This window comes from Pseudomonas sp. Van50, assembly GCF_055390755.1.
Map to the genome: position 1 here is coordinate 633896 of NZ_AP024343.1, position 229003 is coordinate 862898.

The following is a 229003-nucleotide window of genomic DNA, read 5'->3' on the forward strand; positions in this document are numbered from 1 at the left end:
CGGCAAGCTCTACTTGATCGACGGTGCCGGCATCCGCGCTGAAACCCCGGGGCAACCGTTGTCGCGGCAGAAAGTCCTGGAAAACCTGGGGGTGTTTTTCGCCCAGCTTCCCAAAGCTCTCCAGCCGTTCAATGAAGAGCTGTTGGTGTATTACCTGTTGGGCAACGCCGAACACGCGCTGCCCATGGAAGCGCTGCAAAAGCAGATCGACAAGGTGCAGGCCTGGCGCCTGAAGGACTTCCTCGAGAAAGTCGGGCGCGAGTGCAGCCTGTTCAGCGTGCAGCGCGGGGCGTTCGGCTTGCGGGCGATCCGTCGGGAGGAAGAAGCGGCCATGACGCCGGTGCTGGAGCAGGCTGATGCGCTGCTCGATCAGGGCCATCTGTACAAGACCGGCGGCGCAGCCAGTGTCGGCAAAGTCGAGGCGAACGGTCGCACCTTGGTGATCAAGCGCTACAACATCAAGAACTTCGCCCACTGGCTCAAGCGCTTCTGGCGCCCGAGCCGCGCTTGGCATTCCTGGCGCGAAGGCCATCGCCTGGCCTTCCTCGGCATTGCCACGCCCAAGCCACTGGCCTTGCTGGAAAAACGTTTTTTGTGGCTGCGCCGCGGCGCCTACCTGGTCACCGAACACCTGGCGGGGCCGGACATCATCGAGCGCTTCGGCCCTTACGTGCAGAGCGGTGAAGCCCCCGAAGCCGAGTTGCTGGCGCTGGATCGCTTGTTCGCCGACCTGATCCGCGAGCGCATCAGCCATGGCGACTTCAAGGGCCACAACCTGTTCTGGCAGCACGACCGCTGGGCGCTGATCGACCTCGATTCCATGTGCCAACACCGCACCCAGGCCAGCTTCGCCCCGGCGTATGCGCGGGATCGGGCACGGTTCATGCGCAACTGGCCTGAGGGCAGCGCGTTGTATCGAGTGATCGATCAGCGGCTGCCACAGAGGCTCGAGGGGTGAAACTTGAGTAAGGGGGCAGGAAGATTGAACGCATGTATCTGTTCCAGGATTGACTGGCTCCGCAAGCGCTGATTTATTCGAGCGGCAAGACCTGATGTCCATACCGATATGCGCCGGTATATAGGTTTGATTATCGAATAAATCAGCGAGTTGCAGGGTTTAAAGATCTACTGTAAAGGCATAGTAGCCATTGCCTTCATCTCGTTGAGTCAATTTCTGATAGGGGCTATTGGGATCCCACTGAACAGTTTTTACGTCATAGCCAGTAAGTTGTACCCAGAGATTGTAGTAGCCTGCTTTTATTCTTACGGTCCCGTCCCCCTGCTGTTGAACTTCAAAACTTATCGATCCGCTGCCGTCGGTAGCGCTCTTTGACGTCATTATGCTCCCGTCGCCTACGGTAGTCAGTACAAAGCCGTCCGGATTTATGAGGTGATGAGAACCGTCGGCTGAGGGCTCCAGCCTGAGTTGCTGGGCCGCATGGCCGGGTTCATAGGCGCGGGACTCGGTTCCATTACCGCCAATTGTTATCGCGTATGTGGTCATGGTGGGTTTCCTGTGGTGTTTGAAGTATCGCACTCCCGATTTTCACTGTTTCCTGAGCCTGCTCAACTGTCATTCTTTACAGTGGCGATAGGCGGTTATTTGATTTTTATAATGACTGGCTTTTGCCGGTATTCTATTTGGCTATTGACTCTTTAACGCGCCATGAGCGCTCGCTTGGTATGTTGCGAGACGCCTCATTGTTCGGCGCACCGGACGATAGCGTTTCGCAGCGAATGATGGGCAAGGGTTCGGTATAGGAAAAGGTATAAATGTTCGAGCGCAAACCCCACAGTTTCGGAGGGCGAAAGGAGCACGATTGAGTGCCGGGTTGTTTTTTATTCTTTAAACATGGAACTCGAATGAGGCTCACCGAGGCCAGGACGTCGACCGCAAATCCCAGGCCAGCACTCCGCTTGCAGGGATCATGTTGGTGGTCCGCAGCTGTCAATGTACATATGTCGTAAGTCGCCACGAAGCTTGCGTCTCACCGCTAGAGGTTTGAGGCGGCTTTTAAGTTATAATCGCCCCCTTTGGCTGCCCCGCGCCCTGGCGCGCGGCACATCAACTTTTTCGAGGCGCTTGTCGCCCGTATGCAGACATAAGAGGCTAGACCCTGTGGCATTGACGATTCTTGGCCTGTCCGGCGCCCTTAGCCATGATCCTTCCGCAGCGCTGTACATAGACGGCAAGCTGATCGCGGCGGCCGAGGAAGAGCGCTTCGTACGCGATAAACATGCAAAGAACCGCATGCCCTACGAGTCGGCAAAGTTCTGCCTGGAACAAGCCGGCATCAAGCCTTCCGACGTCGATGTGGTGGCGATTCCGTTCGCCCCGATCAGCCTGTTCGGCGAAGCGCGCTGGCACTACGCCAAGCGTTACTGGTACGCGCCGGATCGGGCTCTCGATGCGATCCTGATGGGCAACCGTCGCTACAAGCGCTATCGCCGCAAGATCGTCTGGTGCCTGGAGCAACTGGGCTTCGATCCGAAGAAAATCAAGATCGAGCCGGTCGAGCACCACCTGGCCCACGCCTCCAGTGCCTACCACTGCTCGGGCTTCCAGGAAAAAACCGCGATCCTGGGCATCGACGGCAAGGGCGAGTACGCCACGACCTTCTTCGGCTACGGCGAAAACGGCAAGATCCACAAGATCAAGGAATTCTTCGACCCGGACTCCCTGGGCGGCCTGTACGGCGCGATCACCGAGTTCCTCGGTTTTGAAATGCTCGATGGCGAATTCAAGGTCATGGGCATGGCGCCCTACGGCGATGCCACCAAGTACGATTTCTCGCGCCTGGCCTCGTTCGAAAACGGCGAGCTGGTGATCAATACCGACTACGCCAACGTGATTGGCCTGCGCCGCTATAAAGAGAAGGGCAAGGGCTTCTATTTCTCGCCGAAGCTGATCGAATGGCTCGGCCCGAAACGCGAAGGCGACATCGCCGACGAGCCGTACATCCACTACGCGGCGAGCATGCAGGCGCTGTTCGAGAAGCTCGCGCTGCAAATGATCGACCACTACCTGGGCGACGTGCTCAAGGAAACCGGCAAGCTGGCCTTCGCCGGTGGTTGTGCGTTGAACGTCAAGCTGAACCAGAAGATCATCGCCCGTGACGACGTCAAGGAGCTGTTCGTGCAACCGGCTTCCGGTGACGCCGGTACGGCGGTGGGTGCGGCGGCGTATGTGTCCCACGCCCGTGGCGTGCCGGTGGAGAAGATGGAACACGTCTACCTCGGCCCGGCCTACAGCAACGAAGACGTGATCGCCGCGTGCGCCCGTCATCCGAGCAAGCCTGCCTGGCGCAAGATCGACAACACCCCCGAGCGCATTGCCAAGATCATGGTCGACGGTAACCCGGTGGCCTGGTTCCAGGGCCGCATGGAGTTTGGCCCGCGTGCCTTGGGCGGTCGCTCGATCATCGGGTGCCCAAGCGCCAGCGGCGTGGCTGATCGGATCAACGAACAGATCAAGTTCCGCGAGCGCTGGAGGCCTTTCTGCCCGTCGATGCTCGACACCGTTGCGCCGCAGATGATCAAGGTCGATCACCCGGCACCGTTCATGACCTTCACCTTCGAAGTGGCCGAAGAATGGAAAACCCGCGTGCCGGAAGTCGTCCATGAAGACGGCACCTCCCGGGCCCAGGTGCTCAAGCGCGAATACAACCCGCGCTACTACGACATGATGAAGGCCCTGGAAGTGTTGACCGGCAACGGCGTGTCGCTGAACACCTCGCTCAACCGTCGTGGCGAACCGATGATCTGCTCGCCGACCGACGCGCTGAACATGTTCTTCGGTTCCGACCTGCAGTACCTGATCATGGAAGACATCCTGGTGGTCAAAGACGGCGTGGACGCTTATGACACGCTCGGCTGAGCGACATGTGCTGCAGTTCTGCCACGGTTATGACGGGCCGTTCCTGGACTGCGCCCGTCAGTACGCCAGCTTGTTCGCAGGCACCGGCTATCGCGTGACCACAGTGTTCCTCACCGGGGCGGCCGATGCCGAAGTCGCTGCCGCCTGTGCCTCGGACGAGGTGCTGTTCATGGAATACAGCTCCAGCGCCATTCGTGGCCTGAAGCTGGGCGCCATCGGCGATCTGCGCAAGATCGCCGCCTCGCGCAATTTCAGTTTCTGCATTGCCCATCGCTTCAAGCCGATCTACATCGCCCTGCTGGGTACTCGCTTGCCGGTGATTGGCGTGCACCATGCCTTCGGGGACTACCAGCGGCGCACTCGCCGGTTGTTCGCCCACGTTTACCGCAAGCGCCTGAGCCTGCTCGGGGTTTCCGATGCGGTACGTGACGACATGCGCCGCTGCCTGCCGAAATGGCCGGCTGCCCGGATCCAGACCCTCTACAACCGCATCGACCTTGATGCCGTCCAGGCCAGCCTGGTCTCCCGGGAGGAGGCGCGGCATACGCTGGGGCTGGATACGGACACCTGGATTGTCGGCAATGTCGGCCGTCTGCACCCGGACAAGGACCAGGCCACACTGTTGCGCGGCTTTGCCGCAGCGCTGGGGCATCTGCCGGTCAACAGCCAGTTGGCAATTCTCGGCAAGGGCCGTCTGGAGCAGGACCTCAAGGCACTGGCCCGAGAGCTGGGCATTGCTGATCGTGTGCTGTTCCTCGGCCAGGTGCCCGAAGCGCGCCGTTATTTCCGTGCTTTTGATGTGTTCGCCCTGAGCTCCGACCATGAACCGTTCGGCATGGTGCTGCTCGAGGCCATGGCCGCCGGCGTACCGTTGCTGGCCACGGCCTGCGGTGGTGCCAAGGAGGTGGTCGAAGGCGTTGGCATCCTGTTTCCGCTGGGCGACGCCGAGCACATGGCCCAGGGGCTGCAGCACCTGGCGGCCATGGACGATCTGCAGCGTCGCCAATGCGCCGAGCTGATGCTCGATCGCTTGCGCGAACGTTTTTCGGATCGCGCCGTACGCGAGGCATTCTGGCGTTTGCCCCAAGTCACCGAACTGGCGCCGAGGTCCTGATGCTCAACCGATTCCAAGGCTGGCGCGAGCGCGGCTGGACCGCCGTCGATGCGTCGATTTATGCCCAGGCCTGGCAGCGTTTTGGCGGCAGCGTGGCCACTCATCCCCTGGTGGTCGAGCGCCTGGCGGCCCTGGCCGGGATTCCCGTGCGTTACCTGGCGTTCGAGCAGGGCGGTGAGCTCAAGGCGGCCATACCGACCTGGGGCCGCGACCTGGCGCTGTCCAAAGACGTGCTCAAGCGCAGCGGCAAGAAGGGCTTGTTCGACCTGGGCAATGCCGAGCTGATCCTGCCGGCGGCGCCCGACGCGCAAGCGCCGTTGCGTCATCGTGGACGTTACCTGTCGGCCCTCAACGAGGGGCGCTTCAGCGGCTTGAAGTTGCAGCAGGAACAACTGGCCATGGCCCGCACGCCGGAAGAGCTGTCCAAGAAGTTTCGCTACAACCAGCGCCGTGAACTGCGTTTGCTGGAAGAGGCGGGCGGGGTGGTGCGGCCGGTCGGCGAGTTTTCCAGCGCCGAGCTGGCCTCGATCTACTGCGACCTGTTCCTGCGTCGCTGGGGCTTTGCGGCCACCGGTGCCGAGCGCATGGGCGAGGTGATCGAGCTGCTGCGCGAATGGCTGATCGGCTCGGTGATCTTTCTCAACGATGCGCCGATTGCAATCCAACTGGTGTATCGCGTCGAAGCGCCCGAGTGGATCAGCGTCGAGTACATCAACGGTGGCGTCGACCCGCAGACCCGCGAATTCAGCCCCGGCAGCGTGTTGAGCTTCCTCAACACCCAAAGCGCCTGGGAGCACGCCCGTGCCGCCGGCAAGCCGTTGCGTTTTTCATTCGGTCGGGCGGACCGGGAATACAAGGACCGTTGGTGCAACCCCGTGCCGGTGTTTACCGTATGAACCCACCCATGAGTCGCAAGCAACAGTTACTCAAGCGCCACCGTCGCAACAAGCGCGTGGGGTTGTTACTTGCCCTTGTGGTGTTGGTGTCGCTGGGCGTCGGGGTGGCCTGGTGGCTGCCCCTGGTACTGGCGGTGCTGGGCTGGATCGCCCACGAAGCGTGGTTCGCCGATCACCTGTTCTATTCGCCCCGGGACGATTACCAATACAGCTTCCCGCCGTTCACCCAGCAACCCAAGGTGCATTTGAATGCCGGGCGGCTTCGGTTGGACGAAGGCGTGATTCTGGATGATGGCGCGACGCTGATCCTCGCACTGCGGATCAAGAGCACCTGGCTGGGACGTTTCATCGACCCGCTCGTCGAGTTGTCGGGGGGTGAAAGGGACCTGCAAACCTTCGAGCGCGGGGTCAATGGCCTGCGCTATCTCAACCTCAGCGAGCAGGGCCCGGCGTTGTCCCGGGGCGAGCTGCGCCTGCGCGGGCGTCATTGCCGTTTGCTGGGCGAGCCGACGCTGTGGTCCTTCACGCCGCCACCAGTGCAACATCAGCGGGTGATGGTCATCGCTCCCCACGCCGATGATGCTGAGCTGGCCGCCTACGGTTTGTACAGCCAGGCTGACGAGGCCTGGATCGTGACGCTGACAGCGGGTGAAATCGAGGCCGGGCATTATCGGAAGATGGGCCTGGACAGCGTCGAAGCCGCGCGACTCAAGGGCCGTTTGCGAGCCTGGGACAGCATTGCCGTACCCCGCTGGGCCGGCGTGCCTCAAGCGCACTGTGTGCAGTTGGGTTACTTCTGCCTGCAACTGGCGGCGATGCAGGCCGCGCCGAGCCAGCCCCAGGGCTCTCGCGAGGCGGGGCTGAGCGATACCCGGCTGTTCCGCCAGTTGAACCCGTTCGCCCTGCCCGGCGATGACGACGGCGCGCCAACCTGGAACAACCTGCTGGCGGACCTGCGCGTGCTGCTGCTCAAGGCGCGCCCCGAAGTCATTGTATTGCCACACCCGACCCTTGATCCGCACCCCGATCATCTCTGCGCCCATCATGCCGTCCTGCAAGCCCTCGAAGGCCTGGAGTGGCAACCGACCACGCTGTTGGGCTATGCCAATCACCTGCACGACAATGACCGCTGGCCCATGGGTGATGCGGGTGCGGGTATTGCGTTGCCGCCGTGTTTCGAGCCGGCCCTGCCGATGCAGCCTGTCAGCCTGCCGCTGGCCTTGCCTGGGCAACGCGACAAGGCCATGGCGCTGGGCATGATGCATGACCTGCAACCGCGCGCGCCGTTCAAGCGCCGTCTGCGCCGTGGCATCCAGCGTCTGCTGGCGGGGCGCTCGGGCTCGGTGTATGGCGAGAACGAATTTTTTCGCAAGGCTGTGCGTCGCCATGAACTGTTCTGGCGGCTGTAGAGGCCCAAGGCGGGGCATCTTTGCGCTACGGCGCAAACCGGCCTCCGGTTATTTATCAAGTCGTTCGGTGCCGCAAGGAAAACGATGAAAGTTCTGTTTCTGGTGCAGAAAGAACAGCGGGCCATCCTGGACCGACTCTACGAAGGCGTGGCCGCTCATTGCGAGTGCGACCTGCGCTGGCTCGACAGCAAGGAACAACGCAACCTGCGGGGGTATTTCCGCCAGCATGTGGACGTATCGCGCTATGACCGGATCATATTTTTCCTGCGTTTCAAGCAGGAAATTCGTCAGGCCGGCTTCATCCGCACGATCCCCAACCTGGTGATCCTCGAGCACGATGCCTACCAGAATTACATTCCGTGCAAATACACCGGAAAATTCAGCGCGCATTACCGTCGCCTGCCGTGGGTACGGGTGATCAGTTCCGGCTTCGTGGTGACCGAACGTCTGCGTGGCGAAGGTTTCGATGCGGTATTCGTGCCCAAGGGCTACGATCAGTCGTTGTTGCAGGATCAGGGGCGTGAACGGGATATCGAGTTGGCCTTCGTCGGCAGCACCAACAGTGTGGCCTATAGTGGGCGCAAGGCGCTGCTGGATGAGCTTGGCCAGGTTGAGCCTCTGGTCGTGACCCGGACCAAGTCCGGCGAAGAGTATTGCGAGACCCTCAACCGTATCCGCTTTTTCGTCAGTGCCGACGTGGGCATGGGCGAATTCATGATCAAGAATTTCGAAGCCATGGCCTGCGGCTGTGTGCTGCTGGCGTTCGATCAGGGCATCGAAGAGGCGCGGGCGCTGGGGTTGCAGGACATGCATAACGTGGTGTTGTACCGTGACATCCCGCAACTCCAGGAAAAGCTTTCCCGGCTGCGCGCCGACCCCGAGCTGGCGCGCAATGTGGCGCACAACGGCCAGAAGCTGGCGCTGGAACAGTTCAGTTTCGCGCGCATTGGGCAGAAAATCGTTGAAGCATTGGCGCCGCCGCTGCGGCCTCGTGCCCCGTTGAGTCTGCTGGAGACATTGCGCCTGAAGCTGGGCGTTTGATACGAACCGTTGAGCCATCCGGTGTTCAGATGGCGTTTGACTAAATGGTATTTCAGTGCAGTTTTCCGACGATAGTGACATTACCCTGGTGGTAACCAGTTGCGGCCGGCTCGATCTGCTCAAGCAGACCCTGGAGAGCTTCGACCGTTTCAATACCGCGCCGATCCGTGAGGTCTTCATTACCGAAGATGCCGGCGACGAAGGCGTGCATGCCGTCATTCCCGCTCACTGGAAGGACCGCACGACGGCCTTCGTCAATCGACCGAAGCTGGGGCAACTGGCTTCGATCGACCTGGCGTACGAGCATGTCAAGACGGCTTACATCTTTCATTGTGAGGATGACTGGGCGTTCTATCGTCCGGCGTTCGTGGAAGATTCGCGCACGATCCTGGAGCAGCGACCGGATGTTCTTCAGGTGTGGTTGCGCAACTATGTCTACGATTTGTGCGTACACAGTCCCTACATCCGCCTGGGCGAGCGTGAAGTCATTGGCGGCGTGCCCTGTTATCCATTGATTTCAGACAAGGCCGAATGGCAAAGCTTCTCGCTCAATCCTGGCCTGCGGCGGTTGAAGGAGTATCGGCTTTGTGCCCCTTTCGCCGGTTTCGGCGGTGAAAAAGCCTTGTCGCTTCGTTATGCCCAACTGAACTTGACGGCGGTCACGCTCGAAGGGGATGCTGTTTTGCATACCGGATTCGGGGTCCATGTGGAAGTGCCCGTGGAGCGCCAGCGCAAGGCTCGCCGCAAGCGCCGCGAGCAGATCAAGTTGTCCTTGGTTCTCTTGCTCGGAGTCTGTATTGGCTGGCTTATCAACTACTGAATGCCGCGAAGCATGAATCCTGGTCCGCGATAAAAGGTTTGCTGCTCGATGAGCATTATCAATGTCATGTGGGCGGGCGGTGCACCGTTCGCTTCGGTACACAAGGTCCATAATCAGATTCTCTCGCGGATGGAACCAGCGATGCCTGTCAAGACATGGCTCTTGCAGGGGACGGCGGCTGCCTGCCAGATCGATGTCGGGGCGACGCTTGAGTGGAATATGACATCGGCCCGGCTCAAGGGCCGACACGTCTGGCGCCTGCTCAAACCCCTGATGCGCAGTCGTTTCCGTCAGGCGTTGCTCGACAGCGATGCGCGGGTGGTATTGCTCGATGGCATCGGCGTGGCCCGTACCTTGTTGCCGGTCCTCAAGGCTATGCCGCAGATCCGCGTGGTGGTGATTTTCCATGGTGCGACACGCCTCAACCCTTCGGGTCGCGAACTGTTGCGCGGCTTCCCTGCCTCCCGCCTGACCCTGGCAGCGGTATCCCAGACCCTGGCGACATCGCTTCAGGACGAGTTGGGCATGCAGGTCGCTGCGCTGCGTAGCGCGTTCGATCCGGCGCAATTCCAGGCCGCGCTGTTGCCTCGCGAAGCGGCACGTGCCCGACTGGGTTTGCCTGGCCCGCAGATGCGCATATTTGGCGCGGTGGGACGGCTGGTGGACAGCAAGGGGTTCGCCTGTCTGTTGGAGGCCTTTGGCCGGGTAGCGGCCCACCATCCCGATTGGCGCCTGGTGATTGTCGGCGAGGGGCCGAGGCGCGAAGCGCTGCAAGCGCGGATCGCCCGGCCGGACCTGGTCGGCAAGATCTTGCTGGTCGGGCATCTGGAGGATGTGGCGACACTCTATCGGGCATTTGACTGGGTGTTGATCCCGTCCCTGGACGAGGGCCTTGGGCTGACTCTCCAGGAGGCTGTCCTGGCTCGTGTCCCGGTGCTGGCCAGCGAACTTGCGGTCTTTCGTGAACAGTTGGGCGACACCGGCTGGTATGCGATGCCCAACGACGAAAGCGGTTGGAGCGAGGCGATCGAACGAGCGGCGCAGGCTTCGGCCGATACGGTCGCCGCGGCCCAGTACCGGGCACTGGCCCCTGACGAGGCCTGGTCGAGCTTCAGCCAGGTCGCGCGGCAGTTGATCTCAGGCAGCCAGTAGGGCGTTCTCCAATGCTTGCATCGGAAAGCTCTCGTTCAGGTTCTCTCGGGCAATATAACGAGCGAAATGCTGCAAGTTGCGACGTGCCAGGTAGCGTGGCAGCGGCGAACGCAGGAAGCGCATGTCGGCCACATCGATCAGCCCCAGTTGGTTTTCAGGCGTGACTACGATGTTGCCCAGGTGCAGCGAGCGAAAATAAATACCGCTGGCATGCAGGCTGCGGATCAACTCGACAAGTGCTGGAAGGGTATGCTGCCAGCTGAAATTTTCCTGATTCGATAATTGACGCAGGGTTTTACCGGGAAGCGGTCGATACAGTACGGCGGTCATGCCGGGTTTTTGCAGTTTGTAGAGGGCCAGCACTTGGAGGGTCGGTACGCCGAGTTTCTGCAGGCGGGCCGCATTATTGATGAATCGCGTTGAATAAGGCCTTAGCAGGGCCGAAGAAAACAGCCGCTTGCGGCGAAACAGCTTGAGGATATTCCCATCCTGCAACAGATAGACTTTTGGGCCGTAGCTGTCGGCCTCCAGAATGCTGGCGCCTTCAATCAATTGATTCAAAGCGGCTTGGGGAAGCCGTGAGGATTGCATCGTAGGGAAACCTTGTTGAAAGAACCGGTGCCGTGGCGGGCCATGATGCCCAAAAGTTTTTGTTTTCACCATGCCGGTTTGGCTGGTAGACCGTTTAGGAGCGTTAGATGCAGGCAACACGTTGGGCACAGGGCTGGATGGCCTTTGGCTTGTTATGGTTTTTGCTGGCGATAGCCCTGGCACCGACCAACAAGATTTATCAACAAGGGTTGGTTGCATTTGTCTGGCTGCCGGTGATCGTCTTTGCCTGGCCGGCCCGTCATCGGCTGGCAGAGTTATGGCGTGCCCAGCGCGTGATCTACACGGCGTTGCTGGCGCTGATGGCCTGGGCCCTGGTGACACTGGCCTGGGCCGAAGTGGCAGAGCCTGCCCGCGAAGCCAAGCGATTGATCTACATCCTGGCGTTCCTGTTGTTTTTCCCGATTTTTGCCAACGGCCAACCCGAACGCGTGATTCGCGTCATGCAATGGGGTGGCCTGGGGCTTGCGCTGACGGCCTTGATGGCCATCATCCATTTCTACGGGTATACGAACCATCCCTGGAATGCGCGCCTGCAAGGGCTGGGGGAGTTGTCCCATCCCATCCTCGGCGGCTATGTGATCGGGTTGGCGGCGATCTGGATGTTGCATTGGATGCCGCGTCATATGGGGCTGCAAGTGCTTTGGGTCGTGGCCTTGGGGCTGTTGGGGATATTCGTGGTGGCGAGCCAGAGTCGCGGCGCTGCGCTGGCCTTGCTGCTCAGCGTGTTGGCCATGCCGCTCTATTGTCGGGACCAGCGGGTCCGGATTATCGCCGCCACGACCCTGGTGCTGGCCATGCTGACCTTCTGGTTGCTCGAGCCGCTGGTCATGGCGCGCGGTGCTTCCTATCGGCCCGAGATTTTCATGTCGAGCCTGCACATGATTGCCGAACGCCCATGGGGTGGTCTTGGCGTGGCGGCCGACTATCGGGTTATCAGCCACGGCCTCAAGTTCGATCACGCCCACAATCTGTTCAGCCATGTCGCCATTCAACTCGGGCTGCCGGGGCTGCTGCTGTGGTGCATTGTCTGGTTCGGGGTGTTGCGCGAAGCCTGGCGTGCCCGGGAAAGCCTGCTGGGTCGGGGCGTGCTCGGCATGTGGGTGTTTTCGTTCCTGGCAATGCAGTTCGATGCCGCGAGCCTGACCGGAACCCCTCGCGCCGAATGGTTCATTACCTGGCTGCCAATTGGCCTGGCCAGCGTTTTGACCTGGGCGCAGGCCAATGCCGGTGGCTGTGATAAAATTCCGCGTTCTTCCTAACCAGTGAGCCCGACGATGAGTGACGCACCGCCCAAAGCGGAACAGGATTCCAGCCTGAAGATCTATTTTCGGTTGCTGGGATACGTCAAACCCTACGCGGGCATTTTTCTGCTGAGTATCCTGGGTTTCGTGATATTTGCTTCGACCCAGCCCATGCTGGCCGGGATTCTCAAATATTTCGTCGACGGCTTGAGCAACCCCGATGCGGTGCTCTTTCCCAACGTGCCGTACCTCAAAGACTTGAAACTGCTGATGGCGGTGCCGCTGCTGATCATTCTGATCGCTGCCTGGCAGGGCCTGGGGTCGTTCCTGGGCAACTATTACCTGGCCAGGGTTTCCCTGGGGCTGGTGCATGACCTGCGGGTCGAGTTGTTCAAGAAGTTGCTGGTGCTGCCTAATCGCTACTTCGACACCCACAACTCCGGCCATCTGATCTCCCGAATCACCTTCAACGTGACCATGGTCACCGGTGCGGCCACCGATGCCATCAAGGTGGTGATCCGCGAAGGTCTCACCGTGGTGTTCCTCTTCGCCTACCTGGTGTGGATGAACTGGAAGCTGACCCTGGTGATGTTGGCGATCCTGCCGCTGATCGCGGTCATGGTCAGCAGTACCAGCAAGAAATTCCGCAAGCAGAGCAAAAAGATCCAGGTGGCCATGGGCGACGTGACTCACGTTGCCTCCGAGACCATCCAGGGCTACCGCGTGGTGCGCAGCTTCGGCGGCGAGGCCTATGAAGAGCAGCGCTTTACCAGCGCCAGCCAGGGCAACACCGACAAGCAATTGCGCATGACGCGTACCGGCGCGGTCTATACGCCGATGCTGCAACTGGTGATCTACACCGCCATGGCGGCCCTGATGTTCCTGGTGCTGTTCCTGCGCGGTGACGCGACGGCCGGTGACCTGGTGGCCTACATCACGGCTGCCGGCTTGCTGCCCAAGCCGATTCGCCAACTCTCGGAAGTCAGCTCCACCATCCAGAAAGGCGTGGCCGGTGCCGAGAGCATCTTCGAGCAACTGGACGTCGAGCCGGAGGTCGACGGGGGGACGGTCGAGCAGGAACGGGTCAGCGGTCGTCTCGACGTGCGCAACCTGAGTTTCACCTACCCCGGTGCTGACCGCGAGGTGCTCAAGGACATCAGCTTCAGCGCGGCGCCCGGGCAGATGATTGCGCTGGTGGGGCGTTCGGGCAGCGGCAAGTCGACCCTGGCGAGCCTTATCCCGCGCTTCTATCACCACGAGGTCGGCCAGATCCTGCTCGATGACGTGGAAATCGAAGACTACCGCCTGCGTAACCTGCGTCGTCATGTCGCCCAGGTGACCCAGCATGTCACCCTGTTCAACGACACGGTGGCCAACAATATCGCCTACGGCGACCTGGCCGGTGCGCCACGGGCCGACATTGAGAAGGCGGCCCGGGATGCCTATGCGATGGACTTCATCGAGCAGTTGCCCAATGGCCTCGACACCGAGGTGGGCGAAAACGGCGTGCTGTTGTCCGGCGGCCAACGCCAGCGCCTGGCCATTGCCAGGGCATTGTTGAAGAACGCGCCGCTGCTGATCCTCGACGAGGCCACCTCGGCGCTGGACACCGAATCCGAGCGGCATATCCAGGCTGCGCTGGACCAGGTGATGAAAGGCCGTACGACCCTGGTCATCGCCCACCGTTTGTCGACCATCGAAAAGGCCGACCTGATCCTGGTGATGGACCAGGGCCGGATCGTCGAACGAGGGACCCATGGCGAGCTCTTGGCGCAGAACGGCTACTACGCGCGCCTTCATGCCATGGGGCTGGACGCTCCCGCCCAGAATATCGCCTGAGTTCCAGGCCCCAGGCTATGAGCCGGCCTGTTTCTCTCGGCCGGCTTCGCTCCCACAAGTCCGGTGTTGGACACACATGTTGCATGCACCTCAGAACCAATGTGGGAGCGAGCTTGCTCGCGAAGGCGGTGTGTCTGCGCCGATGGTATTGAATGTGTCGATGCCATCGCGAGCCCGCTCGCTCCCACTGAGTTTGTATCGAAAACTTTACCTGCGTTGACCAATCCACAATAAATCCGCGATTCGTGACTGCTAAGGTTTGGCTCCAGGACTTTCCTGAACCAACTCCAGTCATCGAGGGGGGGCATCCCTCCCGCGCGGGTGTTTGAATGCTGCAACGCTATCTCTGGAAGCTGCTGCCCAAGTCGCAGCGCTCCTTTCTGTTGGGGCGCCTGTCGGTTGTCGACCGACAGGTCGTGAACAAGTCGATGTCGGCCAATTGCCGTTTTCCCGAGGCGTTTGCCCAACGCGCCTGTCTGTTCATCCATGTGCCCAAATGCGCCGGCAGCAGTGTTTGCGTGGGGCTTTTCGATGGCTATAGCCCGGGCCACCTGCCGCTGTATTGGTACGAAGAGCAGTTTGCGCAGCAGTACGCCGCCAGTTTCAAATTTGCCTTTGTTCGCGATCCGCTGGAGCGCGCGTATTCGGCCTATGCTTTCCTGCGGGGCAATACGTTGGGCGCGCGCGATCAGGCGGCGCAGAAGATGGTGGGCCAATACCGCGACTTCGATGATTTCGTCGCGCGATGGCTGCACCCGGAGAACATTACCCGGCAATTGCATTTCGCCGCCCAGACGGATTTCCTCATCGATTCCCTCGGCCACCTGGCGATGGACTTCATCGGCTACCAGGAATATCTGGACCGGGACTATCAGCGAGTGTGCGAACACCTGGGAGTGGTCGCGAGGTTGCCCCATGTGAACCACAGCTGGCAGCGTGCCACGGTGCCGGTCAGAGACATTTGCTCAGTGCGGACCCGTCGACTGGTGCGGCGGGTGTACCAACGTGATTACGAGATGCTTGGTTATGAATGAAACGTCAAACGTATCGATGCAGCAGGCGCAGATTCGTCCTTATGCACAGGCGCTCACGCCGGCGGATCGGGCGGCCATCAAGGCCCAGCGGCCGCGCTGCATCTGGCTGACAGGATTATCGGGGGCGGGCAAGTCGACCCTGGCCAATGCCTTGGAAGTGCAGCTCAACCAGCAGGGCTTGCACACCTCCCTGCTCGATGGCGACAACCTGCGCCAGGGGTTGTGCCGGGGCCTGGGCATGGATGCCGAGTCCCGCAAGGAAAATATCCGCCGTATCGCCGAGGTCGCGCGCCTGATGGTCGATGCCGGCCTGATCGTCATCGTTGCGGCCATCTCACCGTTTCGTGCCGACCGGGAAGCTGCCAGGCAGTTGTTTCCCGAGGGCACCTTCGTGGAGGTTTATGTGAGTACACCTTTTGACGTCTGCGCCCGGCGTGACCCCAAGGGGTTGTACCGCGAGGCCTGTGCCGGGCGGATCAAGAACTTCACCGGGCTCGACAGCCCCTACGAGGCACCCCTTGCGCCAGACTGCGCGATCGATACCAGCGAGGTGGAGCTGGCCCAGGCCTGTGCGCGGCTCTCGGCGTTGCTGCAAATCTGATGGAGCGAACGTCCTGGCTTCGCGTTGCAGCCATGGACAAGCCTTCGCCAACCCTGTGCTAATATCGCGGCCCTGTTCATTTTGTATGTGGGATGCTCCATGAAGTTGTCCATGCCGCGATTCGATCAAGCCCCTGTATTGGTGGTCGGCGATGTCATGCTCGACCGCTACTGGCATGGCGGTACCTCACGGATTTCCCCTGAGGCGCCGGTACCGGTGGTCAAGGTCGAGCACATCGAGGATCGCCCCGGCGGTGCCGCCAACGTTGCCCTGAACATCGCTGCCCTCGGCGCACCGGCCTCCCTGGTGGGCGTGACCGGCGACGACGAGGCCGCCGACAGCCTGACCAACAGCCTCAAGGGCGCAGGCGTACGTGCGATATTCCAGCGCGTTGCGCACCAGCCGACCATCGTCAAGCTGCGCGTCATGAGCCGTCACCAGCAACTGCTGCGCATCGATTTCGAAGAACCTTTCGCCACCGACCCCCTGGCCCTCGGTGCCGAGGTCGACAACTTGCTCGAAGGCGTCAAGGTCCTGGTGTTGTCGGACTACGGCAAAGGCGCGCTGAAGAATCACCAGGCGCTGATCCAGGCCGCCCGTGCCCGTGGCATTCCGGTCCTGGCCGATCCCAAGGGCAAGGATTTTTCCATCTACCGTGGCGCCAGCCTGATCACGCCGAACCTCAGCGAATTCGAAACCATCGTCGGCGGTTGCGTCGATGAGCACGAACTGGTGAGCAAAGGCGCGCAACTGATGCAAGACCTCGACCTCGGCGCCCTGCTGGTGACCCGTGGCGAGCACGGCATGACCTTGCTGCGCCCCGGTCACCCTGCGTTACACCTGCCGGCCCGTGCCCGTGAAGTGTTCGACGTGACGGGTGCCGGCGACACCGTGATTTCCACGCTGGCCGCGGCGATCGCTGCCGGCGAGGAACTGCCCCATGCGGTCGCCCTGGCTAACCTGGCGGCGGGCATTGTCGTCGGCAAGCTCGGCACGGCAGCCATCAGCGCCCCCGAGCTGCGCCGCGCCATCCAGCGCGAGGAAGGCTCCGAGCGCGGCGTGCTGGGCCTGGAGCAACTGCTGCTGGCCGTTGATGACGCCCGTGCCCACAACGAGAGCATCGTCTTCACCAACGGTTGCTTCGACATCCTGCACGCCGGCCATGTGACCTACCTCGAGCAGGCCAGGGCCCAGGGGGATCGCCTGATCGTCGCGGTCAATGACGATGCCTCCGTGAGCCGTCTCAAAGGGCCGGGGCGCCCGATCAACAGCGTCGACCGGCGCATGGCGGTCCTGGCCGGCCTGGGCGCAGTGGACTGGGTGATCAGCTTCAGCGAGGGCACGCCGGAAAACCTGCTGCGCCAGGTGAAGCCGGATGTGCTGGTCAAGGGCGGTGACTACGGGATCGACCAGGTCGTCGGCGCGGACATCGTCGCGGCCTACGGCGGTACCGTGAAGGTGTTGGGGCTGGTGGAAAACAGCTCGACGACGGCGATTGTGGAGAAGATCCGCAACAACTGATGCGTCAGGCAAAGCGCAGAACCTGTGGGAGCGAGCTTGCTCGCGATAGCGGTGTGTCAGCCAAATCGAGGCTGAATGATCCAACGCCATCGCGAGCAAGCTCGCTCCCACAGGGCCCATTGTCCAGCCAGAAAATGGGCATCAGGCCTAACGAGCCACCTTGCGCGGCACGATCTTCTTGAGCAACTGCCGGGCCTTGCCCTTGAGCCGGGTCAGGCTCGACTCCTTGCCCGGTGGCGTCAGCCCTTGCTGGCGCAGCCAGTCCTTCCAGCGAATCCGCTCGTCACGCACCAGCCAGCCGTCCTGCCGGGCGAAACTTTCCGCCAGGTACAGCCCCCGGGTGCTGGCCGGGTACAGTTGATCCTTTTTCAAGGTATACAGCTCGGGCAAGGGCTGCCCATCCTGCAGCGGCATCAGGTACAGGTCCGGTCGCTTGCGGTCCAGGCGTGCCACCAACTGATCGCCTTCCAGGCGCTCATCGACGTGAAACAGGCTCAGGGACTTGGCTTCCTTGGGCACGTCCAGGCGCAAGTCATAGATCAATTGCAGGGATGCCGTCGGCAGGTGCACGTAGGCCCGTGGCCGTTCGATCAGTTGCAGGTTGGCGCTGCGCACCGGGCGGGCCGAGCCCGACAGGGGCGTCAGGCGAAACGGCAAGGCCTCGCGGTAGTGCAAGGCCGTGGCGTAGGGGGCTGGCAGCCAGGTGTCGTTGAAGCGCCCGCCCAGCCAGCCTTCAGGGGTTTCCAGCAGGCATTCTTCGGCGATCTCGCTGATGGCGGTGAGCAGCGGCAGGTTCAGTTCGTGGGCCGGGACGTAGCCGGAAATCAGCTTGAGCACCACGTCGCCGCGATCCTGCCGACGCTGGCGTACCAGTACCCAATAGTCGCGGTTCTGCCAATGCAGGGTCAGGCGCACCGAGACGCCCAGGTTCGCCAGCTCCAGGGAAAAACGCTCGGCATCGGCCACTGCGACAGGGCGGCGGCGCTGCAAGGTCTGGGCAAAATTCAGCGGCATCCCGACGCTCTGGTAAGTCAGGCCTTCGGGGGTCGCTTCGACGAACAGGGGCAGGGTCTTGAAGTTGCTGGGGTTCTTTCTGATGAGCGTACGCGGCATGTCGGCTCCTTCCTTCAGGCCGCGTAGGGCGGCGTCAGCGTTTACGCAGGACCGTGGCTACGGTCGCGACGTTGTGGGCGAGGTGCAGCGGATTGATGGTGCCGACAATAGCACTGGCGACCCCAGGATGCTCAAACAACAGTTCGAAACTGGCGCGAACCGGGTCTACCCCGGGGCTCAGGCAGGCGTGGCCGCTGGCCAGGGCCTTTTTCACCAGGATCGCTTTGCCGTGTTCGTTGGCGTAGTCAATGACCGTCTTTTCGCCTCGTTCGTTCAGATTGTAGGTGACCATCGCGCAATCGCCTTGCTCCAGGGCCTTCAAGCCGCCGTCGACGGTCTTGCCGGAAAAACCGAAGCCGCCGATCTTGCCTTCGCGCTTGAGCGCCGCCAGGGTCGGGTAGACCTCGCTGTCGTTGAGGATCGCCAGGTCGTTGCCGTCGGAGTGCACCAGGACCAGGTCGATGTAGTCGGTTTCCAGGCGCTTGAGGCTGCGTTCCACCGAGAATCGGGTATGGGCGGCACTGAAGTCGTGGCGTGACTGGCCGTCACTGAATTCTTCGCCGACCTTGCTGACAATCACCCAGTCGTGACGTTGGCCGCGCAACAGCGGGCCGAGGCGTTCTTCGCTGCGACCATAGGCCGGTGCGGTGTCGATCAGATTGATCCCCAGGTCGCGCGCGAGTTTGAGCAACATGCGCGCTTCGTCGTCATCGGGAATCTGAAAGCCGTTGGGGTATTTGACGCCCTGGTCGCGGCCCAGCTTGACGGTGCCCAGGCCCAGGGGGGAAACCCGCGGGCCGTCATGGCCCAGAGGGCGATAGAGGTCATGCAGGGTTGCTTGGCTCATGGCAGCAGTTGCTCCCAGGCAGGCACGCCCATGGGCGGCTTCGGCAGGTCCGGCAGCGGAGCCGGGTGACTGGGCTGGATGCCATCGCGTTGCAGCGCGTTGACCACCCGATCGGCGAAGTCCGGCGCCAGGGCCAGTTTGGTCGGCCAGCCCACCAGCAGGCGATCCTGCTCGGCGAGGAAGGCGTTGTCCGGGCGGGTCAGGCCCGACTGCAACGGTTCTGCGCGGTCAACCCGCAACGTGGCCCATTGCGCGGTGCTGAGGTCGATCCAGGGCAGCAATTGGCCCAGTTCTTTCTGCGCGACGGCGATCTGCTCGGCGGGGGCTCGGGCGATGGCATCGCCTTCGGCGAGGTCGCCCCCCAGGTACCAGACCCATTGGCCATTGGCGGCCGGGTGGGTGGTCACGGTGACGCGTGGCTTCGGCCCGCCGCCCAGGCAATGGGCGTAAAGCGGCTTGAGGCTCGGCCCCTTGGCCAGGACCATGTGCAACGGCCGGGTCTGCATGGCCGGTTTGTCCAGGCCCAGGGCTTTGAGCAGGTCAGCGGTGCCCGCGCCCGCGCTGAAGACAATGCGCTGGGCCCGAATCTCACGGTCGTCGACCCTCAGTCCGACCCATTCACCGGCTTCGCGCAGTGGCTCGATGCGCTGCCCGGCCAGCAGGCTGTCGCCAGCCAGTTCCGCCAGGCGCTCGATCAGGCTGGGAACATCCACCACCAGCTCGGCCAGGCGATAGACCTTGCCCTTGAAGCGCTTGTCTTGCAGGGCCGGCGGCAATTGGTCGCCCTTGACCTGGTCGACCCGTCCGCGCACGGCCTTGCTGGCAAAGAAACTGGTGAGGTTGCCGGCCAGGGTGCCTGGGGACCAGAGGTAATGGGCATCGGACAGCATGCGCACGCCGGACAGGTCCAGTTCACCGTCACCTTTCAGGGCTTCGCGCCAGCGGCGCGGCATGTCGGCGATGGCTTCCGAGGCCCCGGTCAGGGCGCCATGCAAGGCATACTTGGCGCCGCCATGGATGATGCCCTGGGATTTGACACTCTGCCCGCCACCGAGGCTGGCGCTTTCCACCAGCACGGTTGAAAACCCCAGGCGGCGCAAGCGCGCGTTCAGCCAGAGGCCGGCGACTCCGGCGCCGACAATCAGGATGTCGGTGGAAATAACGGATGGCATGCAGCGACCTCAGTGTTCAAGACAAGGGCGCAGTATACAGACTCGATAGGGATGGGATTTTGTTGGTGATCAATCGCGATGGCGATAAACCTGTGGCGAGGGAGCTTGCTCCCGCTTGGGTGCGAAGCGCCCACTAGAAATGGGACCGCTTCGCGATCCAGCGGGAGCAAGCTCCCTCGCCACAAAAGTATTCCAATTGATGATCAGTATGTTTTCAGTGCCCGGCGGTCTTGGAAAACAGCTGGATCACCACCACCCCCAACACAATCAGCGCCATCCCCAGCATCGCTGGCACGTCCAGTTTCTGTCCGTAGATGAACAGCGCCGCCACGCTGACCATGACGATCCCCAGTCCGGCCCAGACCGCATAGGCCACGCCCACCGGTACGGTGCGCACCACCAGCGTCAGCATCCAGAACGCGGTGCCGTAGCCGACGACGACCAGCAGTAAGGGCAGGGGTGTGCTCAGGCCCTTGATCGCTTTCATCGAAACAGTGGCGATCACTTCGGCGCAGATGGCGATGGCCAGGTAGTAGTAGGCGTTCATGGGCAGTTCCTCTTTGACGGTTGCGTCTTTCGATGGGGCCATTCTAGAGATCGCCCAGATGCGGTAAAGTCATTACCTATCTGTAATGGAGATAGGTTGAGCCATGAACGTACAGTGGAACCTGGAGCAATTGCGGCTGTTTGTCGGGGTCGCCGAGAAACGTTCGTTTTCCGCCGTGGCCCGGGACCAGCGCAAGGCGCAATCGGCCATCAGCAGCGCGATCGCCTTGCTGGAAGACGACTTGGGGGTGAGCCTGTTCGAGCGCAGCAGCGGCCGCCAGCCCAGGCTCACCGACGCGGGGGAAGCCCTGCTCGAAGAGGCGAGGGAGGTACTGCGCCAGTGCGAGCGCCTCAACGGTCGGGCCCTGGCCTTGATGCGCGGGCAGGAAGCGTCGCTGCGCCTGGCCCAGGATGAAGCCATGCCCTATCAACCGGTCATCGACAGTCTGGCGGCCCTGGCCGAGCAATTTCCCACCCTCGAAGTACAACTGGCCAGCGCCGCCCAGGGCGACGTGGCGCGCAAACTGGTGGAGCGGCGCGCCGACCTCGGCTTGCTGTTCTATCACGACCAGATCCCTGAGGCGTTGGAGCGCCGGGTACTGGGCAGCGTCGAAATGGTCACGGTGTGCGGCCGGGACCATCCCCTGGCGAACCATGGTTATGTGACCTGCCGGGAAATGGCCCGGCACCGCCAGTTGTTGATGGCGACCCAGTCCAGCGTCTATCCCGGCAGCGAGCAGGCCAGCCCGCAGGTCTGGCGGGCCGACAGTTTCTATGTGTTGGCCGAGTGGCTGAGGAGTGGCCTGGGCTGGGCCTGGCTGCCACGGCACGTGGTGCAGTACCCGGCGTACCTGGGGGACATGGTCGAACTCAGCAGCGAATGGACCCCGCCGGCCCTGGTGGTGGAACTGGTCTGGCGCCGTGACGAACCCCTGGGGCCGGCGGCCCGTTGGCTGGCGGAACGTTTTGCCGTGCAGTTGCAGGCGATCGGCTGAAAAACCGATAAACTCCGCCGCCATGAACAGAACTCTCTATAGCGCGTTGTTTTATCTGGGGCTGCCACTGGTAGCGATTCGGCTGTGGCTGCGGGCACGCAAGGCGCCGGCTTATGCCCGGCGCATCGGCGAGCGCTTTTCCTGGGGGCTGCCGACCCTGGTGCCTGGGGGGATCTGGGTCCACTCGGTGTCGGTGGGCGAGAGCATTGCCGCCGCGCCGATGATCCGCGCCTTGCTGCAACGTTATCCACAGTTGCCCATCACCGTCACCTGCATGACGCCCACCGGGTCGGAACGGATCCAGGCGATGTTCGCCAACGAGCCGCGCATCCAGCACTGTTATCTGCCTTACGACTTGCCCTGTGCCGCCAAGCGTTTTCTCGACCGGGTCCGCCCGGTCCTGGCGGTGATCATGGAAACCGAGCTGTGGCCCAATCACATTCACCAATGCGCCAGGCGCGGCATTCCGGTGGCCCTGGCCAACGCGCGGTTGTCGGAGCGCTCGGCCCGGGGTTATGCACGCTTTCCCAAGCTCACCCGGCCCATGCTCGCCGAGATGAGCCTGTTCGCCGTACAGACCGAAGCCGAAGCCGAGCGTTTTCGCCAGTTGGGCGCCCGGGCGGAAACCGTCGAGGTCACCGGCTCCATCAAGTTCGACCTGACCATCGACCCGCAACTGCTCGAAGACGCCAGCGCCTTGCGCCGCCAGTGGCAGGCAACCGAGCGCCCGGTGTGGATCGCCGCCAGCACCCATGAAGGTGAAGACGAAGTGGTACTCGCTGCTCACCGTCGGCTGCTCGACAGTTATCCCGATGCGTTGCTGATCCTGGTGCCGCGTCATCCCGAGCGCTTCGACTCAGTGCACCAGTTGTGTGAAAACGAAGGCCTGGTCACGGTGCGGCGCTCCAGCGGCCAGCCGGTTACCGCCCAGGCTTCGGTGCTGCTCGGCGACACCATGGGCGAACTGCTGTTTCTCTACGCGTTGGCCGACAGCGCGTTTGTCGGTGGCAGCCTGGTGCCCAACGGTGGGCACAACCTGCTCGAACCGGCGGCCCTGGCGAAACCGGTGCTCAGTGGGCCGCACCTGTTCAACTTCCTCGAAATCGCCGCGCAACTGCGTGCTGCCGGAGCGCTGGCGGAAGTGGAAGATGCCGAGAGCCTGGCCCTGGCGGTGCAGCGTCTGTTCGAACTGCCCCGCGACGCCCAGCGCATGGCCGAGGCAGGGCTGAAGGTGATGCGCACCAACCAGGGCGCGTTGCAGCGGTTGCTGGAGGGGTTGGGGCGGTTGCTCGGCTGAGTGGTGGGGCAAGGCCTGTGGGTGCAAAGTCTGTGGGAGCAAGGCTTGCCCGCGATGGATGCAACCCGGTCTTTGCTTAAACCGCAGTGCCTGCATCGCGAGCAAGCTTTGCTTCCACAGGCCTTGCTTCCCACAGTTCTACTTCAAAAGGCCTGACCCTACAGCCATGCTCCTACAGGTTTTTCACTGCGCCGGCCGCGAGCGCAACTGCTGTGCCGCTGCCTGGGCCAGGTCCGGCGGCAGGAAGTCGCGGTCGGGGTTGTAGTCGGGCTTGAGGTAGCGCGACAGGTCCTGCAGGTCCGCCGGGCTCAGCGTCCCGGCCGCTTGCTTCAGGCGCAGGTTGTCGAGGATGTAGTCGTAGCGGGCGTTGTTGTAGTTTCGCACCGAGGTGTACAGCTGCCGCTGGGCATCGAGCACATCGACGATGTTGCGTGTGCCCACCTGGTAGCCGATTTCCGTGGCTTCCACTGCGCTCTGGTTGGAGATGATCGACTGGCGCCGGGCCTGGACCTGCTCCACGTCCGTGTTGACCGCACGGTGCAGGTTACGGGTGTTTTCCACCACCTGCCGGCGCAGGCCTTCGCGTTGCTGTTCGGTCTGGGTGAGCTGCGAGTACGACTCGCGCACTTGGGAACTGGTCAGCCCGCCGCTGTAGATCGGGATACTCAATTGCAAACCGATGGTGCGTTGCTCGGCATCACCGCCATAGCGCTGCCCGGTCGGGCTCGGGTTGGTGAAGCCGAGGCCGTCGTTGTCGCCTTTCTTGTACTGGGCGATCGCATCGAGGGTCGGCGCATGACCGGCCTTGCGTTGGCGCAGGGTGTCTTCGGCGGCATCAACGGCGTAGTTGCTGGCCAGCAGGTTCAGGTTCTGCTTGGCCGCCGTGTCGACCCAGGCCTTGGCATCGTTCGGTGCCGGCGGCAGGATCGGCAGGGTGTGGACGATGCCCTGGAGCGAGTTGTACTGGCGGTTGGTCAGGGTGATCAAGGCTTCGAAGGCGTCGTCGACCTGACGCTGGGCAAGGATCCGGTTGGCCCGCGCCGTATCGTAGCTGGCCTGGGATTGCAGCACGTCGGTCTTGTCCGACAGGCCCACGTCGAAGCGCTCGTTGGACTGGTCGAGCTGGCGCTTGAACGCCGCTTCCTCAGCCTTGGTCGAGGCCAGGTTGTCCTGGCTGCGCAGTACATTGAAGTAGCTCTCGGCGCTTTGCAGGATCATGTTCTGTTCGGTGGCCGACAGTTGCAGCGAGGCTTGTTCGTTGACGGACTTGGCCGCCTGCAGTTGGAACCAGCGGTCGGCACGGAAAATCGGTTGGGACAGCGTGGCCTGGTAGACCGTGGAGCTGCGGGTAGCGGTCATTGCCGGCTGGTCGAGCTCGGTACGGGTGTTGTTCAGGTCGGCGCCGGCCGAAAGGTTGGGCAACAACCCGGCACGCGCCTGGGGCACCACTTCCTTCTGGACGCCGTATTGGGCACGGGCGGCGGCCAGGTCGGCGTTGTTGTCCACCGCTTCCTGATACACGCTCACCAGATCGGTTTTGGTGGTCAGGGGCGCTTCGGCAGCCCAGGCCATTCCGTTGGACGCACAAGACACGGCGAGGGCCAGTGAAAGTTTGCGCAGCATGAGGCGATCCCTACTTCTCGAATGTTTGCGCACAAGAGGCGCGGCGTAGCGAGTGTAGTTGCGCGCAGGCACGGCAACAATCCTGTATATGCGCCATTCATCACGGCTTTTACCCGAGTGATGGCGTTCTGTGGTGGTTGTGTCTAGACTGGCCGGGTTCTTGTCGGGGTGCCTTGCTATGAGGCTGAGATCGAATAATTTCGGATCCCGTTGAACCTGATCAGGTTAACGCCTGCGTAGGGAACAAGATTTCTCGTCACCCGGCGAGTCCTCTTGTGCTTCGTCCGGGATGTTGTTCGACCATCGACTTTCGATCTTCGAGCATCCTCGAACAGCAAGCACAGCGTCCGCACTTTCGTGCAGGGACGTGTCCATTCGCTACAGGTTCGCTCCGACAAAAATCCACTGCCTGGATGTGTGTCTGGAGAGCCCGTGATGACGACAAAAGCAAAAAACGCGACCAACCTCAGCGATTCGGCCAAGGTCGATGAGCAATCGGTCCAGCCCTTTACCCGCTCGCAAAAAATCTATGTCCAGGGCAGCCGCCCGGATATTCGTGTGCCCATGCGCGAAATCAGCCTCGACGTGACCCCCACCGACTTCGGCGGCGAGATCAACGCGCCAGTGGTGGTGTACGACACCTCGGGCCCGTACACCGACCCGAACGTGATCATCGACGTGCGCAAAGGCCTGGCCGACGTGCGTTCTTCGTGGATCGAAACCCGTGGCGACACCGAGCGCCTGGCGGGCCTGAGTTCCAACTTCGGCCAGGAACGCCTGGCCGACCCCGAGCTGACCAAGCTGCGCTTCGCCCACGTGAACAACCCGCGTCGGGCCAAGCCCGGCGCCAACGTCAGCCAGATGCACTATGCGCGCAAAGGCATCATCACCGCCGAGATGGAATACGTCGCCATCCGCGAAAACATGAAGCTGGAAGTCGCCCGCGCCGCCGGCCTGCTGGACCAGCAACACGCCGGCCACAGCTTCGGCGCCAGCGTGCCGAAAGTCATCACCCCGGAATTCGTGCGCGATGAAATCGCCCGTGGCCGCGCGATCATCCCGGCCAACATCAACCACACCGAACTGGAACCGATGATCATCGGCCGTAACTTCCTGGTGAAGATCAACGGCAACATCGGCAACAGCGCCCTGGGTTCGTCCATCGAAGAAGAAGTGGCGAAGCTGACCTGGGGCATCCGCTGGGGTTCGGACACGGTCATGGACCTGTCCACCGGCAAGCACATCCATGAAACCCGCGAGTGGATCATCCGCAACTCGCCGGTGCCGATCGGGACCGTGCCGATCTACCAGGCCCTGGAAAAAGTCGGCGGCGTGGCCGAAGACCTGACCTGGGAGCTGTTCCGCGACACGCTGATCGAGCAGGCCGAGCAGGGCGTCGACTACTTCACCATCCACGCCGGCGTGTTACTGCGCTATGTGCCGATGACCGCCAAGCGCGTCACCGGGATCGTCAGCCGTGGCGGTTCGATCATGGCCAAGTGGTGCCTGGCGCACCATAAAGAAAACTTCCTCTACACCCACTTCGAAGACATCTGCGAAATCATGAAGGCCTACGACGTCAGCTTCTCGCTGGGCGATGGCCTGCGTCCGGGCTCGATTGCCGACGCCAACGACGAAGCGCAGTTCGGCGAGCTGGAAACCCTCGGCGAGCTGACCAAGATCGCCTGGAAGCACGATGTGCAATGCATGATCGAAGGCCCTGGCCACGTGCCGATGCAGTTGATCAAGGAGAACATGGACAAGCAGCTCGAGTGCTGCGACGAGGCGCCGTTCTACACCCTCGGCCCACTGACCACCGACATCGCGCCGGGCTACGACCACATCACCTCCGGTATCGGTGCGGCGATGATCGGCTGGTTCGGTTGCGCCATGCTCTGCTACGTCACACCGAAGGAACACCTCGGCTTGCCGAACAAGGATGACGTGAAGACCGGGATCATCACCTACAAGATCGCCGCCCACGCGGCCGACCTTGCCAAGGGCCACCCGGGCGCGCAGATCCGTGACAACGCCTTGAGCAAGGCGCGTTTCGAGTTCCGCTGGGAAGACCAGTTCAACCTCGGCCTGGACCCGGACACTGCCCGTTCGTACCACGACGAAACCCTGCCGAAGGACTCGGCCAAGGTGGCGCATTTCTGTTCGATGTGCGGGCCGAAATTCTGCTCGATGAAAATCACCCAGGAAGTGCGCGAGTACGCGGCCAACCAGCGCATTGAAGCGGTGGATGTCGACGTTGCCCAAGGTTTGGCGGAGCAGGCTGAGCGGTTCAAGCAGGAAGGTAGTCAGCTTTACAAGAAAGTGTGATGTGAGCCGAGGGGGCGGTGTTTTCACTGCCCTCATCGCGAGCAAGCTCGCTCCCACAGGGGATCTACTGTGGACACAAAAAACTGTGTGCACCTGTGATCCCTTGTGGGAGCGAGCTTGCTCGCGATAGCGGCCAAAAAAACAACAAATATTCCTCTGAGATAACAACCCTTGAACATCCAACCCAGCACCTACTCCCCTGACGCCGCGGTCCCCCTGGACAAGCGCGTGTTCGGCGCCCGCGATCTGTTTTCCCTGTGGTTTTCCCTCGGCATCGGCCTGATGGTCCTGCAAGTCGGCGCCTTGCTCGCACCGGGCCTGGGCCTGAGCGGTTCGTTGCTGGCCATCTTCCTCGGCACGCTGGTGGGCGTCCTGCTGCTGGCGGCGGTCGGGGTGATCGGCAGTGACACTGGCCTGTCGGCCATGGCCGCCCTCAAGCTCAGCCTGGGCGGCAAGGGCGCGAGCCTGCCGGCGGTGTTGAACCTGCTGCAATTGATCGGCTGGGGCTCGTTCGAAATCATCGTCATGCGCGATGCCGCCAGCCTGCTCGGTGCCCGAGCCTTCAGCGAAGGCAGCCTGGGCTCGAACCCGCTGCTGTGGACGCTGTTCTTCGGCGCCCTGGCGACCCTGCTCGCGGTGAGTGGGCCGTTGACCTTCGTGCGCAAGGTCCTGCGCAAGTGGGGCATCTGGTTACTGCTGGCGGCCTGCATCTGGTTGACCTGGAACCTGTTCGCCAAGGCTGACCTGGCCGCGTTGTGGGCCCAGGCGGGCGATGGTTCAATGCCGCTGGCGGTGGGGTTCGACATCGCCATTGCCATGCCGCTGTCGTGGTTGCCGCTGATCGCCGACTACTCACGCTTCGGCCAACGCGCCAAGAACGTCTTCGGCGGCACGGCCGTGGGTTTCTTCATCGGTAACTTCTGGCTGATGAGCCTGGGCGTGGCCTACACCCTGGCCTTCGCGCCGAGCGGTGAAGTCAACGCGTTGCTGCTGGCCCTGGCCGGTGCCGGGCTGGGCATTCCGTTACTGCTGATTCTGCTGGACGAGTCGGAAAACGCCTTCGCCGACATCCACTCGGCGGCAGTGTCCAGCGGCATGCTGTCGGGGTTGAAGGTCGAGCACCTGGCCTTGGCGATTGGCGTCATCTGCACCTTGATCGCCTGCTTTGCACCGTTGGCGCAATACCAGAACTTCCTGTTGCTGATCGGCTCGGTGTTCGCGCCGCTGTTCGGCGTGGTGCTGGTGGACCACTTCATCCTGCGCAAACGCAGCAGCCAAGTGGTGTCAGCCGCGTTGCGCTGGCCGGCCCTGTTGGCCTGGCTGGGTGGGGTGAGCACTTATCACTTGCTGGCCAACCTCTATCCGGATGTCGGTGCAACCCTGCCGTCGCTGATTCTGGCAGGGTTGCTGCAACTGCTGTTGGGTCGGGCTTTCAGCTACGGCCGGGGAACAGCTCGGGCTTGAGGATGCCATTGAGGCGCGGATAGGCGATCTTCAGTTCGATGTGACCCAGGGCGTACGGCGCGATGGTGCTCACTTCGTACTTGAGGATCACCCCGCCGTAGGTCAGCGCCACGTGCGGGGTTTTCTGGAAGGACCACTGTTTCAGGAACTCGGGTTCCTGATCCAGCTTGGTGCTGATCAGCCAACTGTTGTGGGCGACTTGCGCGGCTTTCCAGAAGGCTTCTTCCTGGCCAGGCAGCAGCATGTCCGACAGGGTCAGCACCTTGTGCTGCTGGCGCGAATAGTTGATGAAGCCGCGCCCAGGCGTGCCATGGGCACCGCCGGTGTCCAGGTAGCTGGACAATTCGATGATCACCAGGCCGTCATGTTGCTCGCGTACCTTGGCCTGCAAATAGCTGCTGTTGCGCGGCGCGGCGTTGCGCAAGAACTGTTCGCGGTAGGCGGCCAGCGTCGGTGCCACCGGGGCGTCCGGGGTGCGGGTCATTTGCAGCAGGCGTTTTTCGACGATGCCGTCCAAGGCAGGCTCGGTGGGAAAGTGCAGGGTATCGATGTTCACCAATGGGCAGTCGGCGCTGGCGCAGCCAGGTTGCAGTTGTTCCGAAGCGTCGCGGGTGGTCTCCAGCGGTGCGCGATAGTTGGGTTGGAACAGGCTTTGGCAAGCGCCCAGGGTCAGGGCAATGGCAGCCACGGAGGCGGTTTTGAAAAGCGACATGGGCGTCCTTCATGAAACACGGAAAGGCAAAAAGTTACCCGCTTCGACTGTCGGCAAGGCAATCAGTTCGCCACTAAGCTCATTAGAGTGATTTTCAGCGCAGCCGTCCATCCCGATCACCGGAAAGGGGCTGCATCAAAGGGTACGGGCGCGTTAGGATGGCGCGAAGCCGAGGTTGGAACCTCGTATTGATCCATTGCACACGAGGATTGTCATGACCGACTTCGCCAACGCCGCACCGAACACCGTGGACATCGTCAAGCGTGAAACCTGCTTCAAGGGTTTCTATAAGCTCGACCGCCTCGTCTTGCGCCACGAGTTGTTTGCCGGTGGCATGAGCCGTGAGATCAGTCGTGAACTGTTCGTGCGTCATGACGCGGTGTGCGTGCTGCCCTACGATCCGCAGCGCGATGAAGTGGTGTTGATCGAGCAGTTTCGCGTGGGGGCCATTGGCAAGACCACCAACCCCTGGCTGGTGGAACTGGTGGCCGGCCTGATCGACAAGGATGAACAACCGGAAGAAGTTGCTCATCGCGAAGCGCAGGAGGAAGCTGGGCTTGTCTTCGCTGCGCTTTGGCCGATGACTCAGTATTTTCCATCGCCAGGCGGCAGCAATGAATTCGTACATTTGTTCTTGGGGCGTTGCGACAGCACGGGGGCAGGCGGCCTGCATGGCCTTCTGGAAGAAGCCGAAGACATTCGGGTGAAGGTCTGGGCCTACGAAGATGCCTTGCAAGCCGTGCGCGACGGGCGTATCTGCAACGCGGCCAGCATCATTGCCTTGCAATGGCTGGCCTTGAATCGCGATGAAGTGAGGGGGCTATGGTCCTGAACAAGCTGCGCGACCGCTATCGCGTCGATCTGGTGGGGTTGCAGGCCGCCTGCGAAGCCAACTACGCCCGCCTGATGCGCTTGTTGCCGGACATGCGCAACGACCCGTTGCCGCGCCGCATCGCCGTGACCCACGGCGACCAGATGCTCGGCGTGCTGGCCCTGGAAGTGCTGCAGACCTGTCCCTACACCACCACCTTGCAGGTGCGCCAGGAACACAGCTTGCCCTGGTTGCCGGTGCCACAGCTGGAGGTTCAGGTCTATCACGATGCACGCATGGCCGAAGTCGTCAGCGCCGAGCATGCGCGACGCTTTCGTGGCATCTATCCTTATCCCAATGCCTCGATGCACCAGCCGGATGAAAAGGCCCAGTTGAACCTGTTCCTGGGCGAGTGGCTGAGTCATTGCCTGGCGCTGGGCCACGAGTTCGAAGTCGTTCGGTAGTTGTGAACCGGTTCCGGTTCACGGGTTTCCCCTTTCGATCGTCCCCCAGCATAATTGCGGCTTCATGCAACGGCGTGATTGCGCCTGGGAGAGAGCGATTTGCCGAGCGTATCCAGCTTGACCACTGCCGACGCGGCGTTGTTGGTCCAACTGTCCGATAGCCATTTGTTCGCCGAGGCCGATGCCTCGTTGCTGGGCATGAATACCCGTGACAGTTTGCGGGCGGTCATCGACTTGGTGCTCAAGCAGCAGCCGGACATTGACCTGATGCTCGCCACGGGGGATCTGTCCCAGGACGGCACGCTGGAGTCCTACGCGGCGTTTCGCCAGTTGACTGCACGAATCGATGCGCCAGCGCGGTGGATTCCCGGTAACCATGATGAGCCGCGGGTGATGCTCGAGGCGGCGGTCAAGAGTGCGTTGCTCGATCCGGTGGTGGACATCGGCAATTGGCGGGTGACGATGCTGGACTCGGCCGTGCCGGGTTCGGTGCCAGGTTTTTTGGCCGAGGAGCAGTTGATTCTGTTGGCCAATGCGCTGAGCGAGGCGCCGGAGCGGCATCATCTGGTGTGTCTGCACCATCATCCTGTTTCGATTGGGTGTGTGTGGATGGAGCCGATTGGGTTGCGTAATCCGGAGGCTTTGTTTGCGGTGTTGGATCGGTTTCCACAGGTGCGGGCGGTGCTCTGGGGGCATGTGCACCAGGAGGTCGATCGGGTGCGCGAGGGGGTTCGTTTGTTGGCTTCGCCTTCGACTTGTATTCAGTTTGAGCCGGGGAGTGAGGATTTTGCGGTGGGCGCGCAGGCGCCGGGGTATCGGTGGTTGCGGCTTTGGCCGGATGGGCGGTTGGAGACGGGGGTTGAGCGGGTGGTTGGGTTTGCGTTTACCCCTGACTATGAGTCCAACGGGTACTGAGTTCGGCCCAACTGTGGGAGCGAGCTTGCTCGCGATGGCGGTCTGATTGAGTACATATCCATTGCTGCGGTAACGGCTGCTGACGGTTCCGCTCTTACAGCGGGTCACTTTTGGCAAACGCCCCAAAAGTAACCAAAAGGTCTTTGCCCCACCACTCGGCACCTCGCCTAGGCTCGGTGTGCCCTCACTCCGGCATTACTCCGTGGGCCGCCGCGAAGGGCCATCCATGGCCCAGCGCGGCTACCTCGGCATCCATGCCGAGGTGCCCACTGCGCAATACCTGCGTTCGGCCAGCGTGGTCAACGGGGCCCCCAGATCAAAAGCCCGCCGAGGCGGCCTTATAGCCGGCCTGGCTCTTGCGGGTGTGTACACCCATCAGACTTGTTTGAGCTGGACCTGTGGGAGCAAAGCTTGCTCGCGAGGCGGCCTGATAGCCGGCCTGGCTCTTGCGGGGGTGTACACCCATCAGACTTGTTTGAGCTGGACCTGTGGGAGCAAAGCTTGCTCGCGAGGCGGCCTGATAGCCGACCTGGCTCTTGCGGGGGTGTACACCCATCAGACTTGTTTGAGCAGACCTGTGGGAGCAAAGCTTGCTCGCGAGGCGGCCTGATAGCCGACCTGGCTCTTGCGGGGGTGTACACCCATCAGACTTGTTTGAGCTGGACCTGTGGGAGCAAAGCTTGCTCGCGAGGCGGCCTGATAGCCGGCCTGGCTCTTGCGGGGGTGTACACCCATCAGACTTGTTTGAGCTGGACCTGTGGGAGCAAAGCTTGCTCGCGAGGCGGCCTGATAGCCGGCCTGGCTCTTGCGGAGGTGTACACCCATCAGACTTGTTTGAGCTGGACCTGTGGGAGCAAAGCTTGCTCGCGAGGCGGCCTGATAGCCGACCTGCTCTTGCAGGTGTACTCAGTCCAATTGTGGGAGCGAGCCTGCTCGCGAAGGCGGCGGTACATTCAGCATTGATGCAAGCAGACCTACCGCCATCGCGAGCAAGCTCGGCTCCCACCGGGATCGGCGGTGGACACTGACCTTATAAACGACCAAAAACCTGTGTGGGAGCGAGCTTGCTCGCGATGGCGGTCTGACAGCCGACCAAGCTTTGTGGGAATGGTCGGACACACTTTCTGATTCAAGTAGATTTTTCCGACGAGCCCTGGCGGTTGCCGGGTGGGAAGGGCTGTCGGTAACCTTTTTCCGTCGCTGAAAATTCAGCGGTCGGGCCTGGAAACCCGATAAGTGAGCATGCAACAGCGCGCCACATGAGATACTGCATCGCTTTTTTTGCGTGTGCAGTTCTGCGTTATGGCGGCTGTGCGCGGGAGACTTTCGAGTCTGCCGGGTTTGCTCCTTCCGGTTTTCCAGCCCGCGCATAGCTGCCACCTTCTCGCCTGGAAACGGGAAATGGCGGTTCCACTACACAACAGGAGCTGCATCATGTTCAAAGCCACACCCAATCCCCCGAAACCGATTCCCAAAAGCACGATGAAGCCGCCAAGCGCGCCCTCGATTATTATCTCGACCCCAAGCCTCAAGCCAAAAAGACACAACCCTCAAGCCAGCTGTTCTTTGTCGCGGAAAGCGCAGACACCGAAACTCTCCTAGCCAACCTCAGCGAAACCCTGGCCTCCGCCAGCGCCATGCTTGGCGACCTAACCTTTGACCTGGAAGGCTCGCGTCGGCATTTCGCCCTGGGGATCCAGCAGATGGTCGAGCTCAGTGAGCTATTGGCGAACCGGGCGTTGGACATCGTCGATCCGCGCTAACACCGAGCGGAAGCAATGTGTGGGGCACTCATCTCCTTGGGTTGCGAAGCACCCCCAAAAACTGCCGGTTGCCACAAACCTAATGTTGGAACGAAAAGGCAAGCTTATAGCCGACCTGTCTCTGGCGGCTGTACTTCTAGCCGGAATCCAACTGTGGGAGCGAGCTTGCTCGCGAAGACGGCGGCACATCCAACGCTCATGCAAGCTGTTCCACCGCCATCGCGAGCAAGCTCGCTCCCACAGGGGAAACGCGATCACCCTAAACCAGGCCGGCTATCAGGCCGCCTCGCGGAGGACGTTGATCTCGGCGCCCCGTTAACCACGCTGGCCGAACGCAGGCATTGCGCAGTGGGCACCTCGGCATGGATGCCGAGGTAGCCGCGCTGGGCCATGGATGGCCCTTCGCGGCGGCCCACGGAGCAATGCCTGCGTTCGGGCATGCCGAGCCTAGGCGAGGCACCAAGTGGTGGGGCAAAAGCGCTTTGGTTACTTTCGCGCTTTTCGAAAGTGACCCGCCGTCAGGGCGGAACCCTAAGTGGCCGTTACCGAAGAAATGGATATGTACACGGTCAAAACATACAATCCGCTAGGCCGCCATCGCGAGCAGGCTCGCTCCCACAATGGTCAGAGTACAGTCAGACAATCTATGGTTAGTTGAAATTTCAGTAAATATTGCCTTGAATTGCTCTGAACCCCTGCTTGGCCTGTTTAGTGGGATGACAAATCACGGTCTAAGACAGACCTGATATATCCAGTAGTTAGCGGTTTCGTTGTCAAATTGAAAGCGGGTATGTAATATTTTGTACTCTATAGCGCTGATAATAAGTGTGTCGCCTTTTGACAGGTTTGACTCGATAAAGGTTGCGTCGCGGAAAAACATGAATTCGACGGTGTCGCGATCTATTTCGATGGGTTGAATGTCTTGATTGTTTTCTTTGGGGGCGGTAGGCGTGATCCAGAACTTGAAGCAGTCGTGGGAGGTTGAACCTGCTTAAAGTAAATTTCGTAGTCAAAGTTATGGCTGATTCGCCATGTGGCAGTTATGTCAGTAACCTCATAGTAATCCTTTCCATCTATATCTAAAGTGCTCCCGATGTCCATCCTGAAGAAGGCTTCCTCGTAACGGGATTTAGCATGATCTGGTGGGGTGAATTGCCGATTATCAATAAAGGCTTTTATATTCCAAGAGCCGAGTGTGCTGTTGCTCATGGCGATTCTCCTTTTTTTGAGAGATTGTTTATGGTCGTGAACGCAACCGTCGTACATATGGCTCTGGTGTCGCCTAGAGTTAAACTGTAAGGAATAACAGTCGTGACGAACGGTCTTTCATTCTTCCTGTCCACCCACAGAGCGGCACGGGCCGTACGCAGTGACGCAAAAACATCGCATTGAAATGGTTGTCAGGCAGTGGAGTATTCAGCCACGTCGGCGGCGTAGAAGGAGAGCGCTCAGAGTGCATGGCTACTGCGTAGCCAGCGGGAGCAAGCTCCCTCGCCACGAAGACGAAATGTTGTTCAAAACGCCCCAGACCTCCCCGGACTCCCTGTAAACTCCGGCCTTTGCCCAGCACCCAGGGAGTCGGCAATGTCGGGTTCTATCCTTTATATCCACGGCTTCAACAGCGCCCCAGCGTCGACCAAGGCCACTCAGTTGATCGACGTAATGGCGCAATTGGGCCTGAGCGACCACCTACAAGTCCCAGCTCTGCACCACCACCCCCGCCAAGCCATCGGTCAGCTGGAACAGGCGATTGCACAACTGGGGCGGCCGCTGCTGGTCGGCAGCTCGCTCGGCGGCTACTATGCGACTCACTTGGCCGAGCGCCACGGCCTCAAGGCCCTGTTGGTCAACCCGGCCGTCAGCCCGCATCGGATGTTCGACGGTTATCTGGGCACACAGAAGAATTTGTACACCGACGAAACCTGGGAATTGACCCACGACCACGTGACGGCCCTGGCCGAGCTGGAAGTGCCGGCGCCCCGGGATCCGCAGCGGTATCAGGTATGGTTGCAAACCGGTGACGAAACGCTGGATTATCGCCACGCCCAGCAGTATTACCGTGCCTGTGCCTTGCGCATCCAGGCCGGCGGCGACCACAGTTTCCAAGGGTTTGCCCAGCAGTTGCCGGCGCTGTTGAGTTTTGCCGGCATTGGCGCCGATTTGTACCAGGCGATCGACTTCACCTCGCTGTGAACCATCGCCCCTTTTTCATTGAACACTGACGACGAGACCCCATGGCCACTCCCAGCGCTAGCTCTTATAACGCAGACGCCATCGAAGTCCTCTCGGGCCTCGACCCGGTGCGCAAGCGCCCCGGCATGTACACCGACACCAGTCGGCCGAACCACCTCGCCCAGGAAGTCATCGACAACAGTGTCGACGAAGCCTTGGCCGGGCATGCGAAGTCGGTGCAGGTCATCCTGCACGCCGATCACTCGCTGGAAGTCAGCGATGACGGCCGCGGCATGCCGGTGGACATACACCCTGAAGAGGGTGTGTCGGGCGTCGAGCTGATCCTCACCAAGCTCCACGCCGGTGGCAAGTTTTCCAACAAGAACTACCAGTTCTCCGGCGGTTTGCACGGGGTGGGTATTTCCGTGGTCAACGCCTTGTCGACCCAGGTGCGGGTGCGGGTCAAGCGTGACGGCAACGAATACCAGATGACTTTCGCCGATGGCTACAAGGCCACCGAGCTGGAAGTGGTGGGCACGGTCGGCAAGCGCAACACCGGGACCAGCGTGTATTTCGCCCCGGACCCGAAGTATTTCGATTCACCGAAGTTTTCCGTCAGCCGCCTCAAGCACGTGCTCAAGGCCAAGGCCGTGTTGTGCCCGGGGCTGCTGGTCAGTTTCGAGGACAAGGCCACCGGCGAGAAAGTCGAATGGCATTACGAAGACGGTCTGCGCTCTTACCTGGTGGACGCGGTCAGCGGTTTCGAACGCCTGCCCGACGAGCCGTTCTGCGGCAGCCTGGCCGGCAATAAGGAAGCGGTGGACTGGGCGCTGTTGTGGCTGCCCGAAGGTGGCGAAAGCGTTCAGGAAAGCTACGTCAACCTGATTCCTACGGCCCAGGGCGGCACCCATGTCAACGGCTTGCGCCAGGGCCTGCTCGATGCCATGCGCGAGTTCTGCGAGTTCCGCAACCTGCTGCCCCGTGGCGTGAAGCTGGCGCCGGAAGACGTCTGGGAACGCATCGCCTTTGTGCTGTCGATGAAGATGCAGGAACCGCAATTCTCCGGCCAGACCAAGGAACGCCTGTCGTCCCGTGAGGCGGCGGCGTTTGTTTCCGGTGTGGTCAAGGACGCGTTCAGCCTGTGGCTCAACGCCAACCCGGAAACCGGCCTGGCCCTGGCGGAGCTGGCGATCAACAACGCCGGCCGTCGTCTCAAGGCCAGCAAGAAGGTCGAGCGCAAGCGCATCACCCAAGGGCCGGCCTTGCCGGGCAAGCTCGCCGATTGCGCCGGGCAGGACCCGATGCGTTCCGAGCTGTTCCTGGTGGAAGGTGACTCCGCCGGCGGCTCGGCCAAGCAGGCGCGGGACAAAGAGTTCCAGGCCATCCTGCCGCTGCGGGGCAAGATCCTCAACACCTGGGAAGTGGACGGCAGCGAAGTGCTGGCCAGCCAGGAAGTGCATAACATCGCCGTGGCCATCGGTGTCGACCCGGGCGCCGAGGACATGAGCCAACTGCGCTACGGCAAGATCTGCATCCTGGCCGACGCCGACTCCGACGGCCTGCACATCGCCACGTTGCTCTGCGCCTTGTTCGTCCAGCATTTCCGCCCGTTGGTGGATGCCGGTCACGTCTACGTGGCGATGCCCCCGTTGTACCGGATCGACTTGGGCAAGGAGATCTACTACGCCCTGGACGAAGCCGAGCGCGATGGCATCCTCGACCGTCTGGTGGCCGAGAAGAAACGCGGCAAGCCGCAGGTCACCCGATTCAAGGGCCTGGGCGAGATGAACCCGCCGCAGTTGCGCGAAACCACCATGGATCCGAACACTCGCCGCCTGGTGCAGTTGACCCTGGATGATTTCGAAGCGACCTCGGAAATGATGGACATGTTGCTGGCGAAGAAGCGCGCCGGCGACCGCAAGTCCTGGCTCGAATCCAAAGGGGACCTGGCCGAGGTGCTGGCCTGATGCGCAACGGGTTCGCCCTGGCGTTGTGGCTGTGGGCGGGGTTGGTAGTCGCAGGACCTGCGCCGGAACTGAAGCTGCTGTCCGAGCACGCCGTCGATGGCATGCGCGGTGGCAACCTGTCCGGGCTGGCGCTGTGCGGCGGCGAGATGTGGACGGTGTCCGATCGCGACGATGACCGGATCTATCGCCTCGCACCCTCCGAGGCGGCGGTCTGGCAGGCCGAGGAGGTTGAGATCGAGGTGCCGAAGGTGCCGGACAGCGGTTTGCCCTGGGGCTTGAGCTCGCGGACCTGGGCGGCGTCGTTCCTGCGCGGTGGCGAGCTGGATTTCGAAGGCATCAGCTGTGACAGCGCCGGCAACCGCTATGTAGTCAGTGAGTCCCATGCCGCGGTGTTGCAGGTGCCACCGTCGGGGCCCGCGTCCTGGCTGAAAATTGCCCCCACCCTGATCCGCCAGGCCCGCGCCAGCGGTATGTTGCTGCATTTCAATGCGTTGTTCGAAGGCTTGGCGATCAACCCGGCCGGTGACCAGCTGTGGTTGGCGGCCGAGCGCGAACGTCGCGGCCTGTTGCTGATCAAGCGTCAGCAGACGGTGTGGGACTGCGATGGCAATTGCGTGTTGCTGAGCGAAGCGGGGCTTGAGATGCAGCCGGCGCAGTTCCCCAAGGCCAAGGCGGTTTCGCGGGATTTCGCGGACCTGTCATTGTTCAATGGCAAGCTGTTTACCCTGGAACGCAACGCCTATCAGGTCTGCCGGCGCGACCCGCAGACCGCCCAGGTCGAGCGTTGCTGGTCGTTCGCCGCCGAGGCGTTGCAGGATAATCGCCGTTATCCCCAGGCCTACGGGCTGGCCGAAGCGCTGGTGGTGGATGCCGAGGGGGCCTGGATCGGCCTGGACAACAACGATGGCAAGCGGGCCGATGGTGAGCAGCGGCCAATCGTCTGGCGCTTCGCTGCGCCTGAGGGTGGCTGGAGTGCCTCGCCGTGAGCCAGCCGTTGCCGGGCAAGCGCGCTGGTCGGGTGTTGATGATCCTGGCCTGGTGCGCCGCGCTGTTTCTGGCGACGCGGTTTTTTGCCCAATGGGAGCAGCGCCAGCAAAACCCCAATACCCAGGTGTACTCGCAAAAAGGTGAAGGTTTTATCGAGGTGAAGTTGGTCGGCAATCAACAGGGGCATTTTGTCGCCAGCGGCCAGATCAACGGCCAGCCGGTGGATTTCATGCTCGACACCGGTGCCACTGACGTGGCGATTCCGATGGAGCTGGCCGAGCGCCTCAAGCTGGAAAAAGGATTCGGCGTGACCTTGAGCACCGCCAACGGTGTGAGCGAGGGCTACCGTACCCGCGTCGACCGGCTGCAATTGGGTGACATCGTCTTGCGCGATGTCCGTGCCCTGGTGGCGCCCGGCCTGGGTGGCACGCAAGTGCTGCTGGGCATGAGTGCCCTGAACAAACTTGAATTTACCCAGCGCGACGGCACCATGCTGCTGCGCCAGACAACGAACTGATGAGGCCCGCATGAGCGACATTCTTGCAGACAGCTTAGACGGCGTAGAACGCCGATCGCTGGCTGACTTCACCGAAAATGCCTACCTCAATTACTCCATGTACGTGATCATGGACCGTGCCTTGCCGCACATCGGCGACGGTTTGAAGCCGGTTCAACGGCGGATCATCTATGCCATGAGTGAACTGGGGCTGGATGCGGATTCCAAGCACAAGAAATCGGCGCGTACCGTCGGTGACGTGCTCGGCAAGTTCCACCCCCACGGCGACTCGGCCTGCTATGAAGCCATGGTGCTGATGGCCCAGCCGTTCAGCTATCGCTACACGTTGGTGGACGGCCAGGGTAACTGGGGTGCGCCGGACGATCCCAAGTCCTTCGCGGCCATGCGTTACACCGAGGCGCGGCTGTCGCGCTATTCCGAGGTGCTGCTCAGCGAACTGGGCCAGGGCACCGCGGACTGGGGGCCAAACTTCGACGGCACCCTCGACGAACCCCTGGTTCTGCCAGCACGTTTGCCGAATATCCTTCTCAATGGCACCACCGGCATCGCCGTGGGCATGGCCACCGACGTGCCGCCCCACAACCTGCGGGAAGTGGCCACGGCGTGCGTGCGTCTGCTGGACGAGCCGAAAGCCACGGTGGAACAGCTCTGCGAGCACATCCAGGGCCCGGACTATCCGACCGAAGCCGAAATCATCACCCCGCGCGCCGACCTGCTGAAAATCTACGAGACCGGTCGCGGTTCGGTGCGCATGCGCGCCGTGTACCACATCGAAGACGGCGACATCATTGTCACGGCGCTGCCGCATCAGGTCTCCGGGGCCAAGGTCCTGGAACAGATTGCCGCGATGATGCAGGCAAAACCGTCGAAAGCGCCGCAAGTGGCTGACTTGCGCGACGAATCCGACCATGAAAACCCATGCCGCATCGTGATCATCCCGGTCAACAGCCGGGTCGATCACGACGCGCTGATGCAGCACCTGTTCGCCAGCACCGACCTGGAGTCCAGCTACCGGGTCAACATCAACATCATCGGCCTGGACGGCAAGCCGCAACTGAAAAACCTGCGGGCATTGCTGGTGGAGTGGCTGGAGTTCCGGGTCAAGACCGTGCGCCGGCGCCTGCAATTCCGCCTGGACAAGGTCGAGCGCCGCCTGCACCTGTTGGACGGTTTGCTGATTGCCTACCTCAACCTGGATGAAGTGATCCACATCATCCGCACCGAGGAGCACCCCAAGGCCAGCCTGATCGCCCGCTTTGACCTGAGCGAAATCCAGGCCGACTACATCCTCGACACCCGCCTGCGGCAGTTGGCGCGCTTGGAAGAGATGAAGTTGCGCGCCGAGCAGGATGAATTGCTCAAGGAACAGGCCAAGCTGCAAGCCCTGCTGGGCAGCGAAGCCAAGCTCAAGAAGCTGGTACGCACCGAACTGCTCAAGGACGCCGAAACCTATGGCGACGACCGTCGCTCGCCGATCGTCGAACGTGCCGAAGCCAAGGCCCTGACTGAGCACGATCTGCTGCCGAACGAGAAAGTCACCGTCGTGCTGTCGGAAAAAGGCTGGGTACGTTCCGCCAAGGGTCATGATATTGACGCGACGGGGCTTTCCTACAAGGCCGGGGACGGCTTCAAGGCCTTGGCGGCCGGGCGTTCCAACCAATTCGCGGTGTTCGTCGACTCCACTGGGCGCAGTTACTCCGTGCCGGCGCATACCTTGCCATCGGCTCGCGGCCAGGGTGAACCGCTGACCGGTCGTTTAACGCCACCGCCGGGTGCAACTTTTGAATGCGTGCTGATGCCTGATGATGATGGGCTGTACGTCATTGCATCGGACGCGGGTTACGGGTTCGTGGTCAAGGGTGAGGACCTGCAAGCCAAGAACAAGGCGGGCAAGGCGCTGTTGAGCCTGCCGAACAACGCCAAGGTGATTGCGCCGCGCCCGGTGGCCGATCGGGAGAGCAACTGGCTGGCGTCGGTGACCACCGAAGGCCGGTTGCTGGTGTTCAAGATCAGCGACCTGCCACAGCTGGGTAAAGGCAAGGGCAACAAGATTATCGGTATTTCCGGCGAACGGGTCGCCAGCCGTGAGGAATATGTCACGGATATTGCAGTGTTGCCGGAAGGCGCCACGCTTGTGCTACAGGCAGGAAAGCGTACGCTTTCGTTGAAGGCGGACGATCTTGAGCACTACAAGGGTGAACGTGGTCGGCGGGGCAACAAGCTTCCGAGGGGCTTTCAGCGGGTCGATGCGCTGCTCGTCGAAAACCTCAATTAGGCGTAGTAGAGGGCTCGGTCTGCGATTAAATGCCGCAGATCGATGCTTTCGCGCTGGAGTCGGCGCGCATATTCACGGATGATAGGCCCTTTCAAGCGCCGGCGTAGCCGAGCGTTCTTCACATTGACCGAGTATTTTTTCACTGTGGCAAGCCTTGTGGCTGCCACCTGGACGGAACGATGACTGCTCTGCGCCTCCCTATTTTGTGGCTCGCCGGCCTGCTTGGCCTGGCGGGCTGCAGCATGAACCAGCCGGTGTCGCTGTACCAACTGGACAGCGGAACCCCGGCCCAGCCTGCGCAAAGCACAGGCATGGCCGTATTGCTCGGCCCGGTTCTGATCGCTGACTACCTGCAGCGTGAAACCTTGTTGCAACGCCAACCGGACGGCAGCCTGCAAGCCGCCACTGACGGCCGTTGGGCCGGCAGCCTGTCCTCCGACATCGATCAGTTGCTGTTGCGCCAGGTCGCCGGGCACCTGGACAGCCAGCGCGTGGTGCTGGCACCGGCGACCCAGGGGTTCACCCCGGATGTGCAGGTACTGCTGTCGATTACCCGCCTGGACTCGGGTAAAGCCCAGCCGGCAGTGCTCGATGCCCAATGGCGGTTGATCGACCGTCGTGGCAAGGTGCGTGAGAACCGCATCGTTCATCTGCAAGAGCAACATGCCGGCACCACGGCGGCACAGGTCCAGGCCCAGGGCGTGCTCCTGCAACGCCTGGCCGAACAGTTGTCGGTGTCGCTCAAGCCCCTGGCCAACCAGCCGCCTGTCGCCGAAGTGCCCCGCAAAGCCGCGCCTGCCCCGGCCAAACCGGTCGAGAAGGAAAAGGACAAGATTCCCATGGCCTTGCCGATTCGTACGGACATGGAAGTGTTCAGGTTCTGACGGTTGGACCGGATACCCGACAAAGCCCGCGTTGATGCGGGCTTTGTTGTTTCTGCCGGTTGGATCTCTTGTGCCTGGGCCGGCCCTATCGCGAGCAAGCTCGCTCCCACACTGGGTCTGAGGCCTGCAGACATCCCCTGTGGGAGCGAGCTTGCTCGCGATGGCGGCGCTGAAGGCGACAAAAAAGCCCACAGACAATCACTCACCCCCCACAGCAGGTCTGAGGCCTGCAGACATCCCTTGTGGGAGCGAGCTTGCTCGCGATGGCGGCGCTGAAGGCGATAAAAAATCCCGCAGACAATCACTCATCTCCCACAGCAGGTCTGAGGCCTGCAGACATCCCCTGTGGGAGCGAGCTTGCTCGCGATGGCGGCGCTGAAGGCAACAAAAAGCCCGCAGACAATCACTCATCTGCGGGCTTCGTTACTTCATGTCCTGAGGCTCAGGCCTGGCGCTCATGCATCCGCGCCAGTTGCCGCTCCAGCATCGATGGGTAAGGCTCCATCAAGCGCTCTACGCAACACGCGCCTTCGGGGCTGGCGATGGGGCGGATTCGAGCGCGCTGGCGGATCAGGGCGTCGTCGTTGATCTTGCGCTCCACCAGCAGCAGGTTGCGGCTGTGTTGCGACAGCGCCAGGGCGTCCTGGGCGGTTTCGGTCAGCAGCAGGTCGATCTGGCTCAAGCCGAACAAGCCATCGCCCAAGGTCAGGCCCAATTGCAGTTGCAGGGTGATGCCGCTGTCGGCGACTTCGATCTGCAACTGGTGACCCAAGGCGCGCAGCAATTCACCGCAGCAAATGGCATTGGTCAGGTAGTCGTCGCCGCTGTCTTCGGTGTGGAACAGCATCAGCGTGCTGCCGTCGTTCAAGGTGTGCAATTCGCCCTGATAGAGCGATGCGGCCTGGTCGAGGCAGTCGCGGTAGCGTTCGAGCAGCTCCTTCAAGCGCGCCTGGGGCAGGCGACGCAGTTGATCCTGGGCGCCCAGTTGCACGGCCAGTACGGCGCTGTGCTGGGGCAGGTTCGAGGCCACAGGCTTGGCGACCGGTTGAGGTGCCCCATTGACCGACTCGTCACGCAGGTCGGCGAAGGCTTCGTCGTCTTCCTCGTCCTCTACCGCCCGCACCACATGGCGTGGCGCCGGTTTGGAGGTTGGCATCGGCTGGCTTTCGTCGAAGCCCGGGTCGCGCAGGTTACGCACTTCGAAGCCTGGCTCGGCATCGTCGTCGTCCGCGTAGTCGAGGTCTTCAGGTTCCGGCAGGGGCTCGGGTTCCGGGGCGAAGCTGGCGTGCAGTTGCCGGGCCAGGTCGCCGATCTCGTCCTGGCGCTGGGTGGCCGGCGTGTGTTCGTCGATGTCCCGCAGCCAGACGCGCAATTGCAGCAGCGGCGTGGAGATGTGCCGCCCCAGGCGCAGGCTCAAGGCCAGTGCCAGGGCCAGCAGGATCGCGCTGAGGATGCCCATGCTTTGCAGGCTGATGGTCATCGGTTGCTGGAACTGGTCCATGTCCAGGCTGATGCGCAGTTGCCCGGCGGTCACGTCCTGGAAGGTGATCTTGCTCTGGTACATGCCGCCGGACTCGCCCAGCAGGCCAGGCTTGGGCCGCTGGCCGGCCTCGGCGAGGATGCGGTTGTCCACGCTGTAGATGGCGGCGTGGGCCACCAGCTTGTTCTTGGTCAGGTTGTTGAGCAGCACGTTGAGGCTGAGGATGTCGTTGGACACCAGCAGCTCGGTGGCGGACGTGGCGGTCTGGGTGGTCAGGCTTTCACCCAGGGCATCGGCCTGCTCGTGCATGGCCTGCTTGAACTGCAAACCCATCACGCAGGCATAGATGACCAGGGCCAGGGCGACCAGGATGACGTTATGGCTGGCAATGCGCAATGCGATCGGCACACGACGGTGACGCAGCGCACGGAAGATCAGCAGGAAGAAGTTGTCGGTTTTGACTGGCGTGGGCCGGTTCACTGAGCTCGGCTCTTTGTCCGTGAAATTGACGCGCAGTATAGCGACAGCCCCATGACCGGCAAAGCACTGGCGGTGCCCGATGGTCACTGAATGTGGGTAGAATGCGGTTTTTTTCCACCTGCGGGGGTGCGCCTTGCGCGAAATCGTCCTGATAAACATCACTGGCAGCGACCGTCCGGGTCTGACTGCGGCCATTACCGGCGTTCTGGCCCAGGGTGGTGTGAACATTCTCGACATCGGTCAGGCGGTGATCCATGACACGCTGTCGTTCGGCATCCTGGTTGAAATCCCGGACGCCGAACAAAGCAAGTCCGTGCTCAAGGACATCCTGTTCACCGCCTACAAGCTCGACCAGCAGGTGCGTTTCACCCCGGTGTCCGAGGAGGATTACCAGCATTGGGTGGCCGGCCAGGGCAAGAAGCGCCATATCGTGACCCTGTTGACCCGCAAGGTCACCGCCGAGCAATTGCAGCGCGTCAGTTCGATCACCGCCCAGTATGACCTGAACATCGACCACATCGACCGCCTGTCCGGGCGCATGCCGCTGGACACCCCGGCCGACAAGGGCAAGGGCTGTATCGAGTTTTCGGTGCGCGGCGAGCCGGCCGATCCCCAGGCGTTGCGTGCCGAGTTCCTCAGCGTGGCCCAGGAACTGAACGTCGACATCGCCTTCCAGGAAGATTCGCTGTTCCGCCGCAACCGCCGCCTGGCGGTGTTCGACATGGACTCGACGCTGATCGAGGCCGAAGTCATCGACGAACTGGCCAAGGCGGCCGGCGTGGGCGACAAGGTCTCGGCCATCACCGAGCGAGCCATGGCCGGCGAGCTGGATTTCCGTGCCAGCTTCAAGGAGCGCCTGGCCTTGCTCAAAGGTCTGGATGTCAGCGTGCTGGATTCCATTGGCGCTTCCCTGCGCCTGACCGAAGGCGCCGAAACCCTGTTCGCCGAACTCAAGCGCCTGGGCTACAAGACCGCCATCCTGTCCGGCGGCTTCACCTACTTCGCCAAGCAGTTGCAGGCCAAGCTCGGTATCGACTATGTATTCGCCAACGAGCTGGAAGTGGTGGACGGCAAGGTGACCGGCGTGGCCGTCGAGCCGATCGTCGATGCCCAGCGCAAGGCGGACCTGCTGCGTGAGCTGGCTGCAAAAGAAGGCCTGCGCCTGGAGCAGACCATCGCCGTGGGCGACGGCGCCAACGACCTGCCGATGCTGGCGATCGCGGGCCTGGGCGTGGCATTCCGTGCCAAGCCGCTGGTCAAGCAGTCGGCCAGGCAAGCGATTTCCACCCTGGGGCTGGATGGGGTGTTGTATCTGCTGGGCTTCAGGGATCGTGACGGGCAGCTTTGACTGACACACTGATTTTGGAGCAAGTGCACTTGTGGCGAGGGCGCTTGCTCCCGCTGGGGCGCGAAGCGGCCCTGAAACCTGGGGCCTGAGTGTGTCGGATCGACCGCAGGGGCCTGCTGCGCAGGCCAGCGGGAGCAAGCTCCCTCGCCACAACGGGTTGCGTGCGGTTCAAAGCGATTTCCACAACGAATCAAAATTCCCTTCCTGGTCGCCGCCATCCCCGGTTTCGCTTGAGTCTTCCGGGTGATAGGAAAACTGGTTGAAACTGTGGGTGCTGGTCACCCGGCGGTCCAGGCCGGCGCGGCGCTCCTGGCCGTTGGTGTTGATCAACACCCGCTGGCCTTCCTGGAAGGGCAGGCGTGGGGCGATCATGGTCGGGGGCAGGTCAATGGCGCTGATCTCGGGGAGTAACAGGCCGCGCAGGTAGTGACCGTGCTCATTTTCTTCCCGGACCAGTTGCAGCCCGCAAGGCTGGGCATGGGGTGCGACCAGTTCGATGCCCATTTGCATGGCGCCGTTGCGCACTTGGCGGATCCAGCGCACCACGGCAACGCTCCAGGCTTGGTCGCTGCTGTCGCGGATGCCGATCATTTCCCCGGCTTGCAATTGTTCCGGCACCTCCTTGGGCCAACCGAGGCAATAGCCGCCAGGGCTGTGGTTGATGATCGGCAGGTCGTAGGTGGGGAAGTGATGCTGGTTGTCGGAGCTGGTGCCATCGTCATCGGCCGGGTTGACCGGGTACTCGATTTCTTCATAGGGCAGCAGGTCGCTGTCGCCGGCGGGGGCGGCGTCGAACGCTTGCTTCCAGGTGTCGTTTGTCTTGCTCTGCGAGGCTTCGAAGCGGGCCTTGCGGGTGGCGGGGCTTTTCAGGATTTCGTTGAACGAGCGCTCGCCGCCCAGGTAGTAGTGCAGCGCACTCATGCCCACGCACAGGGTCAGCGTGCCGTTGCCCTCGGTGCGCTGGAAACTGCGTTCAGCCGCTTCGCCCCAGGCGGCTTGCAGGTGATGCAACGTGTCGGCGCTCATGCCCCCAGGGACTGGCAACGTATTATCGGCAGGGTGTTCCAGGTGAGTGGCGATTGCACGCACCAGTGGCTGGGGATCGAAGCCCTGCAAGGTCGGCTGCTGTTCGGCCCGGAACTTGGAGCGGTAGCGTGGCCCGACATCCAGCTCTGGAGCGACGGCGAACAGGCTGCTGGCAGCGGTGGCAGGGTCCAGCTTGACCCACTGGCTCCAGGATTCGAGCACTTCGGTCAGTCGCCCGATCTGGCTCTGGCGCAATTGATTGCTGCGTGACGCGCCCAGCAGCAGGGCGACGACATAGGTCTGCTCGGCGTTCAATTGATGAACCTGGCTGGCCAGTTCGTCACTCACGCTCAGGTGTTGCAAGCGGTGCAGGCAGGCGATCCGGTACAACTGATGCAAGTCCAGCCACAACCCCTCGGGCACTGGGCTGTACAGCTGGCTGGCACGCAGCAGCGGGCCGTTGAGGGCATGCATCGCTCGTTGCAGCGCGGTGCTCAGCAGGCGGGCCCGGTCCTTGGTGTATTTCGACGCGATACGCGCCACGATCTGTTTGTAGCCCATCGCCAGTTGGGTTTGCAGGGCCTGGCACAGGTTGACGATCTTGCGCGAGCGATCATCCAGCACGATGGCCTGTTGCAGGAAGTGCCGCTCCAGGTGCTTGCAGACGTAATACACCTCGGGCCGCAGCAGTTCGAGCAGTTGCAGGCGATTGTCGCTGGGCGTGAGCAGTTGGTTGAGTTCACCCAGGGCCTGGTACAACAGGCGAGCCGTTTCGCCGATGTTGGCTTTGGGCAGGTTGGCGATCCAGCGCTTGAGGTCCCGTGGCGTAGCATCGCAGAACGACAGGCGTGGTTGTGTCGGGGTCAGGACGCGCAATAGCTGGAGAGGGCTGGTCTCATTCATGCCGTGTACGGGCTCCGGCGGGAAATAAACGTGATGTTTCCAACTCTAGCAGCTGTAGCCGAAGGAGGTACGCTATCTATGCTGGATGCCCTGTGGGAGCGAGCTTGCTCGCGATGACGCCAGGACAGTCTCTATTGAGGTGACTGTTACATCGCCATCGCGAGCAAGCTCGCTCCCACATTTGATCTTTTACTCAGCCTTTGGGCAGCGCCAGGCCCTGGCCCATCTGCACTGGCGACCCGGCCACCAGGTCTTCGGCCCATTTCACCTGGCCTGGACCGAACAGCACGATGGCGGTCGAACCCAGCTTGAAGCGTCCCAGTTCGGCGCCTTTTTCCAGATGGATCGGCGCGCGGGCGGCTTCGTCGTAACGGAAGGTTTTGAGTTCGCGCTTGGGTGGCGTCACCAGCCCGGCCCAGACGGTTTCGATGGAGGCTACGATCATCGCGCCCACCAGTACCACGGCCATCGGCCCGCGCTCGGTGTCGAAAATGCACGCGACGCGCTCGTTGCGGGCGAACAGCTCCGGAACGTTTTCGGCGGTGGTCTGGTTGACCGAGAAAATCCGCCCCGGAATGTAGACCATCTCCCGCAGGGTGCCGGCCAATGGCATGTGCACGCGGTGGTAGTCCTTGGGGGACAGGTAGATGGTGGCGAAATCGCCGCCCATGAACGGCGCTGAATTGGCCGCGTCACCGCCCAGCAGCTCCAGCACGCTGAAGCTGTGGCCCTTGGCCTGGAACACCCGGCCGTGCTCGATCGGGCCGAGCTGGCTGACGGCGCCGTCGGCGGGGCTGAGGATCGCGCCCGGGGTTTCGTCCAGCGGCCGCGCGCCGTCTTTCAGGGCGCGGGTGAAGAAGGCGTTGAAGTGCTCATACGCGGTCAGGTCTTCCACCAGGGCCTGGGACATGTCCACTTGGTAGCGCTTGGCGAACCACGCGGTGAAGGCATTCTTGAACCAACGCACGCGGCATTCGGCAATGCAACCGGCCAACCGCGACAACAGGTGGTGGGGCAGCAGGTATTGAGTGAGGATGAACAAACGGTTTTTCATTAACTGTCCTTAAGAACCTTCAAAGCTCGATGGGCGTGTCGGGATGGTTGCCCCATTCGCCCCAGGAACCGGCATAGCCTTTGACTCGTGGATAACCGAGCGCCTTGGCCACCAGGTAGGTGAAGCCAGAGCGGTGGTGAGTCTGGCAGTGGGTGATGATTTCTTTGTCGGGCGTGATGCCCAATCGTTCGAGGATCTGCGGCATGTCCTTGCGAATGCGCAGGTTGCGCGCCGGGTCCATGCCGGCGGTCCATTCGAAATTGACCGCGCCGGGAATGTGCCCGCCCCGGGCTGCGACGACTTTCTCGCCGGAGTATTCCAGCGGGCCGCGCGCATCCCAGATGGCCAGGTCGGCGGCACCGAGGCGGCTTTGCAGGTATTCGCGGGTGGCGGTGGGGGCATCGTGCAGCGTCAGGGGCACCGGGCCGGCAACCGGTGCCGGAACATCGACGGACACCGGCAGGCCTTCGTCCAGCCAGGACAGCAGGCCGCCGTCGAGGTAGTGATAGTTCGAGAGGCCGATCACGTCCAGCAGCCAGATAAAGCGCCCGGCCCAGCCGCCGCCTTCGTCGTCGTAGACCACGTAGACCGCGTCCGGGTGATGCCCAAGCTCGCCGAACAGGGTTTCCAGGTCGGCCTTGGCCGGCAACAGGCCCGGTGCCGGCGGTTGGCCGAGCTGGGTGCGCTTGGGGTCGACGAAACGTGCGCCGGGGATGTGCCCGGTGCTGTAGCGCGCGGCGCTGGTCAGGTCCACCAGAATCAGTTCGCGGGCGTCGAGGCGCGGCAGCAGTTCGCTCGGCTCGATCACCAGCGGCAAGCCAGAGAAGTCAGGCATGTGAGGTCTCCAGGGGCGCAAAGGGAAAGGATTGTAGCAAGTTCAGCGACCGCGGTTGGTAAAGGTATGCAGGGCCCTTTCGATACATTGCACGGTTTTGCCGAAGGCTTGCACGGTGATATCCGAGAACGGCCCGCCGCCCTGGTCCACCGCCACCAGCATGATCACCCGTCCATTGCACGTCAGTGAGCGCAACAGCAGGTGCTCACCCCGGAACAGGCTGCGCAGGCCCGGCGGCAGTAGTGCCGAAAACTGCGCGTTGTTGTCCGGGTTCAGGCGAACCTGGGCCTGCTGGGCCAGCAACCGCTGCAATATTTTGCTCTGGCTGATGGTAAAGCTCATGGCCGCGGCTTCCTTGGGCAGGCCGGCGGTCTGGTGTACGCGCATGCTGGCCTGGCTGCGGTCGGCCATCAGGATCATCACTCGGCGCATGCCACAGGCCACCAGGACATCCCGTGCCGAGGTGGTCAGGTGCATGGCATTGCGGAAGGGACTCGGCTCCACCAGCATGGCGGAGCATTGCTTGCGCCACTGGCTCAGGTCTTGGGCGCTGGGCGGGGCGGCGGGCAGCAAGCCGGGGTGGATGCGGCGGCTGCCCGAGGGCCAGATCAGCGCCACGGCCGGGTGCCAGAGGTCTGGCATGGCGTGATGATGGGCGCTATTGACCGCTTGTTGGTGCAGTTGCTGCTGGACCTCATCCATCGACATCTGCAGATACAAACTGGTGAGGTACTGCCAGCGGGTGAGCGCGGGGCTGTCCCAGGCCTGTTGTGCGGCCAGTGCCAGGCCGTTGGCCAGCAATACGGTGTTGGCCGGCTGGTTGAGCCAGCGTCGCAGGATCGGGTCGTCGTCCAGGCGATTCTGCTGGCGCAGGGGGTGTTCGCTGTCCCGGGCGATGCGCAGGACTTTCACCAGCTCGCGGCGTTCATTGAGTAGCAGGCGATAACCTTGCGCCACCCAGATGGGCAAGCGCCAGGTTTCCACCAGCGCCAGGCAGATTTCCAGCAGGCTGACGCCGAACAGTTCGCGCTCTACCTTGGGCGCGGGCTCGCCTTTATGGACGACCCGCAATTCCCATTCCCCGAGCAATCGTGGATGGGTCAGGGCCAGGGGCCAGAGCGGTGACAGGAATAACAGACTGCCCCAGTGTATGTCTTGCCACAGCCGCGCCAGGCGGCTGGCAAAAAAACCATTGGCCTGTTGCGTGGCGTGCTGGCTGATCAATTGCAACTGGCGCAAGGCGATGGGTATTTCATGCTCCGGCAACGACGGCAGGCGGGCGAGCAGTTCCTCGGTACGCTTGAGGCCGAGGCGGTTGATGGCCACTTCGAGGTTTTCCGCAGGTTCTGCAAGGCTGCCATGGGTGTGATGGTTGGCTTCGCGGATGACGCTCAGGGCCAGGGCTGGGCTGCCCTGCATCAGGTCGGCGATGTCGCGCAAGGAGCGGCGGCTGTCGGCGAGGGCCTTGCAGACCAGGTCGTGGCTGGCCTGGGGTACCGGCAGATGCACGCCTTTGAGCAGCGTCACCCAACCTTCGAGGGTGGTCGGTCGGGGCGTTGGAACCTTGGTTTCGTTAGTCATGGCTGGACGTGATCATCGTATGAATTCTCTACGCCCGGAACGGGGCAAATTGGCTTTTCGCCAGAACAGCCTATAGTCTGGCGCAGTTTTGCCGATAAGTAGAAGAAGAGATTTTTCAGCTTCCGAATATGACCTTGAACCCGACTTAAATAAGTACTTTCTATCTATGGCTAAAATTATCGGCATCATTGTCGTGTTCGCGAGCGTGCTCGGCGGATACGTGCTCTCCCATGGCAAGATTGCCGCCCTGATCCAGCCCTTCGAGGTGTTGATCATCGGTGGCGCGGCCCTCGGTGCATTCCTGCAGGCCAACCCCGGCTATATGACGATGCACGTGCTCAAGAAATCCCTGGGCATGTTCAGTTCGCGCTTTAGCCACACCTTCTACCTCGAGGTGCTGGGGCTGATCTACGAGATCCTCAACAAGAGCCGCCGCGAAGGCATGATGGCGATCGAGGGCGACATCGAAGACGCCGCCGCCAGCCCGATTTTCGCCAAGTACCCGGCCGTGCTCAAGGACGCCCGCATGACGGCGTTCATCTGTGATTACCTGCGCATCATGTCGTCCGGCAACATGGCCCCCCACGAGCTCGAAGGCCTGTTCGACATGGAGCTGTACAGCCTCAAGGAAGACCTGGAGCATCCCTCCCACGCGGTCACCGGGATCGCCGACGCGATGCCTGGCTTCGGTATCGTCGCGGCGGTACTGGGGATCGTGGTGACCATGGCCTCCCTGGGCGACGGTGACCAGAAGTCCATCGGCCTGCACGTGGGTGCGGCCCTGGTGGGTACGTTCTTCGGTATCTTGGCGGCGTATGGTTTCTTCGGGCCGCTGGCCACCTCCCTGGCCCATGACGCCAAGGAAGAGCTCAATATCTACGAAGCCATCAAGGCTTCCCTGGTGGCCTCGGCCTCGGGCATGCCGCCATCGTTGGCGGTGGAGTTCGGGCGCAAGGTCCTGTACCCGGCGCACCGTCCAAGCTTCGCCGAGCTGGAACAAGCGGTTCGCGGTCGCTAAGTTATGGAAAATAACCAGCCGATCATCATCAAGCGCGTCAAGCGCATAGCCGCTGGGCATCACGGGGGCGCCTGGAAAATCGCCTTTGCCGACTTCGCCACAGCGATGATGGCGTTCTTCCTGGTGCTGTGGCTGTTGTCCACGGCGACGCCAGAGCAGAAGATCGCCATCGCCGGCTACTTCAAGGACCCGGTCGGCTTTTCCGAAAGCGGCACGCCCTACATCATCGACCTGGGCGGCTCACCGACCCTGGCCCCGGAAAACACCCTCAACCCCGAGGTCAAGTCCCAGCCCCAGCCCGACAAGGTGACGGTGGATTCCGAGCAGGTCGAAGGCATGGCCGAACAGGTCGAGCGCGAGCGCCTGGAATTGCTGTTGCAGGAATTGCAGAACAAGGTCGAAGAGAACCCGCAACTGCAGAAATTCAAGGACCAGATCCTGTTCGAAATCACCCCGAACGGCTTGCGCATCCAGATCATGGACGCCGAGAACCGGCCGATGTTCGATTCCGGCAGCGCGCGCCTGAAGCCGTATTTCGAGGACATCCTGTTGGCCATGGCCGACACCATCAAGGCGGTGCCGAACAAGATCAGCATCAGTGGTCATACCGATGCCAAACCCTACATCGGCAAGGGTGACTACGGTAACTGGGAGCTGTCCGCCAACCGTGCCAACGCGGCCCGTCGCGCCCTGGTGGCCGGCAGCTATCCGGACGAGCAGGTGGCGCGGGTGGTCGGTTATGCGTCTTCGGCGCTCTTCGACCGCAAAGACCCGTTCAACCCGGTCAACCGGCGTATCGATATCGTGGTGTTGACCAAGAAGGCGCAGAAAGCCATCGAGGGCTCGCAAACCGATGATCCGGCGCCCGATCCGGTCCCGGGCGAGGGTGCGCCGGGTGAAGCGCCTGCTCCGTCCGCCACACCAGGTGCGGCGGTCGATCCGAACGCGTTGCCGGCAGACCAGCAACCCGTGCCGGCCCATGAGCTGCGCGAGCGGCTGAACCTGTTCGACGATGCCGCGCCCAAGCCGCCCGGAGCGCCGGCGCAGTGACCTGAAGGTTTGTCGATGGACCTGTGGCGAGGGAGCTTGCTCCCGCTCGACTGCGAAGCAGTCGTAAACCGGCGGGTGCGGTGTGTCTGATGCTCCGCATCTGGCAGGTTTTGGGGCCGCTTCGCAGCCCAGCGGGAGCAAGCTCCCTCGCCACAATTGTGTCCGGCTTCCCTTCCTTTCAGCTCAGTAACCGCTTTCCGGCAGGCTGGCGATGATCGAGCGGTAGCTGTTCATCCGTTGCTGATGCACGCGACCTTCTTCCAGGGCCTTGAGCAGAGCGCAACCGGGCTCGCGGTCGTGCTTGCAGTCGCGGAAGCGGCAGGTGCCGATCAACTCGTTGAACTCGATGAACCCGGCTTCGACATCGGCCCGGCTGACGTGGCCCAGGCCGAATTCGCGGATACCCGGCGAGTCGATCAATTCACCGCCGCCAGGGAAATGGAACAGCCGCGCGGTGGTGGTGGTGTGGGTGCCCTGGCCGGACAGCTCGGACAGCGGCCCGACGCGCGTCTCGACTTCCGGCAGCAGGCTGTTGACCAGCGAAGACTTGCCCACGCCAGACTGGCCGACGAACACACTGATGCGCCCGTCCAGTTGCTGTTGCAACTGCTCCATGCCGTTGCCGTGATGGGCCGAGACCTCCAGCACCGGGTAACCCAAATCCCGATAGACCGACAGCAGGGCGTTCAGCGCCGTGGCGTTGTGTTCGTCGATCAGGTCGAACTTGTTGAGCAGCAGCAACGGACGGATACCCGCGTGTTCGGCGGCCACCAGGTAACGGTCGATCAGGTTGGCGTGGGGCTCGGGCAACGGGGCGAACACGATGACGATCATGTCGACGTTGGCGGCCACGGGCTTGAGCTGGCCTCGGCTGTCCGGCCGGCACAGCTCGGTGTGGCGCGGCAACTGCGCGACGATCACGCCGATGCCCTGGTTGCCGGCCCGCCAGACCACCTGGTCGCCCGTCACCAGCGCCGGCAGGTTGGCGCGCAAGTGGCAGCGGAACACCTGGCCGGCCAGTTCGCCTTCCTGGGCCTCGACCTCGACCTGCACGCCGAAGTGGGCGATCACCAGGCCGGTCTGTTCAGGGCCCAGGTCGCCACCCTCCAGGGCTTCGACAGCACTGGATTCGCGTTTGGCGGCGCGGGCGGCGCGCTCGCCCTGGATCTTTTCGATGCGCCAGTTCTGACGACGATTGAGTTGGCGTTTGGCCATGGGTGTTCCGTATGAAGAAATGCAGCGAATAGGGTAAAACGGCGGCGAGTTTAGCACGCCCAAGGGCCTGCCTAAGCTAAACTGCGTGGCTACGCCGAGGAGCTTCCCTATGCAAAACCCGCAGAACCTGATCTGGATCGACCTGGAAATGACCGGTCTGAACCCCGACACCGACGTCATCATCGAAATGGCTACGATCGTCACCGACAGCGACCTCAACACCCTGGCCGAAGGCCCGGTGATCGCGATCCACCACAGCGACGAAGTCCTGGCCGGCATGGACGAGTGGAACACCCGCCAGCACGGCGGCTCGGGCCTGACCCAGCGGGTGCGCGAGAGCAAGATCAGCATGGCCGAGGCCGAGGCCCAGACCCTCGCCTTCCTGGAACAGTGGGTGCCGAAGGGCAAGTCGCCGATCTGTGGCAACAGCATCTGCCAGGACCGCCGCTTCCTTTATACCCACATGAAGTCCCTGGAAAGCTACTTCCACTACCGCAACCTGGACGTCTCCACCCTCAAGGAGCTGGCCGCCCGCTGGGCGCCAGAAGTGCGCGACAGTTTCCAGAAGGGCAGCACCCACCTGGCCCTGGACGACATCCGCGAGTCCATCGCCGAGTTGCAGCATTACCGCAAGCATTTCATCAAGTTCTAACCGGCACCCCGGCGACTGGCGAGATTGCTTGTGTGGCGAGGGAGCTTGCTCCCGCTGGCCTGCGAAGCAGGCCCCGGCAGTCCTTCAGGTAGACCGAATTGTCCGGGTTGCGACTGCTGCGCAGCCGAGCGGGAGCAAGCTCCCTCGCCACAGGGGCCTATTTGGACCAAGGACAGGAGATTTAGGTCGAGGCCGTTGCCTTGCCCTCTTTTGGTGCCTGCCCAAACTGGCTAGACTGCGCGCCTTCCTGCAAGGACCGCCATCATGTTGCTGATGCTTTATCTGATCGCCATCACCGCCGAAGCCATGACCGGCGCCTTGTCTGCCGGGCGACGGGGCATGGACTGGTTCGGCGTGGTGCTGATCGCCTGTGTCACGGCGCTGGGTGGCGGCTCGGTGCGCGACGTGCTGCTCGGTCATTACCCACTCACCTGGGTCAAGCACCCGGAGTACCTGGTGCTGACCACCGCGGCGGCGATGCTGACGGTGTTCCTGGCGCGCTGGATGCGCCATTTGCGCTCGCTGTTCCTGGTGCTCGACGCCGTGGGCCTGGTGGCGTTCACCCTGATCGGCTGCATGACGGCCCTGGAAATGGGCCATGGCATGCTGGTGGCGTCGGTCAGTGGGGTGATCACCGGGGTGTTCGGTGGCATCCTGCGGGACATCTTCTGCAACGATATTCCGCTGATCTTCCGTCGCGAACTCTACGCCAGCGTCTCGTTTGCCGCGGCGTGGTGTTATCTGCTGTGTGTCTTCCTGCAACTGCCGAACGAGCAGGCAATCCTCATTACCTTGTTCGGCGGTTTCCTGCTGCGGCTCCTGGCGATTCGCTTTCACTGGGAAATGCCGAAGTTCGTCTACAACGACGAGGTTTGACGCTCGGCATGTTGGCGCAATGCCCACGCCACGTGCTCGCGCACCAGTTCCGACGGATAGTCGCGCCGCGCCTCCAGCGCTTGCAGCACGGGAATGGTTGACGGCGCATTACCCAGGCCCACCGCCAGGTTGCGCAGCCAGCGTTCGTAACCGGCACGGCGCAACGGTGAACCCTCGGTGCTGCTGAGGAATTTCTCTTCGTCCCACATGAACAGCTCGGCCAACCCGGCATTGTCCAGGTTGTGCCGCGGCTTGAAGTCGCTTTCCCCGGACGGTCGGGCAAAGCGGTTCCACGGGCAGACGATCTGGCAGTCGTCACAGCCGAACACCCGGTTGCCGATCAGTGGTCGCAGCTCTTCAGGAATGGCGCTTTTCAACTCGATGGTCAGGTAGGAAATACAACGGCGAGCATCGAGCACGTAGGGGCCGACGAAGGCATTCGTAGGACAGATGTCCAGGCATGCGGTGCATTTTCCGCAATGCTCGGTGCCGTGGGGTGGATCGATGGGCAGCGGCAGGTCGACAAACAGCTCGCTCAGGAAAAAATAGCTGCCGGCCTTGCGGTTCAACACCAGGGTGTTTTTACCGATCCAGCCCAGGCCCGCCTGTTCGGCGATGGCTTTTTCCAGCACCGGTGCGCTGTCGACAAAGGCACGGTAGCCAAAGGGGCCGATGACCGCCTGAATTTTTTCCGCCAATTGCTGCACGCGTTTACGGATCAATTTGTGGTAATCGCGGCCCAATGCATAACGCGAGACGTAGGCTTTTTCCGGTTGGCCGAGCAATTGCGCCATTTGCGTATCGCCCGGCAAGTAATCCATGCGCAGGGAAACCACCCGCAGCGTGCCCGGCACCAGTTCCTCGGGGTGCGAGCGTTTGCTGCCATGGGCGCCCATATAGTCCATTTCGCCGTGGTAGCTGGCCTCGAGCCAGCGTTGCAGGTGTTGTTCATGCTCGGCCAGGTCCAGGCCGCTGATGCCGACCTGCTGGAAACCCAGCTCGCGGCCCCATTCCTTGATGGATTGGGCGAGGGCGGGGAGGTCTGTGGGAATGGCAGGCATGAGGCGAGAGAAACCGGAGCTGAGATGCGTATAATTCTGCCAGACATCGGAGCCCGAAGACGCATGCCGCACACTAAAGATGATTTTCCCGACGCGCTGTACAGCGCCGCGCAGGTCCGGGCCCTCGATGCTCAACTGATCGCGGCAGGCACCGCCGGTTTCGAATTGATGCAGCGCGCGGCCCGCGCCACCTGGCGAGCGATCGTCCGACGCTGGCCTGAGGCCCGCGAGCTGACCGTGCTGGCCGGCCATGGCAACAATGCCGGCGATGGCTACCTGGTCGCGACGCTGGCCCGGCGCGCCGGCTGGTCGGTGCGGGTGCTGACGGTGGGCGAGCCCCGGCGATTGCAGGGGGACGCCGCCAATGCCCACGCCGAGGCCGTGGCGGTGGGCGTGCCGATGGAGCCGTGGTCGGACGAGGCCGAGTTGCGCGGCGTGCTATTGGACGCGCTGCTCGGCACCGGCCTGAATGGCGATGTGCGCGAACCTTATGTGCAGGCCATCGATACGATCAACGTCAGCGGCCTGCCGGTCGCGGCGGTGGATATCCCTTCGGGGTTGTGCGCCGACACCGGCCGAGTGCTGGGCACGGCGGTGGCGGCCGACCTGACCGTGACTTTCATTGGCTTGAAACTGGGGTTGTTCACCGGCGAGGCGGCGGACCGGGTCGGTGAGCTGATGTTCAATGACCTGCACGCTGATCCGGATATTGTTGAAACGGCACCGGCCAGTGCCCGACTGCTCCTGCCCCACAATCTGCCTCGTCTGACACCTCGTGCCGCCACTTCCCACAAAGGCAAGTTCGGTCATGTGCTCTTGATCGGTGGCGACCGCGGCTTCGGCGGCGCCATCCAGATGAGCGCCGAAAGCGCCCTGCGCTGCGGTGCGGGCATGGTTTCGCTGGCGACCCGCAGTGAGCATGTATCCGCCGCGCTGATGCGTTTACCGGAAGTGATGGTGCAGGGCACCCATTCGGCGAACCAATTGATGGGCCTGCTCCAGCAGGCCAGCGTGCTGGTGGTCGGGCCGGGCCTGGGCCAGGCTGCCTGGGGACGCAGCCTGTTGTCGGCGGCGGCCAATGCGCCACTGCCGCAAGTGTGGGATGCCGATGCACTGAACCTGCTGAGCAGGGGCGATGTCCGTTTGCCTGAGCAGTGCGTCATCACCCCGCACCCGGGGGAGGCGGCGCGGCTGTTGGAGATGTCCGTCGCCCAGGTGCAGGCCGACCGCCCGGCGGCGGCTCATGCCTTGAGCCAGAAATACAGCGCCACGGTGATCCTCAAGGGTGCCGGCAGCCTGATCGCCAGCCCGGACGGTCGCCTGGCGGTTTGCAGCCAGGGCCATCCGGCCATGGCCACCGCCGGTCTGGGGGATGTGCTGGCCGGTGTGGTCGGGGCCTTGCTGGCCCAGGGCATGGAAGGCTTCGAGGCCGCGTGCCTGGCGGTCTGGCTGCACGCCAGTGCCGGTGCCCAGGTCGGTCGGTCGGGCCGGGGATTGGCGGCGACCGATCTGATCCCGGCCATTCGTCAGTTGTTGGAGGAGCATTCACCGTGTCTGAAGTAACCCTGTACGTGGCGGACGAACAAGCCATGACACAATTTGGCGCCCGCATCGCGCAGATCACCGCCGGCCACGGCCTGATTTTTCTCGAAGGCGACCTTGGCGCGGGGAAAACCACCTTGTCCCGTGGCATCATTCGCGGCCTCGGGCACGTCGGTTCAGTCAAGAGCCCGACGTTCACCCTGGTCGAGCCCTATGAGATCGGCGACATTCGCGCCTTCCATTTCGACCTGTATCGACTGGTAGATCCCGAGGAGCTTGAATTCCTCGGTATCCGCGATTATTTCGAAGATGACGCCTTGTGCCTGATCGAATGGCCCCAGAAGGGTGCAGGCTTTTTGCCAAAGCCCGACCTGACCATTACCATTGGCGCGCAGAACGGCGGGCGTTCGCTGAAACTGACGCCGCAAGGCTCCCGTGGTGAGTCGTGGTGTGCCGCTTTGGCATTGGAAAACTAATTGATGATGGGGTTTGGTATGCGCTTTCGCGCGGTGGTTGCTGTCGTAGGACTGTTGCTTACGGCACTGGCCGTCGATGCTGTGGCCGAGACAAAGGTCAACAGCGTTCGCCTCTGGCGGGCGCCGGACAACACACGGCTGGTGTTTGACCTGACGGGGCCGGTGCAGCACAGCGTATTCACCCTGACCGCCCCGGATCGCCTGGTGATCGACATCAACGGCGCCACCCTGGGGGCGCCGCTGAACGTCGCTACCGCCAACACGCCGATCACCGCGATGCGCTCGGCCCAGCGTACGCCGACCGACCTGCGGGTGGTCATCGACCTGAAAAAAGCCGTGACCCCGAAGAGCTTCACCCTGGCCCCCAACGCCCAGTACGGCAACCGGCTGGTGGTGGACCTGTTCGACAACCCGGCCGATGCCGAGCCACCGCCACCGCCGCCGACCAATGTGGCCACGGTGCCAGCGGTGCCGGTGACCCCGACCGAGCCTGCGCTCAAACTGCCACCGGCCCCGGCGGGCAAGCGCGACATCATTGTGGTGATCGACGCCGGTCACGGTGGCGAAGACCCGGGCGCCTCGGGCTCGCGCGGGCAACGTGAAAAAGACGTGGTGCTGTCCATCGCCCGTGAATTGCAGCGCCAGGTCAACGGCATGAAAGGCTTCCGCGCCGAACTGACCCGCACCGGCGACTATTTCATTCCCTTGCGCGGCCGCACCGAAATCGCCCGCAAGAAAGGCGCTGACCTGTTCGTCTCCATTCACGCCGACGCCGCACCTTCGGCGGCAGCGTTCGGGGCCTCGGTGTTTGCCCTGTCCGACCGTGGCGCGACTTCCGAGACCGCCCGTTGGCTGGCCGACACTGAAAACCGCTCCGACCTGATTGGCGGTGCCGGCAACGTCAGCCTCGACGACAAGGACCGGATGCTCGCCGGCGTATTGCTCGACTTGTCGATGACCGCCTCGTTGACCTCCAGCCTGAACGTCGGCCAGAAGGTCTTGAGCAACATCGGTCGCGTCACGCCGCTGCACAAGCAGCGCGTCGAACAGGCCGGGTTCATGGTGCTCAAGTCGCCGGACATTCCGTCGATCCTGGTGGAAACCGGGTTCATTTCCAACGCCAACGAAGCCTCGAAACTGTCGACGTCGAGCCATCAGCAGGCCCTGGCCCGCTCCATCAGCAGCGGCGTACGGCAGTTCTTCCAGCAGAACCCGCCGCCGGGCACCTACATCGCCTGGCTGCGGGACTCCGGCAAGATCGCCCAGGGGCCACGGGATCACCGCGTCAACCCGGGCGAAACCCTGGCGATGATTGCCGTGCGCTACCAGGTGTCGCCCGCCACCTTGCGCAGCGCCAACAATCTCAAGAGCGATGAGCTCAAGATTGGCCAGACCCTGACCATTCCGAGCAATGAAGTGGCGGCCAAGCAATGAGTGACGAAGTGATCGGCAACACCGCCCGTATCGAACTGCTCAGCCCTCGGCTGGCGAACCAGATCGCCGCCGGTGAAGTGGTCGAGCGTCCGGCGTCGGTCATCAAGGAGCTGCTGGAAAACAGCCTCGATTCCGGGGCTCGGCGCATCGATGTGGATGTCGAGCAGGGCGGCGTCAAGCTGTTGCGGGTGCGCGATGACGGTGGTGGGATTCCCTCTGACGACCTGCCGCTGGCCCTGGCGCGTCATGCCACCAGCAAGATCCGCGACCTGGAAGACCTCGAGCGGGTCATGAGCTTGGGCTTCCGGGGCGAGGCGCTGGCGTCCATCAGTTCGGTGTCGCGCCTGACCCTCACCTCCCGCACCCGTGATGCCGAGCAGGCCTGGCAGGTCGAGACCGAAGGCCGCGACATGGCGTCTCGCGTCCAGCCCGCGGCGCATCCGGTGGGCACCTCGGTGGAAGTGCGCGACTTGTTCTTCAACACCCCGGCCCGACGCAAGTTTCTCAAGGCCGAGAAGACTGAATTCGACCACCTGCAAGAAGTCATCAAGCGCCTGGCCCTGGCGCGTTTTGACGTGGCGTTCCATTTGCGTCACAACGGCAAGACCATCCTCAGCCTGCACGAGGCCCATGACGATGCGGCCCGCGCCCGGCGCGTGGGCGCGGTGTGCGGTGCGGGGTTCCTGGAACAGGCCTTGCCCATCGAGGTGGAGCGCAATGGCCTGCACCTGTGGGGGTGGGTCGGCTTGCCAACGTTCTCCCGCAGCCAGGCGGACTTGCAATATTTCTACGTGAACGGCCGGGCGGTGCGCGACAAGCTGGTGGCCCACGCGGTGCGCCAGGCCTATCGCGATGTGCTGTTCAATGGCCGGCATCCGACTTTCGTGCTGTTTTTCGAGGTCGATCCGGCGGTGGTGGACGTCAACGTGCACCCGACCAAGCACGAAGTACGCTTCCGTGACGGGCGCATGGTCCACGATTTCCTCTATGGCACCCTGCACCGTGCCCTGGGCGATGTGCGGCCGGAAGACCAACTGGCGGCTCCGGCGGCTGTGGCTGGCATGGTCCGGCCCACGGGCCTGGAAGCTGGCGAATTCGGGCCACAGGGCGAGATGCGCCTGGCGGCCAATGCCCTGCTGGAGCAACCCCAGCCTCAGCCCAGCTACAACACCGCCGGCAGCGGTGCTGGCAGCGGCTATCAGTATCAATACACCCCGCGTCCGCAATCCAACGTGCCGGCAGCCGAGGCCCAGGCGGCCTATCGCGAGTTCTTCAAGCCCTTGCCGCAAGCCGGTGCGGCGGCAATGCCCGAGGGCCAGGGCGATATCCCGCCGCTGGGCTATGCCCTGGCGCAACTCAAAGGCATCTATATCCTCTCGGAAAATGCCCAAGGCCTGGTGCTGGTGGACATGCACGCAGCCCATGAGCGGATCATGTACGAGCGGCTGAAAATCGCCATGGCCAGCGAAGGCCTGAGCGGCCAGCCGCTGTTGGTGCCCGAGTCCCTGGCCGTCAGCCAGCGCGAAGCCGATTGCGCCGAAGAACATGTGGCCTGGTTCCAGCGCCTGGGCTTCGAATTGCAGCGCCTGGGCCCGGAAACCCTGGCGATCCGCCAGATCCCGGCCTTGTTGAAGCAGGCCGAGGCCAATCGCCTGGTCAGCGACGTGTTGGCGGACCTGATGGAGTACGGCACCAGCGACCGGATCCAGGCGCACCTGAACGAACTGCTCGGCACCATGGCCTGCCACGGCGCGATCCGTGCCAACCGGCGCCTGGCCCTGCCGGAAATGAACGGTCTGCTGCGGGACATGGAAAACACCGAGCGCAGCGGTCAATGCAACCATGGCCGGCCGACCTGGACCCAACTGGGCCTGGATGACCTGGACAAACTGTTCCTGCGCGGTCGTTGATGAGCCCGTTGCCACCCGCGATTTTCCTGATGGGGCCGACCGCCGCCGGCAAGACCGACCTGGCCATCGAATTGACCAAAGTCCTGCCCTGCGAGTTGATCAGTGTCGATTCGGCCCTGGTCTATCGGGGCATGGACATCGGTACCGCCAAGCCGTCAAAAGAACTGCTGGCCGAATTTCCCCATCGCCTGATCGACATCCTGGACCCGGCCGAGGCTTATTCGGCGGCCGATTTCCGGCGTGACGCCCTCCAGGCCATGGCCGAAATCACCGCACGGGGCAAGATCCCGCTGCTGGTGGGCGGTACGATGCTGTACTACAAGGCCTTGGTCGACGGGCTGGCGGACATGCCGGCGGCCGATCCCGAGGTGCGCGCGCAGATCGAAGAAGAGGCTGCGCGCCTGGGCTGGCAGGCCCTGCACGAGCAATTGGCGGTCATCGATCCGGAGTCGGCGGCGCGTATTCACCCCAATGACCCGCAGCGGCTCAGTCGGGCGCTGGAGGTTTATCGGGTCAGCGGCCAGAGCATGACGGCCCTGCGCCAGCGACAATCTGCGCAAAGTACTGAAGCAGCCGCTTCGGGACTGCAACAATTGCCCTATACTGTCGCGAATCTGGCCATCGCTCCGGCGAACCGGCAAGTGCTGCATCGGCGAATTGAACAAAGATTCACATTAATGTTGGAACAGGGGTTCATAGACGAGGTCGTAGCCCTGCGTGAGCGAAGTGACCTGCATGCCGGGTTGCCGTCTATACGTGCGGTAGGTTATCGGCAAGTCTGGGATTACCTGGACGGCAAGCTGACGTCAGCCGAGATGCAGGAGCGTGGGATCATTGCCACGCGCCAATTGGCGAAACGCCAGTTCACCTGGCTGCGCAGCTGGACTGACTTGCATTGGCTCGACAGTCTCGATTGCGACAATCTGCCACGCGCCTTGAAATACCTCGGGACCATCTCCATATTGAGCTGAGTCCTTGCAATTGCCGTCTATCCTTGGGGGTGTGACGGCCCAAGCCATCTGATTCCGATTTTTATAATTGATCCTTAAAGGAGTGCGGCACATGTCAAAAGGGCATTCGCTACAAGACCCTTACTTGAACACTTTACGTAAAGAGAAAGTTGGGGTGTCCATCTATCTGGTCAACGGGATCAAACTGCAAGGCACGATCGAGTCTTTCGACCAGTTCGTCATCCTTCTGAAAAACACCGTCAGCCAGATGGTCTACAAGCACGCGATCTCGACAGTGGTGCCAGTTCGTCCAATTCGTCTGCCTAGCGCAACCGAATCCGAAGGCGGTGACGCTGAACCGGGTAACGCCTGATAGGAGCCTCCTTTGTTCTTTGAGCGCCACGGTGGTGGTGAACGGGCCATTCTCGTTCACTTGGATGGACAGGACCCTGAGGCGCGCGAAGATCCGCAGGAGTTTCAGGAATTGGCACTTTCGGCCGGCGCCGAGACCGTCGCGTTTTTCAACGTGCCGCGTCATCGGCCAACCGCCAAGTTCCTGATCGGCAGTGGCAAGGTCGAGGAGTTGCGCGACCTGGTCCATGCCGAGCAGGTCGATCTGGTGATTTTCAATCACATCCTCACGCCCAGTCAGGAACGTAACCTCGAACGTGTCTTCGAGTGTCGCGTGATCGACCGCACGGGGCTGATCCTCGATATCTTCGCCCAGCGCGCCCGCACCCATGAAGGCAAGCTCCAGGTCGAACTGGCCCAGCTTGAGCACATGAGTACGCGGCTGGTCCGCGGCTGGACTCACCTTGAGCGGCAGAAAGGCGGTATCGGCCTGCGCGGCCCGGGGGAAACCCAGCTGGAAACCGACCGACGCCTGTTGCGGGTTCGCCTGCGCCAGATCAAGGGGCGGCTGGAAAAGGTCCGCAGCCAGCGCGAGCAGTCGCGACGTGGTCGCAAGCGCGCGGATATCCCGACGGTTTCACTGGTGGGCTATACCAACGCCGGCAAATCGACCCTGTTCAACAATGTCACCCAATCCGACGTCTACGCCGCCGACCAGTTGTTCGCCACACTCGACCCGACCCTGCGCCGGCTCGACCTGGACGACCTCGGGCCGATCGTGCTGGCCGACACCGTGGGCTTTATCCGTCACCTGCCGCATAAACTGGTCGAGGCTTTCCGGGCTACGCTCGAAGAGTCGAGCAACTCCGACCTGCTGCTGCACGTGATCGATGCCGCCGAGCCGGACCGGATGCTGCAGATCGAGCAGGTGATGGTGGTGCTGGGCGAGATCGGAGCCCAGGACTTGCCGATCCTCGAGGTATACAACAAACTCGATTTGCTCGAAGGCGTGGAGCCGCAGATCCAGCGCGATGCCGATGGCAAGCCGCAACGGGTCTGGCTGTCGGCCCGCGATGGCACCGGCCTGGACCTGCTCAAGCAGGCCGTGGCCGAGCTGTTGGGCAGCGATCTGTTTGTCGGCACCCTGAAATTGCCACAACGTTTTGCCCGGCTGCGTGCGCAGTTTTTCGAGCTGGGGGCTGTGCAAAAAGAAGAACACGACGAAGAAGGTGTCTGCCTGCTGGCTGTTCGCCTGCCTCGGGCGGAGCTCAACCGACTGGTCAGTCGCGAAGGGCTGCAACCGATGGAATTCATCGAGCAACACACTTTGCAATAAAAGCCTGAGAAAGCGGTGTCAGGCATTCTGTAGCATTGGTCGGCGCGCCGTGGGTGCGTCTTTGCTTTATCAGATGGAGAGCGCTATGGCTTGGAATGAGCCGGGTGGCAACTCGAATAATCAGGATCCTTGGGGTGGCAAGCGTCGTAACAACGGCGACCGCAAGGGGCCGCCGGATCTCGACGAGGCCTTCCGAAAGCTGCAGGAAAGCCTGAACGGTTTGTTCGGTGGTGGTAAGAAACGCGGTGACGAGGGCGGCGGTCGTTCTGGCAAGGGCGGCGGTTTCGGCCTGCTCGGCATCGGTCTCGTCGTGCTGGCGGCTGTCTGGCTGTACAGCGCGGTCTATGTCGTGGACGAGCAGGAGCAAGCCGTGGTGCTGCGCTTCGGCAAGTACTACGAGACGGTTGGTCCGGGCCTGAACATCTATTTCCCGCCGATCGACCAGAAGTTCATGGAGAACGTCACGCGTGAGCGGGCGTACACCAAGCAGGGCCAGATGCTGACCGAAGACGAGAACATCGTCGAGGTGCCGCTGACCGTGCAATACAAGATCACCAACCTGCAGGACTTCGTGCTGAACGTCGATCAGCCGGAAACCAGCCTGCAGCACGCGACCGAAAGTGCCCTGCGCCATGTGGTGGGTTCCACCGCCATGGACCAGGTGCTGACCGAAGGTCGTGAACTGATGGCCAGCGAAATCAAGGAGCGCCTGCAACGGTTCCTCGATACCTATCGCACCGGTATCACCGTCACCCAGGTCAACGTCCAGAGCGCAGCGGCACCGCGTGAGGTCCAGGAAGCCTTCGACGACGTGATCCGTGCCCGTGAAGACGAGCAGCGTTCGCGCAACCAGGCTGAAACCTATGCCAACGGCGTCGTGCCGGAAGCTCGTGGCCAGGCCCAGCGCATCATCGAGGATGCCAACGGTTACCGCGATGAAGTGGTCTCCCGTGCCAAGGGTGAGGCCGATCGCTTCACCAAGCTGGTGGCCGAGTATCGCAAGGCCCCTGAAGTGACCCGCCAGCGTCTGTACCTGGACACCATGCAGGAAGTCTTCAGCAACACCAGCAAGGTCCTCGTGACTGGCAACAAGAACGGCCAGAGCAATCTGCTGTACTTGCCGCTGGACAAGATGGTCGAGAGCGGTCGCAACACCAGCACGCCACCGGCCAGTTCGGCGGCGGCCAGCAATGAGGCCGGCACCCGCGCAGCGGCGGACCTGCAACAACAGCAAGCACGTACCAGGGAGAGTCGCTGATGAGCAATAAATCGCTGATCGCCCTTATTGTCGGTGTCGTCGTGGCGATCGCTGCCTGGAACTGCTTCTACATCGTGGCTCAGACCGAGCGCGCGGTGTTGCTGCAATTCGGTCGCGTGGTCCAGGCTGATGTCCAGCCGGGGCTGCATGTGAAGGTGCCCTACGTCAACAAGGTGCGCAAGTTCGATGCTCGCCTGATGACGCTGGATGCGCCGACGCAACGCTTCCTGACGCTGGAAAAGAAAGCTGTGATGGTGGACGCCTATGCCAAGTGGCGCGTGAAGGATGCCGAGCGCTTCTACACCGCGACCTCGGGCCTGAAGCAGATCGCCGACGAGCGTCTGTCCCGTCGTCTGGAATCGGGCCTGCGTGACCAGTTCGGTAAGCGCACGTTGCATGAAGTGGTGTCCGGTGAGCGTGATGCGCTCATGGCCGACATCACCCGTTCGCTGAATACGATGGCGGAAAAAGAGCTGGGCATCGAAGTGGTCGATGTCCGGGTCAAGGCCATCGACCTGCCGAAGGAAGTGAACCGCAGCGTGTTCGAGCGGATGAGCACCGAGCGTGAGCGTGAAGCCCGCGAGCACCGCGCCAAGGGTAACGAGCTGGCCGAAGGCATCCGTGCCGACGCCGATCGCCAACGCCGGGTGCTGCTGGCCGAAGCCTATCGTGAATCGGAAGAGGTCCGGGGTGATGGTGATGCCCAGGCCGCTGCGATCTACTCCAAGGCTTATGGTCAGGATCAGGAGTTCTACGCGTTCTACCGTAGCCTGCGTGCCTACCGTGAAAGCTTCGCGAACAAATCCGACGTCATGGTCCTGGACCCAAGCAGCGACTTCTTCCACTACCTGGAAAAGTCCAAGCCTTGATACGGCGTTGACCTGAAGCACTCCGCCCGGCGGCTAAAGCGTCGGGCGGGGTGATCCTTTGGGAAAACGTGTGTATGATGCGGCAGCCGGGAAATTCCCGGCTTTTTTGCGTCTGCACGTTTGATTGTGGTTTTGGTTGCAGGCGTCGGGTTGAACGACTCGACAGGTTTTTCGAGGAAAGTGCTGGGCGAGGCCGATTGCTGGCCATTCGTCACGTCGCTCATGCGCGTGTTTTGCGCGTGGGCCAAGTATTTTCTGCTTCACTCAAGGCTTGCCCGAGGGCTGGCCGCCCGGACCATAGGGGAATGGCGTAATGGCAACGGTAGACCGCTGGCTGCTGCCAGATGGCATCGAAGAAGTACTGCCACCGGAAGCTGCGCGTATCGAAGTAGCGCGTCGGCAGGTGTTGGATCTGTTCCAGAGCTGGGGTTACGAGTTCGTCGTCACCCCGCATATCGAGTACCTGGAATCCCTGCTCACCGGCGCGGGCCAGGACCTGGATCTGCGCACCTTCAAGGTGATCGACCCGCAGTCGGGCCGGCAGATGGGCTTTCGGGCCGACATCACGCCGCAAGTGGCGCGCATCGACGCCCATACCCTGCGCCGTGAGGGCCCGAGCCGCCTGTGCTACGCCGGCAGCGTGCTGCATGCCCAGCCGCGTGCCTTGTCATCTTCGCGCAGCCCGATCCAGCTGGGCGCCGAGTTGTATGGCGATGCCAGCCCGAGCAGCGACGTAGAAGTCATCAGCCTGATGTTGGCCATGCTGCAACTGGCTGACGTGCCTGATGTCCACATGGACCTGGGGCATGTCGGCATCTATCGCGGCCTGGCCCGTGCGGCCGGTTTGTCCGGTGAAGTGGAACAACAGCTGTTCGATGCCCTGCAACGCAAGGCCATCGACGAAGTCATCAGCCTGACCGAGGGCCTGCCGGCCGATCTGTCGAGCATGCTGCGGGCGCTGGTGGACCTGTGCGGCGGGCGTGAAGTATTGGCCGCAGCCCGTGAGCGCCTGGCCCATGCGCCGGCGCCGGTGTTGGCCGCGCTGGACGATTTGCTGGCGATTGCCGAGCGACTGTCGGTGCGCTTCCCCGAGTTGCCGCTGTATTTCGACCTGGGCGAGTTGCGCGGTTATCACTATCACACCGGCGTCGTGTTCGCCGTGTTTGTACCGGGCGTGGGCCAGTCCATCGCCCAGGGCGGCCGTTATGACGACATCGGTGCCGACTTCGGTCGCGCCCGTCCGGCGACCGGTTTCTCTACCGATTTGAAAACCCTGGTGACCCTGGGGCGTGCTGAAGTCGAGCTACCGTCTGGCGGTATCTGGATGCCTGACAGTACGGATGCAGCACTCTGGCAGGCAGTCTGTCAGTTGCGCAGTGAGGGTCAGCGTGTCGTTCAGGCCTTGCCTGGGCAGCCTTTGGCCGCCGCCCGTGAAGCGGACTGCGACCGGCAATTGATTCAGCAGAACGGGCTTTGGCAAGTATTGCCGCTGGCTTCTTGAGTTTTCCCGCCGGCCGCGGCCGGCACCAAGTTTGCGCGAATGAGGACAAGTGTTATGGGTAAGAATGTCGTAGTCCTGGGCACCCAGTGGGGTGATGAGGGCAAAGGCAAGATCGTTGATCTGCTGACCGAACATGCTGCCGCCGTAGTGCGCTACCAGGGTGGCCACAACGCAGGCCACACCTTGGTGATCGACGGTGAAAAAACCGTCCTGCACCTGATTCCGTCGGGCGTGCTGCGCGAAGGCGTCCAGTGCCTGATCGGCAACGGTGTGGTGGTTGCGCCCGATGCCTTGCTGCGGGAAATCATCAAGCTGGAAGAGAAAGGCGTACCGGTGCGCGAGCGCCTGCGTATCAGCCCGTCCTGCCCGCTGATCCTGTCCTACCACGTGGCGCTGGACCAGGCCCGTGAAAAGGCCCGTGGCGAGCTGAAGATCGGCACCACCGGTCGTGGCATCGGCCCGGCCTACGAAGACAAGGTGGCCCGTCGTGGCCTGCGCATCGGTGACCTGTTCCACCGTGAGCGTTTCGCCGCCAAGCTGGGCGAGTTGCTGGACTACCACAACTTCGTCCTGGTCAATTACTACAAAGAACCGGCCATCGACTTCCAGAAGACCCTGGATGAGTGCATGGAGTACGCCGAGCTGCTCAAGCCGATGATGCTCGACGTCACCGCCGAGCTGCACGAGCTGCGCCGCGCCGGCAAGGACATCATGTTCGAAGGTGCCCAGGGTTCGCTGCTGGACATCGACCACGGTACCTACCCGTACGTCACCAGCTCCAACACCACTGCCGGCGGCATCGCCACCGGTTCGGGCTTCGGTCCGATGTACCTGGACTACATCCTGGGCATCACCAAGGCCTACACCACCCGCGTCGGTTCGGGCCCGTTCCCGACTGAGCTGTTCGACGACGTCGGTGCCTTCCTGGCCAAGCGCGGCCACGAGTTCGGCGCCACCACCGGCCGCGCCCGTCGTTGCGGCTGGTTCGATGCCGTCATCCTGCGTCGCGCCATCGACGTCAACAGCATCTCGGGCCTGTGCCTGACCAAGCTGGACGTGCTGGACGGCCTGGAAACCATCAACATCTGCGTGGGCTACAAGAACCAGGATGGCGCTGTCATCGACGCACCGACCGACGCCGACAGCTACATCGGCCTGGAGCCGGTGTACGAGCAGATGCCAGGCTGGACCGAATCGACCGTCGGCGCCAAGACCCTGGAAGAACTGCCTGTGGCAGCGCGCAACTACATCAAGCGCGTCGAAGAGTTGGTCGGTGCGCCGATTGACATTATTTCGACGGGGCCGGACCGCAACGAAACCATCGTGCTGCGTCATCCGTTCGGCTGATAAGCCTTTGATGTAAAAAACAAAGGGCCCTCGTTGGGGCCCTTTGTCGTTTCTGCCTGCCGGGCGGCACGACACTTGCTATGCAACTCCATTAAGGCACCGTTTTCCTGAGTGCCATCAAATTAATGGCGTTTGGTAGAGGGATTTCACGTGTCGGCCGTTCTCTCACTGTTACAAAGCCGTTTGCTACGGCCAGTGTTCGTTACCCTGGGTATCGCCCTTTTGGTGCAGGTGCTGGTAGCCGTTGCGCTGACCCGAAGCACCGTCACGGCGCTGGAAGCCGATCTGGGTGCGCGGTTGGGGGCGGACAGCCAGAAGCTTTCCGCCGAGCTGGAGCAGGCCGGGCGAGAGGTTACGTCGAGCCTGGACAGTCTGTCCGCCAATACCCGCCAGCGGCTCAATGCCGGCTTGTCGGCTCGCCTGAAGGACGAGCAGGCGCAGTTGCGTGGGACCTTGGAGAAGGACTTGAGGGATTCCGCCAATGATATGGCGCAGCTCCTGGCTTCTGTTGCGCCGCGTGCCATGTGGGATAACGACGTGCCCACCCTCTCTGAATTCGCCCGTCGGGCCCAGCGCAACCCCAACGTGCTGTTCGTCATCTATGACGACGCCGCAGGTGAGCACCTGACGCGCTACCTGAACCGGGAAAACCCGATCAACAAAGCGCTGCTGGAAAAAGGCAAGGGCGAGCGGGCGTTGGACAAGGTGCTGGACGCGGCGAAGAACGATCCGTCGGTGTATTACCTCGAAGCCTCGATCAACCCCAACGGCGTCGAGATCGGCAAAGTCTTGATGGGGGTTTCCACGGCGGCCGTTGAAACCGACCTGAAGGCGCTGGACCAGCGCTTCTCGGCCTTGATCGCCAGCAGCGATCAATTGGTCGGCGACAGCCTCAAGGGCGCGGCGGCTGACAGTGCCACTGCCATGCGCGGTCGCCTGGAGTCGGCCCAAACCACGGCCACGCAGATGCAGACCAACACCGCCAGCACCGTGCAGGACGCTGCGGGCACCTTGCGCTGGCGCATCGGCCTGGGCCTGGCGCTGGTGGGTTTCGGCGTGCTGGTGTTGCTGGCCGTGGTGCTGGGGCGTCGGGTGGTCAATCGCTTGAAACTGCTGATCGCGGCCATGAACGACCTGGCGGCGGGCGAGGGTGACCTGACCAAGCGAGTGCAAATCAACAGCAAGGACGAAATCGGCGACATGGCCGCGGCGGTCAATCGCTTTGTGGATAAGTTGCAGCCCATCGTTCGCGAGGCGGGCGATGTGGCCCAGCGCACCGGTGTGGAAATCGGTGCGATGACCTTGCGCAACTCCGGCGCCGATGCGGCGGCTGGGATGCAGCGTGATGAAGTGGCCGAGAGCCTGCGTGCGCTGTCGCAAATGGCGGACGAGGCTCAATCGGAAAGCCAGGCAATGCAGGCGGCCCTGCAGCAAGTGGTGGAGATCCGCCAGGCCACCGATGAAAACACGCGCACTTCGGCCAAGGTCAGCGGCTTGATCGAGGCCCTGGCCGGCCAGGTTGATACCGGGGCGGCAGTGATCGAGCGGTTGGCGCAGCAGAGCGAACAGATTGAAGTGGTGCTGACCGTGATTCACGGCATCGCCGAGCAGACCAACTTGCTGGCCTTGAACGCGGCCATCGAGGCGGCGCGGGCCGGGGAAACCGGGCGCGGCTTTGCGGTGGTGGCGGATGAGGTGCGGGCGTTGGCGAGCAAGACCCAGAGCTCCACGGGCGATATCCAGGCGCATATCGTGGCCTTGCAGCAGGGGGCTCGCGAGGCGGTGGCTGCCATCGGCCAGGCCGGGCGCCAGGCCAGCGAAGGTTTGTTGGTGCTGCGTGACAGCGCGCGGTTGCAGCAGTCGGTGCAGGCGTCCGTCGAGCAGGTGCACGCGGCCATCGGCCTGGCGACCCAGGCGGCGGCTCATCAGGCCCAGGGCGCGCAAGCGGTGCGTGGGCGGGTGGAAACCATCCATGCCCAGGCTGAGAAAGCGGCCCAGGCCGTGGTTGAGACCACCGCCAGCGGCAAGGTGCTGGACAACCTGGCGGCGCAACTGAAGGCAAGTCTGGGGCAGTTCAGGGCCTGATCGGGTGGCCGGGCTGGACCCATCGCGAGCAAGCTCGCTCCCACAGTGGATCTCTGTTCACTGCGATCCTTGTGGGAGCGAGCTTGCTCGCGATAGCGAGCTTGCTCGCGATAGCGATCTCAGAGGCTCAGATACATTTCCAATACCCAGAAACGCAAAAACCCGCTTTCGCGGGTTTCTGTGAGGTTCAAGGCCGTGACCTTGAAGCTTGAATTGGTGCCCAGAAGAAGACTCGAACTTCCACGACCTTGCGGTCACCAGCACCTGAAGCTGGCGTGTCTACCAATTTCACCATCTGGGCAGCATCTTCAGCGTTGCCGCTGTTGATGTGGCGCACTATACGGAGCGCGTTTTGATCTGTAAACCCCTGTTTTTGTTTTAGTAATTGCCCGGTGCAATTTCAGGGGGCGGAAATGCAAAAACCCGCTTTCGCGGGTTTTTGTTGAGCTGCCAGGTCATTGACCTGCTGCTCGAAATTGGTGCCCAGAAGAAGACTCGAACTTCCACGACCTTGCGGTCACCAGCACCTGAAGCTGGCGTGTCTACCAATTTCACCATCTGGGCAGTATCGGCTACGTGTGTACGTCGTCGATGGCGCGCACTATACGGAGCGTGTTTTTAACTGTAAACCCCTGCGGAGAAAAAAACCGCTAAATTTCACGAGCGGTGCGTTCCGGGGGCTTCGAAGGCAGGTCAAATGATCCTGGAAACGCTATCGGATGCTTGAAATTTCCCGTTTCATTAAGCCTATGCCAAACTAACCCGCATATAGACAAGGTGAAAACTCTCTAATGGCCGATTGGCAGTCCCTCGATCCCGAGGCCGCTCGTGAAGCGGAAAAATATGAAAACCCTATTCCTAGCCGTGAACTGATCCTGGCGCATCTCGCCGATCGGGGTTCGCCTGCTAGCCGCGAGCAGTTGGTCGAAGAGTTCGGTCTGACCACCGAGGACCAGCTCGAAGCCCTGCGCCGCCGTCTGCGCGCCATGGAGCGCGACGCTCAACTGATCTACACCCGGCGCGGCACCTATGCACCGGTGGACAAGCTCGACCTGATCCTGGGCCGCATCGCCGGTCACCGTGACGGCTTCGGTTTCCTGATCCCGGACGACGGCAGCGACGACCTGTTCATGAGCCCGGCGCAAATGCGCCTGGTGTTCGACGGTGACCGGGCCCTGGCCCGCGTGTCCGGCCTGGATCGTCGCGGTCGCCGTGAAGGCGTGATCGTCGAAGTGGTGTCCCGTGCCCATGAAAGCATCGTTGGCCGTTACTTCGAAGAAGGCGGTATCGGTTTTGTCGTGCCGGATAACCCGAAGGTTCAGCAGGAAGTGCTGATTACCCCGGGCCGTAATGGCGCCGCCAAGGTGGGTCAGTTCGTCGAGGTGAAAATCACCCATTGGCCAACTGCGCGCTTCCAGCCACAGGGCGATATCGTTGAAGTGGTCGGCAACTACATGGCGCCGGGCATGGAAATCGATGTTGCGCTGCGCACCTACGACATTCCTCACGTCTGGCCCGAGGCGGTGCTCAAGGAAGCCGCCAAGCTCAAGCCGGAAGTCGAAGAGAAAGATAAAGAAAAACGCATCGACCTGCGCCATCTGCCGTTCGTCACCATCGACGGCGAAGATGCCCGCGACTTCGACGATGCGGTCTACTGCGAAGCCAAGCCCGGCAAGCTGCGCCTGTTCTCCGGCGGCTGGAAGTTGTTCGTCGCGATTGCCGACGTGTCCAGCTACGTGAAGATCGGTTCGGCCCTGGATAACGAAGCCCAGGTGCGCGGCAACTCCGTGTATTTCCCTGAGCGCGTGATTCCGATGCTGCCTGAGCAGCTGTCCAACGGCCTGTGCTCGCTGAACCCGAAAGTCGACCGTTTGGCCATGGTGTGCGAGATGACCATCTCCAAGACCGGCGAAATGACCGACTACCAGTTCTACGAAGCGGTGATCCACTCCCAGGCGCGCCTGACCTACAACAAGGTCAGCACCATCCTGGAAACGCCGAAGACCAGTGAAGCCAAGGCGTTGCGTACCGAATACGCTGGCGTGGTGCCGCACCTCAAGCAGCTGTACTCGCTGTACAAGGTGTTGCTGGGTGCCCGTCACGTGCGTGGCGCGATCGATTTCGAGACCCAGGAAACCCGGATTGTCTTCGGTTCCGAGCGCAAGATCGCCGCGATCACCCCGACGACCCGTAACGATGCGCACAAGCTGATCGAAGAGTGCATGCTGGCGGCCAACGTGGCCACCGCCGAATTCCTCAAGAAGCACGAGATTCCTGCGTTGTACCGCGTGCACGACGGCCCGCCGCCGGAGCGTCTGGAAAAACTGCGCGCCTTCCTCGGCGAGCTCGGCCTGTCCCTGCACAAAGGCAAGGACGGCCCGACGCCGAAGGACTACCAGGCACTGCTGGCCAGCATCAAGGACCGTCCGGATTACCATGTGATCCAGACAGTGATGCTGCGCTCCCTGAGCCAGGCGGTGTACAGCGCTGACAATCAGGGCCACTTCGGTCTGAATTACGAGGCGTACACCCACTTCACCTCGCCGATCCGCCGTTACCCGGACCTGCTCACGCATCGTGCGATCCGCAGCGTGATCCATTCCAAGCAGAACACCCCGCACGTCAAGCGCGCCGGTGCCATGACCATTCCGAAGGCGCGGATCTATCCGTACGACGAAGCGGCCCTGGAACAGTTGGGCGAGCAGTGCTCCATGAGCGAACGCCGCGCCGACGAAGCCACTCGCGACGTGGTGAACTGGCTCAAGTGCGAGTTCATGAAAGACCGCGTGGGCGAGTCGTTCCCAGGCGTGATCACTGCCGTGACCGGCTTTGGTTTGTTTGTCGAACTGACCGACATCTACGTCGAGGGCTTGGTGCACGTCACCGCCTTGCCGGGCGATTACTACCACTTCGATCCTGTGCACCACCGCCTGGCGGGCGAGCGCACCGGTCGCAGCTTCCGCCTGGGCGACACCGTGGAAGTGCAGGTCATGCGCGTCGACCTCGATGAGCGCAAGATCGACTTCGGCATGTCTGACAAGCCCGCCGAGGCACCGACTGGCCGTAAAAAACGTGGCAGCGAGACCGCAGCGCCTGCGACCAAAGGTAAAGGTAAGGGGGCTCCTGCAAAAGCCGCGGAGCCTGAGCCAGCCAAGGCCGGTCGCCGTTCGTCCGTCAAGGACAAGGCTCCCGAAGCCTACCGCCCCAGCGACGCAGCGGCGAAAAACGCCGAACTGCGCAAGAGCCGCGAGTTGAAGCAGCAGTTGCTCAACGAAGCCAAAAGCGGTGGTAAAGCGGCGTCTGGGGGAAAGTCCCACGGGGCGGAAAAGCCGTCGAGCAAGCCGAGTAAACACCGTAAAGGCCCGCCAAAAGCGGGGTCGGCCCCCGCGAAAAGCGGCGGGTCGCGCAAACCTAAGGCCAAGTCATGAGTCTGGAAAAAATCTACGGCGTGCACGCCGTAGAAGCACTGCTGCGTCACCACCCCAAACGTGTCAAGCAAGTGTGGTTGGCGGAAGGTCGCAGCGAGCCGCGCGTGCAAGCGCTGGTCGAACTGGCTACCCAAAACAAGGTTGCCATCGGCCAGGCCGAGCGTCGTGAAATGGACGCGTGGGTCGAAGGCGTTCACCAGGGTGTGGTGGCGGACGTCAGCCCGAGCCAGGTCTGGGGCGAGGCGATGCTCGACGAACTGCTCGATCGCACCGAAGGCGCCCCCCTGCTGCTGGTGCTGGATGGCGTGACCGATCCGCATAACCTCGGCGCCTGCCTGCGTTCGGCGGATGCCGCCGGTGCGTTGGCGGTGATCGTGCCCAAGGACAAGTCGGCAACCCTGACGCCCGTGGTGCGCAAGGTGGCCTGCGGCGCGGCGGAAGTGATCCCGTTGGTGGCGGTGACCAACCTGGCGCGCACCCTGGAAAAACTCCAGCAGCGCGGCCTCTGGGTGGTCGGCACGGCGGGCGAGGCCGAGGTCAGTATCTATGACCAGGACCTGACGGGCCCGACGATCCTGATCATGGGCGCCGAAGGCAAGGGCATGCGTCGCCTGACCCGCGAGCATTGCGACTACCTGGTCAAGCTGCCGATGGCTGGCAGCGTCAGCAGCCTCAACGTCTCGGTGGCCACCGGCGTGTGCCTGTTCGAGGCGCTACGCCAGCGGAGCGTCAAGGCTGTCGCCAAAAAGCCCTGATCCAGACGCGTATCAAATGTGGGAGCGAGCTTGCTCGCGATGACGGTGCCGCCGTGACGTAAAAGTCGACTGGCACGCCGCTATCGCGAGCAAGCTCGCTCCCACAGTGTTTTGTGCAAGGTGAGGATCGGCGGCTGTTCAAATAATCGCCAATTGCCTTGCGCCGCCCTCGGCCCTTCTCTACAATTGCGCCCCTTGCTGTGATGGCAGGCACTTATGTGTCTAGCGTCCACAAGTCCATAAGTGTCATTCACTCCTTGTCTGACCGTTTTTGAGCGGCAGGCTACAACCCGTAAGGAGCATTCATGCGTCATTACGAAATCATCTTTTTGGTCCACCCGGATCAAAGCGAGCAAGTCGGCGGCATGGTTGAGCGTTACACCAAGCTGATCGAAGAAGACGGCGGAAAAATCCACCGTCTGGAAGATTGGGGCCGTCGTCAACTGGCCTACGCAATCAACAATGTTCACAAGGCTCACTACGTGATGCTGAACGTTGAGTGCACTGGCAAGGCCCTGGCCGAGCTGGAAGACAACTTCCGCTACAACGATGCAGTGATCCGTAACCTGGTCATCCGTCGCGAAGAAGCCGTCACCGGCCAATCCGAGATGCTCAAGGCTGAAGAAAACCGCAGTGAGCGCCGTGAGCGTCGCGACCGTCCTGAGCACTCTGACAGCGCCGATGGCGATGACAGCGATAGCGACAGCGACAACAGCGATAACGCTGACGAGTAATCCACGGACCTTTTAAGGAGCCAATCACATGGCACGTTTCTTCCGTCGTCGTAAATTCTGCCGCTTCACCGCTGAAGACGTGAAAGAGATCGATTACAAAGATCTCAACACTCTGAAAGCCTACGTATCCGAGACCGGCAAAATCGTTCCAAGCCGTATCACCGGTACCAAAGCTCGTTATCAGCGTCAGCTGGCCACCGCTATCAAGCGCGCCCGCTTCCTGGCCCTGCTGGCCTACACCGACAGCCACGGCCGCTGAGACCGGGCAGTCGACGAGTAGTAAGGGATTGAATGCATGCGCGCCTTAGCTGACTTCATCATGCGGGGACGTGTGCAGGCCACGTTGGTTGTGGCCGGATCCGCGGCATTGCCGCTGTTGTTCTGGTTGAGTGCCGCCGCTGGGTGCCTTGTGCTCCTGCGGCGCGGTTCGGACGCCTTGAGCGTCCTGGGTATCGGGTTGCTGTCAGCGTTGGTGAGCTGGTACTTCCTGAAGGACCCGACAACACTTTTGGTGTTGCTCGGGGCTGGTGGCCTGGCGTTGGTTTTGCGCGCCGGCCATACCTGGAATCGCGTGCTGCTGTGCAGCGTGGCCGTGGGGTTGTTGTGTGCGGTGAGCCTGGGAACTGTATTCAGTTCCTTCATCGAGTCACTGGCGCAGACGTTCGAACACGTCCTGCCGCTGGCGATGGGTGAGGTCTACGAGACATTCTCGGCAGACCAGAAGGCGTTTCTCACCGCCCTGAGCGCTCCGCTGATGATCATTTCGATAGCGTCTTCGCTGCAGATCTTTAGCGTGCTGTGCCTGATTCTTGGGCGCTATTGGCAGGCGTCGTTGTATAACCCCGGTGGTTTCGGTCGCGAGTTTCGCGCCATCCGATTCCCCAAGAGCGTGGCGCTGTCACTGCTGGCCGTCATGTGTGTCGCTCCGTTCTTCGGGCTGCATGCACTGATCCTGTTGCCGTTGTGCAGTGTTGCGCTGGTCTTCGCCGGCCTGGCCCTGATTCACGGGCTGGTGGCGCAGAAGCGACTGGCCACGTTCTGGCTGGTGGGGATATACGTGACGTTGTTGCCTTTCATGCACTTGCTCGGTCCGTTGCTCGTGGTCTTGGCCATCGTTGACAGCCTGATTGATTTTCGCGGTCGTATGGCGTCGAAAGACGCCGACAACGCGAACGGTGAAGGTTAAAAGTTAGAGGATTTTCACATGCAACTGATCCTTCTGGAAAAAATCGCCAACCTGGGCAACCTGGGCGACAAAGTAAACGTTAAGGCCGGCTACGGTCGTAACTACCTGCTGCCTTTCGGCAAAGCCACCGCTGCGACCGCTGCCAACCTGGCTGCGTTCGAAGAGCGTCGTGCCGAGCTGGAAAAAGCCGCCGCAGACCGTAAGGCATCGGCTGAAAGCCGTGCTGCCCAACTGGCCGAGCTGGAAGTGACCATCACTGCCACCGCTGGCGACGAAGGCAAGCTGTTCGGTTCTATCGGTACTCACGACATCGCTGACGCACTGACCGCCTCCGGCGTTGAAGTGGCGAAAAGCGAAGTTCGTCTGCCGAACGGCACCATCCGCAACGTAGGCGAATTCGACGTAGCCGTGCACCTGCACGCCGAAGTTGAAGCCACCGTACGCGTTGTCGTGGTAGCAGCCTAAGCAACACCTGTCGGTTGGCACCCTCGGGTGCTAGCCGGTAACATCGGGCACGATCCTGTTTACAGGTCGTGCCCTTTGTCTTTCTGCAATTGCTGAATTTCATAACCAGACGTGGCCATGAACGAAATCACCGCTCCCGAGCAATACGATCTGCAAACCGCCGCCCTGAAGGTGCCTCCGCATTCCATCGAGGCCGAACAGGCCGTGCTCGGTGGCCTGATGCTGGACAACAACGCCTGGGAACGCGTGCTCGATCAAGTCTCCGACGGCGATTTCTACCGGCATGACCACCGCCTGATTTTCCGTGCGATCGCCCGTCTGGCCGATCAGAACATGCCGATCGACGTCGTTACCCTGGCCGAGCAATTGGACAAGGAAGGGCAGACGTCCCAGGTTGGCGGCCTCGGTTACCTGGGCGAACTGGCGAAAAACACGCCGTCGGTCGCCAACATCAAGGCCTATGCGCAGATCGTCCGCGAGCGGGCGACCTTGCGTCAGTTGATCGGCATCAGCACCGAGATCGCCGACAGCGCTTTCAACCCGGAAGGTCGCACCGCCGCCGAGATCCTCGACGAAGCCGAACGGCAGATCTTCCAGATTGCCGAGGCTCGGCCGAAAACCGGCGGACCGGTGAGCGTCAACGACCTCTTGACCAAGGCCATCGACCGCATCGACACCTTGTTCAACACCGACAACGCCATCACCGGCCTGTCCACCGGCTACACCGACCTCGACGAGAAGACCAGCGGCCTGCAACCGTCCGACCTGATCATCGTCGCCGGCCGTCCGTCCATGGGTAAGACCACCTTTGCGATGAACCTGGTGGAAAACGCCGTGCTGCGCAGCGACAAGGCGGTGCTGGTGTACTCCCTCGAGATGCCAGGCGAATCGCTGATCATGCGTATGCTCTCGTCCCTGGGGCGCATCGACCAGACCAAGGTCCGTTCCGGCCAACTGGAAGACGACGACTGGCCGCGCCTCACCTCGGCGGTCAACCTGCTCAATGACCGCAAGCTGTTCATCGACGATACGGCCGGTATCAGCCCGTCGGAAATGCGCGCCCGGACCCGGCGCCTGGTGCGTGAGCACGGCGATATCGCGCTGATCATGATCGACTACCTGCAGCTGATGCAGATCCCCGGTTCCAGCGGCGACAACCGGACCAACGAGATTTCCGAAATCTCCCGTTCCCTCAAGGCCCTGGCCAAGGAGTTCAACTGCCCGGTGGTGGCGCTCTCCCAGCTGAACCGTTCCCTGGAACAGCGCCCGAACAAGCGCCCGGTGAACTCCGACTTGCGGGAATCCGGAGCGATCGAGCAGGACGCCGACGTCATCATGTTCGTCTACCGCGACGAGGTGTATCACCCCGAGACGGAGCACAAGGGCATCGCCGAAATCATCATCGGCAAGCAGCGGAACGGCCCGATCGGCTTCATCCGCCTGGCGTTCATCGGCAAATACACGCGCTTCGAAAACCTGGCGCCGGGTAGCTACAATTTCGATGACGATGAGTAAGTTCTTCGTCGTCTGATCCGGCCTCATCGCGAGCAAGCTCGCTCCCACAGAGGAATGCATTCCAAGGTGGGAGCGAGCTTGCTCGCGATAGGTGCGCCGCCGATTTCCGACCATAGCCGTCGGAATTGGTCAAAATTTGTGCTATATTCCGCGCCCGCGATTTTTCATCCTTTATACCGGTCATCGACATGCAAGCAGCCAAGCCGTTATTTGACTATCCCAAGTACTGGGCCGAATGTTTCGGCCCGGCGCCGTTCCTGCCCATGAGCAGGGAGGAGATGGATCAGCTCGGCTGGGATTCGTGCGACATCATCATCGTGACCGGTGATGCCTACGTCGATCACCCATCGTTCGGCATGGCGATCATTGGCCGTTTGCTGGAAGCCCAGGGCTTTCGCGTGGGGATCATTGCCCAGCCGAACTGGCAGTCCAAAGACGACTTCATGAAGCTTGGCGAGCCCAACCTGTTTTTCGGTGTCGCGGCCGGCAACATGGACTCGATGATCAACCGCTACACCGCCGACAAGAAAATCCGCTCCGATGACGCCTACACCCCAGGTGGCCTGGCGGGCAAACGGCCGGATCGCGCGAGCCTGGTCTACAGCCAGCGCTGCAAGGAAGCCTACAAAAACGTGCCGATCGTGCTGGGTGGTATCGAAGCGTCGCTGCGCCGCATCGCCCATTACGACTACTGGCAGGACCGGGTGCGCAACTCGATCCTGATCGACGCCTGCGCCGACATCCTGCTCTACGGCAACGCCGAGCGGGCGATTGTCGAAGTCGCCCAGCGCCTGTCCTATGGCCACAAGATCGAAGACATCACCGACGTGCGCGGCACCGCATTCATCCGTCGCGATACGCCGCAAGGCTGGTACGAAGTCGATTCCACGCGCATCGACCGCCCGGGCAAGATCGACAAGATCATCAATCCGTACGTGAACACCCAGGACACTCAAGCCTGCGCCATCGAGCAGGAGAAGGGGCCGGTTGAGGACCCGAGCGAAGCCAAGGTCGTGCAGATCCTGGCGAGCCCGAAAATGACCCGCGACAAGACCGTGATTCGCCTGCCATCGGTGGAAAAGGTCCGTGGCGACGCGGTGCTCTACGCCCACGCCAACCGTGTGCTTCACCTGGAAACCAACCCGGGTAACGCTCGCGCCTTGGTGCAGAAGCACGGCGAAGTCGACGTCTGGTTCAACCCGCCGCCCATTCCGATGACCACCGAAGAAATGGACTACGTGTTTGGCATGCCTTACGCGCGTGTTCCCCATCCGGCGTACGGCAAGGAGAAAATCCCGGCCTACGAGATGATCCGTTTCTCGGTGAACATCATGCGTGGCTGCTTTGGTGGCTGCACCTTCTGCTCGATCACCGAGCATGAAGGCCGGATCATCCAGAACCGCTCCGAAGAGTCGATCATCCGCGAGATCGAAGAGATCCGCGACAAGGTCCCGGGCTTCACCGGGGTCATTTCCGACCTCGGCGGCCCGACCGCGAACATGTATCGCATTGCCTGCAAGAGCCCGGAAATCGAATCCGCGTGCCGCAAGCCGTCCTGCGTGTTCCCGGGCATCTGCCCGAACCTGAACACCGACCATTCTTCGCTGATCCAGCTGTACCGCAGCGCCCGGGCCTTGCCTGGGGTGAAGAAGATTTTGATTGCCTCCGGCCTGCGTTACGACCTGGCGGTCGAGTCGCCGGAATACGTCAAGGAGCTGGTGACCCACCACGTTGGCGGTTACCTGAAGATCGCTCCGGAGCACACCGAGGAAGGCCCGCTCAACCAGATGATGAAGCCGGGCATCGGCAGCTATGACAAATTCAAGCGGATGTTCGAGAAGTACACCAAGGAAGCCGGGAAAGAGCAGTACCTGATTCCCTACTTCATCGCTGCCCACCCGGGCACCACCGACGAAGACATGATGAACCTGGCGCTGTGGCTCAAGGGCAACGGCTTCCGGGCCGACCAGGTGCAGGCGTTCTATCCGTCGCCGATGGCCACCGCCACCGCCATGTACCACTCGGGCAAGAACCCGCTGCGCAAGGTCACCTACAAGAGCGATGCGGTGACCATCGTCAAGAGCGAGGAGCAGCGCCGCCTGCACAAGGCCTTCCTGCGGTATCACGACCCCAAGGGCTGGCCGATGCTGCGTGAGGCGTTGACCCGCATGGGGCGGGCCGATTTGATCGGGCCGGGCAAGAACCAATTGATCCCGCTGCACCAGCCGGCCACCGACAGCTACCAGAGCGCCCGTCGCAAGAACTCGACGCCAGCCGGCAGCCACAAGGTGGCCAAGGAAACCACCAAGATCCTGACCCAGCACACCGGCCTGCCGCCGCGGGCCAGCGATGGCGGTAACCCGTGGGACAAGCGTGAGCAGGCCAAGGCCGCGGCTTTCGCCCGCAACCAGCAGGCCGCCAAGGAACGCAAGGATGCGGCCAAGGGCAAGGGGCCGAAGCCGGCACGCAAGCCTGTCGTGCCACGCTAACGGGTCAATCTACGATGTAAAACGCCAGCCTCAGTGCTGGCGTTTTGCTTTCTAGCGACGGTGCTGCCCATTTGCTATCTTGGCCGCCGCCGGTGCCAGCCTAGCCAATGCAATAAAGCCGAGCGCAGCTCTTGTGGCGAGGGAGCTTGCTCCCGCTCGGCGGCGAAGCCGTCGTAAACCGGCCGGCACGGTCTGCCTGGGAGCATGGCATGGGATTGTTTGGGGCCGCTTCGCAGCCCAGCGGGAGCAAGCTCCCTCGCCACAGTATTGTGTGTGGATAAAGACTCACTTCCGATTCTCAAGGACGATTCATATGAGCAGCGCTACAACGGGCATCGGCATGGACCTGAGCTTCTCCCAGTTCATGGCCCGCAAACGCATCGAAAGCCAGATCAACCTGCCGCGCCTGTTTGCTGCCATTGACGCCGATCCTGGCATCGCCGGGGCGGGTGTGGTGTATGTCGATTCCGAATACAACGTCGTGACACTGCGCGAGTTCAAGCCGATTTGCAGCATCGCGCCCAAGCGCATCATTTTGCGCGAGGCGAAAAAATACATCGCGCCGCAGCAGTTCATCGATCAGGTCAAAAGCAGCCCGCGCGAGTCCAAGCTCGGGCTTGAAGCGACCAATGCCGGCTTGTCCTGTGTCGCCGCGGTGATCGGCTGGGTGGTGGTGTTCAGTGGCAGCGTCGCGGTGCCCTTTACGGCGGGGGCAAGTGCCTTTGTCGTTGCCCTGGGCGCCGCTGCCGCGACGGCCAGTACTGCGCAATGCGTCATTGGCGGGATGCGGGTGGCCAATGAGCTGAGCAATCCGACCGGCAACGATGAGATGAACGACGCCGACTGGTACAACATCGTGTCGCCGATCCTTGACGGGGTTTCCCTGGTGGGGGTCGGTGGCTCGGCCCTGACGACTGTCCGGCTGCTCAAGGCCAACAAGGCGGCCGCCACCGGAAAGAGTTGGTATCAGTTGCTCAAAGGGCTGAATCGGCAAGAGCGCAGCAAACTGACCAAGGAGCTGTTGACGCTAAGGGACCCGAGCCTGACCGCGAAGCTGCTCAAGCTGCAGCAGCGCGCGGGCGCCCTGCCCAAACGTTATTCGTCTGCCGAGATCAGGCACGCGACACTGACGCAGATAAAGGACTCCCTCGGAGGCGCGCTGGGGGTCATTGGCAGTTATACCGGCGATGGCGCCGTGAAGACGGTTGCCGTCGGCCTGTACGAGGAGTTCACGGAATGATCGGGGGCGGATCGCTGAAGTCATTCCTCGCCCGTTATTTTCCGGTGTTCATGGGGACGATCCTGCTGGGCTGCTTTTCCGGGTCCACGCTGCTTGTGTTGGCCGGGGCCACCTATTGGCGTGCCCTGGAGCCGTCAGCCAGGACCGACTATGTCGGGCTCGGCACCTTGGCCCTGGTGCTCGTCCTGGTCCTGGGCAACCTCTTGATCGCTCGCGGGCGCGCCTGGGCGGTCTGGTGGGTGGCGGGGTATTTCCTGGCCTGTCTGGCGGCGGTGCTGCCTACGTTCGCTTATGGCGCGCATCAGGGCGTATACCTGTTCGCTGTGCTGTTGCCACTGCTGGGGCTGTTACTGCTCAACAGCAAGCGTCATCGGGAAATGCGCAGCAAACTCGTCGATATCCGCCGCCAACGCGCGCTGATCATTCAGGCCGCCAAGGCCTCGCGCCCGCGTCGCTGAGTCGATTCGCGCCGCATTTATGTGCATTCCTTTACAGATGAATACGGGCATCGCGCGTTTTTAGTGCTCTACTGCCTTGAGTAGACAAAGAAAGTGTCGGGCCTGCCTGCATGGCATAAGTCTTGCGCCGCTTTCGATACCGCCCAGGCTCGCAGGAGGCACGTCGTGTCGATCCATGTCGCATTGCATCACGTCACGCATTACCGCTACGACCGCGCCGTCGAACTCGGCCCGCAGATCGTTCGCCTGCGCCCGGCAGCCCACAGCCGCACGCGGATTCTTTCCTATGCGCTGAAGGTTTCGCCCGAGCAGCATTTCATCAACTGGCAGCAAGACCCCCAGGGCAATTACCTGGCGCGGCTGGTATTTCCCGAGAAAACCCGGGAGCTGCGGATCGAGGTCGATCTGCTGGCGGAAATGGCGGTGTTCAATCCGTTCGATTTCTTTCTTGAGCCCTACGCCGAGAAAATTCCGTTTGCCTATGCGGCTGACGAACGCAAGGAGCTGGCGCCTTACCTGGAAACCCTGCCGCTGACGCCGAGGTTCCAGGCCTACCTGGATGGCATCGACCGTACGCCGTTGCCGTCGGTGGATTTCCTGGTGGCGCTCAACCAGCGCCTGAGCGAAGACATCAATTACCTGATCCGCATGGAACCCGGCGTCCAGACCCCGGAGCATACCCTTGAGCACGCGTCCGGCTCGTGCCGCGACTCGGCCTGGTTGTTGGTGCAGCTGTTGCGCAACCTTGGCCTGGCCGCGCGGTTTGTCTCCGGTTACCTGATCCAGTTGACCGCCGACGTGAAGAGCCTCGATGGCCCGTCCGGCACCGACGTCGACTTCACCGACTTGCATGCCTGGTGCGAGGTCTACCTGCCCGGTGCCGGCTGGATCGGCCTGGATGCGACGTCCGGGCTGTTTGCCGGTGAAGGCCACATCCCGCTGGCCTGCAGTCCCGATCCGTCCTCGGCGGCACCGATCAGTGGCCTGGTGGAGCCCTGCGAGTGTGAGTTCAGCCACGAAATGTCCGTCGAGCGGGTCTGGGAAGCGCCGCGGGTGACCAAGCCTTACACCGACGCGCAATGGCTGGCGATCCAGGCCCTGGGGCGGCAGATCGATGCCGATCTGCTGGAGGGCGATGTGCGCCTGACCATGGGCGGCGAACCGACCTTTGTCTCCATCGATGACCCGGACGGCGCCGAGTGGAACACCGCGGCACTCGGGCCGGACAAGCGCCGGCTCTCCGCCGAGCTGTTCCAGCGCATGCGCAATCACTATGCGCCCAAGGGGCTGGTGCATTTCGGCCAGGGCAAGTGGTACCCCGGCGAGCAACTGCCGCGCTGGTCGCTCAATTGCTATTGGCGGCGCGACGGGGTGCCGATCTGGCACAACAGCGCGTTGATCGCCGACGAGCAGGAGGATTACGGCGCCGATGGCGAACTGGCCGGACGCTTCCTGGCGAGCGTCGCCGAGCGTTTGAAGATTCCTGCGCGGTTCGTCTTCCCGGCCTACGAAGACAACTTCTATTACCTCTGGCGCGAAGGCGCACTGCCTTCGAACGTCACGGCCGAGGACCCACGCCTGGAGGACGCCCTGGAGCGTGCACGGTTGCGCAAGGTCTTCAGCCAGGGGCTGGACAAGGTCATCGGCCAGGTCCTGCCGTTGGCTCGCACCGCCAAGGGGGATCAATGGCAAAGCGGTCGCTGGTACCTGCGGGACAACCACTGTCGCCTGGTGCCGGGGGATTCGCCCCTGGGGTATCGCTTGCCGTTGGCGTCCCAGCCTTGGGTGACGGCGGCCGAGTACCCGTTCATCCACCCCACCGACCCGAACCAGGACTTGCCCGAACTGCCCGGCACCGAGCAACTGGCGCGTCACGGCGAGGCGGCGACCGAGCAGGAGCGTGTCCCGGAGATCGACAAGTCCGCTGACTGGCTGACCCGCACCGCCTTCTGTGCCGAGGCCCGCGAAGGCCGGCTCTATCTGTTCATGCCGCCCCTGGAGCGGGTCGAGGATTACCTGGAACTGGTCAGCGCCATCGAGGCGACGGCTGAGGAGCTGCGGTGCCCGGTGCTGTTGGAAGGCTACGAGCCGCCGAGCGACCCGCGCCTGAGCAATTTCCGCATCACCCCCGACCCCGGTGTGATCGAGGTCAACGTACAACCTTCGGCGACCTGGGATGAGTTGGTCGAGCGCACTGAGTTTTTGTACGAAGAGGCGCGACAGACCCGACTGACCACCGAGAAATTCATGATCGATGGCCGGCACACCGGCACGGGCGGCGGCAACCATTTCGTACTGGGTGGCGCGACACCGGCCGACTCACCGTTCCTGCGACGTCCCGACCTGCTGCGCAGCCTGATCAGTTACTGGCATAACCACCCGTCGTTGTCCTACCTGTTTTCCGGGTTGTTCATCGGCCCGACCTCCCAGGCGCCCCGCGTGGACGAGGCGCGCAACGACGCCTTGTACGAGCTGGAAATCGCGTTTGCGCAAATGCCACAGCCCGGCGAAGCGTGTCCGCCGTGGTTGGTCGATCGCTTGTTGCGCAACCTGTTGATCGACGTGACCGGCAATACGCACCGCGCCGAATTCTGCGTCGACAAGCTCTATTCACCGGACGGCGCCACTGGGCGTCTCGGCCTGTTGGAGTTGCGTGCGTTCGAGATGCCGCCCCACGCCCGCATGAGCCTGGCCCAGCAGTTGCTGCTGCGGGCGCTGGTGGCGCGGTTCTGGCGCGAGCCTTATGCGCCAGCGAAACTGGCGCGCTGGGGCACCGAGCTGCATGACCGTTTCCTGCTGCCGCACTTTATCGAGCAGGATTTTGCCGACGTCATCCATGAGCTAAACGCCGCCGGCTACCCGCTGCGGGCCGAGTGGTTCGCCGCGCACCTGGAGTTCCGCTTCCCCAAGGTGGGCGATTACGCGGTCAGCGGTATCGAGCTGCAATTGCGCCAAGCCCTCGAGCCTTGGCATGTGCTGGGGGAGGAGGGCGCGGTGGGCGGCACCGTGCGTTACGTGGATTCCTCCCTGGAGCGTTTGCAGGTCAAGCTCAGCGGCCTGGCGCCGCAACGCTACTTGCTGACCTGCAATGGCGTGCCGGTGCCGTTGCAACCGACTGGTCGGGTCGGCGAATTTGTCGCTGGGGTGCGTTTCCGAGCGTGGCAACCGGCCAACTGCCTGCAACCGACCATCCCGGTGCATGCGCCGCTGGTTTTCGACTTGCTCGACACCTGGATGCAACGTTCCGTGGGCGGTTGCCAGTATCATGTGGCCCATCCGGGCGGGCGCAACTATGACAGCCTGCCGGTGAATGCCAACGAGGCCGAGAGCCGGCGCATGGCGCGCTTCTTCCGTCTCGGACACACGCCGGGGAAACTGCCGATACCCAGCCTGGCAGTGGATGACGAGTTTCCACTCACGCTCGACCTGCGACGTTTTCAAGGGGCACCCAAGGTCTAAGTGAACCCCGTGGCGAGGGAGCTTGCTCCCGCTCGGTTGCGCAGCGACCGTAAAATTCTGAGGCCGCTGCGCAGCCCAGCGGGAGCAAGCTCCCTCGCCACGATGATTGCAGTCCGAAAGCCAGGCCGGATCCAACATAAAACACACCTATCCGGGCGTCATGCGCTTGCGCTAGTCTCACCTTTCATTGCCGTCTGCCGAGCTTTCCATGCCTGACCTGCTTGACCGTTACCCGCTGACGACGGGCACCTATCACGAATTAATGGACGACAGCGGTGCGGTACGTACGCACTGGCGGCGGCTGTTCGACCAGTTGCAGCGCAGCACGCCGGCCCAGTTGCTCCAGCGCCAGGCCCTGCTGGCCCGACAGATCCAGGAAAACGGCGTGACCTACAACGTCTACGCCGATCCGAAAGGCGCCGACCGGCCGTGGGAGCTGGACCTGCTGCCCCATGTGATCGACCCGCAAGAATGGAAGCATCTGTCCGCCGGAATCGCCCAGCGTGCGCGATTGCTCAATGCGGTGCTGGCCGACCTGTACGGGCCGCAGCGGCTGATCAGCGAAGGGCTGTTGCCGGCAGAGCTGGTGTTCGGGCACAACAATTTCCTCTGGCCCTGCCAGGGCATCGCGCCGCCGGACGGCAGTTTCCTGCACTTGTATGCGGTGGATCTGGCGCGCACGCCCGACGGCCGCTGGTGGGTCACGGCGGACCGGACCCAGGCGCCTTCGGGGGCCGGGTACGCGCTGGAAAATCGCATGATCGTTTCCCGCGCCTTCCCCGACTTGTATCGCGACTTGAAGGTGCGGCACCTGTCCGGATTTTTCCGCACCTTGCAGGAAACCCTGGCGCGACAGGCACCCAGCGACGGCGAGTCGCCGCTGGTGGTGCTGTTGACGCCGGGGCGGTTCAACGAAAGCTATTTCGAACACCTGTACCTGGCGCGCCAGCTGGGCTATCCGCTGGTGGAGGGCGGCGACCTGACGGTTCGCGATGCTACGGTCTACCTCAAGACCCTCAGTGGCCTGCGCCGGGTCCACGCCATCATGCGTCGGCTCGACGACGATTTCTGCGACCCCCTGGAATTGCGCACCGATTCGGCCCTCGGCGTGCCGGGGTTGCTGGAAGCCGTGCGCCAGGGCCGGGTGCTGGTGGCCAATGCCTTGGGCAGTGGCGTGCTGGAGTCGCCGGGTCTCCTGGGCTTTCTGCCGAAGATCAACCAGTACCTGTTCGGCGAAGAACTGCTGCTGCCGTCCATCGCCACCTGGTGGTGCGGTGAGCCGCCGGTGCTGGCCCAGGCCCTGGAAAAATTGCCGCAACTGTTGATCAAGCCGGCATTTCCTTCCCAGAGTTTCAGCCCGGTGTTCGGTCGCGACCTGAGCGAGGCGCAGCGCGGCCAACTGGCGGCGCGCATGCAGGCACGGCCTTATGCCTATGTCGCCCAGGAACTGGCGCAACTGTCCCAGGCACCGGTCTGGCAGGCCGAAGATGGGCAAATCCAGCCCCGGGCGATCGGCATGCGCATGTATGCCGTGTCCGGCAAGGATGATTATCGGGTGCTGCCGGGTGGCCTGACCCGGGTGGCCGCCGAGGCCGATGCCGAAGTGGTGTCGATGCAGCGCGGTGGCGCCAGCAAGGACACTTGGGTCTTGGGAGAGCAGGCGCCCGGCGGTGAACAATGGAAGGCCCAGCGAACCGTGGGGGTCCATGACCTGGTTCGACGGGATCCGTACCTGCCTTCGCGGGTGGTGGAAAACCTGTTCTGGTTCGGCCGCTACTGCGAGCGTTGCGATGGCAGCGCGCGGTTGTTGCGGATCATGCTGGCGCGTTATGTCGATGGCGACGATCCGCAGGCCCTGCAATCGGCGGTGGCGCTGGGCGAAAGCCTGATGCTGCTGCCCGAAGAGGGCGAGCTGCCCGAGCGTTTGTTGGCGGCACTGCTGGGGGACGACTGGTCGTTCAGCCTGCGCTCCAACCTGCAGCGCTTGCAATGGGCCGCCTCGCAGGTGCGCGGCAAGCTGTCCCGGGAGAACTGGCAGGCGCTGGTGGAGCTGCAGCGCGAAGCCATGGAACTGGAAACCGAGGAAGCGGACTTCGGCGAGTTGCTGGATTTCCTCAATCGGCTGGTGATGTCCCTCGCGGCGTTGTCCGGGTTCGCCCTGGACGACATGACCCGTGACGAAGGCTGGCGCTTCCTGATGATCGGCCGGCGCCTGGAGCGCCTGCAGTTTCTCAGCAGCAGCCTGGCGGCGTTCCTGCGCAGCGATGCGGTATTCGATCAGGCTGGGCTTGAGTGGTTGCTGGAACTGGGCAACAGCAGCATCACCTACCGTTCGCGTTACTTGGCGGTGGCCCAGTTGATCCCTGTGCTGGACCTGCTGCTGCTGGACGAACAGAACCCCCACGCGGTGCTCTTCCAGTTGAAGCTGGTGACCCGCACGCTCAAGCGCTTGAACGATGATTTTGCCGCGCCCAGGGAAACCGTCTTGCCGGACCTGGTCGCACGCCTGTCACGCTTTGACCTGCGTTGCCTGGAAAACCCGTTGTTCGGTGAAGCCAGCCTGCGCGCCGCACTCGATGGGCTGGCCGACCTGTTGCAGGAAGTGGCCGATGCCAGCGGCCAGGTGTCCGATCGCCTGGCCTTGCGTCATTTCGCCCATGTCGATGACGTCAGCCAACGCACGGTGTCCGTCTGATGAGCGCTCGTTACCAGATCCTCCACGATACCCATTACCACTACGACAGCCCGGTGTCCCTGGCCCAGCAGCTCGCTCATCTGTGGCCACGGGCCTGTGACTGGCAGCGTTGCACCGAACAGCAACTGTTGATCAGCCCGGAACCGACGACCCGGCGCGATGAACAGGATGTGTTTGGCAACCCGCTGACCCGGCTGGCCTTTGAACGGCCCCATGATGAGCTGCTGGTCAATGCCCGCTTGAGCGTCGAGGTGCTGGCCCGTCCCGAGCTGGATTTCAACCTGTCCCCGGCCTGGGAGTCGACCCGCAACGCGCTGACCTACAGTGGCCGGCCACTGGCTGCGCCGTTGCTGGAAGCGTGCCGCTATCGTTTCGAGTCACCGTATGTGCATCTCAAGCGCAGCTTCGTCGAGTTTTCCGAAAGCTGCTTCCCGCCGGGACGACCGTTGATGGTCGGCGTTCGAGCGCTGATGGAGAAGATTTTCGAGGAATTCACCTTCGATGCCGAGGCGACCCAAGTGGCGACGCCGCTGGTGGAGGTGCTGGAGCGGCGGCGGGGCGTATGCCAGGACTTCGCCCACCTGATGCTGGCTTGCGTGCGTTCTCGCGGCCTGGCGGCGCGTTACGTCAGCGGCTACCTGCTGACCCAGCCGCCGCCCGGCCAGCCCCGGCTGATTGGCGCCGATGCGTCCCATGCCTGGGTCTCGGTGTATTGCCCGGTGTTGGGGTGGGTGGACTTCGACCCGACCAACAACGTCCAACCGGCCCTGGAACACATCACCCTGGCCTGGGGCCGGGATTTTTCCGATGTGTCACCGTTGCGGGGGGTGATCCTGGGGGCGGTGCCCATGATCCTGAAGTGCGGGTGACGGTGATGCCGTTGGAATGAACGCTGTATGAACACTGTGGGAGCGAGCTTGCTCGCGATAGCATCGTGTCAGTCAATGAGGAGGTTGACTGTTGATTCGCTATCGCGAGCAAGCTCGCTCCCACAGGTTGTGTGTCCTACGGATGATGAGGTTTGCCCATGTTCCCGGTGTCCATCAAAGGTGTGCTGCAATCCCCCGAAGGCCTGGTTGTGCTGATGCTCAACGAGCGCGATGAATGGGAGCTGCCTGGCGGTCGGATCGAGTTGGGCGAAACGGCGCCGCAATGCCTGGCGCGGGAAATAGCCGAGGAGCTGGCGGTTGAGGTGAGCGTGGGGGCGCCGTTGGATTCGTACCTGTTCGAGGTCATTCCCGGCAAGCATGTCTTCATCTCCACGTACCGCTGCCAGTTGCTGGGCGGTTTCGTGCCGACCATCAGTCATGAGCACAAGGAGATCGGGCTGTTCGCGCCGGACCAACTGCCGGTGAACCTGCCTGGGGGTTATCGCCAGTCGATTATCAAGGCGCTGGGATTGTAAGGGGCGGCAGCGGGGCTGCCGGCCCTGGATACAGAACCTGAGGGCCGGATCGGATCATCGGGCCCAGGGGGAGTCAGGCGTCGGGAGCTTGATCTTTCGGTGCATCGACATCGTCTTCTGCTGCTACTTCGCCTTCGGTATCCGGGCTCAGTGCGGCTTCTTCTTCAGCTGTGGCTTTCTTGCGCTGCAGCTTTTCCTCTTTCTTCTGCTCCTTGGCCAAGTCTCTCTGACGTTTGGCGAAGGAATAATTGGGTTTGGCCATGGGCGATCCTCTGGGGTCGAAGGTGAGGTTGAGCGGCGCATATTCTGCCCTGTATCGGGGCCGAGCCGTTAGCTGGGTTTTTGTTCGGCCCATTTTGGCTGTACGGACGGTTGCCATTCGTCCAGGGCATCGAGCAGGTTCTGCGCGGATTCGCTCACTTGCAGCATGTCACGATGGGGCGCGCGGACGAAGCCTTCGCCGACGATATGATCGAGAAAAGCGGTGAGCTTGCTGTAGAAACCGTTCACTTCCAACAGCCCCAGCGGTTTGCCGTGGTAGCCGAGCTGGCCCCAGGTCCAGACTTCGAACAACTCCTCCAGCGTGCCGAGGCCGCCGGGCAGGGCGATGAAGGCATCGCTGAGTTCAGCCATGCGCGCCTTGCGGGCATGCATGCCGTCCACCACTTCCAGGCGGGTCAGGCCGCCGTGGCCGATTTCCTTGTCCTTCAGGCTTTGCGGGATGATGCCGATGACTTCGCCGCCAGCCGCCAGGGCCGCGTCGGCGACGACACCCATCAGGCCGACGGCCCCGCCGCCGTAGACCAGGGTCAATTTTCGTTCCGCCAACGCCCGCCCGAGGGCCTGCGCCGCTTCACGATACGCTGGATTGGTGCCAGTGCTGGCGCCGCAAAATACACAAACAGACGCGATGGACATGCTTTACTCCGTGGTCAGTCACCGCACCAGAGTAAAGCCTGGCCTATGCTGCGCAAAGGACTTAAACCTCGCGCTGGGGTTTTTCATAGGTGCCACTGGCGCCACAGGCGTAGGCGGCGAGCAAGCTGCATAACAGGCTATTGAAGTTCATGGCGATCGCTCCAGAGGTTGATGGGGCTGATCATAGAGGCGCGTCATACTGATGGCTGGTTGATTATGTCCATCAGGCTGATAGCCTTAAGTTGTATACAATCTTTGACTCAGGTCATAGGAACTTGCCGGAAAATCAGGCAGTCTTTCCCTTTGACGGATTTTTGTTAACCATGCCTTGGAGATTCACGATGTTTGCCAAACTTGTTGCAGTATCCCTGTTGACGCTGGCCAGCAGCCAACTGATGGCAGCGGAGTGCAAGACCACCATCGACTCGACCGACCAGATGTCCTTCAACACCAAGGCCATCGAGATCGACAAGAGCTGCAAGACATTCACCGTTGAGCTGACCCACTCGGGCAGCTTGCCGAAAAACGTCATGGGCCATAACTGGGTGCTGAGCAAAGAGGCCGACATGCAGCCGATTGCCACCGATGGCCTCGCTGCCGGTATCGACAAGAACTACCTCAAGGAAGGTGATGCCCGCATCATCGCCCACACCAAACTCATCGGGGCCAAGGAAACCGACTCGGTAACCTTCGACGTGTCGAAACTTGATGCCGCTGAAAAATACGGCTTCTTCTGCTCGTTCCCGGGCCATATCTCGATGATGAAGGGCACCGTTACGCTGAAGTGATCAATTTCAGGTACAAAAAAAGCGCCCCATGCAGGGCGCTTTTTTATGCCAGGCAACCGCTCCTTGTGGGAGCGAGCTCGCTCGCGATGGCGGCAGCACATCCAACATCAATGCAAACTGACCCACCGCTATCGCGAGCAAGCTCGCTCCCACAGAGCCCACAGAGCCCACAGAGCCCACAGAGCCCACAGAGCCCACAGAGCCCACAGAGATTGCCGGTCACGGGGCGTAGGGCATCACCCGCTTGTGCTCGGTCTTGCGGTAGGTGTCGCAAATGATCCTGGCCGCCTCTTCGCGAATCGGCTGGCCGTGCAGGAACGCATCGATCTCGGCGTAGGTCACGCCGTGGGAGGCTTCATCCGGCTTGCCGGGCGACAGGTCTTCAAGATCGGCGGTGGGGACTTTTTCCACCAGCGATTCCGGCGCGCCAAAGTCACGGGCGATGGCCCGGACCTGGTTTTTCACCAGGCCGCTCAATGGCGCCAGGTCGCAGGCACCGTCACCGAACTTGGTGAAGAACCCCATGACCGCTTCGGCCGCATGGTCAGTGCCGATCACCAGGCCCTGCTCGGCCCCGGCGATGGTGTATTGCGCCACCATGCGCATCCGCGCCTTGGTGTTGCCCAGCACGAAGTCCCGCGAGACCGCCGCCTTGCCTTCGAACGCGGCGACTTGCTCGGCCAAGGCCTTGACCGCCGGGCCAATATTGACGGTATGGCGCTCGTCGGGATCGATGAAGTCCACACAGGCCTGTGCTTCATGCTCGTCGAACTGGGTTTCGTACGGCAGGCGCACGGCGATGAACTTATAGGCCGCGTTGCCGGTTTTCTCCCGCAGTTCGCGCATGGCACGTTGGGCCAGCAGCCCGGCGGTCAACGAGTCGACGCCACCGCTGATGCCCAGCACGAGGGACTTGAGCCCGGAATTGACCAGGCAATCCTGGATAAAGCTCACTCGCCGGGCGATTTCGGCCTTGAGGTCGGCGTCATGGGCGAACGGTGGCTGGACCTTGAGCTGTTCAGCAATCTCACGCTGTACGGCTTGCATGAATTCACTCCTTGCTTGATGTATCAAAGGGCGGCAGGTACTTGGAAAACGTGTCGCATGTAGGCGACGAAATTCGGGTCCTTGCAGTGGGTCTTGCCGGGCTCGTCTGAAATCTTGGCCACGGGTTGCCCGTCACAGCTGATCATTTTAAGCACGATGCTCATGGGCTCGACACCCGGAATGTCGCAGGTCAGGTTGGTGCCAATACCGAAGCTGACATTGATGCGACCACGCAATGCCCGAAAAATCTCCAGGCATTTGGGCAGTGTCAGGCTATCGGAGAACACCAGGGTCTTGCTCATCGGGTCGATGCCGAGCTTGTGGTAGTGGGCAATAGCTTTTTCGGCCCAGATCACCGGGTCGCCGGAGTCATGGCGCAAACCGTCGAACAGCTTGGCGAAGAACAGATCGAAATCCTTGAGGAACGCATCCATGGTGATGCAGTCGGTCAGGGCGATCCCCAGCAGGCCCCGGTACTCGCGCACCCAGCAATCGAGGGCGGCGATCTGGCTGTCGATCAGTCGCGGACCCAATTGCTGGTGGGCCATGATCCACTCATGGGCCATGGTGCCCAGGGGTTTCATGTCCAGCTCCCGGGACAGGTGCACGTTACTGGTGCCGACGAAACGCCCGGGAAATCATGCTTGAGCACGTTGACCACTTCTTCCTGGACGCGGAAGGAAAACCGCCGCCGGGTGCCGAAATCCGCGACTTGCAGTTCGGACAGCTCCTCGGCGCTGGCGTTGGCGCTCAGCCAGTCGAACTTGCGATACAGCTGCTCGCGGGCCTGCTCCAGGACGATTTCACGGTAGCGATAGCGATTGCGCACTTCGCTGACAATGGCCAGCAGCGGCACTTCGAACAGAATCACGTGCAACCAGGGCCCGCGCAGGCGGATGAACAGCTCGCCGTTGTCGATGCCGGTGTGGACGTAGCGCAGGTTGAAGCGAAACAGGCCCAGGAACCGCAGGAAGTCCGGTTTGAGAAAACTGATACGTTCCAGGAAACCCAACTGGTCGGCACTCAGGCTCAGCTCCGCCAGGCGCTCGATCTGGAAGCGGATCTCCGCCAGGTACGGACGCAGGTCTTCGCTGTTGCGGCAACGAAACTCCCACTCGACTTCGACGTTGGGGTAGTTGTGCAGCACCGCCTGCATCATCGTCAGTTTGTAGAAGTCGGTGTCGAGCAGGTTCTGCACGATACGATCGGCAAATACGCTCTCGCTCATAGGGTTCTCCTGACAGGCCGCTGCGGCGGGCAGCGGGGTGCGGCGGTTTGGGATGAGGGGGTTAGTGGCGCATAACCCGGGTGGGGATTGCCAGTGATTTTTGGTCACCGACTCTTCTCTGGCAAGGTATCTTTCTGTGGCGAGGGAGCTTGCTCCCGCTCGGGTGCGCAGCGCCCGCATGGAAAAGGGCCGCTTCGCGCCCCAGCGGGAGCAAGCTCCCTCGCCACAGGGTTTGGTGGTGGTTGCTGTTATTGCGGCGTACCCGGGCTATCGAGCTGTTCCAGCATCCATTCCACGAAAAGCCGCACCTTGGGCACTTCCGCCGAATGTTCCGGGTAGGCCAGGTAGTAAGCATCGGTGCTCGGCATCGCATGCTGCCAGGGGATGACCAGTTTGCCGTCGGCCAGTTCTTCTTCCACCAGAAACCGCGGCAGCAGGGCGACGCCGCAGCCGACCTGGGCGGCCCGGATGCACATGTAGAAGGTTTCGAAACGCGGCCCGTGGTAGCTGTGTTCGGTGTGGTAGCCCTGGCTGTCGAACCAGTCATGCCAGGCCTGGGGGCGCGAGGCGTTTTGCAGCAGCACCAGCTCGGCCAGTTGGGTCGGGTCGGTGAAGGCCTGCTCAGGCAGGCTGCCGGGCGCGCAGACCGGCACCAGCTCTTCGTCGAACAGTCTCCGGGATTCGGTGCCAGGGCGTGAACCCTGGCCGAAGTAGAACGCCAGGTCGCTGCGCCCCTGCTGCAAGTCGTCGGCTTCCTGCTCGCTGCGCAGGTCCAGATGAATTTTCGGATGACGCAACCGCCAGCCTTTCAGGCGGGGCACCAGCCAGCGGGCACCGAAGGTCGGAGGCGTGGAAACACGCAGCACTTCGGTATCGCCACCGTAGGAGCGCAGATAGTGGGTGGACATCTCCACCTGGGTAAGGATTTTTCGCACTTCCCCCAAGTACAACTCCCCGGCCGGTGTCAGTTGCAAGCGGCGGCGCACACGCCGAAACAGCAGGTGCTGCAACAGTTCCTCGAGCTGGGCGACCTGTTTGCTGACGGCGCTCTGGGTCAGATGGAGTTCTTCGGCGGCACGGGTAAAGCTCAGGTGGCGAGTCACGGCTTCGAAGCACTGGAGTGCGGTAATCGACGGTAAATAGCGCTTATTGAGCATGACGAGGGCCTTTTTCTTGTTGCTCTATAAATCGAGTCAGGGGCAGCATGAATAAACGGAATGATATCTCGCTTAATGGTCGTTTGTTGGCAAGACTCGGGCCAGCTAAAACTAGAGGCCTGAGCGGACGGCGATGGTCCGTCCGCCAATCTTTTATCGCTCGTTTAGAGGAGTTACCCCATGGTTGCTGCATTGCTTGATCGTCTGGGCGTCAATCCGGCCTTGTACCAGGGCGGCACACAGCCGGTGCATTCGCCTATCGATGGCAGCCGCATCGGCGCCGTGAACTGGGAAGGCGCCGCTGAAGTCGAGCAGCAGGTCAGCCGTGCCGAACATGCCTTCGACCTGTGGCGCCAGGTGCCGGCCCCGCGTCGCGGCGAGCTGGTGCGTCAATTCGGCGACCTGTTGCGCGAATACAAGGCCGACCTCGGCGAGCTGGTGTCGTGGGAAGCCGGCAAGATCACTCAGGAAGGCCTGGGTGAAGTGCAAGAGATGATCGACATCTGCGACTTCGCCGTCGGCCTGTCCCGCCAGCTGTACGGCCTGACCATCGCCTCCGAGCGTCCGGGCCACCACATGCGTGAATCCTGGCATCCACTGGGTGTGGTCGGGGTGATCAGTGCCTTCAACTTCCCCGTCGCGGTCTGGGCCTGGAACACCACGCTGGCCCTGGTCTGTGGCAACTCGGTGATCTGGAAACCCTCGGAAAAGACCCCGCTCACCGCCCTGGCGTGCCAGGCGCTGTTCGAACGCGTGCTGAAGAACTTCAGCGACGCACCACCGTACCTGAGCCAGGTGATCATCGGCGGTCGCGATGCCGGTGAAGCCCTTGTGGACGACCCGCGCGTGGCCTTGATCAGCGCCACCGGCAGCACCCGCATGGGCCGTGAGGTGGCGCCGAAAGTCGCCGCGCGTTTCGCCCGCAGCATCCTCGAACTGGGCGGTAACAACGCCATGATCCTGGCGCCGAGCGCTGACCTGGACATGGCCGTGCGCGCCATCCTGTTCAGCGCCGTCGGCACCGCCGGCCAGCGTTGCACCACCCTGCGCCGGCTGATCGCCCACGAGTCGGTGAAGGAAGAAATCGTCACCCGCCTCAAGGCCGCCTACTCGAAAGTGCGCATCGGTCATCCGCTGGAAGGCAACCTGGTCGGGCCACTGATCGACAAGCACAGCTTCGACGGCATGCAGGACGCGCTGGAGCAGGCCCTGAGCGAAGGCGGGCGCGTGTTTGGTGGCAAGCGCCAGCTCGAAGACCAGTTCCCGAATGCCTATTACGTCTCGCCGGCCATCGTCGAGATGCCCGAGCAGAGTGATGTGGTGCGCCACGAAACCTTCGCACCGATCCTGTACGTGGTCGGCTACAAGGACTTCGCCGAGGCCCTGCACCTGAACAATGCCGTGCCCCAGGGCCTGTCGTCCTGCATCTTCACCACCGACGTGCGTGAAGCCGAGCAGTTCATGTCGGCCGTGGGCAGCGACTGCGGCATCGCCAACGTCAACATCGGCCCGAGCGGCGCGGAAATCGGCGGTGCATTCGGTGGTGAAAAAGAAACCGGCGGCGGTCGCGAATCCGGCTCCGATGCCTGGCGCGGCTACATGCGTCGCCAGACCAACACCGTGAACTACTCGCTGGAGTTGCCGTTGGCCCAGGGGATTACCTTCGACTGAGGCCGGATCTTCAATTCGTGGAGATCCTTTGTGGGAGCGAGCTTGCTCGCGATGGCAGTCTGTCAGTCGCACAGTCATTGAATGTGCCGCCGCTATCGCGAGCAAGCTCGCTCCCACACTGAACAGTGTGATGGTTGGGTTTCTTTTTCGGAGTCTGGCAATGCCGTTACGCGAAGAATGTCTGTGGGAAAAACTGACGCCGCAAAGGCCTGAAAACACTGCCCTCACCGGCGAAATCACGGTGGATGTCTGTGTGATCGGCGCAGGGTTCACCGGGCTGTCGGCGGCGGTGCACTTGCTCGAACAAGGCAAGCGCGTGGCCGTGCTGGAAGCCCATCGGGCCGGGCATGGCGGATCGGGGCGCAACGTCGGCCTGGTGAACGCCGGGCTATGGATCCCGCCGGATGACATTGAGGCCGGATTCGGCGAGGCGGTGGGCAGCCAGCTCAACCGCATGCTGGGGGGCGCGCCGGCCCTGGTGTTCAGCCTCATCGATAAATACAACATCGATTGCCAGTTGCGCCGCGAAGGCACCTTGCACATGGCCCACAACGCCCGGGGCGAAGCCGACCTGCGCAGTCGCGAAGCTCAATGGAAGCGTCGTGGCGCCCCGGTGGAATTGCTCACCGGCCAGGCCTGTGCCGAGGCCACCGGCACCTCGAAAATCGCCGCGGCCTTGCTCGACCGCCGCGCCGGCACGCTCAATCCGATGGCCTACACCAGCGGGCTGGCCAAGGCCGCCACGGACCTGGGTGGCCAGTTGTTCGACCATTCGCCGGTGACGCGCCTGGAACGTCAAGGCCAGCGCTGGTCGGTGCAGACCGCCCAGGGTTCGGTATTGGCCGAGCAGGTGGTGATTGCCTCCAATGCCTATACCGAGGGTGACTGGACCGAGCTGCGGCGCAATTTCTTCCCGGGTTATTACTATCAGGTCGCGTCCGTCCCGCTGACCGACGAGGCCGCCCAGCGCATTCTGCCGGGCGGGCAGGGCTCGTGGGATACCCGCCAGGTGCTGAGCAGCATCCGCCGGGACAAGGACGGTCGTTTGCTGCTGGGCAGCCTGGGCAACGGCAACCGCAAGCCGACCTGGTTCCTCAAGGCCTGGGCCGACCGGGTGCAGCAACACTACTTCCCTTATCTCAAGCCGGTGGAGTGGGAGTGCACCTGGACCGGTTGCATCGCCTTCACCCCCGATCACTTGATGCGCCTGTTCGAACCCGCTCCCGGGCTGGTGGCCGTGACCGGCTACAACGGCCGAGGCGTGACCACCGGTACGGTGGTCGGCAAGGCGTTCGCCGATTACCTGTGTCACGGCAATACCCAGGCCCTGCCGATCCCGTTCGCCCCCATGCAGCCACTGGCCGGGGTGGGGCTGCGCAGTTGCCTGTATGAGGCGGGCTTTTCGCTGTATCACGCGGGCCAGTGCCTGCGGATCGTCATTTGAGTGTTGAAAGTTGTTGCTGGAAGCCGCGTTTTCCGGCGTAGCGTCTAGCCTGTTATGGTGCGGGTTGTAGCAGTCGCGCACCGACAGTGTGCAGTTCGGTGACGTGGGTTGTTACACAGTGGTTGCACGCCGTTTCGCGCGATGGTTGCAATGATGGCTCATGGAGGGTTTTACCCGTTTGTATAAAAGGTTGCACCTTGTGCGGTTTAGACGGTTGCACGCCCCATGAAAAAGGGCCCGAAACAGTCGAAATAACAATAAAGCAGCGACTTTTTTCAGAATAAAAAACCGATGGCACGGCCCTTGCTCTGAGCTTTTCAGTGAAGTGAAGTCGCAGTGCCAACTAAAAAAAACCTTGGAGCACCACCTCATGTCCCAGACGTTTTACAAGAAAGGTTTCCTGGCCCTCGCAGTGGCAGCTGCGCTGGGTGTTTCTGCGTTTGCCCAGGCTGATGTGAAATTCGGTGTGGCGGGGCCGATGACCGGCGCCAACGCCGCATTCGGCGAGCAGTACATGAAGGGTGCCCAGGCGGCAGCCGATGCCATCAACAAGGCCGGCGGCGTCAACGGCGAGAAAATCGTACTGGTCGCGGGTGACGACGCCTGCGAACCCAAGCAGGCCGTGGCCGTGGCCAACCGCCTGGTCGACCAGGACAAGGTGATCGGCGTGGTCGGGCACTTCTGCTCGTCCAATACCATCCCGGCCTCCGAGGTCTACGACGAAGCCGGCATCATCGCCATCACCCCGGGCTCCACCAACCCACAGGTCACCGAGCGCGGCCTGAGCGCAATGTTCCGCATGTGCGGTCGTGACGACCAGCAGGGCATCGTGGCAGGTGACTACATCGTCGACGTGCTCAAGGGCAAGAAAGTGGCTGTGCTGCACGACAAGGACACCTACGGCCAAGGCCTGGCGGATGCCACCAAGGCACAACTGGCCAAGCGTGGCGTGAAGGAAGTGCTGTATGAAGGCCTGACCCGCGGCGAGAAAGACTTCAGCGCCGTGGTCACCAAGATCCGTTCGGTCGGTGCCGACGTGGTCTATTTCGGTGGCCTGCACCCGGAAGCCGGCCCGCTGGTTCGCCAGTTGCGTGAGCAAGGTCTCAAGGACGTGAAGTTCATGTCCGACGACGGCATCGTGACCGACGAACTGGTCACCACCGCCGGCGGCGCGCAATACGTCGATGGTGTGTACATGACCTTCGGCGCCGACCCACGCCTGCTGCCAGACAGCAAGGCCGTGGTTGAAGAGTTCCGCAAGAATGGCACCGAGCCTGAAGGCTACACCCTGTACGCCTACGCTTCGGTCCAGGCCCTGGCCGCCGGTTTCAATGGCGCCAAGTCCAATAAAGGCGAAGACGCGGCCAAGTGGCTCAAGGCCAACCCCGTCCAGACCGTGATGGGCAAGAAGGAATGGGACACCAAGGGCGACTTGAAAGTCTCCGACTACGTGGTCTACCAGTGGGACAAGGATGGCAAATACCACCAGCTGGAAAAACAGAAGTAAGGGCTGACGCGACCGTCAACGCCGCCTTTGGGAACCGGGCAAACCCCGGTTTCCAAAGGGCGCGTGCAGGTCGTGCCTGGCATTGCTCCGACGTTAATCTGTATTTTCCTTAGAAGAACCGCGCACCCGAAGGTGTGCAGGTTCTCACTGCGTGAGATTGCGTTATGGATGGTATTTTCCTGCAGCAACTGATCAATGGCCTGACCCTCGGGTCGGTCTATGGTCTGATCGCCATCGGCTACACAATGGTCTACGGCATCATCGGCATGATCAACTTCGCCCACGGCGAGGTTTACATGATTTCCGCTTACCTCGCGGCAATCAGTCTGGCTCTGCTGGCTTATTTCGGTATCGAATCCTTTCCGCTCATGATCCTTGGCACCCTCGTGTTCACGATCGTGGTCACCGGGGTGTACGGCTGGGTCATCGAACGCGTCGCCTATAAACCCCTGCGCAACTCGACCCGGCTGGCACCGCTGATCAGCGCCATCGGTATCTCCCTGATCCTGCAGAACTATGCGCAGATCAGCCAGGGTGCTCGCCAACAGGGCGTGCCGACATTGCTCGAAGGCGCCATGCGCTTCGATTTCGGCAGCGGTTTCGTCCAGCTCACCTACACCAAGATCTTCATCCTGATCGCCGCATTCGCGGGGATGGGCGTGCTGACCTACATCATCAAGTACACCAAGCTCGGACGCATGTGCCGCGCCACCCAGCAAGACCGCAAGATGGCCTCGATCCTGGGGATCAACACCGACCGGGTGATTTCCTACGTATTCATCATCGGCGCGGCCATGGCGGCCCTGGCCGGCGTGCTGATCACCATGAACTACGGCACATTCGACTTCTATGCCGGCTTCATCATCGGCATCAAGGCGTTCACCGCGGCAGTACTCGGCGGCATCGGTTCCCTGCCTGGGGCCATGCTCGGCGGGATCATCCTCGGGATTTCCGAGTCGCTGTTCTCCGGTCTGATCAACTCCGACTACAAAGACGTGTTCAGTTTCTCGCTGCTGGTGCTGATTCTGATTTTCCGTCCCCAAGGCCTGTTGGGTCGCCCACTCGTGGCGAAGGTATAAGTATGTCTGCTGCCAATAAACCGCTTGATATCAAACAAAGCGTCATCGACGCGATCCTGGCTGGCTTGATCTCGCTGATCGTGTTCGGGCCCATTGTCGGCGTGGTGCTCGACGGCTACAGCTTCAACCTGCAACCGGCCCGCGTCGGCTGGCTGGTGGCGATCGTGATGATCGGGCGCTTCGCCTTGAGCCTGTTCCTGCAAACCCCCAAGGGACTGAAGATTCTCCAGGGTTTCGAAAGCACCGGCTCTGGCGTGCACGTGCTGCCGCCGGACTACAAATCGCGGCTGCGCTGGATCATCCCGGCATTGATCGTGATTGCCATCGTGTTTCCGTTCTTCGCCAACAAATACGTGCTCACGGTGGTCATTCTCGGGCTGATCTATGTGCTGTTGGGCCTGGGCCTGAACATTGTGGTCGGCCTGGCGGGGCTGCTCGACCTGGGTTACGTGGCGTTCTATGCCATCGGCGCCTATGGCCTGGCGCTGGGCTACCAGTACCTGGGGCTGGGTTTCTGGACGGTGCTGCCGCTGGCGGCCATCGCGGCGGCGATGGCAGGGTGCATATTGGGATTCCCGGTGTTGCGAATGCACGGTGACTACCTGGCCATCGTGACCTTGGGTTTTGGCGAGATCATTCGCCTGGTGCTCAACAACTGGCTGTCGTTCACCGGTGGGCCGAATGGCATGCCGGTGCCTTCACCGACTTTCCTGGGGCTGGAATTCGGCAGGCGGGCGAAGGATGGCGGGGTGCCGTTCCATGAGTTCTTCGGCATCGACTACAACCCCAACATCAAATTCCTGTTCATCTACATCGTGTTGTTCATCACTGTGCTGCTGGTGCTCTACGTCAAGCATCGCCTGACCCGCATGCCGGTCGGTCGTGCCTGGGAAGCCCTGCGCGAGGATGAAATCGCCTGCCGCTCCATGGGCCTGAACCATGTACTGGTCAAGCTCTCGGCGTTCACCATTGGTGCGTCCACGGCTGGCCTGGCCGGGGTGTTCTTCGCCAGTTACCAGGGCTTCGTCAACCCCTCGTCGTTCACCTTCTTCGAATCGGCGCTGATCCTGGCGATCGTCGTGCTCGGCGGCATGGGCTCGACGGTCGGTGTGGTGATCGCGGCATTCGTACTCACCGTGGCACCGGAGCTGCTGCGCAGCTTCTCCGAATACCGGGTGCTGCTGTTCGGCGTACTGATGGTGTTGATGATGATCTGGCGCCCGCGTGGCCTGATCCGTATCAGCCGTACCGGCGTGACGCCGCGCAAGGGGGTAGCGCCATGAGCGAAGTCGTACTCAAAGTCGAAAACCTGATGATGCAGTTCGGTGGCATCAAGGCCCTCAGCGATGTCAGCCTGCAGGTCAAGCGCAACTCGATCTTCGCCCTGATCGGCCCCAACGGCGCGGGCAAGACCACGGTGTTCAACTGCCTGACCGGTTTCTACAAGGCCACGGGCGGCAAGATCGAGCTCAACGTGCGTGGCGAGCAGACCAACGTCATCAAGCTGTTGGGCGAAGCGTTTCGCCCGACGGACTTCGTCTCGCCGAAGTCCTTCGCCAGCCGGCTGTACTACAAGATGTTCGGCGGCACCCACCTGGTGAACCGCGCCGGTTTGGCCCGTACTTTCCAGAACATTCGCCTGTTCAAGGAAATGTCGGTGCTGGAAAACCTGCTGGTGGCCCAGCACATGTGGGTCAACCGCAGCATGGTGGCGGGCATCCTCAACACCAAGGGCTACCGCAAGGCCGAAAGCGACGCCCTGGACCATGCGTTCTATTGGCTGGAAGTGGTGGACCTGGTGGATTGCGCCAACCGCCTGGCCGGGGAGCTTTCCTACGGCCAGCAACGACGCCTGGAAATCGCCCGGGCCATGTGCACCCGCCCGCAGATCATCTGCCTCGACGAACCGGCCGCGGGCCTCAACCCTCAGGAAACCGAAGCGCTGAGCGCGATGATCCGGCTGCTGCGCGACGAGCATGATCTGACCGTGGTGCTGATCGAACACGACATGGGCATGGTAATGAGCATTTCCGATCACATCGTGGTGCTGGACCACGGCAACGTGATCGCCGAGGGCGGTCCCGAGGCGATTCGCAACGATCCGAAGGTGATCGCGGCCTACCTGGGTGCCGACGAAGAGGAACTGGTATGAGTGGACCTATCCTCGAACTCAAGGAATTGGACGTGTTCTACGGGCCGATCCAGGCCCTGAAAAAGGTCTCGATGCACATTGGCGAAGGTGAAACCGTGAGCCTGATCGGCTCCAACGGTGCCGGCAAGTCCACGCTGCTGATGTCCATCTTCGGCCAGCCCCGTGCGGCGGGCGGACAGATCATTTACCAGGGCGTGGACATCACCCACAAGTCGTCGCACTACATTGCCTCCAACGGCATCGCGCAGTCGCCGGAAGGTCGACGGGTATTCCCGGACATGACCGTCGAGGAAAACCTGCTGATGGGCACCATTCCCATCGGTGACAAATACGCCAGCGAAGACATGCAGCGCATGTTCGAGCTGTTTCCACGGCTCAAGGAGCGCCGCAACCAGCGGGCCATGACCATGTCCGGTGGCGAGCAGCAAATGCTCGCCATCGCCCGGGCATTGATGAGCCGGCCCAAGTTGTTGCTGCTCGATGAGCCGAGCCTGGGGCTGGCGCCGATCGTGGTGAAACAGATCTTCGCCACCCTGCGTGAACTGGCGTCCACCGGGATGACCATCTTCCTGGTGGAACAGAACGCCAACCACGCCCTCAGGTTATCGGACCGGGCCTATGTGATGGTCAACGGTGAAATCCGCCTGACCGGCACTGGCAAGGAACTGCTCGCCAACGAGGAGGTGCGCAACGCGTATCTGGGCGGGCATTGAGGCGGCTGCTGTAATGGAAAAACCGGCGAGAGATCGCCGGTTTTTTTATCTCTTCAAACCACCACCCACCCTTGTGGGAGCGAGCTTGCTCGCGATGAGGGCGTCACATTCAACATGTTCATCGACTGATCCACCGCTATCGCGAGCAAGCTCGCTCCCACAGGAATTTGGGTATGCAGGCAATTGTGGACAACAATCCTGAGCCCCTGCGAAACCGCGACATAAAGTCGCCGCAAACAGTTGTTTTGTCACGGTTTTGACTTGTCCCCGTTTGCTGTGGAACTGGCTGTGGGTAACGTGGGAGTAGCTGGCTGCAAGCCTTATAATCCGTGGCTTGCAGGGCTGTGATCGTTTTTTGATCAGGCGTTTTTGGTTAAGCGGGAGCGGCTGTTGTCAACACTTTTATGAGCGCCGGAATGGACGCCAAAGACAGTGGGCAAGCCTGTGGATAAGTCTGTGACTAAACTCTGGAAAGACCGCGCTGAGCGCCGTCGTTACTGGCTTGGCGCCATCGCCCATTTCGCAGTGGCTTATAGCAGATAACTTGCGCTGCACAACCTCACTTGCAGGGTCAAGCGAAAAAAAATTCCAAATACCCCGAAAAGCCTTGTGCACAGCGGCCTGCGGGATTTGCACTTGCCCCCGATTACTGTGGACGTGCCTGTGGATAAGGTGCGAGCAACCGGCTGCGGGCCTTGTTGGGCGAGGCCTGGCGTGGATTGGTTGTTTTATGAGCAGCCGTGGGCCAAAAGCTCATGCGTAAGCCTTGCCCCTGGCGTGCCAGGCCGGGCATGCTGTGGGCCGATTTCCATTCAATGGCTTTTGAGTTCAAACAAGGAGAACACGATGTCTGACACCCTGTTTATCACCGGCGCGACGTCCGGTTTTGGTGAAGCCTGTGCCCGTCGGTTTGCCGAGGCCGGTTGGAAACTGGTGCTGACCGGTCGTCGTGAAGAGCGCCTCAATGCCCTGTGTGCCGAGTTGTCGAAGCAGACGGAAGTCCATGGCTTGGTCCTGGATGTGCGTGATCGCAAGGCCATGGAAGAAGCCATCGCCAACCTGCCGCCATCCTTCGCCAAGCTGCGCGGGCTGATCAACAATGCCGGCCTGGCCCTGGGCGTCGACCCGGCCCCCAAGTGCGACCTCGATGATTGGGACACCATGGTCGACACCAATGTCAAAGGGCTGATCTACAGCACGCGCCTGCTGCTGCCGCGCCTGATCGCCCACGGCCGTGGCGCCGGGATCGTCAACCTGGGCTCCATCGCCGGCAACTACCCGTATCCGGGCAGCCACGTGTATGGCGCGAGCAAGGCGTTCGTCAAACAGTTCTCCCTGAACCTGCGTTGCGACCTGCAAGGCACGGGCGTGCGGGTGAGCAACATCGAGCCGGGCCTGTGCGAGAGCGAGTTCTCCCTGGTGCGCTTCGGTGGCGACCAGGAGCGCTACAACGCGACGTATGCCGGCGCCGAGCCGATCCAGCCACAGGACATCGCTGATACGATTTTCTGGGTGCTCAACGCCCCGGCACACATCAACATCAACAGCCTGGAGCTGATGCCGGTGAGCCAGACCTGGGCCGGGTTTGCCATCGAGCGCAACAAAACATAAGACTGCGTTATCGTTCATCGCGGGCAAGCCTTGCTCCCACAGGCTTGATTCATTCCTGGGAAGTAGGGCTGCTCAAATCCCTGTGGGAGCAAGGCTTGCCCGCGATAGCGGTTTGCCAATCAGCCTAGATAATCGGCCAGCCCGCGATAGCAGGTCAGCAGGTGATACGGCGTGGTGGACGGCATGTCCCGGCGGCTGACGATGCCGTTGGCGTCCAGGCATTCGTTCCAGCCCTTGGCATGCAGGAAGTGTTGCTGCAAAGCCTGCAATTGACGCAGTAACACCCCCTGGTTGCCAGGGCGCAGTGTCAGTGCCCGCAGGTACTCGGCCTGAGCCCAGATGCGTTGGGTGGCATCGCGCGGGCTTGCTTGTGGTTCCTGGTCCAGCATCGCGCACACCGCGCCGGATTCCGGATCGACGCCGCGTTGTTCGGTATGGTCGAAGCTGCGCTCCAGGGCGGTGTGCAGCTTGCCGTTGCGCAACAGCGGCGATGAGGCCAGCAAGTAATACCATTCGAACTGGTGCCCCGGCTCGAACCAGTTATCCACAGCCTTGAGCGGTTTTTCCATCATGACCCGTTGCTGCGGCTCGATGAAATGCTTGGCCATCCCGTCGCACAAGCTCAGCAATGCTTGACGGACGTTGGCGTCTTCGCGGACCGAGAGCGTGGCGAGGAAAGCTTCGGCCAGGTGCATCAAGGGGTTTTGCAACGGGCCGGAGCCGGTCGTTGACCAATCGCGCTTGAGGCTGGCTTCGTAGAGCCCGTCTGCGCTGGCAAAACGTTGGGCGATGACTTCCAGGCTGGCGTTGAGCACCGACTCCACCAGCGGTTCGCGGACCTTGTCCCAGTAATGGGCGCAGGCGAACAGGATGAAGGCATGGGTGTAGAGGTCTTTGCCGGTGTCCAGCGGCGCGCCTTGGGGGTCGATGCTGTAGAACCAGCCGCCGTGTTCGGCATCGTGGAAATGCCGTTGCAGCGAGCGGAACAGGGCGCTGGCCCGCTCCTCGGCCTGGGGGACTTCGCCAATCAGGCTGGCGAACACATACAACTGCCGCGCACAGGCCATGGCGCGGTAGCGCTGGGGCGGCAGCGGCGTATGTCCGGCATCCAGGGACTCATAGGGCAGCGCCAGTTCGGCATTCCAACCCGGGCCTTGCCACATCGGCACGATCACGTCGTGAAAATGCTGATGCACTGTTGCGAACAGGGCGATCAATTCAGGCTGGGGGGCGGGGCGGGAAGCATCAGGCATCGGCGGAAGTCGTCACGGCTGGGGGAGGCGATTGCGCGACATGGTAGCAGAGTGACCGACTCCAGAGAGATGGCGCTTGTAAGTCCGTCATCGCGAGCAAGCTCGCTCCCACAAGGGCCACCGATCAAAGTGTGGAAGCCCGAACAAACTGTGGGAGCGAGCTTGCTCGCGATGGCGGCCAGGCAGGCGCTAAAGAATCAGCTCGCCAACAACCAAACCCCAGCCCCCGCCGAAGCAGCCCCGGCCAACCTGACCAATGGCGCCGCCGCTTGCGGCAACACCCGCACCAGCGCAAAACCTGCGCCATGCAGCGCCGCCGTGGCCGCGACGAAGCCTGCCGCATAGGCCCACGGGCTCGACATCTCCGGCAGTTCCAAGCCATGGGCCACGCCATGGAACAGCGCAAACAGGGCGGTTGCACCGACCGCCAGGCTCAACGGCGGACGCACCGCCAGTGCCACCGCCAGGCCCAGGGCGAGCACCGAGGCGGCGATGCCGCTTTCCAGCGCTGGCAGGTCCAGGCCTTCAAAGCCCAGCAGGCCGCCAAGCAGCATCGTACCGACGAAGGTGCATGGCAGTGCCCAGCGCGCGGCGCCTTGTTGTTGCGCAGCCCACAAACCGACCGCCAGCATCGCCAGCAAATGGTCGAGCCCGCCGATGGGGTGGCCGAGGCCGGCGATCAGGCCGTTGTCGCCGTGGCCGGGGTGAGCGAAGGCCAGGGCCGGGGTCAGCAGCAGGGCGAGGGCGCCGAGAATGCGTTTGAACGTCATGGATAAGCTTCCTTGTTGTCAGTCGAAAAATCAGGCGGCGCTCAGCAGGCCCTGGCGCTCGATGAAGGCGATGATGTCGTCCAGGCCTTGGCCGGTCTTCTGGTTGCTGAACACGAAAGGCTTGCCGTTGCGCATACGCCGGGTGTCGCTGTCCATCATCTCCAGGGACGCGCCCACCAGGGGGGCCAAGTCGATTTTGTTGATGACCAGCAGGTCGGATTTGCAGATGCCCGGCCCGCCCTTGCGCGGCAGCTTGTCGCCGGCCGAGACGTCGATCACATAGATCGTCAGGTCCGACAGCTCGGGGCTGAAGGTCGCCGACAGGTTGTCGCCGCCCGATTCCACCAGGATCAGGTCCAGGCCCGGGAAGCGCCGGTTCAACTGGTCCACCGCTTCAAGGTTGATCGAGGCATCTTCGCGAATCGCCGTGTGCGGGCAGCCGCCGGTTTCCACGCCGATGATCCGCTCCGGCGCCAGGGCCTCGTTGCGCACCAGGAAGTCGGCGTCTTCGCGGGTGTAGATGTCATTGGTGACCACCGCCAGGTTGTAGCGTTCACGTAGAGCCAGGCACAGGGCCAGGGTCAGGGCGGTCTTGCCGGAGCCCACCGGGCCGCCGATACCGACGCGCAGAGGTTGTGTATTCATGTGTGTCTCCTAGGAACGGAACAGGCGGCTGTACTGGCGCTCATGGGCCATGCACGCCAGGGACAGGCCAAACGCGGCGCTGCCGTAATGATCGGGGTCGATGTTCGAGGCGTTGTGCTGGGCCTGTTGCAACAGCGGCAGCAGTTCACTGGTCAGGCGCTGGGCCGCTTGCTGGCCCAGGGGCAGGGTTTTCATCAGCACCGCCAGTTGGTTTTCCAGCCAACTCCACAGCCAGGCGGCGAGGGCGTCCTGGGGGGCGATCTGCCAGGCGCGGGCGGCCAGGGCCCAGCCCAGCGCCAGATGCGGCTCGCTGCGCTGTTCGAGAAAGCCTCGCGCGGCGTGGTCGAGTTCCGGCAGGCCTGCGAGCAATTGCTGCAACGAGTAGCCCATCTGCCGGCTCTCCTGATACAGCTCGCGGGTTTCCCGGCTGGCGCGGTGCTCTTCGCAATGTTGCAGCAGCGCGTCCCAATCGTCAGCGGTGGCTGCGGTGCAGTGCGCCAGCAGCAAGGGAGCTTCGAAGCGTGCCAGGTTCAGCAGCAATTGATCGCTGATCCAGCGCCGGGCGTCGTCGGGGTTTTTCACCTGGCCATTGTCCACCGCCATCTCCAGCCCCTGGGAATAGCTGTAGCCGCCAATCGGCAGCTGCGGGCTGGCCAGACGCAGCAGCGCCCAGGCCGGGTTCATGTGCGCACGCCAAACTGATGCAGGCGCGGCGCGTAGTTGAAGTCTTCGTCGCCGTGCCGGGAATGATGATGGCCGCCGCCATAGGCACCGTGTTCTGGCTGGAACGGGGCTTCGATGGATTCGACGCTGGCGCCCAGTTGCTCGAGCATTGCCTTGAGCACGTAGTCGTCCAGCAGGCGCAGCCAGCCGTCGCCCACTTGCAGGGCCACGTGGCGATTGCCCAGATGATAGGCGGCGCGGGTCAGTTCGAAGGCGTTGGCGCAGGTGACGTGCAGCAATTGTTCGGCGCGGGCGCAGACGCGCACGATGCGCCCGTCTTCGGCCTGCAGGCATTCGCCGTCGTACAGCGGCGGCTGGCCTCGTTCCAGGAACAATCCCACGTCTTCACCTTCGGCACTGAAACAGCGCAGGCGGCTTTTGCTACGGGCGTCGAAGGTCAGGTGCAGCTCGGCGTCCCAGCGCGGTTGAGTGTCGATTCTGCGGTGGATCACCAGCATCGGAGTGCTTCCAGCAATGAACAGTGCTGTGTTTAGAGCAAGGGGCTTGCCAATCGAAGAAGGTGTAGGAAATAGCTGGGATGGCGTTTCAGGATGGGGCGGATTGCGTGCCATATTGGTGCGCTCCGGGGTGTTGCGCACCATTTTGCGGCTTGCACAAAAAACTGTGGGAGCGAGCTTGCTCGCGATAGCGGTGGGTCAGTCAGCATTGATGCTGCTGACAGACCGCAATCGCGAGCAAGCTCGCTCCCACAGTGGGTACATTCGGGGGTTATTCGGTACTGCCCAACCCTTGCCAATGTTTGAGGCCAATGAAGATGAACCGCAGTTGCTGGGTAATCTTCGCCTGGGGCGTGAGGTGTTCGGGGAGGGCTTGGGCCGGTGGGTCGATGATGTCCGGCAGGGTGGCGAACACGCTCTTGACGATGAGGTCAGCCATCACGCCCAGGGCGGCCAGGTCCAGGTGCTGCAGCTTGGGCATCAAGGCCAGGTCGGCGGCCAGGTCCGAGCTGATGCCTTCGCGCAATTGGGCGATGGCCTGGCGTACCGGCAGGGAGCCGCCGTATTGCTCGCGGGCCAGGAACAGGAATTGGGATCGGTTGGCTTGCACCACATCGAGAAAGATCCGCACCGACGCATCGATAATGCCGCCCATGACGAATTCGTTGTGACGTACCAGGCGGATGGTCTCGCGGAAGGTCTGGCCGACTTCGCTGACCAATGCCAGGCCCAGTTGGTCCATGTCTTCGAAGTGCCGGTAGAACCCGGTGGGCACGATGCCTGCCGTCCTGGCGACCTCCCGCAGGCTCAGGCTGCCGAAGCCCCGGCCGCACTCCATCAAATGGCGGGCTGCGTCCATCAGGGCAATTCGGGTCTGTTGTTTCTGTTCGGCGCGGGGCAGCATCGCAAGGCTGACTTCTGATTCACGGGAGCGACGCACTCTAGCAAATCGGCTTTGCCGACGTCGAACGGTAGAGAGGAGGCGGGCGGGAAAAACGAGGGGTTTGAAAAGTCAAAAGCCCGATTGCAGGAATCGGGCTTTTTTCTGGGCCACCATGGGCTCAGCTCACTGTGCCGTTGCGTTCGATCACGCGGTCACCACCGCCTTCGGCCACGGTATCGCCCATTTTAGTGCGAGAAGAACCGTCTTCGGCGAGGGTCTGGCCTGGGGTGCGGTCGGAACCGTCGGCTGCCAAGGTTTGGCCTGGGGTGCGGTCGGAACCGTCGGCTGCCAAGGTTTGGCCTGGGGTGCGGTCGGAACCGTCGGCTGCCAAGGTTTGGCCTGGAGTGCGGTCGGAGCCGTCGGCTGCCAAGGTTTGGCCTGGGGTGCGGTCGGAGCCGTCGGCTGCCAAGGTTTGGCCTGGGGTGCGGTCGGAGCCATCAGCTGCAACGGTATCGCTTTGCTTGGTGCGGTCATAACCGTCCTCGGCCAGACCTTTTTCTTCCAGACGATCACGGCCACCTTCGGCAACAGTCTGGCTGTAGACAGAATGGCTGTCCTTGACCTGTGGTGTAGCTTGTTCGGAGGCTGGCAGTGCGAAGGCAGTGGAGGCCAGCAGTGAAAGGGACAGGCTCATCAGTATTTGGCGTTTCATGATCGTTGCTCCTTGGGAGGGCGATAAAGTGGGTACGAGGGCAATGCTACTCTCGATAAGTCGATATAAAAGTTCATAAACGCAATGGTAATAATCAACAGAATTGATTGTTCGGGGCGAAGGCTCTAGAACGGGCGTTTCCGAGGTGTTGTTTTGCACCGCAGTGGGTATTTTGTACCCATCACTGCCTCGCAAATGGGCGGCTGCGGTAACAGTTTTTTGTCTGTTCGGTCAGGATCCTGGGATTTTTTGTGCCGTTCATCGGCACCTGTTGGCGGTTCTACCAGTCCAACGCTTCATGGCGAACCGTCTACAGGTTCGTGTTTCCCAAGGCGTCGCGGTAGCGGACGCTGACTTGTCATCAGGAGTTTTGTGCATGACGCGCACCTCGAAAATCCTCGTCTGGAGCTTTGCCAGCCTTGTTGTCCTGCTGGCGGTGCTGGTCCTGGTCATCGCGTTCTTCGACTGGAACCGCATCAAGCCCCCGCTCAATGCCAAGGTTTCCGAGGAGTTGCATCGCCCCTTCGCCATCAACGGCAACCTGGCGGTGGTCTGGCAGCGCGAACCGGGGGAAGGTGGCTGGCGCGCCTGGTTGCCGTGGCCCCATGTGGTGGCCGAAGACTTGAGCCTGGGTAACCCGGATTGGTCGAAAACCCCGCAAATGGTCACGCTCAAGCGTGTCGAGCTACGCGTTTCGCCCTTGGCCTTGCTGGCCCGGAGAGTGGCGATTCCGCGCATCGACCTGACGGAGCCCAACGCCAACCTGCAACGCCTGGCGGACGGTCGCGCCAACTGGAGCTTCCAGTTCGACCCGAAGGACCCGGACGCCGAGCCGTCCAACTGGGTGGTGGACATCGGCGCCATCGGCTTCGACAAGGGCCACGTCACCCTCGACGACCAGACGCTCAAGACCCGGCTCGACCTGTTGATCGATCCGTTGGGCAAACCCATTCCGTTCAGCGACATTGTTGGCGACAAGGCCGCCAAAAAAGCCCAGGACCAAGGCGCGACGCCGCAGGACTATGCGTTCGCCTTCAAGGTCAACGGGCAGTATCACGGGCAAAACCTGACCGGCTCCGGCAAGGTCGGTGGCTTGCTGGCGTTGCAGGATGCGTCACAACCCTTTCCGCTCCAGGCCCAGGCGAAGATCGGCGACACTCGCATCGAACTGGCTGGCACCCTCACCGACCTGCTGAACCTCGGGGCCCTGGACTTGCGCCTGAAGCTGGCCGGCAAAAGCCTCGCTCATCTTTACCCGCTGACCAGCGTGACCTTGCCGGATTCGCCGCCTTACGCCACCGATGGCCGCTTGATTGCCAAGCTGCATGAGCCGGGTGGGGCGCTGTTCCGCTACGAGGCGTTCAACGGCAAGATCGGCGACAGCGATATCCATGGCGACCTGGCCTATGTCGCCAGCCAGCCGCGGCCGAAACTCAGTGGTGCGCTGGTCTCCAATCAACTGCTGTTCAGCGACCTGGCGCCGCTGATCGGTGCGGACTCCAATGCCGAGCAAAAGGCCCGGGGCGGCGCCAGCAAACAGCCGACCGACAAGGTCTTGCCCGTGGAAGAGTTCCGCACCGAGCGCTGGAGCGTGATGGACGCCGATGTGGAGTTCACCGGCAAACGCATCGTTCACAGCGAGCAGTTGCCGTTCAGCGATCTTTATACCCACCTGGTGCTCAATGATGGCCAGTTGAGCCTGGAACCCCTGCGCTTCGGCGTGGCCGGTGGCCGCCTCGATGCGCAGATCCGCCTCAACGGGCACACCCAGCCCCTTGAAGGTCAGGCGAAGCTGACGGCGCGGGGGTTCAAGCTCAAGCAACTGTTCCCAGGTTTTGAACCGATGAAAACCAGTTTCGGCGAATTGAACGGCGATGCCGACATCGCCGGGCGCGGCAATTCGGTGGCGGCACTGCTGGGCACGGCCAATGGCACGCTGAAAATGCTCATCAACGATGGCGCCATCAGTCGGGAATTGATGGAGTTGGCGGGACTGAACGTCGGCAACTACGTGGTGGGAAAAATCTTTGGCGACAAAGAAGTGAAGATCAATTGTGCGGCGGCGGACTTCGATATCAAAACGGGCCTGGCGACCACGCGGCTGTTCGTGTTCGACACGGAGAACGCGATCATCTACATCGACGGCACGGCGAACATGGCGAGCGAACAACTGGACCTGACCATCACCCCCGAGTCCAAGGGCTGGCGTCTGATTTCCCTGCGCTCGCCGTTGTACGTGCGCGGCCCGTTCGCCAAGCCCGCCGCTGGCGTCAAGGCCGTGCCCCTGATGCTGCGCGGTGCCGGGATGGTGGCGTTGGGCGTGATCGCCGCGCCGGCGGCCGGGTTGCTGGCGCTGGTGGCGCCCAGTGGGGGGAGCCGAACCAGTGCGCGCCGCTGCTGGAGCAGATGAAGGCGGGCAAGGCGCCGGTGACGGTCAAGCCTAGCCGGTAGCCCGGTTGTGCGGTGAGGTGGCTGGCCTCATCGCGAGCAAGCTCGCTCCCACATTTTGAGCGCATTCTTTCAGACAGAATGCAGTCCCCTGTGGGAGCGAGCTTGCTCGCGATTGGGGCCCTGAAGGCTATTACAGATCGGCCAGGATATCGGCCATGTCATCGGCATGCTCTTCTTCCTGGGCCAGGATGTCTTCGAAGATGCGCCGGGTGGTCGGGTCTTTTTCGCCGATGTACTGGATGATTTCCCGGTAGCTGTCGATGGCGATCCGTTCGGCCACCAGGTCTTCGTACACCATTTCCTTGAGGGTATTGCCCGCGACGTACTGGGCGTGGGAGTTGCGGGTCAACAGGTCGGGGTTGAACTCCGGCTCGCCGCCCAACTGCACGATGCGTTCGGCGAGTTTGTCGGCGTGTTCGGCTTCCTGGTTCGCGTGTTCGAGGAACTCACTGGCCGCCACGCTGGCCTTGAGGCCGGAGGCCATGAAGTAGTGACGCTTGTAGCGCAGCACGCAGACCAGTTCGGTGGCCAGCGCTTCGTTGAGCAGGCGGATGACTTCCTGCCGGTCGGCGCCATAGCCTTCGGTCACTGCGCCGTTCTGCACGTTCTGCCGCGCACGTTCGCGCAGGGTGGTTACATCGGATAAGTGCATGTCGCTCATCTCGTTCTCCTGGAGGCTGATCCGGTTGGAGCGTCACGCTCTGCTGGCGCGATCACTTCTTAGGTGGAGTGAGGAACGAGGCAAAAGTTTAATGAAATGTGTCAGTGCAATTCCCATTCGGCATCACCGATGTGACGGTGGTGGCGGCCGAAGGCGAAGAGTCGGCCGAGCGCAGCTTCGCGTTGTCTTGTGCCGAGGCCGAGGAGCGCTTGCTGGCCTGGGCGCGATCTTTCTGAGAGGGGGCTGCGGCGCAGCCCAGCGGGAGCAAGCTCCCTCGCCACGGATTCATCTGGGTGTCATAGACTGGTCATCATCGGTACTGATGCTGATCCCTTCTTGATCACAAGGATGTCGCCATGTCGCAACGCTGCGCCACTCGTTACCCGCTGGTACTGGTCCCGGGCATGTTCGGGTTCATACGCCTGGTGCTGTACCCGTACTGGTATGGGATCGTCTCGGCGTTGCGTCGCGGTGGGGCCGTGGTGGTGGCGGTGAAGGTTTCGCCGTTGCATTCGTCCGAGGTGCGCGGCGAGCAGTTGCTGGCATTGATCGACGACATCCTGCGGCAAACCGGTGCGCAGAAGGTCAACCTGATCGGCCACAGCCAGGGCAGTCTCACCGCCCGTTATGCCGCCGCCAAACGCCCGGACCTGGTGGCGTCGGTCACGTCGGTGGCCGGCCCCAACCATGGCTCCGAACTGGCCGATTACCTGCAGGCCCACTACCCGGCCGACAGTGCCAAGGGGCGTGTGCTCAGTGCCGTGCTGAGCCTGATCAACGCCCTCATGAGCCTGCTGGACACCGGCTATCGCGGGCCGAAGCTGCCAGTGGACATCCATGCTTCCCACGCCTCCCTGACCACCGCCGGGGTGGCGCTGTTCAATCAAGGTTATCCACAGGGCCTGCCGGTTACCTGGGGCGGGCATGGGCCGGAAGAGGTCAATGGCGTGCGCTATTACTCATGGTCCGGCACCTTGCAGCCGGGCAAGACCGATAAAGGGCGCAATCTGTTCGACGGCACCAACCGCACTTGCCGTTTATTTGCCCGCACCTTTGTCAGGGAAGCGGGACAGTGCGACGGTTTGGTCGGCCGCTACAGCTCACACCTGGGCACGGTCATCGGCGATGACTATCCGCTGGACCACTTCGACATCGTCAACCAGTCGCTGGGACTGGTGGGCAAAGGGGCCGAGCCAGTCCGGTTGTTTGTCGAGCATGCGCAGCGGTTGAAGGCGGCCGGGGTGTAGGGTTTCGGATCGAGTTGTCCGCCATCGCGAGCAAGCTCGCTCCCACAATGGGCCTAGCGCTGCAACCCCCTGTGGGAGCGAGCTTGCTCGCGATGGCGATAGACCCGGCACAGGAGATCCAACAGATGAAGGTGTAACAGGCTTTGTCTACACTGCACCTCATCGCCGTACCCTCGTGCGGCAGCCAGGAGAAACACCATGAAGATGCTGCGTGTGCCTTTGTTGATGATCGGTTTGCTGCTGTGTTCCCAGGGTTTCGCCGCGACGGCGCAGCAGACCAAGATGACCACCTGCAACGCCGACGCCACCGCCAAGGCGCTCAAGGGCGACGAGCGCAAGGCGTTCATGAGCACCTGCCTCAAGGCTACACCGAGCACCCCGCAGGAACGTATGAAGACCTGCAACGCCACGGCCACCACCCAGGCCCTGAAGGGTGATGCCCGCAAGGCGTTCATGAGTGAGTGCCTGAAGAAAAAGTAACGGCCGGTTTTTCTTCAACCTTTGATGCCCTATCGCGAGCAAGCTCGCTCCCACAGTGGATTTGTGTTGCCCGGTTCGTGGTGGGAGCGTGCTTGCTCGCGATGGGGGCGGCACAACACTGCAAAAAAACAGCTGAACCCTGTCCAGGATCGGCCGATACAATGTCTAGTGCTGTTGGTGGATCGCTGGCAGACTGCCGATCCTTTCACGCCGTTTTGTCCTGAGGCTGTATGCCAACGTTTTCTCAGCGTCATGTATTGTTGGTGATCAGTTGGGTGATCATTTTTGGTGGGTTGTTGCTGGTGCTGCCACTGCGCCTGTTGCCGAGCCTGCTGGCCGGGTTGTTGGTGTTCGAGCTGGTCAACATGCTCACCCCGCAGTTGCAGCGCCTGATCGAGGGTCGCCGGGCCCGCTGGCTGGCGGTGGCCTTGCTGGGCACGCTGGTGGTCAGTGTGCTGACGCTGATCTTCGCCGGAGCCTTCAGTTTCCTGCTCCATGAGGCGGAAAACCCCGGGGCCTCCCTGGACAAGTTCATGACGGTGGTCGACCGTGCCCGTGGGCAATTGCCGCCGTTCATCGACGCCTACCTGCCGGCCAGCGCCGCCGAGTTCCGGGTGGCGATCGGTGACTGGGTGAGCAAGCACCTGAGCGACCTGCAACTGGTGGGCAAGGACGCGGCCCACATGTTCGTGACGTTGCTGATCGGCATGGTGCTGGGGGCTATCGTTGCCCTGCAGCGCATTCCCGACCTGACCAAGCGCAAGCCCCTGGCCGCGGCGCTGTTCGATCGCCTGAACCTGCTGGTCAAGGCGTTTCGCAACATCGTCTTCGCCCAGATCAAGATTTCCCTGCTCAACACCTTCTTCACCGGGATTTTCCTGGCGGTGGTGCTGCCGCTGTTCGGGATAAAGCTGCCGCTGACCAAGACCCTGATCGTGATGACCTTCCTGCTGGGGCTGCTGCCGGTCATCGGCAACCTGATGTCCAACACGCTGATCACCATTGTCGGCCTGTCGCTGTCGATCTGGGTCGCCGTGGCGGCGCTGGGTTACCTGATCGTGATCCACAAGCTCGAATACTTCCTCAACGCCCGCATCGTCGGCGGGCAGATCAGCGCCAAGTCCTGGGAATTGCTCATGGCGATGCTGGTGTTCGAAGCCGCATTCGGCCTGCCGGGGGTGGTGGCGGGGCCGATTTATTATGCGTATCTCAAGAGTGAGCTGAAACAGATCGGGATGGTTTGATCCGGTAGGGATGGCGCCTGATCTGGCGCCATCGCGAGCAAGCTCGCTCCCACAGAAGATCTATGCGATCCCTGTGGGAGCGAGCTTGCTCGCGATTCAGGCGCCTCGGTCCTGGATCAGCCCTGCGTGCCGTAGCGCTTCATTGCCTCGATCGCCAGCCCGCTGCCAATACTGCCGAAGATATTGCCTTCCACATGCCGCGCCTGGGGCAGCATCGCCGAGACGCTGTTGCGCAGCGCCGGGATGCCGCTGGAACCGCCGGTGAAGAACACCGTGTCGACCTGATCGACCCGCACGTCGGCATCGCCCAGCAACTGCGTGACGCTGCCGCGCACCCGCTCCAGCAAGCCGTCGATGGCCGACTCGAACAGCGCCCGACTCAGTTCCACGCTCAGGCCCGGCTCGATCCGGTCCAGGAGCAAAGGCCGCTGGTCGGTGTGGGTCAGCTCGATCTTGGTTTCTTCCACTTCCATCGCCAGCCAATGCCCGGCGCGCTGTTCGATCAGCTTGAACAGCCGGTCGATGCCGCCGGTGTCTTCGATGTCGTAGCGCATGCTGCCCAGGGCCAGGGTGGACTTTTGCGAGTACACCGCGTTGATGGTGTGCCAGGTCGCCAGGTTCATGTGGTGGCTGGTGGGCATGTAGGCGCCGCTTTTCATGCGGCTGCCGTAGCCGAACAGCGGCATCAGGCCGGCCAGGGAGAGTTGCTTGTCGAAATCGGTCCCGCCGATGTGCACGCCACCGGTGGCGAGGATGTCGGCGTGGCGGTTGTCGTGGGTACGGCGCTCGGGGGAGAGGCGCACCAGGGAGAAGTCCGAAGTACCGCCGCCGATGTCGACGATCAGCACCAGCTCTTCTTTCTCGATGGTCGATTCATAGTCGAAGGCCGCCGCGATGGGCTCGTACTGGAACGAAACTTCCTTGAAACCGATGGCGCGGGCGACGTCCACCAGGGTGTTTTCCGCTTCCTGGTCGGCCATTTCATCGTCGTCGACGAAAAACACCGGGCGCCCCAGTACCACTTCTTCGAATTCCCGACCGGCGGTGGCTTCGGCGCGTTTCTTCAACTGGCCGATGAACAACCCCAGCAGATCCTTGAAGGGCATCGCCGTGCCCAACACGCTGGTGTCGTGCTTGATCAGCTTGGAGCCCAGCAGGCTCTTGAGCGAGCGCATCAGCCGGCCTTCGTAGCCTTCCAGGTATTCGTGCAGGGCCAGGCGGCCATACACCGGGCGGCGTTCCTCGAGATTGAAAAAGACCACCGAAGGCAGGGTGATCTTGTCGTCCTCCAGCGCGATCAACGTTTCCATGCCGGGGCGCAGCCAGCCGACGGTGGAGTTGGACGTGCCAAAGTCGATGCCGCAGGCACGGGCCGGGGATGCGTTTTTCATGTCTTTCGGGTTCCAGTTGAAAAAACGGCCGCGCAGTGTATGTCAGTGCGGCGCGGATTCGAAGGCCGGTTATCTGCTAATTCTCGACCGCGGGCCTTGAAAGACTCTCTTATACCCCCAAACTTGCTGGCATGAGCCAGGTAGCGCAAGGCGGGTACAAGAACCGCCGCCAGCTGCCGATAAACTTCTGACGTGCCGCCCGGTCCCAATCTTGAGGTCGGTCAACCCGCTGTCCGGTTATCCGGGCATGCTGTGCGTGGCGGTGCGACATCGATAACGGATGGTGATGCCTAGATGGACTTCAAAGACTATTACAAGATCCTGGGTGTTGAGCCCACGGCGGACGACAGCACGATCAAGGCTGCCTACCGCAAGCTGGCGCGCAAGTATCACCCGGATGTGAGCAAGGAAAAGGACGCCGAGACCAAGTTCAAGGACGTCTCCGAAGCCTATGAAGCGCTGAAAAGTGCCGACAAGCGCGCCGAGTACGACGACCTGCGCCGCTACGGCCAGCACGGCCAGCCGTTCCAGGGCCCGCCGGGTTGGCAGAGCCGTGGCGGTTTTGGCGGTGGCCAGGACGCCGGCGACTTCTCGGATTTCTTCAGTTCGATCTTCGGTAACCGTGGGTCGGGTTTCGGTGGCGGACAGTCAGGTCGCAGCGCCGGCCGTCGGGGGCAAGACGTGGAAATGGAATTACCGATTTTCCTGGAAGAAACCCTGTCGAGCGAGTCGAAGAAGGTCACGTTCCAGGTGCCGCAATACAACGCGGCCGGCCAACACGTGAGCAACACCAGCAAGAGCCTGAACGTGAAGATCCCGCTGGGCGTGACCGATGGCGAACGCATCCGCCTCAAGGGCCAGGGCGCGCCGGGTGTCGGTGGCGGCGCCAATGGCGACTTGTACCTGACCATTCGTTTCGCTCCACACCCCAAGTTCGACGTCGAAGGCCAGGACCTGATCATCACCTTGCCCCTGGCGCCGTGGGAGTTGGCGCTGGGCACCGAAGTGGCGGTGCCGACCCTCACCGGCAAGATCAACCTCAAGGTCCCGGCCGGCAGCCAGAACGGCCAGCGCATGCGCGCCAAGGGCCACGGCCTGCGCAACAAGGCCGGCGAGCGCGGCTACCTGTTCGTGCAGCTCAAGGCGGTGATGCCCAAGGCCAGCGACGAAGCGGTCAAGGCGTTGTGGGCGGAACTGGCGAAGAAAGCGGCGTTCGATCCGCGGGAGAATTTCTGACCTGTGGTTGATGACCCGCTGAACACAAAACCTGTGGCGAGGGAGCTTGCTTCCGCTGGGCTGCGAAGCAGCCCCAAAACCATTGGACGCGCAGTGCCAGGAAAAAACAGTTGGCAGTTTTTTACGACTGCTATGCAGCCGAGCGGGAGCAAGCTCCTTCGCCACAGTCATGGCTAGACTCGACAGTTAAAGCATTGGGAGAAGCAGACCATGAACAACCCGATCATTGAACTGACCCTGACGGAATTCTGCGAGGCTGCCGCGTTGGCGGATGTCCATGTGATCGAGATCGTCGCCCACGGCATCCTCGAACCCCACGGCGCGGCCCCGACGGATTGGCGTTTTACCGATTACGAACTGGCCCTGGCCAAGCGTGCCGCGAAGCTGCGGCACGACCTGGACCTGGAGTGGGAAGGCGTCGCCCTGGCGCTGGACCTGCTGGAGGAAGTCCAGGAGCTGCGTGCCGAGAATCGTCGGCTGCGCCAGCAATTGGGCCGTTGGGTGGACTGACCGTGGCGGTTCGTATCCGTCATGTTTCGTCGAAAAAGCGATAAATAGTTACCGCACGCTTCGGTGGCACACTGGTTAGGCTCGGGTTTTCCATCGTCAAGGATGACCCGATATGCCAGGTTTCACCCCTCGTCTCGCCACTCCCCAGGGCGAGCATTTCGACCTGCTCAAAGCCCGTATTCCCGGCTGGTACAGCGGGGCTATCGTGCAACGCCAGCAGGAACTGAGCGACCATGAACTGACGCTTCCGGACTGGTATGCGAAAGCCTCTCCCGACCTCTGGAACAGCCTCAAGGACAGTCATTCCCGCTACCGCGAGCGCCTGAACCAGGTCGACAACTGGCTGGGCAATATCCAGGACATCCGCGCCTTTGCCGAACCCTTGCTCGAGCAGGCGCTCCTGGATGAGTTCAACCTCACGCTGAACGTCAACGAGGTGTATTTCGTCCGCAAGTACGGGCGCAAGACCCGCGATGATCTTTTTGGGGCGCTGGTCCTGGACAACGAGGGCGGCTACTTCGATCGCTACGAATATCGTGGCACGTCATTGCTGGAGGCGGCGCTGGCCAATTTCGCGCCAGAGGAAGCGCGCAAGCCCGCCTGTGCCGATTGCAGCCTCGTGACTACGGTGCGTCCGTTCCAGGGCGGCGCAGTGCTGCCTTCCATCGACGCCGTTCGCGCAGGGGCGTTGCCGATTGCCCCAGAAGCTTTCGCCCAGTTGTGTCGCACCCTGGACCTGGGGCGCCAGTATCAGGAACACATCAACGCTGTCCTGCGGCTCGACGACAGCAAGACATACAACCCGCTGGATCATTCACTGGAGGAGCATCACCGGCAGGGCCTGGCGCTGAACATCGAGATCGCCCGGGCCAAGGCCGACGTCAGCCCGGCGGTCTACGCGATGTTGCAGCAGGTGATCGACGGCGCCAGCGACGTCACCCTCGATGGCCAGGCCGTGACCTTCACCTCCCTGAAAGTGTTCGACATCGGACTGGTCGGCCCGCTGTTGATCGGTCCCGACCTCGAAAACAGTCGCCGGGTGGTGCCGGTCGTGGCCTACCTTCCGGGTGATCCCGAGCATCCCCTGAAAGCCTATGCCTCCAGCGCCGACTTCATGGTCGAACTGCGGCGACGCCTGCACGGTAGCGCCTACCGCCGCTTCTTCAGCCGTTTTGTGCCGCTGCGTCAGCAAGGGGTGTTTTTCCGGCAGTTCAAGCACTTCTATCAAACCTCCCCGACGGCCGATGACCAGGCCGATTACCCACTCAAATCGTCATTGCGCAACCTGCCCATGGGCGCGACGCCGATTCCCGGCGACCTGTGGGGCTCGCTACGCCTGCGGCAGATCGAGAAGATCCAGGCTGACGCACGCGCGGTGGCGGTGCCTACCGGTGATGAAGACCAGAAAGCCCGCCTGGCGCGCCTGGACAGTTACCTGGACGCGGTGGTCGACGTGTTCAACCTGGCGGCGTTCGTCGTGCCAGGATTGGGGCCGCTGATGTTGACGGTCGGGGCCGTGCAGATGTTCAACGAGGCCTTTGAAGGCATCGAAGCGTTCGAACGGGGGGAGACCCGGGAAATGTGGGCGCATTTTTCCAGCGTGGCCCTCAACACCGCCTTCGTCGCCACCGGTGCGGCGGTGCTGCCGCACATTCGATGGTCGGGCGCGGTGGATCAGTTGGAGCCGGTTCAATTGGCCAACGGCGAATCGCGTCTGTGGCGCCCCGACCTGAGGGTTTACCAGAGTGAGCTGGCGCCTCCCCCGGCGTCGAGTCCGGATACCCAGGGCCTGTATCGGGTCGGCGACCGGCAGGTTCTGCCGCTGGGTGACCAACATTATGAAGTGCAACGTGACCCGCAGACCCTTCGCTATCGCATTCGTCATCCTTCCCGTCCGCAGGCCTACCAGCCCGAGCTGACGGACAACGGCAACGGTGCCTGGCACCACGAACTGGAACAACCGCGTACCTGGGAAGGCCCGACACTGATGAGACGCCTGGGCCATGGCGTCAAGGGCTTCAGCGATGCTGAACTGGAGCAGATCCGCCTCGCCAGCGCGACCTCGCACGACGTGCTGCGACGGGTGCATGTCGAGGGCGAGCCGGTGCCGGCGTTGCTGGCCGACACCCTCGATCGCTTCGACCTCTGCCGACAACTCGACACGTTCATCGGGCAACTGCAAAGCGAGGAGCCGCTGCGCCATGACTTGGCCGAGCCGATGTTGCACCTGCTGACCCAATACGGCCCGTGGCCAAGAGGGCTGAAGCTGAAGATCGTCGACGGCGCCGGCTGGACACGCTGGGAGTACGTCCGCCCCTCGGAAGGCGAGACCCCGGTTCGCGAGGCCAGTCTTACCGAGGCCAAGGTCCGCACGCCTTCGCTGTTGAAAAACCTGATCGAAGCGGTGGATGCGGCAGGCGCCGACCTGTTGGCCACGGCGAGCCCGCCGATTGCGAAAACCAACATGGATGCTCGCGTCCGGCACCTGCGCCAGGCACTCGCCGAAGCGGCAGTAAATGAAAAGGTGCAGTTGCTCAACGACTACTACGCCATGGGCGAGACGAGAGGTGACCCCCATGTCACGCTGATCAAGTCCCGGTTCCCCTCGGTTCCGGCAAAGGCGATCGAGCAGATCATCACCCTGGCCGGTAGCGAAGAGTTGCAGCAAATGGCCGCCTGGGATTTCGACGAGGCCAGCCAGACCAAACCCATCCCGCTGCGCATCGCCGAAGAGCTGCGCCATTATCAGCGCGTGGTGCGTTTGAACCGAGCCTACGAGGGCCTGTATCAGGACGCCTTGGCCACGGCGGACACGCCTCGATTGGTGTTGGCGACCCTGGAAACCTTGCCTGGCTGGAGCGACACGGTGCGCATCGAATTGCGCGAGGCCGATGTGTCCGGCGCCTTGATCGACAGCATCGGGCCGCAAAATGCGCCGCAGACCAAGGTCGTGGTCAAGGACGATGATCTCTACCAGGCCTTTGACGACAGCGGCAATGAGTTGAGCCATTGGGGCAGTGTCTTCGATGCCTTGCAGCATGCCCTGCCGGATGCCGAACGCCGGGCCATGGCTCGGCCCTCGATCCATCACGGCGATCAGTTGAGAGAGGCCATCGGCGCTTCGCCAGTGGACCGGGATGTGCTGGCGAGCCGCTTGAAGATGCCCGCGCTCAAGCCCGCCTTCCAATCACCGATGCGCCTGGCTTCGGGCAAAGTCGGCTACCCCCTGGGTGGACTGCGGGATTGGTTGCGCCTGGGCCGCTCGCCAGAGAGTCGGGTGCAGGAGTTGTACCCGAGCTACACGGCGGAGCAGACCGAGGCGCTGTTGCGATCACTGGGCAATGGCGCGGTGAGGGAACTCAAGCGACGTAAAGTCGAGTTGAAAATGCTGCGTCGGGATCTGGACCGCTGGGTCGCTACCCTCGGATGGCGTCACGTGGGTAATAGCTATCAGCAAGTACCGGCAGGGATCAGGCAGGCGGTGGCCGAACAAATCGAGCGCTGCTGGAGGCGTCAGACCCGGGTCGTTGCAGGGGCCGATGGCCGCCGGCTCGGGTATGAGCTTGATTTGAGCGGATTGAACATCGGCGCGTTGCCGGAGCTGACGGCCGACTTCAGCCATGTGGGTGTGCTCAAGATGTCTGACATGGGCCTGACGCTGCACTACTGCGACAGCTTCCTCGACGGGTTCTCCTCCCTCAAGCGCTTGGAAATGCCGAGGAACAGGCTTAGGGATATTCCCGAAGCCCTGGAGGGGATGAGGAGTCTGGAGACGCTTCACCTGGGAAATAACCAGATCGGCCTGATACCTCATAGCATTGAAATCCTGCAAGGCCTTACCCGGCTGAAAAATCTCGACCTGGATAATAACTTGCTGGAGCGCCTGCCGGACTTCAGCAGGCTACCTGACCTGGAACGATTGCACCTGAAGAACACCGGGATCACGGCCTGGCCCACCGGCCTGCGCGACCAACCGCTGGAGCTGATCGACTTGCGCGACAACGGCTTGACCCAGGTGCCGGATCACCTGCTCGACCCGCCCGCCGATCGTGCCCATGCTACCGCACGCCTCAATCGCGTGACGTTGCTGCAGGGCAACCCGTTGAGCGAGGGGGTCCAGCAGCGCATGCGTGATTATTGGGCGACGGTCTTGCAGACGCGTCCTGAATGGGCGGTCCTGCGTTTGCCCGAGGCGTTTGGGTTTTCAGCGCCGGTCGGGCCGGCGAATATGCAGCAATGGCTGCGCGACCTGCCTGCGGGCCAACTGGCGGAAAAAAGCGCCTTGTGGCAAAGCCTGGCGGATGAGCAGCACTCGGGAGAGTTTTTTGAGTTGTTGCATCGGTTGGCCGCCTCCTATCAGGGGCTGGAAGATTATCCGGACCTCCAGGCCCGCGTCTGGCAGATGCTCGAGGCGATGGGCAACGCCACCGACTTGCGTCATGAACTGTTCGACCTGGCCGGCCGACCGGCCTGTGAAGATCGCGCCGCCTTGTCCTTCAGCTACCTGGAAATCCGCTTGATGATCCACAACGCCAGGGCCTTGGCGGTTGCAAAGGATGAGGCGGCAACACTGGTCCATCTGGCCAAGGGGCTGTTTCGCCTCGATGAGGTAGAGCGTATTGCCCTGCAGGATATCCAGCGGCGCCGCGATGCGATCAATGCCCGCACCGACCTGACCAACGATGAAACGCGCGAAAACCTGGCGCTGATAGAAGAAGTCGAGGTCCGTCTGGCTTACCGTGCGGGGCTCAAGGATCGACTGGGGCTACCGGGGCAACCCGCGGGCGGGGTTTTTCTCAGGCTGGGAGATGTCACCCCTGGAATGCTCGATGCCGCTGCCAATGAGGTGCTGGCGCTGGACGATTCCCCCAGCAGTTTCAGTCGCTGGTGGGCCGGGATTTCTGGATCGATTATTTGAAGCAGGCGCATGGGGCCTCCTTCCAGGCGCTGAACGACACCCTTATCGCCAACCAGATCGAGCTGGATGAAGCGAAGGCCGCCGGGACCCTGGAGGAAGCCGACTACATCAGCCAGTCCGAGGCGTTGGGCCTGCAACACAAGATCAAGGAAGCGGAGCTGGTCCAGTCGTTGACGCGAACCGAGCTGGAGCAGTTGCCGGGCAGTACCGACCTGTAGGCTGATCCTTTCAGGCAATGAAAACCGTGGCGAGTACGCGTGCTCCCGCTGGACCGTAGGAGCTGTCGAGCGCAGCGAGGCTGCGATCTTTCCAAAAACGCTTGAGTCCCAAGCGAAAGATCAAAAGATCGCAGCCTTCGGCAGCTCCTACGGTCCAGCGGGAGCAAGCTCCCTCGCCACAGGAACTGCGCCGGTTCAAAACAGGAAATAACGCTGCGCCATCGGCAGCACGTCGGCCGGTTCGCACCACAGCAACACGCCGTCGGCCTTGACCTGGTAAGTCTGCGGGTCGACGTCGATGCTCGGCAGGTAGTCGTTGTGGATCAGGTCGGTCTTCTGCACGTCGCGGCAGCCTTTGACCACGGCGATTCTTTTCTTCAGCCCCAGTTGTTCCGGCAACCCGGCCTCGGCGGCGGCCTGGCTGATGAAGGTCAGGCTGGTGGCATGCCGTGAGCCGCCGTAGCTGGCGAACATCGGTCGGTAGTGCACCGGTTGTGGTGTCGGGATCGAGGCGTTGGCGTCGCCCATCAGGCTGGCGGCAATCGCTCCGCCCTTGAGGATCAGCGTTGGCTTGACGCCGAAGAACGCCGGGCGCCACAGCACCAGGTCGGCCCACTTGCCCACTTCGATGGAGCCCACTTCATGACTGATGCCGTGAGTGATCGCCGGGTTGATGGTGTACTTGGCGATGTAGCGCTTGATGCGGAAATTGTCGTTGCCTTCGCCGTCGCCGGGCAGGGCGCCGCGTTGTTTTTTCATCTTGTCGGCGGTCTGCCAGGTGCGCGTGATGACTTCGCCGACACGGCCCATGGCCTGGCTGTCGGAGCTGATCATCGAGAACGCACCGAGGTCGTGGAGAATGTCTTCGGCGGCGATGGTCTCGCGGCGGATGCGGCTTTCGGCGAAGGCCACGTCTTCGGCAATGCTCGGGTCCAGGTGATGGCAGACCATCAACATGTCCAGGTGCTCGTCGATGGTATTGCGGGTGAACGGCCGGGTCGGGTTGGTGGAACTGGGCAATACGTTGGGGAAACCGCAGGCCTTGATGATGTCCGGCGCATGGCCGCCACCGGCACCTTCGGTGTGGTAGGTGTGGATGGTGCGGCCCTTGAAGGCGGCGAGGGTGGTTTCCACGAAGCCCGACTCGTTGAGGGTGTCGGTGTGGATCGCCACCTGCACATCGTACTGGTCGGCCACGCTCAGGCAGTTGTCGATGGCCGCCGGCGTGGTGCCCCAGTCTTCGTGCAGCTTCAGGCCGATGGCCCGGCCTTGACCTGCTCGATCAACGGTTCCGGCAGGCTGGCGTTGCCCTTGCCGGTGAAGCCGATGTTCATCGGGAAGGCATCGGCGGCCTGGAGCATGCGCGCCAGGTGCCACGGCCCGGAGGTGCACGTGGTGGCGTTGGTCCCGGTGGCCGGGCCCGTGCCGCCGCCGATCATGGTGGTGACGCCGCTCATCAGCGCTTCTTCGATCTGCTGCGGGCAGATGAAGTGGATGTGGGTGTCGATACCGCCAGCGGTAAGGATCATGCCTTCGCCGGCGATCACTTCGGTGCTGGCGCCGATGGCGATGGTCACGTCGGGCTGGATGTCCGGGTTACCGGCCTTGCCGATGGCGGCGATGCGCCCGTCCTTGAGGCCGACATCGGCCTTGACGATGCCCCAGTGGTCGATGATCAGTGCGTTGGTGATCAAGGTGTCGACGACCTCGGCGGCCAACAGTTGGCTCTGGCCCATGCCGTCGCGAATCACCTTGCCGCCGCCGAATTTCACTTCTTCGCCGTAGGTGGTGAAGTCTTTTTCCACTTCGATCCACAACTCGGTGTCGGCCAGGCGGACCTTGTCGCCGACGGTGGGGCCGAACATGTCGGCGTAGGCTTGTCTCGAAATCTTCATGTGCTTGCCTTGGAATTCAATTGAATGTTGAAACCGTTCGCTGCGCTCACTCATCGCGAGCAAGCTCGCTCCCACATTTGATCGAGGTAACCTGTGGGAGCGAGCTTGCTCGCGATGAGGCCAGTGCAGGCACCCTATGACTTACAGGTCGCCCATGACCCGCCCGGCAAACCCGAACACCCGGCGATGCCCGGCCAGGTCCACCAGCTCCACCTCGCGGCTCTGGCCCGGTTCGAAACGCACTGCGGTGCCGGCCGGGATGTTCAGGCGCATGCCACGGCTGGCGGCGCGGTCGAAGGTCAAGGCGTCGTTGGTCTCGAAAAAGTGATAGTGCGAGCCGACCTGGATCGGTCGGTCGCCGCTGTTGGCGACGTTCAACGTGAGCGTGCGGCGACCGACGTTGAGTTCGATGTCGCCGGGCTGGACCTGGTATTGCCCTGGAATCATTGCGGTTGCCCCAAAATCTTGTAGTAAATGGCGGTCGGGGTGTAGGTCCCGTCCGGGCTCTGGCAGTAGTCGGGCAGTTCACCGACGCGGGTGTAGCCCATGGCGCGGTAGAACGCCTCGGCCTCGGAACCGGCCTCGGTGTCGAGGTACAACAGGCCACGCTTGTGCTGGCGGGCGCCAAGTTCCAGGGCGCTCATCAATTGCTGGCCCAGCCCGCGGCGGCGAGCCTCACCGCGGACCAGCAGCTTCTGCACTTCGGCACGGTTGAGGCCGTTGGGCTTCTGGCACAGGGCAAGCTGGACGCTGGCCTGTACCTGTTCATCCTTGACCACCACCCACAGCAGCAGGTGGCCCTGGTTGAGGCTGGCCTGGACCTCGTCGAAGTAGGCGCGGGCCTGGACGGCATCGAGATCGGCCATGAACCCCACGCTGGCCCCGTAGCCGACGGCGTCGAGCAACAGATCGATCAGGCCCTGGCGATAATGCGCAAAGCTCTCGGCGTGGACTCGACGCAACTGGGCGGCGTTCATTGGCTTTTCACTCCTTGTTGATGGCAGGCGGTAGCGCCCCGGGGTTGAGGTTCAACTGCATGAAGGTCAGGTCCAGCCAGCGGCCGAACTTGGTCCCCACCTCGGGCATCTGCCCGGTGATCACGAAACCGGCCCGCTCGTGCAGGCGAATCGAGGCCACGTTGCCACTTTCGATGGCCGCGACCATGACGTGTTTATCGCAGGCCCTGGCACGTTCGATCAGCGCGCCCATCAGCAGCGGGCCAAGGCCATTGCCGCGTTGATCGCTGCGCACGTACACCGAATGCTCCACGGTGTGGCGGAAACCGTCGAACGGCCGCCAGTCGCCGAACGAAGCGTAGCCGAGCACGTTGTCTTCGGCGTCGACGGCCACCAGCACCGGGTAGCCCTGGGTCTGCCGGGCGCTGAACCAGGCCTGGCGGTTGCCCAGGTCCACGGCTTGTTCGTTCCAGATCGCCGTGGTGTTGAGGACGGCGTCGTTGTAGATCTCGCGGATCGCCGGCAGGTCTGCGGCACGGGCGTCACGAACATGGGCAGTCATGGCGTGGCCTCAGGCGATGGGTTGGTGGACGGTGACCAGTTTGGTGCCGTCGGGAAACGTCGCTTCGACCTGGATCTCCGGGATCATTTCCGGGATGCCTTCCATCACCTGCTCGCGGCTCAACAGCGTGGTGCCGTAGTGCATCAGCTCGGCGACGGTCTGGCCGTCACGGGCGCCTTCCAGCAGCGCGGCGGAAATGTAGGCCATGGCCTCCGGGTAGTTGAGCTTCAGGCCCCGGGCCAACCGTCGTTCGGCGACGAGGCCGGCGGTGAAGATCAGCAGCTTGTCTTTTTCGCGTGGGGTCAGGTCCATGTGCAATCCATAAAAGGCAGATAAATAATTCGCGCTAAGTTCAACCCTGGGGTGGGAACCCGTGGGAGCAAAGCTTGCTCGCGATAAACGATAACGCGGTCTTTTTCTGTGTCGAGGCGTCTGCATCGCGAGCAAGCTTTGCTCCCACAGAACTCACTACTCCCACAGGAAAGCCAATTCAGGTGCTCCAGATTCTCGGTGGTACGGCCTCTCTTCCAAGCAATGCAGGCCTGAGCAAGCGCCACAATTCAATCAACCACCCCCGCGCCAGCAACGCCTCGCTCGCCAGGCACCGCGCCACGACCAGGCCGGGCAATTGGGTCAGGTCGCCGCGCACGGCATGGCCCAGGGAGCGGCAGTGTTCCAGCAACTCGCTGTCGATCTCGCCGGTCACCAGCAACGTGGCAAACACCGGATCGCCGCCCAGCCCGATGGGCGAGTCCAGCAGCCCATCACCGCCCACAATGCGCTGGCGCTCATGCCACAGCAACTGGCCGTCGCGGCGAATGTCCAGTCGCGATTGAAAGTGCCCCAGGTCGAACCGCTCGCCGCTGGCCGGTCGGCCGAGGGCGACCATGTCCCAGTAGAACAGGCGTGCGTCGCCCTGCAGGTCGATACTCGTGCCGAGTTCGGCCTGGGCCGCGCTGAAGACGATGGTTTCCTGGGGCAGCCATTCCAGGGTCGCGCCGGGGGCCACGCTCAGGGTCAGCTGTTGGTACGCCGGGCCGGCAGCGCGGTACCACTTGGCCGCGCCGGGGCTGGTCAGTTGCGCCCAGGCGCCAGGGCCGACGTGGGCCGAGATGTCCAGCCGGTCACCGCCGGCAATCCCGCCGGGCGGGTGGACGATGATGTGCTGGCACACCTCGGGGCCTTCGGCGTACAAGTGCTTCTGCACCCGCAGCGGGCCTTTGTGGCGGCGCTGTACCGGGCGTGTGCACTCGCCGAAACGGGCGTAGCCCAATTCCAGCTCGGCGTGCCAGCTGGGGGTGAACAGGGCCGAAGGCGCCAATGAACAGACAGGTAGATTCATGATTTCTGATTATCGTCAGGACGCTACAGACTAGATCGTAACCAGTCCGCGCACACCCTCGGCTTCCATATTTTCTCCGCGCCCCTGCTGCACGATCTCGCCCCGGGACATCACCAGGTACTGATCGGCCAGCTCGGCGGCGAAGTCGTAGAACTGCTCCACCAGCAAAATCGCCATGTCGCCCCGGGCCGCCAACTTCTTGATCACCACGCCGATCTCCTTGATCACCGAGGGCTGGATGCCTTCGGTGGGCTCGTCGAGAATCAGCAGGCGCGGGCGACTGGCCAGGGCTCGGCCAATGGCGAGCTGCTGTTGCTGGCCGCCGGACAGGTCACCGCCACGGCGTTGTTTCATCTGCAGTAGCACCGGGAACAATTCGTAGATGAATGCCGGCACTTCCTTGGCTTCGGCGCCGGGAAAGCGCGACAGGCCCATCAGCAGGTTTTCTTCCACCGTCAGCCGTCCGAAAATTTCCCGACCCTGGGGCACGTAGGCGATGCCGGCATGCACCCGTTGGTGCGGCTTGAACGCGGTGATGGCCTTGCCTTCCCAACTCACCGCGCCTTCCTTGGCCGGCAACAGGCCCATCAGGCATTTGAGCAGGGTGGTCTTGCCCACGCCGTTGCGCCCCAGCAGGCACGTCACCTCGCCGACCTTGGCGTCGAACGACAGGCCGCGCAGGATGTGGCTACCGCCGTAGTACTGGTGCAGCTTGTCGACTTGCAGCATGTTCCAGATTCTCCTCAAGTTCCCTGTGGGAGCGAGCTTGCTCGCGATAGCGGTGGCTCAGCCAACCTTGAAGGTGAATGTTCAATGGCTATCGCGAGCAAGCTCGCTCCCACATAAAAGCGATCAGCGACCGAGATACACCTCGATCACCCGCTCATTGTCCTGCACCTGTTCCAGCGACCCTTCGGCCAACACGCTGCCCTGGTGCAGGACGGTGACGTGGTCGGCGATCGCGCCGACGAAGCCCATGTCGTGTTCCACCACCATCAGCGAATGCTTGCCCGCCAGGGACTTGAACAGCTCGGCGGTGAACTCGGTCTCGGCGTCGGTCATGCCCGCCACCGGTTCGTCGAGCAACAGCAACTGCGGGTCTTGCACCAGCAGCATGCCGATCTCCAGGAACTGCTTCTGCCCGTGGGACAGCAACCCGGCAGCGCGGTTGACCGACGTGGCAAGGCGGATGGTCTCGAGCACTTCGTCGATACGGTCGTGCTGCTCGCCAGTGAGTCTTGCCCGCAGGCTGGCCCACACCGATTTGTCGGTCTTGAGCGCCAGCTCCAGGTTCTCGAACACGCTCAGGGCTTCGAACACCGTGGGCTTCTGGAACTTGCGCCCGATGCCGGCCTGGGCGATCTGCACCTCGCTCATGCTCGTCAGGTCCAGGGTCTCGCCGAACCAGGCCTTGCCGTGGCTGGGGCGGGTCTTGCCGGTGATCACGTCCATCAGCGTGGTCTTGCCGGCGCCGTTGGGGCCGATGATGCAGCGCAATTCGCCGACGCCGATGTACAGGTTCAAATCGTTCAAGGCCTTGAAGCCATCGAAACTGACGCTGATGTCTTCCAGGGTCAGGATGGTGCCGTGGCGGGTGTTCAGGCCCACGCCGGCTGCCTGGCCGAGGCCGATGGCGTCGCGGCTGCTGCCTTGGTCCTTGTTGGGCTCCAGGATGGGTTCGAGCATGAAATCCGCCGTAGGTGTGATTCGCATCATTCGCTCCTTTTCTTCAGCAACCCGATCACACCCTTGGGCAGATACAGGGTCACGACGATGAACAGGGCGCCGAGGAAGAACAGCCAATATTCAGGAAACGCCACGGTGAACCAGCTCTTCATGCCGTTCACGACCCCGGCGCCCAGCAACGGCCCGATCAACGTGCCGCGCCCGCCAAGGGCGACCCACACGGCGGCCTCGATGGAGTTGGTCGGCGACATTTCGCTGGGGTTGATGATGCCCACCTGCGGCACGTACAACGCCCCGGCCAGGCCGCACAACACCGCGCTCAACACCCAGACGAACAGCTTGAAACCACGGGGATCGTAGCCGCAGAACATCAGGCGGTTTTCCGCATCCCGCAGGGCGGTCAGTACCCGGCCGAACTTGCTGCGGGCCAGGCGCCAGCCGATGAACAGGCTCGCCACCAGCAGCAACACCGTGGCGAAAAACAGCACCGCCCGGGTGCCTGGCTCGGTGATGCCGAAGCCCAGGATCGAGCGGAAATTGGTGAAGCCGTTGTTGCCGCCAAATCCGGTTTCGTTGCGGAAAAACAGGAGCATTCCGGCGAAGGTCAGGGCCTGGGTCATGATCGAGAAATACACGCCCTTGATCCGCGAGCGGAAGGCGAAGAAGCCGAACACCAGGGCCAGCAACCCCGGCGCCAGCACCACCAGGCACATCGCCCAGAGGAAACTGTCGGTGCCGGCCCAGTACCAAGGCAACTCGGTCCACGACAGGAAGGTCATGAACGCCGGCAAGCCATCCCCGGCGGCCTGGCGCATCAAGTACATGCCCATGGCGTAGCCGCCCAGGGCGAAGAACAGGCCGTGGCCCAGGGAGAGCAAGCCGGCGTAGCCCCAGACCAGGTCCAGTGCCAGGGCGACGATGGCGTAGCAGAGAATCTTGCCCACCAGGGTCAGGGTGTAGGCCGACACGTGCAGCGGATTGTCCGCCGCCAGCAGCGACAGCAACGGCAGGCTCAGCAGCACGGCGAGGATCAGCGTGCCGACGGCGAGGGTGACTTTGGGACCGGCCTTTTGCGTGGCCGTGAGCATCAGGGGCTGGTTCATCAGTCGATTACCCGTCCTTTGAGCGCGAAGAGGCCTTGCGGACGCTTCTGGATGAACAGAATGATCAGCGCGAGGATCAGGATCTTGCCCAGCACGGCGCCGATCTGCGGTTCGAGGATCTTGTTGGCGATACCCAGGCCGAAGGCGGCGAACACACTGCCGGCCAACTGGCCGACACCACCGAGCACCACCACCAGGAACGAGTCGATGATGTAGCTCTGGCCCAGGTCCGGGCCGACGTTGCCGATCTGGCTCAGGGCCACGCCTCCGAGCCCGGCGATGCCCGAGCCGAGGCCGAAGGCGAGCATGTCGACGCGGCCGGTGGGCACGCCGCAGCAGGCGGCCATGTTGCGGTTCTGGGTCACCGCGCGCACGTTCAGGCCCAGGCGCGTCTTGTTCAGCAGCAGCCAGGTCAGCACCACCACGAACAGGGCGAAAGCGATGATCACGATGCGGTTGTACGGCAGCACCAGGTTCGGCAACACCTGGATCCCGCCCGAGAGCCAGGCCGGGTTGGCAACTTCGACGTTCTGCGCACCGAACACCAGGCGCACCAGTTGGATCAGCATCAGGCTGATACCCCAGGTGGCGAGCAGGGTTTCCAGCGGCCGCCCGTAGAGGTGGCGAATCACCGTACGCTCCAGGGCCATGCCGATGGCCGCGGTGATGAAAAATGCCACCGGCAGGGCGATCAGCGGATAGAACTCGATGGCGTTCGGGGCGAAGCGCTGGAACAGCAACTGCACCACATAAGTGGAATAGGCGCCCAGCATGAGCATCTCGCCGTGGGCCATGTTGATCACCCCCAGCAGGCCGAAGGTAATCGCCAGGCCGAGGGCGGCGAGCAGCAGGATCGAGCCCAGGGACATACCGCTGAAGGCCTGGCCCAGCAACTCGCCCACCAGGAGTTTGCGCTTGACCTGGCCCAGGCTGGTTTCAGCGGCGGTGCGCACGGCGGCATCGGTTTCGATGCCGGGTTCGAGCAGGCCTTCCAGGCGGGTGCGGGCCAGTGGATCGCCGGTTTCCCCCAACAGGCGGACGGCGGCCAGGCGCACGTTCGGGTTGGTGTCCACCAGTTGCAGGTTCGCCAGGGCCAGGCTCAGGGCGGCGTGTACGTCTTCGTCCTGCTCACCGGCCAGTTGCCGATCGAGAAACGCCAGTTGCGCCGGGCGGGCAGTTTTTTGCAGTTGCTGCGCGGCGGCCAGGCGTACGCGGGCATCGACGGCGAGCAGTTGATGGCTGGCGAGGGCGGTTTCGATCAGCCCGCGCAAGCGGTTGTTCAGGCGCAGGTTTTTTGGCTGGCCGTCGACGATCAACTGGCCTTGTTGCAGGGCGTTGATCAGTTCGACACGTGCAGGCTCCGGCTGCGCGGCCCAGGTTTCCAGGAGCTTGGCCTGCTGGGTCGAGTTGGCGGCGACGAAGTCTTCGGCGTCACCGGCGTGGGCCTCCAGTGGCAACAGCAGCACCAGGGCGAGGATGAGGCGGTAAAGGGCGGTGGGCATATGCTAGGCCTTGCGCAGTGCTTTTTGTGGGAGCGAGCTTGCTCGCGATAGCGGTGTGTCAGTCACTGTTCTTCTGGCTGATCCATCGCTATCGCGAGCAAGCTCGCTCCCACAGGGGTTGTGTGTCGGCCCGGGGGTTGGGGCCGACACCCATGGGCTCAGTTGCTCTTCACCGCATAGTCAGGCTTCTTGTCGTTGCCGGCGATGAACGGGCTCCACGGTTGCGCGCGGATCGGGCCTTCGGTCTGCCAGACCACGTTGAACTGACCGTCGGCCTGGATCTCGCCGATCATCACCGGCTTGTGCAGGTGGTGGTTGGTCTTGTCCATGGTCAGTGTGTAGCCCGACGGTGCGGCGAAGGTCTGGCCGGCCAGGGCTTCGCGGACTTTGTCGACGTCGGTGGACTTGGCTTTCTCGACCGCTTGCGCCCACATGTGGATGCCGACGTAGGTGGCTTCCATCGGGTCGTTGGTCACCGCTTTGTCGGCACCTGGCAGGTTCTTGGCCTTGGCGTAGGCTTTCCAGGAATCGACGAATTTCTTGTTCGCCGGGTTATCCACGGACTCGAAGTAGTTCCACGCCGCCAGGTTGCCCACCAGCGGCTTGGTGTCGATGCCGCGCAGTTCCTCTTCGCCCACCGAGAACGCCACCACCGGTACGTCGGTGGCCTTCAGGCCCTGGTTGGCCAGTTCTTTATAGAACGGCACGTTGGAGTCGCCATTGACCGTGGAGATGACCGCGGTCTTGCCACCGGCCGAGAACTTCTTGATGTTAGCGACGATGGTCTGGTAATCGCTGTGGCCGAACGGGGTGTAGACCTCTTCGATGTCTTTGTCCGCCACCCCTTTGGAGTGCAGGAACGAACGCAGGATCTTGTTGGTGGTGCGCGGGTAGACGTAGTCGGTGCCCAGCAGGAAGTAGCGCTTGGCGCTGCCGCCTTCTTCGCTCATCAGGTACTCCACCGCCGGAATCGCCTGTTGGTTCGGCGCCGCGCCAGTGTAGAACACGTTCGGCGACATCTCTTCGCCTTCATACTGCACCGGGTAGAACAGCAGGCCGTTGAGTTCTTCGAACACTGGCAACACGGATTTACGCGACACCGATGTCCAGCAGCCGAACACCACGGCGACCTTGTCCTGGGTCAGCAACTGCCGGCCCTTTTCGGCGAACAGCGGCCAGTTCGACGCCGGGTCCACGACCACCGCTTCAAGCTTCTTGCCGTTCACACCACCCTTGGCGTTGATCTCGTCAATGGTCATCAGCGCCATGTCCTTGAGGGACGTCTCGGAGATCGCCATGGTGCCGGACAGCGAATGCAGGATGCCGACCTTGATGGTCTCGGCGGCCTGGACGGTCCAGGCCATGCCCATCGCGGCAATGCTTGCCGAGAGTGTAAAAGCCTTGATCAAGCTACGACGCTTCATTGTGCGATCTCCATGGACTTATGAGTTTTTTTGAGGGCAGATGCAAACGCTGAAAGCGCTTTTGCAAGGGGTGTGCCCGGTCGGAGAAAGGCTTTGAAACGCGGGGTTGGCGTGGGGCACAAGGGAGCGAGCGCACCATGAGTGAACGCATTGCGGGGGCTGGTGCGAGGAGGTGCGCCACATTAGTGCGCAAGGGTGCGAGTCCCCTTGTGGGAGCGAGCTTGCTCGCGATAGCGATGGGTCAGTCATCTCCGATCTGACTGATCTACCGCTATCGCGAGCAAGCTCGCTCCCACATTCCGGACTGTGTTCATCGTTTGGAAAGCGGGTGCGATTGTGGAGGTTTCGCGCCGCCTTCCGTTAGTGCACTGTCTCAGCTTGAGGGTGAAGCCGCCTCAGGCTGGCGATTGAACCGGGTAACCAGCCGGTCCAACAGCCACACCACCACCAGCGAAGCCCCTACCAACGGGAACACCAGCGCCAGGGCCAGCATGATGAACACTCCGGTCTTCCAGGTCGGCAGGTCGTGGCGCAGGGGCGGCACGCCGAACTTGCCCTGGGGCCGACGCTTCCACCAGATCACCAGGCCACTCACGGCGCTGAGCAGGATCATCAGGCAAACCAGCAGCACGAGGATCTGGTTCACCGGGCCGAACATCTTGCCTTCGTGCAGCATCACCCCGGTTTCGGTGGCGCGGGCGACGATGCTGTAGTGCTCCCAGCGCACATCGGCCAGGACCTTGCCGGTGTACTGGTCCACGTGCAGGGTGGCGTCGTTGCGCGGGTCATCGGCGAACACGGCGACGGTGAACACGCCGCTGGCCGTGGTGGGCAGCGTGATGCTGTAGCCGGGCGTGACCTGGCGCGCGGTGGCGATATCCTGCACCGCTTGCAGGCTGACGGTCGGGGCGGCGGGGCCTTCGTGCAGGCCACCGTGGCCCATGTGCTCGGCATGGTCGCCGGACATCGGCATCGGCGTATTTTCCACGGCCCAGGGCACGGTCTGGCGGTGGGCGTTGTTGAGGCTGCCGGCCTCGACGTCGGACTTGGGCACGTCATTCCACATCGCCGCCGGGAAGCGGTTCCAGAGGTCTGCGTATTGCTTGCCCCAGAAGCCGGTCCAGGTCATGCCGCTGAGCAGCATCACCAGCAGGAATGCCGCGCCCCAGAAACCGACGACGACGTGCAAGTCACGCCAGAACAACCGCCCGCGGGCGCTCCAGCGCGGCCACAGCACTCCGGCCGATGATTGCCCGCGTGGCCACCACAGGTACAGGCCGGAGACCACCAGCACCACGCCCCAGCCAGCGGCCATTTCCACCAACCGGTCACCGACGGTGCCGATCAGCAACTCGCCATGGATCGCCCGGGCCATGGCTTGCAGGTTGCTCTTCGCATCCTGTTCGCCGAGGACGTCGCCGTGGTACGGGTCGATGAACACATTCAGTTCCCGGCCCTGGTCGATCACTACGAATTGCGCGCTGCGTTCGGCGTTGACTGGTGGCAGGTACTGTTTGACCTGGCCTTCGGGGTAGGCCTGGCGGACCTTATTGAGCAGGTCATCCGCCGCCAGGGTGTGATGCCCGGCCGGCACGTTCAACAGGCTGCCGTACATCAATGGATCGAGTTGCGGCTTGAACAGGTAGATGATGCCGGTCAGGGCCAGCATCACCATGAACGGCGCCACGAACAGCCCGGCATAAAAATGCCAGCGCCAGGCCAGGTTGTAGAAATTCGGTTTCGGTTGGCTCATCAGAAAGCGCTCCGCAGGGCAAATTGGGTTGTTATGTTTTTCGGTTGCTGCGCAACCGATCGCGGGCAAGCCTTGCTCCCACAGTCTTTGTCATTGCTGTGGGCCCCGTTGTGTTCCCTCGGCAATGGAGTACCTGTGGGAGCAAGGCTTGCCCGCGATGCTTTTAGAAACTCATGTCCACCTTGGTCCAGAGCGTGCGCCCCGGTTCGTTGATAGCCTGCGGGTCGCTCGCCGGGTAGCCGAACCCGGCGTTGCCGGCCAGGTTCAAGTGTTCGGCGTAGGCTTTGCCGAACAGGTTGTCGACGCCGCTGCTGACCTTCCAGTGTTGATTGATGCGATAGGCACCGTTGAGCGAGAACACGCCGAAGCCCGAGCTTTTGCCGTAGTCCTTGCCCACCACGTTGCCCTTGTTTTCATCGACACGGTGTTGCGCTGCCACCACCCGCCACAGGGCACCGGCGCTCCAGCGGTCTTCGCTGTAGGTCAGGCCCAGGCGTGCGTCCAGCGGCGGCATTTGCGCCAGGGCGCTGCCGTCGCTGCTGTTCTTGCCCCAGGCGTAGGCCAGGGTGGCGTCGGCTTTCCAGCGCTCGCTCAGCTTGTAGGCCGCACCCAATTCACCGCCCATGATCCGTGCATCGATGTTCTCGGCCCGGGAGGTGGTGCCCATCATCCCGGGGGTGTAGTCGAAGAGGATGTAGTCGCGCACCTGGCCGACATAACCCGACGCCCAGGCTTCGAGGGTTTCGGTCTTGTACTGCAGGCCGAAGTCGAGCTGGGTGGTTTTCTCCGGCTTGATCGCGTCGAAGGCATTCAACGAACCGCTGGGGCCGACGTTCGGCGAGAACAACTCCCAGTAGTCCGGGAAGCGCTGGGCGTGACCGACGCCTGCGTAGAGGGTGGTGGGGCTGTCGTCCAGGTCGTGCTCGTAGCGGACAAAACCGCTGGGCAGCGTGTCGGCGCGAGTGTCGTCGGCGGTGGGGTTGGGGCGGGCCGACATGCCGGAACCGATGCTCTGGCGGTAATCCTTGGCCGCGGCGCGGTCGAGCCGGGCACCGGTGATCACCCGGTCGCGGTCGGCGGCGTACCAGGTCAGTTCGCCGAACACCCCGTAGTTGTGGAAGTCAGCGTCCTTGGTGTACGGCAGGTCCTTGTAGGTGTCGACGCCCATGCTGCTGCGTTGGCGATGCTCGTTGGTCTGGGCGTCCAGGCCGCTGATCAATTGCACATCGGCCCAGCGCCAGGTGGCCTTGATGCGCGCGCCGAGGGTGCGGCGGTCGACGTTGGAAGCCATGGGCCCGGCCATCATCCCGGTGCCGGACGGCGTGCGCAGCGTGTAGTTGTCCATCACGTGGTCGGCGTAGTTGTAGTAGACCTGGGCCTCGACCTTGTCCAGCACCTGGCCGATGTTCGAGCGCTCGAAACGCAGCCCGAGGCTTTCGCGCTTGAACTGTGAGCCGTCCATGCCGCGTCCGGCGTAGCGCGCTTCACCGTCGCCCTTGCCGGCCGTCAATTCCAGCAAGGTGTCGGCGTCCGGCGTCCAGCCAAGGGTGACGTCGCCATTCCACTTGTCATAGCGCGACGGCACGGTGTCGTTATTGCCGTCGCGGTAGTCGTCCGAATGGGCGGTGTTGCCGATCACCCGTACATAGCCCAGCGGGCCACCGGCGGCGGCATCCACCACTTTGTCGAAACGGCCATTGGAGCCGGCCAGCACACTGGCGTTGACCCGGGTGCCCAACTCGCCGAACTGTTCCGGCTCTCGCTCGAACAGCACGGTCCCGGCCGAGGCGCCGGGGCCCCAGAGCACGGTTTGCGGGCCTTTGATGACGGTGAGCTTGTCGTAGGTTTCTGGCGAGATATAGGAGGTCGGGGCGTCCATCCGGCCTGGGCAAGCACCCAACAGCATGCTGCCGTTGGTGAGGATGTTCAGCCGTGAGCCGAACATGCCACGCAGCACCGGGTCGCCATTGGTGCCGCCGTTGCGCACCAGGGCAAAGCCCGGAATGGTCTTGAGGTAGTCGCCGCCATCACTGGCCGGCACCGGTTGGCGCGGGTCCTTGGGGTTGGTGACGACGGTCAGCGGCGAGCTGGGGGCGATGGCGGTGATGACCGTCGGGCTCAGTTCGTCGACCTGATGGTCGTGATGCTCGTGCTCGTCGGCCAGCGCGAGAGGCGTGAGCAGCAGGCCGCACAGGGCGGCGATGGTTTGGCGCAAACGAACCCGTGGCTCGTTCAGGGGGCAGCGAACCTGGGCAGAGCCCAACGCGATGCCAGCAGAAAACCTGGACATGATGATTCCATCGAACAAACGTAGACGACACGGTCGGGCAGCCTGGGGCTGTCTTGTACGACCGGGTGAGTGGAGTGTCGGCTTACGCGTCGAGGGGCGGTGCGCGGGTGCGGGCACCCGGGAAGAATGCGGTGCGGGCATGGCCCAGGCGCGGGGAGGGGGCGGTGTAGGTGTTGGCCAGTGGTGTTTCAAAGGTGGCGAAGCCCTGGCCGCCAGTCAGCGCCGGACAGTTGAACAGCAGGCTGCAATAGCCACACTTTTCCCACAGTGCGTGGTGCTCGCGCTGGGGCGGGCAGTGTTCGTCGGTTGAGGCCTCATGTTCGGCGTGGACTCCCGCCGGCATGTCCATGCTCATGTCCATCGACATGCTCATGTTCATGCTCGCAGGCATGCGCTGATCCATCGGCATCGACTGGGAAATCAGCGGACCGATAAAGATCATCAGCATGGCGAACAGGCTGATCCAGCTGCCGCGTGTCTGGCTCATGGGCTGACGGCGGGGCATGGATGGCCTGGCGCGAAGGGCGTGCACGGGCGGCTACGTCTACTGGGCGTGCATGTGTGTCTTGGTGCCGTCGGGCGCTTTTTTCTGCACCGCAACCTCGACCGTGACATCGCCGGCTTTTTCGAAATGCAGGGTCATGGGGAAGCGCTTGCCGTCGCTGAGCAGGCTGCGGTCCTTCAAATCCAGCAGCATCACGTGATACGCCATCGGCGCGAAGGTGACAGTCGCACCCGGGGCGATATCGACGTCGGATACCGGTTGCATTTTCATCAGGTCGTTTTGCATCACATGCTCATGGAGCTCGGCCTTGCCGGCGATGGGTGAGTCGACGCTGAGCAGCTTGTCGTCGCTGGTGCCGCCGTTGTGGATGACGAAATACGCGGCCACGGTCGGCGCATTGGGCGGCAACTCTTGAGACCACGGGTGGGCGATTTCAAGATCGCCTGCCTTGTACTGGTGAGCTTGGGCAAAGCCGATGGGAAGCAATAGGGCAGCCAGCAGGATAAGTCTGTTCAACATGGCGATTCTCCGGAACGATTCAGGGCGCAGGTGTATGCGGAAAGAATCAGACCAGGGGCGAGGCGCGGGGATTGAGGCTTGGCCATTGTTGGCGGGGCGTGGGGTTATCGAGTTTCGATTGGACGATGCCGCGATGATCGAGCCGGGCATCCAGGTACAGTTGCGGGGCATGGCCGGTGAGTGCCACCAGCGACGCGGTGCCGGCGCAGCACCAGCAATGCTGCATCGTCGAGTGATTGTCTTTCTGTGGCGCGCCCTGTTCGAGCTTGCCCAGGGAAATCGCGACCATTTTCGTGCCGCTGGACGAGCAGAAACTGCCCCACAGCAGTTGCTCGGCTGGCGAATTGGCAGTCGCGCCACCGCTGTTGGAAAGCGGCATGGCAAGCATGTTGAACAGCACTGCGAAGCAGGCGATCCAGGCAAATGCAAGCCGTTGTCGGGACATGGGGCAATCCGCTCGGTTGGGCGATCAGGTGGCGGTATTTAGCCTGATCGGGGTTGAGAAGTAAAAAAGGCGTGTGCGGTATAGGGTCGCAGGGCTGGTGTTAACAGTATCAACAGATCTTCAAGTGAGTGCTTTTGTGGCGAGGGAGCAAGTTCCCTCGTCGCGTGTTTTTGATCAATCGGTATTCAATCACTCCAATACAGGAGGGAAGGGAACCTCTGTCAAATGGCCGTCGCATGTAACCTCAAGCCCAAAGCTTTCATGACTTTCATGATAGTTGTGAACTCCGGATTGCCCGTACTTCCCAGTGCTTTGTAAAGACTCTCTCGTCCCAGGCCTGCATCACGAGCAATCTGCGTCATGCCCTTTGCCCTGGCAATATCGTTAAGAGCTGCCCGAACCAGTACGCCGTCACCCGCATCCTCTTCAAAACAGGCATCCAGATAAGCGGCCATTTCCTCAGGCGTCTTGAGGTAGGTGGCTGCATCGAAACGTGTGAATTCTTCAGTCATGATTCACTCCTCATTACCCATGGTTTGCGCCATTTGAACAGCGCGTGCGATATCCCGTTTCTGAGTCGATTTGTCACCTCCCACAAGCAGCAAATAAAGCACGGAGCCTTGACGGGAGAAGTACACTCTGTAGCCAGGACCCGAGTGAATACGCATCTCATACACTGCGTTACCCACCGGCTCGCAATCACCAAAATTCCCATGCTCTGCCGATCGGAGCCTGGCAATGATGCGAGCTTTCCCAGCAATGTCCTTCAACCCGTCAAGCCAGGTTGAGAATACTCGGGACTGTTCAAATTCGATCATTTGGATCGTATTCCTTGGGATACATATTGGCAAGCAGCACTTTCCTCGGCATGAGACGGGTCGCTCATGCTGAATGACTGCCAGGTGCTGCGGTGGGTATTAAGGAGCGGAACTATAGAATTGAACGTCTTGGACGAAACAGCCGGCTTCGTCTTGAAAACTTGTCAGAAATGTCGCGCGAATGCGCTGAATTCAGAACCCGTTTTGTACGAATAAAGCGTCCAGCATTTCATTGATCTCTCCAAACTCCCGATCCACCCCCGCCAACACCGGCCGCCGCAAAACCAACACCGGCACCCCCCGCTCCCGCGCCACCTCCAGCTTCGGCTCAGTGGCCGTGCTCCCGCTGTTCTTGCTGATCAGCACATCGATCTTCCGGCGTTCGAACAGTTCGCGCTCGTCTTTGAGGTGAAACGGCCCACGGGCGCCGATGACTTCGCAGCGTTCATTGCCGGGGTAAACGTCCAGGGCGCGCAGGGTCCAGAATTGCTCCGGTGGGATTTCGTGCAGGTGTTGCAGCGGTTCGCGGCCGAGGGTGAACAGCGGGCGGCGGAAGGGTTGCAGGGCCTGGATCAGTTCGGCCCAATCGGCCACTTCGCGCCAGTCATCCCCGGCCTGGGGCTGCCAGGCCGGACGGCGCAGGGCCCAGCAGGGAATGCCGCAGGCGCGGGCGGCGTGGGCGGCGTTGTGGCTGATTTGCGCGGCGTAGGGGTGGGTGGCGTCCAGCAGCAGGTCGATGCCTTGGTCGCGAATGAATTGCGCCAGGCCTTCGGCGCCGCCGTAGCCGCCGGCGCGGACCTGGCAGGTGAGGTCGGTGGGGACGCGACCGATGCCAGCCAGGCTGTAGATGTGATTGGGTCCCAGGGTGCGGGCGATGGCCAGGGCTTCGGTGACGCCACCGAGCAGCAGGATGCGTTTCATTGGAAGCCTCCGGCGTGACCGACGATCCCACCCTGGCGGTCGATGGCGAAGACTTCGACCTGGACCTGGGCCGGTACCACGCTGCGAGCGAAGGCCAGCGCGTGCTCGCACACCGCATCGCCGAGGGCGACGCCGGCGGCGCTGGCCATCGCCAGGGCCTGTTGGCTGGTGTTGGCGTCTCGGATGCCCTGCTGCAAAACCTCATCGGCCCCGATGGCGGCCGCCCATTCGGCCAGTTGCGGCAGGTCGATGCTCGAGTGACGGCTGTGCAGGTCCATGTGGCCGGCGGCGAGTTTGCTGATCTTGCCGAAGCCGCCGCAGAGGCTGAGTTTTTCCACCGGCACCTTGCGCACATGTTTGAGCACGGCGCCGACGAAGTCGCCCATTTCGATCAGGGCGATTTCCGGCAGGTCGTAGACTCGGCGCATAGTGTCTTCGCTGGCATTGCCGGTGCACGCGGCGATGTGCAGGTAACCGTTGGTCTTCGCCACGTCGATGCCCTGGTGGATCGAGGCGATGTAGGCCGCGCAGGAGAATGGCCGGACGATGCCGCTGGTGCCGAGGATCGACAGGCCGCCGAGGATGCCCAGTCGCGGGTTCATGGTTTTCAGCGCCAGGGCTTCGCCGTCCTCGACATTGACCGTGACTTCGAAACCACCGGCATAACCGCTTTCCTCGGCCAGGCGGCCCAGGTGATCGTTGATCATTTTGCGTGGCACCGGGTTGATCGCCGGCTCACCGACACCCAGCACCAACCCCGGTCGTGTCACTGTGCCTACGCCGCGACCGGCGACGAAACGCACGCCGGGTTCGGCGATCAGGCGCACCTGGGAAAACAGCAGGGCACCGTGGGTCACGTCCGGGTCATCGCCTGCGTCCTTGATCGTCCCGGCCTCGGCGCCTTGTTCGGTCAGGCGACAGAACTCCAGACGCATCTGCACCTGCTTGCCCTTGGGCAGTACGATTTCCACGGCGTCGGCTTCGGTGCCGCGCAGCAGCAAACGGGCCGCCGCCAGGCTGGTGGCCGTGGCGCAACTGCCGGTAGTCAGGCCGCTGCGCAGGGGGGCGGGTTGTTCGGCGGTTTCGTCACGCATCGAGAGGTTTCGTCAGGTCCAGCAAGGTAATCGGCAAGGCCTGGCGCCAGGTGTCGAATTCGCCCAACGGCTGGGCCTGGGCGATGTGGATGCGGGTCAGTTCACCGCCATGACGTTCGCGCCAGTGCATCAGGGTCATTTCGCTTTGCAGGGTCACGGCGTTGGCGACCAGTCGACCGCCGGGCTTGAGTTGGGCCCAGCAGGCGTCGAGCACGCCTTCGCGGGTGACGCCGCCACCGATGAACACTGCGTCCGGACGCTCCAGGTTGTCCAGCGCCTGTGGGGCACTGCCGCGAATCAGTTGCAGGCCGGGCACGCCGAGGGTGTCGCGGTTGCGTTCGATCAAGCCTTGCCGGCCTGCGTCGGCTTCGATAGCCAGGGCTCGGCAACTGGGGTGTGTGCGCATCCATTCGATGCCGATGGAGCCGCTACCGGCGCCGACATCCCAGAGCAACTCGCCGGGGGTCGGGGCGAGGCGGGCGAGGGTGATGGCGCGCACGTCGCGTTTGGTCAACTGGCCGTCATGCTCGAACGCGCTGTCCGGCAAACCGGCCAGGCGTGACAGGCGCGGCGTCGACGGTTCGGCCCGGCATTCGACGGCGATCAGGTTCAGGTCGGCGACGGTGCCATCGGACCATTGCGCGGCGCTACCGTCGATCCGTCGTTCCGCCGCACCTCCCAGATGTTCCAGCACGGTCATGGCGCTTGGGCCGAACCCCCGCTCGCGCAGCAACGTCGCCACGGCGGCAGGGCTGTGGCGGTCATTGCTCAGCAGCAACAGCCTGACGCCTGTGGATAAATGCCCATTGAGCGCTGCCAGGGGCCGCGCCACCAGCGACAGCGTGACCACGTCCTGCAACGGCCAGCCCATGCGCGCCGCTGCCTGCGAACAGGACGATGGCGCCGGGATAACCAGCATCTGGCCGCCCGGAATCTGTTTAGCGAGACTGGCGCCGACGCCGTAGAACATTGGATCGCCGCTCGCCAACACGCACACCGCCTCGCCCCGACGGGCCAGCAGCGGCTCCAGGGAAAACGGACTGGGCCACAGCTCCCGTTCGCCGCCAATACACGGTGGCAACAGCGCCAACTGCCGAGCGCTGCCAACAATGCGCGACGCCCGCAGCAAAGCATGCCGGGCGGTGCGGCCCAGGCCCTTGAAGCCGTCTTCGCCGATGCCCACTACGGTCAACCAGGGCGTCATCTGTGTTCCTCGACTCGATCTGTTTGATAAGCAGGCTGACGCCCGCGAACCGGGCGGTCATCATACCGTGAGTGTTTGGTTAAGGCTGCGTCCGATCCAGATCAGCTATGCAGGGCAGACCGCCATCGCGAGCAGGCTCGCTCCCACAGTTGGATCGGGTGAAGCCAGAACAGACAGGTTGGCTGCCAGGGCGCCTTCGCGAGCAAGCCCGCTCCCACAATTGGATAGGAGTACAGCCGGGAGCATCAGGCCGGCTGTCAGGTCGCCTCGCTTTTGATTTTGATCTTGGGCACACCGAGCCTAAGCGAGGTGCCCAGTGGTGGGGCAAGGCGCTTTTGGTTACTTTAGGCGCCCTTTCAAAAGTGACCCGCTGTAAGAGCGGAGCCCTGAGTAGCCGTTACCGCAGCAATGGATATGTACAAAAGACCCAGCCCGGCTCTCAGGCCGCCACATGCAGTCGATACCACGCCTACCGATAAACATACTTAAGAATATACGCATACAAATCGCTGACGACAGAGTCCGGCACATGTTCAGCATTAGCCTGGACTTTATGCAATGCCAGGTGACATGCCTTCACCATTTCTTCACGGTCGCCAATAAGGTGCAGGCGATTATTGACGATGTTCTCGAAAGCACTGGCATACACCACCTTGGGGCCAGTGATGATCGAAGTACCATTCGCATCCAGGGTATAGGTGCTTTGAGCGCGCAGGACCCGTTCTTTCAACTGACCGAACCCCCGCTCATACAGGAAAATCTGCGAGCCGCTGACCGCTTTGGCCGCCGTCTCGAAAGCGAGGATGGTTGCCTGGGCGTTACTCAAGCTCGTATTCAGCGCTGCCAGTGAGACAAACCTTTCCATTTCCTGGTTTTCCAGGCTTTTGAGTGCCCGCTTGATACTCGACAGATGCGCGAACTCTTTTTTGCAGGCAATGATGTGGGTCTCGAACTGATACCCGGCGGCCGTCGCCGTCGGTGGAAATGCGGCAAAATCCAAGCTGTCGAACGCACATTCCATGATGATGTTGTACTTGTCATTGAACGCCTTCTCGAAGATTTTCGAGCCGACTTCCCGGACAAATGCTTCCGTATGTTCATAGGCGTGCAGCACGCCGTGCTTGATCATCTGCGCGTATTGCGGATGTTTTTCCCGGTACTCGGGCAGATACAGGCGTACGTAGTTGTCGTAGCGCTTGGAGGGCAGCAGACTTTTTTCCAGCAGATAGGTCTTGCCCGAGCCTTGCGATCCGGCGGTAATCAACATCTTGGGGATCGTCTCGGTGGTGACGCCGTCCAACAGCGTGGCAATGATTTCATCGTACGCGGCGGTGACCTGTGCCGGGGTGTAGGTGTAGCTCTGTGTGTGTGACATTCCGGATTTCCTTATCGAGAATGAGGTTGAGGTGAATGCTTGCTCTTTGAATAAAGCGGTGTTTGCCGGATTGTTCAAATGCGCGTTGGTTTCAAGGTATGTAGCTGTTTTAAAAGGTAAAAAAGCCTACAAGAAAGCTCCAGAAAACCTACGCCCCCATGTTCTTCACAATGACCCCGTGACGGATATATTTGTCATCTCGCCACCCCCAATCCGACCAGCAAGCTTTTCATGCCCCCCGGCAAAGCAGGCATAATGGCGGTCCTTCGCCGTCATGGCGTGTCTTATCTGCCGGTTTGCCCTTGAACGAACGTCCATCCGCCAACGTCATCCGCCCCTCGGGTTGCCCGGGGTTGCTGCGTGTCGTCCAGGCGCTGGACGGGGGGATCTGCCGGATCAAGCTCGACGGCGGTGCCATCCAGGCGGATCAGGCCGAGGCCGTGGCGGCGGTGGCCGAGCGGTTCGCCGGCGGTGTGATCGAGGCGACCAACCGGGCCAACCTGCAAATCCGCGGGATCGGCCCCGGGCATGACGCGCTGATCGAGCCGTTGCTGGCCGCCGGGCTTGGCCCGCGCAAGCCGGCGGGTGATGACGTGCGCAACCTGATGCTCAGCCCCGCGGCCGGGATCGACCGGCAGATGCTGTTCGACACCCGTCCGTTGGCCGAGCAGATCCTCGTCACCCTGCAAACCCATGAACGCTTCCATGAACTGTCCGCCAAGTTCGCCGTGCAACTGGACGGCGGAGAGGCGTTGGCGATGCTCGAACATCACCACGACTTGTGGCTTTCGGCCCTTGTCCGTAACGGCGAGCCCTGGCTGGCCTTCGGCTTGGCCGGCACCCCGCTGGATAAACCGGCGGGCAAGGTGCTCCTGAGCCAGGGGCATGCCTTGGTGGTGGCGGTGCTGGAGTTGTTCCTCGACTTGGCCCGCCCGGACCAGATCCGCATGCGCCACTTGCTGGCTGACGTCTCTGTGGATGAATTCATGACCCGGCTGGCCCGCCGCGTGCCCGTGCAAGCGTGCCTGGATTGGCAGCGGGATGGGGCCATCGATGGACTGCACCTCGGCGTCCATCCCCAGCACGACGACCGCGTCTACGTCGGCGCGGCGGCGCCCCTCGGCCGGCTCGATGCGGTCATGCTGCGGGGGGCCGCGCAACTGGCGCGGGAGAAGGGCGATGCGAGCCTGCGTTTCAGCCCTTGGCAAAGCCTGCTGCTGCCCAACGTGCGCCGCGCGGATGCCGACGAAGTGCTGGCGCGGCTTGAGGGGTTGGGGCTGTTAGGTTCGAACGATCAACCCCTGGCGCAACTCATCGCCTGCACTGGCTCCAGTGGCTGCGGCAAAGCCTTGGCCGACACCAAGGCCGACGCCCGCCAACTGGCCGAGCTGCTGCGACGCCAGGGCCAAACCCTGAAGGTTCATCTGTCCGGCTGCCCGCGTTCCTGCGCGGCGGCCCACGTCGCGGCTGCCACCTTGCTGGCGGTCGCCCCCGGTCGTTACGACCTGTATTTTCGCGATGCCACGTTGCCGGGTTTCGGCGCGTTGCAGGCACACAATCTGACTATTGAAGCGATCGGCCACTGGCTCGACGCTCGCCCCCGGAGCCCCCTTGATGCTTGATTACATCCGCGACGGTCAGGAGATCTATCGCAACTCCTTCGCGATCATCCGCGCCGAAGCCAACCTGGCGCGCATTCCGGCCGACCTGGAGAAACTCGCCGTGCGGGTGATCCACGCCTGCGGCATGGTCGAGGCTATCGATGGCCTGCAGTTTTCCGAGGGCGCGGGCACGGCCGGGCGCCAGGCGCTGGCCGCCGGTGCGCCGATCCTGTGCGATGCGCGGATGGTTTCCGAAGGCGTGACCCGGGCTCGCCTGCCAGCCAACAATCCGGTGATCTGCACCTTGCGCGACGAGCGTGTACCGGCATTGGCCCAGGAACTGGGCAACACCCGTTCGGCGGCAGCGCTGGAGTTGTGGCGCCCGCACCTGGAAGGCAGTGTCGTGGTCATCGGCAACGCACCGACCGCGCTGTTCTATCTGCTGGAAATGCTCGATGCCGGCGCGCCGAAACCGGCATTGATCCTCGGTTTCCCAGTGGGTTTCGTCGGCGCCGCCGAGTCCAAGGCGATGCTGGCGGCCAACAGCCGTGGCGTGCCATTCGTGATCATGCAAGGCCGCCTGGGCGGCAGCGCCATGGCCGCCGCCGCCGTCAACGCCCTCGCCACGGAGATTGAATGATGCAGCAGCCTGGACGTCTGATCGGCCTCGGCGTGGGCCCCGGTGACCCGGAACTGATTACGGTCAAGGCCCTGCGCCTGCTGCGCGAATCGCCCGTGGTGGCGTATTTCGTCGCCAAGGGCAAGAAGGGCAACGCCTTCGGCATCATCGAGGCCCATTTGCAGGACGCGCAGACGTTGCTGCCATTGGTCTACCCGGTCACCACCGAGGTGCTGCCTGCGCCGCTGTCCTATGAACAGGTGATCGCCGACTTCTACGACACCGCCGCCGAGCAGTTGGCCGTGCACCTGGATGCCGGTCGCGACGTGGCGGTGATCTGTGAGGGCGACCCGTTCTTCTACGGCTCCTACATGTACCTGCACGATCGCCTGGCCGAGCGTTATGAGGCCCAAGTCATTCCCGGCGTCTGCTCGATGCTGGGCGGCGCCTCGGTGCTCGGCGCGCCGCTGGTCTATCGCAACCAGAGCCTGTCAGTGCTCTCCGGTGTCTTGCCCCACGACGATCTCAAACGTCGCCTGGCCGATGCCGATGCGGCGGTGATCATGAAGCTGGGACGCAATTTCCCCAAGGTTCGCCAGGTGCTCCAGGAACTGGGCATGGACGGGCGAGCGCTGTACGTCGAGCGAGCGACCATGGCCAACCAGAAAATCGTGCCGTTGGATGAAGTCGAGCCGATGTCTTCGCCGTACTTCTCGCTGATCATCGTGCCGGGCGAACGGTGGCAGGGTTGATGGCCGCCAAGACGCCGGCCATCGTCATCCTCGGCCCCGGCAGCCTGGCAACAGCCCGACGGATCCAGCAGCGTTACCCCGACGCCTTGATCCACGGCCTGGCCGGACGGGTCGAGGGTGATCGGCAATACCTCGAGTTCGGCGCGACGTTGCGCGAACTTTATCAACAGGACACGCCGATCATCGCCCTGTGCGCGGCGGGCATTGTCATCCGTACCCTGGCGCCGCTGTTGCTGGAAAAAGGTGCCGAACCGCCGGTGCTGGCAGTGGCCGAGGATGGCAGCGCCGTGGTGCCGCTGCTGGGCGGCCTGGGCGGGGTGAATGGCATGGCCCGGGACATCGCGGCAATGCTGCAGGTCGCGCCGGCGATCACCACCAGCGGTGAATTGCGTTTCGGCACGTGCCTGCTCAATCCACCCAGCGGTTACAGCCTCGGCGACCTGGAGCAAGGCAAGCGCTTCGTCTCCGACCTGTTGGCCGGCGAGCCGGTGCGCATCGAAGGTGCAGCACCGTGGCTGGATCAAGCGCAGTTGCCCCAAGACCCGCAAGCCCGGCGCACGATCCACGTTAGCCATGCCGAGCGTGAGGCCAGTGCCCATGAGCTGTTGATTTATCCGCGCAGTGTCGCGGTGCTGGTGAGCGCCGAGGTGGCTGATCTGCCAAGCGCCGTTCGTGCAGCTTTGCAACAAGCCAACGTGGCGATTGCGAGCCTGGCGTGCCTGGTGGCGGCGGATACGCTGATGGCCAGCACGGCCTTGCGTGAAGCCGCGCTGGAACTCGGGGTGGCGCTGCGCTTTGTGGCGGCGACAGGCGATGCCGCCACCCTGGCCCGCAGCTCGATGCCGGCGGCGACCCTCGTTTCGGCAACGGACAACCTGGTCATCGCCGTCGCCGCGCAGCCCTTGGATGTGGCCCGAATCGGTCGTCCGCGCGGCCGCCTGGCGGTGATCGGCTTGGGGCCAGGCGCTGCCGAGTTGATGGTGCCAGCGGTGAAAGCCGAACTGGCGCGGGCCACCGATGTGCTCGGTTACGAAACCTATGTGCGTATGGCTGGCCCGTTTCGCGACGATCAAGTGCTGCACTGCACCGACAACCGCGAAGAAATGCAGCGCGCTCGTCACGCCTTTGAACTGGCTGCCCTGGGTCGTTCGGTGATCGTGGTGTCGTCCGGCGACCCGGGTGTCTTCGCCATGGCGGCGGCGGTGCTCGAAGCGTTGCACGAATCCAGCGACCCGGCCTGGCATCAGGTGGACCTGGAGATCCTGCCCGGCGTGTCCGCCTCCCTCGCGACCGCCGCCCAGGCCGGTGCGCCGTTGGGGCATGACTTCTGCGTGATGTCGCTGTCGGACAATCTCAAGCCCTGGTCGATCATCGAAAAGCGTCTGGACCTGGCTGCCGAAGCCGATCTGGCGCTGGCCTTCTACAATCCGATTTCCCGTGCGCGACCGTGGCAATTGGGGCGTGCGCTGGAAATCGTCGCCCGGCACCGCACGCCGGAGACGCCGGTGGTGTTGGGGCGTGACATCGGCCGTCCGGGCCAGACCCTGCGTGTCATCACGTTGGGACAGCTCACGGCCGAGCAGGTGGACATGCGCACCATGGTCCTGATCGGTTCCTCCACCACCTGCGTGTTCCCGCGGGCGTCCGGCGGAAACTGGGTGTACACGCCTCGCTGGTATGGCGCCAAACCTGCCTGAACCGCGACACCGTTCATTCATGGATGGCTACTGCGGCGAGGGATCCCTGTAGGAGCTGGCGAAGCCTGCGATCTTTTGATCTTTCGCTTGGGACTCAAGTGTCTGGGGAAAGATCGCAGCCTCGCTTCGCTCGACAGCTCCTACCACACCGCGCAGCTTCATCGCAGGCTGCGAAATCTCCCTCGCCACAAAGAGAAACATCGCCTTCAGGACCGTGCATTCGATTCATTCGCTGTATTTTTTTCTCATATAAATAAAAGCGCAAGTTACAGTCTTGATCCTTCTTTGAAATGCATTGAAAGCCTTCCCGTTTGAGTTGTTGGTTTCTAAGCGTTAGTTTGCCTGCCTGATAAGTTTTCGGTGTGCGCTTGTCAGTGTTTGGCAGGCGTTTCAGGTGTCGCCAAGTTGCAAGATATTAAATTGAATCAATAGGTCGCCAGAACACGTGCTGGCGGCGGCGTTGTTATAGGCCTGTTTTTTACGGAACAGGCCAAGGAGTGTTTTTTTATGCAGGAAGCGAACATCAAGACGGGCGACAGTGCGCTCGGCTTCATCAGCCTTTTCAAACTGGCCGATCTCGAACGGGCACTGTTGCCTTACAAGAACACTGAGCACTACGACGCGGTCATCCGTTATTACTTTGCCTGTATCGGCATGCCGGATTCCCACCGGTTGCTCGAGCCCTTGGGGCTCTTGAAACAGACGCTCGCCAAGCTGGTGGGCAAGCGCAGGGTCAAGCGCAGCCAAGATACGCATATCTCCAGCCCTGCCGGCGCCGGGATTGATCTGCCGCAGATATACGACAAAGTCGAACAGCACGAAGCGCGCCTCCAGTTCAGTGCCGAGCAGATGAAAAAGTTGCCCAAGGAAGTGCCAAGGATGTTGCACTTCGTCTGGCTCGGCGGCGGTCTTGGCGACATTCAGCGCGATTATCTCAATGTATGGCGGCAGGTGTTGGCCCGGCAGGGTTATACCCTGAATCTCTGGTATGACAGCGATGCACTACTGGCCTGGCAAACCAACAAGTTTATTGTCGAGGCGGCCAAGGCCAATGTTTTTTTACACGGCGTAGATGAGCGTATTACTGAAGTCGAGTTGGGGGCCCTGTACAACGAACATGCCCTTGTTCTGAAACAACAGATGCAGGCCCATATCAATGCCGCTGTGGTGAATGGCGGATCAGCCGATGAAGCCCGGATCGATTTACTGGCCCGCGCTTACGGTCAGGATGCGCAAGTGCTGCGCCAACAGTTGGAACGCAATCGGCGCAGTGTCCTGGACATGGACGGCTTCAAGTTGCGCGATCTTGCCGCCGGCGCGGTTTCGCTGCAGTTGCAGGAGGTCTATGACCGGGAGATGCGCTTGCTCGGCAATATGGCGGCGGCCTCGGATGTGGTGCGCATGGAAGTCCTGTTCGCCGAAGGTGGCAGGTATACCGATATCGACCACCTTCCGCCGTTATCGGCCACCCTGGGCGGCGTCGACATCAGCGGTTTTGACCATGATGCCCGTCTGGGCACCCTGCAATTGCTGCTGAACGAGAACCCCGAATGGCTGCCGGGTCGCCAGGCCTCCTCCCGTTATCGTGGGCATATTCCTGCCGAGCATCTGCCGGCACTGGAAGCGTTCGCGCGGAGCCGGCCAAGCTTGAGCGAGGTCTTCGAACTGCCGGCGGAGCGGCTGGCCCGACCTTTCGCGCTGCGGGCCTTGAGCATGGAGCTGTCGTTAACCAATGCTTTTCTGATGGCTCATCCGGGTGCCGAGATTCTCAAGAGTGTGATCGACCGTCTGCGCTCCAACTTCGAGTTGATTGACGCATCGGTCCAACTGGCCGCCCAGCGCGGTGTTGCATTGAGCGACGTTGCCGGCATGTTGGTGCTGGTGGAAGAAGTCTTCGAAAAAAGACATGGATCGCTGAGCCGCCTGCCGATGGGCGAGGTGCTCAGGGCGATCGCGCGGATATCGGGCGTAGCCACCCACTTTGGCGACGGCATCCGCTTTGAAAGTGAAGGCACCATCCATCTGACGGGCCCCGGAGCCATGCGCGACGGCATGGCCGACTATGCGAACGCGCACTTGAGCGCAGCGGTTGCCAAGACCTTGCGCGAGGAGGCGGGCGTTTCCCCCCACCTGACGGTTAACGGCGCCACCGAAGAGGAGCAGGATCACTCCTGGAAAGAACATGGCAACCAACCGGAAAAATGGCTGGCCGACGAGCAGGCACGCTGGCGTGAAGGTCAGTACCGCACGCGCTACAGCGGCGACATCGCCCAGTTGCTCAAGCATTCGACCGTTGAATTCCAACAGGGCTGGCCGCTGATCGAAGGCCGGGCCGTGCTGCTGACCGATGTCCTGGAGCGCTTGGTCGAGGGACTCGGCGAGCCGTTCATCGAGGCGATGAGCCAAGGGCATGACGGTGAAATCCGTTTCGGGAAGCCGCTGCCGCTGAGTTTCGATGATCGCCAGCGTATCCGGCGCCAGGCGCCCGATACGCTGGTTCCGGTGTTCCTGAGCGATGCAAAGATGCAAAGCCTGGGGATCGACGACGTGCTGGGCGAGATCGCCAGCGGCGCTCGACGCGTCATTGAGGTCAGCCCTGTGCAAAGGCTGTCACTGGGCGTGTTGCTCGGTTTGGATAGCTTGGATAACCGGCGCTTCAACGCCGCCACCAGTGAACTTGAGAACCTGGCCAACAGCGTCGCCGAACAGGCGGTGGCCGGCCGTTACGCGGTCATCGAGCGGCAATTGTTCAAGCGCAGGGCGGCAGGGTTCATGAACGGCCTGGTGAACGATCCGGCGGATACGCCGCTGCCGTCCGACAGCGCGCTGGAGCTGAAGAAAACCGCCTTGAAACAGGCGCGGACGCTGTTCCAGTGGGGCCGTCATGTCGCGCGGATCCAGAAAGTGGCGACCCTGGAGCACCGTCTCCAGGTCGTCGAACGCTCCGCGCAGGTGCTGGACGGATTCGGCCGCAACGGCGTGCAAATGGTCCCTCAGGATTTGCTGCTCAACGGCGATGGTGAGGCGATTGGCGGGCGCTGCTACCCCTTGGCGTTGGTGATGAGTGCAGCGCTTGCCCAGGGCGATGCGTCCTCCGGGCACTTGCGCGAGCGTTTCTTCCTGGCGGTGCTCGAACCCGGGCAAGCCGATTCCCAGGCCTTTGTGCAAACATTGGAGGCGCTGCGGGACGTACCGATGACGGAGGTCGGGACGCGTCTGGGGCAGGCGAACCTGGATCAGGTCAGGGCTCGGCTCGAGAAGCACATCGGCCCCCGTACGCTGATGCTCAACTCTGACAACCATTCGATGCTGGTGGCCAAGACCGTCAGTGGAGAACGTGCCTCCTACCATTTTTTCGACCCCAACTTCGGCCTGTGCAAGTTCGACCAGCCGGATGCACTGCAACGGGCACTGGAGACGTTTTTCCGAACAGAGGGCATGGCCCGCTATTACGCCGCTTATGGCCCTGACGCGCGGCCGGAATTCGATCTGATCGACCTGCACAACAAAAAAATCGCCGCCCTGGAACTGGCTGACGGCTTCACCGTGGAACACCTGCTCAAGCCCGATCCGTTGCCCGGCAAACCGGCGCTTGCGATTCGCCAGCGCCTGAACAATGCCCACGGCAGATCCCTGGTGGACAACTCGCACCTGGGCAGCAGTTTGCTGGAACTGGACAGCCACTGGTGGGGCCAGCAGATCGCCCAGGCAACGGTCGATTTGCAGGATTTGCATGACTCGGCGACGCCGCTGGTGCCCTTGTTCGAAACGCTGGAGATCACTCCCGAAGGCAAATACCGGGTGAGCCTGATCGATCCCGCACAACCGCAACAGTCGGTTCAGGTGCTCAGCGACGATCAGCGCCTGTTGCGGATCAAGAACTGGCTGTCGGAACAGTTTTCGACTCTGGCGCGCAAACCCGCGCAGACAGGGAACGTCCTGGACCCGACCGAGGCCGCCAGTGTCCATACCCTCAACGCCGGTTTCACCATCCAGGCCTTGATGAATGCCTTGCGCGGTCGGGAAGGGGATGACCGGACGTTGACCACCGCCGTGCGCCTGCACGCTTACGTCAACTATGCACAGTTGGTGCACGGCAATGTCGTGGACGTGGCAGGTCTGGTGCAGTTGGCTCGCACCGCGCTGGCGGAAGAACGGCTCATCGCCCGCACGTGCGCGCCGATTGTCGGCCAGGCGCTGGGGCACGCGGCCAACGAGGGCGTCGGCGCGGTGCTGGGGCTGGCCAATGTCGGCTTCGATATCTATCAGTTGAAGACCGCGCAAACCGGCGTCGAGACCGCGCAATTCGGCACCCAACTGACCTTCGACTCTGCCAGCCTGGCCTTGACGGCGGGCGGTGTCGGGGCGGGGTTGGCCGGGGCATCGACCGCGGCGGCGGTACTCGGCGGTGCGGGGGTGATTCTCGGCGGATTGGCCGTCGGCGTTGCCGCCCTGGCCCAGGGGTTTGCCACCATCGCCCGCGAGGCGCGGCAAGTCGGTCAGTTTTTTGACGACCTGGAGCAGGCCTACCGGGGTGACGGCTACCACTACGATCACACGCTGGCCGCGTGGGTGGCACGGCCTTCGCTGCTGGTCAAAAGCATCGATCTGAACGAGGCAACGGTGCTGCTCGACAGCCCGAAGCTGTATCCGTTGCGTGATCACTTTGGTGTGCCGGGCTTCGATCCCGATAACGCGCGGGCCATCGACATTCGCCGGGAGCTGGGGCTGCCCGGGCAAGTCGGGTTCGCGCCGCCCGCCGGCCAACCCATCGTGCTGCCCTGCACGCCACACACCACGTACGGTTATGAATACAAGGCGCTGCCCTTCGCCCGTTGGCGTCATGACCGCGGCTTCGACACGGCCCGGCGCCTGGAAAAAAAGCAAGCGGACGGCACCTGGCTGTTTCTGTTCTCGTTCTATTCGTTTCCTTCCGACTACATCCTCAATCGCCTGAACCCGGTGTATGGCGAAACGGTTATCCGGGTGAACCTGGATGCACTGGAGCGGACACTGGTGGTTCCCGTCCTGCCGGAAGCCTGGCAAGGAAAGTTGGCCTATTGGCTCCGGGGCGCGGGCGGGCGCTGTACGGTGATGCTCAACCCCGGGGCCGACATCAGGCTGGTCGCACCGAACCAGACGTATTGCCGCTGGGTATTACAGGCGAACTGGGCCAAGGACAGTGACATCCGGGTCGAGCCTTCCGGCGACCTGTACATCGGCACCGTCCATGTGACCCGGGTCGGTCGCCAGGAAGTGCTGATCCGCACGGCCGACCAGTTGTTCAGCGTCACCCAGGGTAAACAGCAGCTGGACCTGGTCGAGCAGACGGCGCCCGAGGGGCTCGATGAGCAGGCGCTGCTTGACCACTACAAGGACCTGGCGCGGGAGCACCGATTGGCACTGCCATATACGCGGGTCCAGCATTTCCTGATCCCGTTCGAGGATCCCCGGCAACCGCGCTACACCATGGCCTGGTATGACGCCCACGAAGACCGTTTCCTCTACATTCGCGACGACCTGGAAGTGCTCGGCGAGCCGCAGTTGTCGGTGGTCCTGGAGGGCTCCGCGTATTTCCATGACCCCGAGCAATTGCAGATCTGGCAAACGGATTGCGCCACGGGCCTGCTCAAACGCCGTTACCTGTTACTTATCCAGGACGGTCAAAGCACCATTCGCAGCGTTTCGGCGGATGCCCAGGGCGTGATTCATGTGGTGCAGGAATACGTCGTCGACAAGAAAACCGTCCGGCAATATCGCTACCTGATTCATGACGGGCAACTGCTGTTGAGTTCCGTCACCTACGACACGGCACCGCAGCTGCAAGCGCTGCTGTTGACCAACGATACCCTGGCCGAATGGTCGTCCTTGCTCGGCAACTTCCTGCGGCTGGCCTCCGGGCCTTCGAGCAATGGGCTTGTCACCGTCGATTGGCAGCCGGCGCCGTATGTTTCGATCTGCTGGGCGATTGCGCCCGACGTCCGAGACATGGCGTGGGTACGCGGCAGTGATCGACAGCTGATCCTTGCACAGCCGGCCAAGCATCATGCCCGTGGCTGGGACGATTCGATCAAGCACCTGGACGGCTTGATGCTCTTGCCGATGGCCGATGACAGCGATGTGTTCTTCGTCTACCAGCGAGTCACCCCCAACCAAACGCTCTGCCGGCTGCAACGCAGCGTGAAGGACGGCAAGGCGCAATGGACGCACCGCTGGGTGCAGCCCGACGGGCTCAAGCAGATCCTGGCTGTCGAAGGGGGCTACGTGGCGCTCGATGACAATGGGCTGTTTTTCAACCTGACCGCGCAAGGCGCGCTGCAGTTTGCCGGTGTGAGCGAGCACTGGCTCAAGGGCCGTGCCCGTTGGTGGCAGGCATTGGAGCCGTTGGCCAAGCGCTACCCGGACAAGGATTTCGCCATTGCCGGCCTGCGCAATGCCGCCGGCGACGGCAACCTGTGTGCCTGGTACGTGAAGCACCGATTGTTGTTGGGCGATCCGGGACTCGACAAAGAAGTGCGCTTGCTCGGCGTGACGCCGGACAATCAGTCGGCCTGGCTGTTCGATCGGTCGAGCGGTGAAGTCGTGAGCCAGGCATTCTTCGACCCGCAGCAGCTCGATCAAGCATTCGGCGCCGGCTCGCAACTGCTGCCGGGCACCAGCCTGCCGGCTTATCGACGCGAGTGGACCGGCTGGCGGTTCGCCGACGTCACGCCCGAAGGCAGCGGATTGCGCGGGACCAGCGTGGAAGGTGTGTCGCTGGCGCTGCGTCATCAGGAGGCGGCGACCATCACCGGGGTCAACCACGCCTGGGTGAGGGCCCAGGACGAGCACTTGGTCGCAGCCCTGCAGCGATTGCTGGAGGCGGCGCAACATGCCGAGTTCGTCTCGGTGGAGTCCGAGCCTGGAAGCCTGCAATGGTATGACGTGCAAAGTGCCCGGCTGTTGCGGGTCACTGGCAAGAACCTGCCCAGGGACTTCACCCTGCTGGGCACTCAAGCACCGCTGAACGTGCTGCTGCACGCGCACCAGGATGGGCGGGTGCTGATCTATCCGGACAAGCACAGCATCGGGCCGTTCGATTACGTCCAGCGCAACGCCCAGGTGCTGGTGGTCGAAGGGGAGAAGGTCGGTCGCGATCTGTTGCCGCTGATTCCCGATGAGGTCAACCGGTTGGTCCTGCGTATGGGCCAGGGCGCGGTGACTTGCCATTTGACGAAACCGGTATGGCTGAAGCTGGAGTCGGTCATTGTCGACTGTCGCCATGCCTTGGGTGAAACACCCGTCACGGCGAGCACGTTGATCTGGGTATTCGATGAGCCTGGAAAACTCGTGTTCGAGATCGTCCAGGCGCACCTGGTCATTGTCGATCCGGACAGTGAACGCTGCCTGATCTTGCGTGACGTGTGTTCCGCCGATCCGGCCTTGCGCGGTGAAATATGCCTGGGCTTCAACGCCGCACAATCTCGCCCGGTGTCGACGTTCGTGGCGCGGTTGAGGGACCTGGGGGCGACTGGCAGTGCAACCCTGAAGGCGCTGTTGGCGACAGCGCCGGTCGCAGAATGAACCGTCCTCCTTTTACGGCACCAGGTAGCCCTTCACCCCGGTAAAAATGATCTGCGCCGCCAAGGCGCAGACAAACAGCCCCATCAGGCGGCTGACGATCTGCAGGCCTTGGTCGCCGAGGATTCGTTCGATGCGGCTGGACAGGTAGAGCACGACGCCGACGGTGAAGCTCGCCAGGGCGATGCTGATGATGGCCATGAGTTTGTCGTCCCAGTGCGGCTGGCTCACGCCCATCACCAGCAGGGCGCCGATGGTGCCGGGGCCGACGGTCAACGGAATGGTCAGCGGGACGATGGTCACGTCCTGCTGCACATTGTCGGTCTGCACGGCCGACTTGCCCTGGGCCATGCCCAGGGCCGAAATGAACAGCACGCTGCCGGCGCCGATCCGGAACGCATCCACGGTGATGCCGAACACGCTGAAAATCACTCGCCCGAACAAATACAGCAACACGCTGGAGATCAGCGTCGCCGTCGCGACTTTCCAGGCCAGGCGGCGTTGTTCCTTGCGGGAATAGCCGCGCGTCAGGCCGATGAAGCAGGACAGGACGAAGAAAGGGCTGTAGAGCACCAGCATCTTCAGGTAAACGCTGAACAGCACGTGGAGCATGGTCGGAACTCGCAACGAATGACAATTGACGTGGAGTCTATCAGGCGCCGGGGTGTCTTTGAGGGTTTTAATGTAGTGAAACCCTGGTTTGTTTTTTCTGTTAGTTGTTGGTTATTGTCCTGGAATTAAGTGCGGTTACAGTTCTGTGCTTGTTACCCTTAAGGTGGATAGGTAAGTATGGCGCTCGGGCCCATGGAGGGCTTTAATTAAATAAGGGATATATTCAATGAATACTAAATTTGATTCGGTTATCACCTTGGCGGACCGACTGGAACGCCTGAATGCCTACGATATATCGCCGGACGATGTAATTGTTTCCCCTCGGATTGCCAGATATAAAACGGCAGGGTTTGACAACGAAATCGAAAAGCCGGACCGCGCTTCGATTGTCGGAGACGCTATCATGTCGTTCGTTTCAGGTATGACGGCGCAAAATCAAGCGGATATCCAGCATTCCTATCTGTTTGCATCGCTGGTTGCCAATAAGAAGTATCCGCGGGATGACGAAGGCGATGAATGGTATAAAACCTTCCTTGATGTCATGCAGAGTTGTGGCTGGACCATTCTGCGGCATTACCACGATAAGGTTGCCGCGTCCGGCAAGAGTTTCAAGATGGATCAACTGGTGTTGAAAATCCTCGGTTCGGCGGTGGCGGCGGCTGCCGTTCCTGGCCCAACCTCATTGCTGATGCTTAAAGTGGCCGGTGATGCGATCGCCGCATTGCAAACCAATGACAAGTCGCTGCGGCTCTTTGACCAGAATATCCAGGAGTCCGGCACCGGGGGCTTTGGTGTGGCGTCCTGTCACGAAACCGCGCACGGTGAAATCCTCATGGCATTAGGCGCCGTGCGCTTCATCAAGCGGACGAACCAGACCAAGGTCCTGTTCGTGGATTGGGACAGCAGTTCGGTAGACCTGTATCGCGGTGAATGTCATATGACCATGGTGCCGACAATTATCAGTGCAACTCGAGAGATGATTGTTGCAAAGCTGGGTGAACGCGCGAAACAAAAAATCGACGAGTACGAGATCTGATTGATTGATCTCCTGGCGACTACCGAGGTAGTCGCCATCCGTTAATGGAATAAGGTAATTGTCATGAAAGATCATTGTTCGGTTTTTATTGATGCCGGTGCTGTTGTCCTGCTGCCCACTGACCTGATTGGGCAGGACCGGCTCGATATATTGAATTCGATATTGTTTGCCCAGCTGGTAGCCAGTAAAAGATACCCCGCTCTTGCCCGGTCCAGTGACTGGTACTCAGCGTACCGGGAAGTACTGAATAATGGCTGGATGCAAAAGGCCGTGAGTTGGGACAGCTTTACACTCGCTGCCTCATCGAAAACCAACCTGATGGGATGTGTCGAAGAGCGGCTGGGAGAATATGTTGAGCGAACTTTGATTACGCAGGTAACTGATGTATTGAAGCGCGTCGCCCAGTTGTCCAGCACGTTGCCCGCTATTGAATTGCTGCGTGAACATGCCCATCGGCCGAAAAGCCCGGATTCGTCCGAGGCGCCCCATAAAGCACCCGACAGAATCAGGCTGCAAGTCATCCTGGCCCAACAGGGGCCTGTATTGAGTAGCGTCTGCCTGGAGTTTGAGCCCGAGCACGTGACGTCCAACCCTCTTGGACAACTTTTTTCCACCGATCCCGTGGTGGGCAATATTCAATTGCGTTGCTTCAAGGCGAATTTGTCCCAGGCGCTCTATGCGCCCTTCCGTGATGCGATTGTCCACAAGCTGGGGGATAAGGCCGCCAGGAACATCATCGATATTTCCGATGCGGTCGAGCAAGCGCAACCGGAAGCGGGGCGTTATGACGGATCAAGGGTTTCGATCGGCCGACGGGCAGCGGTTGCGCCTGGATGAGGCATCGAGGGCAGCGGTGGTGGGCGGGAGTATCGTGTCCTTCGACGAGGGTTTGTCCCTCCAGGATCGCGAGGATATCTACCTGAGCAACTTGTACGCGCAGTTGGCAACCCGTTCGGCGTACAAGGACGGTCTGGTCGGTAACTGGTTCGACTATTACAAAAACAAGCTCAGGTACCTGGGGTGGGACTCGGCGCGTCCTGTCAGTGCGGGGCAGGCCGGGCAAGGATTGATGGCCGATAGCGTTTCGCAGCAGATCGCCCGTTCCTTTGGCGCAGGCTATTCGCGGCAGGCCAGCCAGGCGATAGCAACGCTTGGACGAAGCCCTGCTGCGCTCGAGCTGTTTGAACGAACGAGCCTACAGCGCAATACGGGATTCTTCCAGGTGATCCCCTGCGCGGCCAAATCCCGCGGGAAAGTGGAAATCGCGTTGTATCACCAGCAGTTCCGCACCCGCAGGACGGTCTCGGGATTTCTGTTCTGGCCAATGGAGCAAGTGGTGGAAAGCAGCGTGGAGGAAATGGCTGTCGTGACATTCAGCACGCTGCATTACGCAACGTTCAGGCAAAAAGTCGCGGCCGCGGTGATCGCCGAAACGACTCGTCACCTGCATGAGCTGGAAATCTGAACGACGCTACGGGGAGTCGCCGAATGCTCTTCGCGGGTTCAGGGCGTGTGCACGGCCTTGTTCTGCTGGTCGCGCTGGGCCACCCAGTGCTCGATCAACTCGCGCAGTTGCGACAGTTCCACCGGCTTGGCCATGTGCCCGTCCATCCCGGCCTGGCGGGCGCGCTCCTTGTGTTCGGCCAGGATGTGCGCGGTGAGCGCCACCACCGGCGTGCGGGTGCGCTGGTTACCCATTTCCCAGGCTCGTAGCTGCTGGGTGGCGGAAAACCCGTCGAGGATCGGCATTTCGCAGTCCATCAGGACCAGGTCGTAGCGCTGCTCCTTCATGGCCTTGAGGGCTTCCTCGCCGTTGCTGGCGGTGTCGGGTTGCAGGTTGAGCTTGCCGAGCATGCCGCGGATGACCTTGGTGGAAATGCTGTTGTCCTCGGCCACCAGGATGCGAAAATCGCTCGGCACCTTCACCGGAATGGGAGGACCGGCGTTCACCTGCACGTTCGTAGCCTGGCCCCGGTTGCGCTGGTTCAACTCGTCCGCCAGGGTGGTCTTGAGGGTATAGCCGGCCACCGGTTTGGCGAGGATGCGCTTGACCCCGCTGTTGCGCGCCACGATCTTGCTCGGCGCATTGCTGATACCGGTGAGCATGATCAACAGGATGTCGTGGTTCAGGCTCGGGTCTTCCTTGATCTTGGCCGCCAGTTGCATGCCGGTCATGCCCGGCATGTTCTGGTCCAGCAGCACCACGTCGAAATAATCCCGCAGGTGCGCCTTGGTGCGCAGCAGCGCCAGGGCTTCCTTGCCCGAGGGCACCGCACTGACGTTCAGGCCCCAGGCGCTGCACTGCTGCACCAGCACCTTGCGGCAAGTGTCGTTGTCGTCGACGATCAATACCCGTGCCCCTTGCAGCGGGCCATCGAGGTCGGATGTCGGGTGTTCGAGGCGATCCGGGTCCAGGGGCAAGGTCAGCCACAGGGTACTGCCCTGGTTGCTGCCGCTTTTGATGCCGAATTCCCCGTGCATCAGGATGATCAGCTGGCGGGCGATGACCAGCCCCAGGTTGCCCCCCAGGCGCGTGGCCGAGAGGAAGTTCTTGCTGTGCAGCTCGGCGTGCATCAGCGTGTCACGCTCTTCAGCGTCCATCGGCGTCCCGCTGTCCTGCACGGCGATGCGCAGGCGCGGTTGATGGCTGCGCTCGTCGAGGGCGACGACGATCAGCACTTCGCCCTCGTCGGTCTTCTTCAGGGCGTTTTCCAGCAGGCTCAGCAACGCCTGGCGCAGCCGCGTCGGGTCGCCGCTGATCACCCGCGGCACCTGGGGCTGGATGAAGCTGATCAGCTCGACATTCTGCTGTTCGGCCTTGGCGCGGAAGATGCTCAGGCAATCCTCGATCAGCGCATTGAGGTCGAACTGCACATCGTCCAGTTCGATCTGCCCGGATTCGAGCCGGGAAATGTCGAGGATCTCGTTGATCAGGGTCAGCAGTTCGTTGCCGGCGCTGTGGATCGTCTGCACGTAGTCGCGTTGTTTGACCGACAGTGGCGTGCCCAGCAGCAGCTCGGTCATGCCCAGCACGCCGTTCATCGGGGTGCGGATCTCATGGCTGATCTTGGCCAGGAACTCGGCCTTGGCATTGATCTCGGCATTGCTCGCCGCCAGGTCGCGGCTGATGCTGAAGCGGCTTTCGTTGATCGAGCGCTGGCGCTCGCCCAGGGCGACACTCATCAACAGGCCGCTGATGCAGATGAAGATCAGCAGGGTGATGATCAAGCCCTGGGGAGGGACTTCCGTGAGCCCTTGCAGCGCCGGAAGAATGATCAGCGTGCCCAGGTTGAAGACCACCATGGCCGCGACGAACAGCCGGGCCGGGCGATAGCCCTTTTGCCAGTGCCAGGCGCTGACGAACAGCATGCTCAAGCCGGCCAGGGCCACCAGGGCGTAGGTCATGATATTGAGTGGCAGCGTGTTGACGAACAACAGCAGCAGGCTGCACAGCATGACGAACACAATGTCCCCCAGCAGCAACCGGTTCAACGGGTGCGGCCCCAGGGGCGCGAAGAAGCGGTAGGCGAACATCAGGCCGCAGGGCGCCGTCAGCAGCAACGCCAGGTAAGCGCCGGGCGTCTGCACCGCCGGCCAATCGGGCAGCCAGGGCCCGGCCAGGTTCAGCAACAGCGCCAGGCTGAGCATCAGCAGCCCTTCACAGGCGGCCAGCCACAGGCAACTGCGGGAACGGGTGTAGGCGTAGCGGGTGAGGTTGTGCAGGATCAGCATGGCGATGCAGCCGAACAGCAGCCCATAGATCAGCGTCTGGTTCTGATCGGCGGCCGCCACGACGGCCGATTGCAACGTGACGTAGGGGCGCAGTTCGTGGCGCGAGGCCAGTCGCAGGTAGACGTCCAATGATTTGTCGCTGCGCGGCAGCGGCAACATGAAGTCGCTGCTGGGCACCGCCGGTTCCGTATGCGGCGTGGCATTGCCGCTGACCTGTTGCTCGACCAGGGCGTCGCCGTCCAGCACATAGAGGTTCAGGCGTGACAGGTCGGGGGCGAAGATGCGCAGGATTTGTTCGTGCCTGTCCGGGGCCAGGCGAAAGCGCAGCCACAATGCACCGCCGGGCTCGGCGGCCCTGAGGCGGTCCAGGTCGATGGGGCTGAATTGATTGGTGTAGCGAGCGGAGCGGATGTCGCTCAGCGTCAGGTCGCCCTGTTCATCGAGCAATACCGCCCAGCCACTGCCTGGCGCGGCCTGGGCCGGGAGCATGCAGAGCAGCGTCAGCAGGGTGACGGTAAAGCCTATGGCAATCCTGAGCCAGCGCACGGCGAAATCCCTTCGTAGGTTGATGCCAGATTATAACTATGCGCGGCGCCGGAACAGTCAGGCAAGGGCCGCAGACCCCTGCCTGGCTGAATGGCCGGGTTATTCCAGATTTTCGCCACGCTCACGGGCAATGGCGCGGTAGCCAATGTCCTTGCGGTAGAAACAACCTTCCCAGTCGATCTCGGCGGCAAGCTTGTAGGCCTGCTGCTGAGCGTCGTCCACACTGGCGCCCATGGCGGTGGCGCAAAGCACACGACCGCCGGCGGTGACCACTTGCCCATCCTTCAACGCAGTGCCCGCGTGGAAGACTTTGCCTTCCAGCCGGGCCGCGGCGTCCAGGCCCTGGATTGCGCTACCTTTGGCGTAGTCGCCCGGGTAACCGCCGGCCGCCAATACGACACCGACGCTTGGGCGCGGGTCCCATTGGGCTTCGACCTTGTCCAGGGCCTGGGCCAGCGCGGCCTCGACCAGCAGGACCAGGCTCGATTGCAGGCGCAGCATGACCGGCTGGGTCTCAGGATCGCCGAAACGGCAGTTGAATTCGATGACTTTTGGGTTACCAGCCTTGTCGATCATCAGGCCCGCGTAGAGGAAGCCGGTGTAGACGTTGCCTTCATCGGCCATGCCGCGCACGGTCGGCCAGATCACCTGATCCATGACGCGCTGGTGCACCTGGGCGGTCACCACCGGGGCTGGGGAGTAGGCGCCCATGCCGCCGGTATTCGGGCCGCTGTCGCCATCGCCGACACGCTTGTGGTCCTGGCTGGTGGCCATCGGCAGCACGTTCTTGCCATCGACCATGACGATGAAGCTGGCTTCCTCGCCGTCGAGGAACTCTTCGATCACCACGCGGGAACCGGCGTCACCGAAGGCATTGCCAGCGAGCATGTCGCGCACGGCGTCTTCGGCTTCGGCCAGGGTCATGGCAACGATCACGCCTTTACCGGCGGCCAGGCCGTCGGCCTTGATCACGATCGGTGCGTCTTTCTCGCGCAGGTACGCCAGGGCCGGCTCTATTTCGGTGAAGTTCTGGTAGTCGGCGGTCGGGATCTTGTGGCGCGCCAGGAAATCCTTGGTGAACGCTTTCGAGCCTTCCAGCTGCGCGGCGCCAGCGGTCGGGCCGAAGCAGTCCAGGCCACGGGAGCGGAACAGGTCGACCACGCCGGCGACCAGCGGCACTTCCGGGCCGACGATGGTCAGCGAGACGTTCTTCTCGGCGAAGTCGGCCAGTTGCTCCAGGGCCAGCACGTCGATGGCGACGTTTTCGCACTTGGCTTCGATGGCGGTGCCGGCATTGCCCGGGGCCACGAAAACCTTCTGCACACGGGGATCCTGGGCCACTTTCCAGGCCAGGGCGTGTTCGCGGCCACCGCTGCCAATGATCAAAACATTCATTTCAAAAACCTCGGATGACGCTGATTCTGTTGAGCATCGCAGATGCTTTTCTGTGGGAGCGAGCTTGCTCGCGATGGCGGTGTGTCAGCGGACTTCAATGCTGGCTGAGCCGACGCTATCGCGAGCAAGCTCGCTCCCACAGTTGATCGGTGTATCAGTGACGGAAGTGGCGCATGCCGGTGAATACCATGGCGATGCCGGCTTCATCAGCCGCAGCGATCACTTCAGCGTCACGCATCGAGCCACCCGGCTGGATCACGGCGGTGATGCCGACCTTGGCCGCGTTGTCGATGCCGTCGCGGAACGGGAAGAACGCATCGGAGGCCATGACCGCGCCCTGTACCTGCAAGCCAGCGTGTTCAGCCTTGATGGCGGCGATGCGGGCCGAGTTCACGCGGCTCATCTGGCCGGCGCCGACACCGATGGTCTGGCGGTTCTTGGCGTAGACGATGGCATTGGACTTGACGTACTTGGCGACTTTCCAGGCGAAGATCAGGTCGTTGATTTCCTGCTCGCTCGGGGCGCGGCGGGTCACCACTTTCAGGTCTTCGCTGCCGATCATGCCGATGTCACGGCTCTGGACCAGCAGGCCGCCATTGACGCGCTTGTAGTCCCAGGCCGGCGCACGATCGGCCGACCATTGGCCGCAGGCCAGCAGGCGTACGTTGGCCTTGGCGGCAACAATGGCGCGGGCTTCTTCACTGACGGAAGGGGCGATGATCACTTCGACGAACTGGCGCTCGACGATGGCCTTGGCGGTCTCGGCGTCCAGTTCACGGTTGAAGGCGATGATGCCGCCGAAGGCCGACTCGGTGTCGGTGGCGTAGGCCAGTTCGTAGGCCTGGCGGATGCCGCCCTCGGCGTCCGGGCTCACGGCCACGCCGCACGGGTTGGCGTGCTTGACGATCACGCAGGCTGGCTTGACGAAGCTCTTCACGCATTCCAGCGCGGCATCGGTGTCGGCCACGTTGTTGAACGACAGCTCCTTGCCTTGCAGTTGGGTGGCGGTGGCAATGCCGACTTCGGCAGGCTTGGCTTCCACGTAGAACGCCGCGCTCTGGTGCGGGTTCTCGCCGTAGCGCATTTCCTGGGCCTTGACGAACTGGGTGTTGAAGGTACGCGGGAATTCGCTGCGGCCTTCGGTCGACAGGGTTTCGGCGGCCTGGTTCACGGTGCCCATGTAGTTGGCGATCATGCCGTCGTAGGCGGCGGTGTGTTCGAAGGCCTTGAGCATCAGGTCGAAACGCTGGGCGTAGGTCAGGCCACCGGCCTTGAGGTTCTCCAGCACGCTGGCGTAGTCGCTGGCGTTGACCACGATGGCCACGTCCTTATGGTTCTTGGCCGCCGAGCGGACCATGGTCGGGCCGCCGATGTCGATGTTCTCGATGGCGGTCGGCAGGTCGCAGCCAGGCTTGTTGATGGTGGCTTCGAACGGGTAGAGGTTGACCGCCACCAGGTCGATCGGCTTGATGCCGTGTTCGTTCATGATGGCGTCGTCGATGCCGCGACGGCCCAGGATGCCGCCGTGGATTTTCGGGTGCAGGGTCTTGACCCGACCGTCCATCATTTCCGCAAAACCGGTGTAGTCCGCGACTTCCACTGCGGCGACGCCATTGTCCTGCAGCAGCTTGAAGGTCCCGCCGGTGGAGAGAATCTCGACGCCCAGCTGTTGCAGCTCGCGGGCGAATTCGAGGATCCCGGTCTTGTCGGAGACGCTGATCAAGGCGCGGCGGATCGGCAGGCGGGTGGTCTGGTCGGTCATTTCAATTTCCATCAAAAGCAAGGGAAGTCAGCAAAAAAGGCGACCGTTTTTTATGCGGGCGCCTTTCTGGTTTGATTGAATGCTTACAGCAGATCGTACTGCTTGAGTTTCTTGCGCAGGGTGCCGCGGTTCAGGCCCAGCAGCTCACTGGCCTTGGTCTGGTTGCCCTTGACGTAGTTCATCACGCTTTCGAGCAGCGGTGCCTCGACTTCGGAAAGCACCAGGTTGTACACATCCGTGACGGCAGCGCCCTCAAGGTGGGCGAAATAATTGTGCAGCGCCTTCTCGACACTCCCGCGAAGGGTCTGACCTTCTTCGCTGGGCGTATTGAGGTGCTGTTTCAAATTCACGTTGTCGCTCACGGGTGCTGTTCCACTCACTAAAGTCTCGGTCATCATCGTCATGCGGCCACCCCTTCGTCCCCTGTCAGGCTCTTGTAACGCTCAGCGAAGAACGCCTGAACGTCGGCGCATTGTGCTTGCGTACCATCCAAACGATTGAAACGGGCGCGAAACTCCCTGGCGCCCGGCAGGGTTGCGAGATACCAGCCCACATGCTTGCGAGCGATGCGTACGCCCATGACTTCTCCGTAGAAGGCATGTAGCGCGGCCAGATGCTCTAGCAGAATACGTTCCACCTCGGACAACTGCGGCGCCGCCAGCTTTTCGCCAGTGCGCAGGTAGTGTTCGATCTCACGAAAAATCCATGGCCGCCCTTGGGCGGCCCGGCCGATCAACAGGCCATCGGCACCGGTCGCGTCCAGCACGTACCGGGCCTTCTCGGGCGAATCGATGTCGCCGTTGGCAAAGACCGGAATCGACACCGCCTGCTTGATCGCGGCGATGGTGTCGTACTCGGCTTCGCCGGTGTACAGGTCGGCACGGGTGCGGCCATGGACCGCCAACGCCGTGATGCCCGCCTGTTCGGCGATCTTCGCCACCACCAGGCCATTCTTGTTCTCCCGGTCCCACCCGGTGCGGATCTTCAGGGTCACCGGCACATCGACCGCGGCCACTACGGCCTGCAGGATCTCGGTGACCAGCGCTTCATCTTTCAACAGTGCCGAGCCTGCGGCCTTGTTACAGACCTTCTTCGCCGGGCAACCCATGTTGATGTCGATGATCTGCGCCCCCAGCTCGACATTCGCCCGGGCCGCCTCCGCCAGCATCTGGGCGTCGCCACCGGCGATCTGTACCGAGCGGGGCTCGGGATCGCCTTCGTGGATCATGCGCAGACGCGATTTGCGGGTGTTCCACAAACTCATGTCGCTGGTGACCATTTCCGATACCACCAGTCCTGCGCCCAAGCGTTTGCACAACTGACGAAAGGGCTGGTCGGTGACGCCCGCCATAGGGGCGAGAACCAGGCCGTTCTGCAATGTATATGGGCCGATGCGTACCGCCGACATAGGACTTCCCTGAAGTGGGGCCGGATCATGAGACTTCGAAAAAGGGTTGGCATGATACCCGCTCTCGATGACTGGATAAAGATCGAATTGGATAAAATCTGAACAGCTATTTTGTTATCGCCAGCGGTTTGGTCTGGGTGGGGTCAGTCAGAAAGCTGCCGTCAATTGGCCGACCCTGGCCGGTTTCATTCGGGGGAATGAAAGCTCAAACTGTAGTTCACCGCCTTGGGGCCCGGATCCAGGATATCCAGCGCGATGTGGATGGGCGTTTGCGGCGGCATTTCGCCGCGGCCCTCGAGATCGCCACCCAGGTACTCCCCGGGCTTGAAGCGACGACTGGCGATCAGGTGTCCGTTGAGGTCGGCAAAGCGCAGCTCCAGCAACGGAAAAGGTTGGGAGAAGGGCGCACGGTTGTAGATGATCGCGTCCACCACCAGGGCGCCGCTGAACTCCGGATGGCTGCGCACCACCAGGTTGCTGCTTTTGATCTTGGCGATGTCGACCTTGGACGGTACGTCGCAACCGATGGTCGGGCAGATTTGCAGGAACCACGGCCGGTACTGGTCCTGGCGGGCCAGTTCTTCGAAATGGTAGGCGATGTACTGGCCACCCAGGGCTGCGGCGGCGAGCAGGATCAGCAGGGCCCACAACAGGCGTCGGCCCCAGGGCGAGCGGCGTTTGCGCCAGTCCAGTTGCAGCGGGTCGTCGTCGAGGTCGTGGAGGGCTTCGGCGCGTATCCCCGGCTCCTGGCGTTCCCGTGACTTGCGCAGTGGCAGCGGTCGCTCGGGCTCATCGTCGTGGTCGTGATCATCGGTGGCGGAGAGGCGCTCGAGGTGTTCGTCGGGCTCGTCGTCCGGTGCGAGGTGGAGCGGGGCGGCCGGCTCGTCGTCCGGTTCCAGCGGTTCGAGGGCCAGGGACAGGGACGGCTCGGTACGCGGCGGTCGCGCCGGTTCGTGGGGTTCGAACGGTTCGAAGGGGGTATCGAGGACGGTTTCGACGCGCTCGTTCGAGGTTTCGCTGTACAGGCTGTCGGGCCAGGTTTGCTGTTCGCTGGAGAGCGAATCGCGTTGCGCGCTCAGGTTGTCTTCCCGGCGCCGGCCGGCATTGCCCGGGGCGCGATTGTCGCGGCGCTCCAGGCGCGCCAGCTCCTTGTCCAGGTCATCCAGATCCAGCTCGGCGGCGCTCCACTGTTTCTGGCTGATCGCCCGGGGCGGGGCTTCGGCGGCCGGCTTGGCGGGTGGCGTGACGGCGGGCACCGCTTGCTTGGCTGTGCGTTGTTCCAGCAACTGTTGTGCGGCATTGAACACCTGCAGGCACGAGCCGCAACGAACCACCCCGCGGGCCACGCTCAATTGAGCATGGCTGACGCGAAAACGGGTGTGGCAATGCGGGCACTGGGTGACGAAGCTGTCAGTCATGCGGCAATCCGGTGGATACAGGCGCTCATTCTAGCGCCGACGTCCGGTGATGCGCACCCAGCCATCGCGATTGGCGATCGGGTCCAGGTCAAAGTCCGCGGCATAAGCGGCGGCGACTTCTTCACCTTGTTCGGCGAGGATGCCCGACAGCGCCAGGCGTCCGCCCGGCTTGACCAGGCTCGACAGTTGCGGCGCCAGGGATACCAGCGGGCCGGCCAGGATGTTGGCCACCAGCACATCGGCCTGGACTTGTGGCAAGTCCTGGGGCAAATACAGTGGGAACAGGGCTTCGGCGATGTTGTTGCGCCCGGCATTGTCGCGGGAGGCTTCCAGGGCCTGGACGTCGATGTCGGTGCCGACCGCTTCCCGGGCGCCCAGCAGGAGCGCGGCAATCGCCAGGATTCCCGAGCCGCAGCCAAAGTCGAGTACGTTGCAGCCCTTCAGGTCCTGGCCGTCGAGCCATTCCAGGCACAGCGCGGTGGTCGGGTGGGTGCCGGTGCCGAACGCCAGGCCCGGGTCCAGCAGCAGGTTGACCGCGTCCGGCTCTGGCGCGGCATGCCAGCTCGGGACGATCCACAGGCGCTGGCCGAAACGCATCGGCTGGAAGTTGTCCATCCAGCTGCGTTCCCAATCCTGATCCTCGATCACTTCACTGTGATGCTCGGGCAGCGGGCTGCCGGTCAGCAGCTCGAGATGGGCCAGCACGCTGGCGGCCTCGGTGCCGCCCTCGAACAGGGCCAGCAGGTGGGTGTGGGACCACAGCGGGGTGGTATTGAGCTCCGGCTCGAAGATCGGCTGGTCTTCGGCGTCCATGAAGGTTACCGATACAGCGCCTACTTCAAGAAACGCGTCTTCGTAGGTTTCGGCTTGTTCCGGGCTGATGGCCAGGCGTACTTGCAGCCAAGGCATGGCGGGCACCTTTGAAAAAATCCACAGGGGGGCAGCGCAGGGCTGCAAAGGCGCGCAGTGTACGCCAGGTCGCCGCCAAAGTGGATAAGCGAGTCTCGCGCCGTCCGGGTGGTGTTTCGATATATATATGTATGCCATGGGCATGTCGCAGGGCGGATAAGGTGCCGGTCCACACAACAGGGAGGATTGTGCATGGACATCATTGCCGGACGGCAAGGCAACATGGAGCGCACGGGGTCGGTCGATTCCCCGCCGGTGGCGACCGCACAGGCGACCCTGGAGAAACTGACACGTTGGCAGGAGGCGATCGAGGCGCGACTGCACACCCAGATGAGCCTGCTGGAGGTACTGGAAGAGTACTTGCTGGTCGAGCTGCGCACCTACCATTATCAAGGCAACATCGATCCACACTTCCTGGGCACCCTGCTCGATACCGTGCTGCAGCGCATGATCGACCAGGCGCCGTTGGTGTATGACCAGGAGCAAGACGCGCCCTACCGTTGGCCCGACGGGCCAGACTTGGGTTTTGCGGCCGAGCGCCGGGCGTTCGTTGTCCAGGTGGTGGAGGGCGCGGCCTCAAGGTTTGTCGATCACTACAAGGACTATCTGCGACGGCATTGGCGAATGACGGCGCTCGATGCCTCCCTTGAAGACGTGGTCAGGCAAAAACTGGATGGGCACAGGGTCGCGGTCGACGAGCTGTTTCGGCCTGACCGTCTGGTTGGCCTGGGTGTCGATGAGTTGCGAGAGCAGATCGAAGCACTCCAGGACGCCTGGCGTCGGACGAGTCGCTTGACCGCCTTGGCAACCACGGCCGAGCGCCGGGACCTTGGCGCGTTGGCGCGATTGCAATTGCCGCATTGGCTGCGGGTGCTGAGCCCTCCAGATCGTGAATTGTTGCGGGCTTTCGAGAGCCAGGCCGCGCTGGCACAGGCGCTGGTGGATGAGCGGGTCGATGGCCTGGGCTCGTTGCGGGCCTTCGCTCGGCAATTGGCCAGGGACTATGTCAGGCATGAGTTGGACATGGAGGTCGAGCCGGACAGCATTCGTGTGCAGTTGCAGTGGCGAACGGTCGTTGGTCAGCCCGTACGCACCTACAGCCTGAGTGAGCTGGTGGCGGCAGGCCCGGTCCGGCCGGACGCGGTGTCGGTGTTCCTGGTGGAGAACGGCGGCATGCTCCGTAACCAGCCTCTTTCACCGGCCTTCATTGCGCAGTTGTTGACCAGCGTCGACGCGCCTGCCGGGTACTTGCCAGCCTTGGCCGAGCGGTATGAGAGGGGGGATCTGAAGGACGCCATGCTCGATTGGTTTGTGGCGCGGTTGCAGCACAGTGCGTTTGTCGCCCGTTGTGCAGGCCAGTTGTCGGTGACCAGCCATGACCACCTCGGTGCCCTCTGGGAAAGCGAAATCGCGACGCCAGTCGCCGGCGGGTTGCGTGTCGCCAGCCTGGTGCTTCCCCATGGCCTGAAGTGTGCTGATCTCCTGGTGTTTTATCGTGAAGACGTGGGCGGTGCTGTCAGTGGCCTGCTGCTGTTTGCCCCCGGCAAACCCGATGGCCAGGAATGGATCGAATTGCCCTCGCTGCGAGCCCTGAGCGGCGAAGTCGGGGCCTGGACCCAACACGAGGCCGGTCGCGAATACCTGTTGCAGCAACTCTCGCCGACTGATCGTGGACAGGCCCGGGCGTACTTTGCCCGCGTGATGGAAAAACCGGTTTCCTGGGATCTGGAACAAGACCTCAGGGGCATGCAGGCAAGTTTCAGGACCTGTCTGCAAAATGCTGTCTCGACCGGCCTGGCCAATAACCTGGCACACGTGGAGCTGAATGAGTCGCCTCGCTGGTACTCGGCGTTGCCGCTCGAGTCCCGGCGTAACATCAGCGGTTTGAGCCAGGAGTTTTTGGTTCAGCAGCAAGTATTCGATGAGCAGTTCGTAGGCTATGAAGTGTTCATGGACTTCGCCAAGCGTACCTTCGCCGACATGATCGCGCCCTACATGCGCAGCAAGGGGGTGCTTGAGGCGGTCGATCCGGCCACGGTCTTCATCGACTACAGTCCGGGGCTGGCCGCCGAGAAAAAAACCGCCAGCCTGCTGCACTTGGCCATCTACGGATACGAGCGCAACGCGGACATCGACGACCCCGCCAAGGGCGTGCGTTCTTCTGTCGGGCAGGATTTGGCGCAGGTTCGCAGTGCCGATCTGGCGTCCTATATTCGCGTGGCCTACTTGGGGGAGCGATATGCCAGGCACATCCGTGCAGGATTCCTCGACGCCACGGCACCCGAGTATGCCAAGCGCCGCGAGGCTTACTGCTACATGCTGTTGGCCAGGATGGACCGCGACCTGCGTGTGGCCTACGGCAAGTCGCTGTTGAGCGCCGAAGTGTTCCAGTGGCTCACCCGGCAAGTGACGTTATTGAGCGATGGGCGACCTGCGAGCAGCGCCACGTACCCCGGTGTCGCCGTGACGCGTGAAGGCGTGATCAAGCTGACCGTCGCCGGCCATGTGGTGTTGGGCGTCTACGTGTTCACCTACTTCGATCCGAAGGCTTCTTACTGGTTGTACACACCCGACGCGCCGGACGGCATCCTGTTTCGCCCGTACCTGGCGTTTTCCGGGAGCATCGCCGCGCAACTGCACGATTACGTACTGGAGCGGGTCGCACTCGTGGCGCGTGCCGCCGTGGGGCGGACACTGATGGCGCTGGCGGCCGGGACCACTCGTGTCGACACATTGCGTGAACTCAATCGGCTGATTGATACCCGTGCCGAGTTCGATGCCGGCATCGAGCGCGCTGTCACCGATGTGGAGGACATCACCACCAGTCGTGCCGAAATGATCCGCAACCAAGTATTCCAGGGCCTGGTCTTCGCGGCCGTTCCGGTGTGCATGGTTTATCCGCCCTTTGCCTTGTTGCTGGACGTTGGCTTGATTGCCGTCAGCGCCAGGCAGGCCGTCCAGGGACACGTGGAAGGCGACACGGAGGGCGCGCTCGGTCACTGGCTGATCGCGACCTGGGGGGCGCTGTTCGCCACGCTCGGCGCCGCCAGCATGGCCACGGCACTGGGGCGCGCGGCCAGGCACTTGCAGCACGCCGTGAAGCCCTTGTCATTGTCTGCGCAACGCTTGAGACGTGTGCCATCGGTGGTCGCCAAAGAGTCCGGGCCGCTGGCCCCGGCCATTCGCCTCAAGCCGCAGCAGGCGGTCGGCAAAACACCAGGGAATCTGCAGTTGGTGACGGAGGAGGGGATTTTTTTCGGCACCTATCGCAGCCCGCCCAGCGCTTCGCAACCGCGGAGCACTTACTACATCGCGAGCGGGGGCAGGTACTACCAGGTGAAGAGGGACCCTTACTTTGGCGGCCTGTGCCTGGTGGATGCCCGGCGTCCCGGCGCTATTTACAAATTGCCCATCCGCAGGATGGCGAATGGCAAGTGGACCCATAACAAAGTCGGTTTGCGCGGGGGCAATGATGAGGTGCGAAACCTGGGGCGCATAGGCGATTTGCGCGAGGCGTTCCCCGGGCATGTCTTCCCGGACGTGACCAGGGGAGCGTTGCAGGGCGAGGCCGTGGTGGCGAGGTTCAGCGAGGCAGCGGACAACTACCTGTTCTCGCTCAATGCCCAGACGTGCGTGATCGCTTCGTTGTTCAACCCGACCACCCGGGTCGGGGCGGTCATTCACTTCGATCACAACATCCGCGCGCTGATCGAGCGAAGTGTCCGGGATGTGATGCGGCGCCTGGGGGGATCGGCCAAGGATGTTCGTGCCACCCTGGTCGGCGGGGACTGGTTGACGGGGGCTGACATCGGCGAGCCGGTCAGGCAGGTGATGAGGAAGCACGGGCTGCGACCGACCTGGGATCACTGGTCGTATTCTTCCTGCCTGGGCAATAACTATGGCGTGTCACTGGATCTGCGCACGGGTGTCACGTCGGTATTCAAGACGTCCGGCAGCCAGGTCGAACGCTTTTACATACCCGTCCTGGCGCGAGCGAAGAACAACACTGACCCGGTGTCCATGCGAGCTCGCGGATTCATGGCGCGCATGCGCAGCGACATCCTGGTCGAAAATGCCAACGGCGTCGTGCTCACCCAGCAGGGGAGGCGGGCGAATGCTGCGAAGGTCGAATCACACGCGTACGCCATGGTGGAGTTGAAGTGATCCGTCACTTGCTCTTTTGAGGCGCGCACAAAAAAAGACCCCGGCCAATGGACCGGGGTCTTTTTACATCACGTGAAGCATCAGTGCTGGTTGCCCAGCTTGTGCTCCAGGTAATGGATGTTGACGCCGCCTTTGCAGAAGCCTTCGTCACGTACGAGATCGCGGTGCAGCGGGATGTTGGTCTTGATCCCGTCTACCACGATTTCGTCCAGCGCATTGCGCATGCGCGCCATGGCTTCTTCACGGGTCGCCCCGTAGGTGATCAGCTTGCCGATCAGCGAATCGTAGTTCGGCGGAACGGCATAACCGCTGTACAGGTGCGAATCGACGCGAACGCCATTGCCGCCCGGGGCATGGAAATGCTTGACCGTGCCTGGGCTTGGCATGAAGGTTTTCGGGTCTTCGGCGTTGATCCGGCATTCCAGCGCGTGACCGCGGATGACCACGTCATCCTGGGTGAACGACAGCTTGTTGCCGGCGGCGATGCTGAGCATCTCCTTGACGATGTCGATACCGGTGACCATTTCCGAAACCGGGTGCTCCACCTGAACACGGGTGTTCATTTCGATGAAGTAGAAACGACCGTTCTCGTAGAGGAACTCGAAGGTACCGGCGCCGCGATAGCCGATGTCGATACACGCCTTGACGCAACGCGCCAGGACTTCCTGGCGAGCCTGCTCGTCGATGCCCGGTGCCGGCGCTTCTTCGAGGACCTTCTGGTGACGACGTTGCAGCGAGCAGTCGCGGTCGCCCAGATGGATGGCCTGGCCCTGGCCGTCGGACAGCACCTGGACTTCGACGTGACGCGGGTTGGTCAGGAATTTTTCCAGGTAGACCATCGGGTTGCCGAACGCCGCGCCCGCTTCGGAGCGGGTCAGTTTCGCCGAGGAAATCAGGTCTTCTTCCTTGTGTACCACGCGCATGCCGCGACCACCGCCGCCGCCAGCGGCCTTGATGATCACCGGATAACCGACTTCGCGACCGATGCGCAAAGCGGTTTCTTCGTCTTCAGGCAGCGGGCCGTCGGAACCCGGAACGGTCGGTACACCAGCAGCGATCATGGCGTGCTTGGCCGAAACCTTGTCGCCCATCAGGCGGATGGTGTCGGCTTTCGGACCAATGAAGGCAAAACCGGAGTTTTCCACCTGTTCGGCGAAGTCGGCGTTTTCCGCCAGGAAACCGTAGCCCGGGTGAATGGCGGTGGCGCCGGTCACTTCGGCAGCGGCGATGATCGCCGGGATGTGCAGGTAGGAGTGCGCAGCCGACGCCGGACCGATGCAGACGGATTCGTCCGCCAGGCCCAGGTGCATCAGTTCTTTGTCGGCCTTGGAGTAAACGGCGACGGTCTTGATGCCCATCTCTTTGCAGGCACGCAGAATCCGCAGGGCGATCTCACCGCGGTTAGCGATCAGAACTTTTTCCAACTTCGCAGTCATCAAAGGCTCTCCGCGGTTCAAACGATGGTGAACAGCGGTTGGTCGTACTCAACCGGCTGGCCGTCTTCGACGAGGATGGATTCGATCACACCGCTGGTTTCAGCTTCGATGTGGTTCATCATCTTCATGGCTTCGACGATGCACAGGGTGTCGCCTTTCTTCACGGTCTGGCCGACTTCAACGAAGGACGGCGAGGATGGCGAAGACTTGCGATAGAACGTGCCCACCATTGGCGAACGAGCGACAGTGCCGTTCAGCGTCGGTGCCGCCGGTGCGGCTGGTGCTGCTGCGGCAACCGGGGCTGCTGCTGGAGCAGGCGCGGCGGCCGGAGCCTGCATCGGGGCCGGTGCATAGAACTGCTGGGCCGGGGTCTTGCTGTGGCGGCTGATGCGTACGGACTCTTCGCCTTCCTTGATCTCAAGCTCGTCGATGCCGGACTCTTCCAGCAATTCGATCAATTTCTTAACTTTACGGATATCCATGAATCATCAACTCCCAAGGGTCGGTCAGGGGCGTATAGCTTGTTGTTCAAGCTGCTCTAGGGCGGCCTCCAGGGCCAGTCGGTAACCGCTGGCGCCAAGGCCGCAGATCACTCCCACTGCTACATCGGAGAAGTAGGAGTGATGGCGGAAAGGTTCGCGTTTGTGCACGTTGGACAAGTGCACTTCGATGAATGGGATGCTCACCGCCAGCAGCGCGTCACGTAATGCGACACTTGTATGTGTAAAAGCTGCTGGATTGATCAAAATGAAATCCACGCCTTCGCCACGCGCGGCATGGATGCGGTCGATCAGTTCATATTCGGCGTTGCTTTGCAGATAGAGCAAATGGTGGCCGGCGTTGCGGGCCCGCTGCTCCAGGTCCTGGTTGATCTGGGCCAGTGTCACGGCGCCGTAGACGCCCGGTTCACGGGTGCCCAGCAGGTTCAGGTTGGGTCCGTGCAGGACCAATAGGGTCGCCATCTGCTGTTCCTTGTTATCTGTGAGCATTTATCAGAACCCGGCGACTATGCCGCAAAGCCTTAATGACTGTCCAGTTCTCGGCAATAGCCAGCACGATGACCGATGTTTGCGCGAAATTTGTGACCCGGGTCTCTGATCCGGTCATGCGGTCACAAATCGCACCGCTGTGGGAGGGGCCCCGCCGAATCAATGTGGGAGCGAGCCTGCTCGCGATGACGGTGGCACATCCAACCTCGATGCAAGCTGACCCACCGCTATCGCGAGCAGGCTCGCTCCCACAGGGGATCTGCGGTGAGCATCAATTCCCGGGCCTCCCGAATCAATGTGGGAGCGAGCTTGCTCGCGATGACGGCGGCACATCCAGCATCGATGCAAGCTGACCCACCGCTATCGCGAGCAAGCTCGCTCCCACAGGGGATCTGCGGTGAGCATCAATTCCCGGGCCTCCCGAATCAATGTGGGAGCGAGCTTGCTCGCGATGACGGCGGCACATCCAGCATCGATGCAAGCTGACCCACCGCTATCGCGAGCAAGCTCGCTCCCACAGTGACTCATGCAGTCTGTGGCGCTAAACCCGAAATGCCTGCACGGCGGTGTGCAAACGTCCGCCCAGCACCAGGAGATTGTCGCCCTGTTCCCGGCCCTCGCCGATGCGCAACAGGTTGTCCGCGCCCAGTTGGTGAATCCGCTCGCTGTGATCGCGGATTTCGCTGACGGCGCCGCTTTGCTGGGCGGTGACGTCGGCGATGCGTACCGCCGTGTCGGAGATGGTCTGGATGGCACCGACGATCTCATCCAACGCACCGTCGGCCGCTTGCGCCTGGTTGGCGGTGGCTTCGGCGTGTTCGACCTGGGCGCGCATGCCATCCACCGATTGGCGCGCGGCCAGTTGCAGGCGGGCGATCAGTGTCTGGATTTCGGCAGTGGCGCCGGCCGTGCGCTGGGCCAGGGAGCGGACTTCCTCGGCCACCACCGCAAAGCCCCGGCCCATTTCCCCGGCGCGAGCCGCTTCGATGGCCGCGTTGAGCGCCAGCAGGTTGGTCTGGTCGGCAATCGAGCGAATCACCGTCAGCACGCCGCCGATGGTGGCCGATTCCTCGGCCAGTTGTTCGATCATCTGCGCGTTGCCTTGCACTTCCCCCACCAACGCATGCAAGCCCGTGAGGCTCAGGCCGATGACTTTCTGCCCTTGCTCCACCGCTTGCCCGGCGCTGCGGCTGGCGTCTGCGGCTTGGCTGGCATCGCCGGCCACTTGCTGGATGGTCGCTTCCAGCTCGCTGAGGGAATCACGGATCAGCGCCGTATCGTCGGCCTGATCCTCCGCCCCACTGTGCAGTTCGCCGCTCAGCTCGGCCAGGGTCCGGCTGCTGTCGGCGACCTGTTCGGCGTTCACCCGAATGGTGCCCACCAGGTCCACCAGGTAAGCGCGCAGGCGATTGAGCGAAGCCTCGATGTCCTGCATTTCGCGGTTGCTGGCGCCCACGTGGATGTCTCGGCTGAAGTCCCCCTCGGCCCAGGTCGACAGGGCTGGAGCCAGGTGCGTCAAGGTGCGGGCCAGGCGCCGCTGCAAGGTGTCGATGAGCAGCGCGATCAGCAGGATCAGGCCGATCATCACCCCCTGGATCATGCGAACCTCCCCCTGGATCTGCCCATGCTGGGCCCGTACCGCCGGTTCCAGGGTATCGATCGCCGTTTGCACGTCGGCGATTTTCAGGTGCGTGGCATTGCTCAGCTCGGTGCGTTTCTGGATCAGTTCGCGGGTGCGGGTCAATTCCGCCGGGTAACGGCCGAGCAGGCTGTTGAGTTCGCGCTTGAGGGCGATGCCCGCATCTTCGGCGGCGGTTTTTTCCTGGGTCTCCAGGCCCATCAGCGCGGCGAAATCATCGCTGCCCGATTCGCTGCTGGCGGTGACGCCCAACAGGGGCAGGCTGTCGAGGCGTTCGGCCTCGACACGGATGCTCGCCAGTTCCCGTTCGACATCGGCGGCCAATTCACTACGGCCGCTGCTGACCAGTTTGTCCCGCGTGAGGGACAACCGACCCAGATGCTGCGAAGCGGCAAACAGCGGGGGCAAGTAGGTCGGGGCGCCATTGGCGTATTGGGCCAGTTGATCGAGGCTGGCGCTCAGTTCACGCTCGGCTTGCAACAACAAGGCCTGCGGATCGCCAGCCAGTTTGCCGGCGGCCAACAGATCGGTCTTGCTGAAGCCGTCGAGGTTCGACAGGCTCGGACGCAGGGTCTTGGCCAGCTCCGGGGGAAACTGGTCGAGGTCTTTCTGCAGCGTCTCCAAGGCCTGGGTGGCCGCGCTCAGGCGCAAGGCGTCGCCGCTGGCCAGATAGTCCTCGATGTTGCGCGCCACTTCGCCCTGGAATTGCCGCGACAGGCCCAGGTAGCGCTCCATCAGCAAGTAGGGCCGTTCCAGGGCGATCTGCGACCACCACAAGGTGACCCCGAGGCCCAGGCATACGGCAACTAAAAGAACGGTGTTGAGATTGGTCAGCAGCTTCAGGCGCATCAAGGGTCTACCGAGGGCAGAATCGTAAGTGCCTGAAGTTATTGCGTTTGCGTTACAGGTTTATGACCGAGTCAGTCGATTCCGATGAAAAGGTGGCACTTTGCTTTGATTGCCGGGCGCTCTGTACCCGGTTGCGTCCGGCGTGCTTGGCACGGTACAGCGCTTCGTCCGCCTGGCTGGCCATCATCAGGCTGTCGGAATCATCGCTCATCTCCACCACGCCAGCGCTGAAGGTGCACCACAAATCCTGGGGCTGGGCCGGATAGTGGATTTCGGCGAAGCGCTGGCGAATCTCATCCAGCACTTTGCAGGCGGCGTCGATGTCGGTGTCGGGCATGACGATGGCGAACTCTTCGCCGCCGTAACGGCCGATGAAGTCGGTCTTGCGCAGGCGCTGCTTGAGAAACAGCGCCAGGCTCTTGATCACCCGGTCGCCCATGGGGTGGCCGTGGCTGTCATTGACCCGTTTGAAGTGATCGATGTCGAGCATGGCGAAGCTCAGGGGCTTGCCTTCGCGACGAGCGCGGAAGCTGCAATCCTCGAGCAGTTGCAGGATATGGGTGTGGTTGTACAGGCCGGTGAGGCTGTCGCGCACCATCCGCGCCTTGAGGTTGCGCGCCCGGGCGGCACGGTTGCGCACGGTGGTGATCAAGTGCCGGGGCTTGATCGGTTTGGTCAGGAAGTCGTCGCCACCTTCGCTCATGGCGTCGAGTTGCTTGTCCAGGTCGTCTTCGGCGGACAGGTAGATGATCGGCACGCTGACATAGCGGTCATTGTGACGGATGACCTTGGCCAGTTCCGTGCCGGTGCAGGCCGGCATGTACATATCGAGGATGATCAGGTCGGGCTGGAAATCCGCCAGCTCGGCCATGGCCTGGATCGGCTCGATCAGCGTGCGGGTGATGATGCCGGCGCTGTTGAGCAGGCGCTCGGTGTGCAAGGCCTGGGCGCGGGAGTCATCGATGATCAGCACTTTGTAGGGGTCGTACTGGGCGACGCAGGTCAGCACTTCGATCTTTTCCAGCAGGCTCGAGGCTTCGAGGGTGCCGGTGAGGAATTCCTGCCCGCCGGCGCGTACCGCGGCCAGGCGTGTCGGGGTGTCGGTTTCCAGCAAACTGAAGAACAGCAGCGGCAACGGTTGTTCCAGGCCTTCCTGGGCTTCGGCGGCCAGTTTCAGGCCGGTGCCCGGGCCGCTGAAGTCCACGTCCATGACAATCGCCGCTGGCAGGCGCTCGACCATCGAGGCCCGGAACGCCGCGACACTGTCCAGCGCCTGGGCGCTGAGGCCGAAGAACTCCAATTGCTTGGCCAGGCGTTCGGCGCGGTCATGGTCCTGCAGCATCACGTAGATGGGTTTGCGCAGCGGCGGCAGGAAGGTTTGTTCGAGCTGGTCGCCGTGGCGCAGGCCGGTGCGAGACAAGCGCTGCATCAAACGGTTGATTTCGGTGATCAGGTGGCTGCTCAGGCGCCCGCGATTGGCGTCCACCGCTTGCAGCGACTGGCTGATGCCTTGGGCCAGCAGGGAATGCTCGGGCTGTTCGAAGCGCTCGGCAAAGCGCAGCAGGCGCAGATTGGCTTCGCTGAGCTCCGACAGGTCGGTGCTTGACCACTCACTGCGTTGCAGGCGCTGCCAAATCTCCAGGATCTGGCGAGCCTGATGAATTACCCGCTGGGCAAAGTGGTGCTTGAGGCGCTCACGGCTGGGGTCTTCTGGCTCGGTCATATCCTGACTACTAGTTAGGGTGCATGCTGAGGTCGACTGGTGGCTCTATGCTAGCACCTCTTTTCCTCCGCATGAGTGTCATACGTCAATATTCTGTCCTGTCGCCCAATTCAGTTTGTGACTGGACAGTCTAATAGGCCGATGGCAACGCTTCCTTTATAGTGCTGTTCGATTGCCCTGTCGCGCCCGGCATGATTGGCGCCGCATTATCGCGTTTCAAATCAGGCACGATGGCGTAGGGTTGTGGTCGAACCGAGAACTCAAGTGATTGAAGGAACATCGCCATGCTGGACTGGAAAAACCGCGCGGGCAGCGCGCCTGAACGCGCCGCCGAGCCGAAATCGGACACCCGCAGCTACCTGGGTGGGCTTTTTTTCAGCCGCGCACTGGCCACGCTGATCGGCCTTTACCTGCTGGTGACCATTGCCCTCGGCTGGTACTGGAGCCAGGAGCCTGCGTTGTTCCCCGTGCAGCAGAACGCCCAGGCCGCAGCCGAGAAGGATGGCCGGCAAATGGTGGTGGGCTACACCACGGTCGAGACGCTCAAGACCGTGGCCGGGACCCTGCTGACCAAGCAAGGCGGCTACATTTCCAACGACCGTTTCCCGCCAGGCCTGTGGATGGACAACATGCCGAGCTGGGAATACGGCGTGCTGGTGCAGGTTCGCGACCTGAGCCGCGCCCTGCGCAAGGACTTCGCCCGTTCCCAGTCCCAGTCCGCCGAGGACGCCGACCTGGCCAAGGCCGAGCCGCGCTTCAACTTCGACAACCGCAGTTGGGTGCTGCCTTCCAGCGAATCCGAATATCAGGAGGGCATCAACTCCCTGAGCCGCTACCAGGCCCGACTGTCCGATCCGAACCAGAAAAGCGCGCTGTTCTACGCCCGCGCCGATAACCTGAACAACTGGCTGGGAGACGTCGGCACGCGCCTGGGTTCGTTGTCCCAGCGCCTGTCGGCCAGCGTTGGCCGGGTCAAGCTCAATACCTCGCTGAAAACCGAAGTCACGGCCCCGGGCCAAGTGCCGCAGGTGGACGAAGAGGTGGTCGAGACCCCATGGCTGCAGATCGACAACGTGTTCTATGAAGCCCGCGGCCAGGCTTGGGCACTGTCGCACCTGCTGCGCGCCATCGAAGTGGACTTCGCCGATGTGCTGGCGAAAAAGAACGCCACGGTCAGCGTGCGGCAGATCATTCGTGAACTGGAAGCGTCCCAGGAACCGGTCTGGAGCCCGATGATTCTCAACGGCAGCGGCTTCGGTGTCCTGGCGAACCACTCGCTGGTCATGGCCAACTATATTTCCAGGGCCAACGCAGCAGTCATCGACTTGCGGCAACTGCTGAACCAGGGCTGATCCATGAGCGAAAGCCCCCGGGAGGTCGCTCACCGAGCGGCCTCGGATGCCGAGCTGATCGCGTGGGTCGACGAGCACGACAACCTGCTCGGTAGCCTGGTGCGTTCGCAGTTGCGCGAGCGCGGCCTGATCGGGCGTGGCACCTACATCATGCTGTTCAATTCGGCCGGTGAACTGTGTGTTCACCGGCGCACCCTGAGCAAGGCCATCTACCCGGGTTTCTGGGACGTGGCGGCGGGCGGCATGGTCCAGGCCGACGAGACCTACGCCGAGTCGGCCGCCCGTGAGCTGGCGGAAGAACTGGGCGTGAGCGGTGTTGAGCTGACTGCCCACGACCATTTTTATTTCGAAGACCCCGGCAGCCGCCTGTGGTGCTCGGCGTTCTCGGCGGTGTGGGACGGTCCGCTGGTCCTGCAGCCCGAAGAAGTCCTCGAAGCGCGTTTCCTGCCGCTTGAACAGGTGCTCGATGAAATCCAGCGCATGCCTTACTGCCCGGACTCCCTGGCAGCGCTTGAACGCTATTTGCGTGCCCAGGGTGGCGACGTCGCAAAGAAGCTATAAATTGGCGCTGATTGGCCCTTAGCAAGTCGGCTTTTTGCCGTTACACTGCGCGACTTTTCAAGCTGAACCGCGTCTGCGGTCCAGTAGCGCTGCCCCTGCCTGAGTGGGGTTTCGCGGTCGAGGCACGTTCTCCCCCCTCGACCAGTCTTTGTCCTCCCAAGAGGATTGCCGGTGGCCAAAAAAGCCGCATCCTTCGCCGCCCTGGGCGGCCTGGTATTTTCTACCGACGCCGGTCGTCATTGCCCTGATTGCCGTCAACCGGTGGATGCCTGCATCTGCAAACAGACCGCCATCCCTGCCGGTGACGGCATTGCCCGTGTGCGCCGTGAAAGCAAAGGTCGCGGCGGCAAGACGGTGACCACGATCACCGGCGTGCCGTTGGCCGAAGACGCGCTCAAGGAACTGGCCACCACATTGAAGAAACGTTGTGGCACCGGTGGTGCGTTGAAAGACGGCATCATCGAGATCCAGGGCGATCACGTCGAGCTGCTGCTGGCGGAACTGGTCAAGCACGGCTTCAAGGCAAAGAAATCCGGCGGCTAGCAGCTTCTGTGAAAACCACCCTCGGCTTGACCCGGACCCGACGTTCGAGGTCGCCCGCATGGTTTTCACAGAGCCTGTTCTGAACGGGTTTCTAAACTCATCGCTGGGAGCAGGGTCTACCTTGCTAACAGGCAATTCGTCATTTTCACTCTCTAGACTGCCCCAGCCTCCGACCGGATGGTGCATTTTGACTTCTTTATAGGGGACTTCGATGTCCGTACGACGCACACGCAAAGACGATGGCAGCCAATGGACCGTTGCGGACAGCCGCAGCGTTTACGGGATTCGCCATTGGGGGGCCGGGTATTTCGCGATCAATGAAGCCGGTCGCGTCGAAGTCCGTCCGAACGGTCCCGGCAGTTCGCCCATCGACCTGTTCGAGCAAGTCGACCAGTTGCGCCAGAGCGGCCTCTCGCTGCCTTTGCTGGTGCGCTTTCCCGACATCCTGCAAGACCGCGTGCGCCAGCTGACCGGTGCGTTCGACAGCAACATCGCGCGCCTTGAATACCAGAGCAAGTACACCGCGCTCTACCCGATCAAGGTCAACCAGCAGGAAGCGGTGATCGAGAACATCATCGCCACCCAGAACGTCTCCATCGGCCTGGAAGCCGGTTCCAAGCCGGAGCTGCTGGCGGTGCTGGCCCTCGCGCCGAAGGGCGGCACCATTGTCTGCAACGGCTACAAGGACCGCGAATTCATCCGCCTGGCGCTGATGGGCCAGAAGCTGGGCCACAACGTCTTTATCGTCATCGAGAAAGAGTCCGAAGTCGGCCTGGTGATCGAAGAGGCCGCAGTGCTCAAGGTCAAGCCACAGGTCGGCCTGCGCGTGCGCCTGTCGTCCCTGGCGTCGAGCAAGTGGGCCGATACCGGTGGCGAGAAATCCAAGTTCGGCCTGTCGGCCGCGCAACTGCTGTCGGTGGTCGAGCGCTTCCGCGCCGCTGGCCTGGACCAGGGCATTCGCCTGCTGCACTTCCATATGGGCTCGCAGATCGCCAACCTGGCGGACTACCAGCACGGCTTCAAGGAAGCGATCCGTTACTACGGCGAGCTGCGCAATCTCGGCCTGCCGGTGGATCACATCGACGTCGGCGGTGGTCTCGGCGTGGACTACGACGGCACGCACTCGCGCAACGCCAGTTCGATCAACTACGACATGGACGATTACGCCGGTGTCGTGGTCGGCATGCTCAAGGAGTTCTGCGATGCCCAGAGCCTGCCGCACCCGCACATCTTCTCGGAAAGCGGCCGCTCGCTGACCGCCCACCACGCGATGCTGGTGGTGCAGGTGACCGACGTCGAGAAGCACAACGACGACGTGCCGGTGATCGACAACAAGCAGGAACTGCCGGAAACCGTGCAATGGCTGGTTGACCTGCTGGGCCCGACCGATATCGAGATGGTCACCGAGACCTACTGGCGTGCCACGCACTACATGAGCGACGTGGCGACCCAATATGCCGACGGCAAGCTGACCCTGGCGGAAAAAGCCTTGGCCGAGCAGTGCTACTTTGCCGTGTGCCGTCGCCTGCACAACTCGTTGAAGGCCCGCCAGCGCTCGCACCGCCAGGTGCTGGATGAGCTCAATGACAAGCTGGCCGACAAATACATCTGCAACTTCTCGGTGTTCCAGAGCCTGCCGGACACCTGGGCCATCGGCCAGGTACTGCCGATCCTGCCGCTGCATCGCCTGGACGAAGAGCCGCTGCGCCGCGCCGTGCTGCAAGACCTGACCTGCGACTCCGACGGCAAGATCAAGCAATACGTCGACGAGCAGAGCATCGAGACCAGCCTGCCGGTTCACGCTCTCAATCCGGGTGAAGACTACCTGCTGGGGATCTTCCTGGTGGGTGCCTATCAGGAAATCCTCGGTGACATGCACAACCTGTTCGGCGACACCGACTCGGTGAACATCTACCAGAACGCCGATGGCAGCGTGTACCACGCCGGTATCGAAACCCACGACACCATCGAAGACATGCTGCGCTACGTGCACTTGTCGCCGGAGGAGTTGATGACTCACTACCGTGACAAGTGCGCCAGCGCCCGCATCAGCGCCGCCGAGCGCACCCAGTTCCTCGATGCGCTGCGCCTGGGGCTGACGCGTTCGTCGTACCTGTCTTCCTGATGGAGAGACCGCGCCAATAGCCGTTCCCTCAATGCCCACCGGGGCTGTCAGAAAACACACCGCACATCGCGGGTTTTTTCGGATAGTCCCGGAGGGCATTTTTGTTTACGTCACGGCTATTTCTTCCCACCGGTGCATTTAATCGGTGATGTCCTTATTTCGTGTAGTCCCTTTCCTAACCTGTACTTGGCCCCTCTACTCGGCCATGGCGGTCGGCGAGAATCCCCGACCGCCCCTCCTGTAGAGAAACGCCGATGTCCGATCCAGCCTGCGAGCCAGCATTTCGTCTGGAGATAGCCGGTCTGCCCGAGCCTGTTGACGTGGTGGCCTTCACGGGTAGCGAAGCCATTAGCGAGCCCTTTGTCTATGAAGTGGAACTCCTGTTGCACGATGCGAGCCTGGACTTGGCGAGCCTGCTGTATCGCAGTGTCTGGTTGAGTTTCGGGGCTCCAGGCCGGGGCATTCATGGGCAGCTCCATGAGTTGGTCCAACACCGTCATGGCGCCGGTTGCCGGGTGCGTATCGGGCCGAAGCTGGCCTGTCTGGCGCAGCGCTTCAGCCAGCGGGTGTTCAGTGCCCGCTCGGTGCCGCAGATCATTCGCCAGGTGCTCAAGGCCCATGGCATCAGCGGCCGCCGCCTGTGCCTGGACCTGAGCGGCGATTATCCACCGCAGGATTTCTGTACCCAGTATCGCGAGTCGGACCTGCAGTTCCTCCAGCGCGTGTGCGCCCGGGCGGGTATCCACTTTCATTTCGAACACACGCGGGACGGGCATTGCCTGGTGTTCGCCGATAACCCGCACAGTTTCCCCCCCGCCGGTAAGGCGGTCTACGTGGACGACGGGCCGGCTGCCGCAGTGCGGACCTTCAGCGTGCACACCGATGTGTCGGGGCAGCAGGTCGCCCAGGGGCGCAGCGAACTGACGAACCTGCGGGGTGGCCAGGTGCTGACGTTGACGGACCATCCGTTTGCCGGTTGGAACCGGCGCTGGCTGTTGACGAAGGTCGAGCATCGCGCCCAGGCGGGTGTGTATGGCAACCATTTCAAGGCCATTCCCCGGGGCGTGCTGTTCGTGCCGGACAACATCCCGGCCAAACCACGCATGGTGAGCCGGCAACGCGGCTGGGTCGTGGCGGTGGACGAGCCGTCGGAGTTGGGAGCGGGGCGCGTGGCGGTGGAGTTCGACTGGGTCTATCAGGGCGAAGGTTCCAGCCCCAGTCATTGCTGGCTGCCCTTGGCGCCGGAGCTGGCTGCCGGCGGGGCGGCCGCGCTGTGTGACGGCACCGAGGTGCTGGTGAGCTTTATCGAAGGTGATCCGGATCGGCCGCTGATCAGTGCATTTCTGGGCGAGCCTGCCTCGGCAGCGGTTGCCGATGAGTCATCTTCAGGCGAAACACTTGGGCGGTCGGTTGTCGATCCGGTGCTGTTGTCGGCGATGCGGGAGGCCGAGCCGCTGGTCTTGTTGTGCCTGTTGCCCGAAGGCGGGCCTTTCAGCCCCTGCGGCCAACCGCTGTGCACCTGCCGCATGCTCATGGGGCGCGGCGCGGGCGTTGCTCGATGAACGCGGTCGTGCCTGGATCAACGCCGCAGTGGTTGCTGCTGGACGTACCGAGTGCGCCTGAGGCGGTGCGGCTGGTGCACGCGCAGTTCGCCGAGGCCCGGCGTTTTGCCCTGTTCGAAGGCACCGAGTTGCATGGGCTTCGCGAGCACGGCCCGTTGTTGGTGGAGCTGCGCCAATCCCCCGCGCTGGTCAGCCTTTGTCACCTGGACCCGCGCGCCTGGCCGGGGTTGTTGTTGGCCAGCCCAAAGCCCGTCGGGCAACTGCTCACGCATCTGCGGCGCATGCTGACGGTGACACTGGGCCTGCATCACAAAGCCCTGTTGAATTACTACAACCCGCACACCGCCAGCTATTTCTTCGACGGTTGCGATTCCCATGAGCTCAGTTGCTGGCTGGGGCCGATCAGCCTGGCGCGCTGGTTCGGCGGCACGTGGGCCGACCGGGCGATCGGCAGCCAGGGCTGGCAACAACTGTCCAACCCGGGACTGCCGGTGGCGGCGTTGGAGAAAGAACACGGCCTCAGCGACCGACAGCAGGGCCAGTTGCAACGATGCCTGTTGGAGCGCCACGCGTGGCAATGGTGCCGCTCCACCGGGCGTGATTACCGTCGGCTCTGGGAGGATTTGCAGCAGGGGCTGGCGTTGGGATTCTCCGAGCGGACGGTGCTCGATGACTGGCTGTGGTTGCGCCTGCAATACCCCGATGCCCGGCCCATCCCGGGGCCGGAGGGTGGTTCGCAGCGTGAGCGTCTCGAACACCTGCGGCGGCGGTGGCAGGGTCGCCAGGATTGAAGGTTATGGGGGCGGCGCGCCGAGCCAACGGTCGCGCCGCTGCAAGTGCCAGGCAAACGCACCGAGGGTCAGGCTGCGCAGGGCCATGAACAGCAGGAAGGTGATCCACAGTCCATGGTTGCCCAAGCCCAGCAGCATCCAGGCGATCGGCGACACGAGCAGGAGGGTCAAGAGCATGCCGTTGCGCATTTCCCGGGCACGGGTGGCACCGATGAACAGGCCGTCGAGCAAGTAGCTCCAGACCGCGATCAGCGGCAAGGTCGCCAGGTAGGGCAGGTAGTCGTAAGCGGTGGCGCGCACGTCGGGGATATCGGTTTGCATGTCGATGAACAAGTGGCCGGCGAGCAGGAACAGCAGGGCAAAGCCGAGGCTTGCAATCAGTGACCAACCGCCGGCCACCACCAGCGAGCGACGCAGGGCCAGGCGGTCGCGGGCGCCAATGGCATGGCCGCACAGGGCTTCCACGGCGTGGGCCAGGCCGTCCAGGGCATGGGCAGTCAGCAGCAGGCCGTTGAGCAGCAAGGCATTGGCCGCCACGGTGGCGTCCCCCAGGCGCGCGCCTTGCACCGTGATCAGGAAAAACACCGCTTGCAGTGCCAGGCTGCGAATGAAGATGTCCCGGTTCACCGCCAGTAGCGGACGCCAGTTCTGCCACACGCCCAGGGCCGCCCAGGCCATCTGCCCGGGCCAGGCCCGCAGTGTATTGCGAGCCAGGGCCAGGCCGACCAGCGCTCCGGTCCACTCGGCAATCACCGACGCCCGGGCCGAGCCGGTCACGCCCCAGTCCAGGCCGATCACGAACCAAAGATTCAGGGCGATGTTGACCAGGTTGGTCACCAACAGGATCGCCAACGGCGCCCGGGCATTCTGGGCGCCGAGGAACCAGCCCACCAGCGCATAGCTGGCCAGCGCCGCCGGTAAGCCGAAGAGCCGGGTGTGGAAGAAGTCGCGGGTCAACTGGTTGAGCTCGGCGGACGGCTGCATGAAATGCAACGCCACGTCGCTCAACGGCACGCCGACGGCACCGAGCAGCAGCGCCAGCCCCATCGCCAACAGCAGTCCTTGCAACAACACTTGTCGCAACGCCGCCCCGTCACCCCGCCCGGCGGCTTGGGCGGCGAACCCGGTGGTGCCCATGCGCAAGAAACCCATGGCCCACGCCAACACCGTATACAAACTCGCCCCGACCGCCACGGCGCCCAACTGATGGGCATGGGGCAAATGGCCGATGACGGTACTGTCCACCAACGCCACCAGCGGCACGGAGATGTTCGAGAGAATCATCGGCGCAGCCAGTGCCCAGACCCGGCGATGGGTCAGGCGGTCGCGCCAGTCGGTGATCAGGTTGGACATGCGGGCTCCTTGATGGAGCGCGATTGTAGCGGGTTCTTGGATTGATCGTGCCCGGTGCAGAGAGGGAGCACGCAGACCTCTAAAGTGACCTCGGGCTCATCGTGGCGAGGGAGCTTGCTCCCGCTCGGCTGCGAAGCAGTCGCAAGACCAGCCGATGTGGTCTGTCTGGAACATTGCTTCAGCTCATTTGGGGCGGCTTCGCCACCCAGCGGGAGCAAGCTCCCTCGCCACGGGTGGTGTCCGGTGTGAGCGCTAGGGTGGGGAGCGGTCCCAGTGTCAGTGAATGATCCAACTCAACAACCACAACCCCAGCACCAGCCAGATGATGCCCATGACGATCGAGGCCCGCATGAAGGCGCGGATGGCCGAGTACAGCAGCATCAGCCCGAGGATCAGCGCGATGATGCTGATGATCGAAGTGTCCATGCCCAAGGTGCGTGACAGCCCATCGACGAAGTTGCCGCCGGCGTTGGCCAGGATGTTGAAGAGGCCGCTGAGCAGGTCGACGATGAAACGGATTACCGAACCGAGCGCCTGGCCGAGCCATTCGAAAAAGCTTTCTACCTGCATATGTGCATCCTGATGGGAGGGAATCCGAACTGAGCCGTTGGCTCCTGATTGTAGGAGCTGTGGCGGCCGAGTTGGTTCGATTATGGGGCAAACCGTCGCTTCGTACCGAGACTCTTGCCTTCCCCGGTCATCCCCCTGAAGCTATGCGCATTCAGGAGAACCCGATGAACCTTGTTGAACTGACCGCACGCCTGCATGCCATTCGTGACCATAACGATTGGCGGCAATTCCACAGCCCGAAAAACCTCGCCATGGCCGCCAGTGTGGAAATGGCCGAACTGGTGGAGATTTTCCAGTGGCTGACCGAGGACCAGTCGCGCCAGTTGCCGGCGGACAAACTGGCCCACGCCGGGCAGGAAGTCGGTGACATCGTGTTGTACCTGTTGCTGCTTTGCAGCGAGCTGGGCCTGGACATGGACGCCGTGGTGCGCAGCAAGCTGGCCGACAGCGAACGGCGGTTCGGCCAATGAGCGACCGTCATTTCGATCAGCTCGCCACGCGCTTCGCGGAAAAAATCTACGGCGGGGCCAAGGGCGCCATCCGCCTGGCGGTGCTTCAGGCCGATCTGCTGGAAACCTTGCCGCAGCGTCCATTGCGTGTGCTGGACATCGGCGCTGGCCTGGGCCACATGTCGTTGTGGTTGGCCGAGCGCGGTCACCAAGTGACCCTGGCCGAGCCGGCCGAGCCCATGCTCGAAGGCGCCCGCCAGCGTTTTGCCGAGGCCGGCCAGCAGGCCACGTTCATCCAGGCACCGTGGCAGGACCTGCTCGGCCAACTGACCGAGCCTTACGACCTGGTGCTGTGTCACGCGGTGCTGGAATGGTTGGCCGAGCCCCACGCGATCCTGCCGGTGCTGCATCAACTGACGGCGCCTGGCGGTTGGCTGTCCCTGGCGTTCTACAACCGCGACGCGCTGGTCTATCGCAACCTGCTCAAGGGGCATTTCCGCAAGTTGCGCAAAAATGACATGGCCGGCGAAAAACAGAGCCTGACGCCGCAACAACCCCTTGATCCGCGAGATTTGGCGGCGCAACTTGAAGGCCTGTGGCAGGTCGAAAGCCAGAGTGGCGTGCGGGTTTTCCATGACTACATGCCGGTGGAGTTCCAGGGCCGCGTGGAACTTGCGCAGTTGCTGGAAATGGAACTGGCCCACCGTCGCCATCCGGCGTTTGCCGGGTTGGGACGTTATCTGCACTGGATCTGCCGTCCCCTCTGATCCGCAAGTGCAATTGGAGCGCGAAATGAAAGGTCGTTCAGGGTTGTTGGTGCTGTGCCTGGGGCTGGTGGCCTGCCAGGGCAGCAACCCCTATGTCGCCACCTCCAATCCGTTGCCGCCGGCGCCACCGGAGGCCGCCACGGTATTCGACCGCAGCGCCTACCCGGCGCCGCCCCGTGATTACGGGCGCTATCGCAGCTGGGCCTGGCGCGACGGGCGCCTGCCGCCGGGCACTGCCTGGGCGGATTCGGCCCAGGTGGCCGAAGCGGTGAGCAATGCCCTCGACCAGCGTGGCCTGCGGCCGCTGCATGACAACCGGCCCGCCGACCTGTTCGTCAGCGCCGACCTGCGCCTGGAGACCCGCGTGCGCCAGGTCCGGGATGATTATGATGCCGGCTATTACGGCGGCTATAACCGTTATGACCGCTACGGTCCGGGTTATGGCGTGTACCATCCGATGCCGATGGTGCGCACGTATCAGGAGCAAGTCGTGGTGGTCCGGGTGGACCTGTTCGATGCCCGCACCGGTCAGCCGGTGTGGAGCGCCAGCGCCGAGACGGGCCAGCGGGGCAGCCAGAGCGAACGCAGCGATGCCATTCGCGAGGCGGTGGAAAAAGCCATGTCGGCGTATCCCCCAAGTTGATTACGCAACGGAGAAAAACCATGTTTCGCCGTCTTGCTCTATTGGCCTTCACCCTGTTGCTGGGGGCTTGTGCTTCTAACCAGGTCAACCATGACTTCGACACCAGCCGTGACTTTGCGGCGTATCGCAGTTGGAGCTGGAAAGACCCGGCGCTGCAGTATCGCCCCGATGATCCACGCATCAAGAGCGACCTGACCGAACAGCGGATCCGCCAGGCGGTGGCCGATCAACTCGACCAGCGCGGCTTGCGCCCGGCTGTGGTGGGCGGGCGCGGCGATGTGCTGGTCCAGGCCTATTTGATCGTCGAGGACCGCCAGCAGCAGGTCACCACTCACTACGGCGGTGGTTGGGGTGGCCCGTGGAATGGCTACTGGGGTGGGCCGATGTACAACGAAACCCGCAACATCAGCTACAAAGTCGCCACCGTGCAGATCGACCTGCTCGACGGCAAGGACGGCAAGCTGGTGTGGCGTGGCAGTGATGAACAACTGCTCAGCAACTCCCCCAACCCGGCCGACCGCAACACCGCCGTGCGCGAGACGGTGGGGCGGATTCTGTCCAACTACCCGCCGCGCTGACCACGGCGAATTCAAGATGGGTGGAGGCTGAGCCACCACCATCGCGAGCAAGCTCGCTCCCACAGGGATTGGCGGTGGACATCGTCTCTATGAACACCCCGAAACAAACTGTGGGAGCGAGCTTGCTCGCGAAGACGGCGGCACATTCAACCTTGATGCAAGCTGACCCAGCCATCGCGAGCAAGCTCGCTCCCACAGGGATTGGCGGTGGACATCGTCTCTATGAACACCCCGAAACAAACTGTGGGAGCGAGCTTGCTCGCGAAGACGGCGGCACATTCAACCTTGATGCAAGCTGACCCAGCCATCGCGAGCAGGCTCGCTCCCACAGGGGGTGGCGGTGAATGCCATCGACCTGCTCAGGTTGCCGGCCGCCACTCTCCCACCATATGTTCCAGCGCCCCGGTCCCCACCAGTTGCAGTTGCCCACTGGAGCCCGCCGCGCTGGACAGCAGGGTCACTTCGCTGGGCAGGCGCACCGGTTTCCTGAAGGTCACCTCGATCTCGATGTTGGCCTCGGGCAGGTGGTCATCCAGCGCCGCCAGGGTCCTGGCCTTGTTCCACAAGCCATGGGCGATGGCGGTGGGGAAGCCGAACAGCCTGGCGCTGATACCGCTCAGGTGAATCGGGTTGTAGTCGCCGGAAACCTTGGCGTATTGCCGGCCGATGTCAGCCGGTGCGGTCCAGCGCGCGACTTCAATCAATGGCAGGCTGGCCTGAGGGGATTCGTCCACGAGCGCGCCGTCAAGCTGGACGCCTTTGCACAGCATCTGGCTCCGGGCCTCCCACAAGGGCCCCAACTGATCATCGAGGCCGGTCACCAGGTCGAATACCGCGCCTTTGGGGTGGGCTTGCAGGTTCTCGACATGGACGCTGGCCCGCACCTGGCCGACCCCGCCCATGGGCCGCATTACGCGAATGCGGTTGCTCAAGTGGATCAGCCCCAATAGCGGAAAGGGAAAGTCCCGCCCCGTGAGCAATTGCATCTGCAGGGCAAACGCCAGGACGTGGGGATAAGTCGGCGGCAGCAGTCCGTTATCGACGAAACCGCACACTTTGCGATAGGCCGCCAGCCGTTGCGGGTCGACCTGAAGCACTTGGCGCAGGCCTTCCTCGGGCAAGGTCGTTCCGGTGACCTTGCGCCGCGTCGCCGCTTTTGAATAGAGCCCGGACATGGATGGCGGGCTGCTGACCTCATGCCATTGGATCGTCATGGTCATGCTCCCAAAAGGCTTTGCCCGCATACCCGCAGGGCCTGCCCGGTCACGGCGCCCGTGCCCGGCTGCGCGAGCCAGGCCACGGCTTCGGCGACATCTTGAGGCAAGCCGCCCTGGCCGAGGGAACTCATGCGCCGCCCGGCCTCGCGCAAGGCGAAGGGGATCTCGGCGGTCATGCGGGTTTCAATGAACCCCGGCGCCACGGCGTTGATGCTGATGCCCCGAGATTGCAGCAGCGGCGCCCAGGCCTGGGCCAGGCCGATTAGCCCGGCCTTGCTCGCCGCATAGTTGGTCTGCCCACGGTTGCCGGCAATGCCGCTGATGGAGGCCAGCAGAACGACCCGGCCATTGTCGCGCAGAGTGCCGCTGTCGAGCAGGGCCTTGGTCAGCACTTGCGGGGCGTTGAGGTTGACGGCCAACACGGCGTCCCAGAATTCCGGAGTCATATTGGCGAGGGTCTTGTCCCGGGTGATGCCGGCGTTGTGCACCACGATGTCGACGCCGTCGGGCAGGTGCTCGATCAACTGGGCGGCGGCATCTTCGGCGCAGATATCCAGCGTGACGCTGCGCCCGCTCAAGCGCGCCGCCAGGGCGTCGAGGTCGGTCTTGGCCTGGGGGACGTCGAGCAGGATCACGTCGGCGCCATCGCGGGCCAGGGTTTCGGCGATAGAGGCGCCGATCCCGCGGGCCGCGCCAGTGACCAGCGCCTTGAGCCCCGTAAGCGGTCGGGTCCAGTCATGGACCTGGGTGCCACAGGCGTCGAGGCGAATGACCTGCCCGGAAATGAAGGCACTCTTGGGCGACAGGAAAAACCGCAGCGCACCTTCCAACTGCGCTTCGGCACCGTCGCCGACATACAGCAGTTGCAGCGTCCCGCCGTGGCGCAGCTCTTTGGCCAGGGAACGGCTGAAACCTTCCAACGCCCGCTGGGCACTGGCGGCGAACGGATCGCCAAGGCTTTGCGGCGCGCGCCCGAGGATGACGACATGGGCGCTGTGGTCGAGGTTCTTCATCAGCGGCTGGAAAAACTCCCGCAACTGCTTGAGCTGGTCGGTCTGCACCAAATGGCTGGCGTCGTACACCACTGCCTTGATTTTCGGTCCGTGGCCGGGGATCCACTCGGTGGCCACGGTCGGTTCGCCGCCGTAGATGAAAATGGTGTCGGTCAGGCGCTTGGCGAACGTGCCGATCTGTTCGGTCAACGGCCCGCCGCCCAGCAGCAGGGCGCCTTCGATCGGCCGTAGCCGCCCGGCCTGCCAGCGTTCCAGGCGTACCGGCGATGGCAGGCCGAGGGACCCGACCATGCGCCGGCCAATGGGCGAATTGGCGAAGTCGATATAACGGTCAGACATGGAACACACTCCGGCTGATGAGGTTCCAAGTGTGGACCATGATTGGCAATCAGTCGTTCGATCGGCGAGATAAAGCCTAAGCTTGAGCGGGAGCGCGTTGTCCAGGGCACCGAACCCCTGTGGGAGCAAAGCTTGCTCGCGATGAACGATGACGCGACCTACCTGAAAAACGCGGTGTCTGCATCGCGAGCAAGCTTTGCTCCCACAGGGGGCGGTTGAGTTTTCTTAGTGCATCAGACCTACAGGGGAGTTCTTCATGACACAACTACGCCGCGTCGCGATCATCGGTGGTAACCGCATTCCCTTCGCCCGCTCCAACGGGCCCTATGCCACCGCCAGCAACCAGGCGATGTTGACGGCCGCCCTCGAGGGGCTGATCGAACGCTACAACCTGCATGGCTTGCACATCGGCGAAGTGGCTGCCGGGGCGGTGCTCAAGCACTCCCGGGATACGAACCTGACCCGCGAATGCGTGCTCGGTTCGCGGCTGTCACCGATGACGCCTGCCTATGACGTACAGCAGGCCTGTGGCACCGGGCTGGAGACGGTGCTGCTGGTGGCCAACAAGATCGCCCTGGGCCAGATCGACAGCGCCATTGCCGGCGGCGTCGACACCACGTCGGATGCGCCAATCGCGGTCAATGAAGGGTTGCGCAGGATCTTGCTGCAAGCCAATCGCGCCAAGACCACCGCTGAGAAAATCAAAGTATTCCTGCAATTGCGCCCCCAGCACCTGATGCCGGACTTGCCGCGTATCAACGAACCGCGCACCGGCCTGAGCATGGGCGAGCACTGTGAATTGATGGCCCAGACCTGGCAGATCCCCCGGGAGGCCCAAGACCAGTTGGCCCTGGAAAGCCATCAGAAAATGGCCGCGTCCTACGCCGAAGGTTGGCAGAACGACTTGATGACCCCGTTTCTCGGCCTGACCCGGGACAACAACCTGCGCCCGGACCTGACCCTGGAGAAACTCGCCTCCCTCAAGCCGGCCTTCGAAAAAAGTGCCAAGGGCACGATGACGGCGGGCAACTCCACGCCACTGACCGACGGCGCCTCGTTGGTGCTGCTGGGCAGCGAAGAATGGGCCAAGGCCCGGGGCCTGCCGATCCTGGCATACCTGCGCGACGGTGAAACGGCAGCGGTGGATTTCGTCAATGGCGCCGAAGGGTTGCTGATGGCCCCGGTCTACGCCGTGCCGCGGTTGCTGGCGCGCAACGGCCTGACCTTGCAGGACTTCGATTACTTCGAGATCCACGAAGCGTTCGCCGCCCAAGTGTTGTGCACGCTGAAGGCCTGGGAAGACCCGGACTATTGCAAGACCCGCCTGGGCCTCGACGCGCCGCTGGGGTCCATTGACCGCGGTCGGTTGAACGTGAAGGGCAGTTCCCTGGCCGCCGGGCATCCGTTTGCCGCCACGGGCGGGCGCATTGTCGCCAACCTCGCCAAGTTGCTGGATGCCGCCGGGCGAGGTCGCGGGTTGATTTCCATCTGCGCCGCCGCCGGCCAGGGTGTGACGGCGATTATCGAGCGTTGACGAGGGCGCCCTCCTGGCGAGACGCCAGTGCCTTGTGCTGGCTGGCGTAGCGCTCGGCCAGGATCGAGCAGACGATCAACTGCAGCGGGTGGTAGATCATGATCGGCAACAGAATCAGCCCCAGGCCGGGATGGTTGCCGAAAATCAACGCCGCCATCGGCACCCCGGCGGCGAGGGATTTCTTGCTGGCGCAGAACACCGCGGCGACTTCATCGGCGTTGTTGAATTTCAGGGCGCGGGCGGTGCGGGTGGTCGCCCACAGGATGATTGCCAGCAGCACGGCACTGCCCACCACTGCGCTGAGCAACACGCCGTTGCCTTGCTGGCGCCAGATGCCGGACACCATGGAGTTGCAGAAGGCCGCGTAGACCAGCAGCAGGATCACCAGCTTGTCGATGACGCTGGTGTAGCGTTTGTACCGACCGAAAAAGTCGGCCAGCCAACGTCGCAGGAACTGCCCCAGCACCAGCGGCAGCAGCAACATCATGCACAGGTCAAGCAAGGTTGAACCCAGGTCGATGCCACCGGCGCCGCTGCCGACCACGAAACTGACCAGCAACGGTGTCAGGAAAATGCCCAGCACGCTGGACAGGCTCGCGTTGAGAATCGCCGCCGGCACGTTACCTTTTGCACTGCCAGTCAGGGCCACCGAGGAAGAAATCGTCGAGGGCAGGGCGCACAGGTAGAAGAACCCCAGCATCAGCAGCGCCGGCACATGGCTGCCCAGCAGCCAGTTGCTGAGCAGCCAGAGCAACGGAAATACGCCAAAGGTGAAAGCCTGCACCATCACGTGCAGCCGGATGTTCTTCAGGCCGTGGCGGATCTGCTCGCCGGACAGGTTGACCCCGTGCAGGAAGAACACCACGAAGATGCCGATGTTGACCACCCATTCGGCATGCATGGCACCGCCCGTGGCACCGAAGGTGGGAAAGAAGTACGCCAGCAGCGTGGCGAGCACCATGCCGCACAGGAACCAGTCGGTCATCATGCGTTTGAGGTGTCTGAAGATATGCATAGGGCACCGCATGTTGTAAGAAAAGTCGACTTAGCCTAACGTCGTCCTCATCAGTCGTCTTGCGACATAAGGCCAATCAATGCCGCCTAACGGACACCAGCAGCTGGAACGACGTATCCCCGACCTGGCGCAATTGCCGAGGCCGCTGTATGCCCGCGTCGAAAGCTTGAACGCCGGTTCCTGGACGCAAGCCCATCGTCATGACTGGGTGCAATTTTCCTACGCCATCAGCGGCGTTCTCGGCGTACACACCGCCGCCGGCAGTTTCTTCGCCCCGCCACAACGGGGCATCTGGATCCCGGCCGACCTGGAACATCAGGTGGTGACCTCCACCCGGGCGGAAATGCGCAGCCTGTATGTCCATCGTCACGCCTGCCCCTGGGCCGATGAGCGCTGTCGGGTGCTGGAAGTCACGCCACTGGCCCGTGAGTTGATCAAGGTGTTTTGCCAGTTGCCGGTCGATTATCCCCAAGGCGATACCCAGGAAGAACGGCTGGTGCAGGTGTTGCTGGACCAGTTGGCGACGTTGCCGGAAGTGGGATTTTCCCTGCCGCTGCCGCGACATGCCCGCTTGCTGGCGCTGTGTAACGAATTGATCGAACAGCCTGAACAGAACGTCACCTTGCAAGCCTGGTCTGAACGTCTGGGCACGTCGGAAAAAACCCTGATGCGTCTGTTCCAGCGTGAGACCGGCCTGAGCTTTCGTGCCTGGCGCCAGCGCATGCGCTTGTTATCGTCCCTGGGCTCCTTGGAGAAAGGGGACAGCGTCACCAGCGCCGCGTTGTCGTGTGGGTATGATTCAACGTCCGCATTCATTGCCGCGTTCAAGGGGATGTTCGGGTATACACCGGGGGAGTTGTTCAAGCATTGAGCCGGCGCACTTGCCTACGGCTGGCGGTGGACATGACTGTCAGCTCTTGTCGCAAATACCTGGGTATTGAGTTGCCAACGCCAGCGCCGGTCTCGGCTATGATTCGACGCCGTCGATTGATCCGGCACATTGTGTGCATCACAGGTTCATAGGTCGGCAACCCCTCCCCGTGGAGGATGGATTGCCGTATAACGACTGTCATTCGCGTGTTTGGTAATAAAGGACCCACAATAAAAGCTGATGAAGACTCCAAAACGCATTGAACCCCTGATCGAGGACGGTCTGGTCGACGAGGTGCTGCGCCCACTCATGAGTGGTAAAGAAGCAGCTGTTTATGTGGTGCGCTGCGGCAACGAGCTACGTTGCGCGAAGGTCTACAAGGAGGCGAACAAGCGAAGTTTTCGTCAGGCGGCCGAGTATCAGGAAGGCCGCAAGGTGCGCAACAGCCGTCAGGCCCGGGCCATGGCCAAGGGCTCGAAGTTCGGGCGCAAGGAAACCGAGGACGCCTGGCAGAATGCCGAAGTGGCGGCATTGTTCCGCCTGGCAAGCGCGGGTGTGCGCGTGCCCAAGCCGTACGACTTCCTTGAAGGCGTGCTGCTGATGGAGCTGGTGGCCGACGAGTACGGCGATGCGGCGCCGCGCCTGAACGATGTGGTGCTGGAGCCGGACCAGGCCCGTGAGTATCACGCCTATCTGATTTCCCAGATCGTGTTGATGCTGTGTACCGGCCTGGTGCACGGTGACCTGTCGGAGTTCAACGTGCTGCTGACGCCGACGGGGCCGGTGATCATTGACCTGCCGCAAGCCGTGGATGCGGCGGGTAACAACCATGCCTTCAGCATGCTGGAGCGGGACGTGGGCAACATGGCGTCCTACTTCGGCCGGTTTGCCCCGGAACTCAAGCGCACCAAGTACGCGAAGGAAATGTGGGCGCTGTACGAAGCGGGCACCCTGCACCCGGCCAGCGTGCTGACCGGCGAGTTCGACGAGCCGGAAGAACTGGCGGATGTCGGCGGGATCATGCGTGAAATCGAGGCCGCCCGCCTGGATGAAGAACGCCGTCAGGCCGTTCGCGCCGCCGACGATGCCCCACCCGGCAAGACCGAAGAACCGCCACCGCCGTGGATGCAATGATCGGCTGAACAGAAACCCGGCCTATGGCCGGGTTTTTTGTGGGCACTGCAAAATCCTCTATCCACCGCAGGCCTCCTGTGTGGGAGCGAGCTTGCTCGCGATAGCGGTGGGGCCGCTTGCATCGATGTTGAATGTGCCGCCGTCATCGCGAGCAAGCTCGCTCCCACCGTTTTGCTTCGGCTGTTTACAGCATTGATGTCCACCGCCGGTCTTTGTGGGCATCAACTCTTGCAGCACCCCGACGCCAGCTCCTTGAGGATCGGGCAATCCGGACGGTGGTCGCCGTGGCAGTGCTCTACCAGGTCTTGCAAGGTGTCGCGCAGTTCGGCCAGTTCGCGGATTTTCTGGTTCAGCTCATCGATGTGTTGCCGGGCGAGGGCCTTGACGTCGGCGCTGGCGCGTTGGCGGTCTTGCCAGAGAGTGAGCAATTTGCCGACCTCTTCCAGGGAAAACCCCAAGTCGCGGGAGCGCTTGATGAACGCCAGGGTGTGCAGGTCATCGGCGCCGTAGACCCGGTAGCCGCTGTCGGTGCGATGGGCGGCCTTGAGCAGGCCGATGGATTCGTAATAGCGGATCATCTTCGCGCTCAGGCCGCTCTGGCGGGCCGCTTGGCCGATGTTCATCGCTTGTCCTCCAACTGCTTGGGTGTCCAGAACTTCAACAGTAACGCATTGCTCACCACGCTGACGCTCGACAGGGCCATGGCCGCGCCGGCCAGCACCGGGTTGAGCAAGCCGAACGCCGCCAGGGGGATGCCGATCAAGTTATAGACGAACGCCCAGAACAGGTTCTGGCGGATCTTGGCGTAGGTCTTGCGGCTGATGTCCAGCGCCGCCGGTACCAGTCGCGGATCGCCACGCATGAGGGTGATGCCCGCGGCATGCATCGCCACGTCGGTGCCACCGCCCATGGCGATGCCAATGTCGGCGGCGGCCAGGGCCGGGGCGTCGTTGATGCCGTCGCCGACCATCGCCACCACCGAGTGGCGCTTCAATTGTTGGACGATGGCGGATTTATCCGCTGGCAGTACCTCGGCATGGACATTGGAAATCTCCAGCGCCTGGGCCACCACCCGGGCGCTGCCTTGGTTGTCGCCGGTGAGCAGATGGCTGGCGATGTGCTGTTCATTCAAGGCCTGTACGGCGGCGAGAGCGCCGGGCTTGAGGGTGTCACCGAAGGCGAACAGGCCCAGCACCCGCGGCGTCGCGCCTTGTTCGAGCAGCCAGGACAACGTACGGCCTTCGGCTTCCCAAGCCTGTGCGGATTCGGCCAGCGCGCCGGGGTTCAGGCCCAGTTCGTCCAGCAGACGGCGATTGCCCAGGGCCAGGCGTTGCCCGGCGAGGCTGCCGGCAATGCCGCGTCCGGCCAGGGACTGGCTGTCGCTGACATCCGGCACATCCAGGCCGCGCTCGGTGCAGGCGTCCAGTACGGCTTTGGCGAGCGGGTGTTCGCTGCCGCGCTGCAGTGCGCCGGCCATTTTCAGCAGCGCGTCTTCATCACCGTCCAGGGCGGTCAAGTGGGCGATACGCGGGGTGCCGGAGGTCAGGGTGCCGGTCTTGTCGAACACCACGGTCGTGACTTCATGGGCGCGTTCCAGGGCTTCGGCATCCTTGATCAGAATCCCGTGGCGCGCCGCCACGCCGGTGCCAGCCATGATCGCCGTGGGCGTCGCCAGGCCCAGGGCGCAGGGGCAGGCGATCACCAGCACGGCGACGGCGTTGATCAGCGCGGTTTCCAGTGGCGCACCGTACAGCCACCAACCGATGAGCGTCGCCAGGGCCAGTACCAGCACCACCGGTACGAAGACCTGGCTGACTTTATCCACCAGTTTCTGGATCGGTGCCTTGGCGGCCTGGGCGTCTTCCACCAGGCGAATGATGCGCGCCAGGACGGTTTCGGTGCCCAGGGCTTGCGTGCGGACCAGCAACCGGCCTTCGCCATTGATGGCGCCGCCGGTGACCTTGTCCCCGGGCTGCTTGGGCACCGGCAGGCTTTCGCCGCTGATCAGCGCTTCGTCGGCGTGGCTCTGGCCTTCCAGCACTTCGCCGTCCACCGGGAAGCGTTCGCCGGGCTTGACCAGCACCAGGTCATTCAAGCGCAGGGCGCTGATGGCAACGTCCCGCTCCTGGCCATCGATCACCTGGATCGCCCGTTCCGGGCGCAAGGCTTCGAGGGCGCGGATGGCGCTGGCGGTCTGGCGCTTGGCGCGGCTTTCCAGGTATTTACCGAGCAACACCAGGGCGATCACGACGGCCGAAGCCTCGAAATACAGGTGCGGCATGCTGCCGGGACCGGCGATCGCCCATTCATACAGGCTCAAGCCGTAGCCAGCGCTGGTGCCCAGGGCCACCAGCAGGTCCATGTTTCCGGCACCGGCCCGCACGGCCTTGAAGGCGGCGACGTAGAAACGCGCACCGAAGATGAACTGCACCGGCGTCGCCAGGGCGAACTGCACCCAGGCCGGGAGCATCCAATGCACACCGAATGGCTGTAGCACCATGGGCAGTACCAACGGCACTGACAACAGAATCGCTAGCACCAGGGCCAGGCGTTCACGGTTCAGACGGTTGTTCTGCGTGTCGGCGACCTGCTCGGCCTGCCAGACCGTGGCGTCATAGCCGGCGCGCTTGACCGCATCGATCAGGGTTTGCGCATCCACCTGGCCGAGCAGTTCGAGGTGAGCCCGCTCGTTGGCCAGGTTGACACTGACGCTGTTCACACCGTCGACCTTGCCCAAGGCCCGTTCGACCCGGCCGACACAGGAGGCGCAGGTCATGCCTTCGATGTTCAGTTCCAGGGTGTGCACGGGAACGCTATAGCCTGCCTGTTCGACGGCCTGCTTCAAGGCCGGCAGGCTGCCTTCGGGGGCCTGGACACGTGCCAGTTCCGTCGCCAGGTTGACGCTGACGGCGCTGGCACCGGCGACTTTGCTCAAGGCTCGCTCGACCCGCCCGGCGCAGCTGGCGCAGGTCATGCCGGCAATGGGTAGATCGAATGTGGTGGATTCGGACATCGGTCACGCTCCCTGTAGTGAATGACTACAGGATCAACCTTGCCATGCTGGCAAGGTCAAGCGCCAATCCAAAAAGGGTTGCCGCTCCCTGATATGGGATCTGGCTCTGTGGGAGCAAGGCTTGCCCGCGATGAAAGCACTGCAGTCTCTTGAGTGACCGAGCAAGCTTTGCTCCCACAAAGCTTGCCCACCGGGGCAAGTGGCGTGTCAGTAACCGAGCCCAGCCTGCTTGAGGTACATACCTTGTTCATTCATGGCGATGCGGAACTTCAAGATGTCACCGGCCTTGAGGGTGATGTTCTGCGACCCTGGCGCGAGCATGCCCGGGTTGCAACCCGGCGCCTGTCCCGGCAGCAATTTCAGGCGCAAGGAAAACTGGCCCGGCGGCAGGTTGAACGAGGTGCTCTGCTCCTGGAACAGCCTGGCCGAGAGTTGATCCTGGATGTAGATGCCGATTTCGCAACTGGTCGCCACTTCCAGGCGCTCACGGGAAATGATCAACACGCCATAGTCTTCGCCGACGGCCGAGGCCTGGGGCGCCATCGCTGAAAAACCGAGCATGCAAAACAGGCTGAACGCTGACCAGCGCATGGCTGAACCTCCGGTGTGAAATCCTTGATGTGTGCAGCTTGGCTGAGGGCGACGCCGATTGCCAGCCCGGCAGTTTTTGTCAGAACTTGACCTTGCCATGATGGCAAGCTTGAGACTGGCGGCAACCTCAATCCCAAGGAGTCATCTCATGCAAACATTCAATGTTCAGGGCATGTCCTGCGGTCACTGCGTCAAGGCCATCACCCAGGCTGTCCAGGCCAAGGATCCGGCGGCGGACGTGCAAGTCGACCTGGGTGCCAAGACCGTCCGGGTCCAGAGCTCATTGGCGGCCGATGCCGTGCTCGCGGTCATCAAGGAAGAAGGCTATGAGGTCAGCCCCGCCTGAAGTTTTTTAATCGTTAGCGACCTATCGGAATGTTCAAGAGCGCCCGGCACGGCTAGACTGTCGGGCTGTCGAACGACGCCTGAGCTGGACGCCCGATGAACTTTCGCACCATTCTGATTCTTGGCGCCTTGAGCGCTTTCGGTCCCTTGGCGATCGACTTCTACCTGCCCGCCTTTCCGGCGATGGCCACCGCCTTCGGTACTGACGAAAAACACATCCAGTTGACCCTGGCGGCCTATTTCCTCGGCTTGTCCATCGGGCAACTGGCCTATGGGCCGGTGGCGGATCGCTTCGGGCGGCGCATCCCGCTGCTGACGGGCGTCGGCTTGTTCACCCTGGCGTCCCTGGCCTGCGCCTATGCGCCGAACCTCGAATGGCTGATCGGTGCCCGCTTCGTCCAGGCCTTGGGCGGATGCGCCGGGATGGTGATTTCCCGGGCGGTGGTCAGCGACAAATGCGACGCGGTGGGTTCGGCCAAGGTGTTTTCGCAACTGATGCTGGTGATGGGCCTGGCGCCGATTCTCGCGCCGATGCTCGGTGGGTTGTTGGTGAACCTGCATGGCTGGCAATCGATCTTCATTGCCCTGACCGTGTTCAGTGCGCTGGCGTCGACGGCCGTGGCCCTGTGGCTGCCGGAAAGCCTGCCGGATCATGTCCCTCGACAACCCTTGTCGGGCGCCTTGCGCCAGTACGGTCGGTTATTGACCGATTCCGTCTACCTCGGCCATGCGCTGACGGGGGGCATCGCTATCGCCGGGATGTTTGCCTACATCGCCGGTTCGCCTTTCGTCTTCATCAAGCTCTATGGTGTACCGGCTGAACATTTCGGTTGGCTGTTCGGCACCAACGCGGCGGGCTTCATCCTGGTCGCCCAGGTCAACGCCCGGCTGCTGTCCAAGCGCGGCCCGGCGTTCCTGCTGAGCCGCGCGGTATGGGTCTACCTGGGCGCGGGGCTGAGCCTGCTGGCCGTCAGTTCATTGCAACCTGCGCAGTTGTGGCCGCTGCTGGTTCCGCTGTTCATCTGCATCGCCAGCCTGGGTTGCATCCTGCCCAATGCCTCGGCCTGCGCCATGAACGGGCAGGGCGCCCGGGCCGGCAGTGCTTCGGCGATGCTGGGATGCCTGCAGTTTTCCGTTGCCGCCGGGGCAGCCGCGTTGGTGGCGGCGCTGCATAACGGCACCGCCGTGCCAATGGCGCTGGTCATCAGCCTTTGCGGGCTGTTGGTGGTGGGCGCAGCGATGCTGACTCGTCGCCTGCAAAATGCCCGGGCATTGGCCCAGGCCAGTCGCGAGGGCTGACTCAGCCGGCTGCGCGCTGCTGCTGTTCGGGGAAATGATGGGGCGCGAGGATCCGCGCCTGCAAGGTTGTGGCGAAAGCCTGGGCTTCGGCCTCGGTACGGAAGGTGACGACGTGCCGGTCAAGACGCACTTGCCATTGGTTTTTTGCCACTTCTTTTATCAGGATCTTCATTGCTGACCTCCTCACGAAAAGATTACGTTGCAAAGGCCTCGAGTGTAGACCCGAATACGATCGGAGTTGTGACAACGGTCAATTCTCGGACTGACGGCATGGGTTTTGTGGGAGCAAAGCTTGCTCGCGAGAAAGGGTGACGCGGTTTTATAGAGAACCGCGGCGCCTCCATCGCGAGCAAGCTGGGCTCCCACAAGCGCCAGGCCATCATGGTGTCTGTCTTGGGTCAGAAGCCTTCAAGCACAATCTTGCCCTTGGACTGGCCGCTTTCCAGCAAGGCATGGGCCCGGCGCAGGTTCTCGGCGTTGATGGTGCCGAAATGCTCGCCCACCGTGGTCTTCAGTGTACCGGCGTCGATCAGCGCGGCCACGCGGTTGAGCAGTTTGTGTTGTTCAAGCATGTCGGCCGTTTCGAACAGCGAGCGGGTGTACATGAATTCCCAATGCAACGACAGGCTCTTGCGCTTGAGCTTGGTCACGTCCAGCGCCTTGGGATCGTCGATCAGCGCCAGTTTGCCCTGGGGGGCGAGGGCTTCGACCAGTTGGTCCAGGTGCTGGTCGGTCTGGGTCAGGCTGGCGACGTGAGTCACCTGGGGCTGGCCTGCTTCCTTCAATGCTTCGCTCAAGGGGCGGCTGTGGTCGATCACCAGGTCGGCACCCAGGTTGCGCACCCATTCCTGGGTTTGCGCACGGGACGCGGTGCCAATCACTTTCAGCCCGGTGAGTTGACTGGCCAGTTGCGTCAGGATCGATCCCACGCCGCCCGCGGCGCCGACGATCAACAGGCTCTGGCCCTGATTGTCCTGGCCTTCCTGGATGTGCAGGCGCTCGAACAACAATTCCCAGGCGGTGATGGCCGTCAGTGGCAGCGCCGCCGCGTCGGCGAAACCGAGGGTCTTGGGCATGTGGCCGACAATGCGTTCATCCACTACGTGCAATTCGCTGTTGCCACCGGCCCGGGCGATGGAACCGGCGTAGAACACCTTGTCCCCGGCCTTGAACAGCGTGACCTCGCTGCCCACCGCCTTGACCACGCCGGCCACGTCCCAGCCCAGCACCTTGGCGACGCCATCTTCGGGCTGGACGTTCTGGCGGACCTTGGTGTCCACCGGGTTGACCGAAATGGCCTTGACCTCCACCAGCAGGTCCCGGGGACCGGCGACGGGTTCCGGCAGCTCGATGTCCTGGAGCGATAGTGGGTCGGTGATGGGTAGCGAGTGGTAGTAGGCAATGGCTTTCATGAAGCGGCTCCGTGAGGTGAGTTTCGATGAAGTCCATGTTTAGCTATTTATAGTCGAGATAAAACCAGCTAAAACAACAGGCTCTTTCAATACTTTTTTGATAATGGGCGCGTGATGCTTCGCTTCGATGACTTGCAATTGTTTGTCCGGGCAGCGGACCTGGGCAGTCTTTCGGCCGCCGCCAGGGTCATGGACCTGTCGGCGGCGGTGGCCAGTGCCGCGTTGAAACGGATCGAGCAGCACCTCGGCGCCCGGCTGTTGGCCCGCTCTACCCGCAGCTTGCGCCTGACGGCCGAAGGCGAGGGTTTTCTCGAATATGCCCGGGCCGCACTGAGCAGCCTTGACGAAGGCCGGCGCTTGTTGACCAGCGGCCAGGACCAGGTCAGCGGGGTGTTGCAGTTGTCCGCGCCGTCGGACCTGGGACGCAACCTGCTGTTGCCCTGGCTGGATGCGTTCCAGCGCGAGCACCCCGGGCTGACGGTGCGACTGCTACTGGGCGATCGCATCGCCGACCTGTTCAAGCAGCCGGTGGACATCGCCCTGCGTTATGGCGAGCCGGAAGATTCGAGCCTGGTGGCTTTGCCTGTCGCCCCGGACAACCATCGAGTGCTGTGCGCATCGCCGGATTATCTGGCTCGCCAGGGCGAACCTCATCAACTGGAACAACTGGCCCAACACAATTGCCTGTTGTACATGCTGGGCAGCCGGGTCCATGACCGCTGGGCTTTTCATGACGGCAAGCGGGAGGTGAGCCTCACCGTCAGTGGCGACCGTTTCAGTGACGACGCCGACGTGGTGCGCCGCTGGGCGGTGGCGGGGGCCGGGATCGCCTATAAGTCGTGGCTGGATGTGTCCACCGACGTGCTGGCCGGGCGCTTGAAAATCCTCTTGCCGCACCTGCAATGCGAACGCGCGCCCCTCAATCTGCTGTGTGCCCACCGGGCGCAATTGAGCAAACCCATCAATCTTCTGCGGGACATGCTCCAGGCTCGCTGCGGTGAGTTGACGACTCGATTTCCACTCCCAACGGGGGCCGGCCATTAGTCGCGCGCAAATAGAGACTTTTCCCTCATGAACAATCGCCTCCAAAGGTTTCCGGAGGACAGGAAAGCTCGATTGTCGCGCTTATACTAACGACCGCCTGCGCCAGAGCAGTAGACGAATGATTCAACAGGGAGTGAATACATGGAACATGCACCTTGCATCAGCCAGATCGCCACGCTGCTGGCTGACCCCAAGCGCAGCGCAATGATGTGGGCCTTGATGGACGGCACGGCCCGCCAGGCCGAAGAGCTGGCGTTGCTCGCCGGGTTGTCGCCGTCCTCGGCCAATGCGCATCTGGGGCGCTTGTCCGCCGGCGGCCTGTTGAAAGTCGAAGCCCGGGGTCGCAAGCGGTTTTTCCGCCTGGCCGCGCCTGAAATCGGCGCGGCCGTCGAAGCGCTGGCCAGCGCGACCCTGGTCAGTACGCCCCGGCAGCTTCCGGATGTCTTCAAGCGCCGGGTCATGCCGACCAAGGCCCCGTCGGCCCCCGCTTCGTTGATGCGGGCCAGGCTGTGCGACGATCACTTGGGGGAACCCTGGCGGCCGATCTCTACCAGCGCCTGCTCGACGCAGGGTGGATCGAGCAGTTCGAACAACGGGTGATCGTCACGCACAAGGGCGCCAATCAATTGGCCGAGCGTGGCCTGTTCATCCAGGCCCTGGCCCATCGCAACGCCCGTGTCGCCTGCCCTTGCCCGGACTGGAGCGAGCGTCGTCCGCATCTGGGTGGCGCACTGGGGGCAGCGGTGCTGCAACTGTTCATGCAGTCGGGTTGGCTGACTTTGCCCAACGATTCGCGGGCCTTGCAGGTGACGACGCTCGGTCAGCAGGAAATCCACCGGTTCGCCCGGCAGGATGCCGTAGAGATGGCGCTCTAGGGAACTGGCCTGGCGCGTCGCTCAGGGCTGTCGACAGGTCGTATTCAGCAATAGCCGCCTGCAAGGTTCGCGCACACTCGGTCCGGGGAATTTTTCGGATTGGGGAGACGGCAGCATGGACACTCACGGTTACAGCGCGGCGGAACGCCTGGAGCGGTTGCCCATCAGCGGGTATCACCGGGTGATTTTCATCATCATCGCCCTGGCGTTTTTCTTCGACTCCATGGACCTGGCGATGATGACGTTCCTGCTGGGCTCGATCAAAGCCGAGTTCGGCCTGAGCACTGCCCAGGCCGGTCTGCTCGCCAGCTCCAGCTTTTTCGGCATGGTGCTGGGTGCGTCGCTGTCGGGCATGCTGGCCGATCGTTTCGGGCGCAAGCCGGTGTTCCAGTGGAGCATCGTGTTGTGGGGCATCGCCAGTTACCTGTGCTCCACCGCCCAGGACGTCGAGACCTTGACGCTGTTTCGTATCCTGCTGGGGATCGGCATGGGCATGGAGTTTCCGATTGCCCAGTCGATGCTCTCGGAGTTGATCCCGGCCAAGCGTCGAGGGCGCTACATCGCCTTGATGGACGGCTTCTGGCCGCTGGGTTTCGTGGCGGCGGGGGTGCTGTCGTATTTTCTGCTGCCGGTGATCGGCTGGCGCGACATCTTCCTGGTGCTGGCGGTGCCGGCGGTGTTTGTCCTGGCGATTCGCTTCTTCATTCCCGAGTCGCCGCGCTGGCTGGAGCAGGCCGGACGGGGCGATGAAGCGGACGCGGTGCTCAAGCGAATCGAAGACAAGGTCCGGGCTTCACTGGGACGGCGTGAGCTGCCGGAGCCGATCCGCCTGCCGAGGGTCGAGAGCACACCGGGCAATTTCTTTTCGGCCCTGGCGCAGATCTGGTCGCCGCTGTATCGCCAGCGCACGATGATGATCTGGAGCGTCTGGTTCTTTGCCTTGCTCGGTTTTTATGGCCTGACGTCCTGGCTCAGCGCGTTGTTGCAGCAGTCGGGGTTCGCCGTGACCCAGTCGGTGTATTACACCGTGCTGATTTCCCTGGGCGGGATTCCCGGCTTCCTGATGGCGGCCTGGCTGGTGGAGCGTTGGGGGCGCAAGCCGGTGTGCATCATCACCTTGCTGGGCGGCGGGGTTATGGCGTTTCTGTATGGACAGAGCGCGGTGTTTGGCGGCAACGTCGGCCTGTTGATCGGCACCGGGTTGCTGATGCAGTTTTTCCTGTTTGGTATGTGGGCGGTGCTCTACACCTACACGCCGGAGCTGTACCCCACCTCGGCGCGGGCCACGGGTTCGGGCTTCGCTTCGGCGGTGGGTCGTATCGGTTCGCTGCTTGGCCCGCTGGTGACCGGGCTGGTGTTTCCCATCACCGGCCAGGGTGGCGTATTCGCCCTGGGTGCGTTGTGCTTCGCCGTGGCGGCGGGGGTGGTCTGGGTGTTCGGGATGGAAACCCGGGGCAAGACGCTGGAGGAGTTGAGTGAAGCGACCGCTGCCGACTAAACACAATCCCCCTTGTGGGAGCGAGCTTGCTCGCGATAGCGGTCCGGCATGCAACATCGATGTCGACTGATGCACCGCCATCGCGAGCAAGCTCGCTCCCACAATTGGATCTGTGTCCAACCGTGGATTTGCAGGCGATAAAAAAACTGTGGGAGCGAGCTTGCTCGCGATAGCGGTCCGGCATTCAACATTGATGTCGACTGATGTACCGCCATCGCGAGCAAGCTCGCTCCCACAGGGTTGATTGTCTGGCCTAAGGTTTTACTAGCCGCGCATCCAGGCTGTTCTGTGCCAGGCGCTTGGCCTGGTCCTGGGTCATGCCCAGGTGGGTGTGCAGGGCATGGAAGTTTTCGGTGACGTAGCCGCCGAAGTAGGCCGGGTCATCGGAGTTCACCGTCACCTTCACACCGCGCTCGAGCATGTCGAGGATGTTGTGCTGCGACATGTCGTCGAACACGCACAGCTTGGTGTTGGACAGTGGGCATACGGTCAATGGAATCTGTTCGTCGATGATCCGCTGCATCAGTCGCTCATCTTCGATGGCCCGCACGCCATGGTCGATGCGCTCGATCTTCAGCAGGTCCAGGGCTTCCCAGATGTACTCGGGCGGGCCCTCTTCGCCGGCGTGGGCGACGGTCAGGAAGCCTTCGTTGCGCGCGCGGTCGAAGACTCGCTGGAACTTGCTCGGTGGATGGCCCATTTCCGAACTGTCCAGGCCGACGGCCACGAAAGCCTCGCGGAACGGCAGCGCCTGGTCGAGGGTTTTCTCGGCTTGTTCTTCACTCAGGTGGCGCAGGAAACTCAGGATCAGGCCGCTGGTGATGCCCAGTTGCTGCTCACCGTCCTTGAGGGCGGCGGCGATGCCGTTGAGCACCACTTCGAACGGGATGCCACGGTCTGTGTGGGTTTGCGGGTCGAAGAACGGTTCGGTGTGGATCACGTTCTGTGCCTTGCAGCGCAACAGGTAGGCCCAGGTCAGGTCGTAGAAATCCTGGGAGGTGCGCAGCACATCGGCACCCTGGTAATACAGGTCGAGGAATTCCTGGAGGTTGTTGAAGGCATAGGCCTTGCGCAGGGTGTCGACGTCGTTCCATGGCAGAGCGATCTTGTTGCGTTCGGCCAGGGCGAACAGCAGCTCGGGTTCCAGGGAGCCTTCCAGGTGCAGGTGCAGTTCAGCCTTGGGCAGGGCGTTCAGCCAGTCGTACATGGTCTTTTCTCATCAGCGAAGCGATGGCGGGCATTCTACAGGGGCTGGCCGCCCTGTCGGGTAAAACCTGACCGGCTGATCCACTACTCGGCGTGGGCCTCCCGTCGGTAAGCATAGGTGTCGGCGAAGCGCGAGAGCAGGAATTCGGCGCAGGTGGTGGTCGGGTACTTTGGCGGGTGGGCGTCATCCTGGCAACCGGGTAGGCATTGGATCAGCGTGTCGGGGTGCGGCTCGGCAAAGAATGGCATCGAATAACGGTCCACTCCCAGCGGGCTGATCACCCGATGCGGCGTGGACAGGTAACGGTCGTTGCTCCAGCGCGCCATCATGTCGCCGAGGTTGACCACGAAGGTACCGTCGATGGGCGGTGCGTCGATCCACTGGCCGTTGACGTTGCGCACTTGCAGGCCGCCGGCGGCGTCCTGGTAGAGCAGGGTGATGCAACCGTAATCGGTATGAGCGCCGGCACCTTGCTGTTCGGCGCAACTGGCGGTATCGCGGGGTGGGTAATGGATCAGGCGCAGCACGCTCACCGGCTCGTTGAAGCGCGTGTCGAAAAAGTCCCGTTCGATGCCCAGGGCCAGGGTCATGGCCCGCAGCAGGGTTTGCGCAAGCGCCTGCATGTCACGGTAATGCTGCTCCATCAGGGGTGCCCAACCGTTCAGGTCGGGGTGTCGGTTGGGGCCGCGCAGGGGTTTTTCCGCCAGCACCTCGGGGTGATCGGCCGGCAAATGCAGGCCCATGTCGAAGGTTTCCTTCAGGTCGCTGGGCTTGGTCGGGTCCAGTTGTTCCGTGGCGACGGCGCCGTAGCCGCGATGGTGACGGGTCTGGGTGATGTCGATCTTGAGCTTTTCTTCGACGGGCAGGGCGAAGAAGCGTTGAGCATTGCCCAGCACCTCGGCGATGCGCGCCGGGCTGATGGGGTGGCCCTTGATGTAGAAAAAGCCCCACTGGCGGCAGGCGCGGTCGATTTGCCCGGCGACGGCTTGCCAGGCGTCGGGTTCATCGCCGTAGAGCGGGCTGATGTCGATGATGGGCAGGCTGTTCATGCGGCTGTCCTGACTTGAAATAGGAGCCCCATGTGGGAGCGAGCTTGCTCGCGATCGCGGTGGGCCAGCCAATACAGATATTGAATGTCGGTCCGTAATCGCGAGCAAGCTCGCTCCCACAAAAGGTATTGAGGTGGGTTTGGGAGCTATTTGGGAATCTCGGCCTTCATGCCTTCGACGTAGTAATTCATCGACGCCAGTTCCGCGTTGCTGGCGCTCGCGCCCGCGGGGATTTTCTCGACGCCGGCCTGGTCCTTGATCGGGCCGGTGAACGGGTGGAAGGCGCCGCTCTCGATGTCGGCGATGATCTGCTCGGCTTCGCCCTTGACCGCTGCCGGCACCAGGTCGCTGATTGGCAGCTTCACCGTGCCCTCCTTCAGGCCGCCCCAGTAATCCTGGGATTTCCAGTTGTGGTCGAGCACGCTCTGGGTCGCCTGGATGTAATGCGGACCCCAGTCGTTGACGATGGACGTCAGCACCGCCTTGGGCCCGAAGTGAGCCATGTCCGAAGCGTAGCCCACCGCATAGACGCCGCGTCGTTCGGCGGCCTGGATCGGCGCCGGGCTGTCGGTGTGCTGGAACACCACGTCCACGCCCTGGTCGATCAGCGCGTTGGCGGCGTCGGCTTCCTTGCCCGGGTCGAACCAGGAGTTGACCCACACCACCTTGATCTCGGTACCGGGGTTGTATTTGTTCAGGGCCAGTTGGATGGCGTTGATGTCGCGGATGACTTCCGGGATCGGGAAGGAGGCGACGTAGCCGATCTTCTTGGTCTTGGTCATCTTGGCCGCGAGGAAACCGCCGACGTAGCGGCCTTCGTAGGTGCGGGCCAGGTACGTGCCCAAGTTCTTGTCCTGCTTGTAGCCGGTGGCGTGTTCGAAGATCACCTTGGGGAACTGCTTGGCGACTTTCAGCGTCGGGTTCATGTAGCCGAAGGAGGTGGTGAAGATCAGGTCGTATTGGTCCTTGGCCATGTTGCGGATCACCCGCTCGGCGTCGGCCCCCTCCGGCACGTTTTCCACGTAGTTGGTGGTGATCCGCTCACCGAATTTCGCCGCCAGCTCCTTGCGCCCTTGTTCATGCTGATAGGTCCAGCCGTGGTCGCCGATCGGGCCGATGTAGACGAAGCCGACCTTCAGCGGGTCGGCGGCACTGGCATTCAGGCCGGCGCCCAGGCCGACGGCTGCGACGACGGCGCAAAGCAACTTCTTCAAGGGGCGTTTGTGCATGAACTCGAACTCCATTTTGTTGTGAGGTTGGCTGTGCAGCATCAATGCAAAATGCTGACCAACAAGACAACAAATGTTCGACGTCTTGATGCCGCCATCGCGGGCAAGCCTTGCTCCCACAGGTATCGCGGCGCACTTGTGGGAGCAAGGCTTGCCCGCGATGAGGCCCTTGAGAACAATAAAGGTGCGCCCTGCCTGCAAACGCCACCCTCTGGTGCATCACACCGAACGAAACGTTCGCCGCCCCCTACAGTCAGTAACTCATGACCCCGCTCACAGTGACAGGCCCGCGATGCTCACGCTGATCAAGCAAGAAAAACTGCTGTTGCTGGCGCTGGTCGCCGCCTGTATGGCCTATCCGCTAGAGCACTGGTTGCTGGGCAACGGGCAAGGGGTGGCATTGATCGGCGGCCTGGTGCTGATCGGCTTCATTGTCGCCGCCTCCATGCGCGTGGCCCATCACGCCGAGCTGTTGGCGGAAAAGGTCGGTGATCCCTACGGCACGATGATCCTGACCCTGTCGGCGGTGCTGGTGGAGGTGGTGATCCTGGCGATCATGATGAGCAACGAAGCGTCGTCGACCCTGGTGCGGGACACGATCTACTCGGCGGTGATGCTCGACATCAACGGCATCCTCGGGCTGGCGGCGCTGATGGGCGGGATCAAGCATGGCGAGCAGGCCTACAACGACGATTCGGCGCGCACCTACAGCGTGATGATTCTTACGGCCATGGGCGTGTCGATGGTGGTGCCGGAGTTCATTCCCCAGCAGAACTGGAAAATGTATTCGGCCTTCACCATCGGCGCGATGATCGTGCTGTACACCCTGTTCCTGCGCATGCAGGTCGGGCCCCACAGTTATTTCTTCAGCTATAGCTACCCGGAAAAACGCCGCAAGAAAGAACCGGTGGAAAACGAGCCGGAACCCATCAGCCTGACGCTTTCCATCGGCGCACTGGTGTTTGGCGTGGTGGTGATCGGCGCCCTCGCCGAAGTCATGTCCAAGGCCCTCGACCTGGGCCTGGAAGGCTCGGGCGCACCGCCGGTGGTCACGGCGATCCTGGTGGCCGCGATCTCCGCCGCACCGGAAATCCTCACCGCCCTGCGCGCCGCCCTGGCGAACCGCATGCAGTCGGTGGTGAACATTGCGTTGGGAGCGTCGCTGTCCACCGTGATCCTCACCGTACCGGTGATGGAGGCCATGGCCCTCTACACCGGCCAGCCCTTCCAGATGGCCATGACCCCGGTGCAGACGGTGATGATCTTCATCACCCTGATCGTCAGCGCGATCAACCTCAATGATGGTGAAACCAATGCCATCGAAGGCATGACCCACTTTGTGTTGTTCGCGACGTTTATCATGTTGTCCCTGCTGGGCCTCTAGGCCCAATACAGCATCCATTGTGGGAGCGAGCTTGCTCGCGATGGCGGCCAGCCATTCAACATCAATGTTGACTGATCTGGCGCTATCGCGAGCAAGCTCGCTCCCACAGGGGATTTGGGTTGGATCAGGCGCCGGCGATCAATTCCCGCGCCGCCTGGCTGTGATCGGCAATCAGCCCCTTCAAGTCCAGCCCCTCGACCTGCCCGTCGATCACTCGCCATTGCCCACCGATCATCACCCGATCCGCCCGGTCCGCACCGCACAGCAGCAGGGCCGAGATCGGGTCGTGGCTGCCGGAGAAACGCAGCTCATCAAGCTTGAACAGCGCCAGGTCGGCCTGCTTGCCCACCGCCAGTTCGCCGATATCGCTGCGCCCGAGCAGTTGCGCCGAGCCGCGGGTCGCCCAGCCCAGTACGCGTTCCGGCGTGATCGCTTGAGCGCCATAGCGCAGGCGCTGGATGTACAGCGCCTGGCGGGTTTCGAGGATCATGTTCGAGGCATCGTTGGACGCCGAACCGTCTACCCCCAGGCCTACGGGAGCGCCGGCGGCGGTGAGCTCCAGGGTCGGGCAGATGCCCGAGGCCAGGCGCATGTTCGAACTGGGGCAATGGCAAATGCCGGTGCCGGCGGCGCCGAGACGAGCGATTTCATCCGGGTTGAAATGAATGCCGTGGGCCAGCCAGGTGCGAGGTCCGAGCCAGCCGACGCTGTCCAGGTAATCCACGGTGCGCAGGCCGAAGCGTTGCAGGCAAAAGTCCTCTTCATCGAGGGTCTCGGCCAGGTGCGTGTGCAGGCGTACGTCGAGTCGCTCCGCCAGCCCGGCGCTGGCCTGCATGATCTCGGGCGTGACCGAAAACGGCGAGCAGGGCGCCAGGGCAATCTGGATCCGGGCGCCGTCGCCGCGCTCGTGGTACTCGGCGATCAAGCGCTGGCTGTCGGCGAGAATCACCTCGCCCTGCTGCACGGTCTGCTGCGGCGGCAAGCCTCCGTCGGCCTCGCCCAGGCTCATGGAACCGCGGGTCAGCATCGCGCGCATGCCCAGCTCACGGACACTTTGCACTTGCACGTCGATGGCCTGTTCCAGGCCTTGGGGAAACAGGTAATGATGGTCGGCCGCTGTGGTGCAGCCCGACAGCAGCAACTCGGCCAAGGCCACTTTGCTCGCCAGGGCGAGTTTTTCCGGGGTCAGCCGCGCCCACACCGGATAGAGGGTCTTCAGCCACGGGAACAACGGCTGGTTCACCACTGGCGCCCAGGCGCGGGTCAGGGTCTGGTAGAAGTGATGATGGGTGTTGATCAACCCCGGCAGGACCACATGCTCGCGCGCGTCGAAAATGTGGTCGCAGGGCTGGGCGGGTTGTTGGCCGGCGCTCAGCAGTTCGACGATCACACCGTCCTGCAGGACGAGACCGCCACGGGCATCGAGGTCGTTGGCGGTGAAAATGGCGAGGGGATTTTTTAACCAGGTACGGGTCGCAGGCATGGTGGCCGGCTCCTCTGAAAGTGGGTTCAGGTTAGCCAGCTCAGTGATGCCCTGTCTGCTGATCCAGGGTCGCCCGTTGGGTGGGCGAGGGTGGAGTTTACTCAGGTTGCCGGGCGCAGATCCAGTGTCAGGTCGAGAACCCTGTGGGAGCGAGCTTGCTCGCGATAGCGGTAGATCAGTCGACATCCATGTTGGATGTAAGGCCACCATCGCGAGCAAGCTCGCTCCCACAGAGGAAAGGTGGGGTTACCAGGGAATCGTTTCGCCCTTGTAGTTGACGAAGTGATGCCCACCCTTGCCGGCGAAGGCATTGACCTGGTCGATCAACCCGCGGGTGCTGGTCTCGACATCGATGTCCGCCCCTTCACCGCCCATGTCCGTCTTGACCCAACCCGGGTGCAGCGACAGCACGGTCAATGCCTGCTCGCCCAGTTGGCTGACGAAGCTGTTGGTCATGGAATTGAGCGCCGCCTTGCTGGCCTTGTACAGCGCCAGTTCCGGCGCGTCGGGCATGGTCACGCTGCCCAGCACCGAACTCATGAACGCCAGCACGCCGCTGCCGTCGCGGATCTGGCCGACGAAGCGCTGGGCCAGGTTGATCGGCGCCACGGCGTTGGTGAAGAACAACTGGCCGACTTCCGCCAGCGTCGCGCCGCCTGGGTTCTGGTTGTCCGGGCCTTTGACGCCGGCATTGACGAACAGCAGGTCGAAGGTCTCGCCCTTGAGCTGCTGGCTCAGTGCGATGACGGCTTGCTGGTCGTCCATGTCGAGTTTTTCAATGCGCACCGGGCCCAGCGCCTTCAAAGCTTCTGCGTTCTGCGGGTTGCGCACGGTGGCGGTCAAGTTCCAGCCATCGCTGAGCAGCGTCTTCACCAGACCGAGGCCCAGGCCCCGGGAGGCGCCGATGATCAATGCGTTTCTTGCCGAAGTCATGAGAGGCATCCTTGAAAGAAAAAGGTCACGGGTTTAATGGACAACGTTGCCCGAGCCGTTGTTTCAGCTCGTGACGCAACGCGTCGAGTTCGGTCATGCGGGTTTCGATCAGGTTCAGTTTGTCTTGCAGCAATTGCGTTACCGCGCAGTCGGGGTCGGGAGCGTTCCACAGGGCGGCGACGCTGGCGCCGATCTCGCCCAGGGTAAAGCCCAGGCGCTGGGCGGTCTTGATATAGAGCACCAGTTGGACCACGTCGGCGGGGTAGTCGCGATAGCCATTGGCACTGCGCGTTGCCGCGATCAGGCCCCGCTGTTCGTAGAAGCGCAACGTGTCTCGACTGACGGCGCAGGCTTGGGCTAATTCACCGATACGCATGAACAACTCCGGAGGGCTTGACCTTGGAGCATACCCCAGGCTTTAGCCTTTTCGCTCCCCAATTATCTGGAGCAATGTGTATGTGGAGTTCGATGCAATATCGCCAGGTGGTGCGCGGCAGCGCCTGGTACGACCTTATCGTGTCGGCTGTGCTGGCCACGCCTTGGAGCTTTGCGGCGTTGCATGGTGTGTTGATGAGCCTGACTCAGCTATTTGACCTGCCTGGAGAACTGCCGCCGTTTGCGCCGGCACATATGCTGATGGTGAATTTGCTGGGCTCGATTGTCTGCGTGTGGGCGGTGCTGCGGATTCGTGATCCGCAACCGCTGTACGGACGGTATGACGCGGCGGGGCGGTTTCTGTTTGCGGCCTGGCAGTTGTATGCGCTGCTTCATGGGGCCAGTGCGGTGTTGTGGGTTTTCCTGTTTCTGGAGGTGGTGTGGGGCGTGGTTCAGGTGTTGCCTGTTCGGGCCTCATCGCGAGCAAGCTCGCTCCCACAGGGGGCCTGAGTCAAACCTGAGCTCAGTGTTCACCTGGGCTAGTGTGGGAGCGAGCTTGCTCGCGATAGGTGCGCCGCGGTCTATCTCAATGCCCCGCCTGCCAAGGCTGCCCCAGTGACACCGGCGCATACAGCCGGGTGCGCACGGCATCCCGGGACAGCAGCACCAGCACCACGATGGTCGCGGCGTAGGGCAGCATCGCCAGCAGACTTGATGGAATCGCCAGCCCCAAGCCCTGGGCCACCAGGTGCAGGATGCTGGCGAGGCCGAACAGGTAGGCACCCAGCAGCAGGCGCCACACTCGCCAGCTAGCGAATACCACCAGGGCCAGGGCGATCCAGCCACGGCCGGCGCTCATGTTCTCGGCCCACATCGGCGTGTAGGCCAACGACAGATAGGCGCCGGCCAACCCGGCCATGGCACCGCCAAACAATACCGCCAGGGTCCGCACCCGCAACACCGGCAGGCCCATGGCGTTGGCGGCATCGGGGTTCTCGCCAACGGCCTGGATGATCAATCCGGTGCGGCTTTTCATGAGCACCCACGCCACCAGCGCAAACAGTGCGAAGGACAGGTAAACCAGGAGATCCTGGGCAAACAGCATCCGTCCGATCAAGGGGATGTCACTCAGGTAGGGAATGGCCAGCGGCTCGAATCCCGCCAGCGGTTTGCCGACCCAGGCTGCGCCGACAAAACTCGACAGGCCCACCCCGAAAATCGTCAGCGCCAGCCCGGTGGCCACCTGATTGGCGTTGAACACCAGTGCCACCAGCGCGAACAATGCCGACAACAGCATCCCGGCAGCCATCGCCAGCAGCACGCCGAGCCAGAGGTTGCTGCTGTTGAACGCGACGATAAAACCAATCACCGCGCCGAACAGCATCATGCCTTCCTGGCCCAGGTTGAGGACGCCGCTTTTTTCGCAGACCAATTCACCCAGGGCCACCAGCAGCAGGGGTGTGCCGCAGCGGACCATGGCGTAGAAAATATTGCTCAACAGGTCGATATCCATCACAGGGCTCCTGCCTGCACCGCAGTGGCTTGGGCGCGCCGGGTCCAGCGCAGGTTCAGGCGTGGCCGGTAGAGGATCAGCACGTCGCAGGCCAACAGGAAAAACAGCATCATCCCCTGGAACAACTGGGTGATCGCCTGGGGCAGGTTCAACGACATCTGCGCGCTCTCGCCGCCGATGTACAGCAGCGCCATCAACAGGCTGGCAAACAGAATGCCGATGGGATTGAGCCGTCCCAGGAATGCCACGGTAATCGCCGCATAGCCGTAGCCCGGCGACACCTGCGGCACCAGTTGGCCGATCGGCCCGGTCACTTCGCAGACGCCGGCCAGCCCGGCCAGCGCACCGCTGATCAACAGCGCCAGCCACACCAGCGGCTTCTGTCGAAAGCCGGCGAAACCGGCGGCGCGGGCGTCGAGGCCCAGCACCTTGATCTGAAAACCGACGAAGCTTTTCTGCAGCAAGACCCACACCGCCACCAAGGCCAGCAGGGCGAAGTACAGCCCGGCATGGACCCGGCCATCCTCCAGCAGCAATGGCAGGCGACTGGCCTCGCCGAACATCGCCGACTCCGGGAAGTTGAAACCCGCCGGGTCTTTCAACGGCCCGTGAACGCAAAACAGCAGCAGGTTCAGGGCGATGTAATTGAGCATGATGCTGGTCAGGATTTCGTTGGCATTGAAACGCGTGCGCAGCCACGCCGTGAGTCCGGCCCAAGCCGCCCCTGCCAGGGTGCCGGTCAGCAGGATCAGCACCAATGCCCAGCGGCTTTGCACGCCGATGATGTTCACCGCCAAGGCACTGCCGGCCAGGGCGCCCAGCAGCAGTTGGCCTTCGGCGCCGATGTTCCAGATCCGCGCCTGATAGGCCACTGCCAGACCGAGGGCGCAGAGCAGGATCGGCAAGGTCTTGACCAGCCACTCGGACACGCCGTACAGGTCGCTGATCGGGGCGATCAACAGGGTGTACAGCGTTTGCAACGGGTCATGCCCCAGGGTGATGAACAGCAGCGAGCCGCAGCCCAGGGTCAACACGGCGGCCAGTAGCGGCGAGCACCAGAGCATCAGGCGCGATTGCTGGCCGCGGGGTTCGAGAGAAAGCAGCATGTGGAACTCCGTTATACCGGCGCGGGGGCAGGGGATTGAGGGGCGTCGAACTGGCCGGCCATCCAGCCGCCGACGTCGCTGAGCCGGGTCTCGCCTGTGGGTCGCAAGGCTGACAGGCGCCCGCCGCACAAGGCGCCGAGGCGGTCGCTGATCTGGAACAGTTCGTCGAGGTCCTCGGAGATCACCAGAATGGCCGCGCCCGCATCGCGCAGGGCGATCAGGGCGCGATGGATCGTCGCCGCCGCCCCGACGTCGACGCCCCAGGTCGGGTGCGCGGCCACCAGCAGTTTTGGCTGTTGGAGGATTTCCCGGCCAAGAATGAATTTCTGCAAGTTGCCCCCCGAAAGACTGCGTGCCGGGGTTCGGGTGTCAGGTGTCTTCACGCCAAAGCGACGGATGATTTCCTCGGCCAGGTGTTCGACCTGGCGGCGTCGAATCAGCCCATGGCTGACCAGGCCCTGTTGGAAAGCGCTGAGCAAGGCGTTATCCGCCAGGCTCAATTGCGGCACAGCGCCGTGGCCCAGGCGTTCGGCGGGGACAAATGCCAGGCCGAGTCGACGACGGGCATCGGGGCGCAGGTGCGCGACGGGTTGCCCGGCGAATCGGATCGTTTCGCCATGCTGGCGGGGCAGCTGCGTTTCTCCGCTGAGCAACGCCAGCCATTCGTCCTGGCCGTTGCCCGCCACCCCGGCGATGCCGACGATTTCGCCGCTGCAGACTTCAAGATCAATCTCCCTCAGCGAGCAGCCGAACGGGTCCGGGTTGTGCCAGGACAGCTTGTCGATTTGCAGGAAGGCTTTGTCTGCGCTGACCTTGGGGTAGTCCGTGATCAGCCCGGCCGCTTCGCCGACCATCAGTTGTGCCAGCTCCCGGTCCGAGCAGTGCGCCGGGGTGCAATGCCCCGAAACCCGCCCGCCCCGCAGCACCGTGGCGCTGTGGCACAAGGCTCGCACTTCTCCGAGCTTGTGGCTGATAAACAAAATGCTGCAGCCCTCGCTCGCCAGGCGACGCAGGGTCACGAACAACTCTTCGGCTTCCACGGGCGTGAGCACCGAGGTCGGCTCATCAAGAATCAACAAACGAATGTCCTGCATCAGGCAGCGAATGATCTCTACCCGCTGGCGCTCGCCAATCGACAGGCTGTGAACCAGCCGCTGCGGTTCCAGCGCCATGCCATAGCGTCGTGACACTTCGCGAATCCGGGGTTCCAGCTGTGCTGGCGAACCGGCCGTAGCGCCCATTGCCAGGGCAATGTTCTGCGCAACGGTGAGGGTTTCGAACAGCGAGAAATGCTGGAACACCATGCCGATGCCCAGGCTGCGGGCCTGGGCCGGGTTACGCAGGTTGACGCGCTGGCCTTGCCAGATCACTTCACCCGAATCGGCAGGGGTGACACCGTAGATAATCTTCATCAGGGTGCTTTTGCCCGCACCGTTTTCGCCGAGCAGGGCGTGGATTTCGCCGGGCTGGATGCTCAGGTCGATGGCGTCGTTGGCCAGGCAACCGGGGTAGCGTTTGCTGATCTTGCGCAGTTGCAGGCGCGCGATGGAGTCGGGGTTGGACATGACAGGTTCGGGCCGATGGACAGGAATGCCTGTGGATAAAGCAATTTCCTGGCCATAAGGTCAGGAAAATACCTTGGCCCTGTCACCAAGGCCTTCTGCATAAGGCTGGAGACCTGCAACAGGAAAAATCTGCACCGGGTTGGAGCGCGCACGTTTTATGCAGGCATCGGTTTGCCCTGAAATGGGTGGTTAAAAATTGAACAAACGACCGCGAGCCGTGACCTTCTTGGGGCGGGAGGAGCCATGAACGGGTTATCCACAGGTTGCTCCACAGTTATTGTGCGCAAGCTGGACAGTCGGGCATAAGCACTGCGAGGCTTTCTTCTAAAGGTGATAACCCCCTGCAAGCACTTGTTTTGCAGATGGATTTGTCGATTGGGCAGAACTTTGGACGAAAAATGAGCAACCCTCTGAAACCCGCATGACAGAAGGGTTACAGAGGAATGTGCTCAGGTTATCCACAGTCGGGTGCACAGTGGATGTGGGCAAGTTGAACGATTGCGCGATGCCCTGGAAGGTCGCAAGCCTGCGAACTCAACGCTCCAACAGGATCCGGCCACGGCTCAGGCCGGCCAGTTGCGCTTGCAAGGTTTCGATGTGAGCTTCACCCACGGCCAATTGCAGGTCTACGCCATTGGCGGTGAAGCGTTCTTCATTCACCAGCCCGCCACACTCGGCGACGCGCAGTTTCACCAGGGGCAGTTCGGCGAACCCGCAGCTACAGTGCAGCGGCACACGGCTGATCAGTTCGATTTTTTCGGCGTTTTGCAGGCATTTGTTCGCGCCGCCGCCGTAAGCCCGGGCGAGTCCACCCGTGCCCAGTTGAATTCCGCCGTACCAGCGAATCACCAGCACCACGACTTGATCGCAGGCCTGGGCTTCGATCGCGGCCAGGATCGGCCGCCCGGCGGTGCCACCTGGTTCGCCATCGTCGTTGCTGCGGTACTGGTCGCCGAGTTTCCAGGCCCAGCAATTGTGCGTGGCATCCAGGTCGCTGTGCTGCTCGATGAACGCTTGGGCATCGGCGGGGCTGGTGATGGGCGCGGCGAAGGTGATGAAGCGGCTTTTGCGAATTTCTTCGCGGTACTCGCAAAAACCGGCAAGGGTAAAGGGCATGGCGATCTTAAAGAGTGGGTGTCAGGCCGCAGCCCTTGAGAATGATGCGGATCAGGTTGTCACCCGCGTCGATCATGTCCTGCTTGGTCAACTTGCTGCGACCGGTCACGCGACAGATCTGGGTGGCGAAGTCGGCGTAATGCTGGGTGCTGCCCCACAACAGGAAAATAAGGTGCACCGGATCGATCGGGTCCATCTTGCCGGCGTCGATCCAGGCCTGGAACACGGCCGCCCGACCATTGAACCAGGCGCGATAATCCTGGTTGAAATACTCGGTCAGGCATTCGCCACCGCTGATCACTTCCATGGCAAACAACCTCGATGCCTGGGGCTGGCGACGAGAGAACTCCATTTTGGCGCGGATATAGCGGGTCAAGGCTTCGGCCGGATCATCCTCGGCGGTGAGGGTATTGAAGGTGCTGTCCCACAATTCGATGATGTTGCTCAACACCGCCACGTACAAGCCGAGTTTATTGGTGAAGTAATAATGCAGGTTCGCCTTGGGCAGCCCAGCCTTGAGGGCGATGGCATTCATGCTGGTACCTTTGAACCCGTGGCGAGCGAATTCATCTTCGGCAGCCTTGAGGATCGTCTCTTCGTTCTTTTGACGAATGCGACTGGTGGGCTTGCCACTGTGGGCTGGGACTTCAAAGGTCATGGGCGTTTCCGGGCTGGGTCTGTGGGCAAGCAAATGCGTTGATAGCGCACCGGCATCAATCCGACAAGTGCCATCACACTAAAAAGACCTCCGCCGATGACCAGGCCAACCTCGACCAATGTGGGAGCGAGCTTGCTCGCGATAGCGGTTAGTCAGTCAATGGTGATGTGGATGACCTATCGCTATCGCGAGCAAGCTCGCTCCCACAAGGGGCAAATGGGATCAGCGGGTTGCCGCCAGGCTCTCGAGGAAATTCTCCAGCACCAGATGAGGCCGGCGACCCTTGCGCGTCACCGACGCCAGGCTCAAGTCATAGAACCGTGCCGCGGGTTTCAAGGCCCGCAACCGACCTTGCTGGACCCAGAGGTTGGCGTAGTGATCAGGCAGGTAACCGATGTAGCGCCCGGTGAGAATCAGGAACGCCATGCCTTCGCGGTCCGATGCACTCGCGGTGCAATTGAGCGCCTGGTAGTGGGCCTGGATCTCGGCCGGCAGGCGGAACGTGGGGGCGATGGCGTCCTGGCTGTTGAGGCGAGTGTCTTCAAGCTGTTGGTCATCGACATAAAACAGCGGATGCCCGACCGCGCAGTACAGCAGCGACCGCTCGCTGTACAGCGGTTGATATTCCAGTCCGGACAGGGCACTGGCCTGGGGGACCACGCCGACATGCAGGCGCCCGTCGAGCACGCCTTGCTCGACTTCGTTGGGGGCGATCATGCGAATCTGGATCTGCACGTCGGGCCCGCGCTCTTTCAATTGCGCCAGGGCGTGGGTGATGCGCATGTGGGGCAGGGTGACCAGGTTGTCGGTCAGGCCGATGGTCAACTCACCGCGCAAGTGCTGGTGCAGGCCGTTGACCTCAGTGCGAAAACTTTCCAGTGCGCTCAATAGCTGCAACGCCGATTGATACACCTCGCGCCCTTCCTCCGTCAGGGAAAACCCCGCGCGCCCGCGTTGGCACAGACGCAAACCGAGGCGTTGTTCGAGATCGCTCATCTGCTGGCTGATGGCCGAGCGGCCGATGCCCAGCACCGTTTCCGCGGCGGAAAACCCACCACATTCCACGACGCTGCGGAAAATGCGTAGCAGGCGGATATCAAAGTCGCTGACCTGGGCCAGTGGATCGGGACGACGCGCGCTCATAGTTTAGTGATCCGCCGACTGAAGGTTACAAAAGTTGCATTTCATCGACTTTATCGCCGTGGCAACTTAGCTGCAAGAACGCTTTCGATTCCCTGTCGCTTATGACCTGCGAGGTTTTTGTCGATGAACATGCCCGAACACGCTGCCGGTTCCCTGGCCAGCCAGCTCAAGCTCGATGCCCACTGGATGCCTTACACCGCCAACCGTAATTTCCAGCGCGATCCGCGCCTGATCGTCGCCGCCGAAGGCAGTTGGTTGGTGGATGACAAGGGGCGCAAGGTGTACGACTCGCTGTCGGGGCTGTGGACATGCGGTGCCGGGCACACCCGCAAGGAAATCCAGGAAGCGGTCGCCAAGCAACTGGGCACCCTCGATTACTCGCCGGGGTTCCAGTACGGTCATCCGCTGTCGTTCCAGTTGGCGGAGAAAATCACCAGCCTGACCCCGGGCAATCTCAATCACGTGTTCTTCACCGATTCCGGCTCCGAGTGCGCCGATACCGCGGTGAAGATGGTCCGCGCCTACTGGCGTCTCAAGGGCCAGGCGACCAAGACCAAGATGATCGGCCGTGCCCGTGGCTATCACGGGGTGAACATCGCCGGCACCAGCCTCGGCGGCGTCGGTGGCAACCGCAAGTTGTTCGGCCAGGCGATGATGGATGTCGATCACTTGCCCCACACCTTGCTGGCCAGCAACGCCTATTCCCGTGGCATGCCGAAAGAGGGTGGCATCGCCTTGGCCGATGAGCTGCTGAAACTGATCGAACTGCACGATGCATCCAACATTGCCGCAGTGTTCGTCGAACCCATGGCTGGCTCGGCCGGCGTGCTGGTGCCGCCTGAGGGGTACCTCAAGCGCCTGCGGGAAATCTGCGACCAGCACAGCATTCTCTTGGTGTTCGACGAAGTGATCACCGGTTTCGGTCGCACCGGTTCGATGTTCGGTGCCGACAGCTTTGGCGTGACCCCGGACCTGATGTGCATCGCCAAGCAAGTCACCAATGGTGCGATCCCCATGGGCGCGGTGATTGCCAGCTCCGAGATCTACCAGACGTTCATGAACCAGCCGACGCCTGAGTACGCGGTGGAATTTCCTCACGGCTACACCTACTCGGCGCACCCGGTGGCTTGCGCGGCTGGTCTGGCGGCGCTGGACCTGCTGCAAAAGGAAAACCTGGTGCAAAGCGTGGCCGAGATCGCCCCGCATTTCGAGAATGCATTGCACGGTTTGAAGGGCGCGAAGAACGTCATCGACATTCGTAACTATGGCCTGGCCGGCGCGATCCAGATCGCCGGGCGCGATGGCGATGCCATCGTGCGTCCGTTCGAGGCCGGCATGGCGTTGTGGAAAGCCGGGTTCTATGTGCGGTTCGGCGGCGACACCCTGCAATTCGGGCCTACGTTCAACAGCAAGCCGCAGGACCTGGATCGCCTGTTCGACGCCGTCGGTGAAGTGCTGAACAAGCTCGACTGATGCGTCCCTCTCTATAGCTTTCGATAACGGGCGTCCGGTCACGGGCGCCTGTGGATAATTCCGGAGTCCCCCATGAGCCTCATCCCGCATTTGATCAATGGCGAACTGCTGAGCGACAGTGCTCGCACCGCCGATGTGTTCAACCCGTCCACTGGCCAGGCCATCCATAAGGTGCCGTTGGCTGATCGCGCGACCATCCAGCAGGCTATCGACGCCGCCAAGGCGGCTTTCCCGGCCTGGCGCAATACGCCGGCGGCCAAGCGTGCGCAGGTCATGTTCCGTTTCAAGCAATTGCTGGAGCAAAACGAGGCGCGCATCGCCCAGTTGATCAGCGAAGAACACGGCAAGACCTTGGAAGACGCGGCCGGTGAACTCAAGCGCGGTATCGAGAACGTCGAGTTTGCCTGTGCAGCGCCAGAAATCCTGAAAGGCGAATACAGCCGTAA

Annotated in this window: 188 protein-coding genes, 2 tRNA genes, 8 pseudogenes and 1 riboswitch (2 of these 199 cut by a window edge); of the genes and pseudogenes, 109 read left to right on the forward strand and 89 right to left on the reverse strand. The window is 62.5% G+C overall.

Annotated features, from left to right (window positions below; translation table 11 throughout):
- On the forward strand, positions 1–958 hold the 3' portion of the coding sequence (locus ACZ5M5_RS02720; protein WP_464738553.1) for a lipopolysaccharide kinase InaA family protein. It extends 488 nt beyond the left edge of the window; 958 of the gene's 1446 nt are visible here — the last part of the coding sequence; its start codon lies off the left edge, out of view; its stop codon occupies positions 956–958.
- A gap of 159 nt (positions 959–1117) precedes the next feature.
- Here the strand turns inward: ACZ5M5_RS02720 and ACZ5M5_RS02725 are convergent, their stop codons facing one another.
- Complete coding sequence (locus ACZ5M5_RS02725) at positions 1118–1504, reverse strand: hypothetical protein (RefSeq protein ID WP_060739467.1); 387 nt, start codon at positions 1502–1504, stop codon at positions 1118–1120.
- Between the two features lie 615 nt (positions 1505–2119).
- Here ACZ5M5_RS02725 and ACZ5M5_RS02730 point away from each other — a divergent pair.
- The 7 genes from ACZ5M5_RS02730 to ACZ5M5_RS02760 all read left to right on the forward strand — a co-directional run bounded on the left by ACZ5M5_RS02730 (position 2120) and on the right by ACZ5M5_RS02760 (position 10309).
- A complete protein-coding gene (locus ACZ5M5_RS02730) occupies positions 2120–3877 on the forward strand; it encodes a carbamoyltransferase family protein (protein WP_003197115.1) in 1758 nt (585 codons plus the stop codon).
- Positions 3861–4991, forward strand: a complete 1131-nt coding sequence (locus ACZ5M5_RS02735; RefSeq protein ID WP_464738554.1) for a glycosyltransferase — start codon at positions 3861–3863, stop codon at positions 4989–4991. The genes ACZ5M5_RS02730 and ACZ5M5_RS02735 overlap by 17 nt, the downstream gene beginning before the upstream one ends.
- Positions 4991–5887 (forward strand): antimicrobial resistance protein Mig-14, encoded by an 897-nt coding sequence (locus ACZ5M5_RS02740; RefSeq protein ID WP_103309036.1) that lies wholly within the window; start codon positions 4991–4993, stop codon positions 5885–5887. Before ACZ5M5_RS02735 ends, ACZ5M5_RS02740 begins: the two co-directional genes overlap by 1 nt.
- An 8-nt stretch (positions 5888–5895) precedes the next feature.
- Positions 5896–7296, forward strand: a complete 1401-nt coding sequence (locus ACZ5M5_RS02745) for a PIG-L deacetylase family protein (RefSeq protein ID WP_464738555.1) — start codon at positions 5896–5898, stop codon at positions 7294–7296.
- Positions 7297–7380: 84 nt separating this feature from the next.
- The gene (locus ACZ5M5_RS02750) at positions 7381–8337 is read left to right on the forward strand and encodes a glycosyltransferase family protein (protein WP_060739463.1); all 957 of its coding nucleotides are present in this window, start codon (positions 7381–7383) and stop codon (positions 8335–8337) included.
- A gap of 55 nt (positions 8338–8392) precedes the next feature.
- Positions 8393–9157 (forward strand): hypothetical protein, encoded by a 765-nt coding sequence (locus tag ACZ5M5_RS02755; protein WP_060739462.1) that lies wholly within the window; start codon positions 8393–8395, stop codon positions 9155–9157.
- 48 nt (positions 9158–9205) lie between these two features.
- Positions 9206–10309: a glycosyltransferase family 4 protein gene (locus tag ACZ5M5_RS02760; protein ID WP_060739461.1), complete on the forward strand. Its 1104-nt coding sequence runs from the start codon at positions 9206–9208 to the stop codon at positions 10307–10309.
- On the opposite strand, the gene ACZ5M5_RS02765 is transcribed toward ACZ5M5_RS02760, so the two are convergent.
- Positions 10295–10900 carry a BUD32 family EKC/KEOPS complex subunit gene (locus ACZ5M5_RS02765; RefSeq protein ID WP_060739460.1) on the reverse strand — a complete coding sequence of 202 codons (606 nt, stop codon included), beginning with the start codon at positions 10898–10900 and terminating at the stop codon, positions 10295–10297. The two genes, ACZ5M5_RS02760 and ACZ5M5_RS02765, sit on opposite strands and share 15 nt — an antisense overlap.
- A gap of 107 nt (positions 10901–11007) precedes the next feature.
- On the opposite strand from ACZ5M5_RS02765, the gene ACZ5M5_RS02770 reads away from it, so the two are divergent.
- From ACZ5M5_RS02770 to hldE, 5 genes are all read left to right on the forward strand, one after another.
- On the forward strand, positions 11008–12180 hold the full coding sequence (locus tag ACZ5M5_RS02770; RefSeq protein WP_464738556.1) for an O-antigen ligase family protein: 1173 nt from the start codon (positions 11008–11010) through the stop codon (positions 12178–12180).
- 15 nt (positions 12181–12195) lie between these two features.
- The gene (gene msbA / locus ACZ5M5_RS02775) at positions 12196–14001 is read left to right on the forward strand and encodes a lipid A export permease/ATP-binding protein MsbA (protein ID WP_060739458.1); all 1806 of its coding nucleotides are present in this window, start codon (positions 12196–12198) and stop codon (positions 13999–14001) included.
- A 329-nt stretch (positions 14002–14330) separates the two neighbouring features.
- A complete protein-coding gene (locus ACZ5M5_RS02780; protein WP_060739457.1) occupies positions 14331–15035 on the forward strand; it encodes a sulfotransferase family 2 domain-containing protein in 705 nt (234 codons plus the stop codon).
- On the forward strand, positions 15028–15636 hold the full coding sequence (gene cysC / locus ACZ5M5_RS02785) for an adenylyl-sulfate kinase (RefSeq protein WP_060739456.1): 609 nt from the start codon (positions 15028–15030) through the stop codon (positions 15634–15636). Before ACZ5M5_RS02780 ends, cysC begins: the two co-directional genes overlap by 8 nt.
- A gap of 99 nt (positions 15637–15735) precedes the next feature.
- Complete coding sequence (hldE, locus tag ACZ5M5_RS02790; protein ID WP_072407151.1) at positions 15736–17157, forward strand: bifunctional D-glycero-beta-D-manno-heptose-7-phosphate kinase/D-glycero-beta-D-manno-heptose 1-phosphate adenylyltransferase HldE; 1422 nt, start codon at positions 15736–15738, stop codon at positions 17155–17157.
- 147 nt (positions 17158–17304) lie between these two features.
- Here the strand turns inward: hldE and ACZ5M5_RS02795 are convergent, their stop codons facing one another.
- The 4 genes from ACZ5M5_RS02795 to ACZ5M5_RS02810 all read right to left on the reverse strand — a co-directional run bounded on the left by ACZ5M5_RS02795 (position 17305) and on the right by ACZ5M5_RS02810 (position 20836).
- Positions 17305–18270, reverse strand: coding sequence for a hypothetical protein (locus ACZ5M5_RS02795; protein WP_060739454.1), 966 nt, complete (start codon positions 18268–18270; stop codon positions 17305–17307).
- Between the two features lie 34 nt (positions 18271–18304).
- Positions 18305–19117: an aldo/keto reductase gene (locus ACZ5M5_RS02800; protein WP_060739453.1), complete on the reverse strand. Its 813-nt coding sequence runs from the start codon at positions 19115–19117 to the stop codon at positions 18305–18307.
- Positions 19114–20289: an NAD(P)/FAD-dependent oxidoreductase gene (locus tag ACZ5M5_RS02805; RefSeq protein ID WP_060739452.1), complete on the reverse strand. Its 1176-nt coding sequence runs from the start codon at positions 20287–20289 to the stop codon at positions 19114–19116. The genes ACZ5M5_RS02800 and ACZ5M5_RS02805 overlap by 4 nt, the downstream gene beginning before the upstream one ends.
- A 214-nt stretch (positions 20290–20503) precedes the next feature.
- Positions 20504–20836 (reverse strand): DMT family transporter, encoded by a 333-nt coding sequence (locus ACZ5M5_RS02810; protein ID WP_014336267.1) that lies wholly within the window; start codon positions 20834–20836, stop codon positions 20504–20506.
- A gap of 103 nt (positions 20837–20939) precedes the next feature.
- On the opposite strand from ACZ5M5_RS02810, the gene ACZ5M5_RS02815 reads away from it, so the two are divergent.
- Both ACZ5M5_RS02815 and waaA read left to right on the forward strand, forming a co-directional pair.
- Positions 20940–21830 carry a LysR family transcriptional regulator gene (locus ACZ5M5_RS02815; RefSeq protein WP_060739451.1) on the forward strand — a complete coding sequence of 297 codons (891 nt, stop codon included), beginning with the start codon at positions 20940–20942 and terminating at the stop codon, positions 21828–21830.
- Between the two features lie 22 nt (positions 21831–21852).
- The gene (gene waaA, locus ACZ5M5_RS02820; protein ID WP_464738557.1) at positions 21853–23127 is read left to right on the forward strand and encodes a lipid IV(A) 3-deoxy-D-manno-octulosonic acid transferase; all 1275 of its coding nucleotides are present in this window, start codon (positions 21853–21855) and stop codon (positions 23125–23127) included.
- Positions 23128–23310: 183 nt separating this feature from the next.
- Here the strand turns inward: waaA and ACZ5M5_RS02825 are convergent, their stop codons facing one another.
- A complete protein-coding gene (locus ACZ5M5_RS02825; RefSeq protein ID WP_060739449.1) occupies positions 23311–24750 on the reverse strand; it encodes a TolC family outer membrane protein in 1440 nt (479 codons plus the stop codon).
- Positions 24751–24904: 154 nt separating this feature from the next.
- A riboswitch (TPP riboswitch) is annotated at positions 24905–25010 on the forward strand.
- Positions 25011–25185: 175 nt separating this feature from the next.
- Between ACZ5M5_RS02825 and thiC the strand changes: the two genes are divergently transcribed.
- Positions 25186–27075, forward strand: a complete 1890-nt coding sequence (thiC, locus tag ACZ5M5_RS02830) for a phosphomethylpyrimidine synthase ThiC (protein WP_464738558.1) — start codon at positions 25186–25188, stop codon at positions 27073–27075.
- 171 nt (positions 27076–27246) lie between these two features.
- A complete protein-coding gene (gene cytX / locus ACZ5M5_RS02835; RefSeq protein WP_464738559.1) occupies positions 27247–28539 on the forward strand; it encodes a putative hydroxymethylpyrimidine transporter CytX in 1293 nt (430 codons plus the stop codon).
- Here cytX and ACZ5M5_RS02840 read toward each other — a convergent pair.
- The gene (locus ACZ5M5_RS02840; protein ID WP_060739446.1) at positions 28508–29251 is read right to left on the reverse strand and encodes a DUF3298 domain-containing protein; all 744 of its coding nucleotides are present in this window, start codon (positions 29249–29251) and stop codon (positions 28508–28510) included. The genes cytX and ACZ5M5_RS02840 overlap by 32 nt on opposite strands.
- A gap of 214 nt (positions 29252–29465) precedes the next feature.
- On the opposite strand from ACZ5M5_RS02840, the gene ACZ5M5_RS02845 reads away from it, so the two are divergent.
- The 5 genes and pseudogenes from ACZ5M5_RS02845 (at position 29466) to ACZ5M5_RS02865 (ending at position 33204) form a co-directional block, all read left to right on the forward strand.
- Complete coding sequence (locus ACZ5M5_RS02845) at positions 29466–30083, forward strand: NUDIX domain-containing protein (RefSeq protein WP_060739445.1); 618 nt, start codon at positions 29466–29468, stop codon at positions 30081–30083.
- Positions 30074–30526: a DUF1249 domain-containing protein gene (locus tag ACZ5M5_RS02850; RefSeq protein WP_024618006.1), complete on the forward strand. Its 453-nt coding sequence runs from the start codon at positions 30074–30076 to the stop codon at positions 30524–30526. The genes ACZ5M5_RS02845 and ACZ5M5_RS02850 overlap by 10 nt, the downstream gene beginning before the upstream one ends.
- A gap of 99 nt (positions 30527–30625) precedes the next feature.
- The gene (gene cpdA / locus ACZ5M5_RS02855; RefSeq protein ID WP_464738560.1) at positions 30626–31441 is read left to right on the forward strand and encodes a 3',5'-cyclic-AMP phosphodiesterase; all 816 of its coding nucleotides are present in this window, start codon (positions 30626–30628) and stop codon (positions 31439–31441) included.
- Between the two features lie 226 nt (positions 31442–31667).
- Positions 31668–31754: pseudogene (locus tag ACZ5M5_RS02860) on the forward strand (nucleoid-structuring protein H-NS); the annotation flags it as partial.
- A 1114-nt stretch (positions 31755–32868) separates the two neighbouring features.
- Positions 32869–33204, forward strand: coding sequence for a DUF6124 family protein (locus tag ACZ5M5_RS02865; RefSeq protein ID WP_464739324.1), 336 nt, complete (start codon positions 32869–32871; stop codon positions 33202–33204).
- A gap of 900 nt (positions 33205–34104) precedes the next feature.
- Here ACZ5M5_RS02865 and ACZ5M5_RS02870 read toward each other — a convergent pair.
- Positions 34105–34413 (reverse strand): hypothetical protein, encoded by a 309-nt coding sequence (locus tag ACZ5M5_RS02870; RefSeq protein ID WP_464738561.1) that lies wholly within the window; start codon positions 34411–34413, stop codon positions 34105–34107.
- Between the two features lie 375 nt (positions 34414–34788).
- On the opposite strand from ACZ5M5_RS02870, the gene ACZ5M5_RS02875 reads away from it, so the two are divergent.
- The 6 genes from ACZ5M5_RS02875 (at position 34789) to ACZ5M5_RS02900 (ending at position 42006) form a co-directional block, all read left to right on the forward strand.
- Positions 34789–35397, forward strand: coding sequence for a YqiA/YcfP family alpha/beta fold hydrolase (locus ACZ5M5_RS02875; protein ID WP_103310538.1), 609 nt, complete (start codon positions 34789–34791; stop codon positions 35395–35397).
- Positions 35398–35438: 41 nt separating this feature from the next.
- On the forward strand, positions 35439–37343 hold the full coding sequence (parE, locus tag ACZ5M5_RS02880; protein ID WP_053181455.1) for a DNA topoisomerase IV subunit B: 1905 nt from the start codon (positions 35439–35441) through the stop codon (positions 37341–37343).
- The gene (locus ACZ5M5_RS02885; protein ID WP_103310540.1) at positions 37343–38329 is read left to right on the forward strand and encodes an esterase-like activity of phytase family protein; all 987 of its coding nucleotides are present in this window, start codon (positions 37343–37345) and stop codon (positions 38327–38329) included. Before parE ends, ACZ5M5_RS02885 begins: the two co-directional genes overlap by 1 nt.
- Positions 38326–38847 carry a retropepsin-like aspartic protease family protein gene (locus ACZ5M5_RS02890; RefSeq protein ID WP_060739440.1) on the forward strand — a complete coding sequence of 174 codons (522 nt, stop codon included), beginning with the start codon at positions 38326–38328 and terminating at the stop codon, positions 38845–38847. The genes ACZ5M5_RS02885 and ACZ5M5_RS02890 overlap by 4 nt, the downstream gene beginning before the upstream one ends.
- Positions 38848–38857: 10 nt before the next feature.
- Entirely contained in the window at positions 38858–41122 is a 2265-nt protein-coding gene (parC, locus tag ACZ5M5_RS02895; protein ID WP_060739439.1) for a DNA topoisomerase IV subunit A, read from the forward strand.
- A gap of 179 nt (positions 41123–41301) precedes the next feature.
- Positions 41302–42006: a PqiC family protein gene (locus tag ACZ5M5_RS02900; RefSeq protein ID WP_060739438.1), complete on the forward strand. Its 705-nt coding sequence runs from the start codon at positions 41302–41304 to the stop codon at positions 42004–42006.
- Positions 42007–42448: 442 nt separating this feature from the next.
- Here ACZ5M5_RS02900 and ACZ5M5_RS02905 read toward each other — a convergent pair whose 3' ends face one another.
- A complete protein-coding gene (locus ACZ5M5_RS02905; RefSeq protein WP_060739437.1) occupies positions 42449–43966 on the reverse strand; it encodes an AhpA/YtjB family protein in 1518 nt (505 codons plus the stop codon).
- A 133-nt stretch (positions 43967–44099) separates the two neighbouring features.
- On the opposite strand from ACZ5M5_RS02905, the gene serB reads away from it, so the two are divergent.
- A complete protein-coding gene (serB, locus tag ACZ5M5_RS02910) occupies positions 44100–45314 on the forward strand; it encodes a phosphoserine phosphatase SerB (RefSeq protein WP_464738562.1) in 1215 nt (404 codons plus the stop codon).
- 168 nt (positions 45315–45482) lie between these two features.
- Here serB and ACZ5M5_RS02915 read toward each other — a convergent pair whose 3' ends face one another.
- The 4 genes from ACZ5M5_RS02915 to ACZ5M5_RS02930 form a co-directional block, all read right to left on the reverse strand.
- Positions 45483–47243: a hypothetical protein gene (locus ACZ5M5_RS02915; RefSeq protein ID WP_060739435.1), complete on the reverse strand. Its 1761-nt coding sequence runs from the start codon at positions 47241–47243 to the stop codon at positions 45483–45485.
- Positions 47244–47436: 193 nt separating this feature from the next.
- Positions 47437–48297 carry an archaetidylserine decarboxylase gene (asd, locus tag ACZ5M5_RS02920; protein WP_464738563.1) on the reverse strand — a complete coding sequence of 287 codons (861 nt, stop codon included), beginning with the start codon at positions 48295–48297 and terminating at the stop codon, positions 47437–47439.
- 19 nt (positions 48298–48316) lie between these two features.
- Complete coding sequence (locus ACZ5M5_RS02925; RefSeq protein WP_464738564.1) at positions 48317–49132, reverse strand: rhodanese-like domain-containing protein; 816 nt, start codon at positions 49130–49132, stop codon at positions 48317–48319.
- A gap of 42 nt (positions 49133–49174) precedes the next feature.
- A complete protein-coding gene (locus ACZ5M5_RS02930; RefSeq protein ID WP_464738565.1) occupies positions 49175–50713 on the reverse strand; it encodes an HDOD domain-containing protein in 1539 nt (512 codons plus the stop codon).
- Between the two features lie 166 nt (positions 50714–50879).
- On the opposite strand from ACZ5M5_RS02930, the gene motA reads away from it, so the two are divergent.
- The gene (motA, locus tag ACZ5M5_RS02935) at positions 50880–51731 is read left to right on the forward strand and encodes a flagellar motor stator protein MotA (RefSeq protein WP_192261961.1); all 852 of its coding nucleotides are present in this window, start codon (positions 50880–50882) and stop codon (positions 51729–51731) included.
- Between the two features lie 3 nt (positions 51732–51734).
- Positions 51735–52781: a flagellar motor protein MotB gene (gene motB, locus ACZ5M5_RS02940; protein WP_103308786.1), complete on the forward strand. Its 1047-nt coding sequence runs from the start codon at positions 51735–51737 to the stop codon at positions 52779–52781.
- A 183-nt stretch (positions 52782–52964) separates the two neighbouring features.
- Here the strand turns inward: motB and rsgA are convergent, their stop codons facing one another.
- Entirely contained in the window at positions 52965–53996 is a 1032-nt protein-coding gene (rsgA, locus tag ACZ5M5_RS02945; RefSeq protein ID WP_103308787.1) for a small ribosomal subunit biogenesis GTPase RsgA, read from the reverse strand.
- A gap of 109 nt (positions 53997–54105) precedes the next feature.
- On the opposite strand from rsgA, the gene orn reads away from it, so the two are divergent.
- Together orn and ACZ5M5_RS02955 are read left to right on the forward strand one after the other, a co-directional pair.
- Entirely contained in the window at positions 54106–54648 is a 543-nt protein-coding gene (gene orn, locus ACZ5M5_RS02950) for an oligoribonuclease (RefSeq protein ID WP_060739428.1), read from the forward strand.
- A gap of 261 nt (positions 54649–54909) precedes the next feature.
- On the forward strand, positions 54910–55524 hold the full coding sequence (locus ACZ5M5_RS02955; RefSeq protein ID WP_170866829.1) for a trimeric intracellular cation channel family protein: 615 nt from the start codon (positions 54910–54912) through the stop codon (positions 55522–55524).
- Here the strand turns inward: ACZ5M5_RS02955 and queG are convergent.
- Positions 55506–56585: a tRNA epoxyqueuosine(34) reductase QueG gene (gene queG / locus ACZ5M5_RS02960; RefSeq protein WP_464738566.1), complete on the reverse strand. Its 1080-nt coding sequence runs from the start codon at positions 56583–56585 to the stop codon at positions 55506–55508. The two genes, ACZ5M5_RS02955 and queG, sit on opposite strands and share 19 nt — an antisense overlap.
- A 63-nt stretch (positions 56586–56648) precedes the next feature.
- Here queG and ACZ5M5_RS02965 point away from each other — a divergent pair, with 63 nt between their 5' ends.
- The 13 genes and pseudogenes from ACZ5M5_RS02965 to ACZ5M5_RS03025 all read left to right on the forward strand — a co-directional run bounded on the left by ACZ5M5_RS02965 (position 56649) and on the right by ACZ5M5_RS03025 (position 71644).
- Positions 56649–58148 carry an NAD(P)H-hydrate dehydratase gene (locus ACZ5M5_RS02965; protein WP_103308788.1) on the forward strand — a complete coding sequence of 500 codons (1500 nt, stop codon included), beginning with the start codon at positions 56649–56651 and terminating at the stop codon, positions 58146–58148.
- Positions 58136–58603, forward strand: a complete 468-nt coding sequence (tsaE, locus tag ACZ5M5_RS02970) for a tRNA (adenosine(37)-N6)-threonylcarbamoyltransferase complex ATPase subunit type 1 TsaE (RefSeq protein ID WP_003197219.1) — start codon at positions 58136–58138, stop codon at positions 58601–58603. Before ACZ5M5_RS02965 ends, tsaE begins: the two co-directional genes overlap by 13 nt.
- A 3-nt stretch (positions 58604–58606) precedes the next feature.
- On the forward strand, positions 58607–60037 hold the full coding sequence (locus ACZ5M5_RS02975) for an N-acetylmuramoyl-L-alanine amidase (RefSeq protein WP_060739425.1): 1431 nt from the start codon (positions 58607–58609) through the stop codon (positions 60035–60037).
- A complete protein-coding gene (gene mutL / locus ACZ5M5_RS02980) occupies positions 60034–61947 on the forward strand; it encodes a DNA mismatch repair endonuclease MutL (RefSeq protein ID WP_464738567.1) in 1914 nt (637 codons plus the stop codon). The genes ACZ5M5_RS02975 and mutL overlap by 4 nt, the downstream gene beginning before the upstream one ends.
- Positions 61947–62918, forward strand: coding sequence for a tRNA (adenosine(37)-N6)-dimethylallyltransferase MiaA (gene miaA / locus ACZ5M5_RS02985; protein WP_060739423.1), 972 nt, complete (start codon positions 61947–61949; stop codon positions 62916–62918). Before mutL ends, miaA begins: the two co-directional genes overlap by 1 nt.
- A 91-nt stretch (positions 62919–63009) precedes the next feature.
- Positions 63010–63270: an RNA chaperone Hfq gene (gene hfq / locus ACZ5M5_RS02990; protein ID WP_003186419.1), complete on the forward strand. Its 261-nt coding sequence runs from the start codon at positions 63010–63012 to the stop codon at positions 63268–63270.
- 12 nt (positions 63271–63282) lie between these two features.
- Entirely contained in the window at positions 63283–64584 is a 1302-nt protein-coding gene (hflX, locus tag ACZ5M5_RS02995) for a ribosome rescue GTPase HflX (RefSeq protein WP_060739422.1), read from the forward strand.
- 85 nt (positions 64585–64669) lie between these two features.
- Complete coding sequence (hflK, locus tag ACZ5M5_RS03000; RefSeq protein WP_060739421.1) at positions 64670–65842, forward strand: FtsH protease activity modulator HflK; 1173 nt, start codon at positions 64670–64672, stop codon at positions 65840–65842.
- A complete protein-coding gene (gene hflC / locus ACZ5M5_RS03005; RefSeq protein WP_060739420.1) occupies positions 65842–66711 on the forward strand; it encodes a protease modulator HflC in 870 nt (289 codons plus the stop codon). Before hflK ends, hflC begins: the two co-directional genes overlap by 1 nt.
- A 313-nt stretch (positions 66712–67024) precedes the next feature.
- Positions 67025–68212 (forward strand): ATP phosphoribosyltransferase regulatory subunit, encoded by a 1188-nt coding sequence (locus ACZ5M5_RS03010; protein WP_060739419.1) that lies wholly within the window; start codon positions 67025–67027, stop codon positions 68210–68212.
- A gap of 54 nt (positions 68213–68266) precedes the next feature.
- Positions 68267–69559, forward strand: a complete 1293-nt coding sequence (locus ACZ5M5_RS03015) for an adenylosuccinate synthase (RefSeq protein WP_039592540.1) — start codon at positions 68267–68269, stop codon at positions 69557–69559.
- A gap of 1125 nt (positions 69560–70684) precedes the next feature.
- A pseudogene (locus ACZ5M5_RS03020) lies at positions 70685–70738 on the forward strand (hypothetical protein); the annotation flags it as partial.
- 201 nt (positions 70739–70939) lie between these two features.
- Positions 70940–71644 (forward strand): methyl-accepting chemotaxis protein, encoded by a 705-nt coding sequence (locus tag ACZ5M5_RS03025; protein ID WP_371919216.1) that lies wholly within the window; start codon positions 70940–70942, stop codon positions 71642–71644.
- A 214-nt stretch (positions 71645–71858) separates the two neighbouring features.
- Here ACZ5M5_RS03025 and ACZ5M5_RS03030 read toward each other — a convergent pair.
- Positions 71859–71945, reverse strand: a tRNA-Leu gene (locus ACZ5M5_RS03030).
- A gap of 176 nt (positions 71946–72121) precedes the next feature.
- Positions 72122–72208 (reverse strand) — tRNA-Leu (locus tag ACZ5M5_RS03035).
- 227 nt (positions 72209–72435) lie between these two features.
- Here ACZ5M5_RS03035 and rnr point away from each other — a divergent pair.
- The 14 genes and pseudogenes from rnr (at position 72436) to ACZ5M5_RS03105 (ending at position 91473) form a co-directional block, all read left to right on the forward strand.
- Entirely contained in the window at positions 72436–75072 is a 2637-nt protein-coding gene (gene rnr / locus ACZ5M5_RS03040; protein WP_060739417.1) for a ribonuclease R, read from the forward strand.
- Positions 75069–75827, forward strand: coding sequence for a 23S rRNA (guanosine(2251)-2'-O)-methyltransferase RlmB (rlmB, locus tag ACZ5M5_RS03045; RefSeq protein WP_060739416.1), 759 nt, complete (start codon positions 75069–75071; stop codon positions 75825–75827). The genes rnr and rlmB overlap by 4 nt, the downstream gene beginning before the upstream one ends.
- Positions 75828–76132: 305 nt before the next feature.
- The gene (rpsF, locus tag ACZ5M5_RS03050) at positions 76133–76561 is read left to right on the forward strand and encodes a 30S ribosomal protein S6 (RefSeq protein WP_003186395.1); all 429 of its coding nucleotides are present in this window, start codon (positions 76133–76135) and stop codon (positions 76559–76561) included.
- 28 nt (positions 76562–76589) lie between these two features.
- On the forward strand, positions 76590–76820 hold the full coding sequence (rpsR, locus tag ACZ5M5_RS03055; RefSeq protein ID WP_002551829.1) for a 30S ribosomal protein S18: 231 nt from the start codon (positions 76590–76592) through the stop codon (positions 76818–76820).
- 36 nt (positions 76821–76856) lie between these two features.
- On the forward strand, positions 76857–77747 hold the full coding sequence (locus ACZ5M5_RS03060) for a YybS family protein (RefSeq protein ID WP_092175832.1): 891 nt from the start codon (positions 76857–76859) through the stop codon (positions 77745–77747).
- 18 nt (positions 77748–77765) lie between these two features.
- On the forward strand, positions 77766–78212 hold the full coding sequence (gene rplI / locus ACZ5M5_RS03065; RefSeq protein ID WP_003186385.1) for a 50S ribosomal protein L9: 447 nt from the start codon (positions 77766–77768) through the stop codon (positions 78210–78212).
- Positions 78213–78329: 117 nt separating this feature from the next.
- A complete protein-coding gene (gene dnaB / locus ACZ5M5_RS03070; RefSeq protein WP_027911801.1) occupies positions 78330–79727 on the forward strand; it encodes a replicative DNA helicase in 1398 nt (465 codons plus the stop codon).
- Between the two features lie 188 nt (positions 79728–79915).
- On the forward strand, positions 79916–82216 hold the full coding sequence (locus tag ACZ5M5_RS03075) for a YgiQ family radical SAM protein (RefSeq protein WP_060739414.1): 2301 nt from the start codon (positions 79916–79918) through the stop codon (positions 82214–82216).
- Positions 82217–82529: 313 nt separating this feature from the next.
- Positions 82530–83456, forward strand: a complete 927-nt coding sequence (locus tag ACZ5M5_RS03080; protein ID WP_060739413.1) for a hypothetical protein — start codon at positions 82530–82532, stop codon at positions 83454–83456.
- Positions 83453–83914: a hypothetical protein gene (locus tag ACZ5M5_RS03085; RefSeq protein ID WP_103308792.1), complete on the forward strand. Its 462-nt coding sequence runs from the start codon at positions 83453–83455 to the stop codon at positions 83912–83914. Before ACZ5M5_RS03080 ends, ACZ5M5_RS03085 begins: the two co-directional genes overlap by 4 nt.
- 165 nt (positions 83915–84079) lie before the next feature.
- Positions 84080–87373, forward strand: a complete 3294-nt coding sequence (locus ACZ5M5_RS03090; protein WP_464738568.1) for a transglutaminase family protein — start codon at positions 84080–84082, stop codon at positions 87371–87373.
- Between the two features lie 208 nt (positions 87374–87581).
- Positions 87582–90068, forward strand: coding sequence for a circularly permuted type 2 ATP-grasp protein (locus ACZ5M5_RS03095; RefSeq protein WP_464738569.1), 2487 nt, complete (start codon positions 87582–87584; stop codon positions 90066–90068).
- Positions 90068–90957, forward strand: a pseudogene (locus ACZ5M5_RS03100) (transglutaminase family protein). The gene ACZ5M5_RS03095 and the pseudogene ACZ5M5_RS03100 overlap by 1 nt, the downstream one beginning before the upstream one ends.
- A 138-nt stretch (positions 90958–91095) precedes the next feature.
- Positions 91096–91473 (forward strand): NUDIX hydrolase, encoded by a 378-nt coding sequence (locus ACZ5M5_RS03105; RefSeq protein ID WP_060739408.1) that lies wholly within the window; start codon positions 91096–91098, stop codon positions 91471–91473.
- 73 nt (positions 91474–91546) lie between these two features.
- Here ACZ5M5_RS03105 and ACZ5M5_RS03110 read toward each other — a convergent pair whose 3' ends face one another.
- Positions 91547–91735 (reverse strand): hypothetical protein, encoded by a 189-nt coding sequence (locus ACZ5M5_RS03110; RefSeq protein WP_060739407.1) that lies wholly within the window; start codon positions 91733–91735, stop codon positions 91547–91549.
- A gap of 68 nt (positions 91736–91803) precedes the next feature.
- Positions 91804–92391, reverse strand: coding sequence for an LOG family protein (locus ACZ5M5_RS03115; protein WP_060739406.1), 588 nt, complete (start codon positions 92389–92391; stop codon positions 91804–91806).
- Positions 92392–92732: 341 nt separating this feature from the next.
- Between ACZ5M5_RS03115 and azu the strand changes: the two genes are divergently transcribed.
- The gene (gene azu / locus ACZ5M5_RS03120; RefSeq protein WP_060739405.1) at positions 92733–93179 is read left to right on the forward strand and encodes an azurin; all 447 of its coding nucleotides are present in this window, start codon (positions 92733–92735) and stop codon (positions 93177–93179) included.
- A gap of 219 nt (positions 93180–93398) precedes the next feature.
- On the opposite strand, the gene nadE is transcribed toward azu, so the two are convergent.
- The 3 genes and pseudogenes from nadE to ACZ5M5_RS03135 all read right to left on the reverse strand — a co-directional run bounded on the left by nadE (position 93399) and on the right by ACZ5M5_RS03135 (position 96611).
- Positions 93399–94226, reverse strand: coding sequence for an ammonia-dependent NAD(+) synthetase (gene nadE / locus ACZ5M5_RS03125; RefSeq protein ID WP_060739404.1), 828 nt, complete (start codon positions 94224–94226; stop codon positions 93399–93401).
- A gap of 23 nt (positions 94227–94249) precedes the next feature.
- A pseudogene (gene pncB / locus ACZ5M5_RS03130) lies at positions 94250–95454 on the reverse strand (nicotinate phosphoribosyltransferase).
- A 248-nt stretch (positions 95455–95702) separates the two neighbouring features.
- A complete protein-coding gene (locus ACZ5M5_RS03135; protein WP_060739402.1) occupies positions 95703–96611 on the reverse strand; it encodes a LysR family transcriptional regulator in 909 nt (302 codons plus the stop codon).
- Positions 96612–96791: 180 nt separating this feature from the next.
- Here ACZ5M5_RS03135 and amaB point away from each other — a divergent pair, with 180 nt between their 5' ends.
- The 8 genes from amaB (at position 96792) to ACZ5M5_RS03175 (ending at position 106788) form a co-directional block, all read left to right on the forward strand.
- Positions 96792–98282: an L-piperidine-6-carboxylate dehydrogenase gene (gene amaB, locus ACZ5M5_RS03140; protein ID WP_072412016.1), complete on the forward strand. Its 1491-nt coding sequence runs from the start codon at positions 96792–96794 to the stop codon at positions 98280–98282.
- Between the two features lie 160 nt (positions 98283–98442).
- Positions 98443–99726 (forward strand): L-pipecolate oxidase, encoded by a 1284-nt coding sequence (gene amaA, locus ACZ5M5_RS03145; RefSeq protein ID WP_060739400.1) that lies wholly within the window; start codon positions 98443–98445, stop codon positions 99724–99726.
- A 370-nt stretch (positions 99727–100096) separates the two neighbouring features.
- The gene (locus tag ACZ5M5_RS03150; RefSeq protein WP_060739399.1) at positions 100097–101233 is read left to right on the forward strand and encodes a branched-chain amino acid ABC transporter substrate-binding protein; all 1137 of its coding nucleotides are present in this window, start codon (positions 100097–100099) and stop codon (positions 101231–101233) included.
- A 164-nt stretch (positions 101234–101397) separates the two neighbouring features.
- Positions 101398–102312: an ABC transporter permease subunit gene (locus tag ACZ5M5_RS03155; RefSeq protein ID WP_060739398.1), complete on the forward strand. Its 915-nt coding sequence runs from the start codon at positions 101398–101400 to the stop codon at positions 102310–102312.
- 2 nt (positions 102313–102314) lie between these two features.
- On the forward strand, positions 102315–103595 hold the full coding sequence (gene livM / locus ACZ5M5_RS03160; protein ID WP_060739397.1) for a high-affinity branched-chain amino acid ABC transporter permease LivM: 1281 nt from the start codon (positions 102315–102317) through the stop codon (positions 103593–103595).
- Positions 103592–104464, forward strand: coding sequence for an ABC transporter ATP-binding protein (locus ACZ5M5_RS03165; RefSeq protein ID WP_060739396.1), 873 nt, complete (start codon positions 103592–103594; stop codon positions 104462–104464). The genes livM and ACZ5M5_RS03165 overlap by 4 nt, the downstream gene beginning before the upstream one ends.
- Positions 104461–105177, forward strand: a complete 717-nt coding sequence (locus ACZ5M5_RS03170) for an ABC transporter ATP-binding protein (RefSeq protein ID WP_018606262.1) — start codon at positions 104461–104463, stop codon at positions 105175–105177. The genes ACZ5M5_RS03165 and ACZ5M5_RS03170 overlap by 4 nt, the downstream gene beginning before the upstream one ends.
- 846 nt (positions 105178–106023) lie before the next feature.
- Positions 106024–106788 carry an SDR family oxidoreductase gene (locus ACZ5M5_RS03175; protein ID WP_003197302.1) on the forward strand — a complete coding sequence of 255 codons (765 nt, stop codon included), beginning with the start codon at positions 106024–106026 and terminating at the stop codon, positions 106786–106788.
- A 119-nt stretch (positions 106789–106907) separates the two neighbouring features.
- On the opposite strand, the gene ACZ5M5_RS03180 is transcribed toward ACZ5M5_RS03175, so the two are convergent.
- The 7 genes from ACZ5M5_RS03180 to ACZ5M5_RS03210 all read right to left on the reverse strand — a co-directional run bounded on the left by ACZ5M5_RS03180 (position 106908) and on the right by ACZ5M5_RS03210 (position 112232).
- Positions 106908–108041, reverse strand: a complete 1134-nt coding sequence (locus tag ACZ5M5_RS03180; RefSeq protein ID WP_464738570.1) for an AGE family epimerase/isomerase — start codon at positions 108039–108041, stop codon at positions 106908–106910.
- A gap of 197 nt (positions 108042–108238) precedes the next feature.
- Complete coding sequence (locus ACZ5M5_RS03185; RefSeq protein ID WP_464738571.1) at positions 108239–108811, reverse strand: HupE/UreJ family protein; 573 nt, start codon at positions 108809–108811, stop codon at positions 108239–108241.
- A gap of 30 nt (positions 108812–108841) precedes the next feature.
- The gene (ureG, locus tag ACZ5M5_RS03190; protein WP_060739393.1) at positions 108842–109456 is read right to left on the reverse strand and encodes an urease accessory protein UreG; all 615 of its coding nucleotides are present in this window, start codon (positions 109454–109456) and stop codon (positions 108842–108844) included.
- A 9-nt stretch (positions 109457–109465) separates the two neighbouring features.
- The gene (locus ACZ5M5_RS03195) at positions 109466–110140 is read right to left on the reverse strand and encodes an urease accessory protein UreF (protein WP_464738572.1); all 675 of its coding nucleotides are present in this window, start codon (positions 110138–110140) and stop codon (positions 109466–109468) included.
- Complete coding sequence (gene ureE / locus ACZ5M5_RS03200) at positions 110137–110637, reverse strand: urease accessory protein UreE (protein ID WP_060739391.1); 501 nt, start codon at positions 110635–110637, stop codon at positions 110137–110139. Before ureE ends, ACZ5M5_RS03195 begins: the two co-directional genes overlap by 4 nt.
- A gap of 271 nt (positions 110638–110908) precedes the next feature.
- Positions 110909–111541 (reverse strand): TetR family transcriptional regulator, encoded by a 633-nt coding sequence (locus ACZ5M5_RS03205; protein WP_060739390.1) that lies wholly within the window; start codon positions 111539–111541, stop codon positions 110909–110911.
- Between the two features lie 157 nt (positions 111542–111698).
- Positions 111699–112232 (reverse strand): hypothetical protein, encoded by a 534-nt coding sequence (locus ACZ5M5_RS03210; RefSeq protein WP_464738573.1) that lies wholly within the window; start codon positions 112230–112232, stop codon positions 111699–111701.
- Between the two features lie 376 nt (positions 112233–112608).
- Between ACZ5M5_RS03210 and ACZ5M5_RS03215 the strand changes: the two are divergent.
- A pseudogene (locus ACZ5M5_RS03215) lies at positions 112609–114683 on the forward strand (AsmA family protein).
- Between the two features lie 130 nt (positions 114684–114813).
- On the opposite strand, the gene ACZ5M5_RS03220 reads toward ACZ5M5_RS03215, so the two are convergent.
- Positions 114814–115344, reverse strand: coding sequence for a ferritin-like domain-containing protein (locus ACZ5M5_RS03220; RefSeq protein WP_060739387.1), 531 nt, complete (start codon positions 115342–115344; stop codon positions 114814–114816).
- Between the two features lie 119 nt (positions 115345–115463).
- Here ACZ5M5_RS03220 and ACZ5M5_RS03225 point away from each other — a divergent pair.
- From ACZ5M5_RS03225 to ACZ5M5_RS03240, 4 genes and pseudogenes are all read left to right on the forward strand, one after another.
- Positions 115464–115580: pseudogene (locus ACZ5M5_RS03225) on the forward strand (FMN-dependent NADH-azoreductase); the annotation flags it as partial.
- Positions 115581–115700: 120 nt separating this feature from the next.
- On the forward strand, positions 115701–116591 hold the full coding sequence (locus ACZ5M5_RS03230) for an esterase/lipase family protein (RefSeq protein ID WP_060739386.1): 891 nt from the start codon (positions 115701–115703) through the stop codon (positions 116589–116591).
- Between the two features lie 198 nt (positions 116592–116789).
- Positions 116790–117071, forward strand: a complete 282-nt coding sequence (locus ACZ5M5_RS03235; protein WP_060739385.1) for a PsiF family protein — start codon at positions 116790–116792, stop codon at positions 117069–117071.
- Positions 117072–117301: 230 nt separating this feature from the next.
- Entirely contained in the window at positions 117302–118315 is a 1014-nt protein-coding gene (locus ACZ5M5_RS03240; RefSeq protein ID WP_103309839.1) for an AI-2E family transporter, read from the forward strand.
- 116 nt (positions 118316–118431) lie between these two features.
- Here the strand turns inward: ACZ5M5_RS03240 and ACZ5M5_RS03245 are convergent, their stop codons facing one another.
- Complete coding sequence (locus ACZ5M5_RS03245) at positions 118432–119706, reverse strand: Hsp70 family protein (RefSeq protein WP_464738574.1); 1275 nt, start codon at positions 119704–119706, stop codon at positions 118432–118434.
- 294 nt (positions 119707–120000) lie between these two features.
- On the opposite strand from ACZ5M5_RS03245, the gene ACZ5M5_RS03250 reads away from it, so the two are divergent.
- From ACZ5M5_RS03250 to ACZ5M5_RS03265, 4 genes are all read left to right on the forward strand, one after another.
- Complete coding sequence (locus ACZ5M5_RS03250) at positions 120001–120942, forward strand: DnaJ C-terminal domain-containing protein (RefSeq protein WP_060739383.1); 942 nt, start codon at positions 120001–120003, stop codon at positions 120940–120942.
- Positions 120943–121152: 210 nt separating this feature from the next.
- Positions 121153–121452: a chaperone modulator CbpM gene (locus ACZ5M5_RS03255; protein WP_060739382.1), complete on the forward strand. Its 300-nt coding sequence runs from the start codon at positions 121153–121155 to the stop codon at positions 121450–121452.
- A gap of 112 nt (positions 121453–121564) precedes the next feature.
- The gene (locus tag ACZ5M5_RS03260) at positions 121565–126370 is read left to right on the forward strand and encodes an NEL-type E3 ubiquitin ligase domain-containing protein (protein WP_464738575.1); all 4806 of its coding nucleotides are present in this window, start codon (positions 121565–121567) and stop codon (positions 126368–126370) included.
- Positions 126367–126588: a hypothetical protein gene (locus ACZ5M5_RS03265; RefSeq protein ID WP_464738576.1), complete on the forward strand. Its 222-nt coding sequence runs from the start codon at positions 126367–126369 to the stop codon at positions 126586–126588. The genes ACZ5M5_RS03260 and ACZ5M5_RS03265 overlap by 4 nt, the downstream gene beginning before the upstream one ends.
- Positions 126589–126783: 195 nt before the next feature.
- Here the strand turns inward: ACZ5M5_RS03265 and ureC are convergent.
- The 22 genes and pseudogenes from ureC to ACZ5M5_RS03375 form a co-directional block, all read right to left on the reverse strand.
- Positions 126784–128483: pseudogene (gene ureC, locus ACZ5M5_RS03270) on the reverse strand (urease subunit alpha).
- 141 nt (positions 128484–128624) lie between these two features.
- On the reverse strand, positions 128625–128930 hold the full coding sequence (locus ACZ5M5_RS03275) for an urease subunit beta (protein WP_014336352.1): 306 nt from the start codon (positions 128928–128930) through the stop codon (positions 128625–128627).
- Complete coding sequence (locus ACZ5M5_RS03280; RefSeq protein WP_060739380.1) at positions 128927–129460, reverse strand: GNAT family N-acetyltransferase; 534 nt, start codon at positions 129458–129460, stop codon at positions 128927–128929. The genes ACZ5M5_RS03275 and ACZ5M5_RS03280 overlap by 4 nt, the downstream gene beginning before the upstream one ends.
- Before the next feature lie 7 nt (positions 129461–129467).
- Positions 129468–130001 carry an N-acetyltransferase family protein gene (locus tag ACZ5M5_RS03285; protein WP_464738577.1) on the reverse strand — a complete coding sequence of 178 codons (534 nt, stop codon included), beginning with the start codon at positions 129999–130001 and terminating at the stop codon, positions 129468–129470.
- 9 nt (positions 130002–130010) lie between these two features.
- Entirely contained in the window at positions 130011–130313 is a 303-nt protein-coding gene (ureA, locus tag ACZ5M5_RS03290) for an urease subunit gamma (RefSeq protein ID WP_003197350.1), read from the reverse strand.
- 178 nt (positions 130314–130491) lie between these two features.
- On the reverse strand, positions 130492–131343 hold the full coding sequence (locus ACZ5M5_RS03295; protein ID WP_103309834.1) for an urease accessory protein UreD: 852 nt from the start codon (positions 131341–131343) through the stop codon (positions 130492–130494).
- A gap of 30 nt (positions 131344–131373) precedes the next feature.
- Entirely contained in the window at positions 131374–132072 is a 699-nt protein-coding gene (gene urtE / locus ACZ5M5_RS03300; RefSeq protein WP_103309832.1) for an urea ABC transporter ATP-binding subunit UrtE, read from the reverse strand.
- 123 nt (positions 132073–132195) lie between these two features.
- Positions 132196–133056: an urea ABC transporter ATP-binding protein UrtD gene (gene urtD, locus ACZ5M5_RS03305; protein WP_092204811.1), complete on the reverse strand. Its 861-nt coding sequence runs from the start codon at positions 133054–133056 to the stop codon at positions 132196–132198.
- Complete coding sequence (gene urtC / locus ACZ5M5_RS03310) at positions 133056–134132, reverse strand: urea ABC transporter permease subunit UrtC (RefSeq protein WP_103309830.1); 1077 nt, start codon at positions 134130–134132, stop codon at positions 133056–133058. The genes urtD and urtC overlap by 1 nt, the downstream gene beginning before the upstream one ends.
- Complete coding sequence (gene urtB, locus ACZ5M5_RS03315; protein ID WP_464738578.1) at positions 134132–135634, reverse strand: urea ABC transporter permease subunit UrtB; 1503 nt, start codon at positions 135632–135634, stop codon at positions 134132–134134. Before urtB ends, urtC begins: the two co-directional genes overlap by 1 nt.
- 158 nt (positions 135635–135792) lie before the next feature.
- Positions 135793–137058, reverse strand: a complete 1266-nt coding sequence (gene urtA / locus ACZ5M5_RS03320; RefSeq protein WP_025211599.1) for an urea ABC transporter substrate-binding protein — start codon at positions 137056–137058, stop codon at positions 135793–135795.
- 373 nt (positions 137059–137431) lie between these two features.
- Positions 137432–138811 (reverse strand): PepSY-associated TM helix domain-containing protein, encoded by a 1380-nt coding sequence (locus ACZ5M5_RS03325; RefSeq protein ID WP_464738579.1) that lies wholly within the window; start codon positions 138809–138811, stop codon positions 137432–137434.
- Positions 138812–138974: 163 nt separating this feature from the next.
- A complete protein-coding gene (locus tag ACZ5M5_RS03330; protein WP_060739372.1) occupies positions 138975–141101 on the reverse strand; it encodes a TonB-dependent copper receptor in 2127 nt (708 codons plus the stop codon).
- Between the two features lie 82 nt (positions 141102–141183).
- Complete coding sequence (locus ACZ5M5_RS03335) at positions 141184–141588, reverse strand: DUF2946 domain-containing protein (protein ID WP_060739371.1); 405 nt, start codon at positions 141586–141588, stop codon at positions 141184–141186.
- A 57-nt stretch (positions 141589–141645) separates the two neighbouring features.
- Positions 141646–142125 carry a copper chaperone PCu(A)C gene (locus ACZ5M5_RS03340; RefSeq protein WP_060739370.1) on the reverse strand — a complete coding sequence of 160 codons (480 nt, stop codon included), beginning with the start codon at positions 142123–142125 and terminating at the stop codon, positions 141646–141648.
- Between the two features lie 46 nt (positions 142126–142171).
- Positions 142172–142570, reverse strand: a complete 399-nt coding sequence (locus tag ACZ5M5_RS03345; protein WP_060739369.1) for a DUF2946 domain-containing protein — start codon at positions 142568–142570, stop codon at positions 142172–142174.
- A 221-nt stretch (positions 142571–142791) separates the two neighbouring features.
- Positions 142792–143082, reverse strand: a complete 291-nt coding sequence (locus ACZ5M5_RS03350; RefSeq protein ID WP_024617344.1) for an addiction module antidote protein — start codon at positions 143080–143082, stop codon at positions 142792–142794.
- Positions 143083–143085: 3 nt separating this feature from the next.
- Entirely contained in the window at positions 143086–143388 is a 303-nt protein-coding gene (locus tag ACZ5M5_RS03355) for a type II toxin-antitoxin system RelE/ParE family toxin (protein ID WP_060739368.1), read from the reverse strand.
- Between the two features lie 192 nt (positions 143389–143580).
- A complete protein-coding gene (locus tag ACZ5M5_RS03360; RefSeq protein WP_464738580.1) occupies positions 143581–144309 on the reverse strand; it encodes a cobalt-precorrin-6A reductase in 729 nt (242 codons plus the stop codon).
- Complete coding sequence (locus ACZ5M5_RS03365) at positions 144306–145403, reverse strand: cobalt-precorrin-5B (C(1))-methyltransferase (RefSeq protein ID WP_060739366.1); 1098 nt, start codon at positions 145401–145403, stop codon at positions 144306–144308. The genes ACZ5M5_RS03360 and ACZ5M5_RS03365 overlap by 4 nt, the downstream gene beginning before the upstream one ends.
- On the reverse strand, positions 145396–146607 hold the full coding sequence (gene cbiE, locus ACZ5M5_RS03370; protein ID WP_464738581.1) for a precorrin-6y C5,15-methyltransferase (decarboxylating) subunit CbiE: 1212 nt from the start codon (positions 146605–146607) through the stop codon (positions 145396–145398). Before cbiE ends, ACZ5M5_RS03365 begins: the two co-directional genes overlap by 8 nt.
- A 469-nt stretch (positions 146608–147076) precedes the next feature.
- Positions 147077–147982 (reverse strand): zeta toxin family protein, encoded by a 906-nt coding sequence (locus ACZ5M5_RS03375; RefSeq protein ID WP_103309293.1) that lies wholly within the window; start codon positions 147980–147982, stop codon positions 147077–147079.
- 302 nt (positions 147983–148284) lie between these two features.
- On the opposite strand from ACZ5M5_RS03375, the gene cobG reads away from it, so the two are divergent.
- The 5 genes from cobG to ACZ5M5_RS03400 all read left to right on the forward strand — a co-directional run bounded on the left by cobG (position 148285) and on the right by ACZ5M5_RS03400 (position 160214).
- A complete protein-coding gene (cobG, locus tag ACZ5M5_RS03380) occupies positions 148285–149604 on the forward strand; it encodes a precorrin-3B synthase (protein ID WP_464738582.1) in 1320 nt (439 codons plus the stop codon).
- Positions 149597–150223 carry a precorrin-8X methylmutase gene (locus tag ACZ5M5_RS03385; protein WP_060739362.1) on the forward strand — a complete coding sequence of 209 codons (627 nt, stop codon included), beginning with the start codon at positions 149597–149599 and terminating at the stop codon, positions 150221–150223. Before cobG ends, ACZ5M5_RS03385 begins: the two co-directional genes overlap by 8 nt.
- Entirely contained in the window at positions 150223–150954 is a 732-nt protein-coding gene (locus tag ACZ5M5_RS03390; protein WP_060739361.1) for a precorrin-2 C(20)-methyltransferase, read from the forward strand. The genes ACZ5M5_RS03385 and ACZ5M5_RS03390 overlap by 1 nt, the downstream gene beginning before the upstream one ends.
- Complete coding sequence (cobJ, locus tag ACZ5M5_RS03395) at positions 150954–152651, forward strand: precorrin-3B C(17)-methyltransferase (RefSeq protein WP_464738583.1); 1698 nt, start codon at positions 150954–150956, stop codon at positions 152649–152651. Before ACZ5M5_RS03390 ends, cobJ begins: the two co-directional genes overlap by 1 nt.
- A gap of 507 nt (positions 152652–153158) precedes the next feature.
- Complete coding sequence (locus tag ACZ5M5_RS03400) at positions 153159–160214, forward strand: TcdA/TcdB pore-forming domain-containing protein (RefSeq protein WP_464738584.1); 7056 nt, start codon at positions 153159–153161, stop codon at positions 160212–160214.
- Between the two features lie 12 nt (positions 160215–160226).
- Here ACZ5M5_RS03400 and ACZ5M5_RS03405 read toward each other — a convergent pair whose 3' ends face one another.
- On the reverse strand, positions 160227–160823 hold the full coding sequence (locus tag ACZ5M5_RS03405; protein WP_060739358.1) for a MarC family protein: 597 nt from the start codon (positions 160821–160823) through the stop codon (positions 160227–160229).
- A gap of 226 nt (positions 160824–161049) precedes the next feature.
- Between ACZ5M5_RS03405 and ACZ5M5_RS03410 the strand changes: the two genes are divergently transcribed.
- From ACZ5M5_RS03410 to ACZ5M5_RS03420, 3 genes are all read left to right on the forward strand, one after another.
- A complete protein-coding gene (locus ACZ5M5_RS03410; protein WP_464738585.1) occupies positions 161050–161859 on the forward strand; it encodes a hypothetical protein in 810 nt (269 codons plus the stop codon).
- Between the two features lie 63 nt (positions 161860–161922).
- On the forward strand, positions 161923–162696 hold the full coding sequence (locus ACZ5M5_RS03415; protein WP_464738586.1) for a hypothetical protein: 774 nt from the start codon (positions 161923–161925) through the stop codon (positions 162694–162696).
- Positions 162697–162730: 34 nt separating this feature from the next.
- Complete coding sequence (locus ACZ5M5_RS03420; RefSeq protein WP_464738587.1) at positions 162731–163324, forward strand: hypothetical protein; 594 nt, start codon at positions 162731–162733, stop codon at positions 163322–163324.
- A 38-nt stretch (positions 163325–163362) separates the two neighbouring features.
- On the opposite strand, the gene ACZ5M5_RS03425 is transcribed toward ACZ5M5_RS03420, so the two are convergent.
- From ACZ5M5_RS03425 to prmA, 7 genes are all read right to left on the reverse strand, one after another.
- On the reverse strand, positions 163363–166137 hold the full coding sequence (locus tag ACZ5M5_RS03425) for a hybrid sensor histidine kinase/response regulator (protein ID WP_060739354.1): 2775 nt from the start codon (positions 166135–166137) through the stop codon (positions 163363–163365).
- A gap of 99 nt (positions 166138–166236) precedes the next feature.
- The gene (purD, locus tag ACZ5M5_RS03430; RefSeq protein WP_464738588.1) at positions 166237–167532 is read right to left on the reverse strand and encodes a phosphoribosylamine--glycine ligase; all 1296 of its coding nucleotides are present in this window, start codon (positions 167530–167532) and stop codon (positions 166237–166239) included.
- 154 nt (positions 167533–167686) lie between these two features.
- A complete protein-coding gene (gene purH, locus ACZ5M5_RS03435) occupies positions 167687–169294 on the reverse strand; it encodes a bifunctional phosphoribosylaminoimidazolecarboxamide formyltransferase/IMP cyclohydrolase (RefSeq protein WP_060739352.1) in 1608 nt (535 codons plus the stop codon).
- An 83-nt stretch (positions 169295–169377) separates the two neighbouring features.
- Positions 169378–169698 carry a DNA-binding transcriptional regulator Fis gene (gene fis, locus ACZ5M5_RS03440; RefSeq protein WP_007921650.1) on the reverse strand — a complete coding sequence of 107 codons (321 nt, stop codon included), beginning with the start codon at positions 169696–169698 and terminating at the stop codon, positions 169378–169380.
- A complete protein-coding gene (dusB, locus tag ACZ5M5_RS03445; RefSeq protein WP_053181619.1) occupies positions 169695–170702 on the reverse strand; it encodes a tRNA dihydrouridine synthase DusB in 1008 nt (335 codons plus the stop codon). The genes fis and dusB overlap by 4 nt, the downstream gene beginning before the upstream one ends.
- A 185-nt stretch (positions 170703–170887) precedes the next feature.
- Positions 170888–172120 (reverse strand): DUF3426 domain-containing protein, encoded by a 1233-nt coding sequence (locus ACZ5M5_RS03450; RefSeq protein ID WP_464738589.1) that lies wholly within the window; start codon positions 172118–172120, stop codon positions 170888–170890.
- A 30-nt stretch (positions 172121–172150) separates the two neighbouring features.
- Positions 172151–173029 (reverse strand): 50S ribosomal protein L11 methyltransferase, encoded by an 879-nt coding sequence (prmA, locus tag ACZ5M5_RS03455; RefSeq protein WP_013692161.1) that lies wholly within the window; start codon positions 173027–173029, stop codon positions 172151–172153.
- 192 nt (positions 173030–173221) lie between these two features.
- Between prmA and ACZ5M5_RS03460 the strand changes: the two genes are divergently transcribed.
- Positions 173222–177193 (forward strand): type III effector 1, encoded by a 3972-nt coding sequence (locus ACZ5M5_RS03460; protein ID WP_464738590.1) that lies wholly within the window; start codon positions 173222–173224, stop codon positions 177191–177193.
- Positions 177194–177273: 80 nt separating this feature from the next.
- Here the strand turns inward: ACZ5M5_RS03460 and accC are convergent, their stop codons facing one another.
- The 5 genes from accC to gcbA form a co-directional block, all read right to left on the reverse strand.
- Positions 177274–178629 carry an acetyl-CoA carboxylase biotin carboxylase subunit gene (gene accC, locus ACZ5M5_RS03465; protein WP_060739349.1) on the reverse strand — a complete coding sequence of 452 codons (1356 nt, stop codon included), beginning with the start codon at positions 178627–178629 and terminating at the stop codon, positions 177274–177276.
- Positions 178630–178646: 17 nt separating this feature from the next.
- Positions 178647–179111 carry an acetyl-CoA carboxylase biotin carboxyl carrier protein gene (gene accB, locus ACZ5M5_RS03470; protein WP_053118072.1) on the reverse strand — a complete coding sequence of 155 codons (465 nt, stop codon included), beginning with the start codon at positions 179109–179111 and terminating at the stop codon, positions 178647–178649.
- A 24-nt stretch (positions 179112–179135) separates the two neighbouring features.
- The gene (gene aroQ, locus ACZ5M5_RS03475; RefSeq protein ID WP_072410269.1) at positions 179136–179591 is read right to left on the reverse strand and encodes a type II 3-dehydroquinate dehydratase; all 456 of its coding nucleotides are present in this window, start codon (positions 179589–179591) and stop codon (positions 179136–179138) included.
- Between the two features lie 568 nt (positions 179592–180159).
- Entirely contained in the window at positions 180160–182106 is a 1947-nt protein-coding gene (locus ACZ5M5_RS03480) for a methyl-accepting chemotaxis protein (RefSeq protein WP_464738591.1), read from the reverse strand.
- Positions 182107–182158: 52 nt separating this feature from the next.
- Entirely contained in the window at positions 182159–183829 is a 1671-nt protein-coding gene (gene gcbA, locus ACZ5M5_RS03485) for a diguanylate cyclase GcbA (RefSeq protein ID WP_060739345.1), read from the reverse strand.
- 284 nt (positions 183830–184113) lie between these two features.
- Here gcbA and ACZ5M5_RS03490 point away from each other — a divergent pair, with 284 nt between their 5' ends.
- The 6 genes from ACZ5M5_RS03490 to ACZ5M5_RS03515 all read left to right on the forward strand — a co-directional run bounded on the left by ACZ5M5_RS03490 (position 184114) and on the right by ACZ5M5_RS03515 (position 190763).
- The gene (locus ACZ5M5_RS03490; protein ID WP_060739344.1) at positions 184114–185181 is read left to right on the forward strand and encodes a DUF2333 family protein; all 1068 of its coding nucleotides are present in this window, start codon (positions 184114–184116) and stop codon (positions 185179–185181) included.
- 3 nt (positions 185182–185184) lie between these two features.
- On the forward strand, positions 185185–185742 hold the full coding sequence (locus ACZ5M5_RS03495; protein WP_060739343.1) for an NUDIX hydrolase: 558 nt from the start codon (positions 185185–185187) through the stop codon (positions 185740–185742).
- A gap of 171 nt (positions 185743–185913) precedes the next feature.
- Positions 185914–186285 (forward strand): translation initiation factor Sui1, encoded by a 372-nt coding sequence (locus ACZ5M5_RS03500; RefSeq protein WP_003197435.1) that lies wholly within the window; start codon positions 185914–185916, stop codon positions 186283–186285.
- Between the two features lie 211 nt (positions 186286–186496).
- Positions 186497–188410 carry an arginine decarboxylase gene (gene speA, locus ACZ5M5_RS03505; protein WP_060739342.1) on the forward strand — a complete coding sequence of 638 codons (1914 nt, stop codon included), beginning with the start codon at positions 186497–186499 and terminating at the stop codon, positions 188408–188410.
- A gap of 254 nt (positions 188411–188664) precedes the next feature.
- Positions 188665–189972, forward strand: coding sequence for a type VI secretion system Vgr family protein (locus tag ACZ5M5_RS03510; protein WP_464738592.1), 1308 nt, complete (start codon positions 188665–188667; stop codon positions 189970–189972).
- Positions 189969–190763: a DUF4123 domain-containing protein gene (locus ACZ5M5_RS03515; RefSeq protein ID WP_103310742.1), complete on the forward strand. Its 795-nt coding sequence runs from the start codon at positions 189969–189971 to the stop codon at positions 190761–190763. The genes ACZ5M5_RS03510 and ACZ5M5_RS03515 overlap by 4 nt, the downstream gene beginning before the upstream one ends.
- Positions 190764–190766: 3 nt before the next feature.
- On the opposite strand, the gene ACZ5M5_RS03520 is transcribed toward ACZ5M5_RS03515, so the two are convergent.
- The gene (locus ACZ5M5_RS03520; protein WP_103310744.1) at positions 190767–192116 is read right to left on the reverse strand and encodes an MATE family efflux transporter; all 1350 of its coding nucleotides are present in this window, start codon (positions 192114–192116) and stop codon (positions 190767–190769) included.
- A 276-nt stretch (positions 192117–192392) separates the two neighbouring features.
- On the reverse strand, positions 192393–192686 hold the full coding sequence (locus ACZ5M5_RS03525; RefSeq protein ID WP_060739338.1) for a hypothetical protein: 294 nt from the start codon (positions 192684–192686) through the stop codon (positions 192393–192395).
- 164 nt (positions 192687–192850) lie between these two features.
- Here ACZ5M5_RS03525 and ACZ5M5_RS03530 point away from each other — a divergent pair, with 164 nt between their 5' ends.
- Genes ACZ5M5_RS03530 through ACZ5M5_RS03545 form a run of 4 tightly spaced genes read left to right on the forward strand, consistent with a single transcriptional unit; the run spans position 192851 to position 195123 of the window.
- Positions 192851–193156, forward strand: coding sequence for a MazG-like family protein (locus ACZ5M5_RS03530; RefSeq protein WP_060739337.1), 306 nt, complete (start codon positions 192851–192853; stop codon positions 193154–193156).
- Positions 193153–193902, forward strand: a complete 750-nt coding sequence (locus tag ACZ5M5_RS03535) for a methyltransferase (protein WP_060739336.1) — start codon at positions 193153–193155, stop codon at positions 193900–193902. The genes ACZ5M5_RS03530 and ACZ5M5_RS03535 overlap by 4 nt, the downstream gene beginning before the upstream one ends.
- Before the next feature lie 25 nt (positions 193903–193927).
- Entirely contained in the window at positions 193928–194545 is a 618-nt protein-coding gene (locus ACZ5M5_RS03540; RefSeq protein ID WP_060739335.1) for a DUF4136 domain-containing protein, read from the forward strand.
- A 20-nt stretch (positions 194546–194565) separates the two neighbouring features.
- Positions 194566–195123, forward strand: a complete 558-nt coding sequence (locus ACZ5M5_RS03545; RefSeq protein ID WP_464738593.1) for a DUF4136 domain-containing protein — start codon at positions 194566–194568, stop codon at positions 195121–195123.
- 359 nt (positions 195124–195482) lie between these two features.
- Here the strand turns inward: ACZ5M5_RS03545 and ACZ5M5_RS03550 are convergent, their stop codons facing one another.
- A complete protein-coding gene (locus ACZ5M5_RS03550) occupies positions 195483–196337 on the reverse strand; it encodes a MaoC family dehydratase (protein WP_464738594.1) in 855 nt (284 codons plus the stop codon).
- Positions 196338–196339: 2 nt separating this feature from the next.
- Positions 196340–197692, reverse strand: coding sequence for a 3-oxoacyl-ACP reductase (locus ACZ5M5_RS03555; RefSeq protein ID WP_464738595.1), 1353 nt, complete (start codon positions 197690–197692; stop codon positions 196340–196342).
- Between the two features lie 256 nt (positions 197693–197948).
- On the opposite strand from ACZ5M5_RS03555, the gene ACZ5M5_RS03560 reads away from it, so the two are divergent.
- A complete protein-coding gene (locus ACZ5M5_RS03560) occupies positions 197949–199226 on the forward strand; it encodes an acetyl-CoA C-acetyltransferase (RefSeq protein ID WP_060739329.1) in 1278 nt (425 codons plus the stop codon).
- Here the strand turns inward: ACZ5M5_RS03560 and ACZ5M5_RS03565 are convergent.
- Entirely contained in the window at positions 199213–200241 is a 1029-nt protein-coding gene (locus ACZ5M5_RS03565; RefSeq protein ID WP_464738596.1) for a bile acid:sodium symporter family protein, read from the reverse strand. The two genes, ACZ5M5_RS03560 and ACZ5M5_RS03565, sit on opposite strands and share 14 nt — an antisense overlap.
- A gap of 79 nt (positions 200242–200320) precedes the next feature.
- Here ACZ5M5_RS03565 and ACZ5M5_RS03570 point away from each other — a divergent pair, with 79 nt between their 5' ends.
- Both ACZ5M5_RS03570 and ACZ5M5_RS03575 read left to right on the forward strand, forming a co-directional pair.
- Positions 200321–201112, forward strand: coding sequence for an AraC family transcriptional regulator (locus ACZ5M5_RS03570; protein ID WP_060739327.1), 792 nt, complete (start codon positions 200321–200323; stop codon positions 201110–201112).
- Positions 201113–201352: 240 nt separating this feature from the next.
- The gene (locus ACZ5M5_RS03575; protein WP_014336406.1) at positions 201353–202246 is read left to right on the forward strand and encodes a PA4780 family RIO1-like protein kinase; all 894 of its coding nucleotides are present in this window, start codon (positions 201353–201355) and stop codon (positions 202244–202246) included.
- A gap of 221 nt (positions 202247–202467) precedes the next feature.
- Here ACZ5M5_RS03575 and cueR read toward each other — a convergent pair whose 3' ends face one another.
- The 3 genes from cueR to ACZ5M5_RS03590 all read right to left on the reverse strand — a co-directional run bounded on the left by cueR (position 202468) and on the right by ACZ5M5_RS03590 (position 205850).
- Positions 202468–202869, reverse strand: a complete 402-nt coding sequence (cueR, locus tag ACZ5M5_RS03580) for a Cu(I)-responsive transcriptional regulator (RefSeq protein WP_464738597.1) — start codon at positions 202867–202869, stop codon at positions 202468–202470.
- The gene (locus tag ACZ5M5_RS03585; protein WP_464738598.1) at positions 202866–205259 is read right to left on the reverse strand and encodes a heavy metal translocating P-type ATPase; all 2394 of its coding nucleotides are present in this window, start codon (positions 205257–205259) and stop codon (positions 202866–202868) included. Before ACZ5M5_RS03585 ends, cueR begins: the two co-directional genes overlap by 4 nt.
- 207 nt (positions 205260–205466) lie before the next feature.
- Positions 205467–205850, reverse strand: coding sequence for a hypothetical protein (locus ACZ5M5_RS03590; RefSeq protein ID WP_060739324.1), 384 nt, complete (start codon positions 205848–205850; stop codon positions 205467–205469).
- Positions 205851–205998: 148 nt separating this feature from the next.
- Here ACZ5M5_RS03590 and ACZ5M5_RS03595 point away from each other — a divergent pair, with 148 nt between their 5' ends.
- Complete coding sequence (locus tag ACZ5M5_RS03595) at positions 205999–206196, forward strand: heavy-metal-associated domain-containing protein (RefSeq protein ID WP_060739323.1); 198 nt, start codon at positions 205999–206001, stop codon at positions 206194–206196.
- Between the two features lie 95 nt (positions 206197–206291).
- The gene (locus tag ACZ5M5_RS03600) at positions 206292–207494 is read left to right on the forward strand and encodes a multidrug effflux MFS transporter (protein ID WP_464738599.1); all 1203 of its coding nucleotides are present in this window, start codon (positions 206292–206294) and stop codon (positions 207492–207494) included.
- A 1-nt stretch (position 207495) separates the two neighbouring features.
- On the opposite strand, the gene ACZ5M5_RS03605 is transcribed toward ACZ5M5_RS03600, so the two are convergent.
- Both ACZ5M5_RS03605 and ACZ5M5_RS03610 read right to left on the reverse strand, forming a co-directional pair.
- On the reverse strand, positions 207496–207666 hold the full coding sequence (locus ACZ5M5_RS03605) for a hypothetical protein (RefSeq protein ID WP_170842341.1): 171 nt from the start codon (positions 207664–207666) through the stop codon (positions 207496–207498).
- Positions 207667–207892: 226 nt separating this feature from the next.
- Positions 207893–208906 carry a zinc-binding alcohol dehydrogenase family protein gene (locus tag ACZ5M5_RS03610; RefSeq protein WP_464738600.1) on the reverse strand — a complete coding sequence of 338 codons (1014 nt, stop codon included), beginning with the start codon at positions 208904–208906 and terminating at the stop codon, positions 207893–207895.
- Positions 208907–209020: 114 nt separating this feature from the next.
- Here ACZ5M5_RS03610 and ACZ5M5_RS03615 point away from each other — a divergent pair, with 114 nt between their 5' ends.
- The 3 genes and pseudogenes from ACZ5M5_RS03615 to ACZ5M5_RS03625 all read left to right on the forward strand — a co-directional run bounded on the left by ACZ5M5_RS03615 (position 209021) and on the right by ACZ5M5_RS03625 (position 212323).
- The gene (locus tag ACZ5M5_RS03615) at positions 209021–209950 is read left to right on the forward strand and encodes a LysR family transcriptional regulator (RefSeq protein WP_060739320.1); all 930 of its coding nucleotides are present in this window, start codon (positions 209021–209023) and stop codon (positions 209948–209950) included.
- A gap of 141 nt (positions 209951–210091) precedes the next feature.
- Positions 210092–210825, forward strand: a pseudogene (locus ACZ5M5_RS03620) (ArsR/SmtB family transcription factor).
- Between the two features lie 115 nt (positions 210826–210940).
- Positions 210941–212323: an MFS transporter gene (locus ACZ5M5_RS03625; protein ID WP_060739318.1), complete on the forward strand. Its 1383-nt coding sequence runs from the start codon at positions 210941–210943 to the stop codon at positions 212321–212323.
- 253 nt (positions 212324–212576) lie between these two features.
- Here ACZ5M5_RS03625 and ACZ5M5_RS03630 read toward each other — a convergent pair whose 3' ends face one another.
- From ACZ5M5_RS03630 to ACZ5M5_RS03640, 3 genes are all read right to left on the reverse strand, one after another.
- A complete protein-coding gene (locus ACZ5M5_RS03630; RefSeq protein ID WP_464738601.1) occupies positions 212577–213530 on the reverse strand; it encodes an adenosine deaminase in 954 nt (317 codons plus the stop codon).
- A gap of 83 nt (positions 213531–213613) precedes the next feature.
- The gene (locus ACZ5M5_RS03635; RefSeq protein WP_103311345.1) at positions 213614–214579 is read right to left on the reverse strand and encodes a 2-oxoglutarate and iron-dependent oxygenase domain-containing protein; all 966 of its coding nucleotides are present in this window, start codon (positions 214577–214579) and stop codon (positions 213614–213616) included.
- A gap of 146 nt (positions 214580–214725) precedes the next feature.
- Positions 214726–215808: a BMP family ABC transporter substrate-binding protein gene (locus ACZ5M5_RS03640; RefSeq protein ID WP_464738602.1), complete on the reverse strand. Its 1083-nt coding sequence runs from the start codon at positions 215806–215808 to the stop codon at positions 214726–214728.
- Between the two features lie 292 nt (positions 215809–216100).
- On the opposite strand from ACZ5M5_RS03640, the gene ACZ5M5_RS03645 reads away from it, so the two are divergent.
- Entirely contained in the window at positions 216101–217192 is a 1092-nt protein-coding gene (locus tag ACZ5M5_RS03645) for a calcium:cation antiporter (protein WP_060739315.1), read from the forward strand.
- Positions 217193–217316: 124 nt separating this feature from the next.
- Here ACZ5M5_RS03645 and ACZ5M5_RS03650 read toward each other — a convergent pair whose 3' ends face one another.
- The 3 genes from ACZ5M5_RS03650 to ACZ5M5_RS03660 all read right to left on the reverse strand — a co-directional run bounded on the left by ACZ5M5_RS03650 (position 217317) and on the right by ACZ5M5_RS03660 (position 219984).
- On the reverse strand, positions 217317–218675 hold the full coding sequence (locus tag ACZ5M5_RS03650; RefSeq protein WP_464738603.1) for an 8-oxoguanine deaminase: 1359 nt from the start codon (positions 218673–218675) through the stop codon (positions 217317–217319).
- A gap of 246 nt (positions 218676–218921) precedes the next feature.
- Complete coding sequence (locus tag ACZ5M5_RS03655; RefSeq protein ID WP_464738604.1) at positions 218922–219608, reverse strand: SDR family oxidoreductase; 687 nt, start codon at positions 219606–219608, stop codon at positions 218922–218924.
- Positions 219609–219633: 25 nt separating this feature from the next.
- The gene (locus ACZ5M5_RS03660; RefSeq protein ID WP_053118143.1) at positions 219634–219984 is read right to left on the reverse strand and encodes a MerR family transcriptional regulator; all 351 of its coding nucleotides are present in this window, start codon (positions 219982–219984) and stop codon (positions 219634–219636) included.
- Between the two features lie 80 nt (positions 219985–220064).
- Between ACZ5M5_RS03660 and ACZ5M5_RS03665 the strand changes: the two genes are divergently transcribed.
- The gene (locus ACZ5M5_RS03665; RefSeq protein ID WP_060739312.1) at positions 220065–220493 is read left to right on the forward strand and encodes a hypothetical protein; all 429 of its coding nucleotides are present in this window, start codon (positions 220065–220067) and stop codon (positions 220491–220493) included.
- A gap of 76 nt (positions 220494–220569) precedes the next feature.
- Here ACZ5M5_RS03665 and ACZ5M5_RS03670 read toward each other — a convergent pair whose 3' ends face one another.
- The 6 genes from ACZ5M5_RS03670 to ACZ5M5_RS03695 all read right to left on the reverse strand — a co-directional run bounded on the left by ACZ5M5_RS03670 (position 220570) and on the right by ACZ5M5_RS03695 (position 227084).
- On the reverse strand, positions 220570–221496 hold the full coding sequence (locus tag ACZ5M5_RS03670; protein WP_464738605.1) for an ABC transporter permease: 927 nt from the start codon (positions 221494–221496) through the stop codon (positions 220570–220572).
- Entirely contained in the window at positions 221496–222602 is a 1107-nt protein-coding gene (locus tag ACZ5M5_RS03675; RefSeq protein ID WP_464738606.1) for an ABC transporter permease, read from the reverse strand. Before ACZ5M5_RS03675 ends, ACZ5M5_RS03670 begins: the two co-directional genes overlap by 1 nt.
- Before the next feature lie 11 nt (positions 222603–222613).
- Positions 222614–224167: an ABC transporter ATP-binding protein gene (locus ACZ5M5_RS03680; protein ID WP_464738607.1), complete on the reverse strand. Its 1554-nt coding sequence runs from the start codon at positions 224165–224167 to the stop codon at positions 222614–222616.
- A gap of 534 nt (positions 224168–224701) precedes the next feature.
- Positions 224702–225283 carry an IMPACT family protein gene (locus ACZ5M5_RS03685; protein ID WP_060739308.1) on the reverse strand — a complete coding sequence of 194 codons (582 nt, stop codon included), beginning with the start codon at positions 225281–225283 and terminating at the stop codon, positions 224702–224704.
- A gap of 7 nt (positions 225284–225290) precedes the next feature.
- Positions 225291–225941, reverse strand: a complete 651-nt coding sequence (locus ACZ5M5_RS03690) for a TetR/AcrR family transcriptional regulator (protein ID WP_060739307.1) — start codon at positions 225939–225941, stop codon at positions 225291–225293.
- Positions 225942–226163: 222 nt separating this feature from the next.
- Positions 226164–227084, reverse strand: coding sequence for a LysR family transcriptional regulator (locus ACZ5M5_RS03695; protein ID WP_103311252.1), 921 nt, complete (start codon positions 227082–227084; stop codon positions 226164–226166).
- 123 nt (positions 227085–227207) lie between these two features.
- Between ACZ5M5_RS03695 and aptA the strand changes: the two genes are divergently transcribed.
- Both aptA and ACZ5M5_RS03705 read left to right on the forward strand, forming a co-directional pair.
- Positions 227208–228557 (forward strand): omega-aminotransferase AptA, encoded by a 1350-nt coding sequence (gene aptA, locus ACZ5M5_RS03700; RefSeq protein WP_464738608.1) that lies wholly within the window; start codon positions 227208–227210, stop codon positions 228555–228557.
- 72 nt (positions 228558–228629) lie between these two features.
- Positions 228630–229003 carry the 5' portion of a CoA-acylating methylmalonate-semialdehyde dehydrogenase gene (locus ACZ5M5_RS03705; protein WP_103311250.1) on the forward strand. Its footprint extends 1120 nt past the window's final position, so the window shows 374 of its 1494 coding nt (coding positions 1–374); the start codon lies at positions 228630–228632; its stop codon lies beyond the right edge, outside the window.

Bases quoted from the DNA above. Each gene is read 5' to 3' on its own strand.
- ACZ5M5_RS03355 (WP_060739368.1), bottom strand. From the start codon at position 143,388: ATGATCGAATTTGAACAGTCCCGAGTATTCTCAACCTGGCTTGACGGG.
- ACZ5M5_RS03625 (WP_060739318.1), top strand. From the start codon at position 210,941: ATGGACACTCACGGTTACAGCGCGGCGGAACGCCTGGAGCGGTTGCCC.
- ACZ5M5_RS03325 (WP_464738579.1), bottom strand. From the start codon at position 138,811: ATGAGCCAACCGAAACCGAATTTCTACAACCTGGCCTGGCGCTGGCAT.
- ACZ5M5_RS03010 (WP_060739419.1), top strand. From the start codon at position 67,025: ATGGCAACGGTAGACCGCTGGCTGCTGCCAGATGGCATCGAAGAAGTA.
- ACZ5M5_RS03595 (WP_060739323.1), top strand. From the start codon at position 205,999: ATGCAAACATTCAATGTTCAGGGCATGTCCTGCGGTCACTGCGTCAAG.
- ACZ5M5_RS02815 (WP_060739451.1), top strand. From the start codon at position 20,940: ATGAACGTACAGTGGAACCTGGAGCAATTGCGGCTGTTTGTCGGGGTC.
- cysC (WP_060739456.1), top strand. From the start codon at position 15,028: ATGAATGAAACGTCAAACGTATCGATGCAGCAGGCGCAGATTCGTCCT.
- ACZ5M5_RS03450 (WP_464738589.1), bottom strand. From the start codon at position 172,120: ATGACTGACAGCTTCGTCACCCAGTGCCCGCATTGCCACACCCGTTTT.
- ACZ5M5_RS03545 (WP_464738593.1), top strand. From the start codon at position 194,566: ATGTTTCGCCGTCTTGCTCTATTGGCCTTCACCCTGTTGCTGGGGGCT.
- ACZ5M5_RS03640 (WP_464738602.1), bottom strand. From the start codon at position 215,808: ATGCACAAACGCCCCTTGAAGAAGTTGCTTTGCGCCGTCGTCGCAGCC.
- parE (WP_053181455.1), top strand. From the start codon at position 35,439: ATGGCCACTCCCAGCGCTAGCTCTTATAACGCAGACGCCATCGAAGTC.
- ACZ5M5_RS03550 (WP_464738594.1), bottom strand. From the start codon at position 196,337: ATGACGATCCAATGGCATGAGGTCAGCAGCCCGCCATCCATGTCCGGG.
- ACZ5M5_RS03600 (WP_464738599.1), top strand. From the start codon at position 206,292: ATGAACTTTCGCACCATTCTGATTCTTGGCGCCTTGAGCGCTTTCGGT.
- urtA (WP_025211599.1), bottom strand. From the start codon at position 137,058: ATGAAGCGTCGTAGCTTGATCAAGGCTTTTACACTCTCGGCAAGCATT.
- ACZ5M5_RS03410 (WP_464738585.1), top strand. From the start codon at position 161,050: ATGAATACTAAATTTGATTCGGTTATCACCTTGGCGGACCGACTGGAA.
- ACZ5M5_RS02870 (WP_464738561.1), bottom strand. From the start codon at position 34,413: ATGAGCAACAGCACACTCGGCTCTTGGAATATAAAAGCCTTTATTGAT.
- ACZ5M5_RS03390 (WP_060739361.1), top strand. From the start codon at position 150,223: ATGCAGCAGCCTGGACGTCTGATCGGCCTCGGCGTGGGCCCCGGTGAC.
- ACZ5M5_RS02805 (WP_060739452.1), bottom strand. From the start codon at position 20,289: ATGCCATCCGTTATTTCCACCGACATCCTGATTGTCGGCGCCGGAGTC.
- ACZ5M5_RS03405 (WP_060739358.1), bottom strand. From the start codon at position 160,823: ATGCTCCACGTGCTGTTCAGCGTTTACCTGAAGATGCTGGTGCTCTAC.
- ACZ5M5_RS03330 (WP_060739372.1), bottom strand. From the start codon at position 141,101: ATGTCCAGGTTTTCTGCTGGCATCGCGTTGGGCTCTGCCCAGGTTCGC.
- ACZ5M5_RS02965 (WP_103308788.1), top strand. From the start codon at position 56,649: ATGCCGCACACTAAAGATGATTTTCCCGACGCGCTGTACAGCGCCGCG.
- ACZ5M5_RS03165 (WP_060739396.1), top strand. From the start codon at position 103,592: ATGAGCGAAGTCGTACTCAAAGTCGAAAACCTGATGATGCAGTTCGGT.
- ACZ5M5_RS03675 (WP_464738606.1), bottom strand. From the start codon at position 222,602: ATGCTGCTTTCTCTCGAACCCCGCGGCCAGCAATCGCGCCTGATGCTC.
- ACZ5M5_RS03490 (WP_060739344.1), top strand. From the start codon at position 184,114: ATGCTGGACTGGAAAAACCGCGCGGGCAGCGCGCCTGAACGCGCCGCC.
- ACZ5M5_RS03185 (WP_464738571.1), bottom strand. From the start codon at position 108,811: ATGACGTTCAAACGCATTCTCGGCGCCCTCGCCCTGCTGCTGACCCCG.
- ACZ5M5_RS03275 (WP_014336352.1), bottom strand. From the start codon at position 128,930: ATGATTCCAGGGCAATACCAGGTCCAGCCCGGCGACATCGAACTCAAC.
- ACZ5M5_RS02840 (WP_060739446.1), bottom strand. From the start codon at position 29,251: ATGTCGCTTTTCAAAACCGCCTCCGTGGCTGCCATTGCCCTGACCCTG.
- azu (WP_060739405.1), top strand. From the start codon at position 92,733: ATGTTTGCCAAACTTGTTGCAGTATCCCTGTTGACGCTGGCCAGCAGC.
- ACZ5M5_RS03340 (WP_060739370.1), bottom strand. From the start codon at position 142,125: ATGTTGAACAGACTTATCCTGCTGGCTGCCCTATTGCTTCCCATCGGC.
- cueR (WP_464738597.1), bottom strand. From the start codon at position 202,869: ATGAACATCGGCCAAGCGGCCCGCCAGAGCGGCCTGAGCGCGAAGATG.
- accC (WP_060739349.1), bottom strand. From the start codon at position 178,629: ATGACTGCGAAGTTGGAAAAAGTTCTGATCGCTAACCGCGGTGAGATC.
- miaA (WP_060739423.1), top strand. From the start codon at position 61,947: ATGAGCCCGTTGCCACCCGCGATTTTCCTGATGGGGCCGACCGCCGCC.
- ureA (WP_003197350.1), bottom strand. From the start codon at position 130,313: ATGGACCTGACCCCACGCGAAAAAGACAAGCTGCTGATCTTCACCGCC.
- ACZ5M5_RS03150 (WP_060739399.1), top strand. From the start codon at position 100,097: ATGTCCCAGACGTTTTACAAGAAAGGTTTCCTGGCCCTCGCAGTGGCA.
- thiC (WP_464738558.1), top strand. From the start codon at position 25,186: ATGACGACAAAAGCAAAAAACGCGACCAACCTCAGCGATTCGGCCAAG.
- ACZ5M5_RS03615 (WP_060739320.1), top strand. From the start codon at position 209,021: ATGCTTCGCTTCGATGACTTGCAATTGTTTGTCCGGGCAGCGGACCTG.
- aroQ (WP_072410269.1), bottom strand. From the start codon at position 179,591: ATGGCGACCCTATTGGTCCTGCACGGACCCAACCTGAACCTGCTGGGC.
- ACZ5M5_RS02725 (WP_060739467.1), bottom strand. From the start codon at position 1,504: ATGACCACATACGCGATAACAATTGGCGGTAATGGAACCGAGTCCCGC.
- ACZ5M5_RS03660 (WP_053118143.1), bottom strand. From the start codon at position 219,984: ATGCGTATCGGTGAATTAGCCCAAGCCTGCGCCGTCAGTCGAGACACG.
- ACZ5M5_RS03540 (WP_060739335.1), top strand. From the start codon at position 193,928: ATGAAAGGTCGTTCAGGGTTGTTGGTGCTGTGCCTGGGGCTGGTGGCC.
- rlmB (WP_060739416.1), top strand. From the start codon at position 75,069: ATGAGTCTGGAAAAAATCTACGGCGTGCACGCCGTAGAAGCACTGCTG.
- ACZ5M5_RS02810 (WP_014336267.1), bottom strand. From the start codon at position 20,836: ATGAACGCCTACTACTACCTGGCCATCGCCATCTGCGCCGAAGTGATC.
- ACZ5M5_RS03645 (WP_060739315.1), top strand. From the start codon at position 216,101: ATGCTCACGCTGATCAAGCAAGAAAAACTGCTGTTGCTGGCGCTGGTC.
- ACZ5M5_RS02760 (WP_060739461.1), top strand. From the start codon at position 9,206: ATGAGCATTATCAATGTCATGTGGGCGGGCGGTGCACCGTTCGCTTCG.
- ACZ5M5_RS03375 (WP_103309293.1), bottom strand. From the start codon at position 147,982: ATGTCACACACACAGAGCTACACCTACACCCCGGCACAGGTCACCGCC.
- ureG (WP_060739393.1), bottom strand. From the start codon at position 109,456: ATGAATACACAACCTCTGCGCGTCGGTATCGGCGGCCCGGTGGGCTCC.
- ACZ5M5_RS03630 (WP_464738601.1), bottom strand. From the start codon at position 213,530: ATGTACGACTGGCTGAACGCCCTGCCCAAGGCTGAACTGCACCTGCAC.
- ACZ5M5_RS03635 (WP_103311345.1), bottom strand. From the start codon at position 214,579: ATGAACAGCCTGCCCATCATCGACATCAGCCCGCTCTACGGCGATGAA.
- cbiE (WP_464738581.1), bottom strand. From the start codon at position 146,607: ATGACGCCCTGGTTGACCGTAGTGGGCATCGGCGAAGACGGCTTCAAG.
- fis (WP_007921650.1), bottom strand. From the start codon at position 169,698: ATGACGATGATGACCGAGACTTTAGTGAGTGGAACAGCACCCGTGAGC.
- ACZ5M5_RS03095 (WP_464738569.1), top strand. From the start codon at position 87,582: ATGCCTGACCTGCTTGACCGTTACCCGCTGACGACGGGCACCTATCAC.
- ACZ5M5_RS03685 (WP_060739308.1), bottom strand. From the start codon at position 225,283: ATGCCCTTTACCCTTGCCGGTTTTTGCGAGTACCGCGAAGAAATTCGC.
- ACZ5M5_RS03535 (WP_060739336.1), top strand. From the start codon at position 193,153: ATGAGCGACCGTCATTTCGATCAGCTCGCCACGCGCTTCGCGGAAAAA.
- ACZ5M5_RS02845 (WP_060739445.1), top strand. From the start codon at position 29,466: ATGACCGACTTCGCCAACGCCGCACCGAACACCGTGGACATCGTCAAG.
- ACZ5M5_RS03665 (WP_060739312.1), top strand. From the start codon at position 220,065: ATGTGGAGTTCGATGCAATATCGCCAGGTGGTGCGCGGCAGCGCCTGG.
- ACZ5M5_RS02825 (WP_060739449.1), bottom strand. From the start codon at position 24,750: ATGCTGCGCAAACTTTCACTGGCCCTCGCCGTGTCTTGTGCGTCCAAC.
- ACZ5M5_RS03240 (WP_103309839.1), top strand. From the start codon at position 117,302: ATGCCAACGTTTTCTCAGCGTCATGTATTGTTGGTGATCAGTTGGGTG.
- purD (WP_464738588.1), bottom strand. From the start codon at position 167,532: ATGAATGTTTTGATCATTGGCAGCGGTGGCCGCGAACACGCCCTGGCC.
- aptA (WP_464738608.1), top strand. From the start codon at position 227,208: ATGAACATGCCCGAACACGCTGCCGGTTCCCTGGCCAGCCAGCTCAAG.
- ACZ5M5_RS02900 (WP_060739438.1), top strand. From the start codon at position 41,302: ATGACTGCTCTGCGCCTCCCTATTTTGTGGCTCGCCGGCCTGCTTGGC.
- hfq (WP_003186419.1), top strand. From the start codon at position 63,010: ATGTCAAAAGGGCATTCGCTACAAGACCCTTACTTGAACACTTTACGT.
- prmA (WP_013692161.1), bottom strand. From the start codon at position 173,029: ATGCCTTGGCTGCAAGTACGCCTGGCCATCAGCCCGGAACAAGCCGAA.
- rplI (WP_003186385.1), top strand. From the start codon at position 77,766: ATGCAACTGATCCTTCTGGAAAAAATCGCCAACCTGGGCAACCTGGGC.
- rsgA (WP_103308787.1), bottom strand. From the start codon at position 53,996: ATGGCCAAACGCCAACTCAATCGTCGTCAGAACTGGCGCATCGAAAAG.
- ACZ5M5_RS03510 (WP_464738592.1), top strand. From the start codon at position 188,665: ATGTCCGATCCAGCCTGCGAGCCAGCATTTCGTCTGGAGATAGCCGGT.
- ACZ5M5_RS03345 (WP_060739369.1), bottom strand. From the start codon at position 142,570: ATGTCCCGACAACGGCTTGCATTTGCCTGGATCGCCTGCTTCGCAGTG.
- ACZ5M5_RS03680 (WP_464738607.1), bottom strand. From the start codon at position 224,167: ATGTCCAACCCCGACTCCATCGCGCGCCTGCAACTGCGCAAGATCAGC.
- cobJ (WP_464738583.1), top strand. From the start codon at position 150,954: ATGGCCGCCAAGACGCCGGCCATCGTCATCCTCGGCCCCGGCAGCCTG.
- ACZ5M5_RS03210 (WP_464738573.1), bottom strand. From the start codon at position 112,232: ATGAAACGCCAAATACTGATGAGCCTGTCCCTTTCACTGCTGGCCTCC.
- ACZ5M5_RS02795 (WP_060739454.1), bottom strand. From the start codon at position 18,270: ATGCCGCGTACGCTCATCAGAAAGAACCCCAGCAACTTCAAGACCCTG.
- ACZ5M5_RS02850 (WP_024618006.1), top strand. From the start codon at position 30,074: ATGGTCCTGAACAAGCTGCGCGACCGCTATCGCGTCGATCTGGTGGGG.
- ACZ5M5_RS03610 (WP_464738600.1), bottom strand. From the start codon at position 208,906: ATGAAAGCCATTGCCTACTACCACTCGCTACCCATCACCGACCCACTA.
- ACZ5M5_RS03515 (WP_103310742.1), top strand. From the start codon at position 189,969: ATGAACGCGGTCGTGCCTGGATCAACGCCGCAGTGGTTGCTGCTGGAC.
- ACZ5M5_RS03335 (WP_060739371.1), bottom strand. From the start codon at position 141,588: ATGAGCCAGACACGCGGCAGCTGGATCAGCCTGTTCGCCATGCTGATG.
- ACZ5M5_RS03655 (WP_464738604.1), bottom strand. From the start codon at position 219,608: ATGACTTCGGCAAGAAACGCATTGATCATCGGCGCCTCCCGGGGCCTG.
- msbA (WP_060739458.1), top strand. From the start codon at position 12,196: ATGAGTGACGCACCGCCCAAAGCGGAACAGGATTCCAGCCTGAAGATC.
- ACZ5M5_RS03480 (WP_464738591.1), bottom strand. From the start codon at position 182,106: ATGCGCCTGAAGCTGCTGACCAATCTCAACACCGTTCTTTTAGTTGCC.
- ACZ5M5_RS03235 (WP_060739385.1), top strand. From the start codon at position 116,790: ATGAAGATGCTGCGTGTGCCTTTGTTGATGATCGGTTTGCTGCTGTGT.
- ACZ5M5_RS02925 (WP_464738564.1), bottom strand. From the start codon at position 49,132: ATGCCTGACTTCTCTGGCTTGCCGCTGGTGATCGAGCCGAGCGAACTG.
- ACZ5M5_RS03105 (WP_060739408.1), top strand. From the start codon at position 91,096: ATGTTCCCGGTGTCCATCAAAGGTGTGCTGCAATCCCCCGAAGGCCTG.
- ACZ5M5_RS02780 (WP_060739457.1), top strand. From the start codon at position 14,331: ATGCTGCAACGCTATCTCTGGAAGCTGCTGCCCAAGTCGCAGCGCTCC.
- dnaB (WP_027911801.1), top strand. From the start codon at position 78,330: ATGAACGAAATCACCGCTCCCGAGCAATACGATCTGCAAACCGCCGCC.
- motB (WP_103308786.1), top strand. From the start codon at position 51,735: ATGGAAAATAACCAGCCGATCATCATCAAGCGCGTCAAGCGCATAGCC.
- ACZ5M5_RS03080 (WP_060739413.1), top strand. From the start codon at position 82,530: ATGAGCAGCGCTACAACGGGCATCGGCATGGACCTGAGCTTCTCCCAG.
- ACZ5M5_RS02975 (WP_060739425.1), top strand. From the start codon at position 58,607: ATGATGGGGTTTGGTATGCGCTTTCGCGCGGTGGTTGCTGTCGTAGGA.
- motA (WP_192261961.1), top strand. From the start codon at position 50,880: ATGGCTAAAATTATCGGCATCATTGTCGTGTTCGCGAGCGTGCTCGGC.
- ACZ5M5_RS03530 (WP_060739337.1), top strand. From the start codon at position 192,851: ATGAACCTTGTTGAACTGACCGCACGCCTGCATGCCATTCGTGACCAT.
- ACZ5M5_RS03230 (WP_060739386.1), top strand. From the start codon at position 115,701: ATGTCGCAACGCTGCGCCACTCGTTACCCGCTGGTACTGGTCCCGGGC.
- ACZ5M5_RS03400 (WP_464738584.1), top strand. From the start codon at position 153,159: ATGCAGGAAGCGAACATCAAGACGGGCGACAGTGCGCTCGGCTTCATC.
- ACZ5M5_RS02885 (WP_103310540.1), top strand. From the start codon at position 37,343: ATGCGCAACGGGTTCGCCCTGGCGTTGTGGCTGTGGGCGGGGTTGGTA.
- ACZ5M5_RS03025 (WP_371919216.1), top strand. From the start codon at position 70,940: ATGGCGGACGAGGCTCAATCGGAAAGCCAGGCAATGCAGGCGGCCCTG.
- ACZ5M5_RS03285 (WP_464738577.1), bottom strand. From the start codon at position 130,001: ATGACTGCCCATGTTCGTGACGCCCGTGCCGCAGACCTGCCGGCGATC.
- ACZ5M5_RS03195 (WP_464738572.1), bottom strand. From the start codon at position 110,140: ATGAACCCGGCCTGGGCGCTGCTGCGTCTGGCCAGCCCGCAGCTGCCG.
- ACZ5M5_RS03575 (WP_014336406.1), top strand. From the start codon at position 201,353: ATGAAGACTCCAAAACGCATTGAACCCCTGATCGAGGACGGTCTGGTC.
- ACZ5M5_RS03460 (WP_464738590.1), top strand. From the start codon at position 173,222: ATGGACATCATTGCCGGACGGCAAGGCAACATGGAGCGCACGGGGTCG.
- ACZ5M5_RS03075 (WP_060739414.1), top strand. From the start codon at position 79,916: ATGCAAGCAGCCAAGCCGTTATTTGACTATCCCAAGTACTGGGCCGAA.
- hflC (WP_060739420.1), top strand. From the start codon at position 65,842: ATGAGCAATAAATCGCTGATCGCCCTTATTGTCGGTGTCGTCGTGGCG.
- ACZ5M5_RS03110 (WP_060739407.1), bottom strand. From the start codon at position 91,735: ATGGCCAAACCCAATTATTCCTTCGCCAAACGTCAGAGAGACTTGGCC.
- ACZ5M5_RS02745 (WP_464738555.1), top strand. From the start codon at position 5,896: ATGAGTCGCAAGCAACAGTTACTCAAGCGCCACCGTCGCAACAAGCGC.
- urtE (WP_103309832.1), bottom strand. From the start codon at position 132,072: ATGCTGCAAGTCGACAAGCTGCACCAGTACTACGGCGGTAGCCACATC.
- ACZ5M5_RS02765 (WP_060739460.1), bottom strand. From the start codon at position 10,900: ATGCAATCCTCACGGCTTCCCCAAGCCGCTTTGAATCAATTGATTGAA.
- ACZ5M5_RS03205 (WP_060739390.1), bottom strand. From the start codon at position 111,541: ATGCTGCCCCGCGCCGAACAGAAACAACAGACCCGAATTGCCCTGATG.
- ACZ5M5_RS02800 (WP_060739453.1), bottom strand. From the start codon at position 19,117: ATGAGCCAAGCAACCCTGCATGACCTCTATCGCCCTCTGGGCCATGAC.
- speA (WP_060739342.1), top strand. From the start codon at position 186,497: ATGTCCGTACGACGCACACGCAAAGACGATGGCAGCCAATGGACCGTT.
- ureE (WP_060739391.1), bottom strand. From the start codon at position 110,637: ATGCTGGTGATCCACCGCAGAATCGACACTCAACCGCGCTGGGACGCC.
- ACZ5M5_RS03520 (WP_103310744.1), bottom strand. From the start codon at position 192,116: ATGTCCAACCTGATCACCGACTGGCGCGACCGCCTGACCCATCGCCGG.
- ACZ5M5_RS03280 (WP_060739380.1), bottom strand. From the start codon at position 129,460: ATGAACGCCGCCCAGTTGCGTCGAGTCCACGCCGAGAGCTTTGCGCAT.
- ACZ5M5_RS03605 (WP_170842341.1), bottom strand. From the start codon at position 207,666: ATGAAGATCCTGATAAAAGAAGTGGCAAAAAACCAATGGCAAGTGCGT.
- urtC (WP_103309830.1), bottom strand. From the start codon at position 134,132: ATGAACCAGCCCCTGATGCTCACGGCCACGCAAAAGGCCGGTCCCAAA.
- ACZ5M5_RS03245 (WP_464738574.1), bottom strand. From the start codon at position 119,706: ATGAAAAACGCATCCCCGGCCCGTGCCTGCGGCATCGACTTTGGCACG.
- ACZ5M5_RS03585 (WP_464738598.1), bottom strand. From the start codon at position 205,259: ATGTCCGAATCCACCACATTCGATCTACCCATTGCCGGCATGACCTGC.
- ACZ5M5_RS02930 (WP_464738565.1), bottom strand. From the start codon at position 50,713: ATGACTAACGAAACCAAGGTTCCAACGCCCCGACCGACCACCCTCGAA.
- hldE (WP_072407151.1), top strand. From the start codon at position 15,736: ATGAAGTTGTCCATGCCGCGATTCGATCAAGCCCCTGTATTGGTGGTC.
- mutL (WP_464738567.1), top strand. From the start codon at position 60,034: ATGAGTGACGAAGTGATCGGCAACACCGCCCGTATCGAACTGCTCAGC.
- ACZ5M5_RS03350 (WP_024617344.1), bottom strand. From the start codon at position 143,082: ATGACTGAAGAATTCACACGTTTCGATGCAGCCACCTACCTCAAGACG.
- purH (WP_060739352.1), bottom strand. From the start codon at position 169,294: ATGACCGACCAGACCACCCGCCTGCCGATCCGCCGCGCCTTGATCAGC.
- ACZ5M5_RS02915 (WP_060739435.1), bottom strand. From the start codon at position 47,243: ATGAATGAGACCAGCCCTCTCCAGCTATTGCGCGTCCTGACCCCGACA.
- nadE (WP_060739404.1), bottom strand. From the start codon at position 94,226: ATGCAAGCCGTACAGCGTGAGATTGCTGAACAGCTCAAGGTCCAGCCA.
- ACZ5M5_RS03560 (WP_060739329.1), top strand. From the start codon at position 197,949: ATGACACAACTACGCCGCGTCGCGATCATCGGTGGTAACCGCATTCCC.
- ACZ5M5_RS02735 (WP_464738554.1), top strand. From the start codon at position 3,861: ATGACACGCTCGGCTGAGCGACATGTGCTGCAGTTCTGCCACGGTTAT.
- ACZ5M5_RS03555 (WP_464738595.1), bottom strand. From the start codon at position 197,692: ATGTCTGACCGTTATATCGACTTCGCCAATTCGCCCATTGGCCGGCGC.
- ACZ5M5_RS03015 (WP_039592540.1), top strand. From the start codon at position 68,267: ATGGGTAAGAATGTCGTAGTCCTGGGCACCCAGTGGGGTGATGAGGGC.
- ACZ5M5_RS03135 (WP_060739402.1), bottom strand. From the start codon at position 96,611: ATGCTCAATAAGCGCTATTTACCGTCGATTACCGCACTCCAGTGCTTC.
- rnr (WP_060739417.1), top strand. From the start codon at position 72,436: ATGGCCGATTGGCAGTCCCTCGATCCCGAGGCCGCTCGTGAAGCGGAA.
- ACZ5M5_RS03565 (WP_464738596.1), bottom strand. From the start codon at position 200,241: ATGCATATCTTCAGACACCTCAAACGCATGATGACCGACTGGTTCCTG.
- ACZ5M5_RS03255 (WP_060739382.1), top strand. From the start codon at position 121,153: ATGAACAACCCGATCATTGAACTGACCCTGACGGAATTCTGCGAGGCT.
- ACZ5M5_RS03385 (WP_060739362.1), top strand. From the start codon at position 149,597: ATGCTTGATTACATCCGCGACGGTCAGGAGATCTATCGCAACTCCTTC.
- ACZ5M5_RS02740 (WP_103309036.1), top strand. From the start codon at position 4,991: ATGCTCAACCGATTCCAAGGCTGGCGCGAGCGCGGCTGGACCGCCGTC.
- ACZ5M5_RS03220 (WP_060739387.1), bottom strand. From the start codon at position 115,344: ATGAGCGACATGCACTTATCCGATGTAACCACCCTGCGCGAACGTGCG.
- ACZ5M5_RS03670 (WP_464738605.1), bottom strand. From the start codon at position 221,496: ATGGATATCGACCTGTTGAGCAATATTTTCTACGCCATGGTCCGCTGC.
- ACZ5M5_RS03570 (WP_060739327.1), top strand. From the start codon at position 200,321: ATGCCGCCTAACGGACACCAGCAGCTGGAACGACGTATCCCCGACCTG.
- rpsR (WP_002551829.1), top strand. From the start codon at position 76,590: ATGGCACGTTTCTTCCGTCGTCGTAAATTCTGCCGCTTCACCGCTGAA.
- urtB (WP_464738578.1), bottom strand. From the start codon at position 135,634: ATGCCCACCGCCCTTTACCGCCTCATCCTCGCCCTGGTGCTGCTGTTG.
- ACZ5M5_RS03060 (WP_092175832.1), top strand. From the start codon at position 76,857: ATGCGCGCCTTAGCTGACTTCATCATGCGGGGACGTGTGCAGGCCACG.
- ACZ5M5_RS03650 (WP_464738603.1), bottom strand. From the start codon at position 218,675: ATGCCTGCGACCCGTACCTGGTTAAAAAATCCCCTCGCCATTTTCACC.
- ACZ5M5_RS03175 (WP_003197302.1), top strand. From the start codon at position 106,024: ATGTCTGACACCCTGTTTATCACCGGCGCGACGTCCGGTTTTGGTGAA.
- ACZ5M5_RS02770 (WP_464738556.1), top strand. From the start codon at position 11,008: ATGCAGGCAACACGTTGGGCACAGGGCTGGATGGCCTTTGGCTTGTTA.
- ACZ5M5_RS03250 (WP_060739383.1), top strand. From the start codon at position 120,001: ATGGACTTCAAAGACTATTACAAGATCCTGGGTGTTGAGCCCACGGCG.
- asd (WP_464738563.1), bottom strand. From the start codon at position 48,297: ATGAAAAACCGTTTGTTCATCCTCACTCAATACCTGCTGCCCCACCAC.
- ACZ5M5_RS03155 (WP_060739398.1), top strand. From the start codon at position 101,398: ATGGATGGTATTTTCCTGCAGCAACTGATCAATGGCCTGACCCTCGGG.
- ACZ5M5_RS03295 (WP_103309834.1), bottom strand. From the start codon at position 131,343: ATGAATCTACCTGTCTGTTCATTGGCGCCTTCGGCCCTGTTCACCCCC.
- ACZ5M5_RS03085 (WP_103308792.1), top strand. From the start codon at position 83,453: ATGATCGGGGGCGGATCGCTGAAGTCATTCCTCGCCCGTTATTTTCCG.
- ACZ5M5_RS03360 (WP_464738580.1), bottom strand. From the start codon at position 144,309: ATGAAACGCATCCTGCTGCTCGGTGGCGTCACCGAAGCCCTGGCCATC.
- ACZ5M5_RS03590 (WP_060739324.1), bottom strand. From the start codon at position 205,850: ATGCGCTGGTCAGCGTTCAGCCTGTTTTGCATGCTCGGTTTTTCAGCG.
- amaA (WP_060739400.1), top strand. From the start codon at position 98,443: ATGCCGTTACGCGAAGAATGTCTGTGGGAAAAACTGACGCCGCAAAGG.
- ACZ5M5_RS03695 (WP_103311252.1), bottom strand. From the start codon at position 227,084: ATGAGCGCGCGTCGTCCCGATCCACTGGCCCAGGTCAGCGACTTTGAT.
- ACZ5M5_RS03495 (WP_060739343.1), top strand. From the start codon at position 185,185: ATGAGCGAAAGCCCCCGGGAGGTCGCTCACCGAGCGGCCTCGGATGCC.
- rpsF (WP_003186395.1), top strand. From the start codon at position 76,133: ATGCGTCATTACGAAATCATCTTTTTGGTCCACCCGGATCAAAGCGAG.
- ACZ5M5_RS03365 (WP_060739366.1), bottom strand. From the start codon at position 145,403: ATGCGTGACGAAACCGCCGAACAACCCGCCCCCCTGCGCAGCGGCCTG.
- queG (WP_464738566.1), bottom strand. From the start codon at position 56,585: ATGCCTGCCATTCCCACAGACCTCCCCGCCCTCGCCCAATCCATCAAG.
- ACZ5M5_RS03415 (WP_464738586.1), top strand. From the start codon at position 161,923: ATGAAAGATCATTGTTCGGTTTTTATTGATGCCGGTGCTGTTGTCCTG.
- ACZ5M5_RS02750 (WP_060739463.1), top strand. From the start codon at position 7,381: ATGAAAGTTCTGTTTCTGGTGCAGAAAGAACAGCGGGCCATCCTGGAC.
- gcbA (WP_060739345.1), bottom strand. From the start codon at position 183,829: ATGACCGAGCCAGAAGACCCCAGCCGTGAGCGCCTCAAGCACCACTTT.
- ACZ5M5_RS03170 (WP_018606262.1), top strand. From the start codon at position 104,461: ATGAGTGGACCTATCCTCGAACTCAAGGAATTGGACGTGTTCTACGGG.
- livM (WP_060739397.1), top strand. From the start codon at position 102,315: ATGTCTGCTGCCAATAAACCGCTTGATATCAAACAAAGCGTCATCGAC.
- ACZ5M5_RS03180 (WP_464738570.1), bottom strand. From the start codon at position 108,041: ATGCCTGATGCTTCCCGCCCCGCCCCCCAGCCTGAATTGATCGCCCTG.
- ACZ5M5_RS03115 (WP_060739406.1), bottom strand. From the start codon at position 92,391: ATGTCCATCGCGTCTGTTTGTGTATTTTGCGGCGCCAGCACTGGCACC.
- waaA (WP_464738557.1), top strand. From the start codon at position 21,853: ATGAACAGAACTCTCTATAGCGCGTTGTTTTATCTGGGGCTGCCACTG.
- hflK (WP_060739421.1), top strand. From the start codon at position 64,670: ATGGCTTGGAATGAGCCGGGTGGCAACTCGAATAATCAGGATCCTTGG.
- ACZ5M5_RS03525 (WP_060739338.1), bottom strand. From the start codon at position 192,686: ATGCAGGTAGAAAGCTTTTTCGAATGGCTCGGCCAGGCGCTCGGTTCG.
- orn (WP_060739428.1), top strand. From the start codon at position 54,106: ATGCAAAACCCGCAGAACCTGATCTGGATCGACCTGGAAATGACCGGT.
- ACZ5M5_RS03690 (WP_060739307.1), bottom strand. From the start codon at position 225,941: ATGACCTTTGAAGTCCCAGCCCACAGTGGCAAGCCCACCAGTCGCATT.
- urtD (WP_092204811.1), bottom strand. From the start codon at position 133,056: ATGCGAATCACACCTACGGCGGATTTCATGCTCGAACCCATCCTGGAG.
- ACZ5M5_RS03260 (WP_464738575.1), top strand. From the start codon at position 121,565: ATGCCAGGTTTCACCCCTCGTCTCGCCACTCCCCAGGGCGAGCATTTC.
- amaB (WP_072412016.1), top strand. From the start codon at position 96,792: ATGGTTGCTGCATTGCTTGATCGTCTGGGCGTCAATCCGGCCTTGTAC.
- ACZ5M5_RS02875 (WP_103310538.1), top strand. From the start codon at position 34,789: ATGTCGGGTTCTATCCTTTATATCCACGGCTTCAACAGCGCCCCAGCG.
- accB (WP_053118072.1), bottom strand. From the start codon at position 179,111: ATGGATATCCGTAAAGTTAAGAAATTGATCGAATTGCTGGAAGAGTCC.
- dusB (WP_053181619.1), bottom strand. From the start codon at position 170,702: ATGTCGGCGGTACGCATCGGCCCATATACATTGCAGAACGGCCTGGTT.
- parC (WP_060739439.1), top strand. From the start codon at position 38,858: ATGAGCGACATTCTTGCAGACAGCTTAGACGGCGTAGAACGCCGATCG.